Source organism: Bacillus inaquosorum KCTC 13429, assembly GCF_000332645.1.
Lineage (GTDB): Bacteria > Bacillota > Bacilli > Bacillales > Bacillaceae > Bacillus > Bacillus inaquosorum.
Map to the genome: position 1 here is coordinate 288,357 of NZ_AMXN01000001.1, position 230,686 is coordinate 519,042.

231 protein-coding genes, 8 pseudogenes and 2 other annotated features (2 of these 241 only partly in view) are annotated in these 230,686 nt (G+C 44.8%); of the genes and pseudogenes, 68 read left to right on the top strand and 171 right to left on the bottom strand.

From position 1 onward, the window contains the following. From BSI_RS19305 to BSI_RS19265, 9 genes are all read right to left on the bottom strand, one after another. Positions 1-571 carry the 5' portion of a T7SS effector LXG polymorphic toxin gene (locus tag BSI_RS19305; protein WP_003235625.1) on the bottom strand. Its footprint begins 1,247 nt before the window's first position, so 571 of the gene's 1,818 nt are visible here — the first part of the coding sequence; its start codon is at positions 569-571; its stop codon lies beyond the left edge, outside the window. 18 nt (positions 572-589) lie between these two features. Then, the gene (locus BSI_RS19300) at positions 590-850 is read right to left on the bottom strand and encodes a YwqI/YxiC family protein (protein WP_003235626.1); all 261 of its coding nucleotides are present in this window, start codon (positions 848-850) and stop codon (positions 590-592) included. A gap of 9 nt (positions 851-859) precedes the next feature. Then, the gene (locus tag BSI_RS19295; protein WP_003235627.1) at positions 860-1,282 is read right to left on the bottom strand and encodes a YwqH-like family protein; all 423 of its coding nucleotides are present in this window, start codon (positions 1,280-1,282) and stop codon (positions 860-862) included. A gap of 583 nt (positions 1,283-1,865) precedes the next feature. After that, positions 1,866-2,630, bottom strand: coding sequence for a YwqG family protein (locus BSI_RS19290; protein ID WP_032731814.1), 765 nt, complete (start codon positions 2,628-2,630; stop codon positions 1,866-1,868). 386 nt (positions 2,631-3,016) lie between these two features. Further along, the gene (gene uglF / locus BSI_RS19285) at positions 3,017-4,339 is read right to left on the bottom strand and encodes a UDP-glucose 6-dehydrogenase UglF (protein WP_003235631.1); all 1,323 of its coding nucleotides are present in this window, start codon (positions 4,337-4,339) and stop codon (positions 3,017-3,019) included. Between the two features lie 195 nt (positions 4,340-4,534). Continuing rightward, a complete protein-coding gene (locus BSI_RS19280; RefSeq protein ID WP_003235632.1) occupies positions 4,535-5,299 on the bottom strand; it encodes a tyrosine-protein phosphatase in 765 nt (254 codons plus the stop codon). A gap of 48 nt (positions 5,300-5,347) precedes the next feature. Further along, complete coding sequence (gene ptkA, locus BSI_RS19275; RefSeq protein ID WP_029316917.1) at positions 5,348-6,064, bottom strand: tyrosine-protein kinase PtkA; 717 nt, start codon at positions 6,062-6,064, stop codon at positions 5,348-5,350. After that, positions 6,054-6,800: a protein-tyrosine kinase activator TkmA gene (gene tkmA / locus BSI_RS19270; protein WP_003235634.1), complete on the bottom strand. Its 747-nt coding sequence runs from the start codon at positions 6,798-6,800 to the stop codon at positions 6,054-6,056. The genes ptkA and tkmA overlap by 11 nt, the downstream gene beginning before the upstream one ends. 234 nt (positions 6,801-7,034) lie before the next feature. Next, positions 7,035-7,178 (bottom strand): YwzD family small protein, encoded by a 144-nt coding sequence (locus tag BSI_RS19265; RefSeq protein ID WP_003221769.1) that lies wholly within the window; start codon positions 7,176-7,178, stop codon positions 7,035-7,037. A gap of 203 nt (positions 7,179-7,381) precedes the next feature. Here BSI_RS19265 and BSI_RS19260 point away from each other — a divergent pair, with 203 nt between their 5' ends. Together BSI_RS19260 and BSI_RS19255 are read left to right on the top strand one after the other, a co-directional pair. Continuing rightward, positions 7,382-8,992, top strand: coding sequence for an SWIM zinc finger family protein (locus BSI_RS19260; protein WP_003235635.1), 1,611 nt, complete (start codon positions 7,382-7,384; stop codon positions 8,990-8,992). Beyond that, positions 8,979-11,747, top strand: coding sequence for a DEAD/DEAH box helicase (locus BSI_RS19255; RefSeq protein WP_003235636.1), 2,769 nt, complete (start codon positions 8,979-8,981; stop codon positions 11,745-11,747). Before BSI_RS19260 ends, BSI_RS19255 begins: the two co-directional genes overlap by 14 nt. 127 nt (positions 11,748-11,874) lie before the next feature. Here the strand turns inward: BSI_RS19255 and BSI_RS19250 are convergent, their stop codons facing one another. The 4 genes from BSI_RS19250 to BSI_RS19235 all read right to left on the bottom strand — a co-directional run bounded on the left by BSI_RS19250 (position 11,875) and on the right by BSI_RS19235 (position 14,535). Then, complete coding sequence (locus BSI_RS19250) at positions 11,875-12,732, bottom strand: Cof-type HAD-IIB family hydrolase (RefSeq protein WP_003235638.1); 858 nt, start codon at positions 12,730-12,732, stop codon at positions 11,875-11,877. Between the two features lie 5 nt (positions 12,733-12,737). Continuing rightward, a complete protein-coding gene (gene glcR, locus BSI_RS19245) occupies positions 12,738-13,514 on the bottom strand; it encodes a transcriptional regulator GlcR (RefSeq protein ID WP_019259680.1) in 777 nt (258 codons plus the stop codon). A 219-nt stretch (positions 13,515-13,733) separates the two neighbouring features. Next, positions 13,734-14,075, bottom strand: a complete 342-nt coding sequence (gene ssbB / locus BSI_RS19240) for a single-stranded DNA-binding protein SsbB (RefSeq protein ID WP_003235640.1) — start codon at positions 14,073-14,075, stop codon at positions 13,734-13,736. Between the two features lie 76 nt (positions 14,076-14,151). Then, positions 14,152-14,535 carry a hypothetical protein gene (locus tag BSI_RS19235; RefSeq protein ID WP_003235643.1) on the bottom strand — a complete coding sequence of 128 codons (384 nt, stop codon included), beginning with the start codon at positions 14,533-14,535 and terminating at the stop codon, positions 14,152-14,154. Positions 14,536-14,710: 175 nt separating this feature from the next. Between BSI_RS19235 and BSI_RS19230 the strand changes: the two genes are divergently transcribed. Both BSI_RS19230 and BSI_RS19225 read left to right on the top strand, forming a co-directional pair. After that, positions 14,711-15,121 carry a YwpF-like family protein gene (locus tag BSI_RS19230; protein ID WP_032731815.1) on the top strand — a complete coding sequence of 137 codons (411 nt, stop codon included), beginning with the start codon at positions 14,711-14,713 and terminating at the stop codon, positions 15,119-15,121. 21 nt (positions 15,122-15,142) lie between these two features. Further along, positions 15,143-15,946, top strand: a complete 804-nt coding sequence (locus BSI_RS19225) for a class D beta-lactamase BSU-1 (RefSeq protein ID WP_003235647.1) — start codon at positions 15,143-15,145, stop codon at positions 15,944-15,946. A gap of 72 nt (positions 15,947-16,018) precedes the next feature. Here the strand turns inward: BSI_RS19225 and BSI_RS19220 are convergent, their stop codons facing one another. The 3 genes from BSI_RS19220 to BSI_RS19210 form a co-directional block, all read right to left on the bottom strand. After that, positions 16,019-16,675, bottom strand: a complete 657-nt coding sequence (locus BSI_RS19220) for a class A sortase (RefSeq protein ID WP_032731665.1) — start codon at positions 16,673-16,675, stop codon at positions 16,019-16,021. A gap of 95 nt (positions 16,676-16,770) precedes the next feature. After that, complete coding sequence (locus tag BSI_RS19215) at positions 16,771-22,713, bottom strand: SpaA isopeptide-forming pilin-related protein (RefSeq protein ID WP_003235653.1); 5,943 nt, start codon at positions 22,711-22,713, stop codon at positions 16,771-16,773. Positions 22,714-23,026: 313 nt separating this feature from the next. After that, a complete protein-coding gene (locus tag BSI_RS19210) occupies positions 23,027-24,103 on the bottom strand; it encodes a response regulator (RefSeq protein WP_003235654.1) in 1,077 nt (358 codons plus the stop codon). 1,390 nt (positions 24,104-25,493) lie between these two features. Between BSI_RS19210 and BSI_RS23265 the strand changes: the two are divergent. Beyond that, positions 25,494-26,222: pseudogene (locus BSI_RS23265) on the top strand (sensor histidine kinase); the annotation flags it as partial. Between the two features lie 177 nt (positions 26,223-26,399). Then, a complete protein-coding gene (locus tag BSI_RS22905; protein ID WP_249033936.1) occupies positions 26,400-27,365 on the top strand; it encodes a histidine kinase in 966 nt (321 codons plus the stop codon). Positions 27,366-27,403: 38 nt separating this feature from the next. Here the strand turns inward: BSI_RS22905 and mscL are convergent, their stop codons facing one another. Further along, positions 27,404-27,796: a large conductance mechanosensitive channel protein MscL gene (gene mscL / locus BSI_RS19200; protein ID WP_029316919.1), complete on the bottom strand. Its 393-nt coding sequence runs from the start codon at positions 27,794-27,796 to the stop codon at positions 27,404-27,406. A 72-nt stretch (positions 27,797-27,868) separates the two neighbouring features. Next, entirely contained in the window at positions 27,869-28,294 is a 426-nt protein-coding gene (fabZ, locus tag BSI_RS19195; RefSeq protein WP_003235662.1) for a 3-hydroxyacyl-ACP dehydratase FabZ, read from the bottom strand. A 191-nt stretch (positions 28,295-28,485) separates the two neighbouring features. Here fabZ and rapD point away from each other — a divergent pair, with 191 nt between their 5' ends. Next, positions 28,486-29,550: an aspartate phosphatase RapD gene (gene rapD, locus BSI_RS19190; RefSeq protein WP_003235665.1), complete on the top strand. Its 1,065-nt coding sequence runs from the start codon at positions 28,486-28,488 to the stop codon at positions 29,548-29,550. Positions 29,551-29,570: 20 nt separating this feature from the next. Here rapD and flhP read toward each other — a convergent pair whose 3' ends face one another. The 5 genes from flhP to BSI_RS21920 all read right to left on the bottom strand — a co-directional run bounded on the left by flhP (position 29,571) and on the right by BSI_RS21920 (position 32,972). Further along, complete coding sequence (flhP, locus tag BSI_RS19185) at positions 29,571-30,380, bottom strand: flagellar hook-basal body complex protein FlhP (RefSeq protein ID WP_003235667.1); 810 nt, start codon at positions 30,378-30,380, stop codon at positions 29,571-29,573. A 32-nt stretch (positions 30,381-30,412) separates the two neighbouring features. Beyond that, positions 30,413-31,225, bottom strand: coding sequence for a flagellar hook-basal body complex protein FlhO (gene flhO, locus BSI_RS19180; protein ID WP_032731667.1), 813 nt, complete (start codon positions 31,223-31,225; stop codon positions 30,413-30,415). Between the two features lie 160 nt (positions 31,226-31,385). Then, positions 31,386-32,387: a cell shape-determining protein Mbl gene (mbl, locus tag BSI_RS19175; protein WP_003227776.1), complete on the bottom strand. Its 1,002-nt coding sequence runs from the start codon at positions 32,385-32,387 to the stop codon at positions 31,386-31,388. A gap of 178 nt (positions 32,388-32,565) precedes the next feature. Continuing rightward, positions 32,566-32,847 carry a sporulation transcriptional regulator SpoIIID gene (spoIIID, locus tag BSI_RS19170; protein WP_003221804.1) on the bottom strand — a complete coding sequence of 94 codons (282 nt, stop codon included), beginning with the start codon at positions 32,845-32,847 and terminating at the stop codon, positions 32,566-32,568. A 14-nt stretch (positions 32,848-32,861) separates the two neighbouring features. After that, positions 32,862-32,972: a protein usd gene (locus BSI_RS21920; RefSeq protein WP_080010888.1), complete on the bottom strand. Its 111-nt coding sequence runs from the start codon at positions 32,970-32,972 to the stop codon at positions 32,862-32,864. Between the two features lie 224 nt (positions 32,973-33,196). Here BSI_RS21920 and BSI_RS19165 point away from each other — a divergent pair, with 224 nt between their 5' ends. Both BSI_RS19165 and BSI_RS19160 read left to right on the top strand, forming a co-directional pair. Beyond that, the gene (locus BSI_RS19165) at positions 33,197-33,610 is read left to right on the top strand and encodes a MarR family winged helix-turn-helix transcriptional regulator (RefSeq protein WP_003235672.1); all 414 of its coding nucleotides are present in this window, start codon (positions 33,197-33,199) and stop codon (positions 33,608-33,610) included. A 21-nt stretch (positions 33,611-33,631) separates the two neighbouring features. Continuing rightward, a complete protein-coding gene (locus BSI_RS19160; protein ID WP_003235675.1) occupies positions 33,632-34,822 on the top strand; it encodes an MFS transporter in 1,191 nt (396 codons plus the stop codon). Between the two features lie 81 nt (positions 34,823-34,903). Here the strand turns inward: BSI_RS19160 and BSI_RS19155 are convergent, their stop codons facing one another. The 5 genes from BSI_RS19155 to BSI_RS19135 all read right to left on the bottom strand — a co-directional run bounded on the left by BSI_RS19155 (position 34,904) and on the right by BSI_RS19135 (position 40,630). Continuing rightward, positions 34,904-36,310, bottom strand: a complete 1,407-nt coding sequence (locus BSI_RS19155) for a right-handed parallel beta-helix repeat-containing protein (RefSeq protein WP_003235677.1) — start codon at positions 36,308-36,310, stop codon at positions 34,904-34,906. A 103-nt stretch (positions 36,311-36,413) separates the two neighbouring features. Next, entirely contained in the window at positions 36,414-37,886 is a 1,473-nt protein-coding gene (pucI, locus tag BSI_RS19150; RefSeq protein ID WP_003235679.1) for an allantoin permease, read from the bottom strand. A 170-nt stretch (positions 37,887-38,056) separates the two neighbouring features. Further along, positions 38,057-39,415: an MFS transporter gene (locus tag BSI_RS19145; protein ID WP_003235680.1), complete on the bottom strand. Its 1,359-nt coding sequence runs from the start codon at positions 39,413-39,415 to the stop codon at positions 38,057-38,059. Continuing rightward, positions 39,415-39,984, bottom strand: coding sequence for an isochorismatase family protein (locus BSI_RS19140; protein WP_003235682.1), 570 nt, complete (start codon positions 39,982-39,984; stop codon positions 39,415-39,417). The genes BSI_RS19145 and BSI_RS19140 overlap by 1 nt, the downstream gene beginning before the upstream one ends. A 184-nt stretch (positions 39,985-40,168) precedes the next feature. Beyond that, a complete protein-coding gene (locus BSI_RS19135; RefSeq protein ID WP_003235685.1) occupies positions 40,169-40,630 on the bottom strand; it encodes a hypothetical protein in 462 nt (153 codons plus the stop codon). 276 nt (positions 40,631-40,906) lie between these two features. Between BSI_RS19135 and amtB the strand changes: the two genes are divergently transcribed. From amtB to bcrC, 3 genes are all read left to right on the top strand, one after another. Then, positions 40,907-42,121 carry an ammonium transporter AmtB gene (gene amtB, locus BSI_RS19130; RefSeq protein ID WP_003235687.1) on the top strand — a complete coding sequence of 405 codons (1,215 nt, stop codon included), beginning with the start codon at positions 40,907-40,909 and terminating at the stop codon, positions 42,119-42,121. Positions 42,122-42,132: 11 nt separating this feature from the next. Further along, positions 42,133-42,483, top strand: coding sequence for a P-II family nitrogen regulator (locus tag BSI_RS19125; protein ID WP_003221829.1), 351 nt, complete (start codon positions 42,133-42,135; stop codon positions 42,481-42,483). A 179-nt stretch (positions 42,484-42,662) separates the two neighbouring features. Continuing rightward, positions 42,663-43,244: an undecaprenyl-diphosphate phosphatase BcrC gene (gene bcrC / locus BSI_RS19120; RefSeq protein WP_032731668.1), complete on the top strand. Its 582-nt coding sequence runs from the start codon at positions 42,663-42,665 to the stop codon at positions 43,242-43,244. A gap of 40 nt (positions 43,245-43,284) precedes the next feature. Here the strand turns inward: bcrC and BSI_RS19115 are convergent, their stop codons facing one another. Then, on the bottom strand, positions 43,285-43,707 hold the full coding sequence (locus BSI_RS19115) for a VanZ family protein (RefSeq protein WP_003235690.1): 423 nt from the start codon (positions 43,705-43,707) through the stop codon (positions 43,285-43,287). A gap of 109 nt (positions 43,708-43,816) precedes the next feature. After that, positions 43,817-44,689: a stage II sporulation protein SpoIIQ gene (gene spoIIQ / locus BSI_RS19110; protein WP_003235692.1), complete on the bottom strand. Its 873-nt coding sequence runs from the start codon at positions 44,687-44,689 to the stop codon at positions 43,817-43,819. A 141-nt stretch (positions 44,690-44,830) separates the two neighbouring features. On the opposite strand from spoIIQ, the gene BSI_RS19105 reads away from it, so the two are divergent. From BSI_RS19105 to pseI, 9 genes are all read left to right on the top strand, one after another. Further along, positions 44,831-45,322 (top strand): GNAT family N-acetyltransferase, encoded by a 492-nt coding sequence (locus tag BSI_RS19105; protein WP_080030786.1) that lies wholly within the window; start codon positions 44,831-44,833, stop codon positions 45,320-45,322. Continuing rightward, the gene (locus BSI_RS19100) at positions 45,319-45,837 is read left to right on the top strand and encodes a DUF5362 family protein (protein WP_003235696.1); all 519 of its coding nucleotides are present in this window, start codon (positions 45,319-45,321) and stop codon (positions 45,835-45,837) included. Before BSI_RS19105 ends, BSI_RS19100 begins: the two co-directional genes overlap by 4 nt. A 331-nt stretch (positions 45,838-46,168) precedes the next feature. Next, positions 46,169-47,173 carry an SDR family NAD(P)-dependent oxidoreductase gene (locus BSI_RS19095; RefSeq protein WP_003235698.1) on the top strand — a complete coding sequence of 335 codons (1,005 nt, stop codon included), beginning with the start codon at positions 46,169-46,171 and terminating at the stop codon, positions 47,171-47,173. Between the two features lie 19 nt (positions 47,174-47,192). Further along, positions 47,193-48,137 carry a dTDP-glucose 4,6-dehydratase gene (locus BSI_RS19090; RefSeq protein WP_003235700.1) on the top strand — a complete coding sequence of 315 codons (945 nt, stop codon included), beginning with the start codon at positions 47,193-47,195 and terminating at the stop codon, positions 48,135-48,137. A gap of 14 nt (positions 48,138-48,151) precedes the next feature. Continuing rightward, on the top strand, positions 48,152-49,348 hold the full coding sequence (gene pseC / locus BSI_RS19085) for a UDP-4-amino-4,6-dideoxy-N-acetyl-beta-L-altrosamine transaminase (RefSeq protein ID WP_003235702.1): 1,197 nt from the start codon (positions 48,152-48,154) through the stop codon (positions 49,346-49,348). An 11-nt stretch (positions 49,349-49,359) separates the two neighbouring features. Beyond that, a complete protein-coding gene (locus tag BSI_RS19080) occupies positions 49,360-50,118 on the top strand; it encodes a cytidylyltransferase domain-containing protein (RefSeq protein WP_003235704.1) in 759 nt (252 codons plus the stop codon). Positions 50,119-50,133: 15 nt separating this feature from the next. Then, positions 50,134-51,225: a UDP-2,4-diacetamido-2,4,6-trideoxy-beta-L-altropyranose hydrolase gene (gene pseG / locus BSI_RS19075; RefSeq protein ID WP_003235706.1), complete on the top strand. Its 1,092-nt coding sequence runs from the start codon at positions 50,134-50,136 to the stop codon at positions 51,223-51,225. A gap of 15 nt (positions 51,226-51,240) precedes the next feature. Continuing rightward, positions 51,241-51,831 carry a UDP-4-amino-4,6-dideoxy-N-acetyl-beta-L-altrosamine N-acetyltransferase gene (pseH, locus tag BSI_RS19070; protein ID WP_032731671.1) on the top strand — a complete coding sequence of 197 codons (591 nt, stop codon included), beginning with the start codon at positions 51,241-51,243 and terminating at the stop codon, positions 51,829-51,831. A gap of 69 nt (positions 51,832-51,900) precedes the next feature. Beyond that, a complete protein-coding gene (pseI, locus tag BSI_RS19065) occupies positions 51,901-52,950 on the top strand; it encodes a pseudaminic acid synthase (RefSeq protein WP_003235709.1) in 1,050 nt (349 codons plus the stop codon). Between the two features lie 131 nt (positions 52,951-53,081). On the opposite strand, the gene BSI_RS19060 is transcribed toward pseI, so the two are convergent. Continuing rightward, positions 53,082-53,519 (bottom strand): DUF5392 family protein, encoded by a 438-nt coding sequence (locus tag BSI_RS19060; protein ID WP_003235711.1) that lies wholly within the window; start codon positions 53,517-53,519, stop codon positions 53,082-53,084. A 244-nt stretch (positions 53,520-53,763) separates the two neighbouring features. Between BSI_RS19060 and cls (BSI_RS19055) the strand changes: the two genes are divergently transcribed. After that, positions 53,764-55,212, top strand: a complete 1,449-nt coding sequence (gene cls, locus BSI_RS19055) for a cardiolipin synthase (protein WP_003235713.1) — start codon at positions 53,764-53,766, stop codon at positions 55,210-55,212. Between the two features lie 21 nt (positions 55,213-55,233). On the opposite strand, the gene BSI_RS19050 is transcribed toward cls (BSI_RS19055), so the two are convergent. Then, a complete protein-coding gene (locus tag BSI_RS19050; RefSeq protein WP_003235715.1) occupies positions 55,234-56,007 on the bottom strand; it encodes a MerR family transcriptional regulator in 774 nt (257 codons plus the stop codon). A gap of 145 nt (positions 56,008-56,152) precedes the next feature. Here BSI_RS19050 and BSI_RS19045 point away from each other — a divergent pair, with 145 nt between their 5' ends. Then, positions 56,153-56,542, top strand: coding sequence for a DUF5362 family protein (locus BSI_RS19045; RefSeq protein ID WP_003235717.1), 390 nt, complete (start codon positions 56,153-56,155; stop codon positions 56,540-56,542). A gap of 35 nt (positions 56,543-56,577) precedes the next feature. Here BSI_RS19045 and BSI_RS19040 read toward each other — a convergent pair whose 3' ends face one another. The 22 genes from BSI_RS19040 to BSI_RS18940 all read right to left on the bottom strand — a co-directional run bounded on the left by BSI_RS19040 (position 56,578) and on the right by BSI_RS18940 (position 75,397). Further along, a complete protein-coding gene (locus BSI_RS19040; RefSeq protein WP_003235718.1) occupies positions 56,578-57,219 on the bottom strand; it encodes an NAD(P)-dependent oxidoreductase in 642 nt (213 codons plus the stop codon). A gap of 67 nt (positions 57,220-57,286) precedes the next feature. After that, on the bottom strand, positions 57,287-57,688 hold the full coding sequence (locus BSI_RS19035) for an Rrf2 family transcriptional regulator (protein WP_003235720.1): 402 nt from the start codon (positions 57,686-57,688) through the stop codon (positions 57,287-57,289). Positions 57,689-57,822: 134 nt separating this feature from the next. Further along, positions 57,823-59,532: an urease subunit alpha gene (gene ureC, locus BSI_RS19030; RefSeq protein WP_003235723.1), complete on the bottom strand. Its 1,710-nt coding sequence runs from the start codon at positions 59,530-59,532 to the stop codon at positions 57,823-57,825. Beyond that, the gene (gene ureB, locus BSI_RS19025) at positions 59,529-59,903 is read right to left on the bottom strand and encodes an urease subunit beta (RefSeq protein ID WP_003235724.1); all 375 of its coding nucleotides are present in this window, start codon (positions 59,901-59,903) and stop codon (positions 59,529-59,531) included. The genes ureC and ureB overlap by 4 nt, the downstream gene beginning before the upstream one ends. Further along, positions 59,900-60,217: an urease subunit gamma gene (gene ureA / locus BSI_RS19020; protein ID WP_003227724.1), complete on the bottom strand. Its 318-nt coding sequence runs from the start codon at positions 60,215-60,217 to the stop codon at positions 59,900-59,902. The genes ureB and ureA overlap by 4 nt, the downstream gene beginning before the upstream one ends. 99 nt (positions 60,218-60,316) lie before the next feature. Then, positions 60,317-61,018 carry an urea ABC transporter ATP-binding subunit UrtE gene (urtE, locus tag BSI_RS19015; protein ID WP_003235728.1) on the bottom strand — a complete coding sequence of 234 codons (702 nt, stop codon included), beginning with the start codon at positions 61,016-61,018 and terminating at the stop codon, positions 60,317-60,319. Continuing rightward, positions 61,015-61,764 (bottom strand): urea ABC transporter ATP-binding protein UrtD, encoded by a 750-nt coding sequence (gene urtD, locus BSI_RS19010; protein ID WP_003235730.1) that lies wholly within the window; start codon positions 61,762-61,764, stop codon positions 61,015-61,017. The genes urtE and urtD overlap by 4 nt, the downstream gene beginning before the upstream one ends. Continuing rightward, the gene (urtC, locus tag BSI_RS19005; protein ID WP_003235732.1) at positions 61,739-62,809 is read right to left on the bottom strand and encodes an urea ABC transporter permease subunit UrtC; all 1,071 of its coding nucleotides are present in this window, start codon (positions 62,807-62,809) and stop codon (positions 61,739-61,741) included. Before urtC ends, urtD begins: the two co-directional genes overlap by 26 nt. Positions 62,810-62,820: 11 nt before the next feature. Continuing rightward, a complete protein-coding gene (urtB, locus tag BSI_RS19000; RefSeq protein ID WP_003235734.1) occupies positions 62,821-63,723 on the bottom strand; it encodes an urea ABC transporter permease subunit UrtB in 903 nt (300 codons plus the stop codon). Positions 63,724-63,755: 32 nt separating this feature from the next. After that, positions 63,756-65,012, bottom strand: coding sequence for an urea ABC transporter substrate-binding protein (urtA, locus tag BSI_RS18995; protein WP_003235736.1), 1,257 nt, complete (start codon positions 65,010-65,012; stop codon positions 63,756-63,758). Between the two features lie 205 nt (positions 65,013-65,217). Then, the gene (csbD, locus tag BSI_RS18990; RefSeq protein WP_003235737.1) at positions 65,218-65,406 is read right to left on the bottom strand and encodes a stress response protein CsbD; all 189 of its coding nucleotides are present in this window, start codon (positions 65,404-65,406) and stop codon (positions 65,218-65,220) included. Positions 65,407-65,478: 72 nt separating this feature from the next. Then, on the bottom strand, positions 65,479-65,958 hold the full coding sequence (locus BSI_RS18985; RefSeq protein WP_003235739.1) for a hypothetical protein: 480 nt from the start codon (positions 65,956-65,958) through the stop codon (positions 65,479-65,481). Between the two features lie 174 nt (positions 65,959-66,132). Continuing rightward, positions 66,133-67,266, bottom strand: coding sequence for a response regulator aspartate phosphatase RapB (gene rapB / locus BSI_RS18980; protein ID WP_003235741.1), 1,134 nt, complete (start codon positions 67,264-67,266; stop codon positions 66,133-66,135). A gap of 195 nt (positions 67,267-67,461) precedes the next feature. Continuing rightward, a complete protein-coding gene (moaA, locus tag BSI_RS18975; protein WP_003235743.1) occupies positions 67,462-68,487 on the bottom strand; it encodes a GTP 3',8-cyclase MoaA in 1,026 nt (341 codons plus the stop codon). Positions 68,488-68,502: 15 nt separating this feature from the next. Continuing rightward, positions 68,503-69,291, bottom strand: a complete 789-nt coding sequence (gene fdhD, locus BSI_RS18970; protein ID WP_003235746.1) for a formate dehydrogenase accessory sulfurtransferase FdhD — start codon at positions 69,289-69,291, stop codon at positions 68,503-68,505. A 101-nt stretch (positions 69,292-69,392) separates the two neighbouring features. Further along, positions 69,393-69,554: a hypothetical protein gene (locus tag BSI_RS0120705; protein ID WP_032731674.1), complete on the bottom strand. Its 162-nt coding sequence runs from the start codon at positions 69,552-69,554 to the stop codon at positions 69,393-69,395. Between the two features lie 92 nt (positions 69,555-69,646). Continuing rightward, positions 69,647-70,321, bottom strand: coding sequence for a vWA domain-containing protein (locus tag BSI_RS18965; RefSeq protein WP_003235748.1), 675 nt, complete (start codon positions 70,319-70,321; stop codon positions 69,647-69,649). A 320-nt stretch (positions 70,322-70,641) separates the two neighbouring features. Beyond that, a complete protein-coding gene (locus BSI_RS18960; RefSeq protein ID WP_003235751.1) occupies positions 70,642-71,325 on the bottom strand; it encodes a vWA domain-containing protein in 684 nt (227 codons plus the stop codon). A gap of 395 nt (positions 71,326-71,720) precedes the next feature. After that, positions 71,721-72,752: a stage II sporulation protein D gene (gene spoIID / locus BSI_RS18955; protein ID WP_003235754.1), complete on the bottom strand. Its 1,032-nt coding sequence runs from the start codon at positions 72,750-72,752 to the stop codon at positions 71,721-71,723. Between the two features lie 195 nt (positions 72,753-72,947). Then, on the bottom strand, positions 72,948-74,258 hold the full coding sequence (gene murA, locus BSI_RS18950) for a UDP-N-acetylglucosamine 1-carboxyvinyltransferase (protein WP_003221875.1): 1,311 nt from the start codon (positions 74,256-74,258) through the stop codon (positions 72,948-72,950). A gap of 33 nt (positions 74,259-74,291) precedes the next feature. Continuing rightward, entirely contained in the window at positions 74,292-75,032 is a 741-nt protein-coding gene (locus BSI_RS18945; protein ID WP_032731677.1) for a YwmB family TATA-box binding protein, read from the bottom strand. Positions 75,033-75,166: 134 nt separating this feature from the next. Then, positions 75,167-75,397, bottom strand: coding sequence for a DUF1146 family protein (locus BSI_RS18940; RefSeq protein ID WP_003221879.1), 231 nt, complete (start codon positions 75,395-75,397; stop codon positions 75,167-75,169). Between the two features lie 177 nt (positions 75,398-75,574). Between BSI_RS18940 and BSI_RS18930 the strand changes: the two genes are divergently transcribed. After that, positions 75,575-76,048, top strand: coding sequence for a YwmA family protein (locus tag BSI_RS18930; protein WP_003235760.1), 474 nt, complete (start codon positions 75,575-75,577; stop codon positions 76,046-76,048). 33 nt (positions 76,049-76,081) lie between these two features. Here BSI_RS18930 and BSI_RS18925 read toward each other — a convergent pair whose 3' ends face one another. From BSI_RS18925 to spoIIR, 18 genes are all read right to left on the bottom strand, one after another. Continuing rightward, positions 76,082-76,480 (bottom strand): F0F1 ATP synthase subunit epsilon, encoded by a 399-nt coding sequence (locus BSI_RS18925; RefSeq protein ID WP_003221882.1) that lies wholly within the window; start codon positions 76,478-76,480, stop codon positions 76,082-76,084. Positions 76,481-76,503: 23 nt separating this feature from the next. Further along, entirely contained in the window at positions 76,504-77,925 is a 1,422-nt protein-coding gene (gene atpD / locus BSI_RS18920; RefSeq protein WP_003235764.1) for a F0F1 ATP synthase subunit beta, read from the bottom strand. Positions 77,926-77,950: 25 nt separating this feature from the next. Then, positions 77,951-78,814 carry an ATP synthase F1 subunit gamma gene (gene atpG, locus BSI_RS18915; protein ID WP_003235766.1) on the bottom strand — a complete coding sequence of 288 codons (864 nt, stop codon included), beginning with the start codon at positions 78,812-78,814 and terminating at the stop codon, positions 77,951-77,953. Between the two features lie 76 nt (positions 78,815-78,890). Next, the gene (gene atpA / locus BSI_RS18910) at positions 78,891-80,399 is read right to left on the bottom strand and encodes a F0F1 ATP synthase subunit alpha (protein WP_003235768.1); all 1,509 of its coding nucleotides are present in this window, start codon (positions 80,397-80,399) and stop codon (positions 78,891-78,893) included. A 16-nt stretch (positions 80,400-80,415) separates the two neighbouring features. Continuing rightward, on the bottom strand, positions 80,416-80,961 hold the full coding sequence (locus BSI_RS18905; protein ID WP_003235770.1) for a F0F1 ATP synthase subunit delta: 546 nt from the start codon (positions 80,959-80,961) through the stop codon (positions 80,416-80,418). Further along, positions 80,958-81,470 (bottom strand): F0F1 ATP synthase subunit B, encoded by a 513-nt coding sequence (atpF, locus tag BSI_RS18900; protein WP_003235774.1) that lies wholly within the window; start codon positions 81,468-81,470, stop codon positions 80,958-80,960. Before atpF ends, BSI_RS18905 begins: the two co-directional genes overlap by 4 nt. Positions 81,471-81,632: 162 nt before the next feature. After that, a complete protein-coding gene (gene atpE / locus BSI_RS18895; RefSeq protein WP_003151167.1) occupies positions 81,633-81,845 on the bottom strand; it encodes a F0F1 ATP synthase subunit C in 213 nt (70 codons plus the stop codon). Positions 81,846-81,890: 45 nt separating this feature from the next. Beyond that, positions 81,891-82,625, bottom strand: a complete 735-nt coding sequence (atpB, locus tag BSI_RS18890) for a F0F1 ATP synthase subunit A (RefSeq protein ID WP_003235776.1) — start codon at positions 82,623-82,625, stop codon at positions 81,891-81,893. A 7-nt stretch (positions 82,626-82,632) separates the two neighbouring features. Continuing rightward, complete coding sequence (gene atpI / locus BSI_RS18885) at positions 82,633-83,016, bottom strand: ATP synthase subunit I (RefSeq protein WP_003221899.1); 384 nt, start codon at positions 83,014-83,016, stop codon at positions 82,633-82,635. A gap of 419 nt (positions 83,017-83,435) precedes the next feature. Continuing rightward, entirely contained in the window at positions 83,436-84,065 is a 630-nt protein-coding gene (gene upp / locus BSI_RS18880) for a uracil phosphoribosyltransferase (RefSeq protein ID WP_003235778.1), read from the bottom strand. 134 nt (positions 84,066-84,199) lie between these two features. Continuing rightward, the gene (gene glyA, locus BSI_RS18875) at positions 84,200-85,447 is read right to left on the bottom strand and encodes a serine hydroxymethyltransferase (protein ID WP_003235780.1); all 1,248 of its coding nucleotides are present in this window, start codon (positions 85,445-85,447) and stop codon (positions 84,200-84,202) included. A 207-nt stretch (positions 85,448-85,654) separates the two neighbouring features. Then, positions 85,655-86,197 (bottom strand): TIGR01440 family protein, encoded by a 543-nt coding sequence (locus tag BSI_RS18870; protein ID WP_003235782.1) that lies wholly within the window; start codon positions 86,195-86,197, stop codon positions 85,655-85,657. A gap of 12 nt (positions 86,198-86,209) precedes the next feature. Continuing rightward, positions 86,210-86,659: a ribose 5-phosphate isomerase B gene (gene rpiB, locus BSI_RS0120720; protein WP_029316922.1), complete on the bottom strand. Its 450-nt coding sequence runs from the start codon at positions 86,657-86,659 to the stop codon at positions 86,210-86,212. Between the two features lie 157 nt (positions 86,660-86,816). Continuing rightward, positions 86,817-87,269, bottom strand: coding sequence for a low molecular weight protein arginine phosphatase (locus tag BSI_RS18865; protein WP_003235786.1), 453 nt, complete (start codon positions 87,267-87,269; stop codon positions 86,817-86,819). Positions 87,270-87,344: 75 nt separating this feature from the next. Further along, positions 87,345-87,902 (bottom strand): manganese efflux pump MntP, encoded by a 558-nt coding sequence (locus tag BSI_RS18860; protein ID WP_003235788.1) that lies wholly within the window; start codon positions 87,900-87,902, stop codon positions 87,345-87,347. A 78-nt stretch (positions 87,903-87,980) separates the two neighbouring features. Next, positions 87,981-89,021: an L-threonylcarbamoyladenylate synthase gene (locus tag BSI_RS18855; protein WP_003235790.1), complete on the bottom strand. Its 1,041-nt coding sequence runs from the start codon at positions 89,019-89,021 to the stop codon at positions 87,981-87,983. A gap of 150 nt (positions 89,022-89,171) precedes the next feature. Next, the gene (locus tag BSI_RS18850) at positions 89,172-89,621 is read right to left on the bottom strand and encodes a GNAT family N-acetyltransferase (protein WP_032731818.1); all 450 of its coding nucleotides are present in this window, start codon (positions 89,619-89,621) and stop codon (positions 89,172-89,174) included. Between the two features lie 66 nt (positions 89,622-89,687). Then, positions 89,688-90,362 (bottom strand): stage II sporulation protein R, encoded by a 675-nt coding sequence (spoIIR, locus tag BSI_RS18845; protein WP_003235794.1) that lies wholly within the window; start codon positions 90,360-90,362, stop codon positions 89,688-89,690. Between the two features lie 141 nt (positions 90,363-90,503). On the opposite strand from spoIIR, the gene BSI_RS18840 reads away from it, so the two are divergent. After that, complete coding sequence (locus BSI_RS18840; protein WP_003235796.1) at positions 90,504-90,866, top strand: UPF0715 family protein; 363 nt, start codon at positions 90,504-90,506, stop codon at positions 90,864-90,866. A gap of 16 nt (positions 90,867-90,882) precedes the next feature. Here BSI_RS18840 and BSI_RS18835 read toward each other — a convergent pair whose 3' ends face one another. From BSI_RS18835 to prfA, 3 genes are all read right to left on the bottom strand, one after another. Beyond that, positions 90,883-91,170, bottom strand: coding sequence for a DUF5316 family protein (locus BSI_RS18835; RefSeq protein ID WP_003235798.1), 288 nt, complete (start codon positions 91,168-91,170; stop codon positions 90,883-90,885). A 61-nt stretch (positions 91,171-91,231) separates the two neighbouring features. Beyond that, positions 91,232-92,098, bottom strand: a complete 867-nt coding sequence (prmC, locus tag BSI_RS18830) for a peptide chain release factor N(5)-glutamine methyltransferase (protein WP_003235800.1) — start codon at positions 92,096-92,098, stop codon at positions 91,232-91,234. A 1-nt stretch (position 92,099) separates the two neighbouring features. Then, entirely contained in the window at positions 92,100-93,170 is a 1,071-nt protein-coding gene (gene prfA / locus BSI_RS18825; RefSeq protein WP_003235802.1) for a peptide chain release factor 1, read from the bottom strand. A gap of 125 nt (positions 93,171-93,295) precedes the next feature. Here prfA and gloA2 point away from each other — a divergent pair, with 125 nt between their 5' ends. After that, on the top strand, positions 93,296-93,682 hold the full coding sequence (gene gloA2 / locus BSI_RS18820; protein ID WP_003235805.1) for an SMU1112c/YaeR family gloxylase I-like metalloprotein: 387 nt from the start codon (positions 93,296-93,298) through the stop codon (positions 93,680-93,682). A gap of 121 nt (positions 93,683-93,803) precedes the next feature. Then, a complete protein-coding gene (gene racA / locus BSI_RS18815; RefSeq protein ID WP_003235808.1) occupies positions 93,804-94,358 on the top strand; it encodes a chromosome-anchoring protein RacA in 555 nt (184 codons plus the stop codon). A 35-nt stretch (positions 94,359-94,393) separates the two neighbouring features. Here the strand turns inward: racA and BSI_RS18810 are convergent, their stop codons facing one another. The 11 genes and pseudogenes from BSI_RS18810 to spo0F all read right to left on the bottom strand — a co-directional run bounded on the left by BSI_RS18810 (position 94,394) and on the right by spo0F (position 104,938). Next, entirely contained in the window at positions 94,394-95,353 is a 960-nt protein-coding gene (locus BSI_RS18810; RefSeq protein ID WP_003235811.1) for an AEC family transporter, read from the bottom strand. An 81-nt stretch (positions 95,354-95,434) separates the two neighbouring features. Then, complete coding sequence (gene malS, locus BSI_RS18805) at positions 95,435-97,132, bottom strand: oxaloacetate-decarboxylating malate dehydrogenase (protein ID WP_003235813.1); 1,698 nt, start codon at positions 97,130-97,132, stop codon at positions 95,435-95,437. A gap of 289 nt (positions 97,133-97,421) precedes the next feature. Then, a complete protein-coding gene (locus BSI_RS18800; RefSeq protein ID WP_003235815.1) occupies positions 97,422-98,009 on the bottom strand; it encodes a thymidine kinase in 588 nt (195 codons plus the stop codon). Between the two features lie 88 nt (positions 98,010-98,097). Continuing rightward, the gene (gene rpmE, locus BSI_RS18795) at positions 98,098-98,298 is read right to left on the bottom strand and encodes a 50S ribosomal protein L31 (protein ID WP_003151132.1); all 201 of its coding nucleotides are present in this window, start codon (positions 98,296-98,298) and stop codon (positions 98,098-98,100) included. 118 nt (positions 98,299-98,416) lie between these two features. Further along, positions 98,417-99,700, bottom strand: a complete 1,284-nt coding sequence (rho, locus tag BSI_RS18790) for a transcription termination factor Rho (RefSeq protein ID WP_003221939.1) — start codon at positions 99,698-99,700, stop codon at positions 98,417-98,419. Positions 99,701-99,730: 30 nt separating this feature from the next. Beyond that, positions 99,731-99,893, bottom strand: a pseudogene (locus BSI_RS22610) (hypothetical protein). A gap of 212 nt (positions 99,894-100,105) precedes the next feature. After that, entirely contained in the window at positions 100,106-101,071 is a 966-nt protein-coding gene (glpX, locus tag BSI_RS18780) for a class II fructose-bisphosphatase (protein ID WP_003235818.1), read from the bottom strand. A 30-nt stretch (positions 101,072-101,101) separates the two neighbouring features. After that, positions 101,102-102,391 carry a UDP-N-acetylglucosamine 1-carboxyvinyltransferase gene (gene murA, locus BSI_RS18775; RefSeq protein WP_003235821.1) on the bottom strand — a complete coding sequence of 430 codons (1,290 nt, stop codon included), beginning with the start codon at positions 102,389-102,391 and terminating at the stop codon, positions 101,102-101,104. Between the two features lie 378 nt (positions 102,392-102,769). Beyond that, a complete protein-coding gene (fsa, locus tag BSI_RS18770) occupies positions 102,770-103,408 on the bottom strand; it encodes a fructose-6-phosphate aldolase (protein WP_003235823.1) in 639 nt (212 codons plus the stop codon). 118 nt (positions 103,409-103,526) lie between these two features. After that, the gene (locus BSI_RS18765; protein ID WP_003235826.1) at positions 103,527-104,384 is read right to left on the bottom strand and encodes a class II fructose-bisphosphate aldolase; all 858 of its coding nucleotides are present in this window, start codon (positions 104,382-104,384) and stop codon (positions 103,527-103,529) included. Between the two features lie 179 nt (positions 104,385-104,563). Further along, complete coding sequence (gene spo0F / locus BSI_RS18760) at positions 104,564-104,938, bottom strand: sporulation initiation phosphotransferase Spo0F (RefSeq protein WP_003227621.1); 375 nt, start codon at positions 104,936-104,938, stop codon at positions 104,564-104,566. Positions 104,939-105,103: 165 nt separating this feature from the next. Here spo0F and BSI_RS18755 point away from each other — a divergent pair, with 165 nt between their 5' ends. Further along, positions 105,104-105,625, top strand: coding sequence for a DUF2529 domain-containing protein (locus BSI_RS18755; RefSeq protein WP_003235828.1), 522 nt, complete (start codon positions 105,104-105,106; stop codon positions 105,623-105,625). 82 nt (positions 105,626-105,707) lie between these two features. Here BSI_RS18755 and pyrG read toward each other — a convergent pair whose 3' ends face one another. From pyrG to BSI_RS18735, 4 genes are all read right to left on the bottom strand, one after another. After that, on the bottom strand, positions 105,708-107,315 hold the full coding sequence (gene pyrG / locus BSI_RS18750) for a glutamine hydrolyzing CTP synthase (RefSeq protein WP_003235830.1): 1,608 nt from the start codon (positions 107,313-107,315) through the stop codon (positions 105,708-105,710). Between the two features lie 241 nt (positions 107,316-107,556). Then, the gene (rpoE, locus tag BSI_RS18745; RefSeq protein ID WP_003235832.1) at positions 107,557-108,078 is read right to left on the bottom strand and encodes a DNA-directed RNA polymerase subunit delta; all 522 of its coding nucleotides are present in this window, start codon (positions 108,076-108,078) and stop codon (positions 107,557-107,559) included. A 182-nt stretch (positions 108,079-108,260) separates the two neighbouring features. After that, complete coding sequence (gene acdA, locus BSI_RS18740; RefSeq protein WP_003235835.1) at positions 108,261-109,400, bottom strand: acyl-CoA dehydrogenase AcdA; 1,140 nt, start codon at positions 109,398-109,400, stop codon at positions 108,261-108,263. Then, a complete protein-coding gene (locus BSI_RS18735) occupies positions 109,397-111,514 on the bottom strand; it encodes a heterodisulfide reductase-related iron-sulfur binding cluster (protein WP_003235836.1) in 2,118 nt (705 codons plus the stop codon). Before BSI_RS18735 ends, acdA begins: the two co-directional genes overlap by 4 nt. A gap of 154 nt (positions 111,515-111,668) precedes the next feature. On the opposite strand from BSI_RS18735, the gene cls (BSI_RS18730) reads away from it, so the two are divergent. The 3 genes from cls (BSI_RS18730) (at position 111,669) to BSI_RS18720 (ending at position 114,196) form a co-directional block, all read left to right on the top strand. Further along, positions 111,669-112,868 carry a cardiolipin synthase gene (gene cls / locus BSI_RS18730; protein ID WP_003235838.1) on the top strand — a complete coding sequence of 400 codons (1,200 nt, stop codon included), beginning with the start codon at positions 111,669-111,671 and terminating at the stop codon, positions 112,866-112,868. 12 nt (positions 112,869-112,880) lie between these two features. Beyond that, on the top strand, positions 112,881-113,843 hold the full coding sequence (gene uvsE, locus BSI_RS18725; protein ID WP_003235841.1) for a UV DNA damage repair endonuclease UvsE: 963 nt from the start codon (positions 112,881-112,883) through the stop codon (positions 113,841-113,843). 80 nt (positions 113,844-113,923) lie between these two features. Then, on the top strand, positions 113,924-114,196 hold the full coding sequence (locus BSI_RS18720) for a hypothetical protein (protein ID WP_003235842.1): 273 nt from the start codon (positions 113,924-113,926) through the stop codon (positions 114,194-114,196). A 41-nt stretch (positions 114,197-114,237) separates the two neighbouring features. On the opposite strand, the gene BSI_RS18715 is transcribed toward BSI_RS18720, so the two are convergent. From BSI_RS18715 to arfM, 9 genes are all read right to left on the bottom strand, one after another. Then, positions 114,238-114,762, bottom strand: a complete 525-nt coding sequence (locus BSI_RS18715) for a dihydrofolate reductase family protein (protein ID WP_003235844.1) — start codon at positions 114,760-114,762, stop codon at positions 114,238-114,240. 9 nt (positions 114,763-114,771) lie between these two features. Further along, positions 114,772-116,499 carry an ABC transporter ATP-binding protein gene (locus BSI_RS18710; RefSeq protein WP_032731682.1) on the bottom strand — a complete coding sequence of 576 codons (1,728 nt, stop codon included), beginning with the start codon at positions 116,497-116,499 and terminating at the stop codon, positions 114,772-114,774. Positions 116,500-116,587: 88 nt separating this feature from the next. Further along, positions 116,588-118,090, bottom strand: a complete 1,503-nt coding sequence (cls, locus tag BSI_RS18705; RefSeq protein WP_003235848.1) for a cardiolipin synthase — start codon at positions 118,088-118,090, stop codon at positions 116,588-116,590. Between the two features lie 102 nt (positions 118,091-118,192). Further along, a complete protein-coding gene (locus BSI_RS18700) occupies positions 118,193-118,822 on the bottom strand; it encodes a YitT family protein (protein ID WP_003235849.1) in 630 nt (209 codons plus the stop codon). 153 nt (positions 118,823-118,975) lie between these two features. Beyond that, positions 118,976-119,647, bottom strand: coding sequence for a respiratory nitrate reductase subunit gamma (gene narI, locus BSI_RS18695; RefSeq protein ID WP_003235851.1), 672 nt, complete (start codon positions 119,645-119,647; stop codon positions 118,976-118,978). Further along, on the bottom strand, positions 119,644-120,198 hold the full coding sequence (narJ, locus tag BSI_RS18690) for a nitrate reductase molybdenum cofactor assembly chaperone (protein WP_003235853.1): 555 nt from the start codon (positions 120,196-120,198) through the stop codon (positions 119,644-119,646). Before narJ ends, narI begins: the two co-directional genes overlap by 4 nt. A gap of 26 nt (positions 120,199-120,224) precedes the next feature. Beyond that, the gene (narH, locus tag BSI_RS18685; protein WP_003235855.1) at positions 120,225-121,688 is read right to left on the bottom strand and encodes a nitrate reductase subunit beta; all 1,464 of its coding nucleotides are present in this window, start codon (positions 121,686-121,688) and stop codon (positions 120,225-120,227) included. Next, the gene (locus BSI_RS18680; RefSeq protein WP_003235858.1) at positions 121,678-125,364 is read right to left on the bottom strand and encodes a nitrate reductase subunit alpha; all 3,687 of its coding nucleotides are present in this window, start codon (positions 125,362-125,364) and stop codon (positions 121,678-121,680) included. Before BSI_RS18680 ends, narH begins: the two co-directional genes overlap by 11 nt. 218 nt (positions 125,365-125,582) lie before the next feature. Beyond that, the gene (gene arfM, locus BSI_RS18675) at positions 125,583-126,059 is read right to left on the bottom strand and encodes a Crp/Fnr family transcriptional regulator ArfM (RefSeq protein WP_003235860.1); all 477 of its coding nucleotides are present in this window, start codon (positions 126,057-126,059) and stop codon (positions 125,583-125,585) included. Positions 126,060-126,202: 143 nt separating this feature from the next. Between arfM and BSI_RS0120725 the strand changes: the two are divergent. After that, positions 126,203-126,918, top strand: a pseudogene (locus BSI_RS0120725) (YwiC-like family protein). A 33-nt stretch (positions 126,919-126,951) separates the two neighbouring features. Here BSI_RS0120725 and fnr read toward each other — a convergent pair. From fnr to BSI_RS18655, 4 genes are all read right to left on the bottom strand, one after another. Continuing rightward, entirely contained in the window at positions 126,952-127,668 is a 717-nt protein-coding gene (fnr, locus tag BSI_RS18670; protein WP_003235867.1) for a fumarate/nitrate reduction transcriptional regulator Fnr, read from the bottom strand. A 99-nt stretch (positions 127,669-127,767) separates the two neighbouring features. Next, on the bottom strand, positions 127,768-128,955 hold the full coding sequence (narK, locus tag BSI_RS18665; protein WP_003235870.1) for a nitrate transporter NarK: 1,188 nt from the start codon (positions 128,953-128,955) through the stop codon (positions 127,768-127,770). Between the two features lie 133 nt (positions 128,956-129,088). Beyond that, positions 129,089-130,759: an arginine--tRNA ligase gene (gene argS / locus BSI_RS18660; RefSeq protein ID WP_003235871.1), complete on the bottom strand. Its 1,671-nt coding sequence runs from the start codon at positions 130,757-130,759 to the stop codon at positions 129,089-129,091. Then, positions 130,756-131,184: a YwiB family protein gene (locus BSI_RS18655; RefSeq protein WP_003235873.1), complete on the bottom strand. Its 429-nt coding sequence runs from the start codon at positions 131,182-131,184 to the stop codon at positions 130,756-130,758. The genes argS and BSI_RS18655 overlap by 4 nt, the downstream gene beginning before the upstream one ends. A 313-nt stretch (positions 131,185-131,497) precedes the next feature. On the opposite strand from BSI_RS18655, the gene sboA reads away from it, so the two are divergent. From sboA to BSI_RS18615, 9 genes and pseudogenes are all read left to right on the top strand, one after another. Continuing rightward, complete coding sequence (sboA, locus tag BSI_RS18650; protein ID WP_003222002.1) at positions 131,498-131,629, top strand: subtilosin A; 132 nt, start codon at positions 131,498-131,500, stop codon at positions 131,627-131,629. After that, positions 131,586-131,693, top strand: a pseudogene (locus BSI_RS21925) (bacteriocin-like protein SboX); the annotation flags it as partial. The gene sboA and the pseudogene BSI_RS21925, both read left to right, overlap by 44 nt. A gap of 70 nt (positions 131,694-131,763) precedes the next feature. Next, complete coding sequence (albA, locus tag BSI_RS18645) at positions 131,764-133,110, top strand: subtilosin maturase AlbA (RefSeq protein WP_003235875.1); 1,347 nt, start codon at positions 131,764-131,766, stop codon at positions 133,108-133,110. Positions 133,111-133,122: 12 nt separating this feature from the next. Further along, positions 133,123-133,284 carry an antilisterial bacteriocin subtilosin biosynthesis protein AlbB gene (gene albB, locus BSI_RS18640; RefSeq protein ID WP_003222006.1) on the top strand — a complete coding sequence of 54 codons (162 nt, stop codon included), beginning with the start codon at positions 133,123-133,125 and terminating at the stop codon, positions 133,282-133,284. Next, positions 133,281-134,000: an ATP-binding cassette domain-containing protein gene (locus tag BSI_RS18635; protein ID WP_003235877.1), complete on the top strand. Its 720-nt coding sequence runs from the start codon at positions 133,281-133,283 to the stop codon at positions 133,998-134,000. Before albB ends, BSI_RS18635 begins: the two co-directional genes overlap by 4 nt. Beyond that, positions 133,993-135,303 carry an antilisterial bacteriocin subtilosin biosynthesis protein AlbD gene (gene albD / locus BSI_RS18630; protein ID WP_003235879.1) on the top strand — a complete coding sequence of 437 codons (1,311 nt, stop codon included), beginning with the start codon at positions 133,993-133,995 and terminating at the stop codon, positions 135,301-135,303. The genes BSI_RS18635 and albD overlap by 8 nt, the downstream gene beginning before the upstream one ends. Then, positions 135,293-136,453 (top strand): insulinase family protein, encoded by a 1,161-nt coding sequence (locus tag BSI_RS18625; protein WP_080030787.1) that lies wholly within the window; start codon positions 135,293-135,295, stop codon positions 136,451-136,453. The genes albD and BSI_RS18625 overlap by 11 nt, the downstream gene beginning before the upstream one ends. 4 nt (positions 136,454-136,457) lie before the next feature. Further along, positions 136,458-137,738, top strand: a complete 1,281-nt coding sequence (locus BSI_RS18620) for a M16 family metallopeptidase (protein ID WP_003235883.1) — start codon at positions 136,458-136,460, stop codon at positions 137,736-137,738. Further along, on the top strand, positions 137,735-138,436 hold the full coding sequence (locus tag BSI_RS18615; RefSeq protein ID WP_003235887.1) for a bacteriocin biosynthesis protein AlbG: 702 nt from the start codon (positions 137,735-137,737) through the stop codon (positions 138,434-138,436). Before BSI_RS18620 ends, BSI_RS18615 begins: the two co-directional genes overlap by 4 nt. Positions 138,437-138,442: 6 nt before the next feature. Here the strand turns inward: BSI_RS18615 and BSI_RS18610 are convergent, their stop codons facing one another. Both BSI_RS18610 and BSI_RS18605 read right to left on the bottom strand, forming a co-directional pair. Beyond that, a complete protein-coding gene (locus BSI_RS18610) occupies positions 138,443-139,819 on the bottom strand; it encodes a YncE family protein (protein ID WP_003235889.1) in 1,377 nt (458 codons plus the stop codon). A gap of 39 nt (positions 139,820-139,858) precedes the next feature. After that, positions 139,859-141,214: a YncE family protein gene (locus tag BSI_RS18605; protein WP_003235891.1), complete on the bottom strand. Its 1,356-nt coding sequence runs from the start codon at positions 141,212-141,214 to the stop codon at positions 139,859-139,861. Between the two features lie 229 nt (positions 141,215-141,443). Between BSI_RS18605 and rapF the strand changes: the two genes are divergently transcribed. From rapF to BSI_RS18570, 8 genes are all read left to right on the top strand, one after another. Continuing rightward, the gene (gene rapF / locus BSI_RS18600; RefSeq protein WP_003235896.1) at positions 141,444-142,589 is read left to right on the top strand and encodes a response regulator aspartate phosphatase RapF; all 1,146 of its coding nucleotides are present in this window, start codon (positions 141,444-141,446) and stop codon (positions 142,587-142,589) included. After that, entirely contained in the window at positions 142,573-142,692 is a 120-nt protein-coding gene (gene phrF, locus BSI_RS0120735; RefSeq protein ID WP_003222023.1) for a phosphatase RapF inhibitor PhrF, read from the top strand. The genes rapF and phrF overlap by 17 nt, the downstream gene beginning before the upstream one ends. 253 nt (positions 142,693-142,945) lie before the next feature. Beyond that, a complete protein-coding gene (locus BSI_RS18595) occupies positions 142,946-143,425 on the top strand; it encodes a DUF2712 domain-containing protein (protein WP_003235899.1) in 480 nt (159 codons plus the stop codon). A gap of 148 nt (positions 143,426-143,573) precedes the next feature. Beyond that, positions 143,574-144,362: a hypothetical protein gene (locus BSI_RS18590; RefSeq protein WP_003235901.1), complete on the top strand. Its 789-nt coding sequence runs from the start codon at positions 143,574-143,576 to the stop codon at positions 144,360-144,362. Next, entirely contained in the window at positions 144,349-145,023 is a 675-nt protein-coding gene (locus BSI_RS18585; protein ID WP_032731687.1) for a hypothetical protein, read from the top strand. Before BSI_RS18590 ends, BSI_RS18585 begins: the two co-directional genes overlap by 14 nt. A gap of 9 nt (positions 145,024-145,032) precedes the next feature. After that, a complete protein-coding gene (locus BSI_RS18580) occupies positions 145,033-145,830 on the top strand; it encodes a hypothetical protein (RefSeq protein WP_003235906.1) in 798 nt (265 codons plus the stop codon). A gap of 2 nt (positions 145,831-145,832) precedes the next feature. Further along, the gene (locus BSI_RS18575; RefSeq protein ID WP_003235909.1) at positions 145,833-146,480 is read left to right on the top strand and encodes an ABC transporter ATP-binding protein; all 648 of its coding nucleotides are present in this window, start codon (positions 145,833-145,835) and stop codon (positions 146,478-146,480) included. Beyond that, positions 146,473-147,033: a hypothetical protein gene (locus BSI_RS18570; protein WP_003235911.1), complete on the top strand. Its 561-nt coding sequence runs from the start codon at positions 146,473-146,475 to the stop codon at positions 147,031-147,033. The genes BSI_RS18575 and BSI_RS18570 overlap by 8 nt, the downstream gene beginning before the upstream one ends. A 46-nt stretch (positions 147,034-147,079) precedes the next feature. Here the strand turns inward: BSI_RS18570 and speB are convergent, their stop codons facing one another. Together speB and speE are read right to left on the bottom strand one after the other, a co-directional pair. After that, the gene (gene speB, locus BSI_RS18565) at positions 147,080-147,952 is read right to left on the bottom strand and encodes an agmatinase (RefSeq protein ID WP_003235913.1); all 873 of its coding nucleotides are present in this window, start codon (positions 147,950-147,952) and stop codon (positions 147,080-147,082) included. Between the two features lie 60 nt (positions 147,953-148,012). Next, on the bottom strand, positions 148,013-148,843 hold the full coding sequence (gene speE / locus BSI_RS18560) for a spermidine synthase (RefSeq protein WP_003235914.1): 831 nt from the start codon (positions 148,841-148,843) through the stop codon (positions 148,013-148,015). A 201-nt stretch (positions 148,844-149,044) separates the two neighbouring features. On the opposite strand from speE, the gene BSI_RS18555 reads away from it, so the two are divergent. Beyond that, the gene (locus tag BSI_RS18555) at positions 149,045-151,123 is read left to right on the top strand and encodes a transglycosylase domain-containing protein (RefSeq protein ID WP_003235916.1); all 2,079 of its coding nucleotides are present in this window, start codon (positions 149,045-149,047) and stop codon (positions 151,121-151,123) included. A 316-nt stretch (positions 151,124-151,439) separates the two neighbouring features. On the opposite strand, the gene BSI_RS18550 is transcribed toward BSI_RS18555, so the two are convergent. Both BSI_RS18550 and BSI_RS18545 read right to left on the bottom strand, forming a co-directional pair. Then, on the bottom strand, positions 151,440-151,958 hold the full coding sequence (locus tag BSI_RS18550; RefSeq protein WP_003235920.1) for a YwhD family protein: 519 nt from the start codon (positions 151,956-151,958) through the stop codon (positions 151,440-151,442). Between the two features lie 12 nt (positions 151,959-151,970). After that, positions 151,971-152,630, bottom strand: coding sequence for a site-2 protease family protein (locus BSI_RS18545; RefSeq protein ID WP_003235922.1), 660 nt, complete (start codon positions 152,628-152,630; stop codon positions 151,971-151,973). A 108-nt stretch (positions 152,631-152,738) separates the two neighbouring features. Between BSI_RS18545 and thmT the strand changes: the two genes are divergently transcribed. Beyond that, entirely contained in the window at positions 152,739-152,927 is a 189-nt protein-coding gene (gene thmT / locus BSI_RS18540) for a 2-hydroxymuconate tautomerase (RefSeq protein WP_003222038.1), read from the top strand. 42 nt (positions 152,928-152,969) lie between these two features. On the opposite strand, the gene BSI_RS18535 is transcribed toward thmT, so the two are convergent. The 7 genes from BSI_RS18535 to BSI_RS18500 form a co-directional block, all read right to left on the bottom strand. Beyond that, the gene (locus tag BSI_RS18535) at positions 152,970-153,389 is read right to left on the bottom strand and encodes a MarR family transcriptional regulator (RefSeq protein WP_003235924.1); all 420 of its coding nucleotides are present in this window, start codon (positions 153,387-153,389) and stop codon (positions 152,970-152,972) included. Between the two features lie 119 nt (positions 153,390-153,508). Beyond that, complete coding sequence (gene thrS, locus BSI_RS18530; protein ID WP_003235926.1) at positions 153,509-155,425, bottom strand: threonine--tRNA ligase; 1,917 nt, start codon at positions 155,423-155,425, stop codon at positions 153,509-153,511. A gap of 51 nt (positions 155,426-155,476) precedes the next feature. Beyond that, positions 155,477-155,699: a binding site (T-box leader), on the bottom strand. A gap of 33 nt (positions 155,700-155,732) precedes the next feature. Further along, positions 155,733-155,960, bottom strand: a binding site (T-box leader). Between the two features lie 46 nt (positions 155,961-156,006). Then, positions 156,007-157,413 (bottom strand): MFS transporter, encoded by a 1,407-nt coding sequence (locus BSI_RS18520; protein ID WP_003235930.1) that lies wholly within the window; start codon positions 157,411-157,413, stop codon positions 156,007-156,009. Next, positions 157,410-157,883, bottom strand: coding sequence for an Rrf2 family transcriptional regulator (locus tag BSI_RS18515; protein ID WP_032731692.1), 474 nt, complete (start codon positions 157,881-157,883; stop codon positions 157,410-157,412). The genes BSI_RS18520 and BSI_RS18515 overlap by 4 nt, the downstream gene beginning before the upstream one ends. A 112-nt stretch (positions 157,884-157,995) precedes the next feature. Then, entirely contained in the window at positions 157,996-158,496 is a 501-nt protein-coding gene (locus BSI_RS18510) for a YwgA family protein (RefSeq protein WP_003222046.1), read from the bottom strand. Positions 158,497-158,531: 35 nt separating this feature from the next. Continuing rightward, entirely contained in the window at positions 158,532-159,833 is a 1,302-nt protein-coding gene (locus BSI_RS18505; RefSeq protein ID WP_003235936.1) for an HD domain-containing protein, read from the bottom strand. 160 nt (positions 159,834-159,993) lie between these two features. Beyond that, positions 159,994-160,218 carry a YuzB family protein gene (locus BSI_RS18500; RefSeq protein ID WP_003222050.1) on the bottom strand — a complete coding sequence of 75 codons (225 nt, stop codon included), beginning with the start codon at positions 160,216-160,218 and terminating at the stop codon, positions 159,994-159,996. A gap of 213 nt (positions 160,219-160,431) precedes the next feature. On the opposite strand from BSI_RS18500, the gene rsfA reads away from it, so the two are divergent. Further along, the gene (gene rsfA, locus BSI_RS18495) at positions 160,432-161,211 is read left to right on the top strand and encodes a prespore-specific transcription regulator RsfA (protein ID WP_003235937.1); all 780 of its coding nucleotides are present in this window, start codon (positions 160,432-160,434) and stop codon (positions 161,209-161,211) included. 141 nt (positions 161,212-161,352) lie between these two features. Here rsfA and BSI_RS18490 read toward each other — a convergent pair whose 3' ends face one another. The 4 genes from BSI_RS18490 to pta form a co-directional block, all read right to left on the bottom strand. Next, positions 161,353-162,243 carry a carboxylate/amino acid/amine transporter gene (locus BSI_RS18490; RefSeq protein ID WP_003235938.1) on the bottom strand — a complete coding sequence of 297 codons (891 nt, stop codon included), beginning with the start codon at positions 162,241-162,243 and terminating at the stop codon, positions 161,353-161,355. Positions 162,244-162,415: 172 nt separating this feature from the next. Next, positions 162,416-163,261, bottom strand: a complete 846-nt coding sequence (gene lipL, locus BSI_RS18485; protein WP_003235940.1) for an octanoyl-[GcvH]:protein N-octanoyltransferase — start codon at positions 163,259-163,261, stop codon at positions 162,416-162,418. A 47-nt stretch (positions 163,262-163,308) separates the two neighbouring features. Then, a complete protein-coding gene (cysL, locus tag BSI_RS18480) occupies positions 163,309-164,208 on the bottom strand; it encodes a cysJI operon transcriptional regulator CysL (protein WP_003222059.1) in 900 nt (299 codons plus the stop codon). Positions 164,209-164,352: 144 nt separating this feature from the next. After that, the gene (gene pta / locus BSI_RS18475; protein WP_003235941.1) at positions 164,353-165,324 is read right to left on the bottom strand and encodes a phosphate acetyltransferase; all 972 of its coding nucleotides are present in this window, start codon (positions 165,322-165,324) and stop codon (positions 164,353-164,355) included. Between the two features lie 271 nt (positions 165,325-165,595). On the opposite strand from pta, the gene hemQ reads away from it, so the two are divergent. Beyond that, entirely contained in the window at positions 165,596-166,360 is a 765-nt protein-coding gene (hemQ, locus tag BSI_RS18470) for a hydrogen peroxide-dependent heme synthase (protein WP_003235942.1), read from the top strand. Between the two features lie 131 nt (positions 166,361-166,491). After that, on the top strand, positions 166,492-167,271 hold the full coding sequence (gene bacG, locus BSI_RS18465; RefSeq protein WP_003235943.1) for an NADPH-dependent reductase BacG: 780 nt from the start codon (positions 166,492-166,494) through the stop codon (positions 167,269-167,271). 13 nt (positions 167,272-167,284) lie between these two features. Here bacG and bacF read toward each other — a convergent pair whose 3' ends face one another. From bacF to spsA, 22 genes and pseudogenes are all read right to left on the bottom strand, one after another. Further along, positions 167,285-168,484, bottom strand: coding sequence for a transaminase BacF (gene bacF, locus BSI_RS18460; protein ID WP_003235944.1), 1,200 nt, complete (start codon positions 168,482-168,484; stop codon positions 167,285-167,287). Continuing rightward, complete coding sequence (gene bacE, locus BSI_RS18455) at positions 168,485-169,669, bottom strand: bacilysin exporter BacE (RefSeq protein ID WP_003235945.1); 1,185 nt, start codon at positions 169,667-169,669, stop codon at positions 168,485-168,487. Then, on the bottom strand, positions 169,666-171,084 hold the full coding sequence (bacD, locus tag BSI_RS18450) for an alanine--anticapsin ligase (RefSeq protein WP_003235946.1): 1,419 nt from the start codon (positions 171,082-171,084) through the stop codon (positions 169,666-169,668). The genes bacE and bacD overlap by 4 nt, the downstream gene beginning before the upstream one ends. Before the next feature lie 18 nt (positions 171,085-171,102). Beyond that, positions 171,103-171,864, bottom strand: coding sequence for a dihydroanticapsin 7-dehydrogenase (gene bacC / locus BSI_RS18445; protein WP_003235947.1), 762 nt, complete (start codon positions 171,862-171,864; stop codon positions 171,103-171,105). 2 nt (positions 171,865-171,866) lie between these two features. Beyond that, positions 171,867-172,574, bottom strand: a complete 708-nt coding sequence (gene bacB, locus BSI_RS18440) for a 3-((4R)-4-hydroxycyclohexa-1,5-dien-1-yl)-2-oxopropanoate isomerase (RefSeq protein WP_003235948.1) — start codon at positions 172,572-172,574, stop codon at positions 171,867-171,869. Next, the gene (gene bacA, locus BSI_RS18435) at positions 172,564-173,178 is read right to left on the bottom strand and encodes a prephenate decarboxylase (protein WP_003235950.1); all 615 of its coding nucleotides are present in this window, start codon (positions 173,176-173,178) and stop codon (positions 172,564-172,566) included. Before bacA ends, bacB begins: the two co-directional genes overlap by 11 nt. Before the next feature lie 151 nt (positions 173,179-173,329). Beyond that, complete coding sequence (locus BSI_RS18430; protein ID WP_003235951.1) at positions 173,330-174,568, bottom strand: MFS transporter; 1,239 nt, start codon at positions 174,566-174,568, stop codon at positions 173,330-173,332. 207 nt (positions 174,569-174,775) lie between these two features. Then, entirely contained in the window at positions 174,776-176,188 is a 1,413-nt protein-coding gene (locus BSI_RS18425) for an amino acid permease (RefSeq protein WP_032731694.1), read from the bottom strand. Further along, positions 176,188-177,888 (bottom strand): M20 family metallopeptidase, encoded by a 1,701-nt coding sequence (locus BSI_RS18420; RefSeq protein WP_003235954.1) that lies wholly within the window; start codon positions 177,886-177,888, stop codon positions 176,188-176,190. Before BSI_RS18420 ends, BSI_RS18425 begins: the two co-directional genes overlap by 1 nt. A 73-nt stretch (positions 177,889-177,961) precedes the next feature. Next, positions 177,962-179,509: an L-glutamate gamma-semialdehyde dehydrogenase gene (gene pruA, locus BSI_RS18415; RefSeq protein WP_003235956.1), complete on the bottom strand. Its 1,548-nt coding sequence runs from the start codon at positions 179,507-179,509 to the stop codon at positions 177,962-177,964. Between the two features lie 239 nt (positions 179,510-179,748). Continuing rightward, positions 179,749-181,023 (bottom strand): glutamate dehydrogenase, encoded by a 1,275-nt coding sequence (gene rocG / locus BSI_RS18405; RefSeq protein WP_003235960.1) that lies wholly within the window; start codon positions 181,021-181,023, stop codon positions 179,749-179,751. Positions 181,024-181,199: 176 nt separating this feature from the next. After that, the gene (bslB, locus tag BSI_RS18400; RefSeq protein ID WP_003235964.1) at positions 181,200-181,664 is read right to left on the bottom strand and encodes a biofilm surface layer hydrophobin BslB; all 465 of its coding nucleotides are present in this window, start codon (positions 181,662-181,664) and stop codon (positions 181,200-181,202) included. Between the two features lie 323 nt (positions 181,665-181,987). Beyond that, entirely contained in the window at positions 181,988-182,443 is a 456-nt protein-coding gene (locus tag BSI_RS18395; protein WP_003235966.1) for a dTDP-4-dehydrorhamnose 3,5-epimerase family protein, read from the bottom strand. After that, positions 182,436-183,287 (bottom strand): dTDP-4-dehydrorhamnose reductase, encoded by an 852-nt coding sequence (gene rfbD / locus BSI_RS18390; RefSeq protein WP_003235968.1) that lies wholly within the window; start codon positions 183,285-183,287, stop codon positions 182,436-182,438. Before rfbD ends, BSI_RS18395 begins: the two co-directional genes overlap by 8 nt. 13 nt (positions 183,288-183,300) lie before the next feature. Then, positions 183,301-184,248, bottom strand: coding sequence for a dTDP-glucose 4,6-dehydratase (gene rfbB / locus BSI_RS18385; RefSeq protein WP_003235971.1), 948 nt, complete (start codon positions 184,246-184,248; stop codon positions 183,301-183,303). After that, positions 184,248-184,988: a sugar phosphate nucleotidyltransferase gene (locus BSI_RS18380; protein WP_003235973.1), complete on the bottom strand. Its 741-nt coding sequence runs from the start codon at positions 184,986-184,988 to the stop codon at positions 184,248-184,250. The genes rfbB and BSI_RS18380 overlap by 1 nt, the downstream gene beginning before the upstream one ends. Before the next feature lie 148 nt (positions 184,989-185,136). Continuing rightward, positions 185,137-185,427 (bottom strand): annotated as a pseudogene (locus tag BSI_RS21930) (hypothetical protein); the annotation flags it as partial. Then, positions 185,427-186,296, bottom strand: a complete 870-nt coding sequence (locus BSI_RS18375) for a GNAT family N-acetyltransferase (protein WP_003235979.1) — start codon at positions 186,294-186,296, stop codon at positions 185,427-185,429. The pseudogene BSI_RS21930 and the gene BSI_RS18375, both read right to left, overlap by 1 nt. Beyond that, a pseudogene (locus tag BSI_RS18370) lies at positions 186,284-186,541 on the bottom strand (DegT/DnrJ/EryC1/StrS family aminotransferase); the annotation flags it as partial. The gene BSI_RS18375 and the pseudogene BSI_RS18370, both read right to left, overlap by 13 nt. A gap of 3 nt (positions 186,542-186,544) precedes the next feature. Further along, a pseudogene (locus BSI_RS22910) lies at positions 186,545-186,655 on the bottom strand (DegT/DnrJ/EryC1/StrS family aminotransferase); the annotation flags it as partial. A 1-nt stretch (position 186,656) separates the two neighbouring features. Beyond that, positions 186,657-188,081: a CDP-glycerol glycerophosphotransferase family protein gene (locus tag BSI_RS18365; RefSeq protein WP_032731699.1), complete on the bottom strand. Its 1,425-nt coding sequence runs from the start codon at positions 188,079-188,081 to the stop codon at positions 186,657-186,659. Between the two features lie 4 nt (positions 188,082-188,085). Then, complete coding sequence (gene spsA, locus BSI_RS18360; protein WP_003235985.1) at positions 188,086-188,856, bottom strand: spore coat dTDP-glycosyltransferase SpsA; 771 nt, start codon at positions 188,854-188,856, stop codon at positions 188,086-188,088. A 318-nt stretch (positions 188,857-189,174) separates the two neighbouring features. On the opposite strand from spsA, the gene gerQ reads away from it, so the two are divergent. Then, positions 189,175-189,702 carry a spore coat protein GerQ gene (gerQ, locus tag BSI_RS18355; RefSeq protein WP_003235990.1) on the top strand — a complete coding sequence of 176 codons (528 nt, stop codon included), beginning with the start codon at positions 189,175-189,177 and terminating at the stop codon, positions 189,700-189,702. Positions 189,703-189,745: 43 nt separating this feature from the next. On the opposite strand, the gene BSI_RS18350 is transcribed toward gerQ, so the two are convergent. The 3 genes from BSI_RS18350 to BSI_RS18340 all read right to left on the bottom strand — a co-directional run bounded on the left by BSI_RS18350 (position 189,746) and on the right by BSI_RS18340 (position 191,838). Then, positions 189,746-190,117 (bottom strand): DUF423 domain-containing protein, encoded by a 372-nt coding sequence (locus tag BSI_RS18350; protein WP_003227446.1) that lies wholly within the window; start codon positions 190,115-190,117, stop codon positions 189,746-189,748. A 61-nt stretch (positions 190,118-190,178) separates the two neighbouring features. Next, the gene (locus BSI_RS18345) at positions 190,179-191,501 is read right to left on the bottom strand and encodes a purine/pyrimidine permease (protein ID WP_003235992.1); all 1,323 of its coding nucleotides are present in this window, start codon (positions 191,499-191,501) and stop codon (positions 190,179-190,181) included. Between the two features lie 19 nt (positions 191,502-191,520). Further along, a complete protein-coding gene (locus BSI_RS18340) occupies positions 191,521-191,838 on the bottom strand; it encodes a YwdI family protein (RefSeq protein WP_003235994.1) in 318 nt (105 codons plus the stop codon). A 166-nt stretch (positions 191,839-192,004) separates the two neighbouring features. Between BSI_RS18340 and BSI_RS18335 the strand changes: the two genes are divergently transcribed. Continuing rightward, on the top strand, positions 192,005-193,375 hold the full coding sequence (locus BSI_RS18335; protein WP_003235996.1) for an aldehyde dehydrogenase: 1,371 nt from the start codon (positions 192,005-192,007) through the stop codon (positions 193,373-193,375). A 24-nt stretch (positions 193,376-193,399) separates the two neighbouring features. On the opposite strand, the gene BSI_RS18330 is transcribed toward BSI_RS18335, so the two are convergent. Continuing rightward, complete coding sequence (locus tag BSI_RS18330; RefSeq protein ID WP_003235999.1) at positions 193,400-194,077, bottom strand: uracil-DNA glycosylase; 678 nt, start codon at positions 194,075-194,077, stop codon at positions 193,400-193,402. 14 nt (positions 194,078-194,091) lie between these two features. After that, positions 194,092-194,898: a glycosyltransferase family 2 protein gene (locus tag BSI_RS18325; protein WP_003236002.1), complete on the bottom strand. Its 807-nt coding sequence runs from the start codon at positions 194,896-194,898 to the stop codon at positions 194,092-194,094. 190 nt (positions 194,899-195,088) lie between these two features. Between BSI_RS18325 and BSI_RS18320 the strand changes: the two genes are divergently transcribed. Beyond that, entirely contained in the window at positions 195,089-195,904 is an 816-nt protein-coding gene (locus BSI_RS18320) for a bifunctional hydroxymethylpyrimidine kinase/phosphomethylpyrimidine kinase (protein WP_003236004.1), read from the top strand. Positions 195,905-195,993: 89 nt separating this feature from the next. On the opposite strand, the gene BSI_RS18315 is transcribed toward BSI_RS18320, so the two are convergent. From BSI_RS18315 to scrA, 3 genes are all read right to left on the bottom strand, one after another. Continuing rightward, positions 195,994-196,242: a hypothetical protein gene (locus BSI_RS18315; RefSeq protein WP_003236006.1), complete on the bottom strand. Its 249-nt coding sequence runs from the start codon at positions 196,240-196,242 to the stop codon at positions 195,994-195,996. A 93-nt stretch (positions 196,243-196,335) separates the two neighbouring features. After that, complete coding sequence (sacA, locus tag BSI_RS18310) at positions 196,336-197,775, bottom strand: sucrose-6-phosphate hydrolase (RefSeq protein WP_003236009.1); 1,440 nt, start codon at positions 197,773-197,775, stop codon at positions 196,336-196,338. Beyond that, a complete protein-coding gene (gene scrA, locus BSI_RS18305) occupies positions 197,772-199,157 on the bottom strand; it encodes a PTS system sucrose transporter subunit IIBC (protein WP_003236011.1) in 1,386 nt (461 codons plus the stop codon). Before scrA ends, sacA begins: the two co-directional genes overlap by 4 nt. 299 nt (positions 199,158-199,456) lie before the next feature. On the opposite strand from scrA, the gene BSI_RS18300 reads away from it, so the two are divergent. After that, on the top strand, positions 199,457-200,227 hold the full coding sequence (locus tag BSI_RS18300) for a formate/nitrite transporter family protein (protein WP_003236013.1): 771 nt from the start codon (positions 199,457-199,459) through the stop codon (positions 200,225-200,227). Between the two features lie 39 nt (positions 200,228-200,266). Here BSI_RS18300 and sacT read toward each other — a convergent pair whose 3' ends face one another. Together sacT and BSI_RS0120750 are read right to left on the bottom strand one after the other, a co-directional pair. Continuing rightward, a complete protein-coding gene (gene sacT / locus BSI_RS18295) occupies positions 200,267-201,097 on the bottom strand; it encodes a sac operon transcriptional antiterminator SacT (protein ID WP_003236015.1) in 831 nt (276 codons plus the stop codon). A 39-nt stretch (positions 201,098-201,136) separates the two neighbouring features. Beyond that, complete coding sequence (locus tag BSI_RS0120750; protein ID WP_032731703.1) at positions 201,137-201,439, bottom strand: hypothetical protein; 303 nt, start codon at positions 201,437-201,439, stop codon at positions 201,137-201,139. 530 nt (positions 201,440-201,969) lie between these two features. On the opposite strand from BSI_RS0120750, the gene vpr reads away from it, so the two are divergent. Continuing rightward, the gene (vpr, locus tag BSI_RS18290; RefSeq protein WP_003236021.1) at positions 201,970-204,390 is read left to right on the top strand and encodes a serine protease Vpr; all 2,421 of its coding nucleotides are present in this window, start codon (positions 201,970-201,972) and stop codon (positions 204,388-204,390) included. A 35-nt stretch (positions 204,391-204,425) separates the two neighbouring features. Here vpr and BSI_RS18285 read toward each other — a convergent pair whose 3' ends face one another. The 3 genes from BSI_RS18285 to rodA form a co-directional block, all read right to left on the bottom strand. Continuing rightward, positions 204,426-205,427: an LLM class flavin-dependent oxidoreductase gene (locus BSI_RS18285; protein WP_003236023.1), complete on the bottom strand. Its 1,002-nt coding sequence runs from the start codon at positions 205,425-205,427 to the stop codon at positions 204,426-204,428. 174 nt (positions 205,428-205,601) lie between these two features. Beyond that, complete coding sequence (gene nfsA / locus BSI_RS18280) at positions 205,602-206,351, bottom strand: oxygen-insensitive NADPH nitroreductase (RefSeq protein ID WP_003236025.1); 750 nt, start codon at positions 206,349-206,351, stop codon at positions 205,602-205,604. A 105-nt stretch (positions 206,352-206,456) separates the two neighbouring features. Next, positions 206,457-207,641, bottom strand: coding sequence for a cell shape-determining peptidoglycan glycosyltransferase RodA (gene rodA / locus BSI_RS18275; RefSeq protein ID WP_003236027.1), 1,185 nt, complete (start codon positions 207,639-207,641; stop codon positions 206,457-206,459). Between the two features lie 505 nt (positions 207,642-208,146). Between rodA and ywcE the strand changes: the two genes are divergently transcribed. Further along, a complete protein-coding gene (ywcE, locus tag BSI_RS18270; RefSeq protein WP_003227411.1) occupies positions 208,147-208,410 on the top strand; it encodes a spore morphogenesis/germination protein YwcE in 264 nt (87 codons plus the stop codon). Between the two features lie 242 nt (positions 208,411-208,652). Here ywcE and qoxD read toward each other — a convergent pair whose 3' ends face one another. From qoxD to qoxA, 4 genes are read right to left on the bottom strand one after another with little or no spacing between them, the layout of a single operon-like run. Next, a complete protein-coding gene (gene qoxD, locus BSI_RS18265) occupies positions 208,653-209,027 on the bottom strand; it encodes a cytochrome aa3 quinol oxidase subunit IV (protein WP_003236029.1) in 375 nt (124 codons plus the stop codon). 1 nt (position 209,028) lies between these two features. Next, complete coding sequence (gene qoxC, locus BSI_RS18260; protein ID WP_003236031.1) at positions 209,029-209,643, bottom strand: cytochrome aa3 quinol oxidase subunit III; 615 nt, start codon at positions 209,641-209,643, stop codon at positions 209,029-209,031. A gap of 13 nt (positions 209,644-209,656) precedes the next feature. Further along, positions 209,657-211,606, bottom strand: a complete 1,950-nt coding sequence (gene qoxB, locus BSI_RS18255) for a cytochrome aa3 quinol oxidase subunit I (protein WP_003222173.1) — start codon at positions 211,604-211,606, stop codon at positions 209,657-209,659. A gap of 27 nt (positions 211,607-211,633) precedes the next feature. Then, positions 211,634-212,599, bottom strand: coding sequence for a cytochrome aa3 quinol oxidase subunit II (qoxA, locus tag BSI_RS18250; RefSeq protein ID WP_080010897.1), 966 nt, complete (start codon positions 212,597-212,599; stop codon positions 211,634-211,636). 512 nt (positions 212,600-213,111) lie between these two features. On the opposite strand from qoxA, the gene BSI_RS18245 reads away from it, so the two are divergent. Beyond that, positions 213,112-213,357, top strand: coding sequence for a GlsB/YeaQ/YmgE family stress response membrane protein (locus BSI_RS18245; RefSeq protein ID WP_003222176.1), 246 nt, complete (start codon positions 213,112-213,114; stop codon positions 213,355-213,357). A gap of 70 nt (positions 213,358-213,427) precedes the next feature. Here BSI_RS18245 and galT read toward each other — a convergent pair whose 3' ends face one another. From galT to BSI_RS18225, 4 genes are all read right to left on the bottom strand, one after another. Beyond that, positions 213,428-214,969 (bottom strand): UDP-glucose--hexose-1-phosphate uridylyltransferase, encoded by a 1,542-nt coding sequence (gene galT, locus BSI_RS18240; protein WP_003236036.1) that lies wholly within the window; start codon positions 214,967-214,969, stop codon positions 213,428-213,430. Positions 214,970-214,972: 3 nt separating this feature from the next. Beyond that, the gene (locus tag BSI_RS18235) at positions 214,973-216,145 is read right to left on the bottom strand and encodes a galactokinase (protein WP_003236038.1); all 1,173 of its coding nucleotides are present in this window, start codon (positions 216,143-216,145) and stop codon (positions 214,973-214,975) included. A gap of 85 nt (positions 216,146-216,230) precedes the next feature. Continuing rightward, positions 216,231-216,614 carry a GtrA family protein gene (locus tag BSI_RS18230; RefSeq protein ID WP_003236040.1) on the bottom strand — a complete coding sequence of 128 codons (384 nt, stop codon included), beginning with the start codon at positions 216,612-216,614 and terminating at the stop codon, positions 216,231-216,233. Between the two features lie 17 nt (positions 216,615-216,631). Next, positions 216,632-217,303: a transcriptional regulator SlrC gene (locus BSI_RS18225; RefSeq protein WP_003236042.1), complete on the bottom strand. Its 672-nt coding sequence runs from the start codon at positions 217,301-217,303 to the stop codon at positions 216,632-216,634. A 352-nt stretch (positions 217,304-217,655) separates the two neighbouring features. Between BSI_RS18225 and slrA the strand changes: the two genes are divergently transcribed. From slrA to BSI_RS18210, 3 genes are all read left to right on the top strand, one after another. Then, positions 217,656-217,814: a transcriptional regulator SlrA gene (gene slrA, locus BSI_RS18220; RefSeq protein ID WP_003236045.1), complete on the top strand. Its 159-nt coding sequence runs from the start codon at positions 217,656-217,658 to the stop codon at positions 217,812-217,814. Between the two features lie 442 nt (positions 217,815-218,256). Then, positions 218,257-218,565, top strand: a complete 309-nt coding sequence (locus BSI_RS18215) for a DUF485 domain-containing protein (protein WP_003236047.1) — start codon at positions 218,257-218,259, stop codon at positions 218,563-218,565. Next, complete coding sequence (locus tag BSI_RS18210; protein ID WP_003236049.1) at positions 218,562-220,103, top strand: solute symporter family protein; 1,542 nt, start codon at positions 218,562-218,564, stop codon at positions 220,101-220,103. Before BSI_RS18215 ends, BSI_RS18210 begins: the two co-directional genes overlap by 4 nt. A gap of 29 nt (positions 220,104-220,132) precedes the next feature. Here the strand turns inward: BSI_RS18210 and BSI_RS18205 are convergent, their stop codons facing one another. The 7 genes from BSI_RS18205 to cidR all read right to left on the bottom strand — a co-directional run bounded on the left by BSI_RS18205 (position 220,133) and on the right by cidR (position 227,245). Further along, a complete protein-coding gene (locus BSI_RS18205) occupies positions 220,133-220,735 on the bottom strand; it encodes a DsbA family oxidoreductase (protein WP_003236051.1) in 603 nt (200 codons plus the stop codon). A gap of 88 nt (positions 220,736-220,823) precedes the next feature. Next, positions 220,824-222,074, bottom strand: a complete 1,251-nt coding sequence (gene efeB, locus BSI_RS18200; RefSeq protein ID WP_003236053.1) for an iron uptake transporter deferrochelatase/peroxidase subunit — start codon at positions 222,072-222,074, stop codon at positions 220,824-220,826. A gap of 18 nt (positions 222,075-222,092) precedes the next feature. Then, on the bottom strand, positions 222,093-223,250 hold the full coding sequence (efeO, locus tag BSI_RS18195; protein ID WP_003236055.1) for an iron uptake system protein EfeO: 1,158 nt from the start codon (positions 223,248-223,250) through the stop codon (positions 222,093-222,095). After that, on the bottom strand, positions 223,247-224,692 hold the full coding sequence (gene efeU / locus BSI_RS18190) for a ferrous ion permease EfeU (RefSeq protein ID WP_003236057.1): 1,446 nt from the start codon (positions 224,690-224,692) through the stop codon (positions 223,247-223,249). Before efeU ends, efeO begins: the two co-directional genes overlap by 4 nt. 156 nt (positions 224,693-224,848) lie before the next feature. Continuing rightward, on the bottom strand, positions 224,849-225,517 hold the full coding sequence (gene thiE, locus BSI_RS18185; RefSeq protein WP_003236059.1) for a thiamine phosphate synthase: 669 nt from the start codon (positions 225,515-225,517) through the stop codon (positions 224,849-224,851). After that, the gene (gene thiM / locus BSI_RS18180) at positions 225,514-226,332 is read right to left on the bottom strand and encodes a hydroxyethylthiazole kinase (RefSeq protein ID WP_003236061.1); all 819 of its coding nucleotides are present in this window, start codon (positions 226,330-226,332) and stop codon (positions 225,514-225,516) included. Before thiM ends, thiE begins: the two co-directional genes overlap by 4 nt. 7 nt (positions 226,333-226,339) lie before the next feature. After that, positions 226,340-227,245 carry a cidABC operon transcriptional activator CidR gene (cidR, locus tag BSI_RS18175; protein ID WP_003236063.1) on the bottom strand — a complete coding sequence of 302 codons (906 nt, stop codon included), beginning with the start codon at positions 227,243-227,245 and terminating at the stop codon, positions 226,340-226,342. Between the two features lie 105 nt (positions 227,246-227,350). On the opposite strand from cidR, the gene BSI_RS18170 reads away from it, so the two are divergent. From BSI_RS18170 to BSI_RS18155, 4 genes and pseudogenes are all read left to right on the top strand, one after another. After that, positions 227,351-227,737 (top strand): CidA/LrgA family holin-like protein, encoded by a 387-nt coding sequence (locus BSI_RS18170; protein WP_003222205.1) that lies wholly within the window; start codon positions 227,351-227,353, stop codon positions 227,735-227,737. Beyond that, positions 227,719-228,396 carry a CidB/LrgB family autolysis modulator gene (locus BSI_RS18165; protein ID WP_003236066.1) on the top strand — a complete coding sequence of 226 codons (678 nt, stop codon included), beginning with the start codon at positions 227,719-227,721 and terminating at the stop codon, positions 228,394-228,396. Before BSI_RS18170 ends, BSI_RS18165 begins: the two co-directional genes overlap by 19 nt. Positions 228,397-228,502: 106 nt before the next feature. Further along, positions 228,503-229,706: pseudogene (locus tag BSI_RS18160) on the top strand (MFS transporter). Between the two features lie 36 nt (positions 229,707-229,742). After that, positions 229,743-229,940, top strand: a complete 198-nt coding sequence (locus tag BSI_RS18155) for a YwbE family protein (protein WP_003236073.1) — start codon at positions 229,743-229,745, stop codon at positions 229,938-229,940. A gap of 34 nt (positions 229,941-229,974) precedes the next feature. Here the strand turns inward: BSI_RS18155 and BSI_RS18150 are convergent, their stop codons facing one another. Continuing rightward, positions 229,975-230,686, bottom strand: the 3' portion of a protein-coding gene (locus BSI_RS18150) for a class I SAM-dependent rRNA methyltransferase (protein ID WP_003236075.1). 476 nt of this gene lie beyond the right edge of the window; only the last 712 of its 1,188 coding nucleotides appear in the window; its start codon lies beyond the right edge, outside the window — the gene reads right to left on this strand; the stop codon is at positions 229,975-229,977.

Here is a 230,686-nt window from a genome sequence, read left to right on the forward strand (position 1 = left end):
GCATGAGAACAGAATATTTGGTGAGCACTGCGTTGTCCAGAGATTCTAAATTTTGATATTCAGTGGTCAGGGATTCATCAAGCTTATCGACTGCAGTGATCGTGTCACGTCTGATTTTTTGGGCATCGCCCATCTTATCTGCATAGTCGTCAAGCGTGTACATGTCGAGATCAATAATATCGCTGATGCCTGACAAAATAGAATCGATTTCTTCTTTATGAGCGGAGACAATCTCTGAGGCTTTCAAGTCTCCATTGGGCAGCTCATGATCCAAAAAAGAAGTTTCCACATATGAATCATTCAGTTCTTGATCTTTAATATCTCCTGAAATGCCATTTAAAAACGCAATTTGAGCAGAGACAAGCGTCAGCCAGCTGTCAACGATTTCCGCCTGTCCCTGAAAGAAAGCTTTAATATTGTCCGCGCCTTTTCCTTTAAAATCGTCACCTAAATCTGCAACTCCCTGAAACGCTTTTTTCAGCGTATTCAGCTGCTCCTCAAGCGTCTCATATTGCTTTTTTCTGCTCTTTGCTTCATCGATTAAAGATTGTGATTCAAATACTTTGCTCATCGCACTGCCCTTTCTTTTCTATTTTACAGCTATCGCCTCGTCCTGCTCTTTGAGTGAATCAACGTTATCCTTTGTGTCCTCGATATTTTTCTGTACCGCTTTTTTATAATCTCCGAGCATGGTCTTGATGTTCTCCTCACGCTCATGATATTTTTTCGTGTAATCAAGGCTGTTTTTTCCATTGGAGCCCGCGGCGCCGATTGATACGTCAGCAAGCGCATCTTTGACAGAATCCAATGTTTTGATGACTGTGCCGTATTTCAGCTTAATTTCTGACATAAAAAAAGATCACCACCATTTTAGTTTACTAATTTGTTTTCCTGCTTCTTCCACGAACTCTTCTCCCTTAGCAAGAAGATCGCCTGCGGCATTCGCTGCGCTCTTGGTCAAGTTCAGCTCAAATTTCTCTGCTTCAAGAGTGAAAATTTTGAATTGAATTGAAGCCATATAATCGTTATATTTATCATTCACAATCTTGGATGCTTCCGATTTCGCCTCTTCTCTGCCCTTGTCGAAATCATCCGCTTTCGTTCCTGTCCAGTGCTTGCCCAATTCCGGTTTCACAATTTCTTTGATTTCAGTGATTGCCTCTTCTTGCAGTGTGTCTATGTCCTTTTTTGCTTTTTTCAGCTTTTCGATCTTGTCTTCCACGTCGGAAATTTTTCCGTTGAGCGAACTTTTGATATCCGCTAATACACTTTCATAACCCATCTGAATCACCTCTTAATACTCAAAAAGTCGTATGGAGGGGCTGATGAAGATAGACTTTTCCATACTTTATTTCCATATATTATATTTTAAAATAGCCAGAAGGCGGCTTAAATAGGGTAAATGGCTTAATTTAGGCTTATAACGCTCTCGATATGTAGGTCTATGATCTTGTTTTTGTTCGTTATACAGCCAATAAAAGCGTTTTATAACATTGAAATGCCTGAAGTCATAGTTACAAAGACACTTGAAAGAGACAGATGTTGATGATCTGTCTCTTTCTGCGTAATGGTAATTACTGTAATATAAAGATAAAAAACAGGGTGATGATGATGAGTTTTTTCAGTCCGATGATGTTATTTTTTGTTGTCTTTCCTTTTCTGTCCTTCTTTGTTTTCGGTATTGCAGGCACATTGCTGTTTAAAAAACACGGCCTTTAGTCAATGCCTCTTACGGTGCTCAGCTTATTGGTCATATTTATGTTCTGCATTGACTCGGCTACGCCTGATTTTGTTGTGTGGCTTATTTCATTTCCGCTTCTGACCCTATTGGCGGCAGGGGTGACCCTTTGGATCAAAAGCCTGTATTAGCTGCAGTCCCAGTTGTACAGAACGTTTGAAAAGTCTTTTTTCCTTAAATCGTCAGGTGTGATGAAAAAATTTGCGATGCCGACGTCTCCCCACATTGAATCGATATCATCGTCTGAATCAATTTGCAGAAGGAGAACAGTATGTTCTTTATACGCGTATTCCCTCGGATCATTCTGAGTAAAAGAAGCGTACCCGCCGATTTTATGGCCGAACCCGTTTTCAGCCAGCTCATTATAAATGTCTTCTTCATCCTCACCGAACTGATCAAAGAATTTCATTGTTTCCATGCCCGCATATTGCTCAAATTGAAAATCTGTAGGCAGCACCCATTCCGCAGATGTCTCAGGCTCGACTGCTGCTTCTGATAAAATCGGAAAATCACATTCGTCTGTGTCGATAAATGAAAAATCAGAAACAAGCTCGTCCTCGTTTTCTATGATATTCTCAAAATAGATCACTCTGAAATTCTTTTGTTCACATTGATTGTCAAAATTCAACCCATACACGTCATCATGAACAGAAATGTAAAACTGCAGGATACCCGCAGAAGGAAAGCCGTCAAGCTGGGGAATTTGCGAGAAATTAATCTGCGCCAGGAGCTTCATCGGCTGTCCATTTTCGTCAGTCGGGTATGTTTCATGCTTGGGAAAATAGGGCTCACCGGCAATTTTGCTCTCATATCGCCCTGTTTTCCCTTTTCGGACATTCAATTTCACATATTCTTTTGCTGATTTCTCCAGCATATCTCGATACGGTCCCATTTTTTCAGGCAGATGTTTCTTCACGATTACTCTCCTTTTCCAGCATCTCCAAATGATTTTGGCAGCTCTTGTTTTTCTAGTTTTTCTTTTGTTTCTTCTAATGTTTTTCCGCTTTTTCAAGCTGTTGTTTATGGTATGTATGCTTCAATTAATCATATTCTGCATACGGTCCAATACCATCACCTAAAATCCTTCATGATTCCAAACAGTTATATTTACATAGATTCGCGAAGGCTTTCCATATTCATAAAGTCACTATTCCTATCTAAATTTTCAAACAATAGTTAAATAGTAGCAAATGTATCCAACCTCCACAAGCAGGAGAATAGACTTATCATCCGCAATAAACAAAAAAAGACTGGTTCACAACCAGTCTTTTTTTACATCTATTGAATTGCCCCCGACGGAACAATCGCCTTCCGCCCCACAGAATAATACTCCACCCCTGCAGCCGCAGCTTCATCCAATGTGTAGCAGTTTCTGCCATCAAATATGAGCGGCGTTTCCATCAAATCTCGATAGGCTGCTAACGGGAATTGTTTAATGTCAGCCCAGTCGGTTAAAATCATGACGGCGTCGGAACCTTTGACAGCTTCCTCGATCGTCTCTTTATATTCAACAGCTTGCGGGAGAACATGCTTCGCATGGCTTGCGGCAATGGGATCGTAGGCTTTCATACGGGCGTCGAGCGCAGCGAGACGGTCTGCAATGACAATCGACGGCGCTTCCCTCATATCGTCCGTATTCGGTTTAAATGACAGACCTAAAAGGGCAATCGTTTTTCCCGTCACCCCGCCGAGCCTGTTCAGCGCTTTATCCACCAGCATCGCCTGCTGATTGTTGTTGACTTTGATGACCGATTTCAGCAGTTCAAAATCATGCTCGACATTGCCGGCAATTTGCACGAGAGCGTTTGTGTCCTTTGGAAAACAAGAGCCGCCGTAGCCTATGCCCGCTTTTAAAAACTGGCTCCCGATCCGCTTATCCTGCCCCATACCGTACGCGACTGCTTCAATATCGGCGCCGACCTTTTCACATATATTCGAAATTTCATTTATAAAACTGATCTTAGTGGCAAGAAATGCATTTGAGGCATATTTGATCATCTCGGCGCTTCTGATATCCGTTTGATAAATCGGAATTTGAAACGGGCGGAAAAGCTCCTCAAGCGTCTTGGCTGTTGTCTGATCCGCTGTTCCGATCACGATCCTGTCGCCGTGAAACGTGTCATAGATCGCTGACCCTTCACGCAAAAATTCAGGATTGGATGCGACCGAAATGCTGACAGGCTCCGCAAGATGTTTAGAGATCAGCCCCTTAATCAAATCGTTTGTCCCGACGGGCACTGTGCTTTTTGTTACCACGATGGCATCCCGTTTGACATGCCGGGCGATGCGTTTGGCCGCATCTGTAATATGCTCCAGATTCGCGTGCCCGTCGCTTTTCTGCGGTGTGCCGACCGCTATAAAAATAATGTCTGCCTGTGCCAAGCCGTTCTCATAGCTCGTTTCAAAGTTCAGCCGTCCATCAGCTGTATTTTTTCTCATCAGCTCTTCAAGACCCGGTTCAAATATGGGGGAAATGCCTTTTCTCATTTCATCAATCTTGTGAGCGTCAATATCAATGCAGGTTACATGATGTCCAATCTCAGAAAGAGAAACACCTGTCACAAGACCGACATAGCCTGTTCCGATGACTGTTATATTCATTGTTTCCCTCCAACAGTTAAATTGCTGCTTTGCAGCTTTCGTATTATCGTATGAGAACATCCTATCATGAATGCGGATGATCTCCCGCATAGCCTGTCGGGTACAGCCTGTACAGATTTCTGAAATGTGATTCAATCATACAGTATACTATTATATCGCTCTCAGAAAGAAAGTGGTGAAATGAGAACCGGCTGTTTAAAAGAGCCCAAATAATTTTCTTCTTTTGACCGGTTGCGGGGGCTGCCTGTAGATCGTTTGATTTTGCAGAAGAAGCTCGGCGTTTTCCGTCAGCAAATAAGGAAATTCCGGACCGAATTCTTTCTCTAGAATATAAAGGGCCTCTTGATTGTGAACGTTTCTCGTTTTCACATTATGGGCATCTGAGGCTACGAAATGAATCAAATTGGCTTCAGCCAGCCGGAGAGAAAATGCTTTCATCTGTTTTCCGAAAGTCCCCGCAAGACTTCCTGAAGTCATCTGAGATGCCGCTCCTTTTTCCACAAGATGATACAGCAAGGACGGGTTTTCGCGAATTTCCCTGTTGCGTTCAGGATGAGCGATAACCGGAATATATCCTTTCAGCTGCAAATCATAAAAAAGCTGCTCAGCATATCGGGGAACCTGATCAAACGGAAACTCAATCAGGATGTATTTCGTATCGTTCAGCGAAAGCAGCTGCTGTTCAGCAAGGTCTCGTTCCAAATCGCCGTAAATTCTAATTTCCTGCCCCGGAAGCACGGTTAAAGGGATGTCTTCTTTAATTAAACGTTTGTTTAACTGATCTGCCGCTTCTCTGACTGCGGCTGGCTCGTTTTCATACATCCCGTTCTTATGATGCGGTGTCGCAATGATGGTCCGGATTCCCTGACGAACAGCGGCTCTTGCCATTTCTATGCTGTCGGCTGAATCGCTTGCCCCGTCATCCATTGCCGGAAGAATGTGACAGTGAATATCTATCATGTCTTAGCCCCCTTTTTTCGCAAAAATAAATAACGGGCAAGATGCACGTTATTTATTTTGTATGAAATTTTCCTTGTTTCCGTAATATCCGTATTCAGAGTGCTTCGAAAGCTTTTTGCCATTCATAATCGCCCCAAGGAGCTTGCTATTGCATGATTCGAGCGCCTCTTTTGCTTTTGCCGCTTGTTCTTTTTCTGTTTTTCCGCTTGAAATGACCAAAACAGAACCGTCTGCTACGTTGCCTAAAATCTGCGCATCCGCTACAGCGAGAATAGGCGGCGTATCAAAAATGACCATATCATACGCCGCACACGCTTCGTCTGCAAGCTCTTTCATCCACTTCGAGGAGAGTAGCTCGGCCGGGTTTGGCGGGATCGGCCCGCTCGTCAGCACTTCAAGATGTTTTTCATTTGAGGCTTGTACAGCCTGTTCCAGTGAGCTTTTCTTTAATAGAACAGATGTTAAGCCAATCATATTTTCTAGATGAAAGGCCGTATGTACCGTTGGTTTTCGCAAATCAGCATCAATCAGGAGCACTTTTTTTCCCTGCTGGGCAAATACGACAGCCAGGTTAGCGGCCGTCGTTGATTTTCCTTCTCCGGGACAGGCCGATGTGATCATCACTGATTTCATCTGGCGGTCCACTGAAGCAAATTCTATATTCGTACGAATCGTCCGATATTGTTCAGAGTTCAAGGATTTCGGCTCTGTCATCGCAATGACATTCCTGCGCATCCAAGAGCCCCTGCTTTTTCTAAACGCCAAAATGTCCACTCCCCGCTTTTTCAGATTGGATACCGTGTAAGCTCTTCGCTGTTTTCGGCTCATTCGCAATGGTGGAAACCGTCCCTAAAACCGGTATGTCCAGCAAGGATTCGAGCTGCTCTTCCGATTTGATCGTATTATCCAAATGCTCAAGCAGGAAGGCCAGTCCGATGCTTCCCGCCAATCCGGCCGCAAACGCGATGGCAATGTTAAGAAGCGGCTTTGGCGATACAGGTGAGGGATGTTCTGAAACCTCGGCTTTTGACAGAATACTGACATTGTCAACATTCATAATGGATGTGATTTTGTCTTTAAAGACAGATGCGATGGTATTGGCAATATGAGCCGCTGTTTCCGCGTTTTCATCCCTGACTGATATGTTGACCACTTGGGAGTCCTGTTCGCTGGATACGGTAATTTTGTCATTCAGCTCTTGAGATGTCATCGACAGGCCTATTTCTTTAATAACTTCATCTAAAATCGCAGGGCTCTTAATGATGACGTTATACGTATTGATTAACTGAAGATTGGTTTGGACATCGTTAAATTGGACTTCTTTTTGGTCGTTTTTCGATTGATTGACCAGAATCTGAGTTGAATTTTCATAGATGGGTGTAAGTGCGAAGAAACTGATGAGTCCGCCGGCAGCAGTGGCAGCTGCGGTTACAATCATAATCAAAAGTATGCGTTTTGTTAACGTTGATAATATCTCTTTTAAACTAGTAGATTCTCCCATGATACCTCCAAATCTCTTATAGCATCCTTTTCCATCTACGATTATACAACGTAGAAACCGCATTTCTCCAGCTTTTCACGTGACAATATTCGACAAATTTTCACAAAACGATATGGTGAGAATCTTTATGTAAGCGCTATATTTATTGTCTTGACAAAGCTGCCTCTTTTTCTCCTATTCAGACAGCCACGTAATCTCGCATAAAAAAAATCCCGCAAAAGGCGTGCGGGATTCTTATGTTGCATATCCATTTTTAATATGAGAAATCAAATTTTCAAGCATTTCCTTCGTCGTCATCTCAGATGACCGCTCACCAATTTCATGTGCATGCATCAAAATTTTCAGAAATTCCTCTTGATTCAATTTCTTTTCACTCATCTTTTTGTTCCTTTCAGCTTCCATTAAGTTGAAAACACGATTATTATATGATGCCGGTTATCAATTTGCAATCTCTAATACATCATTCGACACATCCCATTTTTTATGTCCTTTTTTAGGAAAAACTTTTTCAGGCCGATGGGTTGCGATATAATAGAGAAATTGGATCTTTTTATTACGTGACTCGGTTAGGAGCGATAATCATGCTTCAGAATATGATTTCCAAAGACGATGTGCTGGCATCTGCTGAACAGTTAAAAGAACTTCTTCCTTACAATGAAGAAAATGTTCAGCTTATCAAAAAAGCCCTTATTTTATATCGGCAGGATTCAGTCTATCGTTTACAAGCGGTGAGTCCGACGGAAGTTACGGCTTATGTGCAGGATGTTGTGCCTGTGCGGGTCACATTGAACTTGTTTGTTATAGTCAAAAGCGGCTGTTCATGTCCGTCCGGAAGAATCTGCCGCCATATGCTGGCTGTGTTTTTATATGTATATGCAATGTTCGAGCGAGTGGGTACTTTTACAGAGTATTGGCTGGAGAGGGAAAAGCTTGAGGAAAGCAAAGAGCTCGTCCGCCGCCAGTTTCAGGAAAAGGTGCTGCCTAATGAAGAATCGCTTTCAAGCTGGCTTTCTTTTTTTGATTCAGAGTTTTCTCTCTGGCAGGCGCGCACGCCGGAAGGCAGCCAAAACATGCAGGGCCTCTATTACGGCTACCTGTCCGCATTAAAAAAGCATGCGCCGAACAAGCCGGAGCTGAAAAGCCTGTATCAGATTCATTCCGCAATTGCGGTTTGGCTTCGCATGTTCACATTGATTGAAGCGGGCAAGCTAAACCCCGAGCAAGACTTTTATTCCCTCAATCCGTACGTTGAACAGCTGATGGATACAATCTACAGCTCTATTGATAAATTAAAAACATACGCGCTGTCTTTTGCGCTTGATCCATTTTTGGAAAAAACACCGGATGTTGTCCGAAACTTGCTGTTGAAAGAAGAAATTTTTCAATATGAACGCATCCGCATCTTCGGTGAAATTTGGAGTGCGCTGCTGTCGCGGCCAAAATGGGTGGCGCGTGAACAGGAGATTTTGAAAAAAGAAGCCGGACGGCGTTTTTCTCCTGAATTGCAATTCGGCCGCCTACATTTGGAATTCCTGCAGAAAAATGATGACGTTATTTTTGCGGAAGCTGATCAATTCCCGCCGGAAGCGCTGCCATATACATTTCAGTGGCTGAGTGAAATCACTGCCAAGAAGGATTGGAAACGGCTGAAAACATGGTACCAGCGGATTGAACCGATTGCGATGGGTTATACGAAGCTGGATAAGCCGTTTAAAGAGATTCGCGACGTGATCGGCGAGCTGTTCCTTCTGCTGAATGCCTATGTGAAGCAAACCAATGACCAAGCGCTGTTTGAACGCTATGCTGCGGGCTGTCTGCCGTATACGTTCACAGAATACAGCCATCATTTATATGAGAAGAAACGATATGCCGAGTGGATCGAGATTCACAGCCTTGTCGGCTTTTCCATCTATGAAATGGATAAAATCATGCTGAAGGAAATTGCAGCGAGCGACCCGGAGGCCCTTATACCGGCTTATCACAGAGAAGTGGCCTTTTTCATCGATCAGAAGAACCGCAGCTCGTACAAGGAAGCCGCCCGGTATTTGAAAAAATTGCGCACCCTGTACAGAAAAGCGAAGAAACTGAAGGTGTGGGAGCGGTATATTCAGCAGCTGAGCTCGCATTACAAGCGCCTGCGCGCACTTCAAGAAGAACTGCAGAAAGGAAAGTTGATTGATGGCGAGTCTTAAAGAAATTCTCATTCACGTCGAACAAATGGAAGATGGGTCATTTACACTCTCAGCTTTTGATGAGAATGAGCAGCCTCTTCCCTACAGCCATATGAAAAAGCATTTGTTCCAATGGCACGAATCCTCATTTTACGGAACCTTTCTTGAGGATGTCAGCTTCATTGGGACAACCGCTGTTTTGCTTTCTCCATGGATGACTGTAGAGCTTCTCGGCAAAAACTCGTTCAACTCATTCAGCTCCGTACAGCTTACTGAAGAAACGGAGCCGCTGATCGAGGCGGCATCGACCATCTATGAATTTATCGCAGACGGCGATTTTCTGCCTGACTATGAAGCATGGACAAACGGTGTTTTTCGCTGGAAGGACCGCGACAATATACTGGATGGCTTTACTGCGGATTGGTTTTCCGCTGCAGTGCAGGACTACATCCAATACGACGATGACCTGCGGGAGAAATGGGAACACATCAAGGAGAAATCGCCTGCGGTCACGACATTCCGCGGACATTTTCTCGATGAAGAGGATTTTCTTGAAGGGATCGGCTGGATTGACGATCAATCTCCATTTACAGTCGGCCTGCGCTTAAATGAACCAGACTTTGACGGAGACGATTGGAAAATCGAAGTGTTTTTACGCGATAAAAAGAGCGGCGCTATTGAATTCTTTGACGGGCTGAAGAGCCTCAAAAGATCGTGGCAGGCATACAGCGATAAAATCGCGCGTGAACAGGACCGCTTTCACAGAACGGTTCCGTGGCTCTCATTTGATTCCGGGACAACGCTGATTTCAGAGGAAGAAGCCTGGATATTCCTGTCGGAAGCGAGTGAGACGCTTGTCGATATGGGCGTTGAAATTCTCCTCCCATCCTGGTGGCAGATTGTCAGAGACAGCAGCATGATGCTGAAAGCAAAAGTGTCGTCCGCCCCGCGCGGCGAGTCATTTGTCGGCATGAATGCGCTGCTTGATTTCAACTGGCGGTTTGCGACAAATGGAATTGAGCTGACTGAGGCTGAATTTAATGAGCTTGTCGCCAGCAACAGACGCCTCGTTAATATCCGCGGGCAATGGGTAAAAATTGATCCGCAGTTTATTAAACAGATGAAGCGACTGATGGAAAAAGCGGAATCAGAAGGACTCCACATGTCTGATATTCTGGCTCGCGAGCTAATGGATCAGCAAGAAGGCGGGCTGGAGGATTCAGATCTGATTGATACATCCGCTTTTGCCGGCATTCAATTTGATCTGTCCAAACAGCTTAGGTCACTGATTCGGAAGCTCACTGCCGCTGAAAACCTGCCGGAGCACGAAGTCAGTCCTTCTTTCAAAGGGACACTCCGACCTTATCAGAAATACGGCATGAACTGGCTGCTGTTTCTGCGGGAAAGCGGTTTTGGCGCCTGTCTGGCTGACGATATGGGTCTTGGGAAAACGATTCAAATGATCGCCTATTTCCTTCACGTGAAGGAAAGCGGCCGGCAAAAAACGCCGAATTTGATTATCGCGCCGACATCCGTACTCGGCAACTGGCAGCGGGAGCTTCAAACCTTTGCCCCTGATCTGTCTGTCGCGCTCCATTATGGGCCGCGCCGTCCAAAGGGTGATGATTTCGCTGCGCATTACGAAACCGCAGATGTGGTACTCACTTCATACGGGCTGTCGCATGCCGATGCTGAAGAGCTGTCTTCTGTGACATGGAACACGATCTGCCTTGATGAAGCGCAAAATATTAAAAATGCGCATACGAAACAATCACGCGCAATCAGAAAGCTCAAAGGGCTTCACCATATCGCGCTGAGCGGGACTCCAATGGAAAACCGTTTGACCGAGCTGTGGTCCATTTTTGACTTCATGAATAAAGGCTACCTCGGCAGTTTGACAGGCTTCCATAAACGGTATGTGCTGCCGATTGAAAAAGACCGGGACGAAAAGAGAATCGGTCAGCTTCAGCAATTAATACGGCCGTTCCTTCTCCGGCGGACGAAACGGGACGAGGAGGTCGCGCTTAATCTTCCTGAGAAGCTGGAAGAAAAAGAATTTATCCCGCTCTCAGCCGAACAGGCGTCACTTTATGAACAGCTTGTCAAAGACACATTTGACCATATGACGTCTCTGACCGGCATGCAGCGAAAAGCGCTGATTCTCAGCATGCTCGGACGGCTCAAGCAAATTTGCGACCATCCTGCACTCTATTTAAAAGAAGATCAAACCGAGCTGCTGGCCGGCAGATCAGTCAAGCTCGAAAAATTGCTGGAACTCATGACAGCGATTCGCGCCCAAAACGAAAGCTGCCTCATTTTCACGCAATACATTCAGATGGGGAACATGATGAAAAGGCTGCTTGAAAAAACGTTCGGCGAACCTGTGCAATTTCTAAACGGAAGCCTCTCCAAGCAAGAGCGGGATTCACTCGTTGAGAGATTCCAGAAGAAAGAATACCCGACACTCATTCTTTCACTCAAAGCTGGAGGCACCGGACTTAATTTGACCGCCGCCAATCACGTCATCCATTATGACAGATGGTGGAACCCGGCGGTTGAAAATCAAGCGACTGACCGGGCATACCGCATTGGCCAGGAGCGCTTTGTCCACGTTCATAAAATGATTACAACGGGAACAATCGAAGAAAAAATTGATGTCATGCTCGAATCGAAGCAAACCCTGAACGATCAAATTATCCAAAGTGAAAACTGGATTACCGAGCTTTCCACACAGGAACTCGAAGAATTGTTTACATTAAGCGCCTCAGCGCAATAATTGACTATAAAAAAAGCTGGCTCCTGAAAGAGCCAGCTTTTTTCCGTTCATAGCCGTCACGCCGAATTTTCAAAGAATCCGTTACGCCGGTTATCAACAGGATGCACGTTTGGTGCAGCATATAAACCTACAGCAAATTCTTAATCATATGTGCGACACCGTGTTCGTCATTGGTCAAGGTGACAGCATTAGCGATCGCTTTGATATCTTCCCGCGCATTGCCCATCGCTACACCTTTTCCCGCAGCCTCCAGCATCGATTTGTCATTTAAACTGTCACCTACAGCTGCGGTTTCTTCGATCGGAATATTCAGCCGTTCCGCAAGCCTCTCCAGCGCCTGCCCCTTGGAAGCTTTGCGGGCAGAAAGCTCAAAGTTATGCTCAGCCGAACTGACAAGCGTCAAATCTTCAGCATGCTCATATCTTTTCCAGCCTGCCTCAAGCTTCTCTTTGAGGAAAGAAAAACCGAGAATATTATAAAAGTCGATCTCCTGATCGGTCTCAAACAGTTCTTGAAACGAGCCAATGTAAGCGAAACCGGATTGGCTGTATTGCACCTCGGCCGCCTGCATAAGGACAGAAAGATCCGCTTCCGGATTCGCGCTCTTAAATCGGTCCAGCTCAACATCAAGTAGTTCTCTCCCGTTTTGCGGCGTATAAATGGCTGAACCTGTGAATACCTCGTAGTAATAGTTTTCTGACTCAAGCCATGAGAGAATGTCATACGCCCGTTGTTTCTCAATGGTTTCCTGATGATAAAGCCTGCCGTCAGGATCGTGAATGACGGCGCCGTTTGCGCTGATGACCCACGTTTTGATCTCGAGCGGCTCAAAAATCGATTCAACATCAAAATAAGCGCGCCCAGTTGACACCACTACTTCAATGCCGTCTTTCTGCGCCTGACGCAGCGCATTTTCATTTTCCAAGCTTACCTGATGCTTGCTGTTGAGTAAGGTTCCATCTAAGTCAATCGCAATTAATTTCACGTTTGTCAGCCCTTTCCTTCATCCTGCTCTGTCACGAGAAGTTCCACACCGTTACGGTCAAGCAAGTCACAAAACGCCTGATTCGGCAGCCTGTCTGTGATCAACAGATCGATTTCACTCAGCTCCGCATACTGATAAAAACTGGTGCTTCCGAGTTTCGAATGATCTGCAAGTGCGATCACCTGCTTTGCCTGCTGAATCATTTTTCGCTTTACCATGCCATCTTCTTCATGCGCAATTGTAATGCCATGCTCAGAAATACCGACCACACCGATCAGCGCTTTATCGACGTGATAGCTTGAAAGCTTTTCAATCACAGAGGCGCCGTACAGAAACCGGTGCTCCTTTTCCAGCTTGCCCCCGAGCAGATAGATTTCAATTCCCTCTTTATTGGACAGCACTTCCGCGAGATTAATCGAGTTGGTAATCACCGTACAATCATCCGCATTCAAATGCTTTGCACATGCCTGAACGGTTGTAGAGGCGTCTAAAATCACCCGGTCACCATCATGAATGAGCGATGCGGCAAGCCTGCCGATCTTGTTTTTTTCCTCGGACACTGTTTTCAATCGGCCTGAATAACTTTGAATTTTCTGATGCACAGTCGGCAAAATGGCACCGCCCCTTGTGCGGATAATGGCATTCTGTTCCTCCAGCTTCACGAGGTCACGTCTCGCTGTATCCCTTGACACTTGAAGGAGCGTACAGATCTGCTCCGTTGTAATTCGGTTATGCTGTTTTAAAAAGTCCAAAATCGCTACTAATCTTTCTTCTTGGTACACGCCCTCATTCCTTTTCTTATCAATCATCTTTAAGTAATTATAAGTTTTTAATGAGTTGCAATCAACATTATTAAGTGTTTTTAAGCAAAAATGCATCATAAGAACCAATTTTTCCTAAAAAGAAAAAAACCAGTCTGGTCGACTGGTCAGTTTTGAGGGGATGATTCGGAGATCCGGATAATCGTGAATGGATAGAAATCGGGAGGAGCAGGGGTTATGTCAATCGGCCGTTTTTTCCCGGGGTTTAGGGTCCATAAAACGAACAGTATCAGCCAACACTTCCGTTACATACACGTTAACGCCTTCTGCGTTTTCATAGCTCCTTGTCTGGATCCGTCCGCTTACGCCGACGAGAGAACCTTTTTGGCAATACAACGCCGTGTTTTCAGCAGTTTTTCTCCAAAGCGTGCAATTGACATAATCGGCCTCAATTTCACCTGAAGCATTTTTGAAGCTGCGGTTTACCGCGAGCGTAACGTGTGCAACTGCCGCACCGGCGGAAGTGTAGCGAAGCTCAGGATCTTTTGTAAGACGTCCGACAAGCATGACCTGATTGAACATGCGATTCCTCCTCTCCTTGCGGTTATATGTATTGTAGATGATGCAATGAGAAAAGAAAAACGCTTAAAAATGACTTTCAGCCTCTGTTTTTATCTTTCGTTTTCATTTTTCCTTCAGCTAAAAACATCTTTTGTTTTTTCCCTTTAAAGAAATATGTACTTTTTAAAAAACGGAAAAAGATTTGCTTTGTCAGCCAATTTTGCGTATTCATGCACACATAGGAAGAACCATCCCATGCAAACCACTGAAAGCTCAGTTTTTTTTCCGGCAATGACACCTCAATTTTATACTGCTCCATGCCGTCGTGTGTTTCGTATAAAAAACTCATCCTCCCTTTTGTGTTCAAATGGACTTCAAAAACTTCTTTACGGCTTAATATATATGCTTCATCCTTTTGAATCAAACGGTTTTCAGAAGGAGTGCCGTCAATGTAAATTTCTTTTAAACGAAATTGATTCATACACATCTCTCCGTAATCCATAGTCAGTTACAGTATAATGAAAAAATAGAAATTATTAAATGTTTCACCAATATGAAATTCTTTAGCCCCGGCATTGCAGCGTTTTTTCCTCTAAAAAGTTTATGTTATAATGGAAGGCAAGAAATCTTTGGAAGTAATCGGGGTGAGAAAAGAAATGAAAACCTTTAAACTGGTTGACCTGAATGTGGAACGAGTGGACAAGGAAGAAAAATCAATTGAACAGTTTCCCCTAATTGACGGACTGATTATAAATAAAGAAGACGGTGAAAACCACTGGCTGATTGAAGCGCTTGTATCGAAAGAACACCTGTCTTTTTTTGAACAGCTTCAAAACAGCCAAACTGAAGCCAAAGTATTTGTAACGATCACGAAAAAAAGCAACCGCCCCGCCCAGCTGACAGCGGCAGTGAAAAATATTGTCAAGCTGGAAGAAAGCATACAGGTTTTAATCTACGGACAAATGGTGACAAGAAAACAGCAAGGCACTGAAACCATTCTGGAGTCCCTTGTAAAAGAGGGCTATACAGGAACAAAACTGATTGAGGCGTTTAAGCAAAACATATAAAAAATTTCTGAGGTGAAGATATTGAGCAAGGGAAAGGTGCAAGCACTCTTTTTATCACTTATCGGTGCGGCTCTGCTCATGACATCAAGTTTACAGACACCTACAGAAGCTGAAGCTGCAGAGAAAAACATAAATTCGAAAAAGCTGAAGGTTGATGAGTTTTTCACAGATCTCGACGGCACTTTTATCTTGCGGGATTTAAAAAACGAAAAAACATTCGTCTACAACGATCAGCGCGCAAAACAAAGATTTGCGCCGCAGTCGACGTTTAAAGTTCCTAATGCGCTTATCGGATTAGAAACAGGCGCTGTTAAAGATGAATATGACATCAAATACTGGGATGGCGTGAAACGGGAACTTGACGTTTGGAACCAAGACCATACGCTCGGCTCTGCTATGAGATATTCAGTGGTTTGGTATTACCAAGCAATGGCCCGGGACATCGGAGAAGAGCGAATGAAGGAATGGATTGAAAAAACAGGTTACGGCAACCAAGACATCAGCGGCGGAATTGATCAATTCTGGCTAAGCAGCACTCTCAAAATCTCTCCTTTAGAACAAACAGATTTTATGGAATCGTTATACAAAGAAAAACTACCATTTGACAAAAGCGTCATGAAGACGGTAAAACGGATGATGATTCAAGAAGACGAAGACCACTATACGCTTTATGGAAAAACCGGTTCTGGCTCAGGCATCGGCTGGTATGCCGGCTTTGTTAAAACCGAGCACGGGGCGTACAGCTTCGTGACAAACATTGACGGAACCGGAACAGAAGCGAAAAGCATCACAATGGACATTTTGAAGAAATATGTTCTGCATTAAAAAAGACTGCCGTTAGGAAACGGCAGTCTTTTTTCTGTAAATATCCACTGCAAAAGAAAGACATCAAGAAACTTACATTTCGCTATTGATATCATCTGTATGGCCGACAGCATCAATCAATTTCCCTTTAACTGCTAGACGTCCTTTCGTTTCCACAGCTTTGTCACAGGTAATTAACGTAATTTCCTTTTCTTTTGTATTCTGAATCACATCTGCCTGTATTTCTGAAATCGTTTCTGTTGATGTCACTGAGTAAATATAGTCTTTTTTAAAATCTGTAATCACAATTTTGGCGCCTTTTTTTATATTCATCAGAGGTCCAAACAGAAGACTCTTTTGCTTTAGATGATGGCCCGCCAACGGATAATTCCCCTCGCCCATTTTCTGATCCGGGCGCATTGTTGCCGCCCCGATCAGAAGATTTTCGTTGGTAGTGCCTTTTAGGATCGGAAGCTCCAGATCGACACTTTTAATGGTTATCCGTCCGATGATCGCTTTCTGATCGTGATCAAAGCCAGCCTTTATGGCTTCCATCAAATCAGGCGGCTGGATTGAGTCAAATTCAAAAGCAGCTTCTTTCTCATTATTTTTTTTCAGCTGCTCCACAGTTAATGCCGACTCATTCTGGCTTTTGCTAAGATAGACTATGATTCCTCCTTTCAAAAAAGGGGAACAGATAAGCAACAGTCCGAAAAGAATGAACAACGTAATGATCATTTTCTTGTACATGCAAAAAATTCCTTTCTTATGCTTCATTCAAAAAGAGCTGTGTCACTTTTAAAAAAGCACCTGATCGATTCTTCAATGATCAGGTGCTTTCATATTTATCCCTTTCTTTGCTTCTTTCTTGAGGCAACAGCTAAGCCTCCGCCTGCCATAAGCAGCAGAATACCGATCATTACTGTCAGCGTGCTATCCGAATCTCCAGTTTTCGGAAGAGGATTTTCTGTTTTCGAATCACCCGATGTACCATTGGTTTTCGAATGATGTCCATCTTCCTTCACATTTCCACCCGGTGCAGGTTTGTCAGGTTTGTCAGGTGTTGGCATTTTTACTTTTTGATTAGAAACAACGATCTCTACAGCTTTTGACTGTCCTTTTTCAATTGTGAATTCGATCGGTGTTTCATCTAGTTTGTAACCTTCGGGTGCCTTCGTTTCAATAAACTGATAGCTTCCCGGCGCAAGGCCTTTTACTGTGAACTGCCCCTTATTATCTGTTTTCCAGAGTTCAGGCAGCTCTTTGCCAAAGCCGTCAGTTTTTACAGGCTTGCCGCTTGCGTCCAATAACTTGAATTCAGCGCCCGCCAAAACTGTATTTTTATCGTCTTGATCCACTTTCGTCACATTCACGTCACCTGGTGCCAATATGTTCTCCACGGTGATGTCGATTGGTTTCGTTTCTGTATTTGTGATCTTGAACGATATAGGTGTTTGATCCAAATGATAATCCTTAGGCGCTTTTGTTTCGACAAACTGATATTCGCCAGCTTTAAGGCCGTGCACGGTAATTTGACCTTTTTCATCCGTCGTCAAGCCGGATTTCAGCACTTTTCCGTTGGCGTCCGTCAGATTGAACTCCGCGCCTTGCAGAACTTTATTATTATCATGCTGATCCACTTTGGTGAGAACAACAAGGTTCTTGATATTAACCGCTGTCACTTTCACTTGTTCAGGTTTGCCGCTATATTCAGCTTTAATGGTGAATGACACTGGTTTTTCGGATAAAAGATATCCATCTGGCGCCTCTTTTTCAATAAATTGATAGCTTCCCGGTGCTAACCCGTCAACTTCTATTTTGCCGCCTTCTTTTGAAACTAGATCGTCTCTCACTGTTTCCCCATTGCTGTCAGTGATTTTGAATACTGCGCCGGCTAAGCCTTTTCCATCTTGATCTTCCTTCGTCAGCTGAACCGAGCCTTTATCGTTTACGGCGATCCCGGCTTCTGCAGATCCTGGCTTCCCTGCTGCTGATTCAGAAATGGTAAACTCTTTTTTCTCCGTGTTTAACACATAACCGGATGGCGCTTTTGTTTCAACAAAGGCGTAACGGCCCGGCGCAAGGCCTGAAGCTGTGATGTTCCCGTCTTTATCGGAAGTCAGCTCTTCTTGAACTGTATTTCCTTCCTGGTCAATAATTTTAAAGACGGCTCCTTCAAGTTTTTGGCCTTCAGCATTTTCCTTCGTCAACTCAACAGCGCCTTTATAGTTAATGGCGATCCCGGCTTTTGCTGGTTCAGGCTTTCCTGCTGCTGATTCAGAAATCGTGAACTCTATTTTTTCCGTGTTTAACACATAGCCGGATGGCGCTTTCGTTTCGACAAAAGCATAGCGGCCCGGCGCAAGGCCTGAAGCTGTGACTCTACCGTTTTTATCCGATGCCAGCTCTTCTTGAACCGTTTTCCCTTCCTTGTCGATAATCTTAAAGACGGCTCCTTCGAGTTTCTGGCCATCGGCATCTTCCTTCGTTAACTCAACAGCGCCTTTATCGTTCACGGCAATCCCGGCATCTGCGGATTCAGGCTTTCCTGCTGCTGATTCTGAGATCAAAAATTCTTTTTTCTCCGTGTTCAGCACATAGCCGGATGGCGCTTTCGTTTCAACAAAAGCGTAACGGCCCGGCGCAAGGCCTGAAGCCTCTATTTTTCCGTCCTTATTCGAGGTCAGCCCCTCTTGAACATTATTTCCATCCTGATCGACAATGTTGAATACTGCGCCTTCAAGTTTCTGGCCCTCAGCATTTTCCTTCGTCAGAGAGACTTTTCCTTGGTAGTTGGTCATTGCTCCCAAATTAACGTCGGACACTTGATTCTGTTCATTCTTTGCGATGGAGAAGTGAATCGCTTTTGTATTCACGATAAAGCCTGCCGGAGCTTTCGTTTCTGTCAGGCGATAGTAGCCCGCCGGCAAACCGTTCATTTCCACTTTTCCGTTTTTATCAGATTTTATATCTGTTCGTATGAGAGTATAGGTGCCGTCATTTGACTTTTTCTCCAGCTTGAAAACAGCACCCGCCAAAGGATTATGTTGTTCGTCTTGTTTGATAAGCGTCACCTTGTTCTGTTGATTTACGACTTTGTACAGCGCTCCTGTCTTAGAGGAATTGCTGTCTATCTTTACAGGGACCCCTTTTACATAAGCATCGCTGATCGTATATCCGTCAGGCGCTTTTACTTCTTTTAATACGTAGGAACCGTAGCGGATATTTCCGAATGTAAGTTTCCCGCCAGCATCTGTCGTGCCCTTGCGCAGGAGCTGCTTGGCGTCCTCAGACCATAATTGAAAGTCTGCTCCTTCTAGAGCTTTATCGTCCTCACCTGTTTTAAAGATCGTCAGGCTTCCTTTTTCTCCAGATCCGGAACCGTCGCCGCTTGAAATGGCAACAAAGATTGAGCTACTGTTTTCCTGAGTCTGCTCTTTCACATTTGTTCCTGAAATGGACACCTTATTTTTAACGTGGCCGTTCGTTCCGGCTATGTTAATCAGAGACCGGTATTTGATCACATAGGCACGGTCAATTTGCTTATAGCTGCCTATGAATGTCAGGACAAACGATTGTTCACCTGTTGTATTGTTGGTTTTGATGTCTAACGTGTAATCTTTGTCTTTTTGAAGCTCGACATCGCCCGCGGTCAGATTTCCACTGCTGTCTTTGACCACACCGTTTTCATCATATTTTGCTTGATATACTTTAAAAGAATCTGCATCTAGTATTTGATTTTCATCCGGCGTGTCAGTAACTTTTACGTCATCCAGCGTTGATTGGCTGGAGTTGACATTAATGTTCCAATCGATGTAGCTTCCATTTTGTTTGCCGCCTTTGAAAACCAGATTTCCTCCGTTCGTAACTGAAACAGAGCCCGTCAACGTGCGGTCTGCATAACCGTCATTATAGTATGTTGCTTTGTTTGTGTACTGGTTCTGATCAATGACCTGCCCCTTGAGTGATGTCTTAAACTCAATCAGGTATGGTACAGAATCGCCTGTTTTAAGGTGTACCGTCAGAGTGCGTTCATTATTCGCAGAAGGTTCTTCGACATCATACTTGGAAGGATCAAGTGCGTCTCCTTCTGTGATGGAGCCGTTTTTATTGATCGTATAGCTCTTGACCACAACGGAACCCGGCACAAATTGCTGAGGATCTGTTATGACATCTTTGATATAAGGGTTTTTCGTCGGCTCGCAATTATAATTGACGCCGATTTTCCACGTGATTTCCTTTGAAACCGCGTTGTATGAACCGTTTTTGAAACCATTGTTTGTCGTCTGATGATTCGGCGTAAAACCGCTTGATACCTTATTCGTGCGCTCGTTGCCGTTTTGATCAGTCCATGTTGACTGAGCTGTATTCTTGACGCTTTCGTTAGAATAATCAGCATTGAATGTTGTTGTGTAAGTGATCTTAAATTGACTGTCTGTTTTTTTATAATCCCCGATCAATGCCAAAGTAAAGCCTTTATGGCCGGTTTTTTTTGTCAACGTGTAATCTTTGTCTTTCTGCAATGTTTTGTTGTTCGTTATGTCTTGAATTTTGAACGAGTCATCAATCAGAACCAATCCGCCGCTTTCGAATTGGTCATCCAGCATCCAATTGTTCATCTCATATTTGTTTTTATTAACTGTAATCGTCCAATCAGCCGTCTTCTTCTCATAATCAACATTTGAATACCCTTTGATGAGGTTCTGTTGAATGGCTATTCCAGAAGCTTCTTTTGAATCACCTGTTCCGGTCACCACGCTGTTGGTGTATGTTGTCGATTTATCAATGATCACTCCGCTGTTGACCTTTGTTTGATATGTGATTTTGTAAGCGCTGGTAATGGTTTTATTAAATTTGACTTCAAATCCGCTTCCATTATCGATCAGCGTATAGTCCTCGCCTTCCTTTAAAGGCGTTCCCGCTTGCTCGCTGCCGTTCTGTCCAAAGGTAATAGGAATAACCTTCAAGGAATCTTTCACAAGGTGCAAATCGCCAGTTCCAAAAGAATCTTTAATGCTGGCCTTGGATTGATCGATCTGTTTCTCACCGTAGTTGTATGAAAGAGCCCAGCTGAATGTTTGAGATTCTCCATCATAGCCGGTCGATGATTTCGCAATCATTTTTCCATATTTGGCTGCAACAGTAGCTTCGGCAGAAATGGGTTCCAGGTTGTCTCCGCTGAATGCTGCCTTGTTCGTCAGCGTTAGATTTCCGCCTTCACTCGGCTTCGCACTATTGTCAATGTCAGTTTCATATACAAGGCGGTAGGCTGAATCAATTGTCCCATCAAATGAGACATTTCCTTTTGAATCAACGCTGTAGCCGGAAGAAACTTCATTTCCTTTGCTGACAGAACCATCAATGTTCACATTGAGTTCATACACTTTAACTGAACGGTAGATTAAACCCTCTGGAAGGCTTTCCGTGAGTTTGGCATTTTTGACTTGATCCAATTTTTTATTGACATCGACCGTCCATGTTACTTTACCGGGGTTGATGCCTTTATCCAGAACACCTGATTTATCAATGGTTTTACTCACATTTGGCTTAAAATAAACCGTTGTTTCAGGCGTATCGGAATTTACAGGGAATGGAATCTTTTGTGTTGTCGATCCCGTTATTTTTTTCTCGTTGAACTGCGTATTGATAACCAATGTGCCTTTGACATTAGAACTTTCTTTTACCTCGCCGTTAAATGTCATCACCACATGTCCGTTCGTATCAATAGAAAATGTCCCGTAGGTGGTATCTCCGGCGCCTAACGGCAGGTTCAAAATGTCATTATGCATAATAAATTCTTTAGGCAAATCAAATTCATATTTATCGCCGGCATTGATTGTTTTTCCTAAATCGTCAGGAATAGCCCAATCAATTGAAATTTTCACCGGAGAATTCGTATCGGCGCGATTGCCCTTGTCATATGGCTTTCCGTTTTCGTCCGTCAATGTCACGCCGGTTAGAATATGTTGCGTGATTTGTTTTTCTTCAGTTTCCAGACTTCTGAAAGCTGATTGACTTGAGGATGACACTTTTTTTGAATCATCGCTCTTAGGAGAATCACTGCTCTTAGAGTCTGCCGATGGTTTTGGTTCCTCTTCTTTTTGATCCTTGCTGACTGAAGGTGCAGATTTGTCATCTGTCCCTTTCTGATCACCCGCAGTATCAGAAGAGTCGTTTTTTGGCTCTTCCGCCTCGTTATCTGGTGTCTCATCTTTCTTGACAGGGATGATCACCTGCTGGGTGTTGCCTCCCCCTAGTTGAAAAAGGGCCGCTACTGTATGTTCATCGTCTTTTACATCTGCAGTAAACTTAGCTGGCAGTGTGATGGTCCCCTTGGCATCAGGAGAATCCGCGGTTGCACTTTTTAATTTCACCGTCAGAGTGCTGCTGCCCGCTGGCACTTGATAGCTGCCGATGACCTGATCAGCAGATTTGATCTCACCTTCTGCACCTTTATCAAATGTAAAGCTTTTAGGTATCTCCACATTGATGTCCTGTTCGCTTACTGCTTCTTTATCATGTTTTAATGACCATTCATATGTCAGTGTCACTTCATCCCCCGGCGATAATGCCGGTTCGTTTCCTTTTGACCCGTCAACAACCTGCTGATTCCTGTCTTTGACTGTCACTGAATCGAAAAATTGTCTGTCGCTTGCTGATACGCCCACAGCCTCTGCTGTAAGAGTATAGCTGGCAATCTGGCTGAAGAAGAAAAAGATGGCCAGGCTTATGATCATGAATATCCGCCCGCTTTTCTTCAGCCCTAAGGGAAAACTCCTCGCTCTCAACTTTCCATTCCTCCCTTTCATATCTATTTTTCACTTGCCGATTGATCCGCGAGACCATAGAATCATGTCTCATCCCCCCATTGCTAATGCCGAATGAGTTTAAAAACGAAGCCGAACCAAACTACATTGTATGAAATGGAACTATACAAATTCTGTACAACTAAAACTGAATGAATTGGAGATTTAAAGTTTCAATGGAGACGTATGGCGAGGGTTTTCCATGAAGATGACATGTACAAAAAGAAAACCAGTGTGCTTCGATAGGGCAATCGACACACACTGGCTGGAGATGGATTTTTGCTATATTTATACTTTAATTAATTTGATCCTTCATTTGTTTGTAGCGCTGATATTCTTTTATCGCCTCTTCTACCTTCCCGCTTTTGTTAAATAGCTGCAGCTTATATTGCATAATTTTATGATCAAAAGGCTCCATTTTCTCGGCCTGCAGGCAAATGTCCATCGCTTGATGATCTTTCATTTCACGAATGAGAAAATCGATCAGTTCATAAGCCTTTCCTAGCCAAAGCTGGACTAGACGCGTCTTTTCCGGTTCTGCCCACAAATAGCCATGCTCCATCAGATAATGATTTTGATAGGACATGAAAATATCCATGTGCAGATGTAATGTAGCTGTATTGAGCGGGGGCGCCTCTTTTAGTGACTGTTCCCATTCCACAACATCGATTTTTGCGCCTGAAAGTCGAAGAATATATCCTGTGTCGGTCTTCTCGATTGTTTGGCTGAAAGGGATCTGGCTGAGCAATTTCCTTATCTGATAAATGGTAGAGTAGAGTTGGGTGCTTGCTTTTGAGACATCATAATTAGGCCAAAAAAGATCGATTAGCGTGTCTTTACTGACAACACGCCCTTGATTATGAAGTAAAAAGGTGTATATTTCGCGTGCTTTGGACGTTCTCCACTTGACGGGAATGTTTGTTTTGACTTCCTTTAAGATCTGATGAAACTGCAGGTTCCCAAAACATTGGATCAAATAATGCGCCTCGGTATTTTCCATAGATGCTCTAAGCTTGTTATTCGTTCTGATTCGCTCAACAGTTGTCTCAAGCCGCTTGTAAATAACAGGCTTCAACAAATAATCAATAGCATTCAGCTCAAACGCTTTGATAGCGAATTCATTATAGGCCGTGATGAAAACGACTTGGATGTTTTCATTCATCGATTGAATCGCTTCAGCAAGCTCAATGCCGTTTACCCCCGGCATTTCAATATCAAGAAACACTGCATCTACAGCAGCAACCTCAGGATGCTCCAGTACTTCAATCGGATCTTGATACGCCATAATAGATTGAAAGGCGTTTGTCCGTTCAAGCATATTTTTAAAGTGAAGCAATGCCAGGTGCTCATCATCAACAATTAACGCTTTCACAAAACATCACACCCTATATGTAAAATCGAGATATCAGTAAATAACTTCTATTATATCATGCCAAATTGCCCCTTTATCTGGATTCTTTTTCTTTCTATTGTAGTTTTTGAAAGTTTGCATTTAAAATATTTATAAAAAATGGGAATTAAGAATAATCCTATTGGGATAAAGGAGCACTGATATGAAAGAAAAATTCATTTTTATTTCGATTATTTTTGGTTATGCCGCTTTCTTTATGATTTTTATAGGCATTGACCATTTTTCGGGATCAACACTTCCTGCGGCAAGGCATGGAGTTATGAATCTGGAAAACTGGGATTTTCAGAAGGATGGAAATGTACAGCTGAATGGAAAGTGGACATTATATCCCAATCAGCTGCTGTCACCAAAAGAGATTTCTTCAGCAAAAGGAAAAGATCCCGTCTTCGTTGATGTTCCCAGCAATGTGAAGGTGACCAAACAGGGCATCAATGTGGATTACGGAACGTACAAGCTGACTATCAGATCAAATCAAGATAATCAGCTTTTTGGGATCAGCACGTCGTTTATTTACAGTGCAAATCGCATCTATTTTAATGGACAACTCATAGGGCAAAGCGGCAGCCCTTCAAATAAACCTGATTTCACGGCGCAAAACAGACCGTATACGAGCTTTTTTACGCTTCACAAGGGTGACAATGAACTTGTGGTACAATTTTCAAACTTCGGAAAAACGCCGGGGTGGGGAATCGCAAAGCCGATTACTTTTGGAACGCAGGACCAAATATTGCGGGAGAACAAAATTTCCTTTCTGAATGATTCAATCATGATTACAGCTTTTTTCATTACCGGATTATATTTTCTGGGCTTTTTCCTGCAAAGAAAAAAGGATAAACATTTGTTGTTTTTTTCTGTTATGTGTCTTCTTTTTTCATTCATTATTCTGATGATCGGAAAAGAGCGGATTATATTTCTCCTCTATCCGTCAATTTCATTTTCATTGCTAAATTCAATGAGGGCAATCTCAACCGTGTTTGTCAGTATAGCGGTTTTTCTCTATCTCTATTTTGCTTACCGGCAGATTGTATCAAAACGTTTTATTCTCATAGCCACTGTTTCTTCCGGGCTGGTCTTGATCACAGATTTTTTAACTGTGGGTTTTATCGGCCATGGCTCATACATCTTACATTCTGTGCTAGCCGTTTCCACCCTGGTTTATATCACATATATTTTTACAATTGCAGCGATTCGCAAAATGGAAGGAAGCCTGTATCTGACAATCGCTTCTATTTCAATGAGTGCTTTTGTCATTTTAACGACCATCTCCGCTTACAGCGGAAAAACAGCCTTTTCATTTAATTCGATTTATTCATTGCCAACCGTCATTGCGTTGCTGGCGATTGTTCTTCTGATGGCACAGCAATTTGCCGGCGCTTTCCGCGAAAATGAAGTACTGTCGTGGAAATTACTCAGGATTGACCGGCTAAAGGATGATTTTATTGCCAAAACATCACATGAATTCAAAACGCCGCTGAACAGCATTATTAATATATGCCAAACGCTGCTGGCCGGCAAAGGAAAAAGAACGATAGAAGAAGAGAAAGAAAACATGCAGCTTGTCATCCGCATGGGCTACAGGCTGTCCAATCTGGTGAATGACATTCTGGATTTAGAAAAAATAAAGCAAGGCATGCTTCAGATTCACCCGGTTCCTGTGGATATTTATACTTTAATCTGTTCGGAAATGAATTTCTACAATCTCTTGTCCAGACATAAAAACTTGAACATTATAAATCATATTCCAGCCGGCCTTCCTTTGGTACTCACAGATGAAAACCGCTTTCGGCAAATTGTAACCAATCTAGTAGACAATGCAATCAAGTATACAGCGGAGGGCCAAATTACACTTTCTGCTTCAAGACTGAACGATAACATGATCAAGGTGACAGTAACGGATACCGGAAGCGGCATTTCAGAAGCCGATTGCCAAACCATATTTGAGTCTTTTCAGCAAGCCGAAACAAATAAAGACGACGGAGCCGGTCTTGGCCTCAGTATTGTCAAACAGCTGGTTCAGCTACAAAACGGAGACATTTGGGTCGAATCGGAAGAGGGAAAAGGTTCGTCATTCCATTTCACATTGCCGATTGCTCAAAATGAACCTGTACCTGAAACAAAGAAGGGTCTTCCTGATTTACAATCCGGGATAGATATGTCAGATACCTCTATGAGCACGCCTTATTATTCTGAGAAAATTGACGCTCCAACAATTTTGATTGTCGATGATAACATCGACAGTTTAAAAATCTTAATCGATATGCTGGAAGGCGTTCCCTACAATGTGATTGCTGCGAAAAACGGAATGGAGGCATTAGAAGTTGTCTCTTGCACCAAGCTTGATTTGGTTATTCTGGACTTGATGATGCCGGATATGACTGGTTTCGAAGTCTGTATGAGAATTCGCGAACGATTCAGCATGGTTGATCTCCCGGTTCTGATGATTACAGCAGCCATTATCGGCCATGACAAATACAAGGCTTTTCATGCCGGAGCGAATGACATTTTGCAAAAGCCTTATCATTACTCTGAATTTATGGCGCGTATCAAAAACCTGATTATGATGAAACATACAGCAAATCAAGCCACAAGAATGGAAATGGCATTTCTCCAATCGCAAATCAAACCTCATTTTCTTTACAATGTATTAAACACGATCATTTCTCTCAGTCATTTGGATATTGAAAAAGCGCGGGAGGTAACAGAGGAATTTACCAACTATTTAAGAATGAGTTTTGACTTCCAAAATACATCAGCCATCAGTTCATTCAAACATGAGCTTTCTATTATCAGTTCCTATCTTTCCATAGAAAAGACGCGCTTCGGCGATCGGCTTGAGGTTTTTTTCGATATAGACAATGACATTGACTTTATCCTTCCGCCTTTAATGATTCAGCCCTTGGTGGAAAATGCCGTTCTTCACGGCGTCAGCAAGAAAAGAGGCGGAGGATGGATCAAGCTGACAGCTAAAAAACAAAACAGGAACGAGTATTACATCAAAGTAGAAGATAACGGAGTCGGTATGGCTCCGGAAAAACGAAAAGATCTCTTATCTTCGGGTTTCGACCGGAGCGTCGGATTAAAAAATATCAACCAGCGGCTGAAACATTTTTGCGGAAGCGAGTTGAAAATCAGCAGCACTCCGGAAGCCGGCACCTCTGTTTCCATGCTTATTCATCTTGCTGAAACAACGGAAAACCCCGCAGCATTAAGTGAAAGGAATTGAAAATAAAAAAGACCGCCGTTTCAGAACGGCAGTCTTTTTTATTCCGGCGACCTTGTTTGCTGCTTCAGCAGATCTCTGATTTCCTTCAGCAGCTCCTCTTGCGCATCCGGCGCTTCCTCCGCCGCCTCTTCCTCTGCTTCTTTTTTTCGTCTCAACCCATTCAAAGTCCGAATAACAATAAAAATGGAGAACGATATAATTAAGAAGTTTACAATCGTCTGTATAAAGCTGCCGTACTTCACTACAGCTTCGCCAAACGTAAACGACAAGCCTGAAAAATCAAGCCCGCCCAGCAGCAAGCCCACCAAAGGCATGATGATATCATTGACTAGAGATGTGACGATCTTGCCGAACGCGCCGCCTATTACAACACCGATTGCGAGGTCAACAATGTTCCCGCGCATGGCAAAGGCCTTAAATTCTTTCCACATACAATCACCTGCTTTTTTCATGTTTTGAATGAAAAAAGACAAATGTGCCGCTGCCCATCTGCCTTATTTCAGTTATTCTCCGAGAGCAAAAGTCAGTTCGACTTCGCAAACAACTTCGCCATCAACTGTGGCAACGCCTTTTCCGCGCCCGATTGTGCCGCGCGCACGAGTGATTTCAACCTCAAGATGAAGCTGATCACCAGGCTTGACTTGTTTTTTAAACCGGCAATTGTCAATGCCCGCAAAGAACGCCAGTCTGCCGCGATTTTCTTCTTTAATCAGCATCGCAACAGCCCCGACTTGGGCAAGCGCTTCTACAATTAATACGCCGGGCATTACCGGATACTGTGGAAAATGTCCGTTAAAGAACTCTTCATTAGCAGTTACATTTTTATAGCCTTTTGCCCGTTTGCCCTCTTCAACTTCCGTAATCCGGTCTACAAGCAAAAACGGATAACGGTGAGGAATAATTTCTTTAATTTGCTGAGTATCAAGCATTCTCTTGACATCTCCTTCATCTGCATTAGTATGTATAGCAATCATCGAAGATCAAATCTGTACATTTGAAAAGTATATTATGAATTAATCTCTTTTTCAACCGCGCTAAAATGTAACCAACTGTCAATGAGAGCCGTCAAAAGTTATGATATGATAATTATAGATTTTACCAATAGCAAAGAGGTAGGAAAATGATTTCGAAGTTTATTGAAAAAAGGATGCAAAACATGTTAGACGAGTGGTATTCCGCAATGAGCAAGCGCAAAATGAATCACGTTTGCACACTGAAAGAGAAAATTGACCAGCACCTTCCGAAGCTCAAAAAGAATACAAAACTTTGGATGCGTTATCAATTGTTTCAGGCCCGCCATCAGCTGCTTTTTGAAAACCAGAACGGACTTGATTCATTGTTCGATGATCTGTACGGTCTGGAAGACAAAATGGATGATGAATTGAAATATTATCTGTATTTTTTCTCAGGATTATACGAAATGGTAAAAACAGCTCCGAAACATGCAGTGAATCATTTTAAAAAAGCTGAACAGTACCTGGCCGCCATTCAAAATACGTTTGAAGCCGCTGATTTATATTATCAAACCGCCGGCGCCTATTACTTGATGAAATCACCGCCGCTTTCCATCCAATACGTCAAAAAAGCATTACACATCTATTTACATCAATTCGGCTATATAAAAAAGGTGATCACCTGCAAGCTTTTGCTCGCCGTTAATTATATTGATCAAGAGCGCTACGAAAAAGCTGAACAGCTTTTCAAAGACATCATTAGGAAAACCCAGCAATTACATGACGAAAACCTGCTATGCCACGCTTATTATAACCTTGGCTTTTTAAAAGCAACCGAAAAAAAAGACCAGGAAGCGCTTCTTTACTTTAAAAAGGTATTAAAGAATCAAGAATTTGAAACGAATTCTCCAGTCTCGTATCTGCATTGTGTGTACGAATCTGTCAGAGCGCTTTTTAAAACAGGAAAGGTCACAGAAGCGAAAGCCGTCCTGGAAAAAGGGAAAGAATTATCTGAAAAGGTAGACATTCAAACCATTTACTTAAAATTAAAAACGCTTGAAGCGCTCTACACATCAGTTGAAGACCCCTATGATCAGCTGCTTGAATATGTGCTTGAATTAGAAAAAATTGAAGCGTGGGTGGATTTAGAGGTGCTTTTGGAAGATATCACGGAATACTACAAAAAAAAGGACGATTTCGAAAAAGCCGCTTTTTTTATCATGCGCGGCTGATTGAAAACGCCCATTTCTTTTTATCTGACTGAATTAATTAAACCGAGCATTTGATCTCCCATTGTAATCGTTCTGCTGTTCAGCTGATATGAACGCTGGGACGTGATCAAATCTGTCATTTGTTCAGAAATATCGACATTAGACATCTCAAGCGAGCCCTGCTGCATGCCGATGTTTTGTCTATTCGCGCCATTCAGCTCTTCAAAAGCTGCCGCATTATCAATAGAGAAAAGGTTATTCCCTTCCGATTTCAGCTCTTGAGGGTTATTCACTTGGACAACCCCGAGATTAAACCGCTGGACTGCGTTTCCGTCAGATGCGGTTAAGGTGCCGTTTTTATTGATGGTGATATTCTTCATTGAGCTGTCGATGTTGACTGTATTTCCGTTTTCATCAAGCACCGGATTTCCATTACCAGTAACGAGCTGAAGCTGGTTGGCATTCGCAGCTGACGGCGTTAAGTACAGCGCTCCGTCTCTCGTATACTGCCGGTTTCCATTCACGTTCACCTGAAGATATTGGTATGGAGACGTAAACGCGATATCCAGATCGCGATCCGTCTTCTGAATGCTTCCTTGATCAGATACAAGGCGTGAATTCATCATCGCTCCGACGCCGAGACGCAAGCTGGGTGGCGTTTTTCGGGCTTTTGCCACTTCCTCATTTTTTTCATCAACCTGATCGAATTGCTGTCTGACTAGCTCAGAAAAATTCGTATCTTTTGCCTTATAGCCGGTTGTGTTGCTGTTTGAAAGGTTGCTGCTGATTGTGTCAATCTGCTGCTGCAGCTGGTTTAAGGTTGTTGATGCCGTTAGCATTGACCTGAGCATAGTTGATGTCCCCCGTTTTTTCTTCCGTTATCTTAGATTTTTCCGATTTCATTAGCTGCTTTATCCATACTTTTATCGTAAGCTTGAATAACCTTCTGATTGGCCTCAAACGATCTGTACGCTTCAGTCATTTCTGTATAGGCGCTTGTCACATCCACGTTTGAAAGCTCAGAGACGCCTTGTTTTAATGAATAGGATACCTGGTTATTATCAGCTGCGCTTGGCAGATCATTGCCGTCCGCGGTGCTGTACAAGTTATTTCCGTCCCGTTTCAGGTTGCGGACATCCTCCGCCATTCTGACATCAATCTGGCCGGCTGTCCGTCCGTTCGTTGTCACAGTACCGTTTTCAGATACAGTAAAATTTTCATTATCCACAGTGATTGGCTGGCCATCCGTTGATAAAATAGGATTTCCGTTGATCGTCAGCTGATTATTCTCATTTAGTGAAAATGTGCTGCTTTTTGAATAACGGATTCCGTCCGCTGTCTGAACCGGATAAAAAAGAGCCGCGTTTTCATTGGTTTCCGCATAAACCGGAACTTGATTTTCAACCAATGTGATATCTGTAGGCTGATCTGTGGACTTCAAGCTTCCCTGTGTGAAAAGAGGCTTAAGCTCCTGCATATACACACCGGTATTCACGGAACCGACTTCCGTCCTCGTTGTTCCGGCCGGAGATTTTGATTCTATTCTGCTGAGCAGCATCTCAGGGAACGCGCGCATGGAGCCTTGATCTGCTTTATATCCGGATGTATTTGCATTTGCAATATTATTTGAAAGCATTTCCGTTCTTCGCTGCTGGGCAATCATTGCGGATGTTGCTGTATATAATCCTTTTAACAAATTTCCCACCTCTAAAATGGCATTTTTTCCAGTTGTCATATAGGAATGTTCGTTCTATGATAAAAATCAGTATTTTATCCTATTATCGTCATATATTATCCATTCGTGAAGGCTTTTTCATAAAAAAACCCCATTCTTTTTCAGAATGAGGTTTGTGAAATCAGCTTAGTTTGCGTTTAGGAAGCTTGTCCATATTATCAAGCATGACACCTGTGCCGATGGCTACGCAATCCATAGGATTTTCAGCGACGAGGACCGGTACCTTCAGCTCTTCAGCAAGCAGCTGGTCAAGGCCGTTTAAGAGTGCGCCTCCGCCAGTAATAATAACGCCGCGGTCAATAATATCAGCGGAAAGTTCAGGCGGTGTTCTTTCAAGCACTTGTTTCGCAGCCTGCACAATAACAGCGACAGATTCACGAAGGGCTTCTTCAACTTCTTTACTGTTTACTGTAATTGTTCTTGGAAGACCGGAAACCATGTCCCGTCCACGAATGGAAATTTCTTCGTGACGTGCGTCTGGGAAAACCGTTGCGACTTTAATCTTAATATCTTCCGCAGTACGTTCGCCGATCAGCAGCTTGTACTCGCGTTTGATGTAATTTAAGATTTCCATGTCAAACTTGTCCCCAGCCATTTTAATAGAAGAGGAGGTGACAATATCGCCCATTGAAATAACCGCGATATCAGTCGTCCCGCCTCCGATGTCTACAACCATGTTACCGCTTGGCTGGAATATTTCCATACCCGCGCCGATAGCGGCAACTTTAGGTTCTTCTTCAAGGTACACATGTTTACCGCCGCTTTTTTCTGCAGCTTCTTTGATTGCTTTTTGCTCAACGGATGTAATATTCGTCGGGCAGCAAATGAGCATGCGCGGTTTTGAGAACAAGCCCTTTACATTCAGCTTGTTAATAAAATGCTTCAGCATTGCTTCTGTTACTTCAAAATCAGCAATAACTCCGTCTTTCAGCGGGCGAATCGCAACAATATTCCCAGGTGTACGTCCAACCATTCGTCTTGCCTCTTCGCCAACCGCCAGCACTTTGCCGCTGTTTTTATCAAGTGCTACTACGGAAGGTTCATTCAGAACAATTCCTTTACCTTTAACATGGATCAGTACATTTGCAGTACCGAGGTCAATACCAATATCCCTTGCAAACATCTATTTATATCCTCCTTGAAAATCTGTTTCACAGTAAATATCCACATTGTGCCCTAATTATATATATTATCATAAAATATAGAAAAAAAGTTGGAAGCGCATTAAGTTCTTTACAATTTTTTGCGGATGTTTTATGAACGATTTCAAGAAGACAATGCCAGCTGATGATAGCAGGTGATTATGATTGCTGAACAGGCTCTCCTTCGAGAATTTCATCTTTTTTATATTTGAGTTTTGTCGCTTCTCCTCCTCTTAAATGCCTGATGGATTTATGATAATCGAGTATTTCTTTCACTTCGTTTGCCAAGTCAGGGTTAATTTCAGGCAGACGCTCTGTTAAATCCTTGTGTACTGTACTTTTGGAAACACCAAATTCCTTCGCAATGACACGAACGGTTTTCTTTGTCTCCACGATGTACTTCCCTATCTTGATTGTTCGCTCTTTGATGTAATCGTGCACACCACTCGACCTCCCTAAAATGGATGTGAGAAGTGTGAAATGAGATCCGTATTCTGTAAAGAGTCATTCATTATGCCGCTTCTTCGTTGTATGGTTTTAAAAGTAAGTTTGTGAAATGTGCCCACGATCCCTCACCTCAAACACTCTCTTTGTTAGGTTTGTAACAGTGTATTAGCATTCTTTTGGGAATATGCTAAAAACTCAATAAGGACAAGGGGTGAAACGAACTTTTTCAGCTTCGGCAAACTATTTCGCGTCACTAAATTTTTATCTTTACATCCATTCAGCGCTCCTGTAAAATAAAAAAAGCAATTAGTTACTTAGGTAAGTTTTTTAGAAGGAGACCGAAATGACCTACGTCAACAGACACCTCATTCATCAAATCAACCAAAGCGCCCGCCTGATTGCCAAGAAAGCCAATGAACAGCTGGAGCCATTCGGCCTTTATTCATCTCAATGGTCAGTTTTATATTGTTTGCGTACGATCGGACCAATGACTCAAAAAGAGATTTGGTCCTATTTAAATGTGGAAGCGCCGACTGTAACACGGACGATCAAACGCCTGGAGGAAAACGGCTGGGTTCAGAGACGGCAAGGTGAAGACAAACGGGAAAAACTTGTTGTCCTCACAAAAGAAGCCGAGAAAAAATACGAAGAAATCAATGTGAAAATGCTGAAATTCGAGGAAGAACTGCTTGCAGATTTCCGGGATGAAGATAAGGAAGCTTTTTCTCATTTATTTCGCATGTTTTTACAACAATGAAAATAAGGAAGTGACATACATTTGAAAAAAGCGGATGCGATATGGACCAAGGATTTTATTATGGTCCTGCTTGTCAATTTATTTGTGTTTGTGTTCTTTTATACATTTTTAACTGTACTGCCGATCTATACGCTTCAAGAGCTTGGCGGCACAGAATCACAAGGCGGGCTTTTAATCAGCCTGTTCCTTCTGTCAGCAATCATTACACGGCCTTTCTCCGGAGCCATCGTTGAGCGTTTCGGTAAGAAAAGAATGGCGATTGTATCAATGGCGTTATTCGCCCTTTCATCTTTTCTGTATATGCCCATTCATAACTTTTACTTACTGCTTGGCTTGCGGTTCTTCCAAGGGATTTGGTTCAGCATTTTAACGACTGTAACAGGTGCAATTGCAGCGGACATTATTCCAGCCAAACGCCGCGGTGAAGGGCTTGGATACTTTGCCATGTCTATGAACCTCGCCATGGCAATCGGGCCTTTCCTTGGACTGAATTTGATGAAGGTCGTAAGCTTCTCTGTATTCTTTACAGCCTTTGCGCTGTTTATGGTTGCAGGCTTACTTGTTTCGTTCTTGATAAAGGTGCCTCAAAACCAAGACAGCGGCACAACTGTATTTCGTTTTTCGTTCTCGGATATGTTTGAAAAAGGCGCACTTAAGATTGCGACGGTCGGTTTATTTATTTCTTTCTGTTATTCAACTGTCACAGCGTATTTGTCTGTATTCGCCAAATCAGTTGATCTTTCGAATATTAGCGGATATTTCTTTGTTTGCTTTGCGGTGACAATGATGATTGCACGCCCATTCACAGGAAAATTGTTCGACAAAGTCGGACCGGGCATTGTCATTTACCCATCAATCTTGATTTTCTCAGTGGGGCTCTGCATGCTGTCCTTCACACATAGCGGCTTGATGCTTCTGCTTTCAGGAGCGGTTATCGGTCTCGGATACGGATCAATCGTTCCTTGTATGCAAACATTGGCGATCCAGAAATCTCCGTCTCACCGCTCAGGTTTTGCGACGGCAACGTTCTTTACCTTCTTTGACAGCGGAATTGCTGTAGGGTCGTATGTATTCGGATTGTTTGTAGCATCTGCCGGCTTCTCTGCCATTTATTTATCAGCGGGGCTGTTCGTTCTGATTGCTCTGCTTCTCTATGCGTGGAGCCAGAAAAAACCTGCTGAGGCTGAAGGAAAAGTGTCTATTGCAGAATAAATTTTAGACTGTCGGGATTTGCCGGCAGTCTTTTTTTCATTTAAAAAACGGCGCTCTCTTAGAGAACGCCGCTTATGGCAATTATTCAATGACCGGCCGCGCAGGTGAATCAGGATCTAACGTAAAGTCATAGGAATCTTCATCATGATACATCGGATCGGCATAAATGGATTGCTGATCGTTATTTGTTGCTTTTCGATACGACGAAAATGAATCGTATTCATTCTTTTTCCACATCCATATACCGTCTTGATCCGCTTCCTTATGGTACACGTTATGATTGACTGTATTGCCTTCATTTGCAGTAAAATCGTTTCCGATAAATAATCTGGAATCACTGGCCGTCAAAATATTCTTTTCGATTGTGTTGTTTTTCGTATCGTACTGCAGCAGCAGCTGTCCGCCATACAGCCCCTTTGTGTCATTCCGGTACATAATGTTGTGTGCAATCAGAGAATTGCTGGTGCCGCCCCGCTTTTTGTCGTATCCTCCGATTGAAATACCGGTGTAGGCATTGTTGTATACTTTGTTGTCTGTTATCTGAATATCATTTGCATATTTCCCTTTGTGTTCAGACGTTGCTTCAATCCCAATATCGTTATCGTAAACTGTGTTTTTCTTAATCTCGATGCTGTGTCCGCCATCGACATAAATCCCGCCCGCTGAGTAATCATCTCCATAAGCAGGATTTCCGTAAGTCGAGTTTTGATAAACCGTATTGTTTTCTACGACTCCGTTTCGCACGTAATCATTTTTGTCCGCGGTTCCCTCATAACCGATAAGGTCAATCCCGATGTTGTTATTGTTGCGGACCACATTGCCCGCAACGGTGAAGCCGTCAATATTTCCGTTTAGCACAACCGCTTCACTCGCTCCAAGCGTCAGATTCTCAACCGTATTGTCCTTGATTTGAATGTCTTTCATGCTGCCAGTTCCATAGACTGCGATTCCGTGGGCATTTCCTTCATCTGCTGTTGTCTTAATATCCCGGACATGATTGTTCTTAATGGCAATATGACTGCTGGAGCCTGATACATAAATCCCCATAGCAGTTGCTTCCTCAGATGAAACAGTAAGATCTTGAATCGTTAAACCGCTGATGGCAATGTCATGTTTATCGTGAATATGAATGAGCGGTGTCTCATATTCTGCGTCCGCAACGGATCCTCCGCTAATCACGACTTTTTCATTTTCATAGTTTCGGAACGTGATAGGCTTTCCGTCCGTACCGCTGTGCTTTACCTCAAGGGTTTCATGATACGTGCCTTCCCGAATCATGACGGTTGTGCCGGCGGCAGCCTCCTCTGAAGCATGTGCCAGTGTACGAAACGGCTTATCTTTCGTGCCTTCATTTTGATCACTGCCCTCTGGCGAAACATAGATGCAGTTCCCTTGCTCTTCCTCATTCGCTTTTGTCTTATCAAAAACAAAGGCAAGGATGACGGACGTTAACACACCTGCCAAAAGAATAAAATACAATTTTCTCATATTCGATTCCCATTTCGTTTTAGAATAATTTCTAAAACAATTATAAATGTTCTATTTATGGAAAACCATTTCAAAAATATGAAAATATACCGTGAGATAGATCTTATTCAGCCTGGCGAACCTGCTCAGATTCAAACGTCTCAATCACCGATGAAGCCGGAGGGTGAACACGCATCAGAACAATATAGAAAAGAAATGAAATCAGCACACCGACAAACCAGGAAATATCGTATAAGCTTTTCAATGCAGGAACATACATGCCAATCAGCGAGACCAGCGCACCCAAAATCGTGGCTGCAAATGCACGGTAATTATAGCCTTTAAAATACACATAACGCCCTGTTTCGGAATACAGGTCATCTACCGAGAGCTCCCGTTTGCGAATGATAAAGTAATCAGCCATCATCACGCCTGCCACCGGACCAAGCATGCCTCCAATTAAGCCGAGAAACGCATATACGCTTGTCGCGCTCTCCATCAGCTTCCACGGAACCGTAAATAAAGCGAGCAACGCAGTGATAAAACTGCCGCGTTTGAAATTAATATATTTCGGCAGGGCATTCGCTATATCATAAGCGGGCGATACGATGTTCGCGGCGACGTTTACAGAGATCGTGGCGATGCAGAGCGTAATCACGGACAATACGATGACATAAGGGTTATCAAACCTCGCCAAAATATCGACAACATCCCAAATCGGCTCGCCGAAAGCGACCTGTGAACCGGAAGTCACAGTAATACTGGCAAACGCAAACAGCGCGAAGGTTCCCGGCAAACCGTAAAATTGCCCTTTGATTTGCTCTTTTTGCGTTTCAGCAAACCGTGTGAAATCAGGGATATTTAAGATCAATGTCGCCCAGATGCCGATGATACCGGTAACCCCGGCAGCAAACGGCCAGAATGTTTCTGAAAATGTATGGAACTTTCCTGGCTGAGAATAAATTGGCCCCAACCCTCCGGCAATATCGACGGCCCACCATACCATGCCGCCAAAGACGACATACACTAAAGGACCTGCCCACACCTCAAAACGCTTAATCGATTCCATGCCGTGATGCAATACGAGTAAATGAATGGCCCAAAAGAATATAAAAGAAAGCAAACCTGACAAGTGAATGCCGAGAATGTTCCATCCGCCGCCAATTTCTCCCCAGCCCGGCCATATATTCAAAAGCAAAATGTTCAGCGCCGTGCTTCCCGCAAAGGTCTGAATGCCAAGCCACATGATCGCTGTAAACGCCCTTAGAAGCGCAGGGATATTCGCGCCGTATATTCCGTAAGAAGCCCGGATAATCACAGGAAACGGCAGCCCGTATTTTGTCCCCGCATGGCCGTTTAAGGCCAGTGCGCCAAATAAGATAAGCGATGCCGTAATAATGATCGCCAGCACCTGCCAAGGCGAAAGACCGATCGCAATTAACCCGCCCACCGTCGCGTAGGTCGGTATATTATGTATACATCCCATCCAAATAGAGGCAAAGTTCATTGCTTTCCATGTCCGTTTTTCCTGTCCTAAAGGCAGCAGATCTTCATTGCTCAGTTTGTTGGATTGATGCTGGCTCTCTTTTAGTTTCATAGCCGGCTCCCCTTTCAATATTGTCATATGTTCAGTTTTCTGACATTCGATGTCACTTAATATAACTGAAAAGTCAGACAATAACATTGGCTATGATATACAATTTTCCCGTTTCTATTTGAACAGTCTAAACAAGAAAAAGAGACAGACGCAGTGTCTGTCTCTTTTTCTCATGATGCAGTTTTCATTAATGCAGCAAATCTCACAGCCATAAACAGGCTCGCTCCGCCCGCTATGATCATGATGATTCCCATCATATCAAAATGGGCTGCCGTGATTTCCTTTCCAAAAAGAAGACCAAGGATCACCGAAGACAAAATCGACCCTAAGTAACGGCAGGTTTGAAACAGCCCTGAAGTCGTCCCTACCATGTTAGAAGGACTCGTTTTGAGCATTGCTGCCTGCAGCGCGACATTTCCAAGTCCGTACCCTATACCCAAGATTGATAGTATAAAGCCTTTCCCGATGACCTGAGCGTTGATAAAAAAGATGGTTAAGAGCACCGCTCCAGCCGTCATCAAAAGCGCGCCCGCAAAGATCGGCTTGACGACGCCTGATCGGTCGATCCATTTGCCCGTAATAGGTGACACAACAATGCTCATCCCTGACATAAACAGCATAAACAGACCGCTCATTTGAACAGAAAGATGCATTTCGTCTTGAAAATAACTCGGCAGCCCAAAAAATAAACAATAGAAGAAAACATTCAGTAAAATAAACTGAACATATACGGCTGACAGGTTTCGCTGCGTTTTAAACAGACGGACATCAATGAACGGTTTATCCGTTTTCAGCTCACGCCAGACAAAGGCACCGAGCAGAAGCACCCCAAGCACACCCTCAACCGCATGCGGCGACGTGCTGAACGAAAGCAGAAAGGATAGAAGCAAAATGATTCCTCCGGCAAATAAAACAATGCCAAGAATGTCGAGCTGCCGGATAATTGTTTTGATTCCTGCCCCTTTTTTCTGATCTTTCGGGAACATATACATGCCCAATAAGAAGCTGAGGATAATAAACGGCAAATTGACGATAAAGATCGCCGGCCAGCCGCCCCACACAATCAAAAAACCGCCGACTGTCGGCCCGAGCGCCGTCATGGCAGACGCAAAAATAGAGAGCACAGCCAAGGCTGATGCCTGCCGCTCATGAATATGACTCCGAATCAGCCCGACTCCCGACGGATAAATCGCACTGCTTCCTACCGATTGAAACAGCCGCATGATTAATAATGTCATAAATGTTGGCGCAAACGGTGCCCCGATGGCAGAAACCGCAACAAGAATGAGCCCAAATAAAAACAAGCGTTTCCGCCCGATCAAATCGCCGAGCTTTCCCGTTACAGGCTGAGCCACGGCACTCGCCAGGTAAAACGAGGAAATCAGCCAGGAAACCGTTGTAAACGACAGGTGAAACTCATGCTGGATGCTATGGAGCGCAAGAGAAATCATAGACGAATTCAGCGGATTCAGCATCGTTCCCGAAGCCACCGCTGTTAAAAAAACAGCACGGCTTTTTTTCGATATCATCATTTCACTTGCGCTAGAAATTCTTCCGTTGTCCGCGATTTACCGATTCTCGGAAAAATAAAGCGCAGTGTGGCTTCATGCTCTTCCTGGCTGAACGTGGACATGGCATCTGTAATAAAAATCTGCTGATAGCCAAGCTGGAATGCCTCGCGTGCTGTGCTTTCCACCCCGATGTTCGTCGCGATGCCGCACAATACAATCGTGTCAATGCCGCGGCGCCTCAGCTGTAAATCTAAATCCGTGCCGAAGAATCCACCCCACTGCCGTTTTGTGACAGTGTAATCTCCATCCTGCACACCAATTTCCGGAACAAATTCGGCCCAATCCGCAGGCATTTCCCCTGAACCGCCCTGCGCAGGCTCATCTGTTTGCGGCTTCAGCGCATCCGCTCCGTCATGAAAGGCTACATTCACAAAGCTGATGAACCCGTTATGTTTTCGAAATTCATCTACGAGCTTTTTCGCATTTGGGACAACCTGTCCGCTTTGATCTATCGGCACAATTCCTTTTTGCAAATCAATGATAACCAATGCTGTTTTTTGAAAATCAATGTTGAGTGTATTCATCATACGTCTCCTCCTGATGCTGTTAGTGTTTCTCACATTGCTTATTTTACTCTTCACTCTGCCTAAGTTCTTTTAGTATGGTTGTGAAATTCTCAGAAGGAGCGCTTTTCTTATGATTTTTCTTTTATGTAATAGTAACAGGTCGTGCATACGAACAAACCGGCAAGCACTGTAATCATAAGGGGTGTCATCGCTTCATCACCTGCCCGCCGTTTAACGGCTCCTGTCTGAAAATGCCCATGAATTTGCGGCGGTCCACCCAAAGCAGGATGAGACACATGACCATTAATATCGTGCTAAGATCCTGCACACCAATATTAAAACAATAGTTAATCAAGACGATGTTCACAATAATCGGCATAAAAACAACCGCCCCTAATGCAGCTGTTCTCGGAATCAGTAATAAAACAGCTGCAAGGATTTCACCGAAACCTATAAACAGTTCGTAAACATGAGAATAACCGAAAAATGTCCACGCAATGGTAAACCCCTTTTCAGCGGCTGCCTCAATTTCAGGCGTCACTTCGCCAAACTGGCCTATCACCACTTTCGCCAGGCCGTACACGAAAAAATTAAAGGCTAAAAACAATCGGAACGTCGCCGGAATCGATTTACTTACCGCTCTCCTCAGCCTGCCCCCTTTATTCATAACACATCTCCCCCCAGTGTATTATTTGAGTTAGTACACTTAATACAGTATAAAACATTCTAATCATTGTCAATTCTCTTTTCTGCTCATATGGATAGCTTCTTTTATAGATATAAAGTCTTATATCGCAAAAAATGCCGTTTTCCATTCTTTACATCCCTCGATAACATCCCCTAAAAAACCATGTTAGGAAATCTTACATGAAAATGTTTTATCATTCTTTTTTCTCTATAATGAAGAAATATAATAATTCTGAAAGATACGGAGGAATGAGACATGCAAATGGGCGATACAGTTTTTATGTTCTTTTGCGCTTTACTCGTGTGGCTGATGACCCCGGGATTAGCGTTATTTTATGGAGGAATGGTAAAAAGCAAAAATGTGCTGAGCACTGCAATGCACAGTTTCTCTTCCATTGCCATCGTTTCCATCGTTTGGGTGCTGTTCGGATATACACTTGCCTTCGCACCAGGCAATTCAATCATTGGCGGACTAGAGTGGGCCGGTCTGAAAGGGGTTGGATTTGATCCGGGAGATTATAGCGATACCATTCCCCACTCATTGTTTATGATGTTTCAAATGACGTTCGCTGTTCTGACAACAGCAATTATTTCCGGGGCTTTCGCAGAGCGAATGCGATTCGGCGCTTTTCTTTTATTCTCGGTTTTATGGGCTTCTTTGGTTTACACGCCGGTTGCGCACTGGGTATGGGGCGGCGGCTGGATCGGCCAGCTTGGCGCGCTCGATTTCGCCGGCGGCAACGTTGTTCATATTTCCTCCGGTGTGGCAGGCCTTGTTCTCGCTATTGTGCTCGGCAAACGGAAAGACGGCACAGCGTCTTCTCCGCACAACCTCATTTATACGTTCTTAGGCGGGGCTTTGATTTGGTTCGGCTGGTTCGGTTTTAACGTCGGTAGCGCCCTGACCTTAGACGGTGTGGCCATGTACGCTTTCATCAACACAAACACTGCCGCAGCAGCTGGGATTGCCGGCTGGATCTTAGTAGAATGGATCATTAACAAAAAACCGACGATGCTCGGAGCGGTATCCGGCGCAATCGCCGGGCTTGTGGCGATTACGCCGGCTGCCGGATTTGTCACACCGTTCTCTTCCATTATAATCGGCATCATTGGCGGAGCGGTTTGTTTCTGGGGTGTATTCTCACTTAAAAAGAAATTCGGATACGATGACGCACTCGACGCCTTTGGCCTGCACGGCATCGGCGGCACATGGGGCGGAATCGCAACAGGATTATTCGCGACAACCTCTGTTAATTCAGCGGGTGCGGACGGCTTATTCTACGGAGATGCAAGCTTAATCTGGAAACAAATCGTAGCCATCGCCGCCACTTATGTTTTTGTATTTATTGTCACTTTCGTTATTATTAAAATTGTAGGCCTCTTCCTTCCCCTTCGCGCAACCGAAGAAGAAGAATCACTTGGGCTTGACTTAACGATGCACGGGGAAAAAGCATATCAAGATTCTATGTGAGGAGTGACGCTATGAGCGGTCAAATGTTCAAGGTAGAAATTGTAACGCGTCCGGCAAATTTTGAAAAGCTGAAGCAGGAACTCGGAAAAATCGGGGTCACCTCTCTGACCTTCTCCAATGTTCACGGCTGCGGCCTTCAAAAAGCACATACGGAGCTCTATCGTGGGGTAAAAATAGAAAGCAATGTATATGAACGTTTAAAAATTGAAATCGTGGTTAGCAAGGTTCCTGTTGATCAAGTGACTGAGACCGCTAAAAGGGTCCTGAAAACAGGATCACCTGGTGACGGAAAAATATTTGTCTATGAAATCAGCAATACGATCAACATCCGCACCGGCGAGGAAGGACCTGAAGCACTGTAATTGTTTAGAAGAGATTCGGAACTCCGGATCTCTTTTTTTACGTATAGAAAAAACCCCCAGAAACGCTGTCTCCCCTTCGAATTCTCTTCAAGCGTCACGCATTTTAGCAAAGTCTTTTTTGATGTGAAACTTTTTATGAGTATAATGAGTCTATTATTAAAAATGTAAAAGGTGATTATTTGAATTACGAAATTTTTAAAGCTATTCATGGACTATCTCATCACAATTCGGTTCTCGATTCTATTATGGTCTTCATAACGGAATATGCCATTGTCGCCTATGCCCTTATCCTATTGGCAATCTGGCTGTTCGGGAACACGCAAAGCAGAAAAAATGTGCTTTACGCGGGCCTTACAGGAATTGCGGGTCTTGTCATCAACTTTTTGATTACGCAAGTTTATTTCGAACCGCGCCCGTTCGTTGCGCACACAGTGCATACGCTGATTCCGCATGATGCGGATGCATCATTTCCGAGTGACCACACAACAGGTGCGTTAGCGATTTCTATTGCGTTGCTTTTCAGAAACCGCAAAATCGGCTGGCCCCTTGTTATTTTCGGGCTTTTGACAGGTTTTTCGAGAATTTGGGTAGGGCATCACTATCCGGTAGATGTATTGGGCAGCCTTGTTGTCGCCATCATTATCGGGTTCCTATTCTTTAGATTTTCAGATCTGCTTCGCCCATTCGTCGATTTGATTGTGAAGATCTATGAAGCCATCATTAATAAACTGACGAAAAAACCAACCGATCAAAATTTCTAGAAAAGACAAAAGCCGGCGTCTGAATCCAAGACAGCCGGCTTTAAAATTTTTCGTGCATCTCATGTTTTCTCCGCTTCGCCAACACATATAAACCACAAAACAATACAATTCCAACAGTATCGATGAGCACATCCCGAATACATCCGTTCCTGCTGAAGAAGAGCTGAAGAACTTCTGTGAAAAAAGCAAACGCAAACGAGCCGGCTGCAGCTGATTTTATGCTGCCCCGCTGTTTCCACAGCAAATATGTCAGCACAAAGAAGGAAAACGCGTGCCCGATTTTTTGAATAAGCGCTACAGGTACAGCAAGCTCAGTAAAATCCAAGTCTAAAAACTGAGACAGATCAGGGTGCGGCTGAAAATGAAAAGCCACCGATTGCGATACGACCATGCCGCTGAAGCTCTCCGTACAGACAGAGAGCAGAATAAAAAAGATCCAGACTGCGAGCAGTAGGCGGTTCATGCCATAACCTCCTTTATAACATACGTGCCTTTGTGTAACTACATAGACGGTGAAACAAAGCAAAAAGTAACAAAAAAAACGCCCATCACACGGATAGACGTTTTCTTCATTAAGACTGTTCAGTGTCTTCTGTTGTGCTGCTTTCTTTGGAACCAGATTTGTCAGTTGAATCATCCTTTTTCTCACCGGATTTTTCTTCTGTTCCTTTTTCAGTTGATCCATCCTTTTTCTCGGAAGATTGCTGAATGGATTCTTCTGTTTCTTCAGTTGCAGCTTTTTCTTCAGCAGCTGCTGCTTTTTCAATAGAAGAAACCGGCTTGTCCATAAAGTTCAGCGGGTTCATAGCGACTCCGTCTTTACGGATTTCAAAATGCACGTGGTTTCCGCTGTCTTCGCTGTAAAGGTTCTTCCCAGACTTTCCGATCACTTGGTTTTGTTTCACCTTGTCACCTTGCTCAACACTTACTTCAGAAAGAGATTGATACACAGTTGATAAGCCGTCGGCATGTTCAACTTCTACAACATATCCCAGCACTGGATCTTTTTCAGCTTTGACAACCGTACCGCTCAGAGAAGCAGAAACATCGAAATCTTTTCCGTCTTTCTCAGCTAAGTCAATTCCTTTGCTTAGGCTGTACGTGTTATTATAGGTAACGAGTGCTGCTTCTTTCTCTTCTTTTGCGGCATCGGTTTCATAGAACTTTTTCACAACAGAAACGTTTTCAGAATCAACAACCGGCATTGCGACATTTTCCATTGACTTTCCTACTTCAACTGCATCGTCGTTGTTGTCATATGCGGAGTTTCCGCCGTTATCAGCCAACTGATCCTTTACATCATCATTTGATACAGATTGATACCAAAGGACAGCTGTTAAAATGACGGCCGCACTGACTAAGTAAATTGCAGGGAACACCCAGCGTTTACGAAAAAACTGCTGAAGTTTTTTGACTTGAGAAGTTTTCTTTTCTTCCTCTCTCATTGTTTCATCACCTCAGCAACATTCTGAACACTTTTCTGAAAATATATACACCTATACAAAAAACTTTTTTAGATGTAGTTTGCGCAGACTGATACGAAAATATGTCATTTTTTTTGAGAGGAGTGCCAAATACTTATGAACATGACATTGCGTCTTGCTGAACATAAAGATCTGGAGGCAGTTGTTGCGATTTATAATTCAACGATTACTTCTCGAATGGTAACAGCCGATACCGAGCCGGTAACACTTGAAGACCGGATGGAATGGTTTTTGGGGCATACAGAGGCACGTCCGCTCTATGTTGCCGAGGACGAAAACGGGAACGTTGCTGCCTGGATCAGCTTTGAAACATTTTACGGAAGACCCGCCTATAATAAAACAGCGGAAGTCAGCATATACATTGACGAAGCATGCCGCGGCAAAGGCGTCGGATCGTATTTGCTCCAAGAAGCGCTTCGCATTGCGCCGAATCTTGGAATCCGCTCACTTATGGCCTTCATTTTCGGACATAATAAACCAAGCCTGAAGCTGTTTGAAAAGCACGGGTTTGCAGAATGGGGCCTATTCCCCGGCATTGCCGAAATGGACGGCAAAAGATATGATTTAAAAATTTTAGGGAGAGAGCTGTCATGATTAGTCTGGATAAAGATGAAAACGAGATTGAACATCATAATGAAGAAAGCAGTGCCGCGGAACAGGAGATTGTGCCTGCGGAAAGTGAGAGCCGCCAGCTAAGCGCCTCTGCTGTCAAGTCGCTATCAGACATTGCCAAGTGGGGCAAAATTTCAGGCATTTTGCTGATCATTATGGGCTCGCTGCTCACTCTGTCTGCTTTGATGACAGTGATCGGCGCCATTCCGGGCGTACTGCTGATTATTTCAGGCGTCTTTCTGATGCGTTCAGCAAAAGCAGCCGCGGAAGCTGAAGGAAATCTTACCGGCACAGCTGGCGAAAGCATGCTTGAGAATTACGGGAAATTTATTAAAATGCAGCTGTTTTACGCAGCATCCAGTATTGTCACTGGCCTGATCGGGATCATTTTAGTCATTTTCATGCTGGTGATCATCGGCATTGCCGCTTTTGAAAACACCAATACGTATGAAGATCCGGATTCTTACTATTATGAGGATGATCCGGTGTTCGAATAGAGATTCAAAAAGATAGACACAAATAGCAAAGGCATGAGTTTGGTATTGAATGAACCGGGCTCATGCCTTTTTATTATGTATCTCTGCGTTATCGCCATTCCTCCATGACACGCTCTCCAATCAGGATGTTTCTCCCCTGCAATCTCTCCATTTCATTCTTAAGAGAAAGACTGTTTTCTCCGGCCGACAGGATCTACTGTTACTGCCGCACCATTGACAAAATAATAGTTGAATCCAAATAGGCTAGAGCAAACACAGAGTTATCTAACAAGCATATACTCCAATAACCGACATTGTTTTATCCATTCAAGAAAAAGGAAGTGGGTTACTTGTGTTTTTCAAAGATAAAAAAATACTCATAATTGGCGGAACAGGTACGATTGGAAAAAGCCTACTAAAACAAATTCTTAAGGACCAACCAAAGGTTGTTCGAATATTCAGCAGGGATGAATATAAACAATTTATGCTAGAAAACGAAATCGGGCCCAGAAAGGATATTAGATTTTTAATAGGAGATGTGCGAGATTATGACCGGGTGTTAAATGCAATGGACAGCATTGACTACGTCTTCCATACTGCTGCCATGAAGCATGTTCCCGCTTGCGAATACAATCCCTATGAAGCGGTCCTGACAAATATTATAGGAACCAATAATGTCATTAAAGCAGCCGTTGCCCAAAACGTGAAAAAAGTCGTTTTTACAAGTTCAGATAAGGCAATATCACCAACGAATGCATATGGAGCAACAAAACTCACAGCTGAAAGGTTAATTTCCGCAGCAGAGTACAGCAAGGGAAAAGCCGAGACGGTTTTTTCTTGTGTTCGGTTTGGAAATGTAATTGGTTCAAGGGGTTCCGTAGTTCCCTTGTTTACAGAACAAATCTTAAAGCAAAAAAAAGTGACTGTTACGGATTTAAACATGAACCGCTTTATGATGACACTGGATCAGGCGACGTCATTATTAATTAGTGCGCTTAAAGAATCTCAGGGCGGAGAAATTTTCATATTAAAAATGCCGGTTATCTCACTGAGCGACTTAGTGTCAGTCGTTGTTGAAGAAACATGCAAAAAACACAATTTGAATATTAATGAAATTGAAATACAAGAAATCGGGCTGCGGCCCGGAGAAAAAATGTATGAAGAACTTATGACGCATGATGAATCGACAATGGCTTTTGAGCTGCCTGAAATGTTTGTGATCCCTTCAACATTTGGGAAAAGAAATCATTATACTCAAGCAAAAAAAGCAGCTGAAGGAACCTATAGTTCAAATGATCAGGAGCAAATTTCAAAAGGAGAAGTCCTTACATTATTACAATCGCAAAAACTAATTTAATCTAGGAAGGAAGATGGGCATGAATATTCTCGTTACCGGCGGAGCAGGTTTTATTGGCAGATGGGTTGTGAAAAAGTTATTAGAAGACGGTCATCAAGTATGGGTGCTGGATGATTTATCGAATGGGCGTTTAGAAAATCTCGAAGAGCTGAAAAACGCCCCGGGTTTTATCGAGTTTATTAATGGAGATATAAAGGATTTAAACACATTAGAAGATCTTTTCTTGAAACAATTTGACATTTGCTATCATTTGGGTGCAAGCATAAACGTACAAGACAGCATTGACGATCCGAAAACCACATTTGCAAATGACACAATCGGTACTTTTAACATTTTAGAATTATGTAAAAAGCATAATGTGAAAGTTGTTTTCATGAGTACCTGTATGGTGTACGACCGAGCTGCATTTGCTGAAGGCATCAAAGAAACAGATCCTATTAAACCCGCTTCTCCTTATGCAGGAGCAAAGATCGCAGCTGAAAACATGGTGCTCTCTTATTATCACGCGTATGGTCTCCCAGCGGTGGTTATACGTCCGTTTAATACGTATGGGCCTTTCCAGAAAACAGGTGGTGAAGGCGGAGTAGTCGCTATTTTTATAAAAAATAAATTGGACGGCAAAAAGCTGCATATATATGGTGATGGCACTCAAACCCGTGATCTTTTATATGTAGAGGATTGTGCCAATTTCGTCGTGCAGGCTGGTTATTCCCAAAAAGCTAACGGTGAAATTATAAACGCAGGCCTTGGAAGAGATATCTCTGTTAATGATTTAGCAGAATTAATCGCAGGCGATAAACAAAACATTCGCCATGTAGCGCACATACATCCTCAAAGTGAAATTCCAAAATTGTTATGCAACTACGAAAAAGCAAAGAAAATCCTTAATTGGAGCCCGCAGGTTAGTTTGGAGGAAGGAATAAGAAAAACAGAAGAATGGATTAAGGGCACGAATCTTATTTAATAGGAGAATTGAATATGACAAGTGAGAATAAATTGGCAATTACAGGCGGTAAGCCCGTCAGAGATTCTTATCTTCCATACGGCAGACAATGGCTGGATGAAGAAGATATCCAATCGGTAGTCGATGTTTTACGAGGAGACTATTTGACGACGGGACCAACAATTGACTTATTCGAACAAAAAGTCGCTGAATATACTGGCAGCAGCTATGCTGTTGCATTTTCCAGCGGAACTGCTGCTTTGCATGCAGCTTGCTTTGCTGCGGGAATTTCACAGGGAGATGAAGTCATTACCACACCCATCACATTTGCGGCAAGCGCCAATTGTATTTTGTACATGGGCGCCAAACCGGTTTTCGCAGATATTGACCCGCTCACATACAATATCGACCCTGATTCTATCGAAAAGCTGATCACCCCCAAAACAAAGGCCATTATACCAGTAGACTTCACGGGACAGCCGGTGAATCACGATCGGATTCAAAAAATCGCAAAAGCCAATAACTTGATCGTCATTGAAGATGCTGCACATGCATTAGGCGCTTCATATAAAGGTGAAAAAATCGGTTCAATCAGTGATATGACAATGTTTAGTTTCCACCCTGTTAAACATATTACAACAGGCGAGGGCGGAATGATAACGACGAATAATAAAACTTATTATGAGAAGCTGCTCCAATTCCGCAGTCACGGTATAACCCGTGATCCTAAAAAATTAACTCAAGACCACGGATCGTGGTACTATGAAATGCACTTCCTTGGTTTTAATTATCGGATGACAGATATCCAAGCTTCATTAGGGATCAGCCAATTGAAAAAAGTAGATGATTTTATTGAAACACGAAATCATCTTGCCAGGATCTATAACGAAAAGTTAAAAACCATCTCCCACATTCATCTCCCAAGTCAAGATGCAGCCTCAACTTCAAGCTGGCACCTTTATATTATCAACTTAAAGCTGGATCAGCTAAAAGGAAATCGCGATGATATTTTCAACGCTATGCAACAGGAAAATATAGGAGTTAACGTTCACTATATACCTGTTTATTTACACCCTTACTATCAGCGTTTAGGTTATCAAGCCGGCCTATGTCCAAATGCAGAAAATCTTTATAAAGGAATTATCACCTTACCTCTGTTTCAATCAATGAACGAAAAAGATGCAGATGACGTGATCAAAGCATTAAAAAAAGTAGTAGATTTTTATTCGTAGGAGGTGATCAGTTGAAAGTAACGGCTATTATCCAAGCACGGATGGGGTCCAGCAGATTGCCAGGCAAAGTATTAAAAAAAGTTCTGAATAAACCTCTGCTTGAATATCAAATTGAAAGAATAAAAAGAGCGGCACTTATTGATGATATTGTGATCGCCACAACGACAAATGCGATGGATAAACCAATTGTTGAGCTAAGTAAGAGATTATCTCTTACTTATTATTGTGGGTCAGAAAACGATGTCTTATCAAGATACTACGAAGCTGCAAAAATAAGCAAAGCGGAAACGATCGTCCGCTTAACCTCTGACTGCCCTATTATTGATCATCGTGTCATTGACAAAGTAATTAAATTTTATCTAGATTCAAATGGACAATATGATTATGTGTCTAACACTTTAAATAGAACATATCCCCGCGGTATGGATATAGAAGTTTTTTCAGCTTCGTCGTTAGAGAAGGCTCATGCCGAGTCCAGTCTTGAACATGAACGGGAACACGTGACACCCTTTATTTTCCTGAATCCCGGCCGGTTCAAATTGGCTAATATCACCTATACCGAAAATCAGAAACAGCATAGATGGACTGTGGACACACCTGAAGACTTTTTATTAATCAAAAAAATCATTGAAAAACTATATCCAACTAAACCTGACTTTAGCTTAGAGGATACATTAGCATTATTGAACACGTTTCCGGAGTGGTCTTTACTCAACGCCCGAATAGAACAAAAAGAAATCTTCAATGACAACAATGACAAATACAAGTGATGATGAGGTGCTGTTATGAACATTCTTTTCAGAACAGATGCTTCAATTGAAATAGGCACAGGTCATGTCATGAGGTGCCTCACGCTTGCTAATGCTTTGCGTAAAAAGGGAGCTAATATTACATTTGTTTGCCGAAACTTACAGGGTCATCTAGCTGAGGTGATTCGCGCACAGCAGTTTGATCTCATTATGCTCTCAGAACCTAAAAAGAATGTTGTCATTCCTAAAGCAACTCCCCATTCTGATTGGCTTGGTGTTCCTTGGCATGTTGACTCAGCTGAAACCATTAGTGCGATTAAAGACATAAACAAGGAAATCTCCCTCCTTATCATTGATCACTACGCAATTGATATCAATTGGGAGATGAAAGTCAAAAAACATGTGAAAAAAATGATGGTGGTTGATGACCTAGCTGATCGTTTACATGATTGTGATATTTTATTAGACCAGAATCTTTATCCTCATTATGAAGACCGTTATGTCAATTTGGTCCCCAAAAGCTGCAAACAATTTTTAGGACCGGAATACGTCTTATTGCGAGACGAATTTTATTCATTTCATCCCAGTAACAAAAACTGCGATGGAAGTGTAAGAAAGATTCTTGTCTTTTTTGGAGGCACTGATCCCACCAATGAAACGAAAAAGGCCATTAATGCCTTTAAGCAGCTTTCTTCCCATGATATTGAGCTGGACATCGTGATTGGAAATACCAATACCCATAAGAATGAAATTGAATCCATTTGCAAAAAACATGCTTTCTGCAGCTTTCACTGCCAAGTGAATCATATTGCAGAATTAATGTACAATGCCGACCTTGCAATAGGTGCGGGCGGAACTGCCGCTTGGGAGCGCTGCTTTCTTGGCCTTCCAGCCATCGTAATCACCGTCGCTGAAAATCAAGAACTGATCGCTCAAACGCTTGATCAATTAGGTGCTATTCAATATCTGGGGCCTAAAGAATCAGTCAAGGAATCCGATATCGCCTCCGCCATTAACGAAATGATAAATAACCCCTCGTCATTAATACAAATGTCAAAAAAAGCCCGCATGCTTCTAGAAGGAAATATGGATAAGCGCCAAAATCTCTTATTCGAAATTTTAAAGTAAGGAAGGGATAAATCTGTGTTCAAATACTCCCTTAGGACATTAAAAGAAAAAGACTTAGACACAGTTCTCCGTTGGCGGAACGATGAAAGAATCAGGCAATCAATGTATAACGACCAAATCATTACTGAAAAACAGCATCAGCAATGGTTCAAGAATGTGAATTCCTCCAAAACAGAACATTATTTTATCTTTACAATTGATCATACAGACACCGGCTTTGTGAGTTTTAAAGATGTTGACCATAAAAATAACCACTGCTATTGGGGTTTTTACATCGGAGAGGCCCAGAGTCCAAAAGGCTCCGGTTCTGTCATGGGATTTTTAGCATTAGAATGGGCGTTTCAACAGTTAGAGGTTGAGAAAGTATACGGAGAAGTCCTGTCGAATAACGAAAAAAGCTTGTCATATCACCAATCACTTGGTTTTAGCAAAGAAGGTCATTTTCGAAAGCATATCGTAAGGAATAACAACTATCTTGATGTGATCAGATACGGTCTTTTAAAGGAAGAATGGATAGCGGAAAAGCCGAAAGTGATGAAGAAATTAGCTGAAAGAGGAATAGATAAAAAAGACCTTGATACAAATTTTAATGAACTGATGATCTGAAAAAAAATCACTTGATCTAAGTCCTTTGCTGCATGGCTGATATCACTGTAAATAGAAGGAGGTGCAAAAATGAACGAAATCAATATAGAAGGAAGAAAAATCGGGCCGCATCATCCTCCGTTTATTATTGCTGAAATGTCTGGGAACCATAATCAATCATTAGAGCGCGCTTTTAACATTATAGAAGAAGCAGCCAAAGCAGGTGCACATGCTCTGAAAATACAAACATATACCGCTGACACGATGACATTAAATATGAATACGAAAGATTTTAAAATTGAGGATGAGAATAGTCTCTGGTCCGGCAGAACGCTCTATGCATTATATCAACAAGCGTACACCCCATGGGAATGGCATAAACCAATCTTCGATAAATGCCGGGAACTCGGAATGATCCCTTTGAGTACGCCATTTGATGAATCGTCTGTCGACTTTTTGGAGGACTTGGGTGTGCCTATATATAAAATCGCTTCATTTGAAAATACCGATATCCCTCTTATCAAAAAGGTTGCTGCTACTGGTAAACCTATTATCATTTCCACCGGAATGGCTACAGTAGCAGAAATTGATGAATCAATAAGGGCCGCCAAAGAAGCCGGCTGTAAAGAATTTATACTTCTAAAATGCACTAGCACCTACCCGGCATCACCGGAAAACACCAATATTTCTACGATCCCTCATATGAAAGAATTATTCAATTGCCAAGTCGGCTTATCGGATCACACAATGGGAACAGGAGTTGCTGTCGCTAGTGTCGCCCTAGGCGCAACTGTGATTGAGAAACATTTCACTTTATCAAGAGCTGATGGCGGCGTAGATTCTGCCTTTTCACTGGAACCCTCCGAACTGAAGGAGCTTGTCGTTGAAACTGGAAGGGCGTGGCAAGCATTAGGACAGATAACGTACGGACCCACTGACGAGGAAAAAGCTTCGCTTAAATTCCGCCGCTCTATTTATGTAAAAAAAGATATAAAAGCCGGAGAGATTTTCACAAAAGACAATATTAAGGTCGTACGACCCGGTTATGGGTTGGAACCAAAATTCTATGATGTCATTATCGGCAGAACAGCTAAGAAACATATTGCAGCAGGAACACCGCTGAGATGGGATTCTATATAGTTTATATACCGCCTCTTTGTGAACATACTCGCCCTCTCCGCTTTAAAGAACTAGAGAATATATGATCATAAAAAAACTGCACCCTGATCTGTTCAGCAAATCGGGGTGCAGTTCTGGTGTTCAGCTCTTTTTTAAAATTGCATTTTCTTGCGTCTGTCTTCCTCAGTCAAAAATTCCACAAAACTCCGCATCGCAAACGGTTCTTCCTTAATCTGGCGCGTATAGGAGTCTTTCCGCTCTTCTGAAAGGATTTCGCTCTTTTTGATCCTGTTCAGCATATAGATGTGAACCGTTTTTTGGATTTGTTTATGCTGATAGCCTGCTTCTTTGAAAAATGCCAGGCCGAGCGCTGCCAGAAGCGCAAATATGCCTGCGCTGATCAGGGACTCCCTGTCAGCAGAAGCGTGAAATAGAAAAGCAGCCAAATTAAAGAGAGAGAATGCAGCAAGCGGAAAAGCAAGAAAACGGTACATGACAGTTTTTTTCATGAAAGGCTGTACGGCCTTTTGGATTTTTTGCATTTCTGTTTTAATGAACCCCGGCATTTGTTCGACTCTGTAAAAGTTCATTGTAATCCTCCCCCTTTATTTGATGTTGCAAGGCTTCACGAACGTTATCATATGTGCTTATTTTAACGCAGGTGCAAGCTGGTTTTAAAGAAATCTGCCCGTATTTTTCACGAAGAATCTGGTTCGCCGCTCTTTATTCTTTTAAAATGTGAGTGTTATAATTTGTAATGGGAATCAGATCGCTGTTATTCATGGAATACTAATGGCAATCTTCTTGATAAATATGAATGAGCGGGGTTACAAAGTGAGTATTTCTTCCATCCTTTTATCACTTTTTTTCATTTTGAATATTCTTTTGGCCATCATTGTCATTTTCAAAGAACGGCGTGATGCCAGCGCATCTTGGGCGTGGCTGCTTGTTCTTTTCTTTATTCCCGTTTTAGGCTTTATTTTATACTTGTTATTCGGCCATAATCTCAGGCGCAAGCATTTGTTTCAATGGGAGGACCGAAAAAAGATCGGCATCGAAAAGCTGCTGAAGCATCAGCTTGAAGATTTAGAAACCAAGCAATTTCAGTTCAACAACCGGGCAACCTTTGATAACAAAGATTTAATCTATATGCTTATCATGAATAACCATGCTGTGTTCACCGAGGATAATTCAGTTGACGTGATCACAGATGGACGGGATAAGTTTCAGCGGCTGCTGAATGACATTTCAAAGGCTAAGGATCATATCCACTTACAATATTATATTTATAAAGGTGATGAATTAGGCAAAAAATTACGGGACGCTCTCATCCAAAAAGCGAAAGAAGGCGTTCAGGTCAGAGTGCTTTATGATGAACTCGGGTCCAGAACGCTGCGAAAAAAGTTTTTTAAAGAGCTCCGCGAGGCTGGCGGGCATGTGGAGGTCTTTTTCCCTTCAAAACTCAGGCCGATTAACTTGCGGCTGAATTACCGGAACCACCGAAAGCTTGTCATTATAGACGGAATGACCGGTTATGTAGGCGGATTTAACGTCGGAGATGAGTATCTCGGGCTTAATCCGAAATTCGGTTATTGGCGTGATACGCATATCAGACTGCAGGGAACGGCCGTGCACGCCATCCAGACACGATTCATCCTTGACTGGAACCAAGCTTCCCATCGCCATACGCTGACATATATTCCGAATCACTTTCCTGATTATGGCCCGAAAGGCAACGTCGGGATGCAGATTGTCACGAGCGGACCGGATTCCGAATGGGAACAAATTAAAAATGGCTACATTAAAATGATTTCGAATGCCAAGCGTTCCATTTTGATCCAAACGCCTTATTTTATTCCGGACGCAAGCCTGCTGGATGCTTTAAGGATCGCGTGCCTGTCAGGCATTGACGTCAACATTATGATTCCGAACAAGCCTGATCATGCCTTTGTATACTGGGCGACACTCTCGTACATCGGCGATCTGTTGAAAGCCGGAGCCACTGTCTATATTTACGATAATGGCTTTATTCACGCGAAAACCATCGTAGTGGATGACGAAATTGCATCAGTCGGCACAGCAAACATCGATGTCCGTAGCTTCAGGCTGAATTTTGAGGTTAATGCATTTATTTACGATATCACCATTGCTAAAAAACTGGTTTCTACATTTAAAGAAGATTTGCTCGTATCCAGAAAATACACCTATGAGGAATATCTGCAGCGCTCCTTGTGGATTCGAATTAAAGAATCCGTCTCGCGGCTGTTGTCGCCGATCTTATAAGATGTGCCAAAACCCCGGCCTTTACGGCCGGGGTTTTTCCTGATGATCACAGTAAATGATCATCGCCTCCCGCAAAAAAGCGGCAAGGCCTTCTCCATATTGATTGATTGAATGAGTAAATCGTTCGTCAGTGATATACACTTCCGCAAGTCCTCTGAAAATGTCGAGTGTGCAATCGTAATGATATTGACAAATATGGTCGCGAAACGCCCCCACAGCGGCCTGGACCTCTGCATCATCAGGCCCGTGCTCCATTCGCGCCGCAATTCGTCTGTAAATTGAATCAAATTCAGCCATGATCACGCGCCAATCGTCTGCCGTATATGCAGATGTCCTTGTCTCTGTTTCTTCTGCGATTTTCCTTCCATACAGCCTTCTGACTTCATCAGCATATGTCTGCTGGTGCTCCTCAATGTCTTTCATGCTGAATCCCGCAAATAAATCCCTCTTATTCATATGTTCTCCTCCCTCGATGGACTGAAGCGTCCTGTCAATCGTTTGAATCATATCTTCCATTCTTTGTTTTTTCTTCATCAATATATCCTTTTGCGACTGAAGTGCCGCTTTCCGGTCAAAGTTCGGATGATCAAGCATCTCTTTAATATCCTCCAAACGAAAGCCGATTTCCTTGAAAAATAAAATCTGTTGCAGCCTTTCTAGATCTGCATCACTGTATAAACGATACCCTACGTCAGTAAGCGCTGATGGATTCAGGAGCTGAATATGGTCATAGTGATGAAGCGTCCGAATGCTGACGCCCGCTATGTCTGCCACTTGTTTGACTTGGTATTTCATAACTGCCGCCTCCTCCTTTTTTATCGTAAACAATTACGCTGCGTCAGGGTCAATCCCTAAAATATTATTTTCTATATACAAAACTTCTCACAAATAGTGTATAAAAGAAAAGTGAGTATTTTTTTGTAAAGGGGAGCCAGTGTACATGAATCCTGAAACCATGAACAAAACCCTCATCAGCATTTCAAAATGGGGAAAAGCAACAGGCATTTTATTTATTATTATGGGCGCAATTACCGCGCTGTCAGGCGCGTTCTTTTTTCTTATCGGTGCCGTGCCGGGCGTACTGCAAATTATTTCCGGAATCTTTTTGATGCGGTCAGCTAAAGAAGCAGGCCAAATGGCTGAACACAATAGCGGACAATCTGAAGACTTAATGCTGGAGAATTATGCGAAGTTTGTAAAGATGCAAGGGATTTATTTAATCGTGAGCATTGCTGTATCCATTCTAGCGATTATCGCATTCTTCATCTTTTTAATGCTTGGAATTGCTGACGGCCTTTTCAACGATTATAATACGTACAGCTCTTATTAATCAGAAAAACCCGGAGCGGACTCCGGGTTTTTTTATTATTCCGCTTCGCTTACCACTGTGAAGCGTTCATTTTTGTGTGCCGGATGTTCAAGCTCATCCAATACGGCAATGGCATAATCTGCATAGCTGATATAACTGTCGCCTTTTGCGTTTACGATGACATTGTCTTTTCCTTTTTGGTAAGAACCTGTCCGTTTTCCTGCCGGGTCAAAAAATGCCGCAGGGCTGAGGAACGTCCAAGAAATGGAGTCTGTCTGCTGCAAGTCTTTCAGGTTCTCCCCTTGATTTGATGCAGTCGGCAGATATTCTTTTGGGAATTCCGGCGTATCCATTAAACGGGTTGTTTTGGCTTCATCAACAAACAGGCTTCCTGCTCCGCCGACGACAAGCAATCTTGTGTTTTTTGCATCCTTTAAGATGCTGATTAGGGCTCTGCCTGCTTCAACATGAAGATGTTCCTGGCCAGGTGCTGCTCCAAATGCGTTTACGACCACGTCGAAAGGCTTGATGTCTTCTGCAGTCAGTTCAAACACATCTTTCTCCAAAATCGCTATGTCCTGTTCCTGTACTTTTGAAGAGGACCGAACGATGGCAGTCACTTCATGGCCTCTTGTTTTCGCTTCTTTCAAAATCTGGCTTCCTGCTTTTCCGCTTGCTCCGATAATTCCAATTTTCATTTTTCATTTCCTCCTTATTTGTAACAATTTCAGTTACATGTTGGCGGTGAGAAGTCATCCCTTTTGATTAAAAGAGATGATTCATAACATCTTTTAATGACTTGCTTGCCAATTCATTTTCCATCGCTTTTTGCACACTTTCAAATGTTTCATCCAGTGCGTTCTGAATTTTTTTCCCTACCGGACATTTCGGATTCGGATTCTCATGAACCGCAAAGAGTTCTTCTTGCTTTTGGACAGCCCGATATACTTCTAATAGAGAAATATCGGCCGGATCTTTTTTGAGGCTTGCACCCGGCACCCCGGCGCGTGATGTGAGAATATCTGCCTTTTTCAGCAGGCTGATCATTCTTCGCACGACAACCGGATTCGTGTTGACGCTGTCAGCAATGATTTCTGAAGATGTTTTTTCATCCATCGAAATGAGGGATAAAATATGAATGGCAACAGCAAGACGGCTGTTAATCATGTTTTTTCACCACCGTTGTAACTATAATAGTTACATTTAATTCGTTTGTCAACATCTAATATACACTAAATGCGGGGTTTTTGTGCACCGTTTTGAGTCAATAGTACGGCCGGATGCACTCCGGCCGCGTCTTGTCAGAATAAGAAATATCTTTGTCCAAGCGGAACATAATCGACAGGCTGGCAAGACAGTTCCTCTCCGTCAGCGAAGACCTGATAGGTTTTTGGATCAACTTCGATCTTCGGCAAAGCTGAGTTCAATTTCATATCCAGCTTGCTCAGCTTTCTGATATTCTTGACAGGAGAAATTCTTTTTTCCAGCCCTAAGCTTTCCGCCACACCCAGCTCTATGCTTGCCTGAGACATAAATGTAATGGAGGTTGAGCGATTGGCTTTTCCGTAAGACGCATACATTTGCCGCATAAACACCGGTTCCGGAGTCGGGATGGATGCGTTCGGATCTCCCATTTGCGCACGTGCAATCATGCCGCCCTTTAAAACCAGTTCCGGCTTTACGCCAAAAAATACCGGGTCCCACAGAACGAGATCAGCAAGCTTCCCTTTTTCCACCGAACCGACTTCATGGCTGAGCCCGTGAGTAATCGCTGGATTAATCGTGTATTTGGCAATGTAGCGTTTTGCGCGCACATTGTCATTTCCGTTTTCGCCGGCAAGAGCCCCGCGCTGCTTTTTCATTTTGTCAGCTACCTGCCACGTTCGGATGATCACTTCTCCGACCCGCCCCATCGCTTGGGAATCCGATGATGTCATGCTGATCGCACCGATATCATGGAGAATGTCCTCTGCCGCAATGGTCGCAGCCCTGATTCTTGAATGGCTGAACGCCACATCTTCAGGCACTTTCGCATCTAAATGGTGGCAGACCATCATCATATCAAGATGCTCATCCATCGTATTAACGGTATAAGGAATGGTTGGCGTTGTGGATGACGGCAGAATGTTAGCATAAGAGGCGAGCTTCATAATATCCGGGGCATGGCCGCCGCCGGCTCCTTCAATGTGATAAGTATGAATGACCCGGTCCCCGATCGCGTCGAGCGTGTTTTCCAGGAAGCCCGCTTCGTTAATCGTATCGGTATGAATGGCGACTTGAATATCAGCCTCATCCACGACTTCCATACACGTTTTGATGGCGCTTGGCGTCGTGCCCCAGTCTTCATGAAGCTTAAGGCCGATGGCGCCTGCTTCGACCTGCTCGATCAGCGGCGCTTTATCGGATGCATTCCCTTTTCCTAAGAAGCCGACATTGATCGGAAACTCCTCTGCCGCTTCCAGCATCCTTGCCATATACCACGCGCCGGACGTACATGTTGTCGCTTTGCTTCCTGTAGCTGGGCCTGTTCCGCCTCCCAAAAGAGTCGTCACACCTGAAGAAAGCGCAACTTCCATCTGCTGAGGACAAATAAAATGAATGTGCGTGTCCACTCCTCCGGCTGTTAAAATTTTTCCTTCACCGGAAATCACCTCTGTACCGGCGCCGATGACCATATGCGGATCGACTCCGTCCATGATATCAGGGTTGCCGCTTTTTCCGACGCCAACAATCCGGCCGTCTTTCACACCGACATCCGCTTTAACAATGCCTGTATAATCCAATAGCACGACGTTGGTGATGACCAAGTCCAAAGCGCCGTCTTTCCCTGTGATTCTGCCGTTTTGGCCCATGCCGTCCCGGATCGTTTTTCCGCCGCCAAAGATCATTTCTTCACCATATACGGTGAAATCCTTTTCGACTTCGATCCATAAATCTGTATCGCCCAATCTGATTTTATCGCCCGTTGTCGGGCCAAACAGCTCCGCATATTGCTCCCGTGACATTTTCATCGGATTACACCCTCCATCCAGCCGGCTTGTTTTAAGTTGGCTAACGTTTTTTCTTTGCCGCGTTCATCGATAAACGTGTCGGCCATTGCATTCAGGCCTCTTATTGTCTTTCGTCCTCCGATTTCCACAAGCGTGACCGTTTTCTGCTCGCCCGGCTCAAAACGGACCGACGTGCCTGATGGAACATCAAGGCGCATGCCGATCGCCTGCTCGCGATCAAATGATAATGCCCCGTTGGCTTCTGCAAAATGAAAATGCGAGCCGACTTGAATGGAGCGTGATCCGGTGTTTTTTACCGCTACCTCCCGTGTCTCGCGGCCTTCATTAATCGCAATCGTTCCCTCAGCAATCTGGAATGCTCCCGGCTTCATGACTTCACCTCCGCAGAAATTGGCTGATGTACCGTGACAAGCTTCACTCCATCCGGAAATGTGGCCTCCACCTGAATGCTGTCCAGCATCTCAGGCACACCCTCCATTACATCTTTTTCCGTTAACACATGGCGGCCGGCTTCCATCAGCTCCGCTACTCCCTTCCCGTCACGTGCGCCTTCCATGATAAAACAGGTGATATAAGCGGCAGCCTCAGGATAGTTCAGCAGAACGCCCCGCGCCTTTCGCTGTTTGGCTAATTCCCCCGCTGCAAAAATGAGCAATTTCTCTTGTTCAACCGGTGTCAGTTTCATCTGTAGTCCTCCTTCTTTTGTCATATAAAGCGGATGCGGTTACTACGAATTTGCGGAACATGCAGGCGGGACATCACCTCCCTTTCTTCAGAATGAAGATCATACAGTAAGATGCCTTTCAAAGCGGCGTGCCGTTTCTTCATCGGCCTTTCCATGGTCAACAACCGTTCCCCTGTCGATCACATAAAGGTAGTCAGCACAGGTTAACGCGTTTTCCAGACTGTGCTCGACTAATATAACGGACATGTCTTTTTTTCTGGAAATTTCTACGATAACGTGTCTGATTAGTTCGACAATTGAAGGTTGAATCCCTTCCATTGGTTCATCTAGTAAAATAATTTTTGGATTTCCCATCAGCGCTCTGGCAATTGCAAGCTGCTGCTGCTGGCCTCCGCTTAAATCGCCGCCTTTGCGGTCAAGCATCTCCTTCAAAACGGGAAACCACTGAAAAATCTCTTCCTTGATCTGCCCCGTCCGGTCCTTCCGCGGAAGCGGCTCTTCCCCGAGCAGCAGGTTGTCACGAACGGTTAAGGAGGAAAAGATGTCTCTTCCCTGCGGAACATACGCAATCCCCGCTTTTGCCCGTGTTTCCGCCTTTTCGTTTTGAACAAACGTTTGATTGAAACAAATATCCCCCTGTTTAGCAGGAAGCAGGCCTATGATTGTTTTCAGCAAAGTGGATTTGCCAACTCCGTTTCGGCCTAATACAGCGACAATTTGCCCTGGACGAACCTCCATGCTGAAATTGTGCAAAACCATCGATTGATCGTAACCAGACGTTACATTGCTGACGGCAATCATGACACACCGCTCCTTCCTAAATACACCGCTGCCACCTCTTCATTGCTTGTAATGTCATCCATCGACCCTTCACAAAGCACTTTGCCTTCATGCATCACCGTGACTTTTCTGGAAAATGAGCGCACAAAATCCATATCGTGCTCGACAATCAGAACAGAGCACGTTTTCGCGATTTCTTCAAGCAGGGCTCCGGTTTTTTCCCGCTCCTTTCCCGTCATGCCAGCAATCGGTTCATCCAGCAGCAAAAGCTTCGGCTCCATGGCGAGCTGCATCCCGATCTCAAGCCATTGCTTCTGTCCATGTGACAGGCTGCCAGCTGTTATATCCCGCTTTTCGTCTAACCCAACCAGCCGCAAGATGTCTATGATTCTGTCACTTTGCTGTTTCGTCATACGCGCTGTCAGCAATGAAAGGATCGTTTTTTTCTGTTTCATGGCAAGCTCGAGGTTTTCAAACACCGTCAGCTGTGTAAAAACACTCGGTGCCTGAAACTTCCGGGCGACCCCCAGTTTGGCGATCTGATATTCCCGAGCCTTTGTCAATTCATTCGTTTCCTGAAACAGAACTTCGCCCGAATGCGGCTTTGTTTTGCCGCAAATAATGTCCAGCAAAGTCGTTTTTCCGGCGCCGTTCGGCCCAATCAGAAAATGGATATCGCATTCCTGCACGCTGATATCAGCGCCCTGCAAAGCCCAAAACCCGTCAAACTCAACCCTTACGTCACGGCAGGTAAGTATCGGTTTCATAAGCAGCCGCTCCTTTCTTTTTCGAGGAAGAAAGCTGGGTTCTAAGCTTCTCGAACAGCCCGACAATCCCTTTTGGCATATAGAGCACGACGATGATAAACAGCGCGCCGAGAAAGTACAGCCAAATGTCAGGATAATATTCGCTTAAATAGCTTTTCATGCCGTTCGTTAACAGCGCGCCAAGCACCGCTCCGAAAATGGAGTGCCGGCCGCCGATCGCCACCCACAGCACCATTTCCACCGAAGGGATGATGCCCATCATTTCCGGTGAGATCATCCCGTCCTGAAGCACAAACAGCATCCCGGCAATCCCCGCCATCGCAGCGGATACACAGTAAATAAACACTTTAAAATTGGTGGAATGATACCCGAAAAAACGGACCCTGTTTTCTCCGTCACGCACCGCCTGCAACAGCCGTCCAAAACGGCTTCTCGTCAGAAACAAAGCGAACATGACAGAAACACAGAGGAAAAAGACTGTCGTAAAATACAGGATCTGCTTCATTGCAGGATCGGCCAGAGCATATTGAAAAATGGTATAGAAATTCGTGAGGCCATTCGTTCCGCCGGTGATTTCCTGGCTGCCGATGAACAATGTGACAACCACCACCACCACAGCCTGAGAGATCAACGAAAAATAAACACCCTTTATATTGTTGCGGAAGGTAAAGTAACCGAGTAAAAAGGCCAGAAAGACAGGCACAATGACAGCCGCGGCAATCGCAGCAAAAGGATACCTGAACATTGTCCAAATCCACGGCAATTCATTGACGCCGGTCCACTCCATAAAATCAGGTATACCTGACGGCGAAGCCTCTATCTTTAAGTACATGGCCATGCAGTAAGCACCCAATCCGAAAAAGACGCCATGCCCCAAACTCAAAATGCCTGTATATCCCCAAATCAGGCAAATGCCGACCGCTACAATCGCGAAGCATAAAAACTTCGCCAACAGCCCTAATCGAAACTCCTGCAGAAAGAACGGAGCGGCGATAAAAAGGGCAAACATCACAAGATACGGACTGAATTGTGAAAACCGCTTCATCCGGTTCCCTCCTAATCAAGTAATCTCGTTCTGACACTCGCAAGACCTGAAGGCCGCCATTGCAGAAAGAGAATAATAAAGGCAAACACGACAACCTTTGCAATCGTAGCGCTTGTGGAATATTCAACGAATGTGCTCAGCAAACCGACCGTCACCGCGCCGATAATCGTTCCTTTTAATTTTCCGATTCCGCCTAATATGACGATCATGAAGGCATCAACAAGGTATGACGAACCGAGAGTAGGCCCGATCGAACCAAGCAAGGTGAGTGAGCTCCCCGCGATACCGGCCAGTCCGCTTCCGAGTGCGAAAGCCAATGTATCTGTTTTTCGCACAGATACACCAAGACACGATGCCATGCTCCGGTTCAGCGTAACAGCCTGCATCCGCCGCCCCGCAGAGCTTTTAAACAAATACAATCCGAGCAGCGCCAGCGTAAAAAGAACGAGCGCCAAAATAAACAGCCTTTTATACGGAAAGGTAACGGAAAAAAGCGTCACTCCTCCCGTCAGCCACTCAGGAGACTTGACGGCCACATTCGGCGCGCCAAAAATCGATCTGGCCGCCTGCTGCAGAATTAAGCTCACCCCCCACGTCGCCAAAAGGCTGTCGAGCGGACGGTCATATAATCGACTGACAATCACTTTTTCAATGACAATCCCTATAAGCGCCGCAACCGCAAACGCCATGATGATCGCGATTAAAAAATAGTAAGAAAACAGAGAAGCCGGCAAATAGCTTAAAAATAGCTGCTGAACAACATATGTCGTATAGGCTCCTGCCATAATCAGCTCACCGTGCGCCATATTAATAATGTTCATCAAACCGAATGTAACGGCCAATCCAATCGCAATGAGAATCAAAATAGAACCGAGACTGATCCCGTTAAATAATTGAGTCACGACGACAGACATGCTCCGCCTCCTCCCCCGCAAACGGCTTTGATTTATTTAGATAACCCCTTTGCCCAGTCGTACGTTTTTAGGTACGGATCAGGTTTTACAGGATCACCTGAGTTCCATACTTCTTTAAACTGTCCATCCCCCGTGATCTGTCCGATTCTGACCGTTTTGTAAAGATGCTGTGTATCCCCGTCAATTTTCACTGTGCCGCCCGGAGCCTTGAATGAAATCCCGTCAGCCGCTTTCTTCACCTTATCGACATCAAAGGACTTGGCTTTTTCAACAGCCGCTGCCCAGAGATAGACCGCATTATAACCGGCTTCAATCGGATCGCTCGTCACCCGGCTATCGCCGTTCATTTTTTTATAGTTCTTCACGAATGTTTGATTTTCGCTCGTATTGGTTGTCTGGAAGTAATTCCACACCGCATAATGTCCTTTTAGCACATCAGGGCCGATCCCCCGAATTTCTTCCTCAGCGACACTTGCCGACATGACAGGCATATCGTCGGCCGATATCCCAGCATCTTTCAGCTGTTTGAAAAACGCCACGTTGCTGTCACCGTTTAATGTATTAAAAATGACATCGGGCTGTTTTTCTTTGATTTTGCTGACGAGCGTACTGTAATTCGTGTGGCCGAGCGGCGTATACTCTTCACCGGCAATTTCTCCTCCGGCCGCCTTCACTTGCGCTTTAATGATTTTGTTGGCTGTTCTCGGGAACACATAATCTGATCCAATCAGAAAGAAGGTCTTCCCCTTCTTCTTCAGCAGCCAATCGACAGCCGGCACAATTTGCTGATTTGTCGTTGCTCCGGTATAAACAATATTAGGTGATGACTCCATTCCTTCGTACTGTACCGGATAGAATAAAAGCCCATTATTTTGCTCCACAACCGGAAGCATGGCTTTGCGGCTTGCTGACGTCCACCCGCCAAAAACAGCAGCCGCTTTATCCTGCTGAAGCAGCTTTCTCATTTTTTCCGCATATGTAGGCCAGTCTGAGGCGCCGTCTTCTACGACGGGCTCTAGCTTTTTGCCGAGAACTCCGCCTTTTTGATTGATTTCGTTAATAGCCATTAGCTCTGCATCATGGACGGACACTTCGCTGATCGCCATTGTCCCGCTTAATGAGTGAAGAATCCCGACCTTCACTGAATCCCCGCTTGTGTCGATTTCAACTGTTTTTTTCGCAGCCCCGCTGGCTTCCGACACTTTCTTGGGCGCAGTACATCCCGTCATCAAAACCATGATCAGAAACAACTGAAAAACAGCCTGTATTCCAACCCCTTTGTTTTTCATTCAGAACCTCCCTTTGTCTGATTTTCACCAATCGATGTTATAAAAGTTAACAACTTATGTCATTATTATATAGAAGAGGTTCATTAATTCAAAGAATATTTAGAAATTTTAGATACCTTAACCAAATCGATTGCTTTTTTTGTTATATTTATTCACATCAACAAAAAAGGCAGGAAACATATCGTTTCCTGCCTCTTCCGTATGATTAATCTTTATCTGCGAATGTATCCTTTGCTTTCCCGATATCCTTTTGGATCTCGCCTTTCGCCTTATCTTTTTTGCCTTCAGCCTGCATATCCGCTTTATCGGTCATATCTCCGACTTTATCCTTCACTTCTCCTTTGGCTTTATTTAAGCCGCCTTTCATTTTATCTTTTACACTATCGTTACCCATTTTGATTCTCTCCCTTCAATTAGGTGTGTACTTGTTACCTTCCCGATCTGACAGGCGGTAAACATTTGAATGTTATTTATCGATTTCGTAGCGCTCTCCATAGCGAAGCACCTTGTATATTGCCAGCCCGTCGGATGACTTTTTCTCTGAATACCGTACCGGAAGCAGGGCGAAAAACACGTAATACGTAGAAAAATAGACAAACTGATAGAAAAACACATTCGGCTTTAATACACTGTGTAAAATCAGCAAGTTGACCGTAAAAATCGTTAACAGGTTAAACAGGCAGCCCCCGGCATACACGAGTGCATGTGAGAACCGATTGTCGATTTTCAGCTCACCATACCGGCAAAAAGAATCCATAAAATAGATCGTTCTGATCCGTATCGGCCCAATCTTGAGCAGCGTTTTGCCCATTCCAATATCCAATGATCCTTTTCCGCCAAAAATAAAAGCCATAAAGCTGTGCCCTGAAACATGTATGATCGATACAAGCGGCAGAACAATGAGGAAAGACCACAGAAACTTCACCATATCATTGAAACCAAACATCAAATTCCCCCTCACGCTTGTCATAGACTCCGGCACCGTCTGGACCCTGCCATTTTGACGTTTGTGTTCAAAAGCAATATGTAGCGATTTTTCCTGTTCTCCCCGGAAATAAACGTTCCGATGCTCCCCTTTTTTTGCATATAAAAAAACCATCTGGCAGCAGATGGTTTCGTCTCACACTTGATATAAACAATCGTTCCTTTGAATCATCTCTCTCATGCTGACCGCTTTTTCATAAAAATACACCGCTTCTTTGTAGTGTTCGCGATGACTGAAATAGGAGGCAGCATCCAAAGCGAATTCTTCAATATATACGTAAAGGGCTTTTTCTTCCATATAGTCAAATACTTCTTGAATCATATCCAAATTGACAGATTCCACATATAAGGCCTGCAGAAATTTATATTTTGCCAGACTGAAGAAGTCGTTTCGTTTTTGGGCGATGGCAATCCCTTTTTCGTAGTACCGCATCGCAGCTTGGACATCTTGTTTTTTGAAAAGAACGCGAGTCAGGCTGAATAGCGCTTTCGGAAGCTGTTCCAGCTGATGCTCTTCAAAGACAGGAAGCGCTTTTTCAAAGTATTCCGCAGCTTGATCCAGCTCTCCTTTGTCATCATAGCAATTCCCGATGTTATAGAGGGCTGAGCCGATCAAACGGGGCTGCCCTTCCAATAAAGCCAGACGATATGCGTCATCCAAGTGCTCCAGCGCTTTTTCATAGTTTCTGTAGTCAATGTAGTTTCCTGATATGACGAAATGGCATTGAATTCTTCTGACTCTGTAAAAATCGTGAGCCTTGTACGTCTCAAGCGCCTGTACGGCGTGGTTCATGGAAAAGTGCGTCTGCTTCATGATATAAAAGACTTCCGCCACTTTAAAATGATATTCCGCTCTTTCAATTTCATCTTCTACAAACGCAAGCATCTTCTCAGCTTTCCGATAAAAGGATATAGCCGAGATGTAATTGTTCTGTTCAAATTCGTACATTCCTCTGAACAAGTGAAAATAATACTCAGATAATCCGGAGATGCTGTCCTGATTGCTTTCCAGCGTTTGGATCAATTCTCGATATTGAAGCTGAGATTCCTCGTGCAGGTCGGGCTTTACATAATCCAGCATAATTTGGTGCCGGTAACTGATCAGCTGATAATACAGGAGAAGCAGCTGATCCTCTTCCATATGTTCTATGTCTTGATCAATCTCTTCCTTCAGCTTAACGGCATCAGCCACTTGAAATGCTAAAATATGCTTATACCACTTATTGATTTTCACTCCTACTTGAGATGACGGGATCTCGTACGCGGCCATGCCCCTCCAACCCTTTCTGTTTTCTAATTGGTTATATTTTATCATAATGTATGGCTTTGGAATTAAAATTTTCTTACAATGATTCCTTCTTTATGCCTATCCTTATATATTTCGGTTTTTGTATGTATTTTTTGCACATAAGCTTTTTCATCAAAAAAGCTTACCGGACACGCCGATAAGCTCTTTCATTTCATATTAACCGCCAATATAAGACATTTCCACTTTCTTTTTGCCGGATGCTTTTGATAGCGTACGATCGACCGAATATTGATCGATGCGGTTTTTCCACACTTTGCCGATCATCTCTGACAGTTCGTGATCGCTTAACCCCTGCCGAACCGGCGCTCTGAGGTCAAATCCGCTTGAAGCGAATAAGCAGGTAAACAGCTCTCCTCTCGCAGAAAGACGAGCCCTGTTGCACGATCCGCAGAACGCATCAGATACAGATGATATGACGCCGATTTCTCCAGATCCGTCCAAGTAGCGGAATCTTGAAGCCACTTCGCCTTTATAATTAGGCGCTGCCGGCTCAACAGGCATCTGTTCATTGATCAAATCAATGATTTCCGCCTTTGTCATGACGTCCTTCTTTTCCCATTGGTTGGTGTTGCCCACGTCCATAAATTCAATGAATCTCAGGATATGTCCTTTTTCTTTAAAATAACGCGCCATAGGCAGAATATCTTTTTCATTGACGCCCTTTTGGACGACCATGTTGATTTTCACACCGAGCCCCGCTTGCTTCGCCGCTTCAATGCCTTCCAGCACCTTGCTGACAGAAATCCCGCGTCCGTTTATCTTTTTAAACCGCTCGTCCTCTAAAGAATCAAGGCTGACTGTGACCCGTTTCAGCCCGGCTTCCTTGAGTCTCTCCGCATAAACAGGCAGCAGTGATCCGTTTGTCGTCATCGCAATGTCACGGACACCCGGAATGCGGGCCAGTTTTTTGATTAATTCGGGCATATCTTTTCTCATGAGAGGCTCTCCGCCGGTTAAGCGGATTTTTTCAACACCGAACCTTGTGACAAACAGCGTCGCAAGCCGTTCCAGCTCCTCAAATGAAAGCAGCTCCTCTTTCTTTAAAAAAGGATAATCCGGGCCGAATAATTCGGCGGGCATACAGTACGTGCATCGGAAGTTGCAGCGGTCTGTAACAGAAATGCGAAGGTCTCTCAGCGGTCTGTTCCTTTTATCCAACATCTGACGCGATTCTGTATTCATAGCTACAGCCCCTTCCTATCCCCCGATTCTCTCAGGGTGTGTATATACATTAAACGATCCGTTTCTGACAAATCCGATCGCTGTAATATTTAATTCTTCCGCCATTTGAATCGCAAGCTCCGTTGGGGCCGATTTGGAAATGACAATCGACACACCGATTTTTGCCGCTTTTAACAGGACTTCTGATGAGATTCTGCCGCTGAACACAATCAGTTTGTCGCGGACGGACATCCCGTTCAGAAGACAGTGTCCGTATAATTTATCAAGTGCGTTGTGCCGGCCGATATCAGTGCGCATCAGGAGCAATTTCTCTGTGTCACAAAGCGCCGCATTGTGGACGCCACCCGTATCCTGAAACGTTCCGCTCCCTTGTTGCATGTCTTTCATAAGCGCCAGACACGCTTCAGGCGATATCTTGATTTGGCTGACAGCCGTTTTTGCGGTTTTGACATCCTGCTGAAAGTAAAAATGGCGGCCCTTTCCGCAGCATGACCCGATCACCCGTTTCGTATAATCCTTTTGATCCAATGTCTCAGGATGAACGAGGTCGACATAAACAAAACCGAGACTTTCATCTATTGTAAACCTTTTAATCTCTTTTTGAAATCGTATTACACCCTCTGATGCGAGAAATCCGATGACAAGCTCTTTGATATGCTCCGGCGTACAAACGAGCGTCACAAATTCACTTCCGTTCAGTATCACTGTCAAAGGGTATTCCGTTACCATCCGGTCTTCTATTTTGCTCATTTCCCCTTGTTCATAGCGCCATACATCCCTGACCGCAGTTACTTTATCGTTCAATGTCTCTTCCCCTCCGCAATGTTCCTGCCTTTATATTTTTTCACACTCCTCGGATTTTGTCGAATCCTGAGACATAAAAAGAGCCCTCTATATAAAGGGCTCTATGTTTGATTATGCCGATTCTTTTTCAGGATCGTAAACAGCACAACGGCCGCGATCAAGGTGAGCATACTGACAAAAAAGAAGGCTGCCAATTTTAGAAAAACACCGAGTAATATAAACGCCACGGCGGCTATAAGAAAAATCATTCCTAATAATCTCATCTGTTCAACCCCTTTTAAGGGTATCATTCCCGCACCGATCGTTTTTAAACCAATAGAAAAAGGCGCCTGGGGGAGCGCCTTCACTCATACGATTACTCAGTAAATTTTTGTGCTTCTTTTTCCCAAGCCTGTTCAAACTCGTCCGCGCTGTTCGCTGAAATATATTCTCCGCCGCCAGCAACAGCCGCCTGTTTCATCTCTTCATTTCCTTTGACATCAAAGTTGAAGCCAATGATGTTTACAATCGTATCCACATTCGCTTCACGAAGCTTTGCAATTTCCGCCGCTGGATCTCCGCCGCACGTTTCCTCACCGTCAGTGATTAAATACACCACGTTTTTCCCGTCAGCGTCAAATGCTTCAAATTCTTTTCTTGTATCTGAAAGTGCTTTGGCAATCGGTGTCCAGCCAGTCGGCTTGATTTCACTCAATGAATTGTCAAACAGCGATCCTTCATATGGGTGAAGACCGTAAATGGTTTCCGTCGTGCTGCATGAAAGAGCTTTGCCGGACAGTTTATTGTTTCCAGCATGTCCGAAAACGCGAAGCATGAGATTTGTATCCTTTGGAAGCAGCTCGGCAAAAGACTTTACTGATTTTTTCGCAATGTCTATTTTGCGCTCTCCCCCTGTTTTTTGAACCATGCTTCCGCTTCCGTCAAACAAAACCGCTACATTTGTGTCAGCCTGTTTTTCAGCGGCAAAAGACGGAGATGCAAAGGAGACAGTCAGCAATCCAATGATACCGGCAGCCAGCAATTTTTTCATGTTTTTCTTCCTTTCTTTATCATATTTTCCAACTATAGTTGGATTCTTCTTTATGCTAGAATATGAAAATGCAAAAAGATATAGGACAAGCTGCCTTTTGTGCCGCTTTCACTTCCTGTACAAAATCGCTTGAAACGCCGATCTTTTTTAGACATTTTCGCCTAGAAAGCATAAACAGATTGTGACATCCTTCATTCTTTTTTCGCCGTAATCATGTTATAAAACGGAAATCTGCTACTATACTACAGGCAGACAGCTCATCACTTTTGAAAATTTTGTTACATAAAAAAAGAGGCTGACCTTCATCAGCCTCTTTTTTCTTATTTAGATAACATCAGTGATTGCTGAGTGAAGATTTTCTCAACATCTTTTTGAGTATAAGCAGGGAAGTATTCACCGCCGCCTACTTTCGCAATCGCGTTCAGCTGGCCTTTATATCCCTCTTTATAATCAAAACCGATCACATTAACAGTGATATTGTCTTTATGCAGTTCTTTTGCTGTTTTAATTGGATTTCCTCCGCACGTTTCCTCACCGTCTGTCAGCAGATACACCACTTTTTCCCCTTTAGTGTCAAGCTGGTCAAAAGAAGATTTCGCCTCGTTCAGCGCTTTGGCAATTGGCGTCCAGCCAGTCGGCCCAATTGCATTGAGAGAATTGAGGAAGCTTTGCTCGTTAAAGCTTTGGAAGCCGTATACGTTGCGGATAGCTTCACATGACTGAACTTTTCCGGAATTTTTATTGTTTCCTTCTGAACCAAACACGCTCATTTTCACCTGAGTTCCTTCCGGCAGTGAGCTTGCAAACTTAGAAATTTCTTTTTTAGCTGAATTAAATTTAGATACACCGTCTATTCTTTTCGCCATGCTTCCGCTGGCATCAAGCAATACTGCCACGTTTGCCGGAGCTTCAGCCTCCGATTCTTTCTTTTCAGCCGCAAAAGCAGGTGAAGTTAATCCAAATAGCAAGCCTGTCATCATGATCAGTGAAAATCTTTTCTTCATGTTCGTACCCCTTTACAAGTTTGTTTCTGCGTGCAGATGTTCAACGCTGAACATAACTAATCGTAATCGACAAAAACAGAGAAATAAATAGGGCGGGCTTCCCCATTGCTGTTGTTTACTTTTGCATAGAAACCTTTGTTTTTATTAGTGATTTCCGCCTAACGCTATGATGAAAATAGATGATTGTCGGCCTTTCGGCTTTCGTTATATGAGTCTGTCGAAGTCTGTCGATAAATGTGGATTACTTTACCACAATCTCAAAGCCATAAATCAGGAAAAAGGGATTGATTCCCTTGTCACCCTAAAGACTGTCAGGAGCTTCTCTAAACAGTTTTAACCGCCCTTAGATAAAAGACATTCAGGAACAGAAAAAGACGCTCAGTGAGCGTCTTTTTTTACTTCCTCGCCATATATTTATTCAAAAACGAATCTGCGTCTGAAATTTGTGTGCCTTGGTAATAGTACTTCACAATTTGATCAACCGTTTTGCCTTCTTTCGCCATAAAATTCGCGCCATATTGGCTCATCCCGACACCGTGGCCAAATCCTTTCGTCGTGACTGTAATCGTGTCTCCGTTTCGCTCCCAATCAAAATCGGCTGAATTAAGGCCCAGCTTTTCGCGTATGTCTCTTCCTTTCAGCGTCTTGCCGTTAATAACGGCTGTTGCGACCTGATGGCCCGGTGTCTCTCCGGTAATCTTTCCGACTGTGCCAGACCCATCCAGCTTGACGCCAAGCTTTTGCTCAAATTCTGCCGCTGTAAAGGTTTTCGTTGCCAAATATTTTGGCGACTTTTTATCCCAAGCGCTTTTGACGCTTTTTAAATATGGGATGGCACTTGTCCAATAGGCTTCTGCATTTTCTGTGTAGCCGTTGCTTGTGGAGAAAAAAGAGGCTTCAATCGGCTGGTTGTTGTACGTTAAGATTTTGCCTTGCGTGCTGGCAACTGCATCTGTGATTTTCTTCAGTTTTCCCTCATAGCTCGCGCCCCACTGTTTTTTCAGCTCTGCTTTGCTTTTATACACCTGAAACATCTGGGTATCATCCACCAGCGAGCCTTTAGGAGCCTCTACCGCTGAATTTGAGACCATCAGTCTGACAATAAACGTTCTGGCGGCGAGCGCCTGAGCTTTCAGCGCTTCAGATTCAAAGGTTGCCGGCATTTCGGAGGCGACGACTCCAATCACATACTCTTCAAGCGGAATGTCTTCTACGGATTGATTTGCGGTTCGATAGACGGGAATAGAAACAGGCGATGCTTTCAACGTTTCCGCTCCTTTTGATGCTGGTTTCGTGCTGACTGCTGTCTTTCCTGATTCTACGCTGGCCCCCGCTTCTTTGTTATGCTGGAACGGTATGACCAAGAGTGTGGGAATCAAGAGAATCAATGCACATAGTACGGATAGTGTGATTACGAATTGTTTCATATTCAGCTGCCTCCTGCTCGGGATTCGACTCTAGTCTAGTCTATGGGCAGGGACAAGCTAATATGACTCTCGTTTTGGACAGAAACTTTATTTGTCATTTACGTATTCTTTTTTGCTATTTTGCGCATAATGATGATAATACACGAAAAATAAAAAATCAGTATGCCAGAGTGACATACTGATTTTTAGGTAAGTTTATGCGTTTAAGTCAGAAACGACTTCTTTGTTCTCTTGCTCAGAAGCAGACTCATCATTTACACGTTCGATGTCTGCGCCAATAGCTGCAAGCTTCTTATGGAAATCAACGTAACCGCGGTCTAAGTGCTTCAGTTCTGTAACACGTGTATGACCTTCAGCCACTAACCCCGCAAGAATCAGCGCTGCACCTGCACGCAAATCAGTCGCTGCAACTTCAGCTCCCTGAAGCTGTACAGGGCCATTAATGATGACAGAACGTCCTTCAATCTTGATATCACCATTCATACGGCGGAATTCTTCCGCATGCATAAAACGGTTTTCAAAAACAGTTTCTGTAATCATGCTTGTGCCGCTTGCACGAAGCAGAAGCGCCATCATTTGTGACTGCATGTCAGTCGGGAAGCCTGGGTGAGGCATTGTTTTAATGTCAATCGGTTTAAGTTCTTTCGGGCCGATGACACGCAGACCTTCACCTTCATCCTTAATCGTTACACCCATCTCTTCCATTTTTGCAATTAAAGAGGTGAGATGTTCAGGAACCGCTCCTTTAACTAATACGTTTCCTTCAGTAATTGCAGCGGCAACCATAAATGTCCCTGCTTCAATGCGGTCAGGAATAATATGGTGTTTTACGCCGTGAAGCTTTTCGACTCCTTCAATTTTGATGGTGCCGGTGCCCGCTCCGCGGATTTTTCCGCCCATGCCATTGATATAGTTTGCTAAATCAACGATTTCTGGTTCTTTCGCCACGTTCTCCAGCGTTGTTGTTCCTTCAGCTAGAGCGGCTGCCATAATCAGGTTCTCTGTAGCTCCTACACTTGGGAAGTCCAGATAGATTTTTGCGCCTTGCAGACGGCCTTTTACTTCAGCTTCGATGAAGCCATTGCCGACTTTGATTTCTGCGCCCATTGCTTCAAAACCTTTTAAATGCTGATCAATCGGTCTGGAACCAATTGCGCATCCGCCCGGAAGCGCAACTCTTGCATGACCTGTACGCGCAAGAAGCGGCCCCATGACAAGCACAGATGCACGCATTTTACGAACATATTCAAAAGGTGCTTCAGTTTGCAAAGCGTATGAAGCATTTACAGTCACTTCATTATTCTCAAAATGCACATCTGCTCCTAAATGACGCAACACTTCGTTAATTGTATATACATCGGAGAGCGTAGGTACATCACAAATTACGCTTTTTTCTTCACTTGCTAATAAAGATGCAGCGATAACAGGTAAAACGGCATTTTTAGCGCCTTCAACTTTGACTGTGCCGTTTAACTTTTGACCGCCGCGGACGATGATTTTTTCCAAGGTATTCCCCTCCGCGTCCCTAAATTCTCTATATTAATATTCAGTCGTAACGATTGGTGTGCCAACCGTAACGGTATGTTTTCCGCCCATTCCTGCACTTCTAAGTGCAATTTGCAAATTCATTTTATGTTTCGAGGTCATGATGTACTCTTCCCACTCATCTGTAAACGCAGAAATAGAAACGAAATTTGGCTCAACTACATGTTCTACAGATCTTGCTTGAAATTCTTTTAATAACTGATTTGCTTTTTTTTGCAAAACAATATTCATATTATCATCTAAATGACCATTTAGACAAGTAAAAATAACTACTTTTTCTTGGAATATCCCGAGTGTCTCCCGTTCAAACTGTTCATATGTATCATTCCAGCTATTCGGTGTCTCAAGACTCATTTGCTCATATAATAAATACGAAGTTGGGTTGTGTTTTTTGAGGGTTGTGACAAGCTGCAGTCTAAAAGAAGTGCGATTTTTTTTGTCAGTATATGTGCCAATTGCCTTTACGATTTTATCTTCCTGTGCAATCGCCCAATGATATTGACGATACTCTGATTTTAAATGTTGCACTTTTTTATAAAATTCTTTCTTGGTCAGCGACATGTTTTGTTTTGCATGCAATGTCCACTTATCTATTGACACATCTTGGCGTTCCATCCCCTCTGCAATTTGTGCTAACGGCGTTAACTCACTCGCATGAATTGTATGGAAAATAGCAATGACGAAGCTTAACATCACGGATATGATAATGGCGTAGCTTACTTGTTTTTTCTTCATGTTCATCTCTCCCCCTTATCCCCAGTTTTACCGGAGGCAAGAGGCGCCATACGTAAAAATCTTCGTCAAAACTCGAGCTATTCGCTTCAACCTGCTTCCCCAACCATTCCCATGATTATGATGTTCAAAACCTATTAAAATAGATAGGGAAGCTGCTGTGAATAATTGAGGTAATCTAAAAAGAAATTCGCAACGGTTGTTCCAATGGCGATTGTCAGCAAAATCATCAGGAGTCTTGCCTGCACGACTTTGCCTTTTTTGATTAACGGATCGATATTGACGGCTTGCAGCGCCCACCAAGTCACCGCTATAAAAATCAGGTGAACGACAATGCCAATTGCAGCCTGCTGCCCCAATACACTCATCTATTCCACTCCTTTCATCCTTTCTCCGCGTTTATACCCTTTCTTATTATATAAGAAGCACAGATAAAGATGATACATTTTATACAGAATGGAATAATCAGCCAAATATAGGGCTAATCCCCGCTTAAAGTGCGATTCTTTTACATGGTATACTTTGTTGGAAAGGAGCTGGCAAATGTGAATCATTCTTTTTTTCAGCCTGAAAAGCAATACGGTGAGGACCTGCCAATTTTTGATCAGGAATGGGAAGCAATTGCATTCTATTATGATTATAGACAGTCACAGATTGAAGAACTGAATGAATTGTGTCAGTTTTATAACATTTCTCTTACCTATACGAGAGAAAGCCTTGAAGAGCTTGAAAACCTTTATTTTCAAAGTATACAAGAGCTTTTGCTTGCTGATTGGAATCTTCCTATTGAAGAATTCGAGAAAATGATCAGTGTTTATCTTATAGATTGCGTGATTGCCCACCATGAAGATGCTGAATGGATCGTAAAGCCTTACCCGTATACAGACGGCGCTTATACAATGGGCTTTAGAAGACATCGCAAATCATGGCATACCATGAATTGCTGTGATCGTTTATACTTGCGGCAAAAAGAGAGTCAGCCGCTTTTGTCGCTGTTTGATTCTCTTGTGCGATCATAAAAAAATCCTTCTCATAAAGAGAAGGATTTTTTCTTATTTCCCTGCTACATCCAATCTGTTCAAAGCCCGCTGTAACGCAAGCTCAGCCCGACGAATGTCAGTATCATCTGATTGAGAATTCAAACGCTCCTGCGCCCGCTGACGTGCAGCTGCAGCGCGCTCTTTATCGATGCCTTCCGCTGTCTCAGCAGCCTGGGCAAGGATGGTAACCTGATCAGGACGGACTTCTACAAATCCGCCGCTGACGGCAACCAATTCAGTCTGCCCGTCTTTTTTCAGACGGACAGCGCCGATTTTAAGAGGAGCCACGGTTGGAATATGACCTGGCAAAATACCGAGATCGCCGCTTTCGGCTCTCACACTCACCATTTCGATATCCGCATCGTATACTGGGCCGTCGGGAGTAACGATATTGACTTTAACGGTCTTCATGCTTTTACCCTCCTAGGACCAGATTAAACTTCTACACCCATTTCTTTTGCTTTCTCAACAACTTCTTCGATACGGCCTACAAGACGGAACGCATCTTCAGGAAGATGGTCGTATTTGCCGGCTAAGATTTCTTTGAAACCTTGAACCGTTTCTTTTACAGGCACGTAAGAACCTTTTTGTCCAGTGAACTGTTCAGCCACGTGGAAGTTTTGAGAAAGGAAGAACTGAATGCGGCGTGCGCGTTGAACGACAAGCTTGTCTTCATCACTCAATTCATCCATACCGAGAATTGCAATGATATCTTGAAGCTCTTTGTAACGCTGAAGTGTTGACTGTACTTCACGGGCAACCGCATAATGCTCTTCTCCGACAATTTCAGGAGCAAGGGCGCGAGATGTAGAAGCCAACGGATCAACCGCAGGGTAAATACCCATTTCAGTTAACTTACGCTCAAGGTTTGTTGTCGCATCCAAGTGAGCGAACGTAGTTGCCGGCGCCGGGTCAGTGTAGTCATCGGCAGGCACGTAGATCGCCTGGATAGATGTAACTGATCCAACGTTAGTAGACGTGATACGCTCTTGGAGCTGACCCATCTCAGTTGCAAGCGTCGGCTGATAACCAACCGCTGAAGGCATACGGCCAAGAAGGGCTGAAACCTCTGAACCCGCTTGTGTGAAACGGAAAATGTTATCGATGAAGAACAGTACGTCCTGTCCTTGTACATCACGGAAGTGCTCAGCCATTGTAAGGCCTGTCAAAGCAACACGCATACGTGCGCCCGGCGGCTCGTTCATTTGTCCAAATACCATGGCTGTTTTGTTGATTACGCCAGAGTCGCTCATTTCGTAGAAAAGGTCGTTCCCTTCACGAGTACGCTCCCCTACACCGGCGAATACAGAGATACCGCCATGCTCTTGCGCGATGTTGTTGATTAATTCCTGGATTAATACGGTTTTACCTACACCGGCACCGCCGAATAATCCGATCTTACCGCCCTTGATGTATGGAGCAAGCAAGTCAACAACTTTAATACCTGTTTCAAGAATTTCAACTTCTGTTGAAAGCTGATCAAATGAAGGCGCCTGTCTGTGAATCGGATCCTTTTTCGCATCCGCAGGAACTGGCTCATTCAAATCAATATTTTCTCCGAGTACGTTAAATACACGGCCGAGTGTTACATCACCAACTGGTACTGAGATTGGCGCTCCTGTATCAACAGCTTCCATTCCGCGCTGAACACCATCCGTAGATGCCATTGCGATTGTACGGACTGTATCATCGCCTAAATGAAGAGCGACCTCAAGCGTTAAATCAATACCTACTTCATTTTCACTTGCAGCTGGCTGTGAAATTTTAATCGCATTATAAATTTCAGGCAAATGACCGTCTTCAAAACGCACGTCGACGACCGGTCCTAATACCTGGCTAACGCGTCCTTTCTTCATCGCTATCCCTCCTGACAAAATCTTTCTATTCTAAAGCGGCTGCTCCGCCGACAATTTCCGTAATTTCTTGTGTGATGGCTGCTTGGCGAGCGCGGTTGTAAGAAAGCGAAAGTGAATCGATAAGTTCCTTCGCGTTGTCTGTCGCGTTTTTCATCGCCGTCATTCTTGCAGCGTGCTCACTTGCTTTACTGTCAAGAAGCGCACCAAAGATTAAGCTTTCTGCATATTGAGGAAGCAAAACCTCCAGAACCTCCTCTTCAGACGGTTCAAATTCATAAGACGCCGTTCTCTTTCCGCCGCCGCTGCCCAAATCAGATAACGGCAGAAGTTTTTTCTCCGTTACTTCTTGAGAAATGGCGCTGACGAAATGGTTATACACAAGGTGCAATTCATCAAACGCACCATCTATAAACATTTGGATCGTTTGTCGGGCAAGGTCCTTAATTTCTGTAAACGTTACTTCATCTCCAAGTCCTGTTAACTCAGAAATGATCGGAATCTCACGCTTCTTAAAGAAATCACGGCCTACTCTTCCGATGACGATCACCGCATACTCATCCTTAGACTGATGACGTTCTTGCATGGCCTGATAAGCACTTCGTAAAACCGAACTGTTAAAAGCGCCGGCAAGACCGCGGTCAGACGTAATGACAAGGTATGCCGTCTTTTTCACTTCTCTGCTGAGAAGCATCGGATGCTTTACGTTGCCGGAAACTCTCCCGACATTTGACACAACCTCTTGGATCTTATCCATATATGGCACAAATGATTTTGCGTTGTTTTCTGCACGATTCAGCTTAGCCGCAGATACCATCTGCATGGCTTTTGTAATCTGGCTCGTTTTTTTTGTTGACGTGATCCTTGACTTAATATCGCGTAATGAGGCCAAAGATTTCACCACCTTTTCTCTTCATCTGCGTAAAAAGAGAGAAAAAGAGAACCTTTTTCTCTCATCAGCATTCGAGTTAGTTGCTTGGTGCAAATGTGCGTTTGAAGCCTTCGATTGCAGCATTGAAGTCTTCATCAGCAGGAAGGTTTCCTGTTTTCGCAATTCCGTCAAGCAGTTCTTTATGGTTTTGGTCAAGGTACATGTAGTACTCTTCTTCAAAACGTCTGATATCCGCTACAGGAATATCATCAAGATGTCCTTTTGTCAGTGCATAAAGAATGGCTACTTGCTTTTCAACCGGAAGCGGCTTGTTCAGATCCTGCTTCAGCACTTCAACTGTACGCGCACCGCGGTTCAGTTTCGCCTGAGTCGCTTGGTCGAGGTCAGATCCGAATTGAGCGAATGCTTCCAGCTCACGGTATGACGCAAGGTCAAGACGCAAAGTTCCTGATACTTTTTTCATCGCTTTGATTTGCGCTGAACCGCCGACACGGGATACAGACAATCCGGCGTTGATCGCTGGACGTACGCCTGAGAAGAACAAATCAGATTGCAGGAAGATCTGTCCGTCGGTGATGGAAATTACGTTCGTCGGAATATAAGCAGAGATATCTCCGGCTTGTGTTTCTACGAACGGTAGAGCTGTAATTGATCCTGCGCCTTTCGCGTCGCTAAGCTTTGCTGCACGCTCAAGCAGACGGGAATGAAGGTAGAATACATCCCCAGGGAACGCTTCACGGCCTGGCGGACGGCGAAGAAGCAAGGACAGCTCACGGTAAGCAGCCGCTTGTTTAGAAAGATCATCGTATACCACAAGAACGTGCTTGCCGCTGTACATAAATTCTTCTGCCATTGTAACCCCTGCATACGGAGCCAGGTACAGAAGCGGTGCCGGCTGTGACGCAGACGCCGTTACAACAATTGTATAATCAAGCGCGCCGTGCTTACGCAATGTTTCTACTACGCCGCGGACTGTTGATTCTTTTTGACCGATCGCAACGTATACGCAGATCATGTCTTGGTCTTTTTGGTTCAGAATCGCATCGATCGCAACAGATGTTTTACCTGTTTGACGGTCACCGATGATCAGTTCACGCTGGCCGCGTCCGATTGGGATCAGTGCATCGATCGCTTTAATACCAGTTTGAAGCGGTTCATGAACGGATTTACGGTCCATAACGCCTGGTGCAGGGCTTTCGATCGGACGAGTTTTGCTTGTGAGGATCGGGCCAAGTCCGTCTACTGGCTGACCTAATGGGTTCACAATACGGCCGATTAATTCTTCACCGACAGGAACCTCCATGATGCGGCCTGTTCTTTTTACTTCGTCTCCCTCACGGATCTCACTGAAAGGTCCTAAGATGACGATACCTACGTTTGATTCTTCAAGGTTTTGAGCCATACCCAAAACACCGTTTGAAAACTCGACAAGTTCACCGGCCATACAGTTGTCAAGGCCGTGTACACGAGCAATACCGTCACCGACTTGGATGACTGTACCTACGTCTTGAACTTCAATATCAGATTGATAATTTTGTATTTGCTGTTTTATCAGCGTGCTAATCTCTTCAGCTTTGATGCTCACTTAGGTTTCACCCCTTCTATCGATTTTCCCCGGCTAGTTGACGTTCAATGCGCTGAAGCTTTCCGCTTACGCTGCCGTCAAAAATCCGGTTTCCAATGCGGACTTTAATGCCGCCTATTAAATCCGTCTGCACTTCATTTCTGATTCTAAGTGAAGCGACTCCGGCTTTATTTGCAAACACTTGTGATAATGATGAAATCTCCGCATCCGTCAGCGGTTTCACTGAATATACGATTGCGTCTTCTGTTTGGCGAGCCTCATTTGCGAGTTTAATAAACTCATCTGTGAGATCAGGCACAATCGCTGCCCGATGGCGGTCAATCAAAAGAAAAATCGTATTGAGCACGGACTGTGACAAAGAGCCAAATGCATTCTGAATCAGCTCTTTTTTCTTCGCAGCCGGCACCTTCGGATGGTTTAACACATCATTAAGCGCTTTTTCATTTTGAAATACTTGTTTTACAACGGTTAGCTCTTCTTCTACTTGATTCAGCTGAGCGGACTCATTGGCAATATCAAAAAGAGCTGACGCATATCGTTTTGAGACAGCTGATCCACTCATCGGCTTTCTCCTACCTCTTTAAGATAGTCCTGGATCAATTTCTCTTGAGCTTGTTCATCCAGTTCTTTTTCGATCACTTTCGACGCAATCATGACAGAAAGAGACGCTACTTGCTCACGGAGAGCAGAAACCGCCTGTTCTTTTTCCTTAACGATTTCAGTTCTTGCTGCTTCTTTCAGACGTTCAGATTCTGCACGCGCAGCCTGAATAATCTCTTCTTTTTGCTTATCTCCCAGTTTCTTTGCGTTTTCGATAAGAGTTTGGGATTCCTGTCTTGCTTCTTTTAAAAGAACGCGCTGCTCTTCAATCAGCTGCTGCGCTTCTTTATTTTTTTCTTCAGCAGACGTAATTTCTCCAGCGATGTGGTCTTCACGCTGTTTCATTATGTTTAATAGCGGCCCTAAAGCGTATTTCTTCAGAAGCGCTAATAAGATTAACATAGCTAACAGTTGGAACAGGATATCTCCGCCGTTAAACGAAAATCCTAGTTCAAGTGGTAATTGAGACATCTACTACGGCAACTCCCTTCTGCAGGTTTTTCTTTGCTGATCCAGCAGCCGCACTTGTCTCTTTTCAGCCGGCAAGGCGGGATGCTTATCAGACATAAAGCAATGGCGAAGGTTCTCTTGGAATGATCTTCGCCATTTTTAGTTCATATAAGGCTTTTATGCTTAGCCAAAGAACGCTAAGAATGCGATAACGACAGCGATAATAGGAAGGGCTTCAACTAATGCGATACCCATGAACATAAGAGTTCTAAGTTCTTTACCTGCTTCCGGCTGACGGGCAATCCCCTCTACCGTACGTGAAACAATCAAACCGTTACCAATACCTGCACCAAGTGCGCCTAAACCAATTGCAATCGCAGCTGCTATTAAATTCATGAAAAAGTTCCTCCTTTAAAATGTTATCCGTTTGGATATAATGTTTTAATGATCATGACTGATTTTATGAGACATGTACACCATCGTCAGCATTGTAAAGATAAACGCTTGGATGGCACCTATAAATAAACTGAATGCCTGCCATGCCAGCATCGGCAGAATGGCGCCGAGTGTACCGACAAGACCGAGAGCCACGCTTTGTGAATAATGGCTTGTCGCCAATCCCGCAAGCAGGCCGAGAAGAATCTCACCGGCGAAGATGTTACCATAAAGCCGCAACCCGAGAGTCAGCGTATTCGCAAACTCTTCGATAATTTTCATCGGGAGCATGAATGGAACAGGTCTTAAATAGTCTTTGGAATATTCCTTGAGTCCTTTCATCTTCACACCATAGTAATGGGATAAAGCAACAACCATCACGGCTAGCGTTAATGTAATGGCAGGATCGGCTGTCGGAGATTTCCACCAGAGCTCATGTCCGATTGTAATAGAGAACGGCAGCCCCAGCATATTCGACACAAATATGTACATCAGCAATGTGACACCAAGTGCCAAGAAGTTAGCCCCTGTTTTCAAATCCATTGTACTGCCGATAATATTGCGGACGAAATCAACAACCCATTCCATAAAATTCTGGGCTTTTCCGGGACGGATCGAAAGCGTTCTTGTCGTTAATATAGCAATCAATAAAACAATCACACTCGCCACAGTAATCATCAGAATGTTTGTCAGATTAAAAGTAAGACCTAGAAATTCAATAGTTCTGTATTCATGATTCAAAGGGTTTTCACCTCTCTTCCATTGATGAACGTTTAAGCTGGATAAAGGAATCTATCATAATGACAGGGTATATTGTCATTAATCCAATAACTGTACTTGCCATATGAAAATGCTCGGGATTTTTATAGGCGACAGCCGCAGCAAGAATCGCATTGCACCACCGCGCTGCGCTCCCAAGAGATCGTATGGACTTTCCTTTCTCAACGGCTCTGTCAAAGGCGTTCATTCTCCTGACGAGCAGTAAAAAATTAAACAAACTGAAAACAGTTCCCAGAATAAGGCCTAAAAAAACGGTTTTATACGCTGTTAAACCATAACCCAGTACATACACTGCCAAAATGAACAATAAGTATTTGCGTTGTCTGCTAAATGTAAGCTTGGGATCGTCCATCAATTATCTGTCTCCTGATGAAAAAATAATGTATAGCTTAGATACGGCATAAATCAGCGGTTAACCCTAGTAGAAGACCTTTTTTGTCCGGCAAAACGGGCCTGTTCGAAAAAATCATTCATCCGCAAGCCTTGCAGGGATGCTGTTTCATTCGCTTAAATAAATCCTCATAATACGGGTTTGCTGAGAGGATTTACATTGAGGATGAGGACTATAATGAAAGCTATGAAAACCTTCTCATAATACCCTCGTTTAGCATACAATAGCCCCTAACATGTGTCAATCTGTTTAAAGTTAAAAAACTTTTTATACTTTACGTCTCCACAGAATGTTCACATTTTCACCTATAATTGTATACAGATTCACCGAATAGCAAAAAACTGGATAAAAAAAGAAACCCCCTTTCGGGAGTTTTCCTTTTATTTTGTTCCAAACATACGGTCTCCTGCATCTCCGAGACCGGGAACGATATAACCTTTTTCATTTAATTTTTCATCAAGGGCCGCGATGTAAATATCCACGTCTGAATGATGCTTCTGCAATTCTTCCACACCTTCAGGCGCAGCTACGAGACACATGAAACGGATGTTTTTCGCACCGCGTTTTTTCAGGCTGTTAATCGCTTCAACTGCGGAACCGCCTGTAGCCAGCATCGGGTCAACCACGATGAATTCACGCTCTTCCACATCAGAAGGAAGCTTCACATAGTATTCCACGGGTTTTAAGGTTTCAGGATCACGGTACAGACCGACATGTCCCACTTTTGCCGCAGGGATCAGTTTTAAGATGCCTTCAACCATTCCTAAACCTGCTCTGAGAATAGGAACAACACCGAGTTTTTTCCCTGAGATGACTTTCGATTTCGCAGTCTGAACCGGTGTGTTGATATCCACTTCCTCTAGAGGGAGATCACGGGTAATTTCAAACGCCATAAGCGTGGCTACTTCGTCTACAAGCTCTCTAAAATCCTTCGTGCCTGTCTCTACATTCCGAATATATGTCAGCTTGTGCTGAATTAAAGGATGATCAAATACATAAACCTTTCCCATACAGTGTTTCAGCTCCTTTTTTATTGTCCCATCGACAATTTCACACTTCTATTGATTCTACAAAAAAAGACATTGAGTTTCAAGGACATCGTCAAAAAACCCGCCGGGCATAAGCCCGAGCGGGTTTTTCAATCTTAGTAATCTAATTCTTTATATAGAGGGAACTTGCCAGTCAGAGCAGCTACGCGCTGTCTTGCTTCTTCAAGTTTTCCTTCATCTTCGTGGTTTTTCAATGCAAGCGCAATGATGGCACCGACTTCATCCAATGCATCTCCGTCAAAACCGCGGCTTGTCACAGCAGCTGTACCAAGACGGATACCGCTTGTTACGAAAGGTTTTTCCGGATCGTATGGAATTGCGTTTTTGTTAGACGTAATACCGATTTCATCAAGCACATGCTCTGCAACCTTACCTGTCAGTCCGAGAGAACGAAGGTCAACAAGGATCAGGTGGTTGTCAGTTCCACCTGAAACGAGCTGGATGCCCTCTTTCGTTAACGCTTCAGCCAGGCGTTTTGCATTTGAAATGACGTTTTGTGCATATGTTTTGAAATCGTCCTGCAATACTTCGCCGAATGAAACAGCTTTTGCGGCAATAACGTGCATCAGCGGGCCGCCTTGAATTCCAGGGAAGATCGATTTATCAATTTTCTTGCCGAACTCTTCACGGCAAAGGATCATACCGCCACGAGGTCCGCGAAGTGTTTTATGTGTTGTTGTTGTAACGAAATCAGCGTAAGGAACCGGGTTTGGATGAAGGCCTGCCGCAACAAGTCCTGCGATATGCGCCATATCCACCATGAAGTAAGCGCCGACTTCATCAGCAATTTCACGGAATTTCTTAAAGTCGATTGTACGAGGATACGCACTTGCTCCTGCTACGATAAGCTTCGGCTTATGGGCAAGGGCTTTTTCACGCACGTCATCGTAATCAATATATTGAGTTTCTTTATCTACGCCATACTCAACAAAGTTATATTGAACACCGCTGAAGTTGACTGGACTTCCGTGTGTTAAATGGCCGCCGTGGGAGAGGTTCATCCCAAGTACAGTATCGCCTTGCTCCAAAATCGTGAAGTACACTGCCATGTTTGCTTGTGCGCCTGAATGCGGCTGAACGTTTACATGCTCCGCTCCAAAGATCTCTTTCGCGCGGTCACGAGCGATATCTTCAACAACATCGACGTGCTCACATCCGCCGTAGTAGCGTTTGCCCGGATATCCTTCAGCATATTTATTTGTCAAAACAGATCCTTGTGCTTCCATAACCGCTTCACTTACAAAGTTCTCAGAAGCAATCAATTCGATCTTAGTCTGTTGGCGTTCACGCTCATTTTTAATGGCGTTAAACACTTGTTCGTCTTGCGCAGGTAAATGTTTCATCAGCGAGATCCTCTCCTATCCGTATCCTGTTCTTTGTTTTTACCACCACTATTGTACATGGTTTTTTAGGCCGATGTAAAAGATTATTTTTAAAAAATCAAAATTTTTATTGGTAAAAACGAATATTGATAACTTAAATTTAAATTAAAGTTCGGGATTTATTTTACTGCCTTAAAAATAAAAGAAAAGACTGGCCACGCAGTCCTTTCATTCGCACCCATAAACCGCCCGCACTCCGCCGATCAGTTTTGGCCGCGTGCGCGCTAATGTCACATGTGCTGCCCCGAGACTGTTTTGAGACACACGCACAGGGACAGCTACCGGCTTCAGATGCATGCCGATAAACGTATCGCCGATGTCTATTCCGGCATCAGCCTGAATGGTTTCGACAAGAACAGGAGACTTCATCTGCTTAAACGCATAAGCAGCCATCGCCCCGCCCGCTTTTGGAACTGGTACAGCAGAAACGGCCGGAAGCCTGAACAGCTGAGCCGTTTCCTCTTCAACTACAAGCGCTCTGTTCAAATGCTCACAGCATTGAAATGCCAGATGGATACCCGTTATTTTCTTAAGGTCAGCAAGTCCGCTGTAGATGCTTTCCGCGATGTCTTCGCTGCCCGATGTTCCGATCCGGCTGCCGGCCACTTCACTCGTGCTGCATCCAAGGACAAAGAGCTGATCTTGTTTCAATCCTGCTTGTTCCTGAAACTCAGACAGCATCGTCTTCCACGTTTGTTTGATCTCACTCATCGAACAGCACCCCTACAGGTTTTTCTCTTCATAATCTGAGATTTTCCCGATGCGCTTTTGATGTCTTCCGCCGGTAAACTCAGTAGTCAGCCAGATTTCTGCGATTTCCCGCGCCAAACCGGGGCCGATCACCCGTTCACCCATCGCGAGGATGTTTGTGTCATTATGCTCTCTCGTCGCCTTTGCGCTGAATGTATCGTGCGCCAGCGCGCAGCGGATGCCTTTGACTTTATTAGCGGAAATGCTCATGCCGATTCCTGTCCCGCAAATTAAAATGCCTCTGTCAACTTCGCCGCTAACCACTTTTTCGGCCACCGGAAAAGCATAATCCGGATAATCGACAGATCCGCTGCCGCAGTCACAGCCCATATCAATATATTCAATTTGCAATTCGTCCATTAACTCTTTGATTTCATTTCGAATGTGAACGCCGCCATGATCCGATGCTATGGCTACTTTCATCAGCTTTTCCTCCCCAGCGTGTGTGATGCGGCCCGCCCGCTTTGTTGACCGCGCAGCCTGTCCGCTCTTTGATTCACACCATATGATGTGCTTTTCACTATATTCTACTCCTTCGCGCAGGATTTGCAAATGACCTGTTTGCAGATTTTCTGACAACTTACCTGCTGTCTTTTTTCAGCTGTTTTGCCAGCTGCCGAAGAAGATCTTCAAGCTCATCTCTCGTTTGTTTATAGATGTCAATTGAGCCGCCAAACGGATCGATGACATCCCCACAGCTGCCTGTGACGTATTCTTTTAGCGTGAATACTTTATCACGATAACGTCCAAATTGGCTGACAATGATCTGTTTGTGCTGATGGGTCATAGCCAGAACCAAATCAGCCGCTTCCATATGTTCTTCAGTTAGTGGAGAAGATACATGATTAAGGGCAATGTGTTTTTCAAACAGCGCTTCGACTGCATGAGGCGTCGCTCTCGCATTAGGCGAAGCAAACACGCCTGCCGAGCGGACAATGACATTCAGCCCTTCCGCTTCTGCAATTGATTTAAAAAGCGCCTCAGCCATTGGGCTGCGGCACGTATTTCCAGTACAGACAAAAATAATGTTCATGTCAGTCACCCCTTATTTTTCTCTATTATATATGAAGAAAAAAGAAACGGCGACTTCGTTTCTTTTATTGGTATATTAAATTGGCAAAAGCAGCTTTAGGCCGAATGCGATTAATATGATGCCCCCGAGCGCTTCGCTGTATGTACCGAGCCATGACTGCACTTGTTTTCCGATCAGCAGGCCCAGCCATGTCAAAATCATGCTGAACAGCCCGAACAAGGTAATTGTGAGGAGCGGATGCGAGCCGTATATCCCCAAGCTCAAACCGACGGAGAAGCTGTCAAGGCTGACGCCGACGGCAAACAGCAATAAGCCCGGCCCTGCCGGCGACATAAGTCGTTCTTCTGACTGTTTAAAAGAAGCCATAAGCATTTGAACCCCAAGAACAAAAAGCAGCGAACCCCCGATATAAACCGCTAACACGCCGAGGAGCCCCGACAGCATGTTACCGGCCGCCATCCCCCCGAGAGGCATGATAACGTGAAAGAGGCCGATGATAAAACCAATATAGAATATCTGCTTTTTTCTGAGTTTGACCATGCCCATTCCGAGACCGACAGAAAAAGCATCCATCCCTAAAGCAAACGCCATGATGCTTAATGTAATCAGTTCGCCTATGAACAAATCCGACATACATAAATAACCCCCTTGGACACGCCCCGCTTTTTTAGCCTATGCGTGTCCAAAAAGGGTTAGAACATCTGACTGTGTTCAGCGAATCACTCTTCCTCCGGCGGCTTTCATCAGCCTGTTCATAATGGCGAGTCCGACGCCAGTGTCCGGAAAGGATTCTGCGATAATAAAATCCACCTTCTTCTCATCAAAGCTGCGTAAAGCATCATACAGCCCTGCCGCAACAGTCTCAAGCTGAGCCCGTCTGCCGCAGCTCTTCACATAATCAGCGGAATAAACGCCCGCGTTTTCTTCTGTCGTCAGGACACCGACCCGTCTGCCGCCCTGTTGATATTCTTGAATGAGGTGCTGAATGCGCTCCGGGCTGCCTTCGCAAATGGCAAGCGGCGCTGTCGGCGCGTAATGTGTGTATTTCATCCCCGGGGAAATCGGCTTCTCATTTTGATCGCTGAGCCCTTTATCCACAAGGATCGGTCCGATCTCCGCTTCAATTTGTTCTTTCGTAATGCCGCCTGGGCGCAGGAGAACAGGGATGTCGCCAGCACATGAAAGTACGGTTGATTCGACCCCAATCCCGGTAGGGCCTCCGTCCATAATTCCGGCTATGCGGCCATCCAAGTCATAGGCCACATGTTCCGCCTTTGTCGGACTTGGCTTCCCTGATAGATTGGCGCTCGGTGCTGCAATCGGCAACCCCGACTCGCGAATCAACGCAAGAGCAAGCGGATGATCCGGCATTCGAATGGCAACCGTTTCAAGCCCTGCCGTTACACGTGGTGAGAGTGCACCAGGTTTGCAAGGTAGAATGAGCGTGAGTGCTCCCGGCCAAAACCGTTTTATCAATGTTTTCGCTTTTTCCGGCGCTGGACCCGTTAAATCATCAAGCTGGCTAATGTCCGCAATGTGGACAATCAGGGGATTATCGCTCGGCCGCCCTTTCGCTTCATATATTTTTTTGACGGCATCTGTGCTTTTCGCGTTTGCGCCGAGGCCGTATACCGTTTCTGTCGGGAACGCAACAACCTCATTTTCCCGGAGCAAAGCGGCTGCTTGTGCAATTTGTGGATCATTTGTGGATAACTCATCAGTTACATCCACAAACCATCTTTTCGTTTTCATTTCTGACCAAACTCCTTATTCACAACAATAAAACGATAGTTTTACGCGTGTAATCCTTTTGAAAGTATAAAAGATGTCCTGTAATAAAACAAGCGTTATCCACAAATTGTGGACAACGCTAATGAAGAAGTGGATAAGTATGTGTATAAATCAAACTGATCCAGACGCTTTTTTCATCAAGACGGCCCCTTCTGTTTGCCGCGATTCACAGAAATGATCAGAAGAAAACAGCTCTTCCGGTACACTTTCAGCTCGTTCAAATCCCATGGCCGTCAGGAAATCAGCAGAGGAATGCTGATTCGCTATTAAGTATACTGTTTTGATCTGATGCTTTTCGCACAGCAGCTCCATGCTCTGAAAGAGTGTCACAATATGACCTTGGTGAAGCTTGTCCGATATCACAAGTGATCGCAGCAGCCCTTGATCACAGCTGATTTTTTCAATTCCGAGACATCCGGCAATGTTTTTCTCGCTGTCCTCCAGCATAAGAAACTGGGTGAAGCCTTCTTTCACGCCTTCATAATTGGTTTTCGCCTGTTTTAGAAATTCCTCGAGCACATCTCCGTCTTTTTCCCTTGCCACCCGCAGTTGATAAAACATCCGTTCACCCCGTTTTTGCATTCTTTCTTCCAATCTATGAGGCAAATCTATTTTTAGACCAGGTGATTAGGAAAAAAGGTCGGAAATCCATTCGACTAAGAAGAATTTCACTTCTGTGCCGTCTTCATTCTCTTCCTTCTCTTCTTTTTTGGCTTTTTCCGCTTTAGCGGTTACGTCCTCAAGCACTTTTTCAGTCTGCTTTTTTGAGGCTTCTTGATCTTCTTGTTCTTTTACGGCTTCTCCGTTGGAAAAATCGAGAAAGCAGAGCGGCGGGAACAGCACACACCACCAGTTGGCGCCGTCTCCATTTCCAAGCGTAATCAGAATCGCTTCATACTCGCCAGCGGGATATACCATATTGCCGTAAAGCTTTGTCGGAAATGAGATTTTGTCAAAATCAACGGATATCGATTGGTTTGCTCCTTCTTCCTCCATTGTTTCCTTTGCAATTTCTTTGATTTCAGGAAGCTTTGAGCGAATCACACGCCGCGCTTCTTCTATAGAAGTGATATCCTCTACCCAGGTTGTGATTTCTTTATTGACCGCGTCTCTGATATGCCGCTTTAATTGCTGGTCCTGATTACTATCGCTGTTTGCCAATATTCTCAGGCGAATCGCCTCATCCGGTATGACCACCGGCTGATTTTCTGATTGCTGTGCCGTCTCTTCTTTTGCCAGCCCTACAAGTGCTCCGGATAATAAAAGAAAGATATATATACAAATGATTACTGTTTTTTTCATCGGTCCCCACCGTTCCTCTCCGTGCTTTATTTCTAGCCCTATTATGGACAAGGAGAGCCCGGGGTAAACGTGCAGAGTGAAAAAAATCTAGCAAGCTGTTAATCTTATTTATGGTACGATAGTGTTTTAGGAGGTTTAAAGATGAAATATAATTACACAGTGCTGTTATCAGCCTTCACGATGTCGGTTCTTTATTCAATTATTTATATCCATTCATTCATCATTGCCGCTCTCATAACGATGGCATTTTATTTTCTGTTCCCTTATTTGATATTCGCGCTGCCGCTTCAATTCATGATGAATAAAAAGCCGAAACGGTTCAGCCCTTTGTATCTGCTGTATTACCTTGTAGCAGCTTTTATTGCCAACGCGATCATTTTCGGCGTGCTGCAGCCTTCGGGACAATCTCTGCTTCAAAATATAGCCTTCTATCTTTTCGCTGTATTAACAGCTCTTGTCTATTGGATATGGGATTCTGTTTTACTCCAAAAAAAGGAAGCCTAAGAGGCTTCCTTTTTCATTAAAACAAAACCGTCAGCAAATAACATAGAATAGAAGGTATCGCCGCGACAAAGAAAGCAGCCGCCATTTTCAAGCGGGATGTACGGCCTTCTTTAGTTTCTGAATGGTAGTTTGCCCGCTGATCACTTCCGCTTACAGCCAAACCCGATGTGATGATCGCGAACCCAATCAAAACGAGAGACGCAACCCCAAAAATCACTTCATATGAAAGAGCCTGCGGAAAAACGGTGCCAATCATGCTCTCAATCGCAATGAACAAGATTCCTGCTGTCAGGGCCTTTTTCATCCTTTACATCCCCTTTGCTGGTGTTAAAACAGCTTGATTCATCAACTCGCCAGTAAGCTGCTTATTTATTTTTATGAATCACAGCGCATATGGTTCTGTCTTTTCCGTTAATATCTTTCAGCACTTCCACTTCCGCATGTTTAAACGCCTTGAGGATCAGCTCTTTGACCGCTTCGCCCTGTTTCCATCCGATTTCAAAAACGACAAACACTTTCTCCTTCATGACAAGCGGGATGTCTTCCATAAACCGCTTATAAAATTTCAGCCCGTCTCCGCCATCAGTGAGAGCGTGCAGCGGCTCATGAAAACGGACAATCTCTGATAGATCAGCCATTTCTTCTTCTGAAATATAAGGAGGATTTGAGACGACAATATCCGCTTTTTTTCCTGCCTTAATAAAAGGCTCAAGCAAATCGCCCTGATAAAAGCGCACATCCGCTCCGAGCTTTTCCGCATTGGCAGAGGCGACTTGCAGCGCTTCTTTTGAAATATCAACCGCCGACACCGAAAAGTTTTTGTTTTCAAGCGCAAGCGTGACGGCTATCGCGCCGCTTCCTGTCCCGACGTCAACGACATCAAGCCGCCCGTCTTCCGAAAAGACATGCCGATATTTTTCAAGCAGATGATAGACAACCTCTTCTGTTTCCGGCCGCGGGATCAGCACGTCATCATTCACCATAAATTCCCGTCCGTAAAAAAACTCTTTTCCGATAATGTACTGAACCGGGACGCCCTCTTTATGCATCTCAACGTGACGCGTAAAGCGATACAGTTCGTCTTCGCCAATCGGTTCCTGTAAGCTGGCGAGCAGCTTGCTTCTGTCCATTCCGGTATCATAAAGCAAAAGAAGCTCAGCCGCATTTTCTTCTCTTCCCGCTTCGGTTAAATAAGAAGAAGCCCATTTCAGGGCTTCAAATATCGTCTTCATCTTAACCTTCCGACTGCTGAAGCTTGCTTGCCTGATCTTCAACAATCAGCGCTTCAACCACTTCGTCAAGTTTTCCTTCAAGAATCTGATCAAGCTTTTGAATCGTCAGGCCGATTCTGTGATCCGTCACACGGTTTTGCGGGAAGTTGTATGTGCGGATACGCTCAGAGCGGTCACCTGATCCAACTGCTGATTTCCGTGTTTGATCATATTCAGCTTGGGCTTCCTGCTGAAATTTATCATAGATTCTGGCACGGAGAACCTTCATTGCTTTTTCTTTGTTCTTGATTTGAGATTTTTCATCCTGGCATGATACAACAACACCTGTCGGCAAATGCGTCAGACGAACGGCAGACATTGTTGTGTTAACGCTTTGTCCGCCCGGTCCGCTTGATGCAAACGTATCGACTCGGATATCCTTCTCATGAATGTCAACCTCTACCTCTTCTGCCTCAGGAAGACATGCTACTGTTGCAGTTGATGTATGGATACGGCCGCCTGATTCTGTTTCCGGAACACGCTGTACGCGGTGGGCGCCGTTTTCATATTTGAGTTTAGAATATGCGCCACTTCCCGTAATCATAAAGATGATCTCTTTGTAGCCGCCGGTTCCGGTTACACTCGCTTCCATGACCTCTGTTTTCCAGCCTTGAAGCTCGGCATAACGGGAATACATTCTGTACAGGCTGCCCGCGAATAAAGCGGCTTCCTCGCCTCCCGCAGCTCCGCGGATCTCCATGATAACGTTTTTGTCGTCATTAGGATCTTTCGGGATCAGGAGCACTTTCAGGCGTTCTGACAGTGTTTCCGTTTCCTTCTGAAGTTCAGAAATCTCTTCCTTCACCATGTCGCGCATCTCAGCGTCCAGCTTCTCTTCTAGCATCGCTTTTGCATCAGCCAGCTGTTCTGACGCATCTCTGTATTGTCTATATACGTCAACTGTTTCTTGTATATCAGATTGCTCTTTTGAATATTCTCTTAGCTTTTTCGGATCGTTGACTACTTCTGGATCGCTTAAAAGCTCATTTAATTTTTCGTATCGTTCTTCGATTGACTTTAAACGGTCTAACACGGTCTTCACCTCTGTTTTCCTGTGCGTAACATTCTCATTATAGTATAGTGATTAACCCCAGTCAAAAGCATTTCAATCCCAGCTTGAAAAGCCTCCTCTGCTATACTGGGAATCGAGGAGGGATGATGTTGCTGAAATCCATACATCACATTGCAATCATATGTTCAGATTATGAAAAGTCGAAAGCTTTCTACGTACATAAGCTTGGTTTTCAAGTCATTCAAGAAACGTACCGCGAAGAGCGCGGCTCCTATAAGCTTGATTTGTCGCTTAACGGCACGTATGTCATTGAGCTGTTCTCGTTTCCCGATCCGCCCTCGCGCCAAACCCGGCCTGAAGCTGCAGGCCTGCGCCACCTTGCCTTCACAGTCAGCAGCTTGGATAAGGCGGTTCAGAAGCTTCATGAAAAAGGAATCGAAACAGAGCCGATCAGAATAGATCCGCTGACCGGCAAGCGTTTTACCTTCTTTTTTGATCCGGACCAGCTTCCTTTAGAGCTGTATGAACAGTAACGGTTTTTGAAGAAAAAAAGGAGATACCCACTTTCTTTGCCGAATCTTTTCTTGTTTTGTCTAATAGGAAGGGAACCGCATTCTATGGTCGAATACCTAGCTAAAAAGGAGGTATGGGATCATGAATACAAATATGGTAGCAAGTGAACTCGGCGTCTCCGCAAAAACGGTGCAGCGGTGGGTGAAGCAGCTGAATCTTCCGGCCGAACGCAATGAGCTTGGACACTATTCGTTTACGGCAGAAGATGTAAAGGTTCTAAAATCTGTTCAAAAACAAATTTCTGAAGGCACGGCGATTCAGGATATTCATGTGCCGCAAAGCACTAAAAAGCGCACAGGCTTCCTTGTCCAAAAAACAAATAGCGACACAGAACGGAGAATCGAACAGCTCGAACAGAAACTCGACGCCCTTTTACAGCAAAAGCAGGACGAAAACGAGCTGCTGGCAAGGATCGGGGAACTGGAACGCCAGCTAAAACAAAAAGCCGATGAGGGTGTATCTTATCAGCTGCTTCAGCACCGCAGAGAAATTGATGACATCCTTGCAGACCTGCAATCACTGACCTCGCAAATAAAAGAATTCACCGCCCAGCCGATCCCCGAGACTGCTGCTTCTTCTGAAAAAACAAAAACAAGAAAAAAACCGCTTTTGTCACTTTTCAAATTTCAAACCTAAAGTAAAAAAGCTCCCTTTACGGGGAGCTTTTTTGATTACGCAGTAAGCGCGATAATAATCGGAAGTGAAATCAATGACAGAATCGCACTGACCACAAACGCAGTCGCAGTTTCTTCTTCTTGTTTCTCGAAACGAGTCGCAATCATGGCTGCTACGGCAGAACCAGGGAATGCAACAAGAAGGATCGCTTTTGTCATTTGGTCAGCTGGAAGTCCGACTGCAAGAGCAATCAGGAACATTAACGCAGGCTGAACCGCAACTTTTAGTAACGCAATACCGATAGCCGGCATACTGAGTTTGATTTTACGGATACCAACAGTAACACCGACAGCAAAGAGAGCAACACCAGATGTTGTGCTTCCAAGCTGATCAAGCATTTTAACACCCAGCTCAGGAAGAGTGAAGTTGAAAACCAGCACTAAGATCATACTGATTAACGGAGCAGCTGCAAGCGGCTCACAAAGGCCATGCAGGATTGATTTTCCTGTCATCTTCCAGAAGCTGTCGCCGTCCTTTTCGTTTTTCTTAGAAGACTCACCGACAGTAGCGATAATAATCGCAAGCGGATCAAGAATCGCGTTTACCACGATACCTGTAACCGCGATCGGAATCGCAACTTCATTCGCCCCGAACAAGCTTCCCAATACAGGAATACCCATAAATGCGAATGTTGGCTGTGCAGAGTTCAAAGAAAATACAGATGAGTTCGTTAAATCATACTTCAAGATAAATCTGCAAACCAAAAGAATGATGATATAGAAACCAACAATCCCAATAATTAAAGAAACCATCAATGGAACTTGTGATAAAAATTCACTTCTGGAAGTTGTCAAAATACCAGCGATAAAGTGAGCTGGAAGTGCGTATTTCGTTACTAACGTACTTACCCCTTTTGCCGACTTGGCATCATAACTTCCAAAATGTCCTGCAAACCAACCCAGCACAATAACAAAGAATATCGGTGCCAGGAGGATTAAGATATCTAAGATGCTCAAAATATTCTCCTCCAAATCCTATGTCCGTATACTTTAGCTTTACAAAAAGCTTTCCCTCGGACGAAAAAATTTACTCGCTAATTATTTCGCGATGACTTTTTTGTATTCAGGTGTCCACATTGCATCAAGGACAGCTTGTTTTACATCTTCAGGCTGACGATTTGCTACGCCTTCTTTAATTGCTGCTTCAGCAACGGCAATCGCAACTTGAATAGAAACTTCTTGAAGCTTATCGATGCTTGGAAGCAATCCTGCTCCAGGTGTTTCGAAGTCAACCATTTCAGCAATCGCATCAGCAGTTGCAGCAAACATCGCAGGCGTAATGATACGCGCTTCAGCTACAATTGAACCAAGTCCAAGACCAGGGAACGCGAATGCGTTGTTAGATTGTCCGATTTCATAAGAAACACCGTTGTATTCTACATTGTCAAATGGGCTTCCTGTTGCAATAAGCACTTTTCCGTCAGTCCATTTGAACAGATCTTCAGGAACTGCTTCAGCAAGGTGAGTCGGGTTAGACATCGGCATGATAACCGGACGGTCTACGTGAGATGCCATTTCTTTTACAATTTCCTCTGTGAACGCACCTGAAACCCCTGAAGTACCAATCAAGATCGTTGGTTTCGCTTGGCGAACCACTTCATCGAATGGAATTTGGCCTTTTTCATCGCGCTTCCAGTCTTTTACTTCATCCGCACTGCGTAGGTAAGGTTTTTGGAAATCAAGGATGCCTTCGATTTCTTCAGTCAGCAAGCCTCTGTAATCAAGTGTGTAGAAGCGTTTGTTAGCTTCTTCTTCAGATAATCCAGCAAGCACCATTGTGTCACGGATTTGGTCAGCAATACCGATACCAGCAGAACCAGCACCGAAGACAACAACACGCTGATCTTTAATAGAAGCGCCAGTTTTCTTCATCGCCGCAAGCACACCAGCAAGTGTGATCGCTCCTGTACCTTGGATATCATCATTAAATGTAAGAATTTCATGATTGTATTTTTTCATGATATTACGTGCATTTTTGTTACCAAGGTCTTCCCAGTGAAGAAGCGCTTTAGGGAAGAATTTCAATGCCGCTTTTACATAAGCGTCAATGAAAGCTTCATAGCGTTCGCCTTGTACACGCTCATGCTTGTTACCAATATATAAAGGATCATTCAGAAGTTTTTCGTTGTTCGTACCGACATCAAGCACAACCGGGATAACACGGCTAGGGTCAATACCAGCTGCAGCAGTGTAAACAGCCAATTTACCGATTGCGATGTTAATACCGCCTACACCCCAGTCACCGATACCGAGAATACTTTCAGAGTCAGTAGCAACGATAAGATCAATATCTCCTGCAGTCGCATGAAGGTTTTCAAACGCTTTTTCAATACCGTCAATGTTGTCGATTGACAAGTAGATACCTTGAGGTCTTCTATATTCATGGCTGTATTCCTGAATCGCTTCACCAACTGTTGGTGTGTACACAACAGGAAGCATTTCGCGAAGATGGTTTTTCAGCAATTTATAGAAAAGAACTTCGTTACGGTTTGCAAGATCACTTAAGTAAACATTTTGACGAAGGCGGTCAGGCTGCGCTTGGAATTGCTCGTATGCGCGTTGTGCTTGTTGATCAAGAGAAAGTACAGTTGGCGGTAGAAGTCCTTCTAAGCCAAGTTCTTGTCTTTCTTCTACTGAAAAAGCAACGCCTTTATTTAAAGTAGGAATAGATAAAACTTCTTTCCCTCTAAGAGTTGTTTCTAAGTGGCCTTCTTTCGTTTTTTTTATGTTATTCAAGCAAATCTCCTTCTTTCTTGAAATAGTTAACCAAGTTAAGTAATAACCCATCTAAAATATGACCGATCATGATCTTTATGCGACTTTGTGACAATTATTCGAACAATGTCTCAAAACTATTTACATTACGTTAGTTATTTTATGCCTGTCAAAATCAAAATTCAAGAGAAGAAAATTACTTAATTTTTTAATACACTTAATTAAATTTTTTAATTGGATGTTATCAGAATATAAAAAAAACACCGGTGTTTTCACACGGTGCTTTCTATCTTTTTACCCATGTTTTGGGTTAATTTTTAGATTTTCCTGGGACTTCGTGATGATGTCTGCATCTTGCTTCATACGATTCGGATGCGCCCACCTTTATGACCGGATCATCGTAAGAAGCAGGTTTGCCGTCAATCAGGCGCTGTGTTCTGCTCGCCGGTGATCCGCAGACGGAACAGACGGCTTGCAGCTTCGTCACACTTTCCGCAATCGCCATAATATCCGGGACGACACCGAACGGCTCTCCTCTAAAATCCATATCAAGACCCGCTGCAATCACACGGTAGCCTTTATCGGCAAGAGATGATAATACCTCAACAATGTCTTGGTCAAAAAACTGCACTTCATCAACCGCAATCACATCCGTACTCTCACTGATGTGATCCCAAATGTCCGCAGCAGAAGAAATGGCATAGCTCGTCATGGATGTTCCATTATGGGAGACAACAGCATCTTCGCTGTAGCGATTATCAATCACAGGCTTAAATACCCTGACTTCCTGCTTGGCGTAAGTCGCTCTCTTCACTCTTCTGATCAGCTCTTCAGATTTCCCCGAGAACATGCTGCCGCAAATCAGCTCAAGCCACCCGCTTTGTTTCATTATGTACATAGGCTCCGCTCCCCTCTCTCTGCCAGCTGTGTTTTAGACAATATAAAAAACAGGCAAGACTGCTTCCTGCCTGTTGAAAAATCTATTATTACTTAAGACCGTATTTTTTGTTAAAGCGATCAACACGACCATCAGCAGAAGCGAATTTTTGACGGCCAGTGTAGAATGGGTGGCATTCAGAGCAAATCTCAACGCGTACCTCTTCTTTTACTGAGCCTGTTTCAAATTCATTTCCGCAAGCGCATTTAACTGTTGCTTTTTTGAAATTAGGATGAATTCCTGCTTTCATTGTATCCATCTCCTTCCGCCCTGAATCCCGTGTGGAAACAGAGTTATTATTTCGGAGCATTGTCCGAAACGCATATGAGAAAATTATATCAGTGATTTACTTCTTTTGCAAATACAATTTATCTTCTAGCAGATGATAGATTTGCCTGTTTCCATTCTTGATTGAGAATATCGAAAAATTCCTGGTTTGTTTTGGTTTTTTTCATTTTTCTCATGAATTTTTCTGCGAAATCAGGTGAATCAGACATCGTTTTGCGGATCGACCATAAACGATCAAGATGCTCTTTAGGCACAAGCAGCTCTTCCTTGCGCGTTCCTGAACGGCGGATATCGATGGCCGGGAAGATGCGGCGCTCTGCCAGAGAGCGGTCAAGGTGTAGCTCCATGTTGCCTGTTCCCTTGAATTCTTCATAAATGACATCATCCATACGTGACCCTGTATCGACAAGAGCCGTAGCAAGGATGGTTAAGCTGCCGCCCTCTTCGATATTTCTCGCTGCCCCGAAGAAGCGTTTCGGACGGTGGAACGCTGCTGGGTCAATCCCTCCGGAAAGCGTTCTTCCGCTCGGCGGAATCACTAAGTTGTAGGCGCGGGCAAGGCGTGTGATGCTGTCCATCAGGATGATGACATCTTTTTTATGTTCCACGAGACGCATTGCGCGCTCAAGCACAAGCTCGGCCACTTTGATATGGTTTTCCGGCACTTCATCAAACGTTGAGCTGACGACATCACCAGCTACAGAACGCTCGATATCGGTTACTTCCTCCGGTCTTTCATCGATCAAAAGCACAATGAGCTCTGCTTCAGGCTGATTCGCTGTAATGCTGTTGGCAATTTCCTTCAGCAGCATCGTTTTTCCGGCTTTTGGCGGCGCAACAATCAAACCGCGCTGTCCAAATCCGACCGGCGCCATCATATCCATAATTCTTGTAGACAAGAAGTTCGGCTTTGTTTCAAGCACCATTTGACGATCTGGATAAAGAGGTGTAAGCGCCGGGAAATGCACACGCTCTTTTGCTGATTCAGGATCATCTCCATTCACTGCTTCAACGTGCAAAAGTCCATAGTAACGCTCATTTTCTTTCGGCGGGCGAACCTTGCCTGAAACTTTGTCTCCGTTTCGCAAATCGAAACGGCGGATTTGTGAAGCTGAGATATAAATGTCTTCTGAGCTTGGAGAGTAGTTGATCGGTCTCAGGAAGCCGAAACCTTCAGACTGGATGATCTCAAGAACGCCTTCCATAAACAGCAGATCTTCCTGTTCTGCATTCGCTTTCAGAATGGCGAAAATGAGTTCTTTTTTTGTCAGTTTGCTGTAGTAGGAGATTTTATAATGTCTTGCAAGTTCATAAAGCTCTTTTAATTTCATATTTTCCAAAGAGGAAATAGATACGTCTTTCATAAAAACACCACGCTTTTCATAGTCAATATCTTACTCTGCACATGTAAATCTGCTGCTTTTGCACAACATCCGCCAAAGCACATTCTTTTTTTAACATAAAGGAACTTCTATCGGTAACACTTCCACCCATGATCGGCGCTTTTGTTAAAAGGATTGTCTTAATGAGTTTTGAAGGAAGCGAGGACAAAAACATGAGAAGATCAATACTTATATCGTCTGTATGCGGTAGAAATTGAAACTTTCCTAGTGCTTAAAAGAAGGAATTACGCAGTAAAAATCGCAGCACTCTTTATTTTTACCTTATTTCAAAAAATTATTCAACTGAAATAAGGTTTTGACACGGAATTGATAGAGTTGACTCTTTTCTGCAAAAGAAAAGCGGGCTCACACCCGCTTTTTCTTTTTTTATGGACGGATTACAAGATTTGGTTTCTTTTTCAGGCTGTGTCTGCCGTCAACGAAGCGGACTGTGCCTGATTTTGCACGGATAACTAAGCTTTCAGTTGTGCCGACAGAGCCTTTGAATTGAACGCCTTTTAACAGCTCGCCGTCAGTTACCCCGGTAGCTGCAAAAATCGCGTCATCACCCTTCACAAGGTCTTCCATACGGAGGACTTTGCTTAAATCAAGGCCCATTTTGTGGCAGCGTGTGATTTCTTCATCGCTTTGCGGAAGAAGTTTACCGATAATTTCTCCGCCCAGCGCTTTTAACGCAACAGCAGAAAGCACACCCTCAGGAGCTCCGCCTGATCCGAACAGGATGTCAACGCCCGTGTGGTCGAAAGCCGTGTTGATGGCGCCTGCGACATCGCCATCATTGATCAATTTGATTCTGGCGCCGGCCTCACGAAGCTCGGAAATAATTTTTGCGTGTCTTTCACGGTTTAAGATTGTGGCAACGACGTCCTCAACGTCCTTATTTTTCGCCTTTGCCACCGCTTTAAGGTTATCAATGACAGGTGCTTCAATATCAATACAGCCCACCGCTTCTGGACCGACTGCGATTTTTTGCATATACATGTCAGGAGCGTTCAGAAGCGTGCCGTGGTCTGCGACCGCGATAACCGTCAGCGCGTTCCAGCCGCCGCTTGCTAGGATGTTTGTGCCTTCAAGAGGGTCAACTGCGACATCGACGCGCGGGCCGTACCCGTTTCCGAGTTTTTCCCCGATATACAGCATCGGCGCCTCGTCCATTTCTCCTTCACCGATCACAACGGTTCCTTTCATCGGAACTGTATCAAAAACGTCTCTCATTGCGCTTGTTGCCGCTTCATCAGCCTCATCTTTTTTCCCCCGGCCCATCCATCTTGCAGATGCCAATGCCGCAGCTTCAGTCACACGTACCAATTCCATTGATAAACTTCTTTCCATTTCAACACGATCTCCTCTCACAAGAAACCATTATGAATTTTGAAGCTGTTCTATTTCTTCGTCAGTCATTCTTTCACGCCAGATTGTTGCTCCTAGCCCCTCGAGCTTCTTCTCAAGGGTGCTGTATCCGCGGTCAATATGCTCCAAGCCCGTAATTTCCGTGACGCCGTCAGCCATCAGGCCGGCTACGACCAGACAGGCTCCGGCACGCAGATCGCTCGCCTTCACTTTTGCGCCTTGAAGCTCGACAGGACCTGTGATGATGGCAGATCTGCCTTCTACTTTCATATTGGCACCCATCCGTCTCAGCTCATCAATGTGCTTGAATCTTGCCGAGTAAATGGTGTCCGTGACGACGCTTGTCCCTTTTGCCCTTGTCAGGAGCGCCGTCATCGGCTGCTGCAAATCAGTCGGAAAGCCCGGGTATACAAGAGTTTTGACGTCAACCGGCTTTAAGTGCTTCTGCCCGCCGACAATGAGAAGCTGGTCGTCGCTTGTTTCGATATGATAGCCCATTTCTCTCAGCTTTGCCGTTAACGACTCAAGATGAGTGGGAATCACATTATCGATAATGACTTCCTTGCCCATTGCAGCCCCTGCAATCATAAATGTCCCGGCCTCAATTCTGTCCGGAATGATCGTATGCTTGCAGCCGTGCAGTTCCTTCACGCCATCGATTCGGATCACATTGGTTCCCGCACCTTTGATTTTGGCGCCCATGCTTGTAAGCAGTGTCGCGACATCAATGATCTCAGGCTCCTTGGCAGCGTTTTCGATGATCGTTTTTCCTTCTGCCAAAACAGCGGCAAGCATAATGTTAATGGTTGCCCCTACGCTTACGACATCTAGATAAATGCGTGCGCCTCTCAGCCTTTCAGCACGCAAATAAATGGCGCCTTGTTCATTGGTTACTTCAGCTCCAAGTGCTTCAAAGCCTTTAATATGCTGGTCAATCGGACGGGGGCCCAAGTGGCAGCCGCCGGGCAATCCGATGACGGCCTGCTTGAAGCGGCCGAGCATCGCCCCCATTAAATAATACGACGCGCGAAGCTTTTTTACTTTTCCGTTAGGAAGCGGCATGCTGATCATCGACGTGGGGTCAACAACCATTTCCCCATTCTCAAAATGCACGTTGCCGCCGATTTCCTTTAACAGGTCACGCAGCGTTTCAATATCTGAAATCTCTGGAAGCCCTTCAATTGTCACCTCGGAATTTGCCAAAATGGTTGCAGGTATTAATGCAACAGCACTGTTTTTAGCGCCGCTGATATGTACTGTACCGTTTAACGAGTCACCGCCGGCAATATTCAACTTTTCCATGATAGTCTCCTTCCATAAGAAGATAGCTGCGGAGCTAAATAAAATGTCATTTTATTCTGTCTCTGCAAATAAAGCTCATGTCCAAAATCTAGCCAATTCGAAGAGAAAGAATACAACACATTGTAAAATATCAGGAAGAAAATAGCGAAGCTTTGCGGGGCACAGGTTTCGAAAATTGCACAGAGACCCGCCGGCTCAAGAGACATCGTCGTCATCCGGCAAAAGCAGTACGCAAACCCTTCATTCCGATATCAGCTTCTGCAGCCCAATGATTCCTTCTCTGTAAAGCGGCGTTTGCATCTGAAGGTCCGCTGTATCAGGACGGTGAAAAACAAAGGCCGCGGCAAACAGGCATAAAGCTGTTTGCCGTCCTTTGCATTATTTATTCCAGTCTGCCAGGAATTGTTCGATTCCTTTGTCTGTTAACGGGTGCTTAGTGAGCGCATGAATCACTTTCAGCGGCATTGTGCCGATATGAGCCCCTCTTAGAGCGGCTTCTGTCACGTGCTGCGGATGGCGGATTGACGCCGCAATGATTTGTGTTTCAAGACCGTGAATGTCAAAAATCTGCTTGACGTCTGAAATCAGGTCAAGTCCGTTGTGGCCGATGTCATCTAAACGTCCCAGGAATGGTGATACATACGTTGCCCCTGCTCTGGCAGCAAGAAGCGCCTGGTTTGCATTGAAGATCAATGTGACGTTTGTTTTGATGCCTAAGTCAGTAAGTGCTCTTACCGCTTTTAAACCGTCAGACGTCATCGGGATTTTCACCGTAATGTTCGGTGCGATTTTCGCCAGTTCTTTTCCTTCCTCGATCATTTCCTCAGCTTTCAAAGAAATAACCTCTGCACTTACAGAGCCTTTCACGACGTCTGTGATCTCGCGAAGACGGTCGTGGAATGATACGTTAGCTTCTTTTGCTACTAAACTAGGATTCGTCGTTACACCGGCGAGAATTCCTAATTCATTCGCTTCTCTAATTTCATCGATATTAGCTGTATCAACAAAAAATAACATTTTCAAAAAGCCTCCCTGAGTAAGAAATTTTCTGAACTGTGAATATGATTGCGCTTTCTAAAGATAGACGGAAAACCGCCTGTCAAGCTGTCAGGCGGCTATAAACGTTCCAATTGAATTAAGCTTGGTTTGAAGAACCAAATTCACGCATTTTACCGATAACTGTTTCTTTGATCGCTTCACGAGCTGGTCCAAGATATTTACGTGGATCGTACTCGTCAGGCTTAGCTGCCAATGTTTCGCGAACAGCTTTTGCAGAAGAAATTTGGTTTTCAGTATTCACGTTGATTTTAGCTGTACCAAGTGAGATTGATTTTTTGATGTCAGCAGTCGGAATTCCAGTACCGCCGTGAAGAACTAGCGGAAGACCAGTTGATTTTCCGATCTCTTCCATTTCTTTGAAGCCAAGGTTTGGCTCACCTTTGTAAGGGCCGTGAACAGAACCTAATGCAGGTGCAAGGCAGTCGATGCCAGTGCGCTCAACAAGCTCTTGGCACTCTTTAGGATCAGCGTAGATTACGCCTTCAGCGATAACGTCATCTTCTTGTCCGCCTACTGTTCCAAGCTCAGCTTCTACAGATACTCCGTGGAAATGAGCAAGCTCAACAACTTTAGAAGTTGTTGCTACGTTTTCTTCAAATGGATGGTGAGAAGCGTCGATCATTACAGATGTGAAACCTGCATGAATCGCTTTCGCACAAGATTCAAAGCTTGAACCGTGGTCTAAGTGAATCGCAACAGGAACTGTCACTTTGTACTCTTCCATAAGTGCTTTTACCATAGCTACGACTGTTTTGAAGCCGCCCATGTAGCGTCCCGCACCTTCGGAAACACCAAGGATCACTGGAGATTTTTCTTCTTCAGCTGCTTGTAAAATCGCTTGAGTAAACTCAAGGTTGTTTAAGTTAAATTGTCCTACAGCATAACCTTTTTCTTTAGCTGTATTCAACATTTCCGTCATAGAAACTAAAGGCATGTCGAATGTCCTCCTTATGTAGCCTGATTGTCTTCTAGCGAAAAAAGCTTTCCACCCTAGCATGACCCATCTATTGCTGTCATATGTAAATACCAGATCGCTTTTTCTCCATAACTAGAATACCAACTTTTCGACAAATCGGCAACACAATGACATGATTCATTTGTTTCTTCTTTTTGTCAATTAGACTTCAGGGGCAGATATTTTTTTACGGCATCTCTGATTTCGTCGATGTCAAACGGCTTCGCAAAGTGCGTCAAAGCGCCCAGTTCCTTTGATTCCTGGATCATGTCGAGCTCTCCGTATGCCGTCATGATGATCACCCGGATGTTTTCATCAATGACCTTCATCCGTTTTAAGATTTCGATACCGTCCATGCCGGGAATTTTCATGTCCAGAAGCACAAGGTCGGGCCGTTCTTTTGTCACGATGTCAAGCGCCTGCAGACCGTTTGCAGCCTGAAACGTCTGGTAGCCTTCTTTATTGAATACTTCGTTAAGCAAAATACGTATGCCGTATTGATCATCAACGATTAAAATTTTTTCATTCATCATTTTACACCCCAATATTATGATTTTCGTCAAAAGTAAGCAGTAGTGTATGTATTCTGTTTGATTTTCCTATTTCCTTTAATTATAATAGTCTACTTTACGACATTTTCTGAGCATTTTCTCTTTTGTTGTATACTGATATTGTACGTTATAAAGGAGGATTCACTTATGTTGAAAATATTTACGACGCAGTTAACAGGTATTTTTTCCCGCATTCAGGATAAGGAATCTGACGCGATTGAAGATGGGGCGCGGCTGCTTGCTCAAGCGGTGATCAGCGGGCATTCCATTTATTTATATGGAGCTAATGAGCTTCAGGGCGTCTTTTATGAGGCCACCGAAAGCAAAGAACCCTTCCCATCCATCAAAGCCTTTCCAGAAAGCGCTGAGGAAGTGACAGAAAGCGACAGGGTGCTGATGTTTTGTTCAGGGACGGGCACAGCCGAAGAGCAGGCGCTTGCGAAAGAGCTTTATGAAAAAGGTGCGGGAGTCGTATGCGTATCGCCGGCAGCTAAAGACAGTACGGGAATTGAACAATATTGTGATGTGCATATTGATTCTAAATTAAAAATGCCGCTTGTGCCCGATGAAGACGGCACCCGTTACGGATTTCCCTCTTTAATGACTGCACTGTATGTCTACCATGCTTTATCGTTCACATTAAAAGAAATTCTGCAAGAGTATGCATAATATCTTATTGTACATGCTGTCTCTTGCCGGAAACAAATAAAAAAGACTTGCCCGCTTTTGACAAACGGCAAGTCTTTTTTTATTACTTCTGATTTGCAGCTTCGACAGACGCTCCGATAAAGCCTTTGAATAACGGCTGAGGTCTTGTCGGTCTTGACTTAAACTCTGGGTGGAACTGAGAAGCCACGAACCAAGGGTGGTCTTTCAGCTCGATAATTTCAACAAGGCGTCCGTCAGGGCTTGTGCCTGAGAATACGAAGCCTTGGTCTTCCATTTGCTGTCTGAATTCGTTGTTGAATTCATAACGGTGGCGGTGACGCTCATACACCACTTCATCCTGATACACTTCAAAGGCTTTCGTGCCTTCTTCAAGCTTACAAGGGTAAAGGCCGAGACGAAGCGTTCCGCCGAGATCCTCAACATCCTTCTGTTCAGGAAGAAGGTCGATGATCGGGTATTGCGTTGACGGATCAATTTCCGCTGAGTGAGCGCCTTTTAAGCCCAGTACGTTTCGTGCATATTCAATAGACGCAACCTGCATGCCCAAGCAAATGCCCAAGAACGGAATTTTGTTTTCGCGCGCGTATTTTGTTGCGACGATTTTACCTTCAACACCGCGGTCTCCGAATCCGCCCGGCACGATGATGCCGTCCGTTCCGCTTGTGAGCTCTTCGATGTTGCTTTCTGTCACTTCTTCCGCGTTGATCCATTTTACTTTTACATCTGTGTCAAACGCATACCCCGCATGGCGGAGAGACTCAACAACAGAGATGTATGCGTCAGGAAGCTCAACGTATTTACCGACAAGGCCGATTGTGATCGTTTGAGACAGGTTGCTGACTTTGTTCACAAGCTCATGCCACTCGGACATTTCCGCCTCTTTGCATTCCAATTTCATGTGCTCGCAAACGAGCTTATCAAGCCCTTGTTTTTGAAGCTCGAGCGGAATGGAGTAAAGGTTGTCCGCATCTTCACACTCGATAACCGCTTTTGTATCAATGTCGCAGAATAGCGCGATTTTATCTTTCATATCTTGAGAAATCGGCATTTCTGTACGAACGACGATGATGTTTGGCTGAATGCCCAAGCTGCGCAATTCTTTTACGCTGTGCTGTGTCGGTTTTGTTTTCAATTCGCCCGCAGCTTTAATGTAAGGAACAAGCGTACAGTGGATGTACATTACGTTTTCACGGCCGATGTCGCTCTTCATTTGGCGGATCGCTTCAAGGAATGGCAGTGATTCGATGTCTCCGACAGTACCGCCGATTTCTGTAATGACAACATCTGCGTTTGTTTCTTTCCCCGCTCGGTAAACACGGTCTTTCAGTTCGTTTGTGATGTGCGGGATGACCTGTACGGTTCCGCCAAGGTAGTCTCCGCGGCGTTCTTTTTTAAGAACTGTTGAATAAATTTTACCTGTTGTCACGTTGCTGAATTTATTCAGGTTGATGTCGATAAAACGCTCATAGTGACCAAGGTCCAAGTCTGTTTCAGCGCCATCATCCGTTACGAATACTTCACCGTGCTGGTACGGGCTCATTGTTCCCGGGTCAACGTTGATGTATGGATCGAATTTTTGAATTGTCACGTTCATTCCGCGGTTTTTCAGCAAACGTCCTAATGAAGCTGCTACAATACCCTTTCCTAGTGAGGATACAACTCCCCCAGTTACAAAAATATATTTCGTCATTTCGTTTGCTCCTCTCTTCGCTCTTAGCTACATTTTTAAAATGTACTATTTTATAAAAAATCATTTAGCCTTTTAAATGATTTATAAGAAAAATGAGGGGTGAAAATAAGAAAGCTCCCTTTCAATTTCTTGAAAGGGAGCATAACGTACTATGTTCTCTCTTCGTTTTTGAAGAGCCCAAAATACATACTACATAGTTCGACTATGAAAGTCAAGATCGTTTTGAAGATGAAATCTTTTACTATTTGAGATCCTCTTCTTCTTCTTCATAGTCTTCATCATCTTCATCAATAATATCCTCTTCGATCTCAAGATCGTCGTCGTCTTCATCGAGATCTTCATCGTCAAAATCGTCGGTGTCAAGATCAAGTTCTTCCTCGACTTCATCTAAATCAATGTCGTCTTCGTCGATCTCTTCAAACTCGTCAAGATCAAGATCTTCTTCGACTGCTTTCTTCGCTTTTTTCTTTTTCGCCTTGACTGTCGGCTGCGTTTCTTCGTCAAGCTGATCATACGGATACCAGCTGCGAAGCCCCCAAGTCTGGTCAGAAAGCGCCAGGAAGCGGCCGTCAATGTTTAAATCTGTATAAAATTGAGCGATGCGGTCTCCAAGCTCTTCTTTTGTCACGCCGAGCAAAGATGCGATTTCATTTAAAAGCTCCTGAAATGGAACTGGTTTTTTATGTTCTTCAAATAATTCGTGAGCGATTTCAACTAAAGCCATTTCCTTTAGCTCTTCCTGTGAATATTGTTTGATACCCAAGGTCGGACACTCCCTTTCTATTACATATATGTATCTGTTTTATCAATAATGAAAGCGATTTTGTATCGTTCTTATACAAACCATACCTCTCATTATAAACAAAATAAAACAGAATATGCTACCCTTAACGGCGTTAATTTAAATAATTTTACAAGAGTGATCCGACTGATAGATGTTTTGCATCAATCCGCGAGCATTCGGGAGATGACAAGTCTTTGAATTTCTTGAGTGCCTTCATAGATTTGCGTGATTTTTGCATCACGCATATAGCGTTCAACCGGATAATCTTTTGTATAGCCGTAGCCGCCGAAAATCTGCACGGCTTCGGTCGTCACCTTCATCGCCGTATCCCCCGCCAGCAGTTTGGACATGGCAGAAGCTTTTCCATATGGAAGGCCTGATGATTCAAGCCACGCCGCCTGATAGGTCAATAGCCTTGAAGCTTCTATCATTGTAGCCATATCTGCGAGTTTAAAAGCGATGCCCTGCTGCTCGGCGATCGATTTTCCGAATTGCTTTCTCTCTTTTGCGTATTGCAGCGCCGCATCAAGCGCCCCCTGAGCGATTCCCACAGCTTGAGCGGCAATGCCGTTTCTGCCTCCGTCTAGCGTCTTCATCGCGATTTTGAAGCCTTCCCCTTCTTCTCCGAGTCGGTTTGCTGCAGGCACAACACAATCTTCGAACGTGATTTCCGTTGTCGGGGACGAACGGATGCCCAGCTTCTTTTCTTTCTTGCCTGTCAAAAATCCTTCGAAATCCTTTTCTACTATAAAAGCGGAAATGCCTTTTTTCTTTTTCTCGGGATCGGTGACGGCAAAAACAATATAAATATCCGCAATCCCGCCGTTTGTGATAAACACTTTTGAACCATTTAACACATAATCATCGCCGATTCGTTCAGCAGTTGTTTTCATGCCGCCGGCGTCAGAACCGGACCCTGCTTCGGTCAAAGCGAAAGCGCCGATTTTCTCTCCGAGGGCAAGCTGTGTTAAGTGCTCTGTCTTCTGTTCTTCCGTCCCAAAGGCAAACAGCGGCCAGCTGCATAGAGAGATATGGGCGGAAAGCGTCACACCGGTGGAGGCGCACACTTTCGAAAGCTCCTCCACCGCGATGACGTAAGCCAGAAAGTCACTTCCGATTCCTCCGTAATCTTCAGGCCACGGGATTCCCGTCAGCCCTAGATTCGCCATTTCCCGAAACAGCTCGCGGTCGAAGCGTTCTTGTTCGTCGCGTTCTGCCGCTGTCGGGGCCACTTCATGCTTTGCAAAATCACGGACCAATTTCCTGATCATTTCGTGTTCTTCTGATAATGAAAAATTCATGGCTTCTCCCCCATTTTCATATCAGCGCCTAAGACAGATTGGGCCAGAAGCTCGGCGACGTCATACGTTTTGACCCGGTCTTCGGCTTCTTTCGCCTTTGTGCCGTCCCCAAGCATCGTGAGACAGTACGGACAGCCGGAGCTGATCACCGATGGGTTAACCGCGAGTGCTTGCTCTGTCCTGGCGACGTTAATCCTGTTGCCCGTTTCTTCCTCCATCCACATTAATCCCCCGCCGGCGCCGCAGCACATGCCGGTTTCCCGGTTTCTTTCCATTTCAATCAGCTGTACGCCCGGAATGGCTTTCAAAATCTCCCTCGGCGGATCATAGACTTCGTTGTACCGGCCCAAATAGCATGAATCATGGAAGGTAATCGCCTCTTGAAGCGGGTGCTGCGGTTTTAATTTCCCGTTCTTCACCAGCTCGGCCAGCACTTCTGTATGATGATAAACCTCGCCTTCAAATCCGAAATCCGGATATTCGTTTTTAAATAAATTGTATGCGTGCGGGTCGATCGTAACGATTTTTTTGATATCATTTTTTTCAAATTCAGAGATATTCTTCTCAGCCAGCTCTTGGAACAAAAATTCATTTCCGAGGCGGCGCGGCGTGTCTCCTGAATTTTTTTCTTTATTGCCGAGGATCGCGAAGGACACGCCCGCGTGATTGAGCAGCTTGGCAAAGGAGACCGCGATTTTCTGGCTTCTGTTGTCGTAAGACCCCATGGAACCGACCCAGAAAAGGTACTCAAATTCTTTTCCTTCTTTTTTCATTTCTTTTACGGTCGGAATCTCGGCTTCCGGCGCCGCGTCACGCCAATTTTCACGTTCCTTGCGGTTGAGGCCCCACGGATTTCCCTGCCGCTCGATACTGGTCATGGCGCGCTGTGCGTCACTGTCCATTTTTCCTTCTGTCAGTACGAGGTAGCGGCGGAGGTCGATGATTTTATCCACGTGTTCGTTCATGACGGGGCATTGATCCTCGCAATTCCGGCAAGTGGTGCACGCCCAAATTTCTTCCTCTGTGATGACGTCACCGATCAAGCTCGGATTGTAATCCAGCGCGGCGGCGGCTTCCTGCGATCCGCTGCCCGCTGACGCTGCCGCCAGCTGATTGCCTCTCGTATGCCGGAACGCTGCCGCGGGCACCCAAGGCGAGCGTGAGGTGACGGCCGCGCCTTTTTCTGTGAGATGGTCTCTGAGGCGCAAAATCAAGTCCATCGGCGACAGCATTTTTCCGGTGCCTGTTGCAGGACACATATTGGTGCAGCGGCCGCACTCGACACACGCGTACAGATCAAGAAGCTGGGACTGCCTGAAATCTTCTATTTTCCCCGCTCCGTAGCTTTCTTTCGTTTCGTCGGTAAAATCGATTTTTTCAAGCTTTCCGGCCGATTCCATTCTGTTGAAAAAAACATTGGCAGGTCCGGCGATTAAATGGGCATGCTTCGACTGAGGCACGTACACTAAAAAGCTCAGCAAAAACAGAAGATGGATCCACCATGCGATATAGAAAATGACCGCCGCGCCTGTTTTCCCAATTCCGCCAAGCAAAAACGCAATACCAGATGCGATCGGCTCGCTCCAAGAAAGCCCGTGCTCATGCCAGATTAGATTCATCCCGTTTCCAAGCAGAACCGTCAGCATTAACCCCCCAATAAAAATGAGAACAAGTCCTGCTTTGAAACCGCGTTTCAGCCTGACGAGCTTTTCGATATAACGTCTGTAGAATGCCCAGCCCACAGCAATTAAAATGAGAAACGTAACGATTTCCTGAAAAAAGGTGAAAGCGGGATAGACAGGGCCAAGCGGCAGATTCCGATCGGGAGCCAGTCCTTTGATGATAAAGTCAATAGCTCCGAACTGAACCAATATAAATCCGTAGAAAAACATGACGTGAATGATTCCGCTTTTCTTGTCCTTGAGCAGTTTTTTCTGTCCGAATACATTCACCCAAATGGCTTGAAGCCGTTCCTTGAACCGTTTATCAAATTGTTCTTTCTGGCCCAGCCTGATGTAGGCCAGTCTCGTTTTGACCAAGTAAATAAACAAACAGACAGCGTAAGCGGTTACAACCAGAAATAACAAAGCATTTGCGATGAGAAAGCCGCTCATTCCAATTCCCCCTTTTTACTGATAAAGACCGCGATCCCCTACCCTCGAATCTGTATAAGATTATCTTTATGATAAATAATGAATGAGTGTTCAGTCAATAATTAAATTCCTGGTGTTCGGGCACACTACCTTTACTACGGAAAGGAGTGCCTGGATGAAGATATTTTTCGTGATTCTCATCATTGTCATCATACTATTGGCTTTCATTCTGCTTGATATCTTCATGGGACGCGCCATTTATAAAAAAAACGCGTACGAGCCTGTTTTTTCAAAAAAGAAGAGCGATATTCAATTGATTCACTGCGGTGCTGATCTTGTGGAACGGATGATGGAAGACATCCGCCAGGCCGTTTCTTCAGTTCACGTTATGTTTTTTATTATGAAAAACGATGAGGTCAGCCACAATATGTTTACGCTGCTGAAAGCAAAAGCACAAGCCGGTGTTTCTGTTTATTTGCTGCTGGATTGGTCCGGCAGCCAAAAAATTAAAAAACCGGCGCTGAAGACGATGAAAAATGCCGGGGTTCAGGTTCATTTTCTTAACAAGCCTCGTTTTCCTTTTTTCTTTTTCCATATGCAAAAACGGAATCACCGGAAAATCGCTGTGATAGACGGAAAAATCGGCTATATCGGCGGGTTTAACATCGGTGAGGAATACCTGGGAAAGAAGGCGAAGTTCGGCAATTGGGAGGATTATCATTTGCGTATGAAGGGAGAAGGCGTCCGAGATCTTCAGACGCTTTTTACCGCCGACTTGAAACGAAATACCGGATCAGCTGAACTAAGCCCGGATGTTTGGCCGGAGCTTCCGCAAGAGAATATCTCTCATAAGATTTATGCGACTGACGGTTATTCTCTTGAAAAAACGTATTTGGCAAATATCGCGCAGGCAAAAGAGCGCATTACCATTTGCACACCTTATTATATTCCGACAAAATCACTTCAGCAGGCCTTGGTCAAAGCAAGAAAAAACGGTGTAGCCGTTACGATCATCGTGCCGATGAAATCAGATCATCCGCTGGTCAGAGAAGCAGCTTTTTCGTATTATTCGGAGCTCTTGGATGCCGGCTGTCTTATCTACCGTTTTTATCAGGGGTTTTATCATGTGAAAGCCCTGATTATTGACGATCATTTCAGCATCATCGGCACCGCCAATTTTGATCAGCGAAGCTTTTTTTTAAATGAAGAGGTGAATGTTGAAATCGATGATAAGGCTTTTACAAAAGAAGTCTATGCCACGATTGAAGAGGATATTAAAAGGTCGGAGCTGCTGACTAAGGAGAATTTCAAAAAACGCACATTCAGGCAGCGCCCGGCGGAATGGCTTGGCAGAGCAATATCTTATTTTTTATAAAGGAGAGTTCCTATGATTTTCAGATTCGGGTTCGTTTCAAACGCGATGAGCCTTTGGGATGCGTCTCCCGCTAAAACATTAACATTCGCGCGTTATTCCAAGCTTGCAAAGGATGAAAGAAAAGAAGCGCTTCTGACTGTGACAAAAGCCAATTTGCGCAATACGATGAGAACCCTTCACTATATCATCGGCCACGGCATTCCTTTGTATCGTTTTTCCAGTTCGATTGTTCCGCTGGCCACGCATCCCGATGTGATGTGGGATTTTGTGACGCCGTTTCAAAAGGAATTTCAGGAGATCGGGGAGCTTGTCAAAACACATCATCTGCGAACAAGCTTTCACCCCAACCAATTCACTCTGTTTACGAGCCCGAAGGAATCCGTCACAAAAAATGCGGTAACCGATATGGCGTATCACTACCGCATGCTTGAAGCCATGGGCATTGCTGATCGCTCCGTTATCAACATTCATATTGGCGGCGCTTACGGAGATAAAGAAACTGCCACTGCTCAATTTCAGCAAAATATGAAGCAGCTGCCGCAGGAGATCAAACAGCGAATGACGCTTGAAAATGATGATAAAACATATACGACGGAAGAAACACTTCAGGTCTGTGAAAAAGAGGATGTTCCGTTTGTCTTTGACTTTCATCATTTTTACGCCAATCAAGATGATCACGCCGACCTGAATGAAGCACTGCCCCGGATGATCAAAACGTGGGAGCGGATCGGGCTGCAGCCAAAGGTTCACCTGTCTTCCCCAAAATCGGAGCAAGCCATACGCAGCCATGCCGATTATGTTGACGCCAACTTTTTGCTGCCGCTCTTGGAACGCTTCAGGCAATGGGGAACAAATATTGATTTCATGATTGAAGCAAAACAGAAAGACAAGGCGCTTCTCCGCCTGATGGATGAATTAAGCTCCATCCGCGGCGTCAAACGCATCGGCGGCGGCACGCTGCAATGGAAATCTTAAATGTGCAAAATCAGGTTTACAGATCGTCGGCTCTGGGAACATACGCTATATAAGACAACAATCGATGGAGGAGAAAGATCATGAAAAACATCAAGTCTCTGAAAGTAGCCGCACAGGCATTTACTTTAAGAAATTTGATTCATCTTTATAAAATGTGCCATTCCGGAAGCCACGAGGTTTATATTTATTCGAAGAAAACGATGTGCAAAATCAAAAGCTTAATTGAGCTTGAAACGTTCCGCATGGCTCATAATGAAAAGGAATATTTGATTGTAGTGGAAGGAACCAAAGCATCACAGCTGATTGAAAAATTCCAAAATATCGTCGAGCCTGCTGAAAAAGAGGCGCTTTAACTTACATATAAAAAGGATAGACATCTTGTCTATCCTTTTTCTTATGGCCTTACATAATGGAGCTGAACCGCCTGTCCAAATTGTTTCATCCCTTTTAACCGCAGCTTTGTTTCATTTGTTAGTTCGTGAAACAGCGGGATGCCGCTCCCTAAAACGACTGGAATAATGGTGATGATGAATTCGTCGATGGCGTCTTCTTTCATAAAGGCATTCACCAGCTCTGCCCCGCCTGCTATCCAGATGTTTAAGCCTTTATCCCGTTTCAAACGGTCAGTGAAGGCCTTGGCTCTCTCATTGATAAATGTCACATGCTCATCCTGATAGCTGCCGGGCGTTCCTGTGAAAACGTAGCATGTTTTATCCTGATACGGGAAAACCGGTGTGAGGATTTTGACGTGTTCATATGTGCTCCGGCCTAAGATGACGGTATCAACCGTCTGATAAAAATCACTGTATCCGTTATCGCCTTCACCTTCAAATTCATCCAGCCAATCGATGCTTCCATCTTCTCTCGCGATCATCCCGTCCAATGAAACGGCAATGTACAGCACATTTTTTCTATCCATATTTTCCTCCTATTGCTGAACCATTTGCCCGAATTGCGCTTGATGCAGCCTGCTGTATAGGCCTCCGGCTTCAATCAGGTCTTGATGGCGGCCTTGTTCTTCAATACCGTTGTTTGTGACGACCACAATTCTGTCCGCGTCTTTGATCGTCGCCAATCTGTGGGCGATCACGAGCGTCGTCCGCCCCTCCGACAATTCTTGAAGCGCCTTTTGGATCGCCGCTTCTGTTTCTGTATCAAGAGCCGAGGTTGCTTCGTCGAGAATCAGGATCGACGGATTTTTCAAGAACATCCGTGCAATTGACAGCCGCTGCTTTTGCCCTCCGGAGAGCTTCACGCCGCGTTCACCGATCATGGTATCCAATCCATCCGGCATGTTATGGACGAGCTCTTCCAGATGCGCCTGTTTCACAGCCTGCCAAATGTCTTCTTCTGATGCGTCTAATCGGCCGTAGGCGATATTTTCTCGAAGCGTGCCCGAGAATAAGAAAACGTCCTGCTGCACGACGCCAATCTGCTCCCGCAGTGAAGACAGCGTCATATCTTTAATGCTGATGCCGTCGATCGTAATGTCGCCCTCCGATGCTTCATAAAAGCGCGGAAGCAGACTGCAAAGCGTTGATTTTCCCGCGCCTGACGGACCGACGAACGCAACCGTTTCCCCCGCTTGAATAGACAGGTTAATGTCATTGAAGACGTTGTGGTGGTCATCATAGCCAAATGAAACATCTTCATAGCGGATATTGCCCTTCAGGCCGGAAACGACTCTCGCATCCGGAGAATCCTGAATATCCGGCTCTGTCTCCATCAGTTCCATATAGCTTTTAAAACCGGCGATCCCCCTCGGATACATTTCGATAATGGCATTAATTTTGTCAATGGGCCTGAACAGTACATTCGTCAGGAGCACAAACGCCACGAATTCCCCGTACGATAAGGAACCGCGAATGACAAACCACGTACCGCATAAAAGGACAAACAGCGTGACAAACCGAGTCAGCATATAGCTGATGGAACCGTTTTTCGCCATGATTTTGTATGAGGAAAGCTTTGTGACACGGAAACGCTGATTGTTGACGGCGAAGCGTTCTTTTTCAAACGCTTCATTGCCGAACGCCTGCACGAGCCGAATGCCGCCGATATTATTTTCTACCCGCGCGCTGAAGTCTCCGATATCTTTGTTCAGCGTGGTAAATGCTTTGGTCATTTTTTTGTTGAAATAAAGCGCAAGCCAAATAACAATCGGCATGATGATAAACGTTAATAATGCCAGCTGCCAGTTAATAAACAGCATCACCCCGAACGCCCCGAGAATGGTCATGATGGCAATGAATAAATCTTCCGGGCCGTGATGGGCAACTTCGCCGATGTACATTAAATCGTTCGTCAGCTTCGACATCAGCGTTCCTGTCTTGTTGTTGTCGTAAAATTTGAACGAGAGCTTTTGCAAATGGTCAAAAAGCGACTTTCTCATATCGGTCTCGATATTGATCCCGAGCATGTGCCCCCAGTATGTGACGATATACTGGAGTGCGGAGCTGAGCGCGTACACCGCAAATAAGCCGATTGAGGTCGCGATGATCAGCCCCCAGTCCCTGCCCGGAAGCAAGGTATCAATAAAATAATTGACGATCAAAGGAAAACTCAGCTCCATTAAGCCTCCCGCGATCGCCGAGAAAAAGTCGAGAAAGAACAACGTTTTATATGGTTTATAATACGAAAAAAACTGCCGCAGCACCTTATCTTCCCCCAATGCATAAATAACTGATAACATTTCTCAATTATACTATACACCGGCTGTTTTGAAAGATCAGATTTCTTTTTTCTTACAGAACACCTGAAAACAGACGGGCAAAGGATTCTTTTGTCCGGTCGGCCATTCCCCTTTTATAAAAGCCGACAGGGCTGAGTTTTTCACTATCCACCATATCCTCTTCGAAATGGGCTTCAAGGGTGCGAATCGCTTCGGCATCTGCGAAGAACACGTTCACTTCAAAGTTGAGCTGGAAGCTGCGCATGTCCATATTCGCGGTGCCGACGGAGGCGAGGTCGCCATCAACGATCATGACTTTTTGATGCATGAAGCCTTTTTGATACGAATACACTTCAATGCCCTCCAGAAGCAGCTCTGGGAAATAGGATCTCGACGCGTATTGCGTCAAAAAGCTGTCGTTCTTCTCCGGCACCATCACCCTTACCTCCACGCCTTTTGTCGCCGCTGCTTTCAGCGCCGTGCGAATGGACTCATTCGGGACAAAATAGGGCGTGGCAATCCATACTGATTTCTGCGCTGAAGAAATCATTTCATAATAAAGGTCGCTCATGCTTTCCTTCATGTCAGGGCCTGTCGCGACAATTTGATAAATGCCCCCTCCCTCCACGGGAACCGGCGTATTGTACGCCTCTTGATCAATTAACACTTCATTGGAGACATATTCCCAATCCAGCATAAAAATGGCGTGAAGCGTTTGCACAATTTCTCCTTCCAGCCGCAGGTGAGTATCTCTCCAAAACCCGATGTACGGATCTCTGCTGATATATTCCTTCCCGACATTTAATCCGCCCACAAAACCGATTTTCCCATCGATGATCACGATTTTCCGGTGATTTCTAAAATTCAGTTTCTGATTGAAGAACCCGTATTTCAGGGGAGAAAACGGAACGATGTCCACCCCCGCTTGTTTCATTTTCATAATATCTCTGCTTGCCAGCCTGATGCTTCCTGCGGCGTCATATAAAAACCGCACCTCGACACCCTGGCGCGCTTTCTCCATCATAATGTCCATCATGCCGCGGCCGAGCATGTCTGATTTAAACATGTAGTATTCAATATGTATATAAGATTCCGCTTTCCTCATCGCTTTGAAAATGTCCGGGAAGGTTTCTTCACCGTTTTTCAGCACTTTGATATTGCTTTTCGTATTGATATTCATATGGGCAGCCCTGATGGAATACGTAAAGAACCTTTCCTGATTGTCCTTCAGCCCTGTCACTTCCGGCGTTTCCTCCATGTCAAACAGCTTCCTGAGCTTTTCCCTGTTGTACATTCGTTTTGTCTTAAACAGCTTTCCCTTCACATAAAGCTGTCCGGAAAACAGATAAAACATATAGCCGGCGATCGGAAAAAAGACAAGAATGTGAATCCATAACAGCGTGTGCTGCGAGGTGCGGTTTTCAAGAATTAACGAATAGATGCTGAACAAAATAATACTTCCATAGCAAAGCAATCCTCCGTAAAACTCAAGTCTAGAAACCGGAAAAAACCATATAACATATGCCCCGATAAGCATCATATATAAAAAGAAAAACTCCAGTCTCCTTTTCAGCATCCTGATTCTCTCCAATCTGATCCGATTACCTCCGTATTTCCTCTTCTTTCTAACATTTAAACCTTTGCAGAAAAAAAGCCTCCCCGCACGAGGCGGAAAGGCTTATGATGAGGCTTCCTGTGATTGGCCGGGTGTGATGTTCTGGAACAAAGCCGAGTTGAGAGAGTAGCTGCTTTTGATTTTATTTCTGAAGAAGCTGACGATCAGGCCCGTGACCGCAATCGACACTAAGGAGCAGAGCCCTTTCAGCAAGCCGACTGAGAAGATGCCGGCCAGCACTACGGCAAAATCAAAGAGGAAATTAACTGTCCCGGGATTCCATCCGTACCGTTTTTGCATAAATAAAGCGAGAATATTGGCGCCGCCGAGGGATGCCTGATGATAAAACATGAGTGACAGGCCGAATCCAATCAGCGCCCCGCCGCAAATCGCCCCGGCAAGCGGTGAAAAAGAGACAGGCGGCAGCCAGTGATCCGCGCCTGTAAACAGAGTCAGCGCTGTGACTGCAAATACAGTGGATAAGGTGAATGTGATGCCCATTCTGATGAGAGAAAATATATAAAACGGGATATTAATCAGAAAGAAGATAATAGCAAACGAGGAATGAAACAAGTATGTCAGGCTTAGTGACAGTCCGGCTGTGCCGCCGGTTAATACATGAGAATGTCTGAGAGTCAGGACCCCGGCGCTTGTCATAAGACAAGCAGTTAAAATGAGTAAAATCCGCTTCATTCTTCACTCTCCTTTTTAGATGATGTTATTTCCAAATACAAACATAACAGGATTCCTGGCCGCCCAGCCATTACCTTGGCAGAAAATATCTTGCGTTTTTATTTTTTCATCAAACGATTATCATAAAAAATCCCCCTCATTGAGGGGGGATTTTTACGAGCGTTTCCGATACACGACATAGCTTCGTGTCAAATATTTGAGCGGAAGGCTGAACACGTGAACCAATCTCGTAAACGGCCACAGGATAAAAACGACGTATCCTATAATAATATGAAGCTTAAACCATAGCGGGACACTCTCCATCAAGGAGGCGTCAGGCCTGAACAAAACGATTTCCCTGAACCACGGCCCTACAGTTGTCCGGTAATCAAATCCTTTCGAATCAATGTTGAGAAACGTGGCTGCAACACCCGACAGCATCATGAACAGCAGCAGGAGGAGCGTAAGGATATCCGATGGCGAGCTGGTTTTGCGGATTCTTTTGTCAAACAGCCTTCTGTACGTCAGGATGATAAGTCCGGTACATGCCGCGATCCCCGCCGGTAGGCCTGCGCCAATCGCCATTTTGTGATACACATGCTCTGAAATGCCAATGGAAGAGTACAAGGCTTCCGGGATCAAAATTCCCATGAGATGCCCGCCGATAACGCACACCATGCCCCAGTGAAAAAGTGTGCTGCCCGCCGCAAGTTTTTTCTTTTCCAAAAGCTCGCTTGATTTCGCCGTCCAGCCAAATTGGTCATGCTGATAGCGGTAAATATGGCCGCCGATAAAGATCGTCAATACAATGTATGGCATGACGCCCCACAGGATCTGCCCGCTCATGCCTGAACAGCCCCTTCAACGCTTTCACGCACGCCGATGTTTTCCAGCGCGGACAGCAGCACGTGCAGCAGCTCAGCATAGATGCTGTCATTTTTTTCAAGACGGGATGCCAGCTCCCTCACATTGGACAGATATTTCTCAAACACACTTCTTGCTGCTTCAATCTCCGCAATCGCGGCAAATTCCAGCATAAGCGGCAGGTAATCAGGCAGCTCTTTCTCTGTCGGCAGGAAGCCGGATTGCTCGTATGTGTTTTTTAATTGCAGCAATTCAATGCCTCGTTCCCTTTGCTCGCCTGAGTTAAAGTAGGTGACGTACATATTCGTTTTTTTCCCGAAGTCAAACGTATAGACATAGTGTTCAATCAGCGCTTCTTGAGAAAAGCCGGCTGTCGCATCGAAAAAGTGCAGCAGCTTCTCCCGGATTTGCTGGTTGCCGATTTCAAGGATAAGAGCCTTCCAATCGGGAAGCTCGGCTCTCCACTCTTCATCCGGATAAGAAAGAAGATAGGAAAGAGCGGAGAACGTGATTTGCCGGTCTGTGGTGTTCATCTTGTTACACCTCATTTAATCAAAAATTAGAAACAAGAGCCGGGGCCGCCTGAAAATGATAAGCCGCAGCTCCCTTGTTCAGCGTATAAATCAGACACTTCTTCTCGATGGCTGTTCGGAATCACAAAGCGGTCATCATATTTGGCGATCGCAAGCAGCCGATACATGTCTTCAATTTGCTGTTCTGTTAAGCCGACACTGGAAATCAGTGCCGGGTCGACGGTTTTATTCGTCTGGACCGCTCTCATATACTGGCGCATGACAGACATTTTCTTTAATGTTGACCGAATATGATCCGTATCACCGGCCGTTAATAGCTGTGCCAAATAGTCAATCGGAATTCTCATTTGGTCGATAGCCGGAAAAATATCTTCCGCAGATTGCCGGCTGCCTTTTCCTTCAAAGAGATTCATAATCGGGCTAAGCGGCGGAATGTACCAAACCATCGGCAGCGTGCGGTACTCAGGATGAAGCGGCAGCGCAATCTTCCAATCAATGATCATTTTATAGATCGGCGATTGCTGCGCGGCCTCTATCCATTCAGCCGGGATGCCTTGTTCTTTTGCCAATTTGGCAATCTCAGGATCATTCGGATCAAGAAAAACTTCTAATTGGGAATGGTAGAGATCCTTTTCATTTTCAACAGATGCCGCTTCCTCCACTTTGTCCGCGTCATACAGCATGACACCGAGGTAGCGGATTCTGCCTACACACGTCTCAGAGCAGATGGTCGGCAGTCCCGCCTCCAAGCGCGGAAAGCAGAGTGTGCATTTTTCCGCTTTGTTCGTTTGCCAGTTAAAATAGACTTTTTTATATGGACAGGATGAGACGCAATATCTCCATGAACGGCATGCGTTTTGATCGACAAGCACAATGCCGTCTTCCTCGCGTTTGTACATGGCGCCGGACGGGCAAGACGAAACACACGCTGGGTTGATGCAGTGCTCGCAAATACGCGGCAGATACATCATAAAGACCTCATCGAATTCTGTTTTGATCGATTCCTCCATCTTTTGCACGTTTGGATCTTCAAGTCCCGTAATATGGCCGCCTGCGAGATCATCCTCCCAGTTCGGGCCCCATTCAATATTCATAAAGTCCCCGGTCAAGGACGATTTCGGGCGCGCCACTGGCTGGTGTTTTTTCTGCGGGCTGTTTGTTAATGTTTCATAATCATAGTTCCAAGGTTCATAGTAATCATCAATCGACGGCTGGTTCGGATTATAGAAAAGTCCTGCAAGCCGATTCGTTTTCGGGCCTGATTTCAGCTCGAGCTTTCCTTTTTTCAATGTCCAGCCGCCTTTATATTTGTCCTGATCCTCCCATTGCTTCGGGTAGCCGATGCCCGGCTTTGTTTCTACATTATTGAAGTACATATATTCCGCACCTGAACGGTTTGTCCACGTGTTTTTGCAGGTGACGCTGCACGTGTGGCAGCCGATGCATTTATCCAGGTTCATGACCATACCGATTTGCGCTTTAATCTTCAAGCCAATCGACCTCCTTCAGCTTGCGGATGACGACATTCAGGTCGCGCTGATTCCCTGTTGGACCGTAATAGTTAAAGCCATAGCTGAGCTGGGCATAGCCCCCGATCATCTGTGTCGGCTTGACGTGTATCCTTGTCGGGCTGTTATGGGTGCCTCCGCGGTTATTCGTCAGTTTTGTGCCGGGCACATTGATGTGGCGGTCTTGGGCATGGTGCATAAACGCCATTCCTTTAGGAATCCGGTGAGACAAAACCGCTCTCGCGACGACAACGCCGTTTCGGTTGAAGCATTCAATCCAATCGTTGTCTTTGATATCTGTATCCATTGCGTCATCTTTATTCATCCACACGGTCGGCCCGCCGCGGAACAGCGTCAGCATCGGCAAGGAATCAAAATACATGCTGTGGACGGACCATTTATTATGCGGCGTCAAATAATTAAGGACGATTTCTTTGCCCTCTTGATCAGGCCGCTTGCTTAGGAACGGACGATGCTGGAGGATCGGTTTAAATGTCGCCATCGTTTCACCGAATTCCATCATCAATTCATGATCGACATAATAAGATTGTCTGCCGGTCAGTGTTCGCCACGGGATTAATTTTTCTACGTTCGTTGTAAACGGCGAGTACCTGCGCCCTCCTTTTTCTGAGCCGGTAAATGCCGGAGACGTGATGACCGTTTTCGGCTGGGCTGTAATTTGTTCGAACGTAAAGCATTCTTCCTCGCGTTCTTCCGCCAGGTCTTTCAGCTTCAGGTTTGTGATGTTTTCAAGTGATTCCCATGCTTTTACTGCGACTTTTCCATTCGAGGTGGATGATAGGGTTAAAATTGCTTCTGCCGCCTGTTTTGCTTCACTTATATTTGGACATCCCTTTGCGATGCTGTCCGAGGTGATTTCTCCCAGCCTCTTTTTGAGTGATTCATATTCATCAGCTATTGACCAGCTCATCCCTTTTGTTCCGCTCGGTTTTAAACCGGCGTAAGGCCCGAGTGCGGTCATTTTATGAAAAATGTGCTTGTAATCCCGTTCAACGACTTGGATGTTCGGCATCGTTTTTCCCGGAATGGCTTCACATTCGCCTTTGCTCCAGTCATTGATTTTGCCGAACGGCTGGGCCAATTCCTGCATCGTGTCGTGGAGGAGCGGCGTCGCGACCACTTCTTTCACCGGCTCCATATCGACTTCTTCTGCCAGATCGGAAACGGCTTTTGACAGAGCCTTGAAAATATCCCAGTCTGACTTCGATTCCCACGGAGCCGAGATAGCCGGAGCAAAAGGATGAATGAACGGGTGCATATCCGTGCTGCTGAGATCGTGTTTTTCATACCATGTCGCCGCCGGCAGCACAATATCGGAATACAGCGCCGTACCCGCCATTCGAAAATCAAGGTTGATTAATAAGTCGAGCTTTCCTTCCGGCGCCTGCTCCCGCCATTTGATTTCTTCAGGGCGGATGCTGTCGCTGTCGTCATTCATCAAACCGTTCGTCGTCCCTAGCAGATGCTTGAGAAAATATTCGTGCCCTTTTCCTGAGCTGGAGATCAGATTTGCCCGCCATACGAAGAGATTCCTCGGGAAATTGGCTTCATTGTCAGGATCTTCAATCGCGAACTTCAGTTTTTTCTCTTGAAGCTGTGAGGCCACGTAAGCACCGACGTCTTTCGGTGTTGCCGCCCCCGCTCTTTCAGCTTCTTTGTATAGATCAATGCCGTTTTTATTGAATGTCGGGTAGGACGGCAGCCACCCTAAGCGCGCCGCCAGCACATTATAATCGGCGTGATGCTTGTAGCGGGATGACGCAGCGATCGGTGAAGCCAGGTCACTGATCGGCTGGTCCTCGTAACGCCACTGGTCTGTCGCAAAGTAGAAAAATGAGGTGCCGTTTTGCAGTTTGGGCACACCCTCCCAGTCCTTTGCGTTGGCAATCGTCTGCCACCCTTCAGCAGGACGGAGCTTTTCCTGCCCCACATAATGGGCCCAGCCTCCGCCGTTTACGCCTTGGGCGCCTACCAGTAAAACTAGATTTAACACCGCTCGGTAGATTGTGTCGGAGTTGAACCAGTGGTTGATCCCCGCTCCTACGATAATCATGGATCGGCCGTCTGTATCAATCGCATTTTGGGCAAACTCTCTGGCAATTTTAATGACGGCTTCTTTTTTGATTCCCGTCATCTGTTCCTGCCAGCCAGGTGTAAACGGCTCAGGATCATCATAAGAGACAGCGGATTGTTCACCGATGCCCCGGTTTACGCCGTAGTTGGCCAAAATCAAGTCAAACACGGTTGTGACACATACCTCTTCACCGTTCAGGTCCAGTTTTTTAATAGGAAGATCCCGCTCAAGCACTTTGTTTCCGTCATTTGAAAAATACGGGATGCGCACCGTTCCAATTTCGTCCTCTATTCCGAGCACAGAGAGACGGGGCTCAATCGGTTCTCCGGTTTCTTCATCGACCATGTGGAGGTTCCACTTCTGCTGCCCGTCCCAGCGGGAGCCCATTGTCCCTTGCGGTATGGCAAACGCGCCTGTCTGTTCATTCCAGACCGCAGGCTTCCATTGATCTTGCTTTGTCTTCCGCCCGATGTCCTTCGCATGCAGAAACCGCCCCGCTGTATATACGCCATTTTCTTTTGACAGGGTGACGAAGAATGGAAAATCCGTGTATTGCTTCGCGTACTTAATAAAACGTTCCGTCTCTTGATTCACGTAAAATTCCTGCAAAATGACGTGACCCATCGCCATCGCAAGCGCCCCGTCAGTCCCTTGGCGGATACTCAGCCAGTCATCCGCGAACTTTGAGGATTCCGCAAAATCCGGACTGATCGAAATGACCTTAGCGCCTTTATAGCGGGCCTCCGCCAAAAAGTGCGCGTCAGGGGTTCTCGTTAACGGAACGTTGGAGCCCCATGTGATGATATAGCCTGAATTGTACCAATCACTGCTTTCCGGAACGTCTGTCTGGTCACCCCAAATTTGCGGGGATGCCGGAGGAAGATCCGCATACCAGTCATAAAAACTGAGCATAGGGCCGCCGATTAATGACATAAACCGGGAGCCTGACGCGTGGCTGATCATGGACATGGCCGGAATCGGAGAAAAACCGACATTCCGGTCAGGCCCGTATTTCATAACTGTATATAGCAGAGAGGCTGAAATCAGCTTCAGCACCTCCGGCCATTCAGCACGCACAAACCCGCCTTTCCCTCTTGCCTGTTTATAGGACTTCGCTTTTTCAGGGCTTTCAACGATCGATTTCCAGGCTTCCAATGGATTTTGATGAGCCTTCAGTGCTTCCCGCCACAAATTGATCAGCACACTTCGCACGTACGGATATTTCACACGGAGCGGGCTGTAAATGTACCATGAAAAACTGGCCCCCCGCGGACAGCCTCTCGGTTCGAAATCAGGCATATCCGGGCCTGTTGAAGGATAATTCAAGTTTTGTCCTTCCCATGTGACAATTCCGTTTTTCACATAAATATTCCAGCTGCAGGACCCCGTGCAGTTGACGCCGTGGGTGGAGCGAACGACTTTGTCGTACTGCCATCTGTTTCTGTATACATTCTCCCAATCGCGATCTTCGCGGGTTGTTTGGCTATGTTTATTTGAATGGTGTTCGATAGGAGAGAAATAGTTCAATCTCCTAAACAACGGACTCATTTTCTTTTTCTTCATGAGAGTTCACTCCTTCCGAGTCAGATGATGCTAAGTTCACTATAAACAGAGAAAGCGTATTTCCTTGTGAACTATGTCACACACTCTGCTTTTTTCACAAAATGTTCACACAAAGGAGAAGGAAGGACTTTCACAGGATGTGATGAAGGCGGCGTTCAGGCAGAACGCCTGAGTCATTAGCCGCCTTTTATTCTAAAGATCAAAAAAACCGGTTCTTTTTAAGAACCGGGTTCGGCGTTTTCATCCTGTGATGTATGCAGATACCGCAAAAATAATTGATAGGAACAAAAGACATTTTGCTGAAGCATGGCCAAAAAATTCATTTGCAGCTGCGGATTGTAAGACATCATTTTTTTAAATATGTAATAAGGGATATTGAGTATCAGAATGTCTGGAGAGGCATTGACTGAGATAAAAGGCGATAAATACAGCCCGCCTTTTTCATCAATCGGAAACACATCGCCTTTTTCCCAAAGCGCAACGGTTTTCGATCCTTCAGGGAGCCTGCTGTCCATAAAACGGATACTTCCTTTTAATACAATATAAACGGATTGAGAATGGAGAAAAGATGGAGACTGATCAGATGAGCCGCGGATCAACGTCCCGTTTTTCAGCAAGGTTTCGACAATGGATAGAGGCACTTCATTAAACATGGGAAGTTGTTTCAGAAATAATAAATAGTCACACTGATTCATAGGAAAGCCTCCTGTGCTAAGGATAACTTTAGTGTAGCTCGATTGAGCCTGTACAGCAGTGATGTATTTCACAGCTTGTATGATGAATGTCACTTATCGGGGGGATGACTGCATTTATAATGAAATAAAAAAGGAGGATTTTGATGAAGGCACTGATTCCGAAGCAGCACGGCGCATGGGCGATGCTGCTGATTCCATTTTTACTCGGCATGATCAAGGGAGGTCCCATTTTCTGGCATATTCCGCTATTCCTAGGCTGGCTTTTCCTTTAGCGGTTTATCCTGTTACGCTCGCCTTAAAAAAGAAACAAATCAAACCCTATCAAAAGTGGATATGTTATTACGGTTTTCCGGCCTGCTGCTGTTTATTTGCCTCTGTCTTTCATAAGCCGCCGCTCATCTGGGTTGGCGTTTCTTTATTGCCGCTGTTTCTCATACATATGTATTACGCCCGCCGAAAAAACGAACGAGCGCTAGTGAATGATATTGCAGGTGTCTTGTTCTTTTGTTCAGGCGGACTTGCAAGCTGCTGGCTGGGGACTGGAACCCTTGACGGCTGGGCTTGGTTTATTTTCTCTCAATCTGCTTTATTTTTTATCGGGAGTTCCTTTTATGTGAAGTCGGTGATCCGGGAAAGAAAAAACAGCGCATTTGCATACTGGTCTTGGGGATATCACCTGCTGCTCCCCTTTTTATCTAGTCTTCTCGGAGCAGGATGGGCATTTCTTGCTTATATCCCAAGCAGTTTGCGGGCATGGTTTTTTCACGGAAGGGATTGGCCTGTGAAAACGATCGGTATTCTGGAAATCGTAAATGCCTGCTTCTTTTTCGCCGTCATGTGTATGTTTATCACAAGATAAAAAACCAAGGACCGCCGGCGGTCCTTGGTTTCTTCAGTCAATATTGCAAATCTCCAGCGGACAATTTTCACACTCAATCTCGCATCGCAAATAGTCCCGCTTGTGCAAAATAATTTTTCCGGATTCTTCTATCGAAATCACCCCTTGTTTGCGGAGATCTCCCAGCATCCGGTTGACACTCTCCCTTGCCGCCGCGCAAAACTTTGCCAAATCCTGATTTGTCAGCACAATGTTAATCAGAATACCGTCGCTTCGTTCCACCCCGTAGCTGTTTGATAAGCGGATAAGAGTGGAGTAGAGCGCCCCCTTTTTGCCGTGAAGAAGCAGATCTCTGATTTTGGACTGAATTTTCCGGAGGTGGGTGCTCATCCATTTCATAAATTCAAATGTCAAAGCACCGTTTTGGGTTAATTCCTTTTCCAGCTTGCTTTTATTAATGACGAGCACCTCGCCATCCTCTAGCACTTTCGCACTGAGCATATATCTCGGTTCTTCAGTGAAAAGTGTTAATTCCCCGACGATATCGTTTTTTTGGCAGATTCTAAGCGTCAGGTCTTTTCCGTCAGACGTCAGCTTGCCGATTTCAATGAGTCCTGATTGAATCAGATAAAGCTCTTCTGCATCCATTCCTTCTTGAAACAAATACGTGTGTTTTTCCATTTTTCTTTTCGTGCTGATTGATTCCAGCAATTCATGCAGATCGCTGGAAAGAAAGTCACTGTCAGATGGTCGAACAGAGAGAAAATTCATGAGCTCACCTCGAAGAAAGTCACGTTGCGTATGTCTATTGTAACGTGAATTGATTTGCACCCATCCAGAAAAAACTAACAATCTTGTGAATGCCCAGTGTTAGTTGACGCTCTGACTGTTTCTCTCCGTGTGCGTTTTCATTCTTTCCTGCCAATACATCCATATGACAAGGACAAAGCTGGCTAACGCAACTTCCGAAAGCGCCATGAAGCCGATCGCATATTGTCCTGTTGCCTGAAACACACTCGTCAAAATCAGCGGAGGGAAAAAACCGCCTAGTCCGCCCATAGCAGACACAATACCATTGGCGATCCCCGCTTGCTTCGAAAAATAGAAAGGCACCAGTTTAAAAACGGTCCCGTTTCCTATGCCTGAGCAGACTGCCACCGTTAATGACCCAAACGTATAAAGGCCGATCGTCGGCGAGAACGATAAGATAATGCCTGATAATGTAAGTCCCGCAAAAACGAACATCAAGATGCGGAGCGGGCTCATTTTATCAGCCAAGAGTCCTCCCACAGGCCTGAGCAGCGTTGATACGGCAATAAATCCAGCCGTCCGCAAACCGGCGTCCGCAGGATTCAGCCCAAAGTTCTCAACTAGAAAGTTCGGCAGATAGATGGTGAAAGCGACAAAGGCGCCGAACGTAATAAAATAAAACAGGCTCAAAAACCACAGTACATGATTTCGGTAAACGGCTTTGATTTGAGTTTTTATGGAAACATTCACTTTCTTCTCATGCCGGTCGCCGAATAATACGTGCAGCAATGCGAAAACTGCCAGCAGAACCAGATACATCTGCACAGTTGTTTTCCATCCCGCAGCTTGAGCGATAACCGGCGCGGCAAATGTGGTAATGGCGGTTCCGATGTTTCCGGCCCCGTAAATACCATTGACGATACCGTGCTTTTCTTTCGGATAATATTTCGGCAGGGATGTCACCCCAATGGAGAATACCGCTCCCCCGATCCCTAAGAAAAAACCGCCCGCGATTAAATCAAACAGAGAATCCGCGATACTGATCCAAAACACAGGAAATAAAAGCAGGATGAAGCTGATCATGAACATCAGCCTTGCGCCAAACCTGTTCGTTAAATACCCTAAAGGAATGCGGAGGAGCGACCCGAGGATTACGGGAATCGCTGTCACCAAAGAAATCTCGCCTTTGCTTAAATGAATATCTAATGTGATTTGGGAAATGAGTGATGAAATCAGCACCCAAACCATAAACCCTGCCACCAAGCTTAATGACTGTAACGATAATTGAATGTGTTGACGGTTGATCATTTGGCTTGCCCCTTTCAATGATTCAATAATCAGTCTTATCTTACAAAAACTCAGCAAACAGGATTGTGAATTACATCACACGTTTTCCTCATAAAAAAAGAGCAAAGCCCGCAGGCTTTGCCCTTTCTCATCATTACATTTTTTCCGGAGCCGATACGCCGATCAGCTGAAGCGCATTGTTCAGCGTAATTTGCGTTGCTTTCATTAAAGCCAGACGCGCACGGCTTTTGTCTTCATTTTCAGGATCGATGACTTTCTCTGCATTGTAGAAGCTGTGCAGAGAAGAAGCCAAATCATAAATATAGTTTGTGACACGGTGCGGAATTCGTTTTTCCGCCGCTTCCGCCACTGCCTCCGGGAAGCCGCCGATCGTTTTCAGCAGGTCATATTCTTTTTCTGATTGAATATGGCTGAAATCAAGATCCGCCGCCGGCTTAAGTCCCTGCTCTTCCCCTTGGCGAAGCATGCTGCAAATACGGGCATGTGCGTATTGTGCATAATACACAGGGTTTTCGTTAGATGTTGATACAGCAAGATCTAAGTCAAAATCCATATGCGTATCCGCACTGCGCATCGCAAAGAAGTAACGCACGGCATCCAAGCCGACTTCTTCAATCAGGTCGCGCATCGTTACCGCTTTACCCGTCCGTTTGCTCATTTTCATTTTCTCGCCGTTTTTGTAAAGGTGAACGAGCTGAATGATTTCTACTTCAAGCGTTCCTTTTTCATAGCCAAGCGCTTCGATTGCCGCTTTCATACGCGGGATGTAGCCATGGTGATCGGCGCCCCAAACGTTGATCAGCTTATCAAAGCCGCGGTCAAGCTTATCCTTATGGTACGCGATATCAGGCAGCAGGTACGTGTACGAGCCGTCCTTCTTGATCAATACACGGTCTTTATCATCGCCGAACGCCGTAGAGCGGAACCAAGTTGCGCCGTCTTCTTCATAGACATGGCCTTTTTCGCGGAGCGCTTCAAGCGCCTTGTCGATTTTTCCGTTTTGGTACAGTGAAGTTTCGGAATACCACACATCAAACGGCACACGGAAGTTTTCCAAGTCCTTGCGAAGCTTTTCCAGCTCGTATTTCAGACCGTAATCACGGAAAAATGCGAGGCGTTCGCTTTCCTCTTCGTTGACGAAACGGTCGCCGTATTCCTCTGCGAGACGCTTTCCGATCGCAATGATATCCTCGCCGCGGTAGCCGTCCTCCGGCATCGGTTTTTCCAAGCCGAGCGCTTCAAAGTAACGGACTTCCACAGAAAGCGCCAGGTTGTTGATTTGGTTTCCGGCATCGTTAATGTAGTATTCGCGGCTCACATCGTAACCAGCCTTTGAAAGCACATTGCACAAGGAATCGCCGACAGCCGCACCGCGCGCATGACCGAGGTGGAGGTCTCCCGTCGGATTCGCTGATACGAATTCTACCTGGACTCGTTCACCGTTTCCGATGTTCGTTTCCCCGTATGCTTCTCCTGCTTCCAATACAGACGGAATCAGCTTCGTTAAATATTGATTGTTCATATAGAAATTGATAAAACCCGGGCCAGCGATATCTAGTTTTTCAATCGAAGCCTTTCCTTTATCAAAATGAGCGACAATTTCTTCAGCGATTTGGCGCGGCGCTTTTTTTGCGATTCTAGCCAGCTGCATCGCCATATTCGTTGAATAATCGCCGTGTGTTTTATCTTTCGGTGTTTCTAAAATGACATTGGGAATCTGGCTTTCTTCAGCCAGTCCCGCTTTCAGAACGGCCGCTTTGATTTCTTCTTTAAGCACGTCCTTCATTTGTTCCGCAATGTTCATGCGTGAGTTCCTCCCTCATACGTGATCGTCATATTATGTAAATGCTGCTGCTCGTCTCCGACATGCATGTCATATGCGATGCTGATACGGCCTTTTTCTTCGCCGAGATCAGATTGAATCGATTTTGTGCTTGTTTTCAGCTCAAGCTCACCAAATGACATTTTATATTTAGCAATTGTGGAAGCTCCCGTTACGAAACGCTGATTCATTTTGACAGCGCCTGACCTCATGACCAGCACTTCGCCTTCGCTTACTTTCACAATCGTTTTCACTTTGCCTAAGTCGTGTTCCTCATAATAAGATAGATACACTTTATTTTGTTTTACATAGTAAAATCCGGTGGTGCGGAATTCGATGACTTCCTGGTTTCCGTCATCCTCGATCACAGACTTCACATGGAGTGTTATCGGTGTCTCTTGCTTCATTTTGACACGTCCTTTTCATCATTCCACTTTGACTTGAATAGTATAATCATTCAGTTTGTAAACTTCAACTGCTTCTATCTTACCATCATTGCTCATCATATTTGAAGATAAACCTCATAAAAAGCATTTCCTTAATAGAAGAGAAAATCATATCACTAATTACCTTTAGGAAATGTTACACTTTTCCGAAATCTACCGCTTTCATTTCACATTTTCTTCAAAATATATGTATTGAATTGGTAATTTATTAGTTTTATCATAAAAGTACAACATAGATCTGCTAGAAAAAACAAAAAAAAGGGAGGATTCAATTATGAAAAAAGCTGTTATTGTAGAAAACAAAGGTTGTGCAACATGCTCGATCGGAGCCGCTTGTCTAGTGGACGGTCCTATCCCTGATTTTGAAATTGCCGGTGCAACAGGTCTATTCGGTCTATGGGGATAAGGTTCTCCAAAAAGGGCATAGTGATTCTACTATGCCCTTTTTAAGTAAATTACAATTTTTAACTTAAATCTACCTCATGGTTTATACATACACAATCGTTTTTCATTTGAATCATATGTAGAGGGGATGGTATTTTGTTTATAGAGCAGATGTTTCCATATATTAATGAAAGTGTAAGAGTTCACCAGCTTCCTGAGGGCGGCGTGTTAGAAATCGACTACTTGCGCGATAATGTCTCCATTTCTGACTTTGAGTATTTGGATCTTAACAAAACGGCTTACGAGCTTTGCATGCGAATGGATGGGCAAAAAACGGCTAAACAGATTTTAGCGGAGCAATGCGCAGTGTACGATGAATCACCGGAGGACCATAAGGACTGGTATTACGACATGCTCAACATGCTTCTGAACAAGCAGGTCATCCAGGTTGGAAATCGGGCCAGCCGCCACACAATCACCACGAGCGGAAGCAATGAATTTCCGATGCCGCTGCACGCCACCTTTGAGCTGACGCACCGCTGTAATTTGAAATGCGCTCACTGTTATTTGGAAAGCTCGCCGGAAGCGCTCGGCACCGTGTCGATTGAACAATTCAAGAAAACGGCTGATATGCTGTTCGACAACGGTGTGTTGACATGCGAAATCACGGGCGGAGAAATTTTTGTCCATCCGAACGCCAATGAGATTCTTGACTATGTATGCAAAAAGTTCAAAAAGGTTGCTGTCTTAACGAACGGAACACTCATGCGAAAAGAGAGCCTTGAGCTGTTGAAGACTTACAAGCAAAAAATCATCGTCGGCATATCTCTCGATAGTGTGAATTCCGAGGTCCATGATTCCTTTAGAGGGAGAAAAGGCTCTTTTGCCCAAACTTGTAAAACGATAAAATTGTTGAGTGACCACGGGATATTTGTCAGAGTCGCCATGTCCGTTTTCGAAAAAAACATGTGGGAAATCCACGATATGGCCCAAAAGGTTCGGGATCTCGGGGCGAAGGCGTTCTCTTACAATTGGGTTGATGACTTCGGAAGAGGCAGAGATATCGTCCACCCCACAAAAAATGCCGAGCAGCACCGCAAATTTATGGAATACGAGCAAAATATCATTGATGAGTTTAAAGATCTGATACCGATTATTCCTTATGAGAGAAAACGCGCGGCAAATTGCGGCGCTGGCTGGAAGTCCATCGTGATCAGCCCGTTCGGAGAAGTACGTCCGTGCGCGCTCTTTCCAAAGGAATTTTCATTGGGAAATATTTTTCATGATTCATATGAAAGCATCTTTAACTCCCCTCTCGTCCATAAACTGTGGCAAGCGCAGGCGCCGCGATTCAGCGAGCATTGCATGAAAGACAAATGCCCGTTCAGCGGCTATTGCGGAGGCTGTTACTTAAAAGGGCTGAACTCTAACAAATATCACCGGAAAAACATTTGCTCCTGGGCGAAAAATGAACAATTAGAAGACGTGGTCCAGCTTATTTAGGAGGGAAACGATTTGTCACCAGCACAAAGAAGAATTTTACTGTATATCCTTTCATTTATCTTTGTCATCGGCGCAGTCGTCTATTTTGTCAAAAGCGATTATTTATTTACGCTGATTTTCATTGCCATTGCCATTCTTTTCGGGATGCGCGCGCGGAAGGCTGACTCGCGATGAGCATTTTGGATATACACGATGTCTCCGTTTGGTATGAACGGGACAACGTCATCTTAGAACACGTGGATTTACATTTAGAAAAAGGCGCTGTTTACGGATTGCTTGGGGTAAACGGCGCCGGAAAAACGACACTGATCAATACGCTGACCGGGGTGAACCGTAATTTCAGCGGGGGCTTTACGCTGTGCGGCATTGAAGCAGAGGCCGGCATGCCGCAGAAAACATCAGATCAGCTGAAGATTCACCGTTACTTCGCCGCCGATTATCCGCTGCTGTTTACAGAAATTACGGCGAAGGACTATGTGTCTTTCGTTCACTCGCTTTATCAAAAGGATTTTTCAGAACAGCAGTTTACCAGTTTGGCCGAGGCCTTTCATTTTTCCAAATACACCAACAGGAGAATTGCGGAGCTGTCCTTGGGGAACAGGCAAAAGGTTGTGTTGATGACAGGCTTATTGCTGCGGGCTCCCCTGTTTATTTTAGATGAGCCGCTCGTCGGTTTGGATGTGGAATCGATAGAAGTCTTTTATCAAAAAATGCGCGAGTACTGTGAGGCAGGCGGAACCATTCTGTTTTCTTCCCATCTGCTTGATGTCGTGCAGAGATTTTGTGATTATGCGGCCATTCTTCACAACAAACAGATCCAAAAGGTCATCCCGATTGGTGAGGAGACCGATCTGCGGCGGGAATTTTTTGAGGTGATCGGCCATGAATAACATATTCCCCATCATGTCTCTGCTGTTCAAACAGCTTTACAGCCGGCAAGGGAAAAAGGACGCCATTCGCATTGCCGCAGGGCTTGTGATTCTCGCCGTGTTTGAAATCGGGCTGATCCGTCAGGCCGGCATTGACGAATCGGTGTTGGGAAAAACATATATCATACTCGCGCTTCTTTTGATGAACGCATATATGGTGTTTCTTTCTGTGACATCTCAATGGAAGGAATCTTATATGAAGCTGAGCTGCCTGCTGCCGATTTCTTCACGGAGCTTTTGGCTCGCCCAGAGTGTCGTTCTGTTTATCGACACCTGTTTGAGAAGAACATTATTCTTTTTTATTTTACCGCTGTTCTTATTTGGAAACGGAACGCTGTCAGGGGCGCAAACGTTCATTTGGCTTGGCAGATTTTCGTTTTTTACCGTTTACTCAATAATATTCGGTGTAGTACTAAGCAACCATTTTGTCAAAAAGAAGAACTGGATGTTTCTGCTGCATGCAGCCGTTTTCGCCTGTGTATGCTTCAGTGCCGCTTTTATGCCGGCCGTTACGATCCCGCTATGTGCGGTTCATATGCTATGGGCGGTGGTCATTGACTTTCCTGTCTTTCTGCAGGCGCCTCCGCAGCAGAGCAAGATGCATTCTTTTTTGCGGAGATCTGAATTTTCGTTTTACAAAAGGGAATGGAACCGATTTATCTCCTCTAAAGCGATGCTGTTAAATTACGTGGTGATGGCGGCGTTCAGCGGATTCTTTTCGTTCCAGATGATGAATACCGGCATCTTCAATCAGCAAGTGATTTATATTGTGATTTCCGCCCTTCTGCTGATCTGCTCGCCGATCGCCCTTTTGTACTCTATTGAAAAAAACGATCGGATGCTGCTCATCACGCTTCCGATTAAACGAAGAACAATGTTTTGGGCGAAATACCGCTTTTATTCAGGCATATTGGCAGGCGGATTTCTCCTTGTCGCTATCATTGTGGGCTTCATCAGCAGCCGTCCGATTTCAGCTCTCACTTTTGTGCAGTGTATGGAATTGCTGCTGGCGGGAGCGTTTATCCGGTTAACCGCGGATGAAAAAAGGCCGTCCTTCAGCTGGCAGACGGAACAGCAGCTCTGGAGCGGTTTCTCAAAATACCGGTCTTATCTATTTTGTCTTCCTCTTTTCTTAGCCACATTAGCCGGCACCGCTGTCTCCTTGGCGGTTATTCCGATTGCCGGGCTGATCATAGTCTATTACCTGCAAAAACAGGATGGTGGTTTCTTTGATACAAGCAAAAGAGAACGGCTTGGAAGTTAACCTGCTGAAGACTCATCAATTTTCAACAATCTCAATCGCCGCGAGCTTTCTGAAGCCAATCGAAAGCGCGGCGGAACCTGAAGAAGAAACAATCTATTTTTACGGTGCCGCCGCACACCTGAAGCAGCAAATCATTGACGCTTTCGGTTATGCTGCCGGCAGCCGCTTTATGTATTCAGCGAATCTCTTTTTTGACCAGCAGCTGAAAACCTGCGGAACCCGTTTGATTCACCCGTTATATGACAAGAGTCTTCATGTTGATGCCCTGATGAAGACATTTGCAGACATCTCCTTCCCTTCTTCTCTTTCAGCCGAAGCTGTTGAAAGGGCAAGGAATGAGCTGCTGCTGAAGATCGAAAAAAAATTCGCTGACCCCTTCTCCTACTCGGCGGCCCGCTTGGCGGAGGAGGCCTTCGGAAACCCAATGTACGGCACAGCCATGTTTGGCCGGAAAGACAAGATACAGACGATCCATCCTAAACGGTTTCTCGACGCAACGGACTTCATCGTTGATTTATTGTCCCATCAAAAACAGCTGAACATATTGGGACACGTACAAGCCTGTGATGTTCCGGGACATGCCCAGCACACGTCTGCCATGACGGCTGGAAGAATACCCGTGAACCGGCATGTTTTTGAAACAGAGACACGCAGCGCAGCAGGCCCTTCCGTCTTGACACTCGGGTTTGACTGCGGGGAGATGAAAGACGCCAGCGATTATATCAAAATCCAGCTGATAGACGGATTGCTCGGAAAATACGGTCATTCCGCTTTATTCAAGCATTTTCGCGAGAAGGATCTGGCAGTCTATCACGTCATCACCCGATACGACATCATGAACAATTTGCTGCTTTTTTCAATATGTACGGATCAGCTTCATGAGAAAGAGATTCCCCCGCGCGTTTTAGAAGCTGTCTCACATTTTCAAACGGATGAACAGGAACTAGAACAGGCAAAGCAATTTTTACGCAATGAAATGCTGCTGCAATTCGATTCTCCAGAAGGGCTTTTGGCCTATATGGGGATTCTGCGCCGCTTCTCCTGCACGAAGGAAGACTTGCTGGATGGCATCTCAGCGGTTACGTGCCGTGATGTGTTGGAATTCATAGCGACTATCAATTATATCGGAGCTCATGTAGTAAGGGGATGAAGAGATGGAAAAGAAAGCTTTTTTTCAACAGCTGGATGAACGAACCGATATCAGATACACAGACAGCGGACTGAAAATATTCAGATTGAAATTTCCCCGCGCAAACCTGCGGCTGTGCAATGTGAAAATCGATTTTGGGAGCCGGGATGTCCGCTTACAGGCAGAATCCGGCGACACGCAACTCCCATATGGCACAGCCCATTTTTTAGAGCATCTTCTCTTCTGGCATAATGGCCGCAATCTGTACAGTGATTTCTTTGCTCATGGCGCGCTTTTAAATGCGTTCACTACCTACACCGATACCAATTTTATGTTTACCTCATTGCCGAATCGGTGTAGACAGACGATCCCCATCCTGCTTGATGCGTTATCGAACCACTCATTTGACAAGCAGATGATCACTCAGGAAAAAGCTGTGATTACAAATGAAATTCAAACAGCACATCTCAATCATCAGCTCTCTTACCATTATCAACTGATCAGCATGCTTTCTCCCGCCTCACCTGCTGCGGTCTTCCCTGCAGGCAGAATCAAGGACATTGAGGCGATGGACATCCGTGATTTACAGAAAGCCTACAAGGCCGCCTACAAGCCCCAGCGGATGACGCTGTTTTTGATTGGAGGCTCAGAAGATTCGGAAACCCTTTTGCCTCCTCACCTCCGGCTGGAAAAGCGTCCAGATCATAAAGCAGATAGAAAAATGATTCCCGCGTGCCCTCCAACCCTTTCGCAAAAAGAGGTGCTGGGTGATGAGGAGAGGCCTGAAGACACATGGACCGGACTGCAAATCGGCGCACTCCCCGGACAAAATGATCTGTTGACGTTAAAGCTTTATTGGGACATCGCGTCTCGTATTCTATTTCAATTCGGTTCGCCTTTTTTTCAAGAAATTCAGCAAACGTACCGCCTGGAAATCAATCGCTTGTCAGCCGAGGCTCACATGTATGAGGATGGCGGTTTTTTGATCCTTCACAGCCAAGGGGCGCATTCTTCGGCTTATATCGATGTCGCTTCCTACTATGTCAGACAGCAGAAAAAACAAATCGCGGCCTGGCTCCAATACGGCAAGAACTCCTTGACGGACGCGATCATTTATGACAGCGATTATGTGCGTAAATGCTTTGAATGGGCGGCCGAGTGTGAACGGTTCGATTGCTCATTTCTCGACTTGTACCGCACCATTCACGATATGAATGTCCAGGATTTCATGTCTCTCATTGATGTATTGGGATCTTCTAAAAAAGCGGTCATTCACGTTTCACAGAAAGAGGCGATTGGACAATGAGAAAAAGCACTGTCTTTACCGTGTTATTGCTGCTCGTTGGTATGGCGGCGTATTCCTTCGGCTGGGTTCAGGCCTTCGCCGAAGCCGCTGCCCAATATGTAAAGATGATCAACAATGATGCTGTGCGGCTCGGACTGCTGGCTTGTATCGCTTCCGTCCTGATGCTGCCCGCTTTTCTCTATCTTCACTATGTCACCCAATCCGTAAAAAACATGACAGCAGCCTTTCAGAAACTCACACAGTCTCATCAAAGCTGCTGTGACTTCCAGCATCACAGATTGTGCAGCCATTATGCCGACGATGTCAAATCGCTGCGTGACAGCTATAAAAACGTCCGCCAAGCATACGTGATGGCTGCTGTATTATGCCAAGTCATCATATTCGGCTGCATGTTCGAAATCGTCAAAGCCGTCCCTTTCCGTTTTCACACGCCCCCTGCCGTTTCAATGGGACTTGCGGTGTTGCTGATTTTGTATTTATTGTTTTATATGCGAACGTACTTGATGCAGTTTTTCCAGCATGGCACCCTGTTCAGAAAAGTGCTTGTGGGAGTGCTGACAGGAGCCGGGATATGGTGGATGCTCAGTTTTACCATAAGTGAACTGCTGTTTCTGATCATCCTGGCAGCCATCCAGCAGATCGGGTCATTTATTTATAAACGATTGTCTTATCGCAGCTCTGCTTCTCTCGACCTGTGAAATGAGCTATATCGCTATCGCAGACGGACCAGTCCCAACCGGAATCACCGTCACAGCTGTATAATCACTGGTACGGTACACTGTCACGGTATTGTCGTTGGGCTGTGCTGCATAAATGTACTGATTGTCCGGCGTTACGGCGAGGTCAGAGGCGCCGGGGAGAGAGGCAGTTGTTATAAAGGTATGCTGCGCTGTATCTACGACAGTGAGATTCTCCGGAAATACCTCAAAATAGGGCTCAAGGAAAAACGCACGAGTCCCGTCAGCAGAAAAAACAATTGTAATTAAACCGTCAAACAGTCTGTTAATTTGTGAAGATTCGCTAAATGTTGTCAAATCTATCACAGAAACGACATTCGGCCTTAGCTCACCATTTTCCAGATAAGCAAAATCCCCTATTAACGGGGTTTCAATAAGATTTGGTGTTTCAAAGTTACTTAAACTATCAATCAGCTGCCCTGTATTGATGTCATATTTATTAACGACCCAAAATCCAGAGTTGGTCGTATAGAAAAACTGTCCGTTAGGGTCTAGGGCAAAATCGTCCGCAGCGGGTGACACCGTGAATGTATTGGTAATGGTTTGCGAGGAAATATTAATTTCATAAATGGAGCTGCCCCCTGCGAGAATATAAGCAAATTCGCCCCCAGTTTCAAACTGGATTTTTCTTGGGGCTCCTGCAAGAGGGATGGTTTGTGTAACTGTTAATGTTTCGTTGTTAATGATCGATACAAGATTCGCATTCCTATGGAGAACATACGTATACGCTTTATCCAAGGTAACACCCAGATCAGTCGGGATATCAGATAAAGAAATGGTACTTACAAGAGTATTCACGTCAGTATCAATGACCGAAACCGTGCTGTCTCCAGTGTTTGCAGTAAACACGTAAGATCGCTGATCCGGTTCCGGTACAAGCACAATCGTCCCCGTCACCGATAAAGGACTGCCGTAGAACGGCGGAACGACAACAAGGTTCTCGATCGTGATGCCACTGAAATCCGGGCAATCATCCGGGTTATCAGAATAATAGACGACTTGATCGATCTCTGCATTGTGAATGACAGAAACAGCCCCGTCCCCTTGTCCATATTGATTTCTTACAGGTGAGACACTGACAAGAAGCGTAACGGTCCCTTGCAGACGCACAGCATATTGAACACCGATATCTTCTGGTTCCGGCCCAGTCTGGATTAAGCAAGGCTCACTGATACAGGACAAATTGTCTGTACTCCACGTAACCGCTGCAGCTGCTTCGGCAGAATCAATAGTGAACCCCTCAGGAATGTCAATCGGCACTTGAAACGGCGCTTCTCGGCTGATCTCCTCATCACAAAAACAGAAACAATTTTCCTGTAAGTCAGAAAGATCATTTTTTTTCATAATTTCACGTCCTTTTAAAAATGCACAACATGCATTTGGTTAAATTGCAATGGCACTCGGTGAAACCCCAAGAGGTATGACAGTTTCCACAGAATAATCACCTGTGTTGTAAACCGTAATGCTTTGCTCTATAAAATGAGTTGCATACAGAAATTCGCCATTCGGGGTAAACGCAAAGTCATTTCCCCGTTGTGGAAGATTTCCTATTACGTCTGCACCACCTGGACTGACGGAATATAGATTGTGAGTGAAACCATCAAACAAATACACCTCTGATCCGCTCGTAAACATTAGATACTCACCTTCATACTCCAGCTCTTGGGTACTACTGATCGTAAAGGTATTTAAATCAATAATCGTCAAATAATTGAAGAAGTGATCTTCTTCTAATACATAGGCATATCGCTCCGGCGGCTTTGTTTCTATGGAATTTACAATAAGCTCTCGTTCAATCGTTCCTGTAACTTCACCGGTAGATAAGTCCACTTTTTGCACTAAACCAAAATCAAGAACATAGGCAAACAACCCATTAGGATCAATTGCAATATCATACCCTTCAACAGGAATAGACCTTTCTACAGTTGACGTTTCCATTCTGATCACATAAATGGCATTACCGGCGAGAACATATGCGAAATCATGTTCAGGCATAAATTTAATAGTTTCAGGCGGCTGATCTAGCAGAATGGATGTAGTAACAGTCAATGTGTCATAATCGATGACAGAAATCATATTATTGTTAAAATGCAAGACAAACACAGAGCTTTTATCCGGGGTTATTTCAATACCTGTCGGCTCGAACGGTAGAGCAATCGTTGTGAACACGGCATGAGTGTTTGTATCAATCACAGAAACCGATTGAGCATCTGGATTCGCTGTAAACGCATAAACAGGTTCCGGTTCCGGTACAAGCACAATCGTCCCCGTCACCGATAAAGGACTGCCGTAAAACGGCGGGACGACAACAAGGTTCTCGATCGTGATCTCACTGAGATCCGGGCAATCATCCGGTTCATCAGAGTAATAGACAACTTGATCGATCTCTACATTGTGAATGACAGAAACAGCCCCATTCCCTTGTCCATATTGATTTCGTACAGGTGAGACACTGACAAGAAGCGTAACGGTCCCCTGCAGGCGTACTGCAAATTGAACACCGACCTCATCAGGCTCAGGCCCCGTTTGAATTAAACAGCGTTCACTGACACAAGAAAGGCTGTCTGCATTCCATGTGACGTTTGCAACAGCCTCAGCCGGATCAACGACAAACCCCTCAGGCAATTCAATCGGTGCTTGAAACATTGCTTCACGGCTAGTTTCTTCCTCACAAAAACATAAACATTCTTCTTGTGCGACTCCTGCTTTTTCTTTAAAGGAAAGCTTATTTTTTCTCATACCTTCACTTCCTTTTCAGAAATACACTGCTCACGCAGATACAACAGAATATGGAAGGTGAATGTGTTTGCTTGTACAAATTGCCGAGGGTAAAAGTGGTTTTTCGAAAGTATCTCCTCCAACATGCGGTGTAACGAAAGAAAAAATTGCGGTTTTTTTGCGCTTCTCTCAAGAATGATAATGATAAAATATGACATATATAGAATAATGAAGGGAGGGATTTACAAACGTGACAGGTGTCATATCTTCTTCTTCCGTCGGAGAAAAGATTAACGAATGGTATATGTACATACGCCGATTCAGCATACCCGATGCAGAATATTTGCGAAGAGAAATCAAGCAAGAGCTGGATCAAATGGAAGAAGATCAAGACCTTCATTTGTACTATTCACTGATGGAATTCCGGCACAACCTGATGCTTGAGTACCTTGAACCGCTAGAAAAAATGCGGATCGAGGAACAGCCGAGACTGTCTGATCTGCTGCTTGAGATTGATAAAAAACAGGCTCGTTTAACTGGAGTCCTTGATTATTACTTTAATTTCTTCAGAGGCATGTATGAGCTGGACCAGCGGGAATATCTGTCGGCTATTAAATTTTTTAAAAAGGCCGAAAGCAAGTTGATATTCGTTAAGGATCGAATAGAGAAGGCAGAGTTTTTCTTTAAAATGTCTGAGTCTTATTACTATATGAAACAAACGTATTTTTCAATGGACTATGCACGGCAGGCATATGAAATATACAAAGAACATGAAGCTTATAATATAAGATTGCTTCAGTGTCACTCTTTATTTGCTACCAATTTCTTAGATCTGAAACAATATGAGGATGCCATATCACATTTTAAAAAAGCTTACTCTATGGCGGAAGCTGAGAATCAGCCCCAATTAATGGGAAGAACATTGTACAACATCGGGCTTTGTAAAAACAGCCAAAGCCAATATGAGGATGCCGTAACATATTTCAAAAGAGCAATAGCTGTTTTTGAAGAATCTAATATTATACCTTCCCTGCCCCAAGCCTATTTTTTAATTACACAAATTCATTATAAAATGGGAAAAATGGATAAAGCCCATGCATATCATAGTAAGGGAATGGCTTATTCTCAAAAGGCCGGAGATTCAATATATTTATCGGAGTTTGAATTTTTGAAATCTTTATACTTATCAGGCCCTGATGAAGAAGCAATTCAAAGTTTCTTTGATTTCCTCGAAAGTAAAATGTTGTATGCTGATCTTGAAGATTTCGCTCTTGATGTGGCAAAATATTATCATGAACGTGAAAATTTTCAAAAAGCTTCTGCTTATTTCCTAAAGGTGGAACAAGTAAGGCAACTTATTCAAGGAGGAGTGAGATTGTATGAAATTGAAGTCTAAACTATTACTCTCTTGTCTGGCCCTAAGCACTGTTTTCATCGCAACGAATATTGCAAACGCACCTACACACCAAATTGAAGTTGCACAGCGAGGAATGATTTAATGAAAACAACCGGTTTTTACCGGTTGTTTTTTTGTTAAATAAACAGCCAAGACAAGAGTTTCGTTTAAAATTCAAAATATTAATTACTAATATATTTTGAATTGGTTTCCCGATCCAGAAACACAATAAATAAGAAAAGTTTTATTATACATAAATAAAAAATCTATTTACTTTTCCTTTTTTTTGAATTAATATATTATGTGACTTAAGTTCAGTATCACTTCAATTGAAGTTTAAAAATGGAGGATTTATTTTGAAAGTTCAATTCAAAAAAAGGATTAGTTTACTCATCATCATGTTTGGGATCGCAGTTTCCTCACTGGGTGTTACACAGGCGGTTCATGCAAAAGCCAATACGAGCGATTCAAGGGTGCATTTTACTTTCAGATGGTACAGCCCTTATGACTATACAACTGCTCGAAGAAAACAAAATAGAAGCTACATGTATATGCATCTCCTAAAGAAAGATGACGGAGGTAAATTTAATGTATGGGCAGAGGCAGATAAAAACGTTCACTCTGGCGGGCGCGACTGGCACAATGTATCCGGTGGTGGAACTCACGAAGGAACAGTACACCCGGGTCATACATACTTATTTTCCAACACTGCTGTTGAAGATTACGGGAGAAATGTACCCGTCAGGTTTGGCGGTTACAGCCGCAGCAATGATTCCTTCTCAACTGATTGGAGTCCTGACAGCGTAAAACCTAAGGGAAATTACACAATCTATTAATACCTTTCTCAAAACAAAGCGATCTTACATTAAACATGTAAGATCGCTTTTTAAGGTAAAAATAATATCCACTCTTCAAGATTTTTTATTAAAATAAAACTATCCAAAACTCACACAGAGTTTTAATAAAAAAACAGGAGCCTCGCACATGATTTCTTTCTTTTTAAAGCGTTTATTGAAAAATAAAGAGATTTATTTCTCTTTATTCATTAGTATCGTTCTTATGATCGTCAGTTATCTAGGTATTCTCTTCTTTCATAAGAAGATCAATCTTCCTTATGAAATCCATAACTCACCGTTTTTATCGAATATTGCAGAAGGAAATACAACCTCAGCTCAGACTGTCTGGATTCTCATTCTTCCGTTATTAGCATCACTTCCAATGTCCGGTATGTACCGTGAAGATAAAAATACCGGATTTTTTATGAATGTTATAACAAAAACAACTAAAAAAAAATACTTCACAGTATTATTCGGATTGAATGTTGTGATTTCTTTTTTGGTTATTTTTTTACCGTTATTATTAAACCTTTACTTGCTGATGATGACATATCCTTCAGTAAATCCGGACGGAATCGTCAATTATATGGACCCAATCGTTTTGGGCGGAACTGATTTAGCAAACCTTTATTATGAAAACTCGCTGATTTATACTCTCATTCTATTTATACTAAATGGTTTGTACGGTGCCATTCTCTCTTCCATTGGATTAGCTTCATCATTTTTTATTAAAAAGAAATACTTTGTTTATATCATACCTTTTTTAATCAATTTAATAGGCTTTACTTTACTCAACAACAATTACAATCCAATGAAATATATCGTTAACGATGGAGGGTTTTTGAGTGTAGATAAGTTTATTTATTTGAACCTTAGCGTGTTCATTGCAACTACTTTACTTTATATGTGGGGAAAAAAACGCCGTGTTTTATTATAATACTCTAAAATCAACATTAAGAATGAAGTGGCCGGGTATCATCGCCGCTTTACTGCTACAGTTAATTTCTATTTATTTCTTTTTTTGTAAAGAAAGTGGTAGTAGCGATGGTTTTGTACTGGAAAATATTTTTTCCTATTGGCATCTCGTTTCTATTTTATGCCCTGCTGCCGTTGTATTTTCTGTTTTGATCTCATCCGATTACTTTTCAATTTATACTGTAATCCGAGTAAACAATGCACCTTATCTAACATTGATATACCTGTTCAAAACACTTTTATTTTCAGCAGTATACGGGATTATCATTATGGGTGAATTGTATACTTTATGTGTGTTCACTAATACGGGACTATTGTATTTGACCCCTGTATCTTTTATCACTCATGTGTTTGCATTTATTTTCATTTGTTATGTTGTTTCATTTACTTTACTGTATTTGAATCAAATCATTGTAGTTTTTCTATTCATTCTTTTATTTTTGATTGATTACCTTGTATGTAATGGTATGTTCTTTTTAAATGGTTTTGTGCTGGAATTTAGTGATTTGGCTGAATTATTATTGATTAGATTAGGGATTATGTTGTTATTATTCGGGATCTCTATAGAATCTATAAAGCGACGTAATTATTTACAGCAGGTTGAGGAGAAAGGAGCAAACTGATTGTCTTTTATGAATATGCTGAAACGTGATATTGTAATGCGTTTCAATGAAAGTAAGATTACATACTTTGTCATTAGCTTAGCTATTGCCCTCCTTCTTTTATGCTTCCTCTGGAATAGCAATAAGACGGGACAGCTAGACCATCAAAGTTTTTCCGACAGCCTGACCACACTATTTCATTCGATGAATTTCTTTGATCTACATATCTTATATACACAGCATAGACTATCTATTCCTCTACAATGGATTAGTTTTCAAGTGCTGCCTTTGTTGATTGTGGGTAATTTTATGTTTCGTGACATTCAAATTTCTGGAGCTTATATCCTTCCAAAACTCCCCAAAAAAGGAATATTTATATTCAGCAAACTTTTGTCACTGTTTGTTCTGATTGTATCTATTTGGTGCGTATGGCTCTTTATATACATTATGTTATTTACCTCATTTAAAGGTTTTACAGCAGAACTGAACAGCAAGGTAATATTATTTATGTTAATTCAAATCTTAGTTTCGTTTATGTATGCAGTTTTGCTAGAAACTTTAACTTTCATGATATCTTTTATATCAGCATTTATTATTATTGTTGTTTATATTGTAATATCTATTTTTTTTCACAGCTCTTTATTCATCGCTTCATTTGCTATGGCTGGAAAGTGGGCTTTTATTGATTATTCGCGCATGAACGTTAACTACTCAGATGGTCGTTTTTTTCATGCCTCCGACTTTTTGTTAATTGCACTTATTTTCTGTGCAGCTTGTACTTTTATCAGCCTAGTTTTTATTAAAAAAACAGATATTTTAGGAGAGTAATTATGACGTCGTATATCGAGTGTAAAAATATAGTAAAAAAATTAAAGGGAAATCATGTATTAGATGATATCAGTTTTTCAATTAAAGAAAACGAATTTGTCGTGTTAAGAGGCCATAATGGATCTGGAAAGACAATGATTTTAAGAGCCATCGCCGGACTGCTAACATTAACAAAAGGCGAAGTTTCTGTTAACGGCCTCGTGATCGGAAAAGATATTGACTTCTCTGAACATACAGGTCTGTTAATTGAATACCCGAGCTTCATCCCTGTCTATTCGGGATTTCAAAATCTGAAATTCCTTGCTTCTATCAAGAAAAAAGTATCTGATGAAGAAATCAAAGAAGTAATAAGAAAAGTTGGGTTAGACCCCGAAGATAAGCGTAAAGTCAAACGCTATTCTTTAGGGATGAAGCAACGCTTAGGAATTGCTCAAGCAATAATGGAAAAACCCAAATTACTTCTTTTAGATGAACCGACAAATGCCTTAGACAAAAAAGGGATTAATCTTATACTGGATATCCTAAAAACCGAAAAAGAAAACGGCACAACGATTGTAGTGGCTAGTCATGATGATACACTATGTGAAAACAGTGTTGTCGACAGAATTATCGATATTAGTGAAGGTAAGCTGGAGGATGCAGATGAATAAGCGTTGGATTTTCTTTATTGTTTTATTAATAATAGTAACATTCAGCTGTGTTCGTTTCTATAAAGTGAACGCCCAAAATGATAAATATACTCCAAAAAATATTAATATTGCCGCAAACCAAACGATCGATACAGGAAAAGGAATAAAATTCCATATATTAAAACCATTAAAGCCGATTAAGTCATTTGATAAAGAAACAAATTCCATAAAATATATATACATTTTGCCTTTTAATGCTGAAAATACTTCTAATCACAAAATTACTCTAGAGGAGCTTTCACCGGACGGAAAAAACTTTTTATTTTTTGGTCAGTATCAATATAATAAACAATTGATGCCTTATAATTATGATTTGCCGGATAAGTATCAATTCAATACAGAGATTCCATCAGGGAAAACAGTACTAGGATATGTAGGATTAAGTTTGTATCCCGACGAAAAAGTAAATTATAAAAATTTCAATCCTGAATCATCAAAAGTATCTGCTTATTATACTGTAATAGACGACGAATCTAATAAAAGAATTTCTTATAAAATGACTTTAAATAATTAAAAGATGAAAAAGGGCCTGAATTACATTCAGGCCCTTTTATTAAAAACTATTTCACAAACCCAAGCAGCATTTCACGGATGATTTTGCTGGCTGTGTTTGCCGTTTGTTCTGAGTGGTCATACACCGGTGCGACTTCCACTAAATCAGCGCCCTTCACGTTTACCTCTGAACGCGCGATTTCATGGACGGATGCAAGCAGTTCTTTAGACGTGATGCCGCCAGCGTCAACCGTTCCTGTTCCCGGTGCGTGCGCAGGGTCTAATACGTCAATGTCGATAGTGACATATACCGGACGTCCCGCCAGCTTCGGAAGCACTTCTTTCAGCGGTTCAAGCACTTCAAATTTGGAGATGTGCATGCCGTTTTCCTTCGCCCAATCAAACTCTTCTTTCATGCCGGAACGGATTCCGAATGAATATACATTTTGCGGTCCGATCAATTCTGCCGCTTTGCGGATCGGTGTGGAGTGAGAAAGCGGTTCTCCCTCATAATCTACGCGAAGATCTGTATGTGCGTCAAAATGGATAATCGCAAGGTCGGGATATTTCTTGTGCATCGCTTTAATGACAGGCCATGTCACAAGATGCTCTCCGCCCATTCCCATCGGGAACTTCCCTTTTTCTAAAATGCTGTCCACGTACTCCTCAATCATATCAAGGCTTCTCTGCGGATTTCCGAACGGCAGCGGAATGTCGCCGGCGTCAAAGAAGTTCAGGTCGGCCAGATCACGGTCTAAATACGGGCTGTATTCTTCAAGGCCGATTGACACCTCGCGGATTCTGCTCGGGCCAAAGCGTGAGCCCGGACGATAGCTGACCGTCCAGTCCATCGGCATGCCGTAAAGGATGGCGTCCGCCCCTTCCCACTCGGGACGGCTCGCGATAAATACTTTTCCTGAATAAGCTTCATCAAATCTCATCTATAATACCCTCGCTTTCCTGTAAAAAAGCGCAAGATTCGCTCCTGCGCCATACAATCATTATTTAATCAGGTCACTCACAAATTTCGGCAGAACAAACGCCGCTTTATGAATATCTTTTGTGTAATATTTCGTATCAATATCGAAGAAACGGCTGTCTTCCACTGCAAGCGGATCATATTTTTTCGAGCCGATTGTAAATGTCCACAAACCGCTTGGGTATGTCGGAATGTTTGCCGTATACAGCTTCGTAATCGGGAAGATTTCCTTCACATCGCGCTGTACATTTGTGATTAATTCAGGCGTAAACCATGGGTTGTCCGTTTGAGCGACGAAAATGCCGTCTTCTTTCAGCGCCTTCGCGATTCCTGCGTAGAATCCTTTTGTAAACAGGTTTACAGCTGGTCCGACAGGTTCAGTTGAATCTACCATAATTACGTCGTATTGATTTTCAGATTTCGCAATGTGCATAAATCCGTCATCCACCTGAACGTCAACGCGCGGATCATCCAGTTTACCTGCGATAGAAGGAAGAAACTTTTTAGAGTATTCGATGACCTTGCCGTCAATATCAACAAGTGTCGCTTTTTTCACGCTTGGATGCTTCAGGATTTCTCTGATGACGCCGCCGTCACCGCCGCCGACAACAAGAACGTGCTCCGGATTTGGGTGTGTAAATAATGGGACATGCGCCACCATTTCGTGATAAACGAATTCGTCTTTTTCAGATGTCATGACCATTCCGTCCAAAAACAGCATGTTGCCGAACTCTTCTGTTTCCACCATTTCTAAATGCTGAAACTCCGTTTGTTCTGTATGTAACGTTTTATTAACCTTCATTGTAATGCCAAAGTTTTTCGTCTGCTTCTCTGTGTACCAAAGTTCGCTCAATTGTCATCTCCCTTTCAAGGCTGTATTCATTTATTGTAAGCGTCTTATCAGCTTTTATTCTCGGTTGAAATCTCATTTTCACCTAAGGAAAAAGTATAGAGGATGGCGGGGAAAAAGTAAAGATGCGTCCTGTTCTGAGATGTTTAAAAACGATCTTTTTTTCTCATAATAGTAGAAACATAAAAAAAGGGGGAACCCGTTGTGGATGCAATGACAAATAAACGGCTGAGACTGACGCTGAAAACCGTTCGCGCCTTCATCTTTTTAGGGGCTTTTGCGGCGTTGGCGGCAGCTGCTGTGTTTATGACTGTCATTTTGATAGCCAAATACCAGGGCGCTCCCTCGGTGCAAGTGCCGCAATCCACGATTTTGTATGCCAGTGACGGCTCAAAGCTCGGGGAAACGAACTACGGCGAAAAGCGCTATTGGGTCCCCTTAAAGGACATGAATCCGACGATTGTAAAAGCGACAGTGGCGATTGAAGACCAAAATTTCTACGATCACCACGGCTTTGATTATAAACGCATGGCCGGCGCGGCGCTTGCAGATCTGAAAGCATTTGCCAAGGTTCAGGGCGCAAGCACCATCACCCAGCAATATGCGAGAAACCTATACCTTGAACACGACAAAACGTGGAAACGAAAATGGAATGAAGCGTTCTACACGATCCGCCTGGAACAAAACTATTCTAAGGACGAGATATTAGAAGGCTATTTAAATACAATTTATTACGGACACGGCGCATACGGCATTGAAGCTGCTTCCCGCCTGTATTTCGGCAAGCATGCAAAAAACCTGACGGATGCGGAGGCCGCGTTATTGGCGGGAATCCCGAAAGGCCCTTCCGGCTACTCGCCGTATGTCAATGAAACAAAGGCCAAGGATCGCCAGAAAACGATTGTGCGGATGATGGAAAAGCAGCAGATGATCGGCCATAAAAAAGCGAATGAACTGATCAAAGAACCTCTTTCCTATCAGCCTTTGAATAAACAAGTTTCCAAGAGAAAGGCCCCTTATTTCTATGACAATGCGATGAGAGAGCTGGAGAAAAAGCTCGGCATGACGAGGGAGCAAATTGAAACGAGCGGGTTAAACGTCTATACAACGGTAGATAAACGGATGCAGCGCATCGCTGAGGAGACCATTACCGAAACCGTTAACGCCGGCTCTGACATTCAAGTCGGGTTTTCAGCCATTGATCCCCGCACAGGAAACGTTCTCGCCCTTGTCGGCGGCAGGGATTATCAAAAAAGCCCGTTTGACCGGACGACACAGGCGAAGCGTCAGCCTGCTTCGACGATCAAACCGTTACTGTACTATAAAGCGATCCAGAGCGGATTTACGCCAGTCACCTTGATGAAAAGCGAAGAAACCGAGTTTCAAATTGATGCAAAAGGAGAAACCTATTCTCCAAGCAACTATAACGGATACTACGCCAACAAGCCGATTACGCTTCTGCAGGCGCTGGCGCTTTCCGACAACATTTACGCGGTGAAAACACATCTCTTTCTCGGCATGAACAAGCTCGTACAGGCGTCAAAGGAATTCGGAATTACTGCAAAGCTTCAAGCACTGCCTTCCCTTGCGCTCGGCACCGAACCCGTACGTCCGATTGAGATGGTCAACGCCTACGCCATGCTCGCAAATGGCGGGAAGAAAATCGAACCGACTTTTATTTCGCGAGTTACGGACGCGGCGGGCCATGTACTGTACGAAAACCCGAATCAGCATAAACAGGTGCTTGATGAAAAAGCTGCTTTTGTCACGGCGAGTATGATGACAGGCATGTTTGATACGGATTTAAACGGCTATACGTCGGTAACTGGACGGACGATCGCCAACCGCTTGACAAGAACGTATGCAGGAAAATCAGGAACCACAAGCGCAGACAGCTGGATGATCGGCTTCAATCCGAAGTTGGCCGCAGGTGTTTGGACAGGTTATGACAAAAACAGCACCATCGACTCGGTCGAAGAAAAAAGCTATGCAAAAACGATTTGGGCTGACTTCATGGAGGATGCGCTCAAAGGAGAACCGGAAACTGCGTTCAAACCGCCAAAAGGCGTAACCGGCGTGTACATTGATCCAGAAACAGGCTACTCATCCGGCCCCGGATGCGCAGCCAAGCATTACACATATTTTGTGAAAGGCACTGAGCCATCAAACGTATGCTACGGGGCAGAAGAACCCGCAAAACAAACAAAAGACCGGCTTCCAGCCAAAGAAAAACCCGCTTCCGAGAAAAAATGGTGGGATAAATGGCTGGGGCGGAATCATTAAAAATAACCCGGCTCCTCGGAGGCCGGGTTATTTGTATGGTTCCTTCATGATCCATGGAAGCAATGTTACGCAATCGAGTTGAACAATAGTTTTGGTAACCCTTCGGGGATAAAGTGGTCATTTTCTTCCACGTCGGCTTTAATCACCCAGTCACCGACTCGAATGGTTTCGTACATCATAACCCCCTAAAAAATGAAAAACCCCGAGTCTTGTTTCGGCTCGGGATTTTCCATGTCCTAGTTTCTGTATCACCAGTTTACTCAATGTTTACGAAAAATAGTTCAAATATTCTAAAAGTTCACAGAAAGTTCACAAATTAATTGTCTTCTGGAAGCAGGCCTGTTTTTAATTCATCTGAGGATCGGTCCCATAGGCCCTGATCGTGTTTTTTCAGAAACTCGCCTAGTACCCGCTTCGAGCTGTCGTCCATTTTATCGATGATAATTTTCCGCTTCATGGATTTATCCATCAGATTCACATGCTCAGGCAGCGACTTGTAGCCTCTTCTGATGCTTCTGTCGACCGTCATTTCACAGGCTGTCACACCAGCGTAATATGGCCCCTCTTCTTTTCTGTCAATCGTTACCCACACAAGCCAGTACGGTTTTCCGTTTGGAACTTCTTCTTTATTCGGCAGAAATTTAATTCCTTTTTCAACGGTGCTGCGGGCGTGCATGGCGCCGATGTCAACGAACGCTTCTTTTTCCTCTACATCGACGAATACGGGAGAAATGTTATCGAGGCTTAGCGCCCCTACACCGAAACCGCCGTGTCCATCTGTCGGATCACTTTTGATAATATTAAACCCGATTGATTTTTTCTTTTTTTCTTCCATGAGTTCTACCTCCTACAAAAGCGGTTGAAATATCGCTGAAAACAGCTGTAAAATCCGATCTCTTCCGGCATTTAGCAGCGGCCAAAGCACGTAAGATCCGAGCGGTGTCACAAACAGAACCAAAAAGACGATAAAGCCGTAGCTCTCCGCCTGCGTCATCTTGGCACGCACCCCTGGCGGAACGAGATCTTCAATAATACGATAGCCATCGAGCGGAGGAAGCGGCAGCAGATTAAATAAAAACAAGACAAGATTCAGCTGTATCCAAATGGAAAAAAACTGATCCAGCCCCGTGCTGAACGCCGCAAGCATCTCCATTCCGTATGCATGCATCAACACTAACAAAAAGAAACCGACAAACGCAAGAATCAGGTTACTGACGGGCCCTGCGATGGATACGAGCACGCCGGCAAGCCGAGGTTTCTTAAAGAAGCGGCGATTGACAGGAATAGGGCGCGCCCATCCGAATCCGGCCACCAGAATCAAAATGGTTCCGAACGGATCAAGGTGTTTAATGGGATTCAGCGTCAGCCTTCCTTCTCTTTTCGCTGTATCGTCACCGAATTTGTACGCGACATAGGCATGGGCAAGCTCGTGTATGGTAAATGACACAATTAACGTGATGACGAGGTATGGCATTAACGATAACGGATAATATAAAAAACGGTCCAAGTGAGATATCCCTCTTTCTAAAAATGCAAGAATTTACTTTATTCAGTATACTATAAGAAACCTCTTTTTCTAAAGAGAGGAAACGAAATAAAGGAGGATTCAGCACCCATGCCATACGTAACCGTCAAAATGCTCGAAGGCCGTACAGACGAGCAAAAACGCAATCTTGTCGAGAAAGTAACAGAAGCCGTAAAGGAAACCACCGGTGCTTCTGAAGAAAAAATTGTTGTGTTTATAGAAGAAATGAGAAAAGACCATTATGCAGTCGCAGGCAAACGCCTGAGCGATATGGAATAATCTCTATAAAGCCGGCGCTTCGCGCACCGGCTTTTTCTATCCTTATTGGGTCAGCTTCGCAATAATCGCTAATAACGCCTTTTTCTCTTCGGCTGTCAAACGTTCAAACATGCCGTCAATCAGTCCCTGGCGGTTTTCGATCATTTGCTCAGCCGCTTCCCTGCCCGATTCAGAAAGCGTAATCCATACAGTGCGGCGGTCATTGTTATTTCTGGATCTCTCAATGAATCCCTCCTGCTCTAAATGATTAAGAGCAGTGGTCGTAGCAGAGGGAGACAGTGTGACCTCCTTCAGAATATCCTTTATGGTGCAGCTCCCATGCCTGTATATGATCCGCAGAATAAATCCTCTTACATTATTTACGTGTTTCGGAACGGTGGCTTCATCTAATTGCTTCGTACTTTTCAAATATTTTGTAAGTGCGTGATCCAGCAAATTTGCTTCCAGTTTGTCATGGTCCATGTAGATTTCCCCATTTCGAGATGCATTCATAACATACGAACGATATGATTTACTTATTATTTTACTGATTCCGGATAGGGAAAGTCAAAAAAGCAAAATGAGAATTTACAGCTTTTCTCCTAGATACTTCGATTTTTCACCTGTTTGACAAGTTTTTCTTTAAACGTCTGAAAAGGAACGTGTTCATTCTGCTGATGTCCGAATTGGCGGACGTTTACCGCACCTTCCTGCTCTTCATGATCTCCAAGCACCAGCACGTACGGGACTTTCTGCACCTGCGACTCTCTGATTTTGTAGCCGAGCTTCTCATTGCGCTCATCAATGCCTGCTCTTATCCCCAGCTGCTTCAGCTCTGCCTGCACCTTTCTGCAATAGTCCAAGTGAACGTGCGAAACCGGTAGGATTTGAACCTGGATCGGTGCAAGCCAGACTGGGAATGCCCCGCCGAAATGCTCAATCAAAATGCCGAAGAAACGGTCTATCGAGCCGAATACCGCTCTGTGTATGACAACAGGACGAACCTTTTCATTGTGTTCATTGATATATGTTAAATCAAATTTTTCCGGCATTTGAAAATCAAGCTGAATTGTCGCGCATTGATGGCTCCGTTTCAGGGCATCTTTTATGTGAAAATCAATCTTCGGCCCGTAAAACGCCCCATCGCCTTCATTAACCTCATAAGGCAGGCCGAGCTCTTCAAGGACGTGTGCTAAGGCACGTTCCGACGCTTCCCAAAGGCTGTCATCGCCTAATGAATCCTCCGGGCGAGTCGAGAGTTCGACCGAATATTCGAAGCCAAATGTACGATATACCTCATCAATTAGCCCAACCGCTTCTTTGATCTCACTCTCAATCTGATCCTCCCGAACGAAGATATGGGCGTCATCCTGACAGAACGTCCGGACGCGAAGCATTCCGTTTAAAGCACCGCTGTATTCGTGGCGATGTACCTGGCCGAATTCCGCCATGCGAATCGGCAGATCCCGATAAGAATACAAGCTGTTTTTAAAGATGAGCATGTGGCCCGGGCAATTCATCGGCTTCATTGCGAATCTTGTATCATCGACTTCTGAAAAATACATATTGTCACGATAATGATCCCAGTGGCCTGACTGCTCCCATAACCGCTGATTCATCATAAACGGCGTACGCACCTCATCATAGCCGGCATTGGTTTGCAGCTCACGCGAGAAGCGTTCCAGCTCATTGCGGACAATCTGCCCTTTTGGCAAATAAAATGGCATCCCCGGCGCTTCTTCAGAAAACATAAACAGCTCTAATTGTTTGCCAAGCTTGCGGTGGTCTCGTTTTGCCGCTTCTTCCAGCATATGCAGATGCGCATCGAGATCTTTTTTCTTTTGAAACGCAACCCCGTACACCCGTTGAAGAACTTCATTTTCGCTGTCTCCGCGCCAATAAGCGCCCGATACTCTTGTCAATTTGAACGCCTTGATCATTCCTGTAGAAGGAAGATGAGGCCCGCGGCACAGGTCAACGAATTCTCCCTGCTGATACAGCGTAATGTCCTCCCCCCGCGGAATATCCTTCAAAATCTCCAGCTTAAACGGCTCGCCTTTTTTGGCAAACAGTTCTTCAGCCTCTTCGTAAGAAACCTCATTTCGTTTGATTTCAAGGTTCTCATTTATAATGTTCTTCATTTCTTTTTCGATGGCCTTTAAGTCTCCTGATGTTAAGCTTTTCTCCAGCTTCATGTCATAGTAGAAGCCGTCTTCAATCACTGGACCTATCCCCAATGACACTTCGCCGTACAGCCGTTTCACCGCTTGAGCCAGCACGTGCGCTGATGTGTGGCGGAGCACCTGTAAGCCTTCTTGGGAATCAAGTGTGACAATCGAAAGCTCAGCATCCTCCTCCAGCTTGAAGCTGAGATCAACAAGCTTGCCGTTGACCTGGCCCGCAGCCGCCTTCTTTTGCAGACTGGAACTGATAGAACCAGTCGCTTCTTTAATAGTGACGCCTTTCGGATATTCCTTGATCTGTCCGTCCGGAAGCTGAATGTGTACATGTTTACTCATTTTAAACACTCCTTATCAATTGTTGTATAAAAAAAACACACCCATCCCTCTAAAAGGGACGAGTGTGTGATTAACCCGTGGTTCCACCCAAATTCCCGACAAACGCTATGTTTATCGGCTCGGTGCTGTAACGCAGCATAGACGGCATTGGATACTTCAGTTCCCCAATGCTGCTCCAAGGCGGTAAACGATATTCCTAAGCCGGGAAGCTCTCACCTTTCCTTCCCTCTCTGAAAACCGTAAATATCATTCATGTCCTTTTCTTCGCATATATTTAGTTCATATAAAAAAACACACCCATCCCTCTAAAAGGGACGAATGTGTTTATATCCGTGGTTCCACCCAAATTCCCGATCAACACACATGGTGTATCGGCTTTAAGGTGCTGTAACGCAGCATGACGGTATCAGATACTTGATTTCCCCGATACGGCTCAAAGGCGGTAAGCTGCTTTCCCTGCGTTAGGAAGTTCTCAGCTGTCCTTCCCTCTCTGGAAACCGTAAAAAGCATCTCGTGTCCTTATCAGTGCCTGTTGTTTCAATAATTTTTTATATCTTACTATATATTCCCACAAAGCGCAATCAGTGATTTACATTTTTTTCTGACGCGGCAGTCCCGTTATGGGCAGCCAGAAACAGCCATACAAGCAATGCGGCGAGGCTGTACGCCGCTCCCATCATCAAAAACGTAAACCCGGCACCGGCATACCAAGTGGCGGACAGATGAATGATCACCCCGGATACCGCTACGCCGACCAAGGCTCCGATTTGCCGGTTTCCATTTAAAGCCGCGCCGGCGATATTCGCATGCTTTTGCCCGGCAGCCTGCATGATTACAGTTGTCATGGCAGGAACTGTAATGCCGGTGCCAAGGTTCATGACAGACATCAAAACAGCCAGCTGCCAATAAGGAAAATCCGGTGAAATCAGCACAAATAACAGCAATGCAATGATACAGCTGACCGTCATTGACACAAACATAAGCTGCCCTGCTTCGAACCGATTCGCCAGACGGGCAAACAGCAGGTTGCCGATCACGAAGACGGCCATCATCGGCAGCAGCTCAACTCCGGCCATAAAGGAGCTTGCGCCTCTTGCTTCCTGCAAAAAAAGACTCAGCATAAACATGCCGCCGAAAAGGGCAAAATTGAGCAGAAAACCGACAAACTGAGCAGCTGAGAAACGGCCGTTTTTATATAAGGACACCGGCAGAATCGATGTTTTCGCAGAGATTTCCCGCAGCAAAAACAGCACAAATGCCAAAAGCGCCGCCGCGAATGCACCGAGAATTACGGGCGAACGCCAGCCCGCTGAAGGCCCCTGTATCAATGCAAAGGAGAGAAACCCGAGAGCCGCCACTCCAAGCAGGTGCCCTGTGATATTCACGTGCCTGCTTTTTCCCGGCACGCGGTCGAGTATTCGGTAAGCTGAAATGAGCGCAGCCGCCCCTAAAGGCACGTTGATCAGAAAAATACTCTGCCAGCCTGCTGCTTGTACCAGCACACCGCCGATAAAGGGCCCAAGGCCAGAAGCGGCGGACACAAAGGCAGCCCACAACCCAAACATTTTCGCCCGCACCCGCTCATCAGGGTAAGAGGCCGCCAAAAGGCTGAGTGAGCTCGGCATAAACAAAGCCGCGCCAATTCCCTGTATGAGGCGTCCGGCAATCAGCATCTGGCCATTAATCGATACCGCACAAAGGCAGGAGGCCAGGACAAAAATGGCCAAGCCCAGTATATATATCGCCTTCGAGCCGAAACGGTCAGCCAAGGCTCCGCCCGCCAGCAGAAGTGAAGCAAACGTAAGGATGTACCCGTCCACAACCCATGTCACACCTGAAAGTGACATCGAAAGAGCGTTTTTCATATCTGCCATTGCCACATTCACAACGGTTACATCAAGAGTAGCCATGAGAAAACCGAGAGCGAGCACGATCAGCACGGATATTCCTGATGATTCTGATTTTTGTAACGGCCCGCTATTTTTCATTGCAATTGCCCTTTCAATTGCTGGTTTACCCAATCATCTATTTTTTCAAGATCATACAATTCCCCGACTCTGTCCATGACATGCTGCAAGGATTCTTCTCTCATGAGATTGGCCCATTTATCCTCGATTTCCCCCATGACTGTCTCCAGCACACAGTTACTTTCACCCTCGAATACGGATTGCAGCAGGCCTTTCCCCTGATACATCGAACCTCTGCCTTCAACCGCTTGATAAACATCATAGAGCGTAATGTCCGTCAAAGGCTTCGTAAGGGTAAAACCGCCCTTCGTCCCCGGTATGGATTCTGCCAAACCGGCCTGAACCAATGTTCTCATCAGCTTCTTCAAATAAGACGGAGACACACGCAAACGCTGGCTGATTGCCTCTGACGTTAAAGAAGACTGTACGGGCAACCTGGACAATAACAGCAGCACAGAAACCGCCTGCTCCATCCCTGATTTCATTTTCATCATACTTCACTCCCGATTCATTATGGATAACTAATATCCACAATAGATCCCTTAGCAACTTTTGTCAACAAAAAAAGCAAAAGAAACGGTTCATTTCTTTTGCTTGGTATGGTTAACAAATCTGCTTCAGTTCCTCTATGTATTGAAGCGCTTCGTCATATTCTTCATTTGTATATTTTTGCTTGCTTTTGATTGTAAAGACTTTTTCTTTCTTTTCCTCAGCCTCAAGCCCGTCAAAGTAAAGGATCGTGGAAACCAGCTCTAAAAACCGTGATGAACGGCTGTTTACACTGTCGATATAGCCTTTAATATCCGGCATATCCAGATCAGCATGGTCTAAAAACGCGGAGCCTGTCTCAGTCAGTGAATAACGGTATTGAAAGTAGCCGCCCTTTTTTTCCTTCACCTCATGCAGAAATCCAAGGTTGCACAGCTCTTCAATCTGGAGCGTCAGTTCCTCTGAATACGGTCCGTAAAAGTGAAAATCATATTTCTCATAGAAAGGAAACTGCATTTTTTTAGCGATATAAATCATTTTCTGCAGCTTCTTCCGCCCGATGATTTCTCCAGAATCCGAGAACACCTTCATCAGTTTTGCATGTTCTTTCAACAAATTCCCGACATCTCCTTTTTCCTTCTTTCCAATTTCTATGTCAGTCCCAGCAGCTGCCGGATTTTCATTTTCGCTTCCGGATGTTCAGAGCCGTCACAAATCAGGTCCTTCGGATAGTACAGCTTGTGGTCCGTCCGCCGTTTTCCGGAAATGGATTCCACAATAGCCGACTGTCTGGACAGCTCTTTAATTTGGCCGTTTTGCGTCAAGAGATGGATCGGCAGACGCTCCTCTTCCTCTCCCGGACGGTAAAAATCGTATGGCAGATCTGAAGAAGAATCGACGACCAAATAATAGCTCGGATCGATTCCCGCCTCTTTGAACAATGAAGTCAGCTCAAAATATGCCGACATTTCTTCGTTCGGATTGAATTCAACGTATTGGAACAGCTGGCGGTTAATGAATCTGCGGCACAAATCGGATAAAATCGCATCTTCTTCATCCTCCCAGGCCTGGAAGTAATACAAAATAATAGATTCATCCAGCTTCAAATAATCCTCCAGCGTCAATTTCCCTTCAAAAATAGAATAGAAATGAACCGGAGCGTGAGTGAACACATAGCCTTCATCGTGCAGCTGCTTCGCCCTGTGAAGAATCTTCGTTAAAATAACCTCTGCGCTTCTTGTCACAGGATGGAAATACACCTGCCAGTACATTTGGTAGCGGCTCATGATGTAGTCTTCGACAGCGTGCATCCCGCTTTCTTTAATGACGATCTGATCCTCGCGCGGGCGCATCACCCGAAGGATCCGCTCCATATCAAAATGGCCGTAGCTGACGCCCGTATAATATGCGTCGCGCTGCAGGTAATCCATGCGGTCTGCGTCAATCTGACTCGAAATTAGGCTGACCACTTGCTTGTTTTTATATGTTTTGGCAATGACTTCAGCAACATCCTGCGGGAAACGCGGGCTCACCTTTCTGAGCACCTGATTGACCTCTGTGTCCCCCAAAATGATATCTCTTGTAAAATCTTCGTGGTCAAGGTGAAAGACTTTTTCAAATGAATGCGAGAACGGCCCGTGCCCGAGATCATGAAGCAGCGCCGCGGCCAAACAGAGTTCGCGCTCACTGTCATCCCATTCATGGCGGCCTTTAAAGACGTCATCAACCATTCTCCTGACAATTTCATAGACACCGAGAGAATGGTTGAAACGGCTGTGCTCAGCGCCATGGAACGTCAAATACGTCGTGCCGAGCTGCTTAATTCTGCGGAGACGCTGAAATTCGCGGGTTCCGATCAAATCCCATATCAGCTTGTCCCGTACATGAACATAGCGGTGCACCGGATCTTTAAACACTTTTTCTTCTGATAATTTTCCATTTGGATACGCCATCGTCATTCCCTCTTTTTTTTAGCCGTGTTTCTATTATATCGACTCTATTCTTTGAAAACATCCTTGAATTTGCCCGGCGATTTGTTCCACCTTTACGAAAAACACATGATATGAAGCAAAAAAGCCTGACCTGAGGGCCGAGGCTATTGAAAATATGTTTTTACTTTTTTATTTTCTTTTTTACTTTGTCAATCAGCTCATCCTCTGTCGGAGCTGACAGCGGACGATTGTTCACAAAAGCAAATGATTTTTTCCGTCCGGGCCCGCAATAAGATTGGCATCCTACCTCAACCTTTGCGTCCGGGTCCACTTCTTTTAAACGCGGCAGCAATGTTTTGATATTAGTGGCTTGGCAATCATCACACACTCGAAATTCATTAGCCATGACGTACGCTTCCCTTCATTTCTATGTTCATCTATGTGAATAACCTAAAATCGCTTTTCAAAAAAATCACATCACTCTTCATTTTACAAGGATTCGACTGTTCCTGCAAGCCGCTCCATCCTTCGTATCTCCTATTCTTTCAGCCAACTTGTATAAATGTTTTCCATACTGGACATTCTAATACCATGAAAAGAAAAATGGGAGTTGAGATAAATGACAAAACAGCGACAAGACGCTTGGTCAGAAGAAAATGATCTGCTTTTAGCCGAAACAGTGCTTCGGCATGTGAGGGAGGGCAGCACCCAGCTGAACGCCTTTGAAGAAGTCGGTGATAAATTGAACCGGACATCCGCAGCCTGCGGATTCAGATGGAACGCGGTAGTCCGCCATCAATATGAAAAAGCGCTACAGCTTGCGAAAAAACAGCGAAAACAGCGGATGAGAGCGCTCGGAAACGGGCAGCCAGCGAAAAAAAGACTATTATATCAGCCTCCTGCGGTTGATCCTGGAATCATTCAAGAAACCGCTGCAGAGGAGCCGGCCAAAACGGACGCACCATCAGCCGAAAATGAGCAGCAGCCTTTAATGTCAGGCGAACACATGCCTTTTGTGGATGAAAGCTTTAAGGAAGAGTTAGCTAGTCTATCACACTTATTGTCTCCTCAAACGCCTGCAGCTGCGCCTGAGATGACAATGAATGATGTGATCCGCTTCCTGCAGAATTACGAAGGCAATAACGAGCAATCATCGGCATTAAAAATGGAAAATGAACGTTTAAAGAAAGAAAATCAGGAATTGCAAAGCAAAACGGAACAGCTTGAGGCAGAAGTTCAAAAGCTTGAAAAAGACCAAAAAACGATCCAAGAAGATTATGAAACCTTGGTAAAAATTATGAATAGAGCCAGAAAGCTAGTTTTATTTGAAGAAGATGAACATGCCTCTCCGTCCTTCAAAATGGATCGGAACGGCAATTTAGAAAAATTAGCAGAATAACTTAGAAAAATCCCAAAACGAGCTGCTGTTTTGGGATTTTCGCCATGTGCAAAATCCCCTTTTCCATTGGGAAAAGAGGATTTTATCATTTTGCTGCGAGCCCCGCTATTCTTGTAAAATGAGGCCAAGCTTAGTGATCTATTAAGACATGTGAGCTGTCTCAGCCGTTTTTTGATTACGAGGCGCAGCGGAAATGACCAGAAGCCCCAGCATCATAAGTGCAATGCCGAGCCACGAGGAAAGTGAAAGCATTTCCCCTATGAATAACACGCCCAGCAATGAGGCCGTCAGCGGTTCAGCTAAAGACAGCGTGACCGCCGCCGAGGCCGGAACCCCGGTAAGCCCTTTCACAAACAAAAAGTAAGCGGCACATGTTGCAATTAACCCGATGTAAAGGCTCGTTCCCAGTCCTCCCGGGGTCAATATCCACGAGATATCTGACTGCCATAAAAGCGGCGTCAGCAAGATGGCGCTGATCATAAAGACAACGGCGGAAGTCGCTCGCGGAGGCTGGGTTTTCATCATCGATTTACTGATTAGCGTATAGCCCGCAAAAGAAGCACCCGCTCCAAGCGCCATTAGAACACCAGCAGCATCAACCCGAACATTGGAACTGTCGGAAAACAGGAGCCAGCAACCCGCTAAAGCCAGTACAGTCGCGACCCACCAAGAGTTTCGCGGGCGTTTTTTCAATACGGCCCACTCCATGCTCCCGGCAATGATAGGTGCACTGCCGATCGCAATCACAGTCCCCACAGCGATTCCGGTTTCTTTAACGGCTGTGAAAAACAGCGGCTGGTAACACGCCATACAAACTGCTGCTGATAACACGAGCGGCCATGACCAATTTTTCACATGAAGCTCCCTGCTGATCCAAACCGCAAGCAGCATGGCGCTTCCTCCTATTAATAATCTGAACGCTCCGAATGCCAGCGGTGTGGAGCTTTCTGGAGCCATCGCCTGAACAGTTCCCGTAGTTCCCCAGAAAAAAGCCGCGATCAGCACAAACAGGCTGTGAAAATTCCCTTTCATCTGCTTCTCCCCTTTGTATATGGATGCTTCTGATGTCATTTTATCGTTTTTCTTTTTGCCATAGTTATCTGCATGTAAGAAGGATTTATCTGAAAATAAGATTGTTGGGGATAAATGCCGCTTAAAATAAAAAACGCATGCCAGCCGGATACGGCTGGCATGCGAAGAACGTTCACCCAAATACCTTAGCATTCCGCTCAGCCATCCGGACGAGATTTTTCTCAAATTCCATTTCCTCATCCATGGACAGTCCTGCTGAGTAAAGATGGGTGCTTAACGCTTTTAATTCCGTCAGTAAAGCGAACATTAAGTCTTGTACGGAGATGTCTGTTTGCAGAAGCTCGCTTAAGGACGCCATTGTTTCCGGACGTATCTCGGGATAGACGCCTTTTTTATCGTTTCGTTTGTCCTTCAGCGCCGCTTGGTAGAATCGTCTGATCAAATCGGCCCTTTCACTGCCGCTTTTATCCGCGCAGAGATAGATTTGAACAGCGACTCCGCCGCGAACGCGTCTTTGTGAGATGCCGGCGAATTTTTTGCCATTTATGCTGAGGTCATAGCTGCCGGGACAATATGACCCTTCAATTTCATAGGCTTCGATCTTTGCGTTGTACGGCTTTAGCATCCGTCTCATCAGCTCAACCATCGCTTCATACCCTTTGTCTATATCGATGCCTTTCTTTTCGTCCTCGAATATGAGAGAGATATTTAAAACGCCTTCATCCAAAACGACGGCCAGACCGCCGGAATTGCGTACAATGACGCGGTATCCTTCGTTCTCCAACAAGGAGATGCCGTCCTGCAAAAACGGGAGGCGCGTATCCTGAATCCCAAGGACAATCGTATTGTGGTGCACCCATGAGCGCGCTGTCGCCGGCGACACGCCTTTTCCGACGGACATGCACAGCGTATCGTCCATTGCGAAGGATTGCTTCGCATCAAATAAAGGGCCGAGACTGGATTGGTCAATGACTCTCCATGTCGGCTGCATCAGTAAATCAATCGGTTGGTTTGCCATCTATGTAAAACCCTTTCATGTTAGGCTTATGAACGAAAACTATTATATCATTTCAGCCGCTGTGATTGATAATTGCTTTTCAGCATCGTAATAAAAATTTCTTTATTTTTCGTATTCTCCATGAGAGGAGAATGAATGTAAGACAGCTTGCGCTTTAATGAGAAATCCTTAATATGGAGAATTGAAATTTCACGGTGGATCAAATCCTTATGCAGCACGCTTCTGGATAGAACAGATAGCCCCATGCCGCTGATCACCGCTTCTTTTACACCTTGATTGCTGCTGATGGTGAACATCGACTTCGGCCGCAATCCGTTTGAGCTGAGCACATGATCGAGATATTCTCTCGTCCCGGAGCCTTTCTCTCTTGTCACCCACGCTTCGTTTTGCAAATCGCTAATCGAAATATCTCTCCGCCCGGCCAGCGGGTGCTGATTCGGCGCGGCGATACACATTTCATCCTCCATGAACGGTTCAATTTCCAGTTCATTCTCGTTTGTATGTCCTTCAATCAGCCCAATATCAGCCTGAAGCATCCGCACACGCTCGCTGACCTCCTCTGTATTGCCGATCATGACATCGAGGTTCAGCTCTGGATACAGCTTTTGCAGCTGGGCCAGAAGCGGCGGAAGAATATACTCTCCGATCGTAAAGCTGGCAGCTATTTTCAATTCGCCTTTCACATAGTGATGGTGCGCATAGATTTCAGCCTTGGCTTGCTCATAGAGAAATACCATTTGCTTTGCTCTTTGATACAAAATGTCTCCTGTCGGCGTTGTTGTAAAGTGTTTTGGCGACCGATTCAGGAGAGCCGTTTGAAATTCTTTCTCAAGATTTTTGATATGCAGACTGACGCTGGGCTGGGAGATCATCAGCTTTTCCGCTGCTTTTGTGAAGTTTTTTTCTTCTACTACCGCTATAAACGTTTTCAGCACGTCGTAATACAAAAACCCCACCCCTGTCATTAATAAAATATATAATCATAATCAGTTTTCTTTATTGTACTCATATCATCTGTCTTGGTAAAGAAGGCTATACGGGCGCAAAAAAGGCAGCCCTCAGGAAGAGAGCTGCCATCGTCTTCATTTTTATTACAGTGCTTGCGCCGCTGTAATTAATGCGAGATTGTAAACATCTTCAGCGTTACATCCTCTTGAAAGGTCGTTTACAGGCATATTTAAACCTTGCAGGATTGGTCCTACTGCTTCAAAGTTGCCCAAACGCTGAGCGATTTTATAGCCGATGTTTCCTGCTTCAAGGCTTGGGAATACGAATACGTTAGCGTCCCCTTTGATCTCGGAATCTGGCGCTTTTTTCTCAGCTACAGATGGAACAAATGCAGCATCGAATTGGAATTCGCCGTCAAGTGTCAGTTCAGGCGCTTTTTCTTTCGCGATTTTTACAGCATCCGCTACTTTTTCTGTTTCGTCAGATTTTGCTGAGCCTTTTGTAGAGAAGCTGAGCATTGCCACGCGAGGCTCAATGTCGAACATTTTTGCCGTATTGGCACTTTCGATCGCAATCTCTGCAAGATCTTGGCTGTCAGGCGCAATGTTGATCGCGCAGTCCGCGAATACGTATTGCTCTTCTCCGCGAGCCATGATGAAGACGCCGGAAGTCTTTTTCACGCCTTCTTTTGTTTTGATGATTTGAAGAGCCGGGCGTACAGTGTCGGCTGTTGAATGAGCCGCTCCGCTTACAAGTCCGTCTGCAAGGCCTTTGTACACCAGCATTGTACCGAAGTAGTTCTCGTCTAATAACGCTTTACGAGCCTGTTCTTCTGTCGCTTTGCCTTTACGGCGTTCTACGAATGCTTGTACAAGGTCTTCCATGCCTTCATATGTATGAGGATCATAAATCTTAACGCCGTCCAGCGTAAGGTTCAATTCTTTTGCTTTTGCTTGGATCTCATTTTCATTGCCGATCACAATCGGATTCAGCACTTTGTTTCCTGCAAGCTTACTGACCGCTTCTAAAATACGTTCGTCTAAGCCTTCAGGAAATACAATTTTAACGTCTTTTCCAGCTACTTTTTCTTGCACTGTTGAAAATAAATCTGCCACAACTAAAACCTCCTCAAAAAGTTACAAAAACGCTTTCTTTTACTAGCATACTCTTCTTCCAATCAAATTCAAACAGCCAACTTTCATTATAGCGCTTTCATAAAAAAATCTTATTTTTCTAACTAATTTAAGTGACTCATTCTTTTCCTTATAGCTTCTCTTATTTTTATGGAGTTATACGAAAGGGATGTTCAAGGTTTCTCTACAGTAGAATCGGATAAACTATGGTATAGTGAAGGCAATCATGAAAAGATAATAGGAGTGAATATAAATGAGTGAACAGCAAATGACGAATGAAGCGGCGAAAACGCTTGACGGCTGGTATGCGTTACATGATTTCCGCACAATGGACTGGACTTCCTGGAAGCTGCTGTCCAGCGATGAGCGCCAATCTATCATACATGAATTCACAGGATTGCTTGAAAAATGGGGCGTGGCCCAAAAAGAAGGAAAAGGATCACAGACTCTTTACAGCATCGTCGGCCAAAAAGCTGATTTTATGCTAATGATTCTTCGTCCTACAATGGAAGAATTAAATGAAATTGAGCTCGAATTCAACAAATCAAGACTTGCTGAGTTCACCATTCCGGCTTACTCCTACGTATCAGTGGTTGAACTGAGCAACTACTTGGCAAGCGGCGACGGCGACCCTTACGAAAACCCGCATGTACGTGCGCGCCTTTACCCTGAACTGCCGGAATCTAAATATGTATGCTTCTATCCAATGGATAAAAGAAGATCCGGCAATGACAACTGGTACATGCTTTCAATGGAAGAACGCAGAAACTTGATGAGAAGCCACGGCTTAATCGGCCGCAGCTATGCTGGCAAAGTCAAACAGATCATCACCGGCTCCGTCGGCTTTGACGATTACGAGTGGGGCGTTACATTATTCAGTGATGATGTGCTTCAATTCAAAAAGCTTGTGTATGAAATGCGTTTTGACGAAGTCAGCGCTCGCTACGGCGAATTCGGTTCATTCTTTGTCGGCAACCGCCTTTCGCTTGATACACTTCCTCAATTCCTATATGTATAATATCTCCTCCCGCCCTGCCGGCGGGAGTTTTTCGATTCTTCTTTATCAGAATTTAAATAAAATTTGCTATTTTCTTCGTTTTTTCTTACGATGTAGATAATAATCCAATTTTTGCAAAGGGGTGCAGTTATTTGTCAAAACGAACCGCATTTATTATGGGAGCCAGTCAAGGGATCGGAAAAGCAATCGCTCTGAAATTAGCAGACCAGCATTTTTCTCTCGTCATTAATTCACGAAACTTGGACAATATTGAGCCTGTCAAAAAAGACATTTTGGCCAAGCATCCTGAAGCGAGCGTCATTGTCCTTGCGGGTGATATGTCTGACCAGCATACGAGAGCCGGCATTTTTCATGAAATCGAGTCTCAATGCGGACGCCTTGATGTTCTGATTAATAATATTCCGGGCGGCGCGCCTGACACATTTGATAACTGCAATATAGAGGATATGACGGCCACGTTCACACAAAAGACCGTTGCCTACATTGACGCTATCAAGCGTGCTGCCTCACTGATGAAACAAAACGAGTTTGGCAGAATCATCAACATAGTCGGAAATCTGTGGAAAGAACCCGGCGCCAATATGTTTACAAACAGTATGATGAATGCCGCTTTAATTAACGCCAGTAAAAATATTTCCATCCAGCTTGCTCCTCACAATATTACTGTTAACTGCCTGAATCCTGGTTTTATCGCTACAGACCGTTACCATCAATTTGTAGAAAATGTGATGAAGAAGAACAGCCTATCCAAACAGGAAGCAGAGGAACAGATTGCTTCCGGGATTCCGATGAAACGGGTCGGATCAGCCGAAGAAACCGCAGCGCTCGCCGCGTTTCTCGCCTCCGAGGAAGCCTCCTATATCACAGGACAGCAAATTTCCGCTGACGGCGGCAGCATGAAAAGCATATAAAAAAATCCCGCTTTTAGCGGGATACTTCTTGTAATGATGCAAACGGCAGGTTCAGCTTTTGAATCCGCATGACAAATTCCCGCAGATCCTCCTGCTTCGACACCATTGATATTCTGACATGCCTTTTTCCGTTGCTTCCGAATATTTCACCCGGTGTGACAACGACGTGGGCATGCTCCAGCAAATAATCGGAGAATTGGTGAGATGTTTCAAACGTTTTCGGAATTTCAGCCCATACGTAAAACGTTCCTTTTGGCTTTTCCATCTGCCAGCCCAATTCCTTTTCACACAGCTCCGTAAAAAAATCAATTCGTTCCTCGTAGATTCGTTTCAAGGATTCCATTTGCTCCGGATCTCCTGAAAGCGCCGCACTCGCCGCGTGCTGCAGTCCGCCGAACATGCCGACAAATACATGATCCTGAAACTCATTGACGGCCTGAATGATCTTTTCATTCCCGACCGCAAACGCCATTCTCCAGCCTGCCATATTAAATGTTTTTGAAAATGAATAAAGCTCTGCCCCGACAGCTTTGGCATCCTCTGCCTCAAGAAAGCTGGCCGGTTTTTTATCGAATTCAAACGCGCCGTACGCAAAATCATGGATCAAATGGATGTTGTGCTTTTTCGCAAAAGCAGCCGCATTTGCATAAAAAGCCGCATCGGCCACAGCTCCCGTCGGGTTATTCGGATAGTTTAAAAACATAAGCTTCGCTTTATCCAGCACGGCAGGATCAATCTTTTCAAAATCCGGCAGATAGCCATTTTTTTCATACAGCGGCATTTCGTGCAGTTCAGCTCGCGCCATCGTAATTCCTGACAAATATTCAGGGTAGCCCGGATTCGGGACCAAAGCGATGTCTCCCGGATTGAGCAGGCATTGTGTCAGCACATACAAGCCGGCTTTCCCGCCGCCGAAGAGTGCAACTTCCGTTTCAGGATTGATTGACACTCCATATTCTCTTTTGTAGAAATCAGCGATTGCTTCCTTCAAAAAAGGATAGCCTCTGAATGGGCCGTATCCGTGAAACGATGGATTCAGAGACGCCTCCCGCAAGGCCTCCACAATATGCGGCGGAGTGGGAAGGTCAGGGTTTCCCTGTCCGAGATTAATGATATGCGCCCCCGTTTTTTCCAATTCCTTCACCTTTTGAAAAACGAGAGAAAACTCTTGCCTTGGAAGTGTCTTGATGACGTCGGACGGTGTTATTTCCATCTAAAAGACTCCTTTTTGCTCCGTTTTGTTATCCCGTTCCAAAAACGATTTGTTGACGAGCTTCGTATGCAGAAACAATCCGCTTACCATCACAACAATCAGCCCCATAATGACCGGAGCGTTTAAAACGTTGATTAACATCGAACCAACAGAAATGCATAATCCGATTGACGCTTCCGCCACCGAAAAAATGCGCCCTTGAATCTGGTTTGCCGCGTTCTCCTGAACCTTCACCTTTGCAAGCACTTCCCCGTATTCCATCGCGATAAAAAAGAGGATAGCGGCGATGACCGAGACAGCGAAAATCGGCGTGAATAAAAACAGTGCCAGCGAGACAATCGATAAAACGGTAAAATACGTCAGGCCTCTATTGTTGTTAAAGCCCCATTTGCTGACAAGCGCCGCTCCGATGAAGCCGCCGAAGCCGATGCAGAACGTGAGTATAAAGTTACCGATTTCCCCGTCACCCAGAAAGCGGCTGACGATTGGAAAATAGCTGTACACAATTCCCCACAGCATAGCCATCGTAATCATCGTAAACATGGCGTTTAATACGAATGCATTGGTTTTGATTTCCTTGAGTCCTTCCTTAAAAGACTGAAAGGCCTCTTTTATGTTTTCAGATTGAATCGGCACAAATTGCAGCTTGATGCGGCTGATAAAAATGGCCGAAATCAAATATGTCACACCATTAAAAGCAACAGCCAGCTCTACAGATCCGCCTAACAGAAAAAGCCCTCCGGCAGCCGCACCGACGATAATCGAGATGGTCGTCGCTTTTGCGAATAACGTGTTGATGTTTTTAATATCTGATTCCAATGAGGACATGACCGCAAGACGGGCAGGATTAAAAAACACACCGCTTCCATAAGAGATAAACAGCAGGGCGAGAAAAATCAGCGGGTACTCGCCTTTTGGAAGAAATGTGAGCCCCAAAAAGATAAGGCCCCTGATGATATCCGTCCACAGCATGATTTTAACTCTATCTAACCGATCGACCAGAACCCCCAAAAATGGCTGAAATACCATCGGAATGCTTCTGACCACGATGACCCCCGATGTCACCCAATAATCATGATAATATGTAGACAAAATGAGCAGGGCAGGGAGAACACAATAGTCTCCCATAAACGATAGCGCCTGCCCGTAAAGCAAATATTTAGAGTTTGGCTTCAGCTGTTTCATACTGGCAGCACATACTTTGCCGTCAGCTTCGCATGCAGCTGAATTTGTCTGATGGATTCAGCCACATCCTGTGAATTGCTGCCTTTTAGTTCAAATGCAGCAATGGAATTGAAGGCTTCAAACAGTGTCAAATCAACTGATGTCCCTGGTGCTGCTGCCGAAAAAGAAACGATTTCGGTATCACCCTTCAAAAGCCCGTCCGGAATATCGATCGCTTCGATCACCAAGTTCTCAGCAGTTTCCGGAATCTGGCCATTTTGTTTAAAATGCTGAGGGTACAAATGGCAGTCGGCGACATAGCAAGGCTCTTGATCTAATAATCCATCCGGCAGATCGGCGTCTTTTCCGAAGCAGAGAACATCTAATAATAATTGCGCCATATCAACGCCGAAGACCTTTTTAATATTAGGAATCATATTCCAGCCTGCGAATCTCGCTGCCGACTCTATTAAACCCGGTTCTCTGTTTTTCATTAGCTTGATCTCTGTATGTGTTGCGCAATTTTCCAGTCCAAGCCCTTCATTTGCCTTTTTGGCGGCTTCGACAATTTTCTTTTTCGCCTCTTCATCCAGAATGGACGGCGTAATGTGTGATGTTTCTGTAAATCCGATTTGCGGCGTTTTGTCATGAATGGCGATTGGGAAATACTCACCGTCTGCCATGATGCCTTCTATGCTGATATAGTCGGAGTACCCTTCTGTTTGATACCAGTCTCCATACTCACCCTGTAAAAATTCTTCAGCAATAAACGGTGCTTCAAACGTGACCGCCTTTGGCACGTTAATTGATTTCAGGTAGTCATTGACTCTGTTAAATTCATCTTCTGCCGTCTCAGTGTCCGTAATCAGCGTTACGCCGATTGAACTCGCTAAATATGTAGGCTTTAAGATAAGAGGTGTGCCAATCTCTTCAAGTGCAGCACGGAAATCCTCTAGCGTTGTGACGCGTTTGTTTTTGATCGATTTGACTCCGGCCTTATTAAAAGCGTCTCTCATTTTATTTTTATCTCTGGCATTTTCGGCGGCCTGCACTCCGGCACCCCTCAGGCCCAGACGTTCGCAGGCTTTCGCCATCGGGGCAATGAATAACTCATTGTTTGTTGTGATGGCATCCGCCCCAAACATTTCGGCAACCTTAACGATTTGCTCGACGACCTCTTCTTCAGGCTTGTCATGATCCTCATGCGCCCAATAAATGGAATCGGGATGCTCAAAATCAGCTAAGCTCTGAAAATAGTCTTTATCCTTTATGACCGCGACCGAGTATTTTTCAATCAGTGCTGCATGAGAGGCTGTAATTGCAAAAGGTCTTGGAATAAAGCTGACCAGGTTATATTTTTCAGCAGCGCTTTTATAAAACATGTGCGGCGGGCAGCCTCCAAGATCAGCGATGACCAATACTGTTTTTCTCTCCATATGTAAAACACTCCTTCTCTATTGTGCGGTGTATCCTCCGTCTGCGGTGATGGCGCTTCCGGTCATATAGCTTGATAAATCCGAGGCTAAAAACAGCATCACGTTGGCGATTTCTTCGGGTTTCCCAAGCCTCAGCAGCGGATTTACCTTTGCCTTTTCTTTTTTGATCTCTTCAAGTGTGCCTTCATTATTTTCAAGGAATGATTTTTCATTTAGCGGTGTGTCGATAATCCCCGGGCATACGCAGTTGACGCGAATTTGATGTTTCGCATAATCAACGGCCATCGACCTCGTCAGCTGCAAAACGCCTCCTTTGCTGGCGTTATAGGCAGGAATATCAGGCCATGCCACGAGCCCGCCGACTGAGCACGTATTAATGATGTTGCCCTTGCCGGCAGCGAGCATATGCTTGAGTGCGTGCTTGCTCATTAAAAACATGCCGGTCAAATTGACTTGGAGCACCTTGTTCCAATCGCTGAGCTCCATCTCGTGAATGGGAGCCACGATTTCGATGCCCGCATTATTAATCAATACATCCAGCCTTCCAAATGTATCGACCGCCGATTGAACAGCGTGCTGACAGGCAGCTTCGTCTGTGATATCTGTTTGCACAAAGTGCAGCCTGTCACTATTTTCTTTCCGGACCATTGCTTCTCCCTGAGCCTCGTCAATATCCGCCACAACCACATTTGCCTGCTGGCTCAAAAAAGCCCGAACCGCCGCATAACCAATTCCTGATGCGCCTCCTGTTATGAGGACGGTTTTATCAGTGAGGTTCATGATTACTCATCCGCCTTTATTTTTTTTGCTTTTGCTCTGTTGTAGCGCGGCGGGAAGAAGATATTAATCGATTTTGATTCTTTTTCTGAACGGTTGATGGCGCCGTGATCTTCCCGAGGCTCACAGAAATAGGCTGTGCCGAATTCCATCTCGACTGTGCAGCCTTCGACCGTCATGTCATAACCGCCGCCGATGCAGATGCCGATTTGCTCATTTCGATGTTTATGGAAAGGCATTTCTCCGCCATTTCCAGGGATTTTGGCCAGCATGATTTCCACCCAATCCTCAACAAAGAACGTGACTTCCATGCCAGGCAATAGGTCTCTCGTTTTGAAAATATTCAAAAAATAGTCTTCAGGACTTGTATATGTTTCATCAGCTTTCAGCCGTTTGATATCAATGGCAATGACTTCTTGGTCTGTGTCGTTTCTTGCCCCATGAGGCACATACGGCGGCGCAATGTAGGCAGATTCCAAGGCCGTCATTTTTCTTGTCACATCTCCGACAGTCATCATCAGCTCACCAGAAACAACCATGCCGATCTGGACTTCCTTATGCTGATGGGGTTCAACGTTGGTATGCGGCGGAACGTAAGACATTAACACCTCGGTGTCGCCGCGCACGGTTGAATACTGTCTCACTCCATTTTCCCATTCTATTAATTTCGGTGTCGGGAAATAAAGCTCCTGCATATCTTCTTTAGTTTTCATCATTAACGTCTCCTTTTCCGAATAATGACCAGCTCATAGGAATGCTTTTAAATGTTTTCACAAATGCAAGCCCGTACTTTTGCCGTGCAAGCTCATTGGTTAAGGCAATGTCATACAGGCCTTCTTTTACTTTTCTTGCAGCTTGACTGGTCGAATTGACCAGTTTGAAACGTACTTCTTTGCGGGTAAAATATTTTATTAAATTTATAGGTGATGGATGTGAAACAATAACAGATGTATCAAGCATATCGTCGCTGAATTCAAAATCAGGACGAACAGCCAGGCCGTACATTGGTGTATCACACCTGAAGATCTGCAAAAGCTGCAAATCCGGCCTCATGTAGAAATGCTTAATGCCGTCGTAAGCGTGTGGGACGATGGTATATTCCAGCGGGCTTTGAAGCGTCCTTTCGATGCATGATTCAAATGTATCATGCAAGGACAATTTACTGTTCAGCCCCTGTTGAAGAGTAAAATTGGAGATGAAATGCTTTGCTGCGTACTCACTGCTTGTCCCCTCAGGGCCGAGCGTGTTGACTGTAATCAGTTTGGATATTGAATCAGTTCTGTTTTTTGTCTGAATGCTATTATCCAATATAATCATGAGCACCAACCAATCTTTTAAAATTTTAAGTAAATTTTATCCAGCGACAAATGAACTGTCAACATTTTTTGAAAATATTGATAATTATCCCCATACAAACAAAAAAACCCTTAAGAAAGGGTTTTTTATTATAGGAATTTAGAAACTTTGTTTATTGGGATAAAGAATGATCCGCTTTCTGCTCATGCTTGCCGTACTTTTTATATGCGAATACACTGAGCACAAATCCGAGCACTGTGATGGCGGCGCAAATCAATCCGACAGCTGCATACCCGTATCCCACATATACAGGTCCCATCAAAGCAGAGCCTAATGTCACAGCCAGATTCGAGGCGAGACTGTAAAACGCCATAATCTTCCCGCGATGACGCTCTGAGCAGTCACTCAAAATGGTGCTGAGCAGCGTCACCGTCAAGCTTTGCATTAATCCCCAAATAAATAGGCTGACGATTAACAGAATCATTGAAGCTGGCGCATATGCTAAACATGCCAGAAGCACGCTGATGACCCCCAGCGCAATCAAAAGGGAGCGCATTTTTCCGATGCGGTCGGCCATCTTTCCTGTAATGACACTCATGGAAAACCCGATACCGTAAATCATGATAAATAAGCCCGCTGCTGTGTTTCCTCCGGTAAAAACGTCCTGAAGATAGGAGCCTAAAAATGAATACATACCGTAAAAACCAATCATATTACAAAAGGTTATCGTGATATAAACAGGTACACGCGGGACTTTCAGCGCATCCCGGAATGTTCCAGCCGGTTCTTCTTTTTCTTCCTTGCCGTTGTTTTTATGTTCGGCGTGGCGGCGCATTTCAAGCAAGATCAGCAAAACAACTAAAACGCCCATCAAGGCGAAAATCCAAAATGTCCATCTCCAATGCAGGACGCCGCCGATAAATGATCCGAGCGGCACACCGAAAATCAATGCCAGCGACCAGCTTGAAACGATCAGTCCCATCACCTTGCCCCTGTATGTATAAGGAACACGATCCCCGACAACTGCGTAAGCGGTCGGCACGAACGCTCCCGCAGCCAATCCCGAAAGTGCCCGGCCTAAAAAGAAGAAAAAGATATTTTGAGCTAAAGCGCATATCACTGTTCCTATAATAAAGATCATAAGTCCGGCCAGTAAACTAAGTTCTCTGGAATATTTATCGCCTAAAGGAACCAGGAGCGGCGCACCGATAAATATCATTACGCCGTAAATACTGATAGATAACGCAAGGACACTGACATCTGAGTTGAAGGCTTTTGCTAAATCCGGCAGCAGCGGTGAGATCACAAGCTCTTCAGACCCGGCCGCAAATACCCCCATCGTTAAAGCCAGTGCTAAAAATAGCGGAAAATGATGTTTTGTTTCGATGTCATTGTTTTGTTTGCTGTTCATTCTCCCTCAAACACCTCTTCCATAATCTTCTTATCATAAAGTTGAATTATAGTTTAGCATTGTTTTTTCGCAATTTACAATCCGAACGAAACCTTTACAATTTTTATTATTTTCATTTAAATCTCAATATAGATTTTTATATTTCATTTTAAAAATAAAGAGGATTTTAACGCGTAAAAAAGCTCTCCGGTTTCCGGAGAGCTTTTTCTATTGCGCCTCTGCCTGCTCTTTTTCTGTCGGTTCATGATTTATACGTTTTTTGAGGCTTAGATGATAGTACGCATAGCAGAAAATAATGATCGGCACGCCGCAGTACAAGCCGATTCTTTGATCCGGAATGAAAATAAGGCTGATCAATACGCATGCGTATAAACCAAATCCGAGAATCGGGACTAGCGGATATAAAGGCGTTCTGAACTCCAGGTCATTCACGTTTCCGCCTTCAGCGAGGAAACGTCTGCGAAAGAAAAATTGCGAAGCACAAATGGACATCCACGCGACAACTGTCACCATGCCTGAGATTGAGATACACCATAAATATACCGTTTCTGCAGCCATGACACTTGTCAGCAGTGAACAGCCGGAAATGCCGAGTGTAATCAGCAAGGCATTCATCGGCACGCCTTTTTTTGTCAGTCTGGTGAGGAAAGACGGGCCCATTTGATTTGATGAAAGTGACCACATCATGCGCGACGCCGCATACAAACCCGAATTGGCAACAGATAAAATCGCCGTTAAGATGACAAAGTTCATGATATCAGCCGCAAATGGGATGCCGATTTGATCGAGCACCGCTACAAACGGGCTTTCAATGACCCCCGCCGTTTTGTACGGAAGAATGGCAACCAAGACGAACATAGCAAGCACAAAGAAAAACAGCGTACGCCAAATGACATTTCGAATGGACTTTGGCAGTGTTTTTTCCGGATATTCACTTTCCCCTGCCGCAATGCCGACAAGCTCAGTCCCCTGAAAGGAGAAATTCACCATAACCAGCGTAAACATAACGGCCAGCACCCCATTAGGGAAAAGGCCCCTATCAGTCATAAAGTTAGACAAAAATGGCGTTTCCTGTCCGCCTTTAAAGTCAATCAAACCAAACACAGCAGCGCCGCCGATCACGATAAATAATACGATCGCTGCCACTTTGATGCTTGAAAACCAAAATTCCATTTCGGCAAAGCTTCTGACAGACAGCGCATTAATCAAAAAGATGACGATGCCAAACACGAGACACCATATCCAGATCGGAACGGAGGGCAGCCACCTTTGCATCAAAATGCCCGCTGACGTCAGCTCCAAGCCTACTGTATTCGCCCAGCTGAACCAATACAGCCAGCCGATCATAAAGCCTGTCGACGGTCCCAGAAATTTAGTAGCGTAGGCCTGAAACGATCCGGCCACCGGCATGGCAACAGCCAGTTCTCCTAAACAGAGCATGACAAGATACATTAAAAATCCGCCGATGATATATGCGGCAATGGCGCCGAGCGGTCCCGCCTGGCTGATGGTAAAACCGGAGCCTAAAAACAGCCCGGTTCCAATCACCCCTCCCAAGGCAATCATAAACAAATGCCTGCTTTTCATGCTGCGCTGCAATTCATTTTTATGATTCTGCATCATCCTTCCCCCTTCAGTTCTTGTGTCGTGATGGTCATCCGGTAGCTTTGCAAAAGGTGAACAGTGGTCTGCTGTATGAGGTGGGGCAATACGTGAAATGTGTACGGTTTATAGACTCGTTCTGTCCATTTATGACCATCTTTTCCGTATACGCCCATGTTGATGGATGGAATATTCAGCTTGCGTATATCCTTGAACGGAATGGTTCCAATCATATTCCACCCAGGGAAGTTTCTGATAAAGGAATCAATTTCGCCATCGGTTTCGTGCAGCGATAAGAAACTGCCGTCTGCCAAGTAGGGGAAAAACTTTTTGAAGACAAATGTTTCGCCTGTCGATTCAGCGGTTTTGTCAGCCGCTTCTTTAATCACATGCTGCAAAAGCTGATCTCTTGCGCTATCTTCTTTTAAATAGTTATGCGGCAGGTAGGGAGGTGCGTAAAATAGAATGACTTTTGCGCCTTGATCGGGATCAAGCTTTTGAAGCTCTTCGATTGCCTTAAAGCATCTTATACGAAGTTCAAGTTGCTCATTGGCTTTGAATGTTTGCTCGATACACTGCTCAGGATCTACGCCGCGTCTTCTCAGCTTTTCTAAGTATTGCTCCAGACTGTACACTTGAATGTCCCATGATAAATGTTTCTTCGGAAGATCGGTTCTTTTTACATATTCTTCGTAATAATCTGATAATTTTTGTTCTGTGTCCCGGCACGCTTCCTCAGCGACTTCAATAAGCAGGTCCATAATTTCCTTTGCTGTTCTTTCATAAATAAAATAATTAAAATACAAGCAGCTGCTGACAGCCGTTTGCACATTATAGGCTTCTTTGTTATCACGCTGATACAAACAGGATGGGGGCAGAACCAACTCGCCTTCGATCTTTTCTGCCAGATGAATGTTATTATGAAGACGGCTTGTGATTTCAGATGAAATCAAATTTGGATCAATCCCTGCCAGCGTATCGCCAACATGGACTTCCCGCCCGTAGATGTAAAAGCAAGGCAGCAGTTTTCCCGCGGCTCCGGTGTAGATATATCTTGTCTCATCACCATCGTAAAGCGGCGTAATAAAATCTGTATTAATAGCAGCCAGATAGTGAAGCTGTTTTTCTTTTTTGAGCCGGTTCAGCTCTGAAATGCTGGCGAGAACGCCGGAATGCTGACTCTCCTCATCCGGATTTGCCATAAACAATAGATTTCCCGGCAATGTATCGAGGTTCTCTGAAAAATGCAGGAGATTGGCTAAATGAACGGCGATGCCGCTTTGCATATCGACAGATCCTCTTCCGAACATCCACTCGCCCGATTTGGCATCCCGCTGAACGTCTTGGTCGAACTCATAACGGCTGAAGTACGCGGCCAATTTTTCACAATCAAAAGCGATATCCTTTAAAGGGCCGAAATCTTCAATTCCGACTGTATCCAGATGGGCATGGTAAATGACAGTATTTCGGCTTTCTCCATGTCCTTCAATAAACGCAAAAATATTTTTGCGATTGTATGGGTCGTTCGGAATGGCCTGTTCCCACACATGACTAGGGTTTTCCTGAAAATAAGGATAGCTCATGATTACTTCTTTGATGAAATCTGCTTTTGTCCCTTCTCCGACAGTGCCGTTCACACTGCTGAGACTGACCAGAGATGTTGTCAGTGCCTCCACTCTTTCAGCCGGCTTCATGTGACTGATTTTTGTATACAGCATAAATTATCCTCCTGATCAAAAAGTTGAAATCGTGCGATCCGCTAAAGAATCGCACGATTTTATTTCTCTCAAATCAAAAAGCTTCGGACGTTGTTTTGGCTTGCATATGAAGAATTAAATAATCCGGGCCGCCTGCTTTTGAGTCTGTTCCGGACATATTAAAACCGCCGAACGGCTGATAGCCGACAATCGCTCCGGTACAGCCTCTGTTGAAGTATAGGTTTCCGACATGGAAATCCTCACGCGCCCGTTCAATGTGCGCACGATTTTTCGTCAGCAGAGCGCCTGTTAATCCGTATTCCGTGTTATTTGCAATCTCCAGCATATGATCGAAATCACGCGCTTTGCAGATCGCAACAACTGGGCCGAAAATTTCTTCCTGCATCAGGCGCGCGTTTTCATCAACATCTGCAAAGATCGTCGGCTGAATAAAGTAGCCTTTTGAATCATCGCCTTCGCCTCCGGCCAACAGCTTGCCTTCAGATTTGCCGATTTCAATGTATTTCATGACTTTGTTGTAGGACGCTTCATGGATCACGGGTCCCATATACGTATCAGGATCTTCCGGATTGCCGAGAGCCAGCGTTTTGGTCAGCGCCACAGCTTTTTCCACCACTTCATCATAGACATCCTGATGGATGACTGCGCGGGAGCCTGCTGAACACTTCTGTCCTGAATATCCAAACGCTGAATACACGATAGAGGATGCAGCAAGGTCAAGATCAGCGTCCTTGTCGACAAGCACCGTGTCTTTTCCGCCCATTTCAGCAATGACCCGTTTCAGCCATTTTTGGCCCGGCTGCACCTTGGCGGCACGCTCATAAATCCGGCAGCCGACTGCACGGGAACCTGTAAATGAGACAAACCGTGTTTTCGGATGCTCCACTAAGAAATCACCAATTTCCGCTCCATCTCCCGGAATGTAATTCAGAACGCCGTTTGGCAAGCCCGCTTCCTCCATGACCTCGACGAATTTTGCAGCTACTACGGGCGCTGCGTCAGCCGGTTTTAAGAGAATCGTATTTCCTGTCACAATTGCTGCCGCCGCTGTTCCTGCCATAATCGCAAGCGGGAAATTAAATGGAGAAATGACAATGCCGACGCCAAGCGCTTCGTAATGGTATTGATTGAACTCGCCTGCCCGGCTCTTCACCGGAGCCCCTTCCTTGAGGTTTAACATTTGGCGCGCATAGAACTCCAAAAAGTCTATCGCTTCGGCCGTGTCCGCATCGGCTTCCTTCCACGGTTTTCCCGCTTCCTTCACAAGATAGCTTGAAAATTCATGCTTTCTTCTGCGTAAAATAGCCGCTGCTTTAAAGAGGATATTCGCGCGGTGCTCCGGTCTTTGTTTTTTCCATGATTCAAATGCCTGCAGTGCGGCTTGCATTGCTTTTTCAGCAAGCTCTTGATCCGCTGTTGATGCGTACCCAATGACCTCTTCTTTATTTGCCGGGTTTATGGAAACAATTTTGCGGTCCGTTTCAATTTTTTCTCCATTTATCACAAGCGGATAATGCTTGCCGAGCTGAGTGTTTACAAATGCCAATGACTCCTGAAATGCTGTTTTATTCTTTGCTTCCGTAAAATCAGTAAATGGTTCGTGCGCGTATGAAACTGTCATATGTAGTCCCCCTCATGTCATGAAATATGTCTTCGCATGAATAAAAATGCAAGAATCATGCCAATATTTTGTCTCTTTCTAAAAAAACTTGTTGAATTGTACAGAAATTTGTCTAACAGGAGAACACCTTTCTCTATTTCCAATCCTGAAACGCAAAATTTTTTTGCGATTTTCGCTTTTCCCGCAAAGAATAAATGCAAAATTTTTTGCGACAGAAGGGGATATCTCCCCTTCCGAATTTATACCCACCCGCGGAATCGCGATGCTTCTGCCGATTTTCTGATGCCCGTCATGTAAGCCGCCAAGCGCATATCCACTTTATGTGTTGCCGCTGTCTGATAAATCGTCTCGAACGAATTGACCATGACGTTTCTCAGTTTTTCTGCGACCTCTTCTTCTGGCCAATAATATCCTTGGTTGTTTTGCACCCATTCAAAATAAGAAACCGTGACGCCGCCGGCACTCGCCAGAATATCAGGCACGAGGAGCACGCCTCTTTCATTCAGGATCTTAGTGGCATCAATGGTTGTCGGGCCATTCGCCGCTTCGACGACGATTGACGCCTGAATGTTATGTGCGTTTTTGGCTGTGATTTGATTGGCGATCGCGGCCGGCACTAAAATATCGCAATCCTTTTCAAGCAGCTCCTCATTTGTGATGACGTCTGTAAATAAGTTGGTGACCATGCCGAAGCTGTCCCGCTTATCGAGCAAATAAGGGATATCAAGGCCGTCCGGGTTGTAGAGCCCGCCATGGGCATCCGAGATCCCGATCACCTTCGCGCCGGCATCATGCATGAATTTGGCCAGAAAGCTGCCAGCGTTTCCAAAGCCCTGTATGATGATGCGCGCGTTTTGCAGCTTGATCCCTTTTTTCTTAACCGCCTCTTCAATACAAATCGTGACGCCCTGTGCCGTTGCGGTTTCCCGGCCTTGCGATCCGCCTAAAACGAGCGGTTTCCCTGTGATAAAGCCCGGAGAATCAAATTCCCGCAGCCGGCTGTACTCATCCATCATCCATGCCATAATTTGCGAGTTGGTGTACACATCGGGAGCCGGAATATCCTTTGTCGGACCGACGATCTGGCTGATGGCACGGACATATCCCCTGCTCAGCCTTTCCAGTTCTCCGAATGACATTGTCCGCGGATCACAAATAATACCGCCCTTTCCGCCGCCGTAAGGAAGATTGGCAATCCCGCACTTGAGCGTCATCCAAATGGATAATGCCTTTACTTCCTCTTCATTGACTTCAGGATGGAAGCGCACGCCTCCCTTTGTCGGACCAACCGCATCATTGTGCTGCGACCGGTACCCTGTGAACACCTTGACGCTGCCGTTATCCATTTTGACCGGAATGCGGACGGTGAGCATTCTCTGCGGCTCTTTCATGAGTTCATACATATCGCCCGGATAGCCCAGCTTTCGAAGGGCTTCCTTAATGATCGTTTGGGTAGACAAAAATAAATTTAGAGCTTCTTTTTCCTCATCTTTCGCGACTTGCTTTGCTGACATCTTTTTCACCTCATTGTTTTTTTGGCCGCTTGAAAATGTAAGCGCTTTAAAAAATCAACCGGCCAATTCCCTTCTTCAGTGGATTCACCCTTATGATCATGCAAGATCCGTACCAGTTTTTTTAATCAACAAAAAAAGAGACTGAAAACATCTCAGTCTCTGATTAAATCTATTCATTAACGAGGGTCAATCACCAGCTGCGTTTCGGCATAAAAACTGCCGATTCCCAAACCGTTTACAACATCGCCTTTAATCGTGTAAGTGCCTGCGCGCGGAAGGGTTTTGCGCACCATGACAAGATCAAATTCGGATGCCCCTAACAAATCAAGCGTAAGCGGGAGTCTGACAGTTTTTCCATCGTTTAAGATCTGTGTTTCTTTCAGCGTTCTTCCATTCACTGAATCTCTTGTTGTAGCATGGAACCCGTCAGGAAATTGAAATTCTACCGCGCCAAGAGAAAGCACCGCATTTGGTTTATATGTCACTTCAATATCAGAAGTGGTCCACTCTTTTGTGCTGTTGATCGTTTTTACCTCAATTGTTGCGGACTGCGCATGAGCTTGGCCTGAAGGAAGCAAGATTGATAGTAAGACAGCTGAACTGATCAATAATGAAGATACGAATGAAGTTCTTTTTAACATGACATTTCCTCCTCAAATCACTGTTGGGATTGGCCAGAGCGTCCTCTGCAGAAAAAGCGTTTTTTCGTAATTCGCGAATTACCAATTCTTTTTCTTAAAAATTAATCTATCATCATTTTCCATGGAAGTAAATGCTTTTTTAGGAATATTAACACTTGGAATCATTTGAGAATATCATCCTGTTTACACAAGGTTCAAATGGATGATTTTCTCTCTTTTTCTAGTAACATCATCCTGTTGTTTCCTATCTTTTAGCCCATTTTGAAAAAAGGACAAAAAAAGTCGAAGATGCCTCCGCTCTCCGATTGATCACGTTCCTATTTTTATCTATTTTCGGTATTCCAGTTAAAACCGATCGTTTCATCATTCCATGGAATTCTTTTTTCATCAGGCTGATCCGGGTTATACGACATGGTGGTGAAGTAGATAATCGTCAGCGGCGTCTCTCCCAGCACTCTGTACCCGTGGGCCACCCCTTTTGGGATCAATAACAGCATCGGGTTGTCTTCACCCATATAATAGACGTCAGTTTCTCCTTTTGTCTTTGAATCCTCTCGAAGATCGTAAAGGACAACCTGAGCGTGGCCGGTTGGGAAGAACCAGAGATCATCCTGTTTCTCGTGATAATGAAATGCTTTAATCACACCCGGATAGCTTTTCGACCAAGAGGCCTGACCAAAATGCTCAAGAAGGTTCTCATCATCCCGAACCAGCTCGGCAAAAAAGCCTCTGTCATCACTATGCTTCGTCAATTTTTTCACCTTGACTCCATCAATCACGCGCACTGCTCCTTTCCTGTAAATACTCCCGTAACGCTTCCCGCCAATGCCGAGGGCGAATGCCGGCTTCTTCAATGGCCTGATGGCTCAGCACAGAGTAAGCCGGACGGGGCGTTTTGTTCCCGTATTCTTCTGTCGTGACAGGCAAAATGACTGTGGCCAGTCCGCTTTCTTCCATAATGGCCTTCGCGAATTCATACCAGCTGCATATTCCTGAATTGCTGACATGATAGATGCCCGGCGGATGGCTGAACAGCTTGATGACCGCTTCTGCTAAATCCTTCGTATAGGTCGGCGAACCAATTTGATCGCTTACAACCCTTAGCTCTTGTTTCGTTTCAGCAAGCTTCAGCATGGTATGAACGAAATTGCTGCCGCCATGTCCGTACACCCACGACGTTCTGATGATCGTGCTGTCTTTTGTCGCTAATCGAATCAGTTCTTCTCCGAGCTTTTTGCTTTTGCCGTAGATGGTGTTCGGATCGAGGGGATCGTCTTCCCTGTAAGGCTGGGTTCCTTTCCCGTCAAAAACATAGTCCGTGCTGATATGAACATATTGAGCACCGATGCGGGTTGCCTCAAGCGCTGTATAATAAGCGCCGATCCCGTTAATTAAATACGCTTTATCAAGTTCTGTCTCGCATTTATCAACCGACGTAAACGCGGCTGTATTGACCACAATATCCGGCTGATAATGGCCAAACGAATGCCGCACTGAGCGCTGGTCGGCAATGTTCATCATCTTCTTTGTTAACGCAATGACCTCATATCCCGCTTGCTTCAGCTGGCGGCACAGTTCCAGGCCAAGCTGTCCTCCCGCACCAGTCACCAATACCTTTGTCAATCGGATCACCTTCTCATCGGTCATTGTCTGTATACCAGCGAATCGTACGCGCAATGCCTTCTTCAAATGGCACTTCCTGCTGCCAGCCCAGTTCGTTTTTCAGCTTTGATGCATTGATCGCATAGCGCCGGTCATGACCTTTTCGGTCTTCCACGTGGGCGAACAATTCCTCACAGCCCAGTTGCTTCATGATGATGCTCGCCAGCTCTTTATTCGTGCGTTCATTTCCGCCGCCGATGTTATACACCTCGCCGTCAGTTCCTTTTTCTAAGATCAGCTTGATGGCACGGCAATGATCCTCCGCAAACAGCCAGTCTCGGATCTGAAGCCCATCGCCATACAGCGGAACCGGGTGCCCTTGCTTCGCGTGGCGGATAATCGTCGGGATCATTTTTTCGCTGTGCTGATAGGGGCCGTAATTGTTGCTGCATCGTGTAATAATGGCCGGAAGCTTGTGGGTTTTCACATACGATAACACGAGCAAATCAGAGCTTGCCTTGCTGGCTGAATAAGGGTTATTAGGAGAAAGCGGCGTCGTTTCAGTAAACGCGGGATCATCTGCTTCTAAATCCCCGTACACCTCATCTGTTGAAATATGAATCAGCTTCTTGGCTTTTCCCCGCAGGACCGCTTCCGCCAAGCGATATGTCCCCATGACATTAGTGGTGATAAACGGCTCTGCCTGGGAAATGCTTCTGTCCACATGCGATTCCGCAGCGAAGTGAATCACGCCGTCATAGGTCTCATCAAACGCCCGGTCGATATCCTCCTGAACGCTGATATCCCCTTTTATAAAGCGAAATCGGCTGTTTTCCTTTAATGTTTCCATTTCGTCCGGGTGGCTGGCGTACGTCAGTTTATCTAAAACGGTAATGCGCGCCTCCGTTTCCTTCAGCATGAGCTTTGTAAACGTGAGGCCGATGAAGCCGGCCCCGCCCGTAATTAAATATGATTTTGCCATCACTTTTCGTCCTGTCCTTTCTGTAAAGCCTTGTGTACAAGCTGGGAGGCGAGATGTAGCGATTCGTGAGTTCCGGCATCGACCCACCAGCCTGATAACACATCATACGTAAGCTGGCTGTTTTCGATGTATAGATTATTCACATCGGTGATTTCCAGCTCGCCGCGCTTTGACGGTGATATTTGTTCAATATACGAAAAAACCTCCGCATCATACATATAAATGCCAGTCACACAAAGGTTGGTCGGCGGGTGTGCGGGCTTCTCGATAATGGAACGAATCCGCTTGTTTTTCTCATCAATCTCAGCAATCCCGAAGCGTTCCGGATCATCAACTTCTTTCAGCAGCACCTTTGCTCCTTTTCTCTGCTGTTCAAAGCGCTCCGTAAAAGGCTTTAATGAATCTTCGAATATATTATCACCTAATAATAAAATAAAAGGCTCTTTTTTCGTAAAGCGTTTTGCATAAGACAGCCCATCCGAAATGCCCGATGCGGCTGGCTGAACCTGATAAGTGATTGTGACGCCAAGCTCTTCCCCGTTCCCAAGCAGTTTATAAAATTGCGGCATATGCTCTTTTTGGCTGATGAGTAAAATGTCTTTTATTCCGGCTTCCTCCAGCTTCATAATCGACCAGTAAATCATCGGATACGGGCCTACAGGAAGCAAATGCTTGTTGACGGCTTTGGTTAAGGGCATAAGGCGTGAGCCGTTTCCTCCGGCTAAAATAACACCTTTCACATTAACACTTCCTTACATGCATTTTTATACCTTTTGATCATGCAAATCTTGAAGAATAGCTGATACCCGCTTGAGGACTTGATCGGCTGCACCAGACTTTAAAAATTTCTTGCAGCCTGGAAGGCGGGTGAAGAATAAGATAATCCTATCCTTCATAGATGCGGGTGTTTCCTGCTTCTGATATCGCCGTAAACTCCGTTGATGAATCACTTATACAAAGAGGACAATTTTCGCATCTGTTTCCGCCTTTATTTTCCTTTACAGCTCAGCAGGCGCGCCGAATATATCAAACAAAAGCAGATCAAGTTTCTTGCTTTTTATTTCCCGGAGAATAAATTCGTCCGCTGCATCAATCAGCGAAAAAGCCTGGCATTCCAGCCTCGGCAATTATAAATACAGGAGCGTTTTTTCCCGTAGTTTCAATCTGAAACTCTGCCATTATTTCGCTTCCTTGCCCGGCCAAATATGATAATTGTAATACGATTGTTCAGCGATGAAGCCCATTCTTTCATAAAGGCGGATCGCCCTTACATTGTGAAGCTGCGTCTCCGCTGTTACCGTTTTATGCTCCTGGGTCTCAGGTTGTTCTATGAAATTCGCCAATAAATGAAACGCGATACGTTTTCCTTCAAATCCCGGCTTCACAGCCATCAAATCGAGAATGGATTCATCGCCTCTGGATAGGCCTTGAAGATAGCCGATGACCTCGCCATTGTGCTTAGCGACAATATTGACAGCCGCCCTTCCATTGAGATTGTTTCGTGTCCACTCCTGAAAGATCTTGTTTGCTGCTTCGCGGCTGAGATGAGGATCTTGAAAATATCTGCTTTTTGTAAACGAGTCTCGGGCCAGCTCACATATCGCTTCTGTGTCTCCAGGCTCAGGCGTGCCCAGTTCAAAAAAAGGCGGTGTTTTGTCATAAAAAGACGGGGGCTTTGCCAGCTTAAGCAAACTGCCGACAAAGTAAGAGGATGGCTGCTGCTGTATCACATGCGCGGCACCGATATCTTCAGCCGAAACACGGACAGAGATAAAATCAGTTTCATCCATTTGCCGTACAGAATAAAAGGCCTGAAACAGCCTCTTCAACTGCCCGGCGCTATTTGCCGCAAGAAATTTGACGTTCATGACTTTTTTCTGAAGCATCCGGCTTTCCCACAGAGAATCTTCGTAAAGCAAGATGCCTTGGAGCCTGCTGTTTTCAAAAAGGCCGAGGGAAAATTGATACGGAACGTCCAGTGTAAGCTGCCTTCTTTGGATAAATTCCTCAATCGCCTCTTTGGAGACATTTTCTTTTACCGTATACACTTAACCAGCCCCTTTTCGATATCCCGCACAGCTTCAATGACATCCTGTACATCTTCGTCCGACATTGATGGATAGAGCGGGAGTGACAGGGTTCGTTTATAGTCATTCATGGAGAACGGGAGGTCCGCTTCCTTAAACCCGAATCGCTTTTGATCATACGGATGAATGTGTACTGGGATAAAATGAACGCTGCGCGTGATACCGGCCTGTTTTTCATCAGCTTGCAAAACATATAAATGCCAGGCGGCAAACTTTTTTTCAAATTGCTGAACCTTCGAGGCTTTGAAGAGCCATCCCGATTCCAGCGTTTCTGTGACCTCCTGAATTTCTTCCTTACTGATGTCTTGCGCTCCTATCACTTTATTCAATATCCTCCCGCCTGTAATCAATCCCTGTTTTGGCTTTCAGTTCTGCAAATAGAGCGTTTGTTGATTCTGCCACCGGATAATTGGCTGCTGTGAACGCCAGACGCGCCTCTTCTGCTTTTTCGTGCACGGCGGGACTACGAAGAACTTCAATCAAGGTGCGCGCCAGGTCATCCGGCTGATCAAACATAAAATCGCCAAGAGATTCATAGTACGGATACGTGCGGTTTCCGGATGATTTCCCGATCAGCACAGGCTTTTGAAACAGCATGGCTTCAAGTCCGACTGTTGAGGTTTGCGTCACTGCCGCGTTAGTATACGGAAGCAAATCATACAGATCAAGCTCCTTTTTGATGACTCTGCATGCTTTATGTTTTTTCGCCGCGGCGTAATACAGATCAAGCTTGTTTTTTCCGATTTCCCAAGGATGGGGTTTGATGATAATTTGCAACTGTTTCTGATCAGAAAGCCCTTCTAGCACACCGGAATAAAAATCATCTGAAAAGGGCTGGGTCGCAATGAGCACGATTTTTTTAGACGGATGAAAAGCGAGTTTTCGATAGAATGTGGACATGTCCATAGGGGTTCTGTTAAAAATCTGATCGAAGCGGGGATGTCCCGTTATGAGAATCTGCTCGGGTTTACAGCCTTTTCGTATATACCACTCCGCTTCATATGCACCAAAAACGGCTTGATAGGTTGTAAAAACAGGAATGAAGGCTTCATCTCCCATCAACGCGCCATGCTGAAGACAAATGCTGACGACCCCTCTCCTTTCACACATGAGCGCGAGCACCCTGCTGTAAATGTCTTCTGCCGTTCCGACGACAACGGCCGAAATCTTCTCCTGCTCAAACAGCGCATCAACCACATCAATGGCCTCCATAAATAAAGGAATATCTTTGAAAAGCCTGTTGCGAAATGCTTGATCACCGAATGCCGGGTGGTCATCAAAAGCGGCGAGAATCGAAACGGCTGTTTCGAGATACGGCTTCGAATCGCCTTTTTGGCATGATTCCGCAAGTTCACGCTTGCTAATGACAGGCAGATCACAATAATGCGGCAAACTCCATCTGGCCAAAACAGCTGTTTTTTCAGGATCAAATTGATAGTAATTTTCGTTTGAAAAACGCAGGTAATCAAAGTGCAAAATGACTTTCCCCTTAGCAGGTTCATCATTTGTTTTGACCATACTTTGTATTTTTTCATTAAAAAACGGCTGAATTTGTCCTTCATCGACATACTGATCCACCGATCCGAATAACTCCGGTTCTTCTTCCATCATCACTCGCAGCTCAGGGCTGATGTATTGATAAAAATTACTGATAAGCCCAAGAGGAATCCCCTTGTAGCGAAGTCCGTCAAAAAGCTCCACATACTTCCTGTACAGCACCCAATAATTGCTTAAATAGGCCGACAAACTCTCACCCCATTCCAAGCTTTTTTAATGATTCACGCAGTTCGCGGCAATTGCGCTGCGGAGGAAGGTTCCGGACGAATTCATTTTTTTCTGATTCAAACAGCTGAAAGTGAATCGATTGGTCGGTAATATAATTTAGATCCAGCTCCTCGGCCAGCGGGTAAAATGGATAAAAATGATTGACTCTCCAAAAGAAGCGGGCATCACCGATCCGGTAAAACGCCGGGCTTTCATCCCAATAGGAGCCAAACCTCTCCTTCACCTTCTCAAGCACCGAATATCTGTGCATCACCGAGCAATGGTCGATGGCGCACGGCGCGTTCCACGTCACTTGAGCGGCAGGCCTGATAGTTTCTTTTACAATGTCGCTATGCTCGTTTAAATGATAGGTTTTGGAGGCTGAGTAAATCACAGCCTTCTCAGGATGAGCATCGAGCTCCCGCGCCATTTTCAGGAGGCGGTCCGGCATATAGATGTTGTCATCCGTCGCATAGGTGATATATTCACCCTCCGCCATCTCAATCGCCTGATTGATCAGCGCCGCGTATCTCGTTTTTTCCGTTCTTTCCTTCACTCCAGATACATCACTTTGATAAAAACGCACTCGGTTATCATTCAAAAAAGGACGAATTACATTCAGCGTCTCTTCATTGGAGTTGTCATCCATAATAAACAATTCAAAATCTGAAAAGGTTTGTGAGAGTATGCTAGAAATGGACTTTGCCACATAATCGCTTTTGTTATAGCTTGTCATAATGACTGACACTTTCGGCAAATCCTACACCTCCTTCTTGAAACTTCACACCTGAAACTAACGTTATCTTATGTTGCTTATTCGCAAGTTGCGCTAGGAATACAAACCAATATGCGAAAAGTTTGTGTATGTCTATAAAAAACAGCGGCTGCCCAGGTCAAAATCTGTGCCGTCCACTGTTCTTTTTCCGCATATTCCAAGCATCAGCCTCATAAGGTGAAAGAGATAAAAATTGCACCAGCGACTAAGATCGTTTCCATCGGAGGTGAGTCATCGCGGAGCGTTCATCTATACATCCGGAACATGTCCTGAAGGGTTTTCATAAAAAGGAGGAACGATATGAAACCGAAAAAAAATCAATATCAGCAAATGCAGGCATATGATAATATGCAGGTTTATCAGCCTCAGTACGGCGCCAATCCGTACCCGCAGCAAGGTCAAGGCCCACAAATGCAGACGATGGGGATGCAGCAAACGATGCCGATGCAGCAGGGACAGCAAGGCTTCGGATTCCCCGGCCAGCAGCAGGGCGGCGGGTTTCAAATTCCATCGGGGCCGACACCGTCAGCGCCGGGCCAAAGCGTTCCCGGTATGCTGCCTGTTGAGGAATCATACATTGAGAACATTTTGCGCCTGAACAGGGGAAAAACGGCGACCATCTATATGACTTTTGAAAACAGCAAGGAATGGGGCTCGAAGATCTTTCGCGGCGTCATCGAGGCTGCGGGCCGGGATCACATTATCCTCAGCGATCCGAAATCAGGAACACGCTACCTGCTCCTGACAATCTACCTCGATTACATTACATTTGATGAAGAGATTGCGTATACGTATCCATATTCCATGGCGTCCTATTCGCCAAGATAAAGAAAAAGCCAATCGCTCATTTGATGAGGATTGGCTTTTTTGTTTATAGATATTTGACGGCTGCGACAACGATCATAATCCAAGAAATAATAAATGCCACACCGCCGAGCGGGGTAATGGCCCCGAGGATGGAGATTTGCGTTACACTGAGAATATATAAGCTTCCGGAAAACAGTACAATTCCCGCAAACATCAGCCAGCCCGCTGTCGTGACACTGCCGATGCCGGATAATTTATCGGCCAGAAACGCGACAACGAAAAGTCCAAGAGCGTGATACATATGATACTGCACACCTGTGTGCCAAACCTGAAGATATTTATCAGGAATTTTCCCTTCTAATCCGTGAGCGCCAAATGCCCCGAGTCCCACGGCAAGCAGGGCGTTAATGGCCCCTAATATGATAAAAACTTTCATCTATCTCTCCCGCCTTTTCGTTAAACTCATATCATTTATCTTAACGCACCTGTACCAAAATTCAATGTTTGTTCTCCGATGACACGAGATTGTCGGATTTTCTCCTGCGCCAAAGCTGAAACTGGTCTGCCGCTATTGCAGCAAGCGTTCCTAATACAAGCCCGTTGCTTAATAGAGAAATAAATACCGGATGCAAACCCTTTAATGCAGTTTCAGGCACAAACATGATACCGACCCCTGTCAGCAGCGAGATGCCGATCACAGACCGCACCCTTTTCAGTTCTGCTTTCTCATATGAATCAAATTCTGCAAAGGCCAAGCCGCCCATTGCGGAGAACACAACAAAGTTCACCGCAAACCCAACAGGTGACGGCAGGCTCGCAAACGCATTCATAAAAAACGGGATCACACTGATCGCGACAACCAGAATGCTGCCGATCATAAACGGTTTTTTAGAAGGCATTTTGGTCGTCTCAATAAAACCCGCGGCTCCCGAAATCGGAACCGGGGCAATGGCTCCCGTCAAACCGCTCAGCAGATGGCTGAATGAGGCGGCAAAACCGGCTTGGCGTTCGTGATGCTGTTCATCCGGCTTTTTGCCGAATTTTTTCACAGCGATGTCCACAACCTTCATGCTCGCCAGCATATTCACAATCAGCAAGATGGTAATAAAAATTGAGGTGATGATCAGGCCGCTGTTAAATAACGGGGTCCCAAAAGGAAACAGGGAAGGCAGCTGAAACAGCCGATCCGGCATTTCAATCGGCTTTGCCGCTCCGGCAGCCGCAAACAGCACCCACCCGCCGAACAGGGCCAATAAAATAGAATATTGCTTCAAAAACATAATGTTCGAATTTGTCATCATAAAGGCGGCGGCGACAACAACAAGCGCCAGGACAAATACAAGACCGTCCACACTGTCTTTTCGATAGCCGATTCCGAGAATTCCTTTTATAATCGGCTGACTCAGCTGCATTACAAGCAGCAATAAATAGACGCCAGTCACAACCGGGGTAAACAAGACGGCAAGCCGGTCAATGACCTTGAAGACACTTAACAAAAAGAAACATACAGCGCTTACAAGAAGAGCTCCCTGCAAACCGCGCAATGTATCCCCATATGTCGCAAATACAGTTCCCGTCAGCCCGCCGTAGATCGTGTACACTCCCCACCACAAACCGGCGGGGCTCTCGTTGATCGGCAGTCTGTGGCCTTTCAAACACTGAATGACCGCGGCAATTCCCAGTACAAAAAAGGTGCTTTGGATCAATCTCGCAGAATCGGAGTGATCCAGATGAAACGACTGGGCAACCGCCACCGGAACAACAATCGCCGCAGCAATGATAAACGCTGTCCATTGCAGAGCGCCAAGAACCAATTTCACGTGAGCTCAACCTTTCTTATTAAAAATCAAATAAAGACTCTCCGTTTCCATCCTCTTCCTTCTTCTCTTTTTCCTGCTTTCGATATTTGTTTAATCCCGCGCTTCCCATCATTTTTTCCATCATCAGCTGGTCTGTCGATGGCGGCGCGGCAGGACTCGGCGTGATGCTCGGCTGTATGCGGGGTGCGCTCGCGGTCTCCGGCTGATCCAGCACGACGTCACACAAAGAACGGACAACCGCTACGTAGCGCTTCAGCTCCTCATCACGTTCAGCCGTCTTTGCTTTTTTCAGCTCCTCTTCCATCTTTTGAATCAAAGCAGATATGTGAATGTTCATCAAGAACCCTCCAAAAAATAAATTCGTCTTCCTGCATTTTATCAAATTCCTGCCGTAAACGCAGATATGAGTTTGTTATTTTTTCTGACAAACCTTGTGCATTTGACAAGCAGAAGAGATTTTTCACATAATAAATCACCATACCTTACAAAAAAGGAGAAACGGAATGAACAGCATCCCCTCTATCGTCAGCAAGCACAAAGCCTATTTTGCGGCGGGGCATACGAGACCGCTCGAATCGAGACTGGACATGTTGCAGAAGCTGAAACAAGCCATCAAAATGCATGAAGCCGATTTAACAGCCGCTCTCTATCAGGATCTCCACAAATCCGAACAGGAGGCATACACAACAGAAATCGGAATCGTGTTGGAGGAAATCAGCTTTGTGATGAAACGGCTGAGAAAATGGGCCAAGCCGAAACGGGTTAAAACACCGTTGACCCATCTAGGCTCCAAAAGCATCATCATCCCTGAGCCGTATGGAACCGTTTTGGTGATTGCGCCTTGGAATTATCCCTTGCAGCTGGCGCTATCTCCAATGATTGGTGCCATTGCGGCCGGGAACACTGTCGTTCTCAAGCCGGCTGAATATACGCCGGCTGTTTCCGCTGTTCTTTCCAAACTCATCAGCAGCGTTTTTCCGAGTGATTATGTCGCTATGGCGGAAGGCGGGCCCGACATCAGCATAGCATTATTACAGCAGCCCTTTGACTATATTTTCTTCACCGGCAGCGTTGCCGTCGGAAAAATCGTCATGGAGGCCGCCGCCAAACAATTAGTTCCCGTCACCTTGGAGCTCGGCGGCAAAAGCCCCTGCATTGTCCATAAGGATGCAGACATACAACTTGCTGCCAAACGCATTGTCTTCGGGAAATTCACAAATGCGGGACAAACCTGCATCGCACCGGATTATTTATTTGTCCACGAAGACATCAAAACGAAGCTCACAGAAGAAATGAAGCGTGCGATCAGTGAATTTTACGGCCCTCAGCCCGAACAGAATCCGCAATACGGCAAAATCGTCAGTAAGCGCCACTATCAGCGGCTGCTCAGCTTTCTGAATGATGGCGTCCCGCTCACAGGCGGACAATCTGATCCTGATCACCACAAAATAGCGCCGACAATTCTTGATCAAGTGAAAGATGACTCTCCTGTAATGCAAGAGGAGATTTTCGGGCCGATTCTTCCGCTGTTTACATACAGCGATATCGGCGAAGTCATCGAGAAAATCCAGTCGCGCCCAAAGCCGCTCGCCTTGTATGTCTTCACTACAAACCCAGAAATCGAGCGGGCTGTTTTAAAGAATCTGTCATTTGGCGGCGGCTGTGTCAATGATACGTTAATGCACGTCGCGACACCGTATTTGCCATTCGGAGGCGTCGGAGAAAGCGGCATCGGCAGCTATCACGGGTTTGACAGCTTTAACACATTTACGCACAAAAAAAGCGTCGTCAAACAAACGAACCGCTTCGACTTCGCTTTCCGGTACCCTTCCTCCAAAAACGGACTGCGAATGATTCGGAAGATACTTAAATAAAAAAGCGCAGAGTATCTGCGCTTTTTACAAATCCTTTATACACCAATCAATCGGTGCCTCTCCCATTTTCTCCAAGAACGCATTCGCCCGGGAAAACGGTCTGCTTCCGAAAAATCCGTTCCTTGCCGAAAACGGACTGGGGTGCGTCGATTCAATGATAAAATGCTTGGACGTGTCGATCCGTTCTTTTTTCATTTGGGCATGCCGACCCCACAAAATAAAGATCACTGGCCGCTCCCTTTCATTCAGCACGTCAATCATTCGGTCCGTCAGACGCTCCCAGCCTTTTCCTTTATGAGAATTCGCCTGTCCGCGCCTTACTGTCAGCACAGTATTCAGCAAAAGAACTCCTTGCTCTGCCCAGCTGACAAGCGACCCGTGATTCGGGATGCTGCATCCGATGTCCTGCTGCAGCTCAAGAAAGATATTTTTTAATGAAGGCGGCTGCTTCACACCCGGCTTTACGGAGAAGCTCAAACCTTGAGCCTGTCCAGGCCCGTGATACGGATCTTGGCCGAGTATCACCACCTTGACATCATCGTATGAGGTATAATGCAGCGCATTAAAAATATCCCTGCTGTCTGGATATATCGTTTGCTCCGCGTATTCCCGCTTCAGCATTTCTCTGAGCTCTTGATAATACGGTTTCTCAAACTCTTCCTTCAGCTGATTCCACCAGCTGTCCTGTAAAAGCTGTTTCAAGATTCAGGCCTCCCTTACGAACGATGAAGCCTGGAATAGACAGGCTTGCCATCCCAAACGATTTCACTTTGTGCTTCCCGTCTTTTCATCTCAGGCTCTTCAAGCAGGACGGCAAAGTTTTTCGTCGGCAGTTCCCCGAGTCCGTGCTTTTCACTTAAACGGTCCAAATATTGTTTCCGCTTGGCGCCAAGGTCCGCGGACTGATTGTCTCCCGCGTCACTGAAGGCATAAATCACACTGGCGCAAGGGACACGCTTCACCCGGTACTCCTTCGCCGCGCGCAAATAAAAATCCCAGTCCCAATAATTGTGCACATCAGCATCGAAATACCCGATTTCATCATGTAGAAAACGTCTGTACATGCTGCCCGACGGCACGTATGTAGAGAACACTCTCATATCCTCATAGTCAGCGGTATAAGCAAACAGCTTTCGCGAAACTGGATATCTTGTTCCGTTTTTCTCTTCAAACGAAACAATTTCCGCATCAGAATGAACGAAATCTGCCGTCTCGATTTCCTTCGCCATTCTCTCCACATGTCCCGGCGTAAAGAAATCATCGTCATCACAAAGCATAATGCAATCGCCAGACGCCTCTTTTACACCGGCATTTCTCGCAGCCACATGCCCCGAGTTCTTTTCTAAATTGATGACAGCAATCGGCAGCTCCGGATACAGTGCTTTGACCGGCACGACCGATTCCCCGGCATCATTCACAATAATGATTTCATACGGCTTCATGGTCTGTTGCGAAATCGACTCCAGAAGCTCACACAAAGCCGGAATCCGATTATAGGTCACAATTACGATAGAAATCTTCATGATGCTCTCCTTCTCATTTTCATAGTCATGTACTATTAAAACATATATTGGACGGGAGATCAGTGGGAATATCCTACTGAAACAGGAAAGGTGACGATGAGAATACTAGATGAATTGCTAAACCTTCTATATTGTGATACAGAGAAAATCTAACTATAATGAAAGACAAAACACGATGGAGGTTCAAGACATGTCTATGCATAAAGCACTCACCATTGCCGGCTCAGATTCCAGCGGCGGTGCTGGGATTCAAGCTGATTTAAAAACATTTCAAGAAAAAAACGTATACGGGATGACCGCCTTAACGGTGATCGTTGCGATGGACCCGAACAACAGCTGGGACCACCAAGTCTTCCCGATCGATACTGATACAATCCGCGCCCAGCTTGCAACGATTACGGACGGCATCGGTGTGGACGCCATGAAAACAGGAATGCTGCCAACCGTTGACATTATCGAGCTTGCAGCAAAAACGATCAAAGAAAAACAATTAAAAAATGTGGTAATTGACCCGGTCATGGTTTGCAAAGGAGCAAATGAAGTCCTGTATCCGGAGCACGCCCAAGCCCTGCGTGAACAATTAGCGCCGCTAGCCACTGTCATTACGCCGAATCTGTTTGAAGCCAGCCAGCTCAGCGGCATGGATGAATTAAAGACAGTTGACGATATGATCGAAGCTGCGAAAAAAATTCATGCGCTCGGCGCTCAATATGTCGTCATTACAGGCGGAGGCAAACTCAAACACGAAAAAGCGGTTGATGTTCTCTATGACGGAGAAACAGCGGAAGTCCTTGAAAGCGAAATGATCGATACGCCTTATACACATGGCGCAGGCTGTACGTTCTCAGCAGCCGTGACAGCGGAGCTCGCCAAAGGTGCGGAAGTCAAAGAAGCCATTTACGCAGCGAAAGATTTTATTACCGCTGCCATTAAAGAATCCTTCCCGCTCAACCAATATGTCGGGCCAACGAAGCATTCTGCGCTGCGCCTGAATAAACAATCATAAACAAAAAAGGCTGCCTTACAGAGAGGCAGCTTTTTTATATGACCGAAGACTTTTCACAGAAAAAACTGCCGATCCCATCGGCAGCCTGTTTATTTGATTTTTAAATGGTTCGCAGATTTCCTCAAAAATGTTTCTATCGACTGAACAAAAAGTGCATATTCCTTCATTTGCTCATATGCTCGCGAAAGAATTTCCGCCGTTTCACTGTGCGGCGTTGTCCCGCCAAGCATTTTTTTCAGCTGAAGCAGCACATCCTTATATTCTTCCCGCTTATCTTCAACTTGATCCGCAGCCTTTTCCAAACATTCCGGTGTTATCTTCTGTTCATGTATATTCAAGAAAACAACTCCTTTTACAGAAAAAAATAGTAGGTTATCGTTGAAGAATAGCACAGATGGCACAGATTTCACATAAGAAAATAGAAGGATTTTCTACATAAGGGTCCAAATTCCGACGTTCATTTCAGATTTTCCTGTCGAACTGGCTGTCACTTCATGATTTCCCGGGAAAGGAAAAAATCTCGCACTGAAGACCTCCTCTCCGTTATTGACAAAGATTTCCACAGACGAAGCATCGATAAACATGTGCACGGTATGCAAATCCTTGATGCAGCAATGTCTCGCTTCTGTTCTTTTTCCGTCGAAGCTCGTCCGCTCCAGCGTAACAATCCCCTCGTCCTTATGAAAGGAAAACACAGCCGTACCGCGGATACTGATTGAAAAGCCAGACTCCGTATCAATGTCTTCAATCAAGATCTCAGCTCTTTCAGGGTTTTCAACTGGAAGCGTACCAGATGATCCATGCATGTTGATTTGCACTTTTTTCTCATTCCTGCGCATGGCTTTCAGCTCAGGCAGCGGCTGCTGAATCAGCTTCTGCCCAGATAGCGTCAGCTGTCTCGGCAGCGTCATACAGTGAATCCAGTGATAGTCAATCGTCGGATGAGCCCCTTCATCCTGATCAGGCACAGCCATCCATGCAAACAAAATTCGCCTTCCCTGATCGTCTTCAAGTGTTTGCGGAGCGTAAAAATCAAAACCTTGATCAAGCTCCGTAAAATCGCCATGCTTCAATTCAGGCTTGTTATAATCGAGACGCCCGACAAAATAACCCGATTGATACACGTTCTGATAACGAAAACCGTCAGTCTCAAGCCCTTGAGGCGAAACAATCAGCACGTCGGACCCCTGAAGGGAAAACAAGTCAGGGCACTCCCACATGTACCCGAATTCGTCAAGCCCGCTGAGGCCCGCGCCAGTTATCGGGCCGAGAAATCTCCACTCTGTCAGGTTATCAGAAGCAAACAAAACAGCGTGTCCTTGCATATTCTCCGTTTGCGCACCGACCACCATATACCATGTTCCTTCATGCTCCCATACCTTCGGATCGCGAAAATGCGGCGTGTATCCTTCAGGGAGGCGGGCGACGACACCCTTTTTCTCAAAGGACAGTCCGTCGTCAGATACAGCAAGGCATTGATACGTTTCCCGATTCCCATCCTGATCCCTGACATTTCCTGTGTAAAATAGATAGAGCCGATCGTCTTTCGTGACAGCGCTGCCCGAGTAGCAGCCGTTTTTATCAAACCAATCACTCGGCGCAAGCGCAATCTCTTCCCGCTTCCAATTCACAACATCCTGTGTCGTATAATGCCCCCAAAATTTAGCGCCGTGCCCCGTCTGAAATGGCTGCCATTGAAAAAACACATGGTAGCTGTCCTTCCAATAAATCACGCCATTCGGGTCATTCAGCAGCCCAACCGGCGGCATAATGTGAAAATGCTGGCGGTGCGGATCGCTGTTCGCGATAGGCTCTTTTTTCTCCACTTCTTCATAAGCCCGGCGACGTAGCTCCTGATCAAGTGCTGTCATTTTTTCCTCTCCTCATCCTCATTAATCTTCATGATAAACGCTGCAATGAACGCTGACACTCCCGCAATGGCCATACCAATCAGATAGTTGATCAAGTTGCCCATGCCAAACGGCGCAGCAATAGCGATCATCGGAATACCCGTTAACCCGTAAGCGTTTGCAGCAACATGTGTAAAGACGACATATGCACCGCCCAATGCGCCTCCAATCATCGCGGCGATAAACGGTTTTCGGTAGCGCAGATTGACTCCGAAGATGACGGGCTCAGTAATGCCAAGAAAAGCGGAAAATGCAGCCGGAAGCGCGATTTCTTTTGTCTTTGCCTTTTTCGCCATAAAGAAGACGGCAAGCCCGGCGCCGCCCTGTGCGACATTCGCCATTGACCAGATTGGCAGCAAGTAGTTCTTGCCTATATCTGCAATAAGCCCTGCCTCAATCGCATGGAAGCTGTGATGAACGCCTGTCAGCACGATAAGTGAATACGTGCCACCGAAAATCAGACCCGCAACAAAACCTGCATGGTCATATACATAAGTTAAAGCAACCGTAATGCCGGAGCCAAGCGCTCTGCCCAGAGGACCAATCGCGATAAAAGCGACAAACCCGGTGACAATCACTGTGACAAAAGGTGTAACAAGCAAATCTACCGCATGAGGAACCACTTTTCTCGTCCATTTCTCTACCTTGCTCATCACATAAACCGCCAGCAGGACAGGGATAACAGTTCCCTGGTAGCCGAGAAGCGCGATATCGAATCCGAAAAGATTCATATAATCAGGTGTCGCTTCCGCCAATCCCCATGGATTCAAAAGAGTCGGATGAATCATGATTCCACCGATAACCGCTCCCAAGTACGGATTGCTGCCAAATTCTTTTGAAGCGCTTACCCCGATTAGAATCGGCAAGAAAATAAATGCGGCACTTGAAAACATATCAAGCAGCTGCAGCAGCGCAGAATCCTTGCTCATCCAATGAAACGCATTGACCATACCCAGTAATCCCATTAATAGGCCGCTGGCCACAATAGCCGGGATGATTGGAACAAAAATATTAGAAAGCGTTTTCGCAAATCTCGCAGCGGGATTCATTTTTTCTTTTGCCGCATCCTGGTGATTTACGTGTTCTTCACGCTCAAAGTCTGCTTCCTTTGAAAAAGCATCGTACACCTTATTGACAAGGCCTGTTCCGAAAATGATCTGGTACTGGCCAGAGCTGCTGAAAGCGCCTTTGACGCCATCAAGCTCTTCTACTTGTGCTTGATCTATCTTTGATTCATCTTTAATCACTAAACGCAGTCTTGTTGCACAATGAGCCGCGCTGATCATGTTTTCTTTCCCCCCGAGAAGCTCAATGAGGCGTTTTGCAGTCTCTTTGTAATCCATCTTTTTCTCCCCCTTTTATTTAAACAAAAAAGACCTAAAATTCGCCAACGAAGAAAGGACACAGCGATCCTTTTTCATTTACGCAAATTTTAGGTCTTGCCTGCTTTACCAGTCACAATCCCGCTTATTCAGATTGAGAATACGCTTTCATCATAATTGATGACAGCGTTTTCGTCAACTGTTTTTTTAGTTAAAAAGTTTCATAAAACATTTAGACAAAAATTCGTAAAAATTAATTGTGAAACATTTCACAATATCATGCTATACTATGCTCAAATCAAAGAAAGCAGGAAAAGACAATGGAAACTCAAGCATTGCAAAAGGTTGAACAGTACGCTTTGAGAAAACAAAATATATTTGTTTCAAGCAAAATCCGATATTTGCTCCGATCCATTTTGGCCAGCATGTTTATCGGTTTCGGTATTACAGCCGCAAGCAAAGCAGGCAGCTATTTCTATATGGCTGACTCTCCATTTGCATTTCCGGCAGCCGCTGTCACTTTCGGGGCCGCTATTCTGCTGATTGCTTACGGCGGCGGGGATTTATTTACCGGCAATACCTTTTATTTCACCTATACCGCACTCCGAAAAAAAATCCGCTGGCGCGACACTCTGTACCTGTGGATGTCAAGCTATGCTGGCAATTTGATTGGCGCCATTTTATTTGCCATCCTGATCAGCGCGACAGGACTTTTTGAGGAGGCTTCTGTTCATTCCTTTTTGATTCATCTGGCAGAGCACAAAATGGAGCCGCCCGCTTCCGAACTGTTTTTCAGAGGAATGCTGTGCAATTGGCTTGTGTGCCTCGCCTTTTTCATTCCGATGTCTCTCAAAGGAGAAGGAGCCAAGCTGTTTGCCATGATGCTTTTCGTTTTCTGCTTCTTTATTTCCGGTTTTGAGCACAGCATTGCCAATATGTGCACATTCGCCATCTCACTTTTGATCGAGCACCCTGATACGGTGACACTGATGGGAGCAGTCAGAAACTTAATTCCTGTTACGCTCGGCAATCTGGCCGCAGGAATTGTAATGATGGGCTGGATGTACTATACGCTCAATCCCGATAAATAAAAAAAACTTCCAGAGATCACTCCCTGCAAGTCAAAGCGGTTATTCCGAGAGATCTTGAAGACGCTGGACATGCAGCGTGATATAGCCGGCCTCGGACTCCGGCAAATGTAATTGATATTCATTTTTCAAAAACTCCGCCAGCTCCAGCGCACATTGATAGGCAAATGAATACTTTTTTTGGATGAAATAAAGCATCTCCTCGTCCATACGATGGAGCGCTTCATTTGATTCCAACCGGCTGACCGCGTATCGCAAATGCGTGACAAGGCGTTGATAGGAAATGCTGTTTTCATCCACCTTTCGATTAAAGTAGTTTTCTATTTTCTCTATCATTTCTTTGATCATGGTTGTATGCTTCAGCGCTGAATACATGCTCTCCGCATCCATCTTCGCCGTATGAATGTGAAGGGCAATATAACCCGCTTCATCTTCAGGCAGAGACACGCCCAATGTCTCTTTTACGTGTCCGATCGCCCACAGGCCGATCTCATATTCTTTTTTATAGAGCGCTTTTATCTCATGCAGCAATTTATTCTGCACAAGCAGCCCATTTTGAATCCTTTCGATCGCAAAGGACAAATGGTCAGAAAGCGCGATATGAATGTGGTCGCTCAGCGGCGACGCGAGCTCTCCTTCCGCATAACTGATGATATCTTCAGCTATTTCTATATGCTCCTCCGGCAGCGTTTGCAGGATTTGTTTAAATTTTTCATTCTCGTCGTGCACGACAAAGATCTTTTCCACTTTATTCATAGGGATGAGATCATTTTTCTTTTTTTGAAAAGCGATTCCCGGCCCCATCACAATTTTTTCCTGATCGTCCTCTTTTATTAAAGCCGCATTGTTGTTTAATACTTTATAGATTTTCAAGAGGCTATCTCTCCCGCCAATTTGCTTTTGACTGGGATTTTACCTCCTTTTGACCGCCATGTAAAGATGCGGACCAGCTCTCTCCTGCTTTGGCGATTCCTTGAAGGCTTGCAGACATCTTCTTTTATAAAGCGCAGCGGCTTTCGCTTTCTGCTTTTCTTCCTCATTCACAGCGGTCCGCCATTCATAAAACGAAACAAGTCCTGCGGCCTGCACCGCCGCTTTTCTTTGGTATGTACGCTGAGCCGTATAGACCGCGGCAGCCGCAGTTTTTCTGTCCGGCGTCACCCAGTTCATCAAAAAGACCATCCACACCCGTAAAGATACAAGCAAACGTTTCATAGAAAAACATCCCTCCGCTTCTTTTTGGCAGGCAGCCTTTTTTAGCAGCCCGTTTTCTCAGCCGCAGCCCGCGTGAAAAGACGGCCGATTTCTTTTCTCGCAAACTAGCGGCTCTAGCAAAACTCATGACTCTATAATAGACCGTGGAAAAAGAATTCTTTGTCACAATATGAGTGAAAAAACCAACTAGTTTTTAGAAGTTTTGTTGAAAGCTGAAAGAAATGAAATGAAAATTGGAGAACCGCTTTAAAAACTTTATACACAAGTTATCCCAAAGATAAGAACAACTTAATCACAAGAGATATCCACATGTCCACAAACTCTATCAATATTTTGTATAAGAACATATATTCCCAACTATATATATACACAGATTTATTCACTTATACACAGGGTTCTGTGTATAACTCCTTCCTTATACACAAACGAAATCCAATAAATGGTCCAAATGACACAAGGATTTTTTTGAATTTTCAAGAAATATATACTAGATCTTTAACATTTTTTCTAAACACAAAGGGGGAAATACATTGAAAAATGGAATCATTCGCTTTCTGCTCCTAAGTTTTGTTTTATTTTTTACGTTATCCACAGGTATGACAGGAGTACAGGCGGCGCCGGTTTCTTCAAAAACGTCGGCTGACCTGGAAAAAGCCGAGGTATTCGGTGATATCGACATGACAACAAGCAAAAAAACAACCGTTATCGTGGAATTAAAAGAAAAATCCTTGGCAGAGGCGAAGGAAGCGGGAGAAAGCCAAACGAAAAGCAAGCTGAAAACCGCTCGAACAAAAGCCAAAAACAGTGCTGTCAAAGCGGTGAAAAACGGAAAAGTAAACCGGGAATATGAGCAGGTGTTTTCAGGCTTTTCTATGAAGCTCCCAGCTAATGAGATTCCAAAACTTCTTGCAGTAAAAGACGTAAAGGCAGTATACCCGAACGTCACCTATAAAACAGACAATATGAAGGATAAAGACGTCACGGTCTCCGAGGACGCCGTATCTCCGCAAATGGATGACAGCGCACCGTATATCGGAGCAAACGACGCATGGGATTTAGGCTACACAGGAAAAGGCGTGAAGGTAGCGGTTATTGATACTGGTGTTGAATACAATCACCCTGATTTGAAGAAAAACTTCGGACAATATAAAGGATATGATTTTGTAGACAATGATTACGACCCGAAAGAAACACCAACCGGCGATCCGAGAGGTGAAGCCACTGACCACGGAACGCACGTGGCCGGAACTGTCGCCGCAAACGGAACGATTAAAGGCGTGGCGCCTGATGCCACACTTCTTGCTTACCGCGTGCTGGGCCCTGGCGGAAGCGGCACAACAGAAAATGTCATTGCCGGCGTGGAACGTGCTGTACAGGACGGAGCAGATGTGATGAACCTGTCTCTCGGAAATTCATTAAACAACCCGGACTGGGCGACGAGCACAGCGCTTGACTGGGCCATGTCAGAGGGCGTCGTTGCGGTTACGTCAAACGGCAACAGCGGACCGAACGGCTGGACAGTCGGATCGCCAGGCACATCAAGAGAAGCGATTTCTGTCGGTGCGACTCAGCTGCCGCTCAATGAATACGCCGTCACATTCGGCTCCTACTCTTCAGCAAAAGTGATGGGCTATAACAAAGAGGACGACGTCAAAGCGCTCAATAACAAAGAAGTTGAGCTAGTTGAAGCCGGACTTGGCGAAGCAAGGGACTTTGAAGGAAAAGATCTGACAGGCAAAGTCGCCGTTGTCAAACGGGGCAGCATTGCGTTTGTGGATAAAGCCGACAATGCTAAAAAAGCCGGCGCCATCGGCATGGTTGTGTATAACAACCTCTCCGGAGAAATTGAAGCCAATGTGCCGGGCATGTCTGTGCCGACGATTAAGCTTTCATTAGAAGACGGCGAAAAACTCGTCAGTGCCTTGAAAGAAGGCGAGACAAAAACAGCATTCAAGTTGACGGTCTCAAAAGCGCTCGGTGAACAAGTGGCTGATTTCTCTTCCCGCGGCCCTGTAATGGATACGTGGATGATTAAGCCTGATATTTCCGCACCAGGCGTCAATATCGTCAGCACCATTCCGACACACGATCCTCAAAACCCATATGGCTACGGATCAAAACAAGGAACAAGCATGGCATCTCCTCATATTGCCGGAGCGGTTGCCGTTATCAAACAAGCTAAACCAAAGTGGAGCGTTGAACAGATCAAAGCCGCCATCATGAACACCGCTGTCACCTTAAAGGATGGCGACGGAGAAGTGTATCCGCATAACGCCCAAGGCGCAGGCAGCGCGAGAATCATGAACGCGATCAAAGCCGACTCACTCGTCTCACCAGGAAGCTATTCATATGGAACATTCTTGAAGGAAAACGGAAACGAAACGAAAAAAGAAATGTTTACGATTGAAAACCAATCTTCCATTAGAAAGTCATACACACTTGAATACTCATTTAACGGCAGCGGCATCTCCACATCCGGTACTAGCCGTGTTGTAATTCCGGCACATAAAACCGGAAAAGCCACTGCAAAAGTAAAGGTTAATACAAACAAAGCAAAAGCAGGCACCTATGAAGGAACGGTCATCGTCAGAGAAGGCGGAAAAACCGTCGCCAAGGTACCTACATTGCTGATCGTCAAAGAGCCGGATTATCCGAGAGTAACATCTGTCTCCGTCAGCGAAGGGTCTGTACAAGGCACCTATCAAATTGAAACCTACCTTCCTGCGGGAGCAGAAGAGCTGGCGTTCCTCGTCTATGACAGCAACCTTGATTTTGCAGGCCAAGCCGGCATTTATAAAAATCAAGATAAAGGCTATCAGTACTTTGACTGGGACGGCACAATCAATGGCGGAACCAAGCTTCCGGCTGGAGAATATTACTTGCTCGCCTATGCCGCAAACAAAGGCAAATCAAGCCAGGTTCTGACTGAAGAGCCTTTTACCATTGAATAATAAAAAGCCCTGCCGATTCGGCAGGGCTTTTTAGATTAATTCGCAAATGCCTCCTGCAATAAACGATAAGAATGGAGCTTATCTTCAAAATGATGCGTAATGGTCAACACCATGATTTCCTCTGTTCCATACGCCTTACTCAAAGCTAACAACTGCTCCTTCACCTGTTCTTTCGTGCCGACAATCATTCGATTTCGATTATCAGCAATTCGTCTCTGTTCATAGGGGGAGTACGTATTTTCCCGAACAGCTTCATACGAAGGAACTCCTTCTAAAGGAATGCCCTGCTCCCCTGCCAAAAGCGTAAAATCAACCACGGCCGCAAGCTCCTCTGCCTTCTCCTCCGTGTCAGCACAAAGAACAAAAACAGCAACTGCCGCTCGGGGCGTTTCTCCTAACACAGACGGCTTAAATCGTCTCTTATACTGTCTGACAGTATCCTCTCCGCCCTCTCCATTGATAAAGTGGGCAAACATATAGCCAGCGCCTGACTCAGCGGCGAGCAGCGCGCTTTCTCCAGATGAGCCAAGCAGCCACACATCCGGCGCGGTTGAAATATGTGGCGCAGCCGTCAGATTCGGAAAACGGTGTTTGTCATCCGCCAAATCATGCAGATACATGGTCAGCTCCTTGATTTGCTGCGGATACTGATCAGCATTGCGCTTCCCGCCGTCATTCAGCGCCCAGGATGCAATCGGCATTCCCCCCGGTGCTCTGCCAAGCCCAAGATCAATTCTTCCCGGTGTCAGCCCCTCCAGCACACGGAAATTCTCAGCTACTTTATAAGCGCTGTAATGCGGCAGCATGACTCCCCCTGATCCAACACGGATTCGCTTTGTTTTTGCCGCTATATGACTGATCAGCACCTCTGGGCTTGACCCTGCCAGCCGCTTTGAAAAGTGATGCTCAGAAACCCAAAATCTCTTATATCCAAAATCCTCAGCAGCCTGTGCAAGCGCAACCGTTTGCTGTAATGCTGTTTCTGCACTGCTGCCCTCTGATACTGGAGATTGATCTAATATACTTAATGAAATCATCCCTACCACCTCATCCTCATCGTATCACTGATCCCTTATTTTTTCGCCAAAGCCGCTCATACTGCTTATCAGTGTCTCCCGATCATTCGCCATTTATTTGTGTCAGCATGTCTCTATTTGTCGGAATATGTTACACGTGAAACATAAAAACCCCTCCAGACGGAGAGGTTTGCTTTAGTTTTTATTAAAGCCTTTTTCTTTCACATAGCCATTTAAATACGTACGCGGCTTCTGCTTCATAAAGTTCAGAATTTGATCAGACCACGTTTCTTCCCTCTGTCCGTTTGTTCTTTCTCTATAATAATCAGAAATGGTTTGATCATACGCATTCATGGTTTCCCGGAAATCGTCTGCATTCACATTATACGTATTCTCATGATAGACAGCCTGCTTTGGCAATCTCGGTTTTTTGCCGGATAGGTTGGCAGGATGGCCTACTGCCAGACCGAAAAGCGGAAGCACATGGTCAGGCGTTTGCAGCACCTCTGTCACCTTGTCCAGTTCATTCCGAATGCCGCCGATATAGCAAATGCCAAGCCCCATTGATTCAGCAGCAATGCTCATATTTTGCGCTGCCAGCGCCGCATCAATCAAGCTGACCATAAACATTTCTGTATTCTCGAGCAGCTCAGAGATATTTTCGCCTTTTTCCTCAGCCAGTTTTTGGTGGCGGTACAAGTCCGCGCAAAATACAAAAAAGTGTCCGTTGTTCTCAACGTAAGGCTGATTTCCGGCAAGCACAGACAGCTCACGTTTTTTCTCAGGATCGGAAACACCGATTATCGAATATGCCTGCACATAGCTGGACGTTGATGCAGCCTGCGCACTTTTCACTAATGTATCAATTTCTTCAGCTGTCAAAAGCTGATCAGTAAAAGACCGGATTGACCGATGATTCAAAATGGTTTCGATTGTGTTATTCATCACAAGAACCTCCTTATCTGTTTTTATCATATCCGAAAAAATGTGAACTCAAAAGCGAAATGCTCTGCAACAAAAAAAGACAGCCCTTTAAAGGCTGTCTGTATTTTATGAATTAAACAAATAACTTCTGTATCTCGTCAACTGGACACTCGCATTATACACAATGCCGAAACCGATTAATGTAGCAAGCGTCGAGCTTCCCCCGTAGCTGACAAACAGCAACGGAATCCCGGTAACAGGCATAATGCCGATGTTCATTCCGATATTCTGGAATGTGTGAATCACTATTAACGCCGTATAGCCAACGCAAAAGAAAGAAGCGAAACGGTTAAACGGATGTATTTTGTCAATCAGAACGACAAGCCTGTAGATTAAGAAGAAGAACATGATGACGACAATCGCACACCCTATAAATCCGAAGCTCTCACCCAAAATGGCAAAGATAAAATCGGTCTGTCCTTCTGGTACATACACCTTCAAATTGTGAACGCCATTTCCGAGAATGCCGCCTGAACCGATAGCCATGACAGCCTGATCAACCTGCCAGCCGCTATTTGCATCTTCCTGAGTTGTTCCATTTGAATCAGAAACCCAAGATGTAACCCTCTTAATTTGATACTCTTGAATCCCCACTGATTTAGCAGCGTCAGGAAAATTAATCATGACTAACAAGATAAGAGAAATAACTAAGATACCTGAACCGCCAATGATTGCGATCAGCTTCCAGTTTACGCCTGACATAAAGATCATGACAATCACAATAAACATACATATCCCAGCTGTACCAGCATCCTGAAGAAGGATAAGTCCGATTGGCACTACCGATACACCTGCAATCTTCAGTAAAAGATGAACATCGTCTCTGAGCGATCGGATTTTTTTAGGACTGGCCTTTGAAATCACTGAGGCTACCATCATCATAAGTCCGATTTTCATAAATTCAGAGGGCTGTAACGTTACAGAACCAAACTGAAACCAGCTTTTCGCACCGTTTTTCACTGGTGCAATAGACTCAGGACTGACTCTCAATATCAAGAGAAGCAGAATCCCGAATAAAAATACATATAAACTAAGTTTTTCAAGCTGCTCTAAATCGAAATACAGCAGCACCGAAATCGCGATAGCCCCCAAAACATAATAAGCAATTTGTTTCGTCCAGGCATTGCCCCCATACTGCCCAAACTGCCCGGCAGCATAAATCGCAACAACGCTAATGATAAAAAACACACCAAATATAAAAATCAAATCCCCCTGGTAAAAGGGGCTTTGCTGTTTCTTATATCGACCCATTCTATCCCGCCTTACATTTTCATCGGAAAATCACTAATGTTTATTATACATGAACCTCGATCAAGATGACACGTGAAGCTCGTTTCCTTTTATGTTTTTTGCGCATTTGCAACGCTTTTTCAGCTACACGAAATATGACGTATCATAAACCAAAACGTTTCGATTGGTACAAAACTTTTCAAATGAAAAAAACCCCATTATAAAGGGTTTGGTTAAAAACTAATATACAATATGTGTTTCGTACCCAAATCGCTTATTCAGCATAGTGTTACCTTATATAGAATCCGCAATAACATCTGCCCTTGTCTATACATTCTCCTAGAGAATACGTTTTAAAAAATAAGACGATAGGTCCAGACCATTTCTGCAAAAACGTGTATCAATTTCTGGAAAACATGGTATAATAATTGTAACAGAATGTTCACAAAACAACCACAAAACAGACACAACTCAGTTCCTCTATTTCATTTTTGTAAACGCTATCACAAAATGAAAGGAGACGGGTATGATGGACATGTTTTTTGCTTATTTATTGGTTGCCAGCGCAACGCCTCTCTTTATTTGGCTTGATAACAAAAAAGTCGCACTCTCAGCTATTCCGCCAATCATCTTAATGTGGGTATTCTTCTTCTTTTACGCAACAGAAAGCCTTTCTCCACTAGGACACACTCTCATGATTATCTTGTTTGCCGTCAACGTCATTGTCGCTCATATCGCCGCATTTATCATTTACGGTCTTCCGTATCTTCGCAGAAAGCGAAGCAGCTGAGGACAGCAAAAAACCCTCTTCTAACGAAGAGGGTTTCAGCGTTTCGACAAACCCTCGCATTCGTTGTCAGTCCTGCGCGTTGGTGCTCACGAATTGCTATATTCGCTGTGCTCCAATGCTCGTCCTTCCTAGACTTCAAGGGTTTTCAATCACGCTGAACAAATGATAAAATCCCCAAAAAAATTTCGTTTTGGGATTTTGCTAATAATAAAAACCCTCTTCTAACGAAGAGGGTTTTTGTGTTATTCGTTGTGGCCTGAATGCTCTGAGTGCTTAGCGCCTCCAGGAGGATTTCCGTCCATATGGTCACCATGGTGATAGTGAGCCGCGAAAATCCAAATGGATCCAAGCACGATAACGATCGCGCCGAAGAATCCGAACAGCGTGTTTCCGACTTGGATACTGCCGTTTTCGCTCTCTGTCATATGCATGAACATGAGAAGCTGCAGCGCCGCCTGAATGAAGGCGAAGCCGAAAATGATCCAAAGTTTTGCTGATGAGCTTAGGTCAGTATACACTGCAACCCATAGAGCCAGCAGGGTCAAAACGATAGACAGTGCAAAACCTACAATGTGCTTCCATGGAAAGTGACTGTGTTCAGCAGATTTGTTTGCCATTTTACAGACCCCCCAATCCCATGAGATAGACACCTGTAAAGATGAAAATCCATACAACATCTAAGAAGTGCCAGTACAAGCTTGAGATAAAGATTTTAGATGAAGTTTGCGGAGTTAAGCCGCGTTTCTTCAACTGAATCAGAATTCCTGTAATCCAGAAAATACCGATTGTTACGTGAGTTCCGTGAGTTCCAAGTAAAACAAAGAATCCAGACCAGAACGCACTTGTACCGAGAGATGCTCCTTCATGTACATAGTGGACAAACTCGTTGATCTCACAACCGACGAAGCCGGCACCAAGAAGCAGAGTGATAATTGTCCAGATGACTACGCCTTTTAAACTTCCGCGGCGCATTTCATGAACAGCGATCCCGCAGGTAAAGCTGCTGATAAGCAGCAAGAACGTCATAATCATTACCAGATTCACTTCAAACAGTTCGTCCGGTAAGACACCTCCTGCTGTTCTGTTTTGAAGAACGAAGAAGGTTGCAAATAGTGTTGAGAACAACACAATTTCTGCCCCTAAAAAGATCCAAAACCCGAGAATATTAAGTCTGCCGGTTTCAGATTGATATTCCATAGGCGCGTTAGAATTGCCGTGTTCTGCATGTTCCATAACTCACGCCTCCTTATTCGGAAATCTTTCTTTCCGTCTCTTTTATTTCATCAACACTAATGTAGTAGCCGTTGTCGTATTCGAATGAACGCAGAACCATGCAGAGCAGGACTCCGATCAATCCGACTACGCCCATCCAGTACCATTCAAAGACAAGTCCAAAGCCGGCGATACCGAAGGCAACAGACATAAAGAACGGTCTGCCTGAGTTGCTTGGCATATGGATTTTCTTGAATTTGCTTTCAGGGTATAACTCAGTTTTTTCTTCTTTCATATGATGGAATGCATCTTTAGATTTGACTTCAGGAAGCACCGCAAAGTTGTAATGCGGCGGAATCGCAGAAGAAGTCGCCCAATCAAGACTGCGTCCCACACCCCATGAATCTCCGCTGATTTCACGAGTAGAGTAGCGGAAGCTGTAGTAGATGTTATAGCAAAGGATTAAGAATCCTACACCCATCATGAAAGCTCCGACAGTTGAAATAAAGTTCAATGTTGTCCAGCCGTCATTCGGTCCGTATGTGTAAATACGGCGAGGCATGCCTTGAAGCCCCAAGAAATATTGCGGGAAGAAACAAATATTGAACCCGATCATAAAGATCCAGAAGAACCATTTTCCGATTCTTTCGTTCAGCTTGTGGCCGAACATTTTTGGATACCAGAAAATAAATCCGGCGAAACAAGCAAATACAGTACCTGCGATCAGCACATAGTGGAAGTGAGATACAAGGAAGTACGTATTATGGTATTGATAATCCGCTGCTGCCATCGCAAGCATAACCCCTGTAACCCCGCCGATAACGAAGTTAGGAATGAATGCAAGCGCCCACAGCATAGGCGTTGTAAAGCTGATTCGGCCTTTATACATGGTAAAGAGCCAGTTAAAGATTTTAACCCCGGTCGGAATCGAGATGGCCATTGTCGTAATTGAGAAGAAAGAGTTAACGGACGCACTGTTCCCCATTGTGAAGAAGTGGTGAGTCCAAACTAGGAAACTCAATACGGAGATGGCGATAATAGAACCAACCATCGCTGTGTAACCAAACAATTGTTTTCTCGCAAAGCTTGAGATAATCTCAGAGAAAATACCGAATGCCGGAAGAATAACGATATATACTTCAGGATGTCCCCAAATCCAGAACAGGTTCGCCCAAAGCATCGGCATACCGCCTGCTTCCAATGTGAAAAAGTGAGCACCGAACAAACGATCAAATGATAAAAGTGCTAAAGCTACTGTAAGTACAGGGAACGCAAACACGATAATAACCATTGTGATCAGTGTTGTCCATGTGAACATTGGCATACGCATTAATGTCATGCCTTTTGTTCTCATTTTTAAGATTGTTACCATAAAGTTGATCCCTGTCATCAGGGTACCGATACCGGCAATCTGAAGTCCGAGGAGGTAGTAGTTCTCACCCGGTCCAGGGCTCATATCGTTACTTGCAAGCGGCATGTAACTTGTCCAGCCTGCGTTCGGAGAACCTCCGATAACGAAAGAAATATTGAAAAGCATCGCCCCTACGAAGAACGTCCAGAAGCTCAGGTTGTTCAAGTAAGGGAACGCAACGTCGCGAGCACCGATTTGAAGAGGTACAACAACGTTGATAAGACCGATTAGGAACGGCATCGCCATGAAGATGATCATGATTGTACCGTGAGTTGTAAAAATTTCATTATAGTGGTTTGAGTCTAAAAAACTGTTATTCGGAAGCGCTAGCTGGGCACGCATCATCAGACCGTCGACACCGCCGCGGAATAACATAATTACAGCAGATATAATATACATGATTCCGAGTTTTTTATGGTCAACAGTTGTTATCCATTCAGACCAGAGCCATTTCCATTTCTTGAAGTAGGTCAGTACAAAAATGATGGCAATGGTAGATAGTGCGATGGAAACTTGTGCGCCCAGAATTAATGGGTCACCAGTTACGAAAAATTCATCCCATTTGAATTTCATGCGGGCTTCCTCCTTTCCTGATCAATATCATTCTTCTGTATCATCAGACTTCTTAAATTCATTTTCCTTTACGTTTTCAAACGGATCTGTTTTAGAGTGCGGTGAAACAGCTTGGTAGCCAAGGCGTTTGCGGGCCTCCATCGCGTACTCTGCGTCTTGTCCGTGGTCAACGTATTTTAAGTGAGTAGAAGAGAACGTTAATTCGTCCACATTTTCAGGAAGCATTAATTGATCATACTTCTCTTTTGTCAGCTTAGGAGCCTCGTTTTGAGTCTTTTTCACCCAGCTGTTAAAGTCTTTTTCTGTTACAGCATTCACATCAAACTCTTGGTCGGCAAAATGTTCGCCTGTGAAGTTCGCGTTGCGGCCTTCATAAGTTCCCACTTCATCAGCCTGTAAGTATTGATCCATCAGCATTCCTGCCATCGCGTACTTTTGTCCTCCAAGCTGAGGAATCCATAGCGAAGCCATTGAATCTGCAGATGAGATTTTAAACAAGATTGGGCGGTCGACAGGAATGTTTAAGTAGTTAACCGTTTCAATATCCTGTTCAGGGTAGCTGAATACCCATTTCCAGTCTACCGAAGTAGCGTAAACAACAAGAGGCTCTTTATCCTTTGTTGCTTCAGGAGCTTTTTCTAACGAATATATCGTCTGTACGGTTGGCACAGAAAGTGCAATGACGATTAAAATTGGGATCACTGTCCAGACTACTTCTAAGAACGTGTTACCGTGAATTTCTGGGTTATAAGATCCATTATCTTTGCCTTTACGGTCGCGGTATTTTACTAAAATAATGGTAAATAGAACAAAGACGACCCCGACGATAAACAGCATAAATCCGATAGATAACAGGATTAAATCACTTTGCTGATCAGCCACAGGCCCTTTCGGATCTAGTACTGAGGCATTGCTGCATCCCCCAAGGACGAAAACCACAGTTAACAGCGCAAATACAAGTAACGGTTTTAATGCTCTGAACAAGAAGATCACCATCCTTCCTATTGATGTAATAAATCTGAAGTGCATACTTCCTCAAAATCTTTTCTCTACTTTGTTATGCTATCAAAAAGTTCACTTATTAGCTTTATTTTTTTATAAACTTCATCCCAATTTCGCTTAAATGTCATAAAATCGACAAAAATTGCTCCAACTTTATTCACATCTATCGCTTAAGATGAGAAGTTTCTAGTTATTTCCGCATATAAGTAAAGAAAGATGATGAAGAACTAATTCTGACAAATAAAGGTTTACCACATTAAAAAACCTAGGTCAATCAAAAATTTCATTTTGTTAAACTTTCTAGAAAGGAATTAATTTTTCCTTGCCTAGCATCTTTTCACACGATTACCATTTTAACGCAACCAATATTGAAAGAAAAGGTTCATTAGAGCGGCGATATGCTCTGAACTGTTCCAACTTTTATTAGCGCATCCAATTGTTTATCTTATACAAAATAGAGGAATGATATAAGCAAATAAATATAAAATAGGATGTGTTGCATGATGAGTTTTATTATTTCACTTATCGTCGCTATTATTATCGGATGGCTTGGCAGCCTGTTTGTAAAAGGAGATATGCCTGGAGGAATTATCGGGTCAATGATCGCAGGCCTTATCGGCGCCTGGATCGGACACGGGCTGCTTGGAACATGGGGGCCGAACCTAGCCGGATTTGCTATTATTCCTGCGGTGATCGGCGCAGCCATTGTTGTATTTCTAGTAAGCCTGTTAGCCAGAAAAAGAGGATAAGAGTGACAGCGCCCGAAGCGTCAGTGCTTTGGGCGTTTGCTTTGCCATAAAAATTAAAAAAGCCTCAACCCTAGCGGTTGAGGCTTTTGACTGGTTTGACGCCTAAATGGTCGATAAACCTGCTGAAGGCCTGTTTTCCTTCCGTTGTCTGTTTAAATACACCGGCGTGTTCAAGAATGCGCGCGAATACATGTCCAAGCTCTTCTTTTATGACTAGATCGGCATTTTCTTTTGTTATCGTTCTTTTTTCCGTAATCCGAAGAGCCCACTCCTTATGTTTTGCTGTGAGCGGATTTTGTTCTAAAGCTGATTTCGGATTAGCAGAGCAAAGCGCCGCTGCCGTTTCTTTCATTTCTTCCTGTAAACGGCCCGGCAATATCGCCAATCCCATGACCTCAATCAGGCCGATATTTTCTTTTTTAATATGGTGAACTTCCTGATGAGGATGAAATATTCCTAATGGATGCTCCCCATCCGTCCGATTGTTTCTCAGCACGATATCGAGTTCATACAAGTCTCCCCTGCGCCGTGCAATCGGCGTAACCGTATTATGGGGCGTATCACCTGTATAGGCGGCTATGCCGGCCTTTTCATCGGAATACGCTTGCCACGTGCGGAATATATGATCAGCAGCTTCGGCGACTTGATCCGGTTTGTCTCCTTGGAGCCTGAGCACGGACATCGGCCACTTCACTAAGCCCAGCGACACGCCTGGATGATCATTTAATTCATATATATCTTCCGCTTCTGCACGCGCCATCGGAAAATCGTGCGCCCCGCCTTGGAAATGGTCATGGCTTAGGATGCTGCCGCCAACAATTGGCAGATCCGCATTTGAACCGATAAAATAATGCGGATATTGCCCGAGAAATGACAGCAGCCTTTCAAATGTTTTTCTGCTGATCTCCATTGGTTCATGTTCACCTTTTAAGACGATGCAATGCTCTGGATAATAGACGTATGGCGAGAACTGCAAATACCATTCTTCATCTTTAAGAATAACCGGAATGATTCTGTGATTTTGGCGGGCTGGATGGTTCACGCTTCCCTCAAACCCGACATTTTCTTTACACAGCAAACACTTCGGATAATTTGTCTGCACCTGCTCTTTTGCAGCCGCAATCGCTTTTGGGTCCTTTTCGGGCTTTGATAGATTAATAGTCATTTCCAGCTCGCCATATTCAGTCGGCACCGTCCAATGAACATTTTTGGCGATTCTGTCAGACCGAATATAGTAGACATCCTCTGCATATTGATAGAATTCCTTTGTCGCCTGTTTTGGGCCGTATAACGCTTTTGTCTCTTCAAATTTGCGAATGACCTCAGACGGAGCAGGTACGAAACACCCCATCAGCTTTGCGCTGAGCAAGTCACGGTATGTGTCTGTATCCGCTTCCATACGGCCGGTTTCCGCAGCCCATTTGTAAATAGGAGCAAGTAAGTCCGGCAGGCTTTGTGCCTGCTTGATGCATGTGTGGGAGACCGGCTCGGGGTGCTTGATGTCTAACGCTTCATAAAGACGGTTTCTCGTATATTCCCGATCCCAGATCGAAATCAGTTTTCGTTCCAGGCCATACTCCAGCAGCTGTTCCAGATGTTCAACAATACTCATGTGTCACTCCCCCTTTAGTTCTCTCGCTCCTTCTCCGATATCAGCGACATAAAAATCCGCTTTGAGCCCTGTTTTTTCTTGATACCTGTCTCCAACCTTTTGGATAAAATCATCAACAAACGCATCTTTGACAATGCTGATGGTGCAGCCGCCGAAGCCAGCTCCCGTCATTCTTGATCCAATCACGCCTTCGTGCTCCCACGCCGCAAACACAAGCTCGTCAAGTTCAGGGCAGGTCACTTCATAATCATCCTTCAGTGAAAGATGGGATTCCTTCATTAACAGCCCGATTTCATCTATATTGTTTTCTTTGAACATATGGGCCGTCTTGATGGCGCGGTGATTTTCGTATACGGCGTGCTTTGCCCGGCGTCTGTTCGTTTCATTTTGGATCAGGCCGGAATTAGCATCGAAATCAGAGGGCTTGATGTCGCCCAGCGAGACAATATCGAGTGCTTTTTGCAGATCAAGCAATGCGTCATTGCACTCTTGGCGTCTTGTATTATAGCTCGAGTCTGCCAATGTCCTTTTTTTGTTCGTGTTCGCGATGACCAGTGCGAGGCCTGAGACATCGAGTTTGCTATATTCATAGTCCAGCGTGTCGCAGTTCAGCAGCATCGCATGATGTTTTTTCCCCATTCCGATTGCAAATTGATCCATAATTCCGCAATTGACACCGATAAAAGTGTTTTCCGCATGCTGCGCCATTTTTACAAGCTCAAGCGCATCCACTTCAGGATGGAAATAGCTTTGGAGCACGACTCCCATCAGCAGTTCAATAGAAGCGGAGGACGAAAGGCCCGCCCCGTTTGGAATATTCCCTGAAAATACAATGTCAAAGCCATGGGGAACTGAATAGCCCCTTTGCTGAAATTCATAAATGACGCCTTTCGGATAGTTCGCCCAGTCGTCTTCTTTTTGATAGCGGATGTCGTCAAGGCTGCATTCTTTGATGCCTGCGTCTTTAAAGTTGTCTGAATACATCCGGACAACCCCATCGTTTCTTTCTGCAACAGCAGCATATGTACCCATTGTCAGCGCGCACGGAAACACATGCCCGCCGTTATAGTCTGTATGTTCTCCAATCAGATTCACTCTTCCAGGTGCGAAAAAAAACCGTAACCCCTCTTTTTCTCCGAATACACTTGCAAATATCCCCTTTAGCTCTTCCAGCATGTGCAATCACCTTTCATGGTTTTTATTTTTTTATTTCCCCTTATGTCTTCAGCGAAAACGATAGATCATATGCTGCTGTCCCCTGTCATACCCCTTCTTCTTTTGTCTTTTTAAAGACGAGCCATTTGCTTGCAGCATAGTTGACGACAACGATGACCGCGTTGTCGAGTATTTTGGCCAAGGTTTCATTTGTATTGAACTGGCCGACAAGAATGATCATCATGCCTAAATCTATGCCGAGAGACAGGACCCGAACGCTGAAAAAGGCAGTGATCTCTTTCAGCAGGCTCTGCAGGTCATGTGTTTTTTGCTGAAACACATATAATTTATTTGTTATGTATGCAAACAGCACGGACAAAATCCAAGCGGCGACAGTGGCGGCTTTGTAATCCATATTCATGATCTCTACCAATATATAAAAGCTGGCGATGTTCACAATGGTTGTGAAAACCCCCATAATGATATACATAATCATTTCTCTATACTTCACTGATGTTCCTCGCTTTCTGAAAAACTTTTCAAAATTCTTGGCCTCACGTGCTCTCTGTCTGGAGCAAAGAAAACCGAGAGTGCGTCTAAAAAGCTGCGGAATGTGGCGGGCTGGCCCAATACATACGATTGTTTGATGATTCCGTCGAGCACTGCACATATTATTTTAGCCGTATATTCCGGATCAATACAGGCGCCAATCAGCTTTCTCTCCTTCAGCCACTTAATATATAACGCATTTTCTTCCACCCACAATTCGTACAGCCGGACATAGGCCTTGCATTTCTGAAGGACTTTATACGTCGGCATATTCATGGCAAACGAGGTAATGTCCCACGACGGCTTATTTATGTAATAGGAATAAAGCAGCTCTGCGGCATGTTTTGCAGCCTCGTCCAATGTCAGCGGTTTCACCGATGTTCGTTCCATTTGATCAAGATACCCTACGATGATCGCTTTTTTCATCTGGCGTTTTTCGAGAAGATGCTGCAGAAAATCCTCCTTGCTGACAAAATGAACATAAAACGCTCCTTTGCTGTACCCGGCCGCTCTGCTGATATCCTCAACAGAAACCGGATCATACGCTCGGTCAATCAACAAATTCAAGCCAGCGTCTATAAAACTTTCAAAGGTTGCTTCTCTTTTCATTTGAAATTTGTTTTTTTTCATATTTTTCTCCAGGCGGTATGATTATCCTTATCTTACAACGGATCAATCTTTAGCGGTATTTATTTCTTTGAATGCTTATGCTATTCGGTTTCTCCGGGGTCATATTTAATAGGCTGAAGGATTTATTTTCAATTACATACTATCCAGTCAGTATTTAATTGTTTATTATTATAAATGAGGTTCATTGGTTATATTAGTCATTTTTTTAGGGAATAGGTAGGTGGTTTTTCCTTCAGTTTGTGAACGCCGAGCAACTATGTGTGAAATTTGTTGTACTCGCCTCATCATCGCGCCGGCTTGTCTTTATTGCCCGCATGTTGCAGGAAAACATTTTATACAATTGGAGGTTACTATGAAAACTCATGTTAAAAAAGATTTGGACAAAGATTGGCATATGTTAATACAAGAAGCTAGATCTATTGGGTTAGGCATTCGTGATGTGAGACAGTTTTTAGAATCTGAGACAGCATTGAGAAAGAATAATCACAAAAAAACCGTCCGCCAAGACTAATCCGAACAGGCGGATCTATTACCTCTGGCTTTTCTATCATCTGATCTGAGTTTTCACCATATCCTCTATTCGAAAGCAATTGCTGCGCCGAGCTTGAGGACAAACGGTGTGTCAGCTAACATACGACAGACAGCCGGTGATGCGATCACCTCTTGGCACATCCATTGTCATAAAGAGGTGATGCGAACATGATAACCGGGCTCTGGTAAACAGCAGCTTTGCTGAGAACAAGCTGCATTCGGTGAGGTTTTGAAAGCAAACTCGTGTATACGCGGCCGAGCTGGAAAACCTTCGCCTGTCTTTATACCGCTCGCGTTCCTACCTTCACGACTTCCTTCTTTTTTCATTCTCCAGATGTTCTCCAACGCATAAATCAGACTTTCAGTACATACCTATTGGTGTACCTTTTTGCTTACGTTTAGCGAATAAAAGGAGGATAGCCATGTACAAAGCTGATTATAAACAGATTGCTGCAACTCCGTCTTTTCAAGCTTTTTTAAAGCAGAAACGCGCTTTTATTGTTCCTTCTGCGATTTTCTTTTTTGTCTTTTATTTTTCACTTCCTGTTTTGACGTCTTATTTCACCTTTTTGAATAAGCCGGCAATTGGGGCTGTTTCATGGGCTTGGCTGTTTGCCATCGCCCAATTCGCCATGACCTGGATACTGAGTACGGTGTATTCCCGAAAGGCGGCTCATTTCGACCGATATGTAAGCGCTCTAAAGGCGGATCTGAAGGGTGAACAGACATGAATATGACTGCTTTTCTATTATTTTTAGCGATTGTCGGCCTGACGCTTATCATCACGTATTTTGCCGCAAAGAAAACGAAAACGACGAGTGAGTTTTATACGGCCGGCGGCGGGCTCACCGGTGTTCAGAATGGACTGGCAATTGCCGGTGACTACATGTCTGCAGCCTCGTTTCTTGGGATTGCCGGAATGATTGCGTTATATGGATTTGATGGATTCTTTTACAGCATCGGTTTTCTAGTTGCTTATCTCGTTGTCTTGTACATCGTGGCGGAACCGCTTCGGAATCTTGGGAAGTATACGATGGCGGACATGATTGCGGCCCGCTTTAAAGAAAAGAAAATCCGCGGCGTCGCGGCTCTCAATACCATTGCCATCTCTACTTTTTATATGATCGCCCAGCTCGTGGGGGCGGGCGCGCTGATCAAACTGCTGCTTGGGCTGGATTATACCGCGGCGGTTCTCATCGTCGGGGTGCTGATGACCATTTATGTCGTGTTTGGCGGCATGATCGCGACAAGCTGGGTTCAAATTATTAAAGCTGTTTTACTGATGGCCGGCACACTCGTGATTTCGATCATCGTGTTTTCGAAATTCGGCTTTAACCTTAATACCATGTTTGAGCAGATGAAAACAGCCACTCCGCTTGGCGCTGATTTCTTAAACCCCGGAAATAAATACAAGGTGCCGCTTGAGACCTTGTCGTTAAACTTGGCACTCGTGCTGGGAACCGCCGGGCTTCCGCATATTTTGATCCGGTTTTATACCGTTAAGGATGCCAAGACGGCCCGAACATCCGTTGTTTCAGCGACATGGATTATCGGTATATTTTACATTATGACGGTGTTTCTCGGCTTTGGCGCCGCTGCATTTGTCGGCTTTGATGCGATAACGGCGGCTGATCAAGCGGGAAATATGGCGGCTCCGCTTTTGGCAAAAGCGCTCGGGGGAGATTTTCTGTTCGCGTTTGTGTCAGCGATCGCTTTTGCAACCATTTTAGCGGTCGTGACAGGATTGGTGCTGTCTGCCGCCTCAGCATTTGCCCATGATATCTACAGCCAGATTATCAGAAAGGGAGAAGCAACTGAAAAAGAACAGATGAAAGCGGCCAGATGGGCTTCTGTCGCCGTGTCGGTGCTCTCGATTCTCCTTGCGATTTTCGCACAGTCCTTAAATGTAGCGTTCCTTGTCGCACTTGCGTTTGCGGTAGCGGCCAGCGCAAACCTCCCGCTGATTGTGTTTACGGTCTTCTGGAAGAGATTCAATGCTACAGGCGCGTTGTGGGGCAGCCTGACAGGCCTGATCAGCGCGCTTGTGCTTGTATCGATGAGCCCTAGTGTGTGGGACCCGTCCGGAGGTGCTATATTTACCGGCAATCCGCTCATTCCGCTTTCTAATCCGGGCATTATTTCCATCCCGCTTGGCTTCCTCGGCGCGTGGCTCGGAACGGTGCTGTCGTCAGATAAAACGGTTAATAAAGATACGTTTGCAGAAATACAGGTGAAGGCGCATACCGGCATTCATATGGAACAGGAGTAAAAAAGCTCTCTTGTATAGAGAGCTTTTTCTTACTTTTTCTGCTGTTCGTCAGAAATTGCTTTTTCAAATACGTCCTTGCCGGCTGCTCCCGGAATCACGGTGTCGCCAATGATAAAAGTTGGAACGGCTGTGATGTCGGCCTCTTCATAGGCGTGCTTTAAGGCTTGGCGCTGTACGTCCTGATATGTTCTTGATTCCAGTGCGGATTTGAATGAGGCTCCGTCTAGTCCCACTTCCTCAGCAAGCTTCGTCAAGATATCAATGTCGCCGATATTTTGGCCCTCTTGGAAAAACGCTTGAAAGACACGGGTGTTGTATTCATGTCCTTTATTGTATTCCTTTGCAAAGTGGAAGCCTTCAAACGCCAGATCTGTATATGGATGAGGCGAGACGTTTGGAAAATTGATCTCGACTCCTAGTTTGTCCGCCATTGGCTGAATGGATGTCTGCCACATGTACTGTTTGGAAGGATCATTGACCGGGTCAAGCTGTGGAGATGGGCTCGGGCGCAGTTCAAACGGCATCCATTCGACGTCAACATCCTTTCCTTTTATCGCTTCTTCAAAAGCGGCTTTTCCAATGAAGCAAAATGGGCAAACGTAATCTGAATAAACTTTGATGTGTACTGTCATGATAATCTCCTTTCGTATAGGTTGATTTTAAACTGTAACAATAAAAGTTACAACTGTTTTTTAAAAAAAGAAGCCGATAAAGGCTTCTTTATGATTCCAGCAAACGCTGGGCAATATATTCTCCTTTTTTGCAGCCGCCTGGGCATGCATATAAAGCAGAACCGATTGTTTGCGTGTATTCGTTTAACGCATCCTTTGCTGAAAGAGCCTTCAGCATGGGGATGAACTGATTGTCGGGATTTTTTTGAAAGCTGATAAACAGGAGACCCGCATCCATATAGCCGGTTTTCGGATCAAGTCCTTCTGTGTAAGAGAAAGCTCTTCGCAAAATTTGTTTTCCCGTAGATTTCGCAAGGTTAACGTGTGAATTTGCCGGGATTTGATTCAGCTTCACGGGGTCTGTTTCTTTTTTCTGGCCAAATGGCGCTCCCGAGCTTTTTCTGCGGCCGAAGGTATCCTCTTGATCCTTGAGGGAAGAGCGGTCCCATATCTCAAGGAACATTTTGATTTTCCGAAAGGCCATATAGGTACCGCCCGTCATCCAGTCGGGTTCACCGGACTGAATCCACACGATCGAGTTCATCAAGGTGTCATCCTTCGTGCTCTGGTTGCCTGTTCCATCTTTAAACCCGAAGAGATTGCGCGGCGTTTCGCCATTTTTTCCTCCGCTTAAAAAGCCTTTGTTCACAAAGCGGACCTCACAGGTTCCGACCGCTTGATTCAGCAGGTTCCGCAGTGCGTGAAACGCCACTTGTTCATCGTCTGCGCATACTTGAATGCAGATGTCTCCGCCTCCCTGCTTCTCATCCAGGTTGTCATTCGGCATCGCTGGAAGAGCGGCAAGATGCTTCGGTTTTTTGTTTTTCAGCCCAAAGCGGTCCTTTCCGTCTTTTTCAAAAAAGCCAGGCCCGAATCCGAATGTGACCGTTAAATTGGAAGGGGATAAATCAACCGATTCACCTGTATCCTGCGGGGGCAGATATTGATTTTTCTGCTCAGCCGACATTTTCTTTCCAGACGTCAGCATCTGTGTCAGACTTGTCCAGTTTCTGAATAATGTAATGATGTCGCTCTTCTCTTTTGCAGTTACATCCAGCGCCGCAAAATAGGCATACGTCTGATGGGCAGTTGTGATCCCGGCCTGATGCTTTCCGTAAAACGGAACGACCTGCTCATCCTCTTTTTCATCCTTTTTCGACGACTTAGCCGCGGTCTGAACAAGCGGAGCGAGACCGCCGAGTCCGCTGGCACCGATCGCAACGGCCGCGCCTGCCATCGCTCCCCATTTTAGGATGTCCCGTCTATGAATTTGTTCTGGCTTTTTTTGTTCATCGCTCATGCTGTTACAAAACTCCTTTTATAGCACATTCGCAATCTTCGACATGGTTTCAGAAAGAGTCGTCAGCTTTGTGCTCAGCTCTCTGATTTGATCTTCACTTAATTTATCATAAGACGTATAGGACTGATCATTTGTTTTGTATTTTGCCATTAAAACTTCAAATTCGCTGAACTCCGTATCCAGTTTTTCCGTCAGGTCAGAGTGATCTTTTACAAGCGCGCTTTTTACTGTTTGATAAACAGCTTCGGAGCCTTCCACATTCGCCATGAGGTCGACTAAATCGATTCGTGAGTAGCGCTCTTCTTCTCCCGTGATTTTCGAAATGCCGGCTTCGTTCAGAAGCTCCATCGCGCCTGCTACAATTTGTTCAGGTGTTAATTTCAGTGCTTCAATTGAACCGTCAAGCTCTTTTACATCCTTGAGAAGCTGGTCAGCCGTTGCCTTTTCCCCGGAAATATCTTGATCCTTCCAAATGGCTTTCTCAAGCTTGTGGAAACCTGTCCATTTGTCTCCTTCTTCTACATCGTTTTCACGGGCGTCAATTTTCGGATCAAGGTCACCAAGGCTTTCAGCGATCGGTTCGATTCGCTCATAATAAACACGCGCTTTCGCATATAACGTTTTAGACTTTTCGATATCGCCGGATTTCACAGCGCTTGTAAATGCTTCAGTCGCTTTTACAAGCTGATCGCTCTGCTCTTTAACATAGTTTTTATATTCGTCCGCTGCTTTTTCCAGCTGATCGCTTGCCTTTTTGCTGCTCTTCTTCGCTTCTGTCAGGTCTTCTAAGGACGCTTTCAGTGACTCGGATTCTGTCTTGATTTTGTCTGTATCCGGTTTGTCTTTCTGTGCTTCTGTATAGATGGGCTGAAGGTGCTTTTCGATTTCTGTATATTCGAATGGATAGTCGCCGCGGATATCATTTTCAAAGGAAAGCCAGTAGCTGTTTAGCTCTTTCCCTTTCTTTTCAATTTCCTTTTGGTCTCCTTTTTCCGCTGAATCATTCAGCTTGGAAATGATGGTTTCCATTTTATCTACGGATGCGGCGATCTCTTTGCTGACCCCGCTTTTTTCAGATGAAGCTTTTTCTTTGGTTGAGGATGTGTCATTGGATCCGCAGCCTGCGCACAGCGCAAGGATGCAGCCGGCTGATACAGCGATTTTTGTGAGATTCATTTCGTCAGTTCCTTTCCGTTTGTAAAATGTTTTGCCGCTTCTGAGACAAGCGCAATCAGTAAAAAGAGTAAAATCAGCAATTGCGGGACCGTGCTGTACATGGACGGATAAATTCCAAGCACCGATACAGACGGCAGCCAGCTCTCTGCATCAGACGGGAGAATGCCCGCCAGCTGCAGGCTGTGAACGCCTGTTCCGAGAAATTTCACGCACATATACAGGACGACCGCCATGGACAGCAGGAAAAACGGCTTCAATGGGATACGCATTCCGAGCTTAATCATGAGAACACCGACGATAACGAGAACGATAAGCCCCGCGGCAGTTCCGCCAATCAGTTCAGTGAGCGGCAGCTTCCCGACAAGCCCGATGAAAAAGATGACCGTTTCAAGCCCTTCTCTCACCACTGCCAGAAATGCGATCAGGCCGAAGGAAAGCAGACTTCGTTTTTTCAGGGCCTGTGACTTCTGGGTATTGATTTTTTCTCTCCATTTGTCCATTGAGGCATTTCTGTGCAGCCATACTCCTACATACAAAAGCATGACAGCGGACAGCACGCCGGTAACCCCGCCAAGCAAGAAATTGTTTTCCCCGAATATGTTGGAGGAGAACAGAAGCGTGACACCGATGCCGGCTGCCAAGGAAACAACCATGCCAGCGGATGCTCCGCCCCAGATCCATGTAGAGGAACGCGTGACACGGGCTTTTTTTGTCATGGTTAAAAGCGCCCCGATAACAAGCAGGGCCTCCATCCCTTCACGAATTGGAATGAGTGCCGCATCCCACCAGCTATAGCTGCTTGAAGCGATTGGCTCGAGCAATTGAATCATTTCGTCAATTTGCTTTGATACCTTTTCGGGATGACTGTCGATTTCAGCCTTCATCAGCGCCAGGTTTTCCTCAGATGTCGTATAGGCTTCTTTCGATTGGGAAACGACGTCACCTTCAACAGCGAGCCAGGATGTAATTAAATTGTCGATTGCGGATGATGCTTGATCCAATTGGTTTTTTTGTATTAGCTGTTTTGTGTCTTTTAAGCTTTGTATATAGGCTGTTAAGGACGCCCTTGATTGACCCGAGGATGTCTTTTTCAGCACGACAGCCTGCTGATAGGTTTCTAAATGAGAAGAAAGCTCTTCAAGCTGCGTTTTGAGCTTGTCTGCGTCTTGATTGATGAAAGAAAGAGAAATCATCGCGATATTCGAGTCCATTTTGCTGTGGGAAGAAAGATTTTCCTTTTTAATAGAAGGTTCTTCTTTTTTCCACTTCGCCTTGAATGTTTCAAATGTTTGTTGTGCCGAGTCTATATCTCCGTCTTTTACAGATTCGATCATTTGCTTGTTTAATTGAATCAGTGCAGCGATCGGATCGTCTTCCGCATGTGCCGCAGAACCGAAAACCATCAACAAGCTGAATAAAATAAGTGCCAGCCCCCGAGCCATCATGTTCCTCCTATAACTGAAAATGATTATCATTGTATATCATAATCATAGCCAGTTCCTGTTCTTTGTCAATTAAAATTTGAAGGTCTGAAAACCTTGATGCCACAGCAAAAAGGCTGTCCTTTACAGGACAGCCTTTTGAATGGAAAACAATGTTTATCTTCCCGCTTTATACGTTTGAATTTCTTCATGAAACTTGCGTGCGGCACCTTCTGGATCCTCCGCCTGACTGATGGCGCTGATCATACTGACACCGTCGGCCCCCGCTTGGATAACAGGAGCGGCATTTTCGATTGTGATGCCGCCGATGCCCACAATTGGTATGCCGATGCCTTGGCGGCGAACCGCTTCGATAAGAGATACACCCTGTACGGCTCTCGTATCCTTTTTCGTTTCTGTCGGATAGATTGGCCCGAGTCCGACATAATCCGCGCCATCTTCTTCAGCTTGCTTCACCTCAGACATTGTATGGGCGGAAACGCCAAGAATCATATCGCCTATAGCGTCTCTTACTTCTTTTGCGCTGGCGTCTTCCTGGCCGATGTGGACACCGTCAGCCTTCAGCGTCAGGGCCAGCTCAATATCATCATTGACAATGAATGGAACACCGGCTTCACGGCAGGCTTCCTGCACGTTTTTAGCGAATTCAATCCGCGCCTCACCTGCCAGCGCGTCCCCGCCCTTTTCACGAAATTGGTAAAGAGTGGCGCCGCCTTTTAACGCTTTTTGTACGACAGTGACAGGATCGGCTTTCGTATTATTCGACCCCATAATGAAGTAAACAGATAATAACTCTTTCATCATTTCCCGAGAAATACGTGTCATGAGACAGTCACCCTTTCTATTGTCGCCAGTTCTTGGACATCTTGTTCAGTAACAGATGAAAGCTTGTTCAGCAATTCAATCTGAAAGCTTCCCGGACCTTTGTCAGCTGTCTGCTGTGCGGCAAGCTGAGCTGCAACACCATACGAAGAAATGGCAGCAATAGCAGCAAACAATGGATTTTCTTCCACAGCACAAAAAGCACCGACAACAGACGTCAGCAGGCATCCGGCGCCTGTCACTTTCGTCAGCAGCTTGTGGCCGTTATGAAGGGTATATACGTTTGACGTGTCGGCTATGACATCGACTTCGCCAGTAATCGCAATGACCGTGTTGAGTTTTTGTGCCGCCTGCTGGGCCAGCCGGATGATGTCACCTCCGCCTTCTCCCGCATCAACGCCTTTGATCAGCCAATCGGTCACGCCGACGGTATGGGCAATTTCCGCCGCGTTTCCTCTGATCACAGCGAGACGCACCTCACGAATGATGCCTCGTGCCGATTCAGTACGGAACGGTGTTGCTCCGGCCCCGACAGGATCAAGAATGACAGGGACGCCATGTTCATTGGCTGATTTTCCCGCGATGACCATCGCTTCGACTGATTCCTTGCTCAGCGTTCCAATATTCAAAACGAGCGCACCCGCAATCTTCGCCATGTCGGCGACCTCTTCTTTCGCGTACGCCATAACGGGTGATGCGCCGAGGGCGAGCAGGCCGTTTGCTGTAAAATTCGTTACGACATTATTGGTTATGCTGTGCACCAGAGGGCTATGCTGGCGGACAGCAGTAAGACATTTTGCTGCTGATTGTGCATCCATGTTTGCATCATCCTTTACTATCTTTTTTCGGGTCCCATAAATACGATTTCGTATGTTCGAGCCAAGCTCTGGCCGCAAAGGGCAAGTAACGGTCCTTTCTCCAAATAATGGCGAGGTGCCAAGGGATGACCGGATCGACAAGCGGAATGACTTTTACTTTTTCCGGGTCAAGTCCGCGGCAGATTCTTTCCGGCAAAAGCCCGATTCCAAGGTTGGCTGACACCATCTCACTGATAAAATCCCATTGTGAGGTTTCATAAATGATATGAGGCCTGAATCCAGCCTTGATACATTCCGTCATAATTCGATTGTGCAGGACAAAATCCTCCCTGAAGAAAATAAAAGGCTCGTCCTTCAACTCACGCAGCCTGCACTCTTTTTCGTCTGCCAGCCTGTGGGAAGGGTGAACGACAAGCATTAAGGTTTCTTTTACGATTGTAAACGAATGAAAAATATCTTCATTTGCAGGAAGAACCACAACGCCGATATCAAGAGAGCCGTCCCCAACGCCATCTTGGACTTTTATAGAACCGTCTTCGACTAGCTGAAAGGTGATATTCGGATAGTTTTCACGAAAATCCCCGAGCACTCTTGGGAAAAATCCTGACCCGATCATCGGCGGCAGTCCGATCCGCACGTGCCCTTTCTTGACCTCCATAATATCATTTAATTCTGACGTCAGGTTTTGAAATGATTTTATAATTTCCTGCGCCTGCACATACATGCTCTGGCCGGCGTCAGTCAGTTCCACCTGCCTGCCGTTTCGGTAAAACAGTTCAATCCCGAGCTCTTCTTCTAAATTTTTGATCATTTTTGATATCGTCGGCTGAGAAACATAAAGGGATTGGGAAGCCTTCGTAAAGCTTTTTAAACGGGCGACTTCCAAGAAATATGTTAAATGGCGGATATCCATGTGCTTCACCCTTTCTATAGACAAAAGGAATACTTATTATTCTTTATATATATTTTACCTATAGCGAGACCTTATGTACAATATGAATATAAGGGAGGCATCAATATGAAAAAACTGTTGCTAACCGTTATTCAAATCGCTCTGTTATTTATATTTGCTCGGCTGATTAATTGGGTGACAGCCCTTCTTCATATAAATATTCCCGGCAGTATAATTGGGATTGTGATTCTTTTCACATTATTACACTTTAAAATCATCAAGCTTGAATGGATAGAGCTTGGCGCAGCGTGGCTTCTCGGGGAGCTGCTTTTATTTTTTATCCCGTCTGCCGTCGGAGTGATTGAATACGGAGACATTATGTCGAAATTTGGTGTCAGCATTCTGCTTGTTGTCATCATCAGCACGTTTGTCGTGATGGTGTCTACAGGAACGCTTACACAAATCATTGCAAAAAGAAAGGAGAAAAAGCATACGTGTTCATCGGAATTGTAAGTTTGTTTTTAACGGTTTTGGTGTATTTAGGAGCAAAAAAAGTATATCAACGCTTTCCGCGTGTCTATACGTCGCCGCTATTGGTGACGCCCGCTGTGTTAGTCGGTCTGCTGCTGCTGGTGAATGTCCCGTACGAGTCATATAATCTCGGCGGCGAATTGCTGACCGAAATGCTTCAGCCAGCTACCGTGGCATTCGCGATCCCGCTATATAAATATTTCCCTGTTTTAAAGAAATACGCAGTGGAAATTATTTTGAACGTGGCCGTCGGTTCATGCATCGCGATTATTTCAACCGCTCTTATTGCGAAATGGCTTCACCTCGGCACCGGCTTAATTGATAGCCTCGTCCCGAGATCAGTGACAACACCGATCGCAATGAACGTATCGGAAATGATTGGCGGAATGCCTGCCGTCACAGCCGTGTTTGTGATTTTAACCGCTTTGTTCGGCACAGTGATCGGCCCGATGGTCATCCGTTACTTCCGCATTGATAACGAAATCGCGCGGGGCGTGCTGCTTGGCACAAGCGCACACGGAGCGGGAACGTCAAAAGCATTTGAGCTTAGCTCTGTGTCCGGCACGATTTCCAGTGTGTCGATGATCTTAGCTGCGATTATGACGCTTTGCGCGGCGCCGTTTTTACTTTCATTTATGTAAGAAAAAACTGTCCTCTCAAGGGCAGTTTTTTTTATGTGCTTCCCCTTATTGAAAAGCTGGCGAATTCCAATATAATGTAATTTGTGGATACCAAAGGAGGCACCCCATGCACAACTTGCAGGTGAGACGGCATTACGCCGCGTTAAAAGGATTTTATTTGTTTGCTTTTCTCGGCACGGGCAGCATTATCCCCTTACTCAGTATGTATTTAACGAAAGAACAGCATGTAAGCGGATCACAGGTCGGCTTGATCCACTCGGTCCGATTGTGATGATTTTCTTTCAGCCGTTTTGGGGCATGCTGAGCGACTATACGCAAAAAACGAAAAGCCAAGCCTGCTGGCGGTTTGCACATCAATCACAGGCATCATTGGATTAGGCTATATTGCATTTGACGGCTTTCCTCTGTTTATTTTGATCGCGGCCTGTTTTGCAGCCTTTCAAAGCACGATTATTCCATTATCGGACAGCATTTCACTAAGGTACACTCAAGAAACAAACGGCAACTACGGCGGAATTCGCCTGTTTGGTTCTCTCGGCTTCGGCATCGCAGTGTTTGCCATGGGACAGGTAACGAATCAGCTGTACCCCATTCACGTGATCTTTATCTTTGGCTGTGCCTTTCTGTGCATCGCCGCCATATTGGCCTCACAAATGCCGGGCCAGCAGAAAACAAAAACAAAGGTCAATATCCGCAAAGGATTCCGGGAGCTTATCAGCAACAAAACGTTCCTCATCTTTATGATCATCACCTTTACGACATTTGCTCCAAACTTAGCGAACAATACGTATTTCAGTCTTTTTCTGGACAAAAGCGGCGCGTCACTTTCCGCTATCGGCATTTTATTTTTCATCGGCGTCATTTCGGAAATTCCATTTATGCGATTTGCCCAAACATTTATAGATAAAATGGGGCTGCTCAACGTCATTATGCTGTCAGGCGGAGTCTCATTATTCAGGTGGGCGCTCTATTTCACAGCGCCTTCATTATGGATCATTTATGCGACGGTCTTTCTTCAGGGAGTTGCGATCGGTTTATTTATCCCGGCGGCACTTCAATATGTAAAAAAGATTACGCCAAGCCACGTTGAAGCGACGGCGCTGACCATGCACGCCGCCATCGGCAATGGATTCGGCAACTGGTTCTGTACATTTACAGGCGGATACATTTTTGACTACGTGTCAATCTTCGCAGTCTACTTGCTTTTTGGCATTCTGAGCATAGCAGGCTTTGGGCTGACATTATATTTAATGAAGGCTGAAAAAAACAAAAATACACTTCATCAGCCGGCTGTTACTTTTAAACCATAATGACTATAATGAACAAAAGGAAAGGGGATGTACGCTATGAACGGGCAAGAGCGAAGCAGCATTTCGAAAGGATTACAGGTTGATATTGTATTGAAAGCAGATCAAAAAACAGGAAAACTGACGAGAGGGACAGTAAAGGATATTTTAACGAAATCAAGCTTTCATCCGCACGGCATTAAAGTCCGGCTTGAAGATGGCCGCATCGGCCGCGTCCAGCAGATCATTTCTACATAACAAAAGCTGCTCCTGAACAGGGCAGCTTTTTTCTCTATTTTTTCTGCAGAAAAACCACTTTTAGATAGTTGCCTTCCGGGAACGCCGAAATCGTTTTGAAATCCTCCGGCAGTGTAAATTCCTCAATGATGGTGTAGCGTTCATTTGTTTCTTTAAAAGCGGCATCGATAAAGCCTTTGAATTTCTTCATGCCAAAGGCGCTGCTGTTTGTGGAAGCAACGATGATGCCCTTGTCAGCTGTGATGGCGATCGTTTCCTTCAGCAGGTTTTTATAATCCTTGGCCGCGCTGAAGGTGCGTTTTTTTGTACGCGCAAAGGAAGGCGGGTCGAGAATAATCAGATCAAAGCGCAGATCCTTTTTCGCGGCATACGAAAAATAGTTAAACACGTCCATCACTTTAATGTCGTGTGCCTCGTAATCCAGCTTGTTCACGCTGAATTGCTCAATCGTTTTGGCAAGGCTCCGGTTTGCCACGTCTACGCTTGTTGTTTTCTCCGCTCCGCCAAGCGCCGCTGCCACGGAGAATGCCCCCGTATAAGAAAACGTATTTAACACTGTTTTTCCTTTTGCATAGCGGTCTCTGATCACCTTGCGCACATGTCTCTGATCCAAAAAGATGCCCGTCATGGCGCCTTCATTCAGATCCACCGCGTATTGAATGCCATTTTCCAGAATGATGATTGGGAACTCGCCTCTTTCCCCCTTCACGAAGTCATCATCTTCAACATATTGTCCCGCCGTGTCG

Bases quoted from the DNA above. Each gene is read 5' to 3' on its own strand.
- BSI_RS19300 (WP_003235626.1), bottom strand. From the start codon at position 850: ATGTCAGAAATTAAGCTGAAATACGGCACAGTCATCAAAACATTGGAT.
- BSI_RS19295 (WP_003235627.1), bottom strand. From the start codon at position 1,282: ATGGGTTATGAAAGTGTATTAGCGGATATCAAAAGTTCGCTCAACGGA.
- BSI_RS19290 (WP_032731814.1), bottom strand. From the start codon at position 2,630: ATGGGACCGTATCGAGATATGCTGGAGAAATCAGCAAAAGAATATGTG.
- uglF (WP_003235631.1), bottom strand. From the start codon at position 4,339: ATGAATATAACAGTCATCGGAACAGGCTATGTCGGTCTTGTGACAGGT.
- BSI_RS19280 (WP_003235632.1), bottom strand. From the start codon at position 5,299: ATGATAGATATTCACTGTCACATTCTTCCGGCAATGGATGACGGGGCA.
- tkmA (WP_003235634.1), bottom strand. From the start codon at position 6,800: ATGGGAGAATCTACTAGTTTAAAAGAGATATTATCAACGTTAACAAAA.
- BSI_RS19265 (WP_003221769.1), bottom strand. From the start codon at position 7,178: ATGAGTGAAAAGAAATTGAATCAAGAGGAATTTCTGAAAATTTTGATG.
- BSI_RS19260 (WP_003235635.1), top strand. From the start codon at position 7,382: ATGCTTCAGAATATGATTTCCAAAGACGATGTGCTGGCATCTGCTGAA.
- BSI_RS19255 (WP_003235636.1), top strand. From the start codon at position 8,979: ATGGCGAGTCTTAAAGAAATTCTCATTCACGTCGAACAAATGGAAGAT.
- ssbB (WP_003235640.1), bottom strand. From the start codon at position 14,075: ATGTTCAATCAGGTCATGCTTGTCGGACGTCTTACAAAAGATCCTGAG.
- BSI_RS19235 (WP_003235643.1), bottom strand. From the start codon at position 14,535: ATGAATCAATTTCGTTTAAAAGAAATTTACATTGACGGCACTCCTTCT.
- BSI_RS19230 (WP_032731815.1), top strand. From the start codon at position 14,711: ATGAAAACCTTTAAACTGGTTGACCTGAATGTGGAACGAGTGGACAAG.
- BSI_RS19220 (WP_032731665.1), bottom strand. From the start codon at position 16,675: ATGTACAAGAAAATGATCATTACGTTGTTCATTCTTTTCGGACTGTTG.
- BSI_RS22905 (WP_249033936.1), top strand. From the start codon at position 26,400: ATGCTGGAAGGCGTTCCCTACAATGTGATTGCTGCGAAAAACGGAATG.
- mscL (WP_029316919.1), bottom strand. From the start codon at position 27,796: ATGTGGAAAGAATTTAAGGCCTTTGCCATGCGCGGGAACATTGTTGAC.
- fabZ (WP_003235662.1), bottom strand. From the start codon at position 28,294: ATGCTTGATACTCAGCAAATTAAAGAAATTATTCCTCACCGTTATCCG.
- rapD (WP_003235665.1), top strand. From the start codon at position 28,486: ATGATTTCGAAGTTTATTGAAAAAAGGATGCAAAACATGTTAGACGAG.
- flhP (WP_003235667.1), bottom strand. From the start codon at position 30,380: ATGCTCAGGTCAATGCTAACGGCATCAACAACCTTAAACCAGCTGCAG.
- mbl (WP_003227776.1), bottom strand. From the start codon at position 32,387: ATGTTTGCAAGGGATATTGGTATTGACCTCGGTACTGCAAATGTACTG.
- BSI_RS19165 (WP_003235672.1), top strand. From the start codon at position 33,197: ATGACCTACGTCAACAGACACCTCATTCATCAAATCAACCAAAGCGCC.
- BSI_RS19155 (WP_003235677.1), bottom strand. From the start codon at position 36,310: ATGAGAAAATTGTATTTTATTCTTTTGGCAGGTGTGTTAACGTCCGTC.
- pucI (WP_003235679.1), bottom strand. From the start codon at position 37,886: ATGAAACTAAAAGAGAGCCAGCATCAATCCAACAAACTGAGCAATGAA.
- BSI_RS19145 (WP_003235680.1), bottom strand. From the start codon at position 39,415: ATGATATCGAAAAAAAGCCGTGCTGTTTTTTTAACAGCGGTGGCTTCG.
- BSI_RS19140 (WP_003235682.1), bottom strand. From the start codon at position 39,984: ATGATGAATACACTCAACATTGATTTTCAAAAAACAGCATTGGTTATC.
- BSI_RS19135 (WP_003235685.1), bottom strand. From the start codon at position 40,630: ATGAATAAAGGGGGCAGGCTGAGGAGAGCGGTAAGTAAATCGATTCCG.
- amtB (WP_003235687.1), top strand. From the start codon at position 40,907: ATGCAAATGGGCGATACAGTTTTTATGTTCTTTTGCGCTTTACTCGTG.
- BSI_RS19125 (WP_003221829.1), top strand. From the start codon at position 42,133: ATGAGCGGTCAAATGTTCAAGGTAGAAATTGTAACGCGTCCGGCAAAT.
- BSI_RS19115 (WP_003235690.1), bottom strand. From the start codon at position 43,707: ATGAACCGCCTACTGCTCGCAGTCTGGATCTTTTTTATTCTGCTCTCT.
- spoIIQ (WP_003235692.1), bottom strand. From the start codon at position 44,689: ATGAGAGAGGAAGAAAAGAAAACTTCTCAAGTCAAAAAACTTCAGCAG.
- BSI_RS19105 (WP_080030786.1), top strand. From the start codon at position 44,831: ATGACATTGCGTCTTGCTGAACATAAAGATCTGGAGGCAGTTGTTGCG.
- BSI_RS19100 (WP_003235696.1), top strand. From the start codon at position 45,319: ATGATTAGTCTGGATAAAGATGAAAACGAGATTGAACATCATAATGAA.
- BSI_RS19090 (WP_003235700.1), top strand. From the start codon at position 47,193: ATGAATATTCTCGTTACCGGCGGAGCAGGTTTTATTGGCAGATGGGTT.
- pseC (WP_003235702.1), top strand. From the start codon at position 48,152: ATGACAAGTGAGAATAAATTGGCAATTACAGGCGGTAAGCCCGTCAGA.
- pseG (WP_003235706.1), top strand. From the start codon at position 50,134: ATGAACATTCTTTTCAGAACAGATGCTTCAATTGAAATAGGCACAGGT.
- pseI (WP_003235709.1), top strand. From the start codon at position 51,901: ATGAACGAAATCAATATAGAAGGAAGAAAAATCGGGCCGCATCATCCT.
- BSI_RS19060 (WP_003235711.1), bottom strand. From the start codon at position 53,519: ATGAACTTTTACAGAGTCGAACAAATGCCGGGGTTCATTAAAACAGAA.
- BSI_RS19050 (WP_003235715.1), bottom strand. From the start codon at position 56,007: ATGAAATACCAAGTCAAACAAGTGGCAGACATAGCGGGCGTCAGCATT.
- BSI_RS19045 (WP_003235717.1), top strand. From the start codon at position 56,153: ATGAATCCTGAAACCATGAACAAAACCCTCATCAGCATTTCAAAATGG.
- BSI_RS19040 (WP_003235718.1), bottom strand. From the start codon at position 57,219: ATGAAAATTGGAATTATCGGAGCAAGCGGAAAAGCAGGAAGCCAGATT.
- BSI_RS19035 (WP_003235720.1), bottom strand. From the start codon at position 57,688: ATGATTAACAGCCGTCTTGCTGTTGCCATTCATATTTTATCCCTCATT.
- ureC (WP_003235723.1), bottom strand. From the start codon at position 59,532: ATGAAAATGTCACGGGAGCAATATGCGGAGCTGTTTGGCCCGACAACG.
- ureB (WP_003235724.1), bottom strand. From the start codon at position 59,903: ATGAAGCCGGGAGCATTCCAGATTGCTGAGGGAACGATTGCGATTAAT.
- ureA (WP_003227724.1), bottom strand. From the start codon at position 60,217: ATGAAACTGACACCGGTTGAACAAGAGAAATTGCTCATTTTTGCAGCG.
- urtE (WP_003235728.1), bottom strand. From the start codon at position 61,018: ATGATTGCCGTCAGCAATGTAACGTCTGGTTACGATCAATCGATGGTT.
- urtD (WP_003235730.1), bottom strand. From the start codon at position 61,764: ATGAAACCGATACTTACCTGCCGTGACGTAAGGGTTGAGTTTGACGGG.
- urtC (WP_003235732.1), bottom strand. From the start codon at position 62,809: ATGAAGCGGTTTTCACAATTCAGTCCGTATCTTGTGATGTTTGCCCTT.
- urtB (WP_003235734.1), bottom strand. From the start codon at position 63,723: ATGTCTGTCGTCGTGACTCAATTATTTAACGGGATCAGTCTCGGTTCT.
- urtA (WP_003235736.1), bottom strand. From the start codon at position 65,012: ATGAAAAACAAAGGGGTTGGAATACAGGCTGTTTTTCAGTTGTTTCTG.
- csbD (WP_003235737.1), bottom strand. From the start codon at position 65,406: ATGGGTAACGATAGTGTAAAAGATAAAATGAAAGGCGGCTTAAATAAA.
- BSI_RS18985 (WP_003235739.1), bottom strand. From the start codon at position 65,958: ATGTTTGGTTTCAATGATATGGTGAAGTTTCTGTGGTCTTTCCTCATT.
- rapB (WP_003235741.1), bottom strand. From the start codon at position 67,266: ATGGCCGCGTACGAGATCCCGTCATCTCAAGTAGGAGTGAAAATCAAT.
- moaA (WP_003235743.1), bottom strand. From the start codon at position 68,487: ATGAATACAGAATCGCGTCAGATGTTGGATAAAAGGAACAGACCGCTG.
- BSI_RS0120705 (WP_032731674.1), bottom strand. From the start codon at position 69,554: ATGAGATTATTAGGAATGATTTTTCTTATAGCCGCCGTGGCGTTTATA.
- BSI_RS18965 (WP_003235748.1), bottom strand. From the start codon at position 70,321: ATGAAAAAATTGCTGGCTGCCGGTATCATTGGATTGCTGACTGTCTCC.
- BSI_RS18960 (WP_003235751.1), bottom strand. From the start codon at position 71,325: ATGAAGAAAAGATTTTCACTGATCATGATGACAGGCTTGCTATTTGGA.
- spoIID (WP_003235754.1), bottom strand. From the start codon at position 72,752: ATGAAACAATTCGTAATCACACTATCCGTACTATGTGCATTGATTCTC.
- BSI_RS18945 (WP_032731677.1), bottom strand. From the start codon at position 75,032: ATGAAGAAAAAACAAGTAAGCTACGCCATTATCATATCCGTGATGTTA.
- BSI_RS18940 (WP_003221879.1), bottom strand. From the start codon at position 75,397: ATGAGTGTATTGGGGCAGCAGGCTGCAATTGGCATTGTCGTTCACCTG.
- BSI_RS18925 (WP_003221882.1), bottom strand. From the start codon at position 76,480: ATGAAGACCGTTAAAGTCAATATCGTTACTCCCGACGGCCCAGTATAC.
- atpD (WP_003235764.1), bottom strand. From the start codon at position 77,925: ATGAAGAAAGGACGCGTTAGCCAGGTATTAGGACCGGTCGTCGACGTG.
- BSI_RS18905 (WP_003235770.1), bottom strand. From the start codon at position 80,961: ATGAGTGGATCAGCTGTCTCAAAACGATATGCGTCAGCTCTTTTTGAT.
- atpF (WP_003235774.1), bottom strand. From the start codon at position 81,470: ATGTCTCAATTACCACTTGAACTAGGATTTTCGTTTAACGGCGGAGAT.
- atpE (WP_003151167.1), bottom strand. From the start codon at position 81,845: ATGAATTTAATAGCAGCTGCGATTGCAATTGGTTTAGGCGCACTTGGT.
- atpI (WP_003221899.1), bottom strand. From the start codon at position 83,016: ATGGACGATCCCAAGCTTACATTTAGCAGACAACGCAAATACTTATTG.
- upp (WP_003235778.1), bottom strand. From the start codon at position 84,065: ATGGGAAAGGTTTATGTATTTGATCATCCTTTAATTCAGCACAAGCTG.
- glyA (WP_003235780.1), bottom strand. From the start codon at position 85,447: ATGAAACATTTACCTGCGCAAGACGAACAAGTGTTTAACGCCATTAAA.
- BSI_RS18870 (WP_003235782.1), bottom strand. From the start codon at position 86,197: ATGAGTGAGATCAAACAAACGTGGAAGACGATGCTGTCTGAGTTTCAG.
- rpiB (WP_029316922.1), bottom strand. From the start codon at position 86,659: ATGAAAGTAGCCATAGCATCGGATCATGGCGGCGTTCACATTCGAAAT.
- BSI_RS18865 (WP_003235786.1), bottom strand. From the start codon at position 87,269: ATGAACATTATTTTTGTCTGTACTGGAAATACGTGCCGCAGCCCAATG.
- BSI_RS18860 (WP_003235788.1), bottom strand. From the start codon at position 87,902: ATGTCGGATTTGTTCATAGGCGAACTGATTACATTAAGCATCATGGCG.
- BSI_RS18855 (WP_003235790.1), bottom strand. From the start codon at position 89,021: ATGAAAACGAAAAGATGGTTTGTGGATGTAACTGATGAGTTATCCACA.
- BSI_RS18850 (WP_032731818.1), bottom strand. From the start codon at position 89,621: ATGTTTTATCAACTGCGGGTGGCAAGGGAAAAAGACGGAGATGTGCTC.
- spoIIR (WP_003235794.1), bottom strand. From the start codon at position 90,362: ATGAAAAAAACAGTAATCATTTGTATATATATCTTTCTTTTATTATCC.
- BSI_RS18840 (WP_003235796.1), top strand. From the start codon at position 90,504: ATGAAATATAATTACACAGTGCTGTTATCAGCCTTCACGATGTCGGTT.
- BSI_RS18835 (WP_003235798.1), bottom strand. From the start codon at position 91,170: ATGAAAAAGGCCCTGACAGCAGGAATCTTGTTCATTGCGATTGAGAGC.
- prmC (WP_003235800.1), bottom strand. From the start codon at position 92,098: ATGAAGACGATATTTGAAGCCCTGAAATGGGCTTCTTCTTATTTAACC.
- gloA2 (WP_003235805.1), top strand. From the start codon at position 93,296: ATGTTGCTGAAATCCATACATCACATTGCAATCATATGTTCAGATTAT.
- racA (WP_003235808.1), top strand. From the start codon at position 93,804: ATGAATACAAATATGGTAGCAAGTGAACTCGGCGTCTCCGCAAAAACG.
- BSI_RS18800 (WP_003235815.1), bottom strand. From the start codon at position 98,009: ATGTACATAATGAAACAAAGCGGGTGGCTTGAGCTGATTTGCGGCAGC.
- rpmE (WP_003151132.1), bottom strand. From the start codon at position 98,298: ATGAAAGCAGGAATTCATCCTAATTTCAAAAAAGCAACAGTTAAATGC.
- rho (WP_003221939.1), bottom strand. From the start codon at position 99,700: ATGAAAGACGTATCTATTTCCTCTTTGGAAAATATGAAATTAAAAGAG.
- glpX (WP_003235818.1), bottom strand. From the start codon at position 101,071: ATGGAAAGAAGTTTATCAATGGAATTGGTACGTGTGACTGAAGCTGCG.
- murA (WP_003235821.1), bottom strand. From the start codon at position 102,391: ATGGAAAAGTTGAATATTGCCGGCGGTGACTCGTTAAACGGTACAGTA.
- fsa (WP_003235823.1), bottom strand. From the start codon at position 103,408: ATGTTATTTTTTGTTGATACAGCTAATATCGATGAAATTAGAGAAGCG.
- BSI_RS18765 (WP_003235826.1), bottom strand. From the start codon at position 104,384: ATGCCTTTAGTTTCTATGACGGAAATGTTGAATACAGCTAAAGAAAAA.
- spo0F (WP_003227621.1), bottom strand. From the start codon at position 104,938: ATGATGAATGAAAAAATTTTAATCGTTGATGATCAATACGGCATACGT.
- BSI_RS18755 (WP_003235828.1), top strand. From the start codon at position 105,104: ATGTTGAAAATATTTACGACGCAGTTAACAGGTATTTTTTCCCGCATT.
- pyrG (WP_003235830.1), bottom strand. From the start codon at position 107,315: ATGACGAAATATATTTTTGTAACTGGGGGAGTTGTATCCTCACTAGGA.
- acdA (WP_003235835.1), bottom strand. From the start codon at position 109,400: ATGAATTTTTCATTATCAGAAGAACACGAAATGATCAGGAAATTGGTC.
- BSI_RS18735 (WP_003235836.1), bottom strand. From the start codon at position 111,514: ATGAGCGGCTTTCTCATCGCAAATGCTTTGTTATTTCTGGTTGTAACC.
- cls (WP_003235838.1), top strand. From the start codon at position 111,669: ATGAAGATATTTTTCGTGATTCTCATCATTGTCATCATACTATTGGCT.
- uvsE (WP_003235841.1), top strand. From the start codon at position 112,881: ATGATTTTCAGATTCGGGTTCGTTTCAAACGCGATGAGCCTTTGGGAT.
- BSI_RS18720 (WP_003235842.1), top strand. From the start codon at position 113,924: ATGAAAAACATCAAGTCTCTGAAAGTAGCCGCACAGGCATTTACTTTA.
- BSI_RS18715 (WP_003235844.1), bottom strand. From the start codon at position 114,762: ATGGATAGAAAAAATGTGCTGTACATTGCCGTTTCATTGGACGGGATG.
- cls (WP_003235848.1), bottom strand. From the start codon at position 118,090: ATGCTGAAAAGGAGACTGGAGTTTTTCTTTTTATATATGATGCTTATC.
- BSI_RS18700 (WP_003235849.1), bottom strand. From the start codon at position 118,822: ATGAAGCGGATTTTACTCATTTTAACTGCTTGTCTTATGACAAGCGCC.
- narI (WP_003235851.1), bottom strand. From the start codon at position 119,647: ATGAGCGGGCAGATCCTGTGGGGCGTCATGCCATACATTGTATTGACG.
- narJ (WP_003235853.1), bottom strand. From the start codon at position 120,198: ATGAACACCACAGACCGGCAAATCACGTTCTCCGCTCTTTCCTATCTT.
- BSI_RS18680 (WP_003235858.1), bottom strand. From the start codon at position 125,364: ATGAAGAAAAAGAAAATGAGTCCGTTGTTTAGGAGATTGAACTATTTC.
- arfM (WP_003235860.1), bottom strand. From the start codon at position 126,059: ATGAATCAGTGTGACTATTTATTATTTCTGAAACAACTTCCCATGTTT.
- fnr (WP_003235867.1), bottom strand. From the start codon at position 127,668: ATGAATTTTCTCTCTGTTCGACCATCTGACAGTGACTTTCTTTCCAGC.
- narK (WP_003235870.1), bottom strand. From the start codon at position 128,955: ATGATCAACCGTCAACACATTCAATTATCGTTACAGTCATTAAGCTTG.
- argS (WP_003235871.1), bottom strand. From the start codon at position 130,759: ATGAACATTGCGGAACAAATGAAGGACGTGCTTAAAGAAGAAATCAAA.
- BSI_RS18655 (WP_003235873.1), bottom strand. From the start codon at position 131,184: ATGAAGCAAGAGACACCGATAACACTCCATGTGAAGTCTGTGATCGAG.
- sboA (WP_003222002.1), top strand. From the start codon at position 131,498: ATGAAAAAAGCTGTTATTGTAGAAAACAAAGGTTGTGCAACATGCTCG.
- BSI_RS18635 (WP_003235877.1), top strand. From the start codon at position 133,281: ATGAGCATTTTGGATATACACGATGTCTCCGTTTGGTATGAACGGGAC.
- albD (WP_003235879.1), top strand. From the start codon at position 133,993: ATGAATAACATATTCCCCATCATGTCTCTGCTGTTCAAACAGCTTTAC.
- BSI_RS18620 (WP_003235883.1), top strand. From the start codon at position 136,458: ATGGAAAAGAAAGCTTTTTTTCAACAGCTGGATGAACGAACCGATATC.
- BSI_RS18615 (WP_003235887.1), top strand. From the start codon at position 137,735: ATGAGAAAAAGCACTGTCTTTACCGTGTTATTGCTGCTCGTTGGTATG.
- BSI_RS18610 (WP_003235889.1), bottom strand. From the start codon at position 139,819: ATGAAAAAAAATGATCTTTCTGACTTACAGGAAAATTGTTTCTGTTTT.
- BSI_RS18605 (WP_003235891.1), bottom strand. From the start codon at position 141,214: ATGAGAAAAAATAAGCTTTCCTTTAAAGAAAAAGCAGGAGTCGCACAA.
- phrF (WP_003222023.1), top strand. From the start codon at position 142,573: ATGAAATTGAAGTCTAAACTATTACTCTCTTGTCTGGCCCTAAGCACT.
- BSI_RS18590 (WP_003235901.1), top strand. From the start codon at position 143,574: ATGATTTCTTTCTTTTTAAAGCGTTTATTGAAAAATAAAGAGATTTAT.
- BSI_RS18580 (WP_003235906.1), top strand. From the start codon at position 145,033: ATGAATATGCTGAAACGTGATATTGTAATGCGTTTCAATGAAAGTAAG.
- BSI_RS18575 (WP_003235909.1), top strand. From the start codon at position 145,833: ATGACGTCGTATATCGAGTGTAAAAATATAGTAAAAAAATTAAAGGGA.
- BSI_RS18570 (WP_003235911.1), top strand. From the start codon at position 146,473: ATGAATAAGCGTTGGATTTTCTTTATTGTTTTATTAATAATAGTAACA.
- speB (WP_003235913.1), bottom strand. From the start codon at position 147,952: ATGAGATTTGATGAAGCTTATTCAGGAAAAGTATTTATCGCGAGCCGT.
- BSI_RS18550 (WP_003235920.1), bottom strand. From the start codon at position 151,958: ATGGAAGAAAAAAAGAAAAAATCAATCGGGTTTAATATTATCAAAAGT.
- thmT (WP_003222038.1), top strand. From the start codon at position 152,739: ATGCCATACGTAACCGTCAAAATGCTCGAAGGCCGTACAGACGAGCAA.
- BSI_RS18535 (WP_003235924.1), bottom strand. From the start codon at position 153,389: ATGGACCATGACAAACTGGAAGCAAATTTGCTGGATCACGCACTTACA.
- thrS (WP_003235926.1), bottom strand. From the start codon at position 155,425: ATGAGTAAACATGTACACATTCAGCTTCCGGACGGACAGATCAAGGAA.
- BSI_RS18520 (WP_003235930.1), bottom strand. From the start codon at position 157,413: ATGAAAAATAGCGGGCCGTTACAAAAATCAGAATCATCAGGAATATCC.
- BSI_RS18515 (WP_032731692.1), bottom strand. From the start codon at position 157,883: ATGAAAATGAAATCAGGGATGGAGCAGGCGGTTTCTGTGCTGCTGTTA.
- BSI_RS18505 (WP_003235936.1), bottom strand. From the start codon at position 159,833: ATGGCGTATCCAAATGGAAAATTATCAGAAGAAAAAGTGTTTAAAGAT.
- BSI_RS18500 (WP_003222050.1), bottom strand. From the start codon at position 160,218: ATGGCTAATGAATTTCGAGTGTGTGATGATTGCCAAGCCACTAATATC.
- rsfA (WP_003235937.1), top strand. From the start codon at position 160,432: ATGACAAAACAGCGACAAGACGCTTGGTCAGAAGAAAATGATCTGCTT.
- BSI_RS18490 (WP_003235938.1), bottom strand. From the start codon at position 162,243: ATGAAAGGGAATTTTCACAGCCTGTTTGTGCTGATCGCGGCTTTTTTC.
- lipL (WP_003235940.1), bottom strand. From the start codon at position 163,261: ATGGCAAACCAACCGATTGATTTACTGATGCAGCCGACATGGAGAGTC.
- hemQ (WP_003235942.1), top strand. From the start codon at position 165,596: ATGAGTGAACAGCAAATGACGAATGAAGCGGCGAAAACGCTTGACGGC.
- bacF (WP_003235944.1), bottom strand. From the start codon at position 168,484: ATGGAAATAACACCGTCCGACGTCATCAAGACACTTCCAAGGCAAGAG.
- bacE (WP_003235945.1), bottom strand. From the start codon at position 169,669: ATGAAACAGCTGAAGCCAAACTCTAAATATTTGCTTTACGGGCAGGCG.
- bacD (WP_003235946.1), bottom strand. From the start codon at position 171,084: ATGGAGAGAAAAACAGTATTGGTCATCGCTGATCTTGGAGGCTGCCCG.
- bacC (WP_003235947.1), bottom strand. From the start codon at position 171,864: ATGAACCTCACTGATAAAACCGTCCTCATAACAGGAGGCGCATCAGGA.
- bacB (WP_003235948.1), bottom strand. From the start codon at position 172,574: ATGAAAACTAAAGAAGATATGCAGGAGCTTTATTTCCCGACACCGAAA.
- bacA (WP_003235950.1), bottom strand. From the start codon at position 173,178: ATGATTATATTGGATAATAGCATTCAGACAAAAAACAGAACTGATTCA.
- BSI_RS18430 (WP_003235951.1), bottom strand. From the start codon at position 174,568: ATGAACAGCAAACAAAACAATGACATCGAAACAAAACATCATTTTCCG.
- BSI_RS18425 (WP_032731694.1), bottom strand. From the start codon at position 176,188: ATGCAGAATCATAAAAATGAATTGCAGCGCAGCATGAAAAGCAGGCAT.
- BSI_RS18420 (WP_003235954.1), bottom strand. From the start codon at position 177,888: ATGCTGTATACAAAAATCAGTCACATGAAGCCGGCTGAAAGAGTGGAG.
- pruA (WP_003235956.1), bottom strand. From the start codon at position 179,509: ATGACAGTTTCATACGCGCACGAACCATTTACTGATTTTACGGAAGCA.
- rocG (WP_003235960.1), bottom strand. From the start codon at position 181,023: ATGTCAGCAAAGCAAGTCGCGAAAGATGAGGAAAAAGAAGCTCTAAAT.
- bslB (WP_003235964.1), bottom strand. From the start codon at position 181,664: ATGTTAAAAAGAACTTCATTCGTATCTTCATTATTGATCAGTTCAGCT.
- rfbB (WP_003235971.1), bottom strand. From the start codon at position 184,248: ATGGCAAAATCATATTTAATTACGGGCGGGGCCGGCTTCATCGGCCTC.
- gerQ (WP_003235990.1), top strand. From the start codon at position 189,175: ATGAAACCGAAAAAAAATCAATATCAGCAAATGCAGGCATATGATAAT.
- BSI_RS18350 (WP_003227446.1), bottom strand. From the start codon at position 190,117: ATGAAAGTTTTTATCATATTAGGGGCCATTAACGCCCTGCTTGCCGTG.
- BSI_RS18340 (WP_003235994.1), bottom strand. From the start codon at position 191,838: ATGAACATTCACATATCTGCTTTGATTCAAAAGATGGAAGAGGAGCTG.
- BSI_RS18335 (WP_003235996.1), top strand. From the start codon at position 192,005: ATGAACAGCATCCCCTCTATCGTCAGCAAGCACAAAGCCTATTTTGCG.
- BSI_RS18325 (WP_003236002.1), bottom strand. From the start codon at position 194,898: ATGAAGATTTCTATCGTAATTGTGACCTATAATCGGATTCCGGCTTTG.
- BSI_RS18320 (WP_003236004.1), top strand. From the start codon at position 195,089: ATGTCTATGCATAAAGCACTCACCATTGCCGGCTCAGATTCCAGCGGC.
- sacA (WP_003236009.1), bottom strand. From the start codon at position 197,775: ATGACAGCACTTGATCAGGAGCTACGTCGCCGGGCTTATGAAGAAGTG.
- scrA (WP_003236011.1), bottom strand. From the start codon at position 199,157: ATGGATTACAAAGAGACTGCAAAACGCCTCATTGAGCTTCTCGGGGGG.
- BSI_RS18300 (WP_003236013.1), top strand. From the start codon at position 199,457: ATGGAAACTCAAGCATTGCAAAAGGTTGAACAGTACGCTTTGAGAAAA.
- BSI_RS0120750 (WP_032731703.1), bottom strand. From the start codon at position 201,439: ATGAAACGTTTGCTTGTATCTTTACGGGTGTGGATGGTCTTTTTGATG.
- BSI_RS18285 (WP_003236023.1), bottom strand. From the start codon at position 205,427: ATGATTTCATTAAGTATATTAGATCAATCTCCAGTATCAGAGGGCAGC.
- nfsA (WP_003236025.1), bottom strand. From the start codon at position 206,351: ATGAATAACACAATCGAAACCATTTTGAATCATCGGTCAATCCGGTCT.
- rodA (WP_003236027.1), bottom strand. From the start codon at position 207,641: ATGGGTCGATATAAGAAACAGCAAAGCCCCTTTTACCAGGGGGATTTG.
- ywcE (WP_003227411.1), top strand. From the start codon at position 208,147: ATGATGGACATGTTTTTTGCTTATTTATTGGTTGCCAGCGCAACGCCT.
- qoxD (WP_003236029.1), bottom strand. From the start codon at position 209,027: ATGGCAAACAAATCTGCTGAACACAGTCACTTTCCATGGAAGCACATT.
- qoxC (WP_003236031.1), bottom strand. From the start codon at position 209,643: ATGGAACATGCAGAACACGGCAATTCTAACGCGCCTATGGAATATCAA.
- qoxB (WP_003222173.1), bottom strand. From the start codon at position 211,606: ATGAAATTCAAATGGGATGAATTTTTCGTAACTGGTGACCCATTAATT.
- BSI_RS18245 (WP_003222176.1), top strand. From the start codon at position 213,112: ATGAGTTTTATTATTTCACTTATCGTCGCTATTATTATCGGATGGCTT.
- galT (WP_003236036.1), bottom strand. From the start codon at position 214,969: ATGAGTATTGTTGAACATCTGGAACAGCTGCTGGAGTATGGCCTGGAA.
- BSI_RS18235 (WP_003236038.1), bottom strand. From the start codon at position 216,145: ATGCTGGAAGAGCTAAAGGGGATATTTGCAAGTGTATTCGGAGAAAAA.
- BSI_RS18230 (WP_003236040.1), bottom strand. From the start codon at position 216,614: ATGTATATCATTATGGGGGTTTTCACAACCATTGTGAACATCGCCAGC.
- BSI_RS18225 (WP_003236042.1), bottom strand. From the start codon at position 217,303: ATGAAAAAAAACAAATTTCAAATGAAAAGAGAAGCAACCTTTGAAAGT.
- slrA (WP_003236045.1), top strand. From the start codon at position 217,656: ATGAAAACTCATGTTAAAAAAGATTTGGACAAAGATTGGCATATGTTA.
- BSI_RS18215 (WP_003236047.1), top strand. From the start codon at position 218,257: ATGTACAAAGCTGATTATAAACAGATTGCTGCAACTCCGTCTTTTCAA.
- BSI_RS18210 (WP_003236049.1), top strand. From the start codon at position 218,562: ATGAATATGACTGCTTTTCTATTATTTTTAGCGATTGTCGGCCTGACG.
- BSI_RS18205 (WP_003236051.1), bottom strand. From the start codon at position 220,735: ATGACAGTACACATCAAAGTTTATTCAGATTACGTTTGCCCATTTTGC.
- efeB (WP_003236053.1), bottom strand. From the start codon at position 222,074: ATGAGCGATGAACAAAAAAAGCCAGAACAAATTCATAGACGGGACATC.
- efeO (WP_003236055.1), bottom strand. From the start codon at position 223,250: ATGAATCTCACAAAAATCGCTGTATCAGCCGGCTGCATCCTTGCGCTG.
- efeU (WP_003236057.1), bottom strand. From the start codon at position 224,692: ATGGCTCGGGGGCTGGCACTTATTTTATTCAGCTTGTTGATGGTTTTC.
- thiE (WP_003236059.1), bottom strand. From the start codon at position 225,517: ATGACACGTATTTCTCGGGAAATGATGAAAGAGTTATTATCTGTTTAC.
- thiM (WP_003236061.1), bottom strand. From the start codon at position 226,332: ATGGATGCACAATCAGCAGCAAAATGTCTTACTGCTGTCCGCCAGCAT.
- cidR (WP_003236063.1), bottom strand. From the start codon at position 227,245: ATGGATATCCGCCATTTAACATATTTCTTGGAAGTCGCCCGTTTAAAA.
- BSI_RS18170 (WP_003222205.1), top strand. From the start codon at position 227,351: ATGAAAAAACTGTTGCTAACCGTTATTCAAATCGCTCTGTTATTTATA.
- BSI_RS18155 (WP_003236073.1), top strand. From the start codon at position 229,743: ATGAACGGGCAAGAGCGAAGCAGCATTTCGAAAGGATTACAGGTTGAT.